The organism is Microbacterium murale, assembly GCF_030815955.1.
In the GTDB taxonomy this organism is placed as follows: domain Bacteria; phylum Actinomycetota; class Actinomycetes; order Actinomycetales; family Microbacteriaceae; genus Microbacterium; species Microbacterium murale_A.
The window spans coordinates 1-224,466 of record NZ_JAUSXK010000001.1 but is presented as its reverse complement, the minus strand read 5'-3'; the positions used below and the strand labels follow the sequence as shown (position 1 = coordinate 224,466).

Here is a 224,466-nt window from a genome sequence, read left to right as displayed (position 1 = left end):
CCGCGTCCGAGTTGCGTGACGAGCCGTTCGAGCCCGAGGTCGTGAGCAGCGATGTCGTCTACAAGGGCTGGGTGTGGGACGTGCGCTCCGACCACGTCGCATACGGCGACGGCGAGATCATCCGGGAGTACGTCGATCACACCGGCGCGGTCGCGGTGCTCGCTCTCGATGATGACGGCCGGGTTCTTCTGATTCAGCAGTACCGGCATCCGATCCGCCACCGTGACTGGGAACTACCGGCCGGGCTGCTCGACGTCGAAGGAGAAGACCCTCTCGCCGCAGCGCAGCGCGAGTTGGCGGAGGAGGCCGACCTCACCGCCCGCGACTGGCAGCTGCTCGTGTCGACCTGGACGACTCCGGGTGGCAACAGCGAGTTGATCCGCATCTACCTCGCCACAGGCATCGAAGAGGCTTCCTCCGCTTACGCTCGCGAGGATGAGGAAGCCGATATCCGAGTGGAATGGATTCCGCTCTCGGATGCTGTCGACGCCGTGCTCGAGGGACGACTGCACAACGGCATCCTCTCTCTCGGCGTGCTCGCGGCCGAGCGGAGACTGCGGGACTGATCGTGCGCCTGGATCGCGCAGTCGATGCGTACCTCAGGCACGTCACGATCGAGCGCGGTCTCTCAGAGCACACGGTCGGGGCGTATCGCCGAGATCTGGACGTGTACCTGGAGTGGTTGACCGAGGCGGGAATCGACGACACCACCGCAGTGACCGGCGCGATCATCAGCCGGTTCATCGCCGACCGCTCGGCGATCCTTCCGCCGCCGGCGGCGACGAGTCTCGCACGACTGCAGTCCTCCGTGCGCGGCCTGCACCGCTTCCTGGTGCGTGAGGGGATCGAGCTGGAGGATCCGACCGGCAGGCTGCGTCCGCCCAAGATGCCGCAGCGTCTGCCCAAGGCGCTCACGATCGATCAGGTCGAGCGGCTACTTGCGGCGCCTTCGGCAGAGGAGCCCATCGGCATCCGTGATCGCGCGCTGCTCGAGCTTCTCTACGCCACGGGTGCGCGCGTGTCCGAGGCGGTGGGGCTCGATGTCGACGATCTCGCTCATGGCGACGTGCTCCGCCTGCGCGGCAAGGGGTCCAAGGAGCGCATCGTGCCGATCGGCTCCTTCGCACGGAATGCTGTGGATGCCTACCTCACACGAGTGAGGCCCGCCCTCGCAGCGAAAGGCAAGGCATCTGCGCGACTGTTCCTCGGCGCTCGCGGAGCGCCGCTTTCGCGGCAGAGCGCCTGGCTCGTGATCCGCGCGGCGGCCGATGCTTCGCACATCACCTCCGAGGTGTCGCCGCACACCCTTCGCCACTCGTTCGCCACGCATCTGCTGCAGGGCGGTGCCGATGTGCGTGTCGTGCAGGAGCTGCTCGGGCATGCATCCGTCGCGACCACGCAGATCTACACGCACGTCTCGGTCGACACCCTCCGCGACATCTACGCCACCTCGCACCCTCGAGCGCGCTGAACTGCGCCCGATTCCGCGGGATCGCCGGGTCGGCACGCCGCGCATCCACGCGTGAATCGCTAGAATCGAGCAAGCATGAGGGAAGCAGGAGAATCGGTGGCTCAGAAAGTGGCGAAGTCCAAGGGCAAGACGTCGAACATCGGCGACACCCCGATGGGACCCACTGGGCGTCCATATCACGGCTTCCCCACGCCCGCTCCGCTCGACTCGCACGGGCCCGCGCGCATCATCGCGCTGTGCAACCAGAAGGGCGGCGTCGGTAAAACGACCACGTCGATCAACCTCGCTGCGGCCCTCGCCGAGTACGGCCGCAAGGTTCTCGCGGTCGACTTCGACCCCCAGGGTGCGCTCTCGGCCGGTCTCGGCATCCAGACTCATGATGTCCCCACGATCTACGACCTGCTGCTCGACACGAAGCGCGACGCACGGAAGGTCATCGTGCCCAGCGGTGTGGAGGGACTGGATGTCCTCCCCGCGAACATCGATCTCTCTGCGGCCGAGGTCCATCTGGTCAACGAGGTCGCACGTGAGACGATCCTTGCGCGCGTGCTGCGACAGGTCGCGGGGGAGTACGACGTCATCCTGATCGATTGCCAGCCGTCGCTCGGACTGCTCACCGTGAACGCACTCACTGCGAGTCACGGAGTCCTCATTCCGCTGGAGTGCGAGTTCTTCGCCCTTCGTGGCGTCGCGCTGCTCATCGAGACGATCGAAAAGGTGCGTGATCGGCTGAACCCCGGGATCACCCTCGACGGGCTCCTCGCCACCATGTATGACTCGCGTACGCTGCACTCACGCGAAGTGCTGGAGCGCGTCGTCGAGACGTTCGGCGACGACGTGCTGGAAACCGTGATCGGTCGCACAGTGAAGTTCCCCGACGCATCGGTGTCAGGGGTGCCCATCACCGAGTTCGCGCCGGAGCATGCCGCCGCACAGGCGTACCTGCGACTGGCGCGGGAGCTGGTCGCCCGTGGCGCCGTCGCGTGACGCGGAGTCCACTGAGCCCGTAGAAGCGGTCGCTGAGCCGGTCGAAGGGTTCCGCGTCTCGCTGACGAACTTCGACGGACCGTTCGATCTCCTCCTGAACCTCATCTCGAAGCACGAGATGGACATCACTGAGGTGTCGCTGAGCGCGGTCACGAACGAGTTCATCGCGTATCTGAAAGAGATCGACGGCGACGAGCAGGAGCTTGATCAGGCTTCCGAGTTCCTGGTCGTCGCCGCGACGCTGCTCGACATGAAGGTCGCGGGACTGCTGCCACAAGGAGAGCTCGTCGACGCCGAGGCTGTTGCACTCTTCGAAGCGCGTGACCTGCTGTTCGCACGGCTCCTTCAGTATCGCGCGTTCAAAGAGGTCTCCATCTGGTTCGCCCGTTGCCTGCAACGCGAGGACCGCCGCCACGTTCGTGCGGTGCGTCTCGACGAGAAGCACCGTGCCCGGACGCCGGAGCTTGTGTGGACCCTCAGCGTCTCGGACTTCGCGGCCATCGCGCTGCTCGCGTTCGCGCCCAAGGAGATCCCCAACGTCGGGCTCGATCACCTGCATGCGCCTCTGGTCAGCATCAGGGAACAGGCGGCGATCGTGGTGACGCTGCTGCGCAGCGCCGAATCGCTGACCTTCCGTGAGCTGATCGCGGGGAGCACAGAACCGGGCGTCGTCGTCGCACGCTTCATCTCGGTGCTCGAGCTGTATCGGCACGCGGCGCTGTCCTTCGAACAACTGGAACCTCTCGGCGAGCTGACGCTGCGCTGGGCAGCCGACACCTGGTCGGACGAGACACTTGCGAGCCTGGGGGCCGACTATGACCGATGAGATGCCCGTCGACGCGGCGTCGCCGACCGCTACCGATACGCCGCTGACGGAGAAGCTCGAGGCGATCCTGCTCATCATCGACGAGCCGCTCGGCCTCGTCGCGCTCGCCGCGGCCGTCAGCGCCCCGGTGCCGGCTGTCCGCCAGGCGATCGAGACGCTCGTCGACGACTACGACGGCAACGGTCACGGTCCGCGGCGCGGGTTCGAGCTGCGCGAGGTCGGGGGCGGCTGGCGACTGTACGTTCGAGATGACCACGACGCGCTGGTCGCGGAGTTCGTCGGCGGGCAGGCTCCGGCGCGGCTTTCGCAGGCGGCTCTCGAGACCCTGGCGGTGATCGCGTACAAGCAACCGGTCACGCGCAGCCAGGTCGCGTCGATCCGTGCGGTGAACGTTGACTCCGTGGTGCGCACTCTGCTCGCGCGCGGGCTCATCACCGAACTGTTCGCCGACTCCGAGACCGGCGCCATCAACTACGGCACCACCGACGCGCTGCTGCAGAACCTCGGCATCAACTCGCTCGATGAGCTGCCACCGATCTCCCCGCTGCTCGACGATGGTGCAGACGGATTCGACGAAGGAAGCATCAGATGACCGACAACCCGACCGACTCGACGCCGGCGCCGGAAGGCGTGCGGCTGCAGAAGGTGCTCGCCGCGGCGGGCGTCGCATCCCGACGCGTGGTCGAGCAGTACATCGTGGAGGGGCGCATCCGCGTCAACGGTGAGGTCGTGGAAGAGCTCGGCCGCCGGATCGATCCCGAGACCGACCTGGTCGACGTCGACGGCACCGCGATCCAGCTCGACGTCTCCAAGCGCTACGTCATGCTGAACAAGCCCACAGGCGTGGTCAGCACCATGAAGGACGAGAACGGTCGCCCTGACCTTCGCCGATTCACCGAGGACTGGGAAGAGCGGCTGTACAACGTCGGTCGCCTGGATGCGGAGACCAGCGGCCTGCTCATCCTCACCAACGACGGCGAACTCGCTCACGTGCTCGCGCACCCGTCCTTCGGTGTCACCAAGGTCTACATCGCGAAGGTCGAGGGCGCCGTCACTGCGCAGACGATCGCGAAGCTGACCAAGGGGTTCGATCTGGATGACGGCCCGATCAAGGCCGACAAGGCCCGCCTGCTCGACGTGTCGAAAGTCGGCGCGGAGTCGAGTCTCGTCGAGCTCACCCTGCACTCCGGACGCAACCGGATCGTGCGCCGGATGATGGCAGCCGTCGGACATCCGGTCGTCGAACTCGTGCGTCGGCAGTTCGGTCCGCTCCACCTGGGAACGCTCCCGGCGGGGAAGACGCGAGAACTGAGTAAAATCGAACGTGGTGCGCTGTTGACTCTCGCGCGCCATGATTCCCCTGCGGACGCCACGCCGGGAGACGCCCAGGAGACCGAGTGAGCGACACGGCCAGAACCAATGGCAGCGGCATCGCGCCGCGGCTCTCGGGGACGGTCCGCATCGTCGGGGCAGGTCTGCTCGGCGCGAGCATCGGGCATGCCCTGCGCGCCAAGGGCGTCGATGTGGTTCTCGCTGACACTTCGCCCGCGCAGCTGCGCCTCGCGATCGATTACGGTGCCGGCCGCGCCGCCCGCGAGGACGACGCTCCGGCCCTCATCGTCGTTTCCGTTCCACCGGACGTCACCGCACAGGTCATCGAGGCCGAGCTCGGACGCTTTCCGGATGCCGTCGTCACCGACGTCGCCAGCGTGAAGCTCGAGCCGTTCCGCGCCCTGAAGCAGCGCGGTGTCGACATCACCCGCTACATCGGCTCGCACCCGCTCGCCGGCCGCGAGCGCGGGGGAGCGATCTCGGCGCGTGCCGATCTGTTCATCGGTCGCCCGTGGGTCGTATGCCGTGACGAGGACACTCGCCCGGCTGACCTCGCGCTGGTGGAGGCACTCGCCCTCGATGTCGGTGCGATGCCGTTGGAGATGACGCCGGAGGAGCACGACAGCTCGGTGGCTCTCACCTCGCACGTGCCGCAGGTCGTCGCCAGCCTGCTGGCCGGACGATTCGCGACCGCGGATGAGGGCGCCATGCGCCTCGCAGGGCAAGGCGTGCGCGACACTACCCGTATCGCGGCATCCGCTCCTGAACTCTGGGTGCAGATCCTCGGTGCCAACGCGCAGCCGGTCGTCGAGATCCTGGATGCGCTCGCCGATGACCTGCGCGAGGTGTCCGATGCGCTGCGCGCACCGGCCGCCCCTGGCGCGCGACGTGTGCTGGCCGAGACCATCCGCCAGGGCAATGACGGCGTGGAGCGTCTCCCGGGCAAGCACGGGCAGAACCGCAAGTACGAGCAGCTCGTCGTCATGGTCGATGACACCGCAGGCCAGCTCGGCCGCCTGTTCGGTGAGCTCGGCGAGCTCGGCGTGAACGTGGAAGACCTGCGCCTGGAGCATTCGCCGGGTGCACAGTTCGGCCTCGCGGAGATCAGCGTGGCTCCGGCCGCGCTGCACGGCGCGATCGAAGGGCTGCAGGAGCGCGGATGGCGGATTGCGGGAGCGACCAATGAGTGAATTCATCGCGATCGACGGCCCGGCGGGTTCCGGCAAGTCCAGTGTGTCGAAGGCTGTGGCGCGCTCGCGCGGATACGGCTACCTCGACACCGGCGCCGCGTACCGCGCGCTGGCCTGGCACGTGCTCGATCGTGGTGCCGCGACAGATGATTCCGATGCGGTGCTCGCAGCGGCATCCGAATTCGATCTCCGTCTCGGCCTCGACCCTGACGACCGCACCGTCGCCGTCGGCGAGCGCGACATCACCGCCGCGATTCGCGACCCGCGCGTCTCTGACGCTGTCAGCGGCGTCGCTCGCGTGCCTGCGGTGCGCGAGCAGGTCAACATCTTCTTCCGCTCGCTGGTGGCGGGGGCCCCTTACCCGGCCGTCGTCGTGGAAGGGCGCGACATCACCACGGTGGTCGCCCCTGACGCACCAGTGCGCATACTCCTCACCGCCGCCCCTGAGGTACGGGCAGCCAGACGGGCCGGCGAACTCGTCGGCGAGAACGCCGCTGTCGTCGCCGAAGCGCTGCACAAGCGCGACGCCTCGGACAGCGCAGTCGTCGACTTCCTCAACGCCGCAGACGGCGTGGAGGTCGTCGATTCGACGCACCTCGATTTCCCACAGACCATCGACGCCGTACTCGCGGTGATCGAACGAAAGCAAGGAGCGGAACATGGCCGCTGAAGAAGAATACGAGGGCGGTCCCGACCGCCTCGCCGAGAAGATGGATGAGCTCGACGAGCAGCTCGCCGAACAGCGCGCTGAGGCTCTGCGCGCTGGTCTCGCCGACTACGATCTGGATGAGGATGATGCGGCGCTCCTCGCCGGCATCACCCAGGGCGAGGGTGGGATCGAGTTCCTGCCGGCGCTTCCCGTCGTCGCGATCGTCGGACGACCGAACGTGGGCAAATCCGCGCTCGTGAACCGCATCCTTGGCCGCCGCGAAGCCGTCGTCGAGGACACCCCCGGTGTCACCCGCGACCGCGTGACGTACAAGGCCGAGTGGAACGACCGGCGCTTCTCGCTGGTCGACACCGGTGGCTGGGAGCCGGATGCCAAGGGCATCGACCGCTCCGTCGCAGCCCAGGCAGAGGTCGCGATCGACCTCTCCGACCTCGTGCTGTTCGTCGTCGACGCGATGGTGGGGGCCACCTCCACCGACGAGCACGTCGTGAAGCTGCTGCGCAAGAGCGGCAAGACGGTGTTCCTCGTCGCCAACAAGATCGATGACGCGCGGCAGGAGCCCGAGGTCGCTGCCCTCTGGAGCCTCGGCCTCGGTGAGCCCTACCCGACCTCGGCGGTGCACGGTCGCGGCGTGGCAGACCTGCTGGATGCCGTGCTTGAGAAGCTGCCGTCCATCTCCTCCGTCGCGAAGTACGAGATCGGCGGCCCTCGCCGGGTCGCGATCCTCGGACGCCCGAACGTCGGCAAGTCGTCGCTGCTGAACAAGGCCGCCGGCGAAGAGCGCGTAGTCGTCAACGAACTGGCCGGCACCACCCGTGACCCGGTCGATGAGGTCGTCGAACTCGGTGGCAAGCTCTGGCGCCTGGTCGACACCGCCGGCATCCGTCGCCGCGTGCACCTGTCGCAGGGTGCGGACTTCTACGCCTCGCTGCGCACGTCTGCGGCTCTCGAGCGTGCCGAGGTCGCCGTCGTCGTGCTCGACGTCTCGGAGACGATCAGCGAGCAGGACGTGCGCATCATCGACCTCGTGCTCGAGTCGGGTCGTGCGCTGGTGCTGGCGTTCAACAAGTGGGATCGCCTGAACGACATCGATCTGGAGAACGCGGATCGTCGTCGCTACCTCGAGCGGGAGATCGAGCAGGATCTCGCTCACGTCGCCTGGGCGCCGAGGGTGAACATCTCCGCGAAGACCGGCCGCCACTTCGACAAGCTGGTGCCTGCGCTCGAGACGGCGCTGGAGAACTGGGATCGCCGCATCCCGACAGGCAAGTTCAACGCCTTCATCTCCGAACTCGTCGCCGAGCACCCGCACCCCCTTCGTGGTGGCAAGCAGCCGCGCATCCTGTTCGGTACGCAGGCCTCGACGCGTCCGCCGACGTTCGTGCTGTTCACGACGGGCTTCCTGGACCCGGGTTACCGCCGCTTCATCCAGCGCCGCCTGCGCGAGCTGTACGAATTCGATGGCACTCCGATCGTGATCAACATGCGCGTGCGGGAGAAGCGCCAGCGCTAGTGACCTGACGGTTGCCGTTCGGCGGCCGGAGTGGTGCAATAGAAGGTGGATGCTGCGACAAGGCGGCATCCACCTTCTGTGCCCAAAAGGCCCGCCGAAAGAGGATGCGATGACGCACACCCTGCCCCTGCCCGATTTCACCCACGAACGCGTGGAGGTGATCACCGGCCGACGCAGTGGCCTCTTCATCGCCGTGGCTCTGCATTCGTCCGTGCTCGGCTCGGCGCTCGGCGGCGCACGACTGTGGACATATCCGCACTGGAGCGATGCGCTCGGCGATGCGCTGCGGCTGTCCGCTGCGATGACGTTGAAGAACGCGACCGCCGGGCTCGACGCCGGTGGCGGCAAGGCCGTCATCGGGATGGAGCCGGGGACGGTGCTCGACGCCGAGCGACGACGTGCCGCGTTCCTCGATCTCGGTGATGCCGTGGAGTCGTTCGACGGTCTGTATCGCACGGCGGAGGACGTCGGTTCGACGATGGACGACATGGCTGTCGTCGGGGAACGGACGACGCACGTCGTCGGATTGCCGGATGCCTCAGGAGGATCGGGCGAGCCGGCCGGGCCCACGAGCCTCGGCGTCTACGAATCACTGCGCGCCGTGCTGGAGCGCACAACGGGCTCGGGAGACGTCGCAGGGCGGCGGATCACGATCTCCGGACTCGGCCAGGTCGGCGGGCGTCTCGCCGTGCGCCTGTCTGCCGAGGGAGCGCTGCTGACGGTCACCGACGTCAACTCGGAGCGTCGTCACCTCGCCGGAGAGCTCGGGGCGGCGTGGGCGGAGCCGGGAACGGAGCATCTCGTCGCATCAGACGTCTTCGTGCCGGCCGGGATCGGTGGACTGCTCACGGATGAGGTCATCGATGCACTCGACACCTCGGCGGTATGCGGTCCGGCCAACAACCCGCTCGCATCGCACAGCGGCGCCGACCGCCTGGCCGCGCGCGGCATCCTGTACGCCCCCGACTTCGTCGTCAACGCCGGTGGCGTCATCTACCTCGATCACGAGGCGAAGAAGCTCGGTTCTCGTGCCGAGATCATGGATCGCGTGACGCACATCGGCGACACCGTCCGAAGGATCCTCGCCGACTCCGAAGAGCGCGGGATCACTCCGCTGGCCGCTGCGGAAGAGCTCGCGGCAGCACGTCTGCGGGCGGGAGCGGAGACGCCGGTACTGCATTGAGCGACCCTCGCAAGGGTGTCCCCGGTCTATGGCACCCTTGCGAGGGAACTCAGGAGGCCCCATGTCCCACACAACGGACGAAGTGCACGCATTCGACGCCCACGCGACCGATGCGGACCTCGACGATCTGCGCGCGCGATTGGCGGCGGCGCGGTTGCCGGAGACCGAGACCGTCTTCCGGCCAGCGCCGGATCCTCAGCGTTGGGATCAGGGCGTTCCGCTCGCCGATCTCGTCGATCTGGTGAACTACTGGCGCACCGAGTATGACTGGAGCTCGTTCGAAACGCGCCTCAATCGGATCGGACAGTTCCGCACGACCGTCGACGATCTCAGCATCCATTTCCTGCACCGCAGATCCAAGCGCGCGGATGCCACGCCGCTGATCATGACGCACGGCTGGCCGGGCAGCGTGGCTGAGTTCGTCGACGTGATCGATGAGCTGGCAGATCCGAGAGATGCGGATACGCCGGCGTTTCACGTCGTGGCCCCGTCGCTCCCGGGGTTCGGCTACAGCGACAAGCCGACCACCACGGGGTGGGGAGTTGAAAAGATCGCAGACGCATGGGTGGAACTGATGGGACGGCTCGGCTACAGCAGGTTCCTCGCCCACGGCGGAGACTGGGGCGGTAACGTCACCACAGTCCTCGGCGGGATGTTCCCGGAGCATGTCGTCGGCATCCACACGACTTTCGCGCTGGCGCCGCCAGGGATGACGACGGACTCTTTGACGACGATCGAACGCGAATGGGTCGAGGAGACGCGCGATTTCTGGCTGCACCATCGGGCGTACGCGAAGCAGCAGGCGACGAGGCCGCAGACCATCGGTTACTCGCTCGTCGACTCACCGGTGGGGCTCCTCGCCTGGCTTCTCGACAAATTCGCCGAGTGGTCGGACACCGAAGGCAGCCCGTTCGAGACGATCTCCAGAGACAGGATTCTGGATGACGTCACGCTTTACTGGCTGACGCGCACCGGTGCGTCGGCGGCACGCATCTACTACGAGAGCCCGCATTCGTTGGACCCCGACCTCCGAGTCGACGTCCCCTCGGCGATCACCATGTATCCCGGTGACATCGAGTCGCGCACCCCTCGGGCCTGGACGCAGGAGCGGTATCGGCAGATCGTCCGATGGAACGTGCCGGAAGCCGGGGGACACTTCCCGTCACTGGAAGTGCCCGACTATTTCGTCAAGGATCTCCAGGAAGGTCTTGCCGCGGTACTGGCCGCTGCTCGATGAGTGGGCGAGCACCGTACGCACTCCGCATGCTCATGACGCTGCGCGTGCTCGATCCAGCCCACTGGTGATCATCTTCACGTACCGGACCAGAACCTCCTGGTCGGGTGCGTTGCCGGGGTTCACCTCCGTCAAGACGATCCCCGCGAAGCGATCACTGGCGGCGAAGATACGCAGGCTGTCGATGACTTCCTCGACCGTGAGTCCCCACGGCTCTCGGTCAGGGTTAGGCATGTTCGCGAGGGGCATGTGCATATGAGCGAGTACGTCGACGTCGAAGTGAACGAGGAAACGCGGGCCTGCCTGTTCGATCGCGGTGAGGGCGGCGCGTGCCGCGACGGCGACGCCCTGATGGATCCTGGTGGCGGGTACTCGCTGCAGTTGAAGCTGCGTTGCGACGATGTTCTCGAGATCCTGTGGATCTTCCGGTATGACGTCGCCGTACACGACGACTTCATCCGACCGGAGGAGAGGAGCATCGCCCCAGATGGATGTCAGCTGCGCGTCGCTTCCGGCGACGGAGAGCATGTGGGCGAGTCCCATTGCATCGAGATTGCCGTATTCCGTGCGGCCCGGCGTGTAAAGGTCGGGGCCGCCGTCGAAATAGAGCAGCGCGCACGGTTGCCCCGCGTCATGGAAGCCAGCTACGACACCCATGGTCACTGTGCAATCGCCGCCGATGACCAGGGGGATCTCGCCGGCGTGGAGGACATCGACGACAGCCGCTGCCGTGTCGATGGCCACTCTGACCACCTCCGCGATGTTCTGACGGTCAGGACGGTCCGGATCGGGGCGGCGTCGAAACCCGGATATGTCACCGTGATCGACGACGAGGTCAGCACTGGCTCCCAAGAGCGACTGGAGGCCTGCTTCACGTACTGCAGCCGGTGCAAGGTCCATTCCCGGCGTGTGCCCGCCAGCGCTTGACGGTACGCCGATCGCGCCCCATCGCCGCCCGGAAGACATGGTCTAGACGCTGAACTCGTCGCGGATGCGGTCGCGCAGCTGGTGGCTGCAGGCCGTGACGGCCTCGTTCCAGGTGGTGTTCGCATCGTCCTGGGCGCGGTCGGACACCGCCTTCCAGATGCGGATCGGTACGCCGAACTGCGTGGCGACCCACGCGTACGCGTAGGACTCCATATCCACGAGCTGACCACCGAGCGCGCGGATGCCGATGACCGCATCCGCATCGTCGATGAAACTGTCGCCCGTGGCGATCGTCATCGTGCCCTGGCCGAGGATCATTCGCGGCGGCATCGAGACGTGCTGTCCGGCCACGCCTTCCTCATCACGAACATCGTGCTGGAAGGCGACGTCGATTTCATACACGCCGGCGGCGAGGTCGGGGTCAAGCGCGCCGGCTGTGCCGACCACGACAATCTCGTCGTAGGTGCTGGCATCGAGCGCGCGCGTCAGGCCGTAGGTCGCCTTGAGTTTGCCGGGTCCCGTCACGAGACGGTCGAAGCCTTCCAGAGGCTCGGAGAAGGCGACGAGTTCGGATTCGAGGGCAGCGACGAGAAGCTTCACCGCTTCATCATCCCAGACGCGCGTTACGTCTCGGGTCTTCCGGGCAGCCGGATCGGAGGATGCTGTGACAGGGTGGAGGGGTGACGATCGTTCCTCCAACCCCCGGTGAGCCACGGCGCCCTGACGGGCCGCGCGATCCCGGCGACGCCTGGGTCGTCGCCGATACGGGTGAGAAGTACTGGGGTCGTTTCGGTGCAGCCGGTCTGCTCGCCGTCGATGCAGAGCGCGGCATTCTGCTTCAGCATCGGGTGAGCTGGAGCCATTTCGGCGGCACGTGGGGTCTGCCTGGCGGGGCGCTGCACGAGGGCGAGTCGGCGATCGATGGCGCGTTGCGCGAGGCGACGGAGGAAGCCGGCATCCCGTCCGGTGCTGTGGAAGTTCGCTTCACCAGCGTGCTCGACCTGAAGATCTGGTCATACACCACTGTCGTCGCCGACGTGGTCGAACAGTTCACGCCCGTGATCAGCGACCCGGAGAGCGTGGCTCTCGAGTGGGTGCCGGTGGATGAGGTCACCGACCGTCCGCTGCATCCGGGGTTCGCTGCATCGTGGCCGAGCCTGCGCGCCGAACTCGGATGACCGTGCACCGCTGAGTATCAGTAGTCTTCGCGCCCGCGCAGCTTGTCGATGTCGCGACGCTCGCGTTTTGTCGGGCGACCTGCACCGCGATCTCGCATGCCCATGATCGCCTGGGGCTCGCGTGCAGGAGTGCGATCGTCGTAGGCGAGGGCGGCGACCGGCGCTCCGACGCGTTTCACGAGCGTCTTTCGCACGAAGAGGATGCGATCGAAGCCGCTGATGCGCACGCGCAGCTCGTCGCCGGGCTTCACGGTCTGGGCGGCCTTCGCCTTCTCGCCGTTCACGCGTACATGCCCGGCGCGGCATGCGGTCGTGGCAGCCGAACGGGTCTTGTAGACGCGGATCGCCCACAGCCAGCTGTCCACCCGCACGGGCTTATCCTGCGATGGGGCATTCGTCATGCGCTCCTCCTTGCCCGCACACTCATGAGGGCACCTGCGACGATGAGCCCCTGGCCGAGCGTATATGTGAGCATCACGAGGGGGCTCGTCCACTGCGGCATGGAGTCCGGCGTGAAGAGCCGGAAGGCCAGGACGGTGTCGCTGATCAGGAAGAAGACGCCGCCCCACACGACCAGCGGATGACAGCGCGTCGAGAACGCTGCAGTGCCGCCTAGGACCAGGCCGTATGCTGCGACGGCGAAGAACAGTTCGCCGGTGTGCGGGCCGAGCACGACGAGCATCAGGATCCACCACACCGCGAACACGAGTGCCCACCACGGCATCCGTCGCACCGCGATCACGCGCACGAAGAGCACGATGTAGGCGATGTGCGCGAGTCCGAAGAACATCAGCATCAGCGGGAGTTCTGGTCCACCGGGGAAGAACGCGCCGGCACCGTCGCCGAGCCATGACAGGGCGATGGCGGCGAGCAGCAGTGCGATCGCGCTCGTGGGGCGCAGGCGCACCGACAACAGCACCGGGACCGCGAGCAACGGCATCAGCCACAGCTTGGTGGGGGAGGCGATGTCGCTCTGCAGCGCGAGGGCGACGACGTGCACGATCGAGATCACGACGTACGGAACGAACGCCCACGGGAGGGGGGTTCTCGTCTGGGCGCCGCGTTGCATCCCTCCATCGTAGGTTCGCCGGCACCCGATGCCGTGCCAGTGGTCAGGCCGCGAGGGTCAAGCTCACCAGCGGTCGACCTGGCTTGGCGCTGGCGACCTCGGCGAAGCCCGCGTTGAGGAAAGTCGAGAGAGCACCATGGAACAGATCGTTGACGCGTGGATCGGTGACGGACGTGTCGATCGGATAGCCCTCGATCATTCGAGCCCCGGATGCGCGGGCGAACTCGATGCCCGCTTCGAGGAGCGCGGCGTTCAGCCCTTGGCCGCGGTATTCCTTGCGTACGACGAAGCAGGTCACGGCCCAGACGGTGTCGTCGCCGAGCGGTTCGAGTGTGGTGGTGATGATGTTCCTCGTTCGTGCGAGGCGGTGCTGCGCCGGACGCGGCCCGATGCGCATCCACCCTGCGGCCTCGCCGTCGATGTAGGCGACGAGTCCCGGTGGCCTCTCGGAAGCGACCTCGCTCTGGAACAGCGCTGTGCGCTCGTCGAGGTCAGTTGCGTCCCACTCCTTGTTCGTGAGCACGGGCCACACGCACTGGCAGCTGCGGCCATCGCCGCCCCCGCTGAGAGCATGTTGAATGTCGTCCCATACGTCGGGGCTCGCGAGCGTGGTCGTGATCTTTGACATGTCGGGCAGGCTACGCCGTGTCACAGACACGGGCAAGAGTGGCGGTTCGCGATGGCGCCTGGGTGCGGCTAAGATAGTGGAGTTGCCTGCGCGAGAGCGGAGAACAACGGGCTGTGGCGCAGCTTGGTAGCGCACTTGACTGGGGGTCAAGGGGTCGCAGGTTCAAATCCTGTCAGCCCGACCAGATAAGGCCCGGAAACTCGCAAGAGTCTCCGGGCCTTCTGAATGTCCGGGAAACGCCAACCCCTCCAAAACCCCTCCCGTTGGCACGGCGTGTCGAGCACGCCCTGGAGGCAGCGGGGTCATACCGCGGATATGACGCAATGCACCGCACCCCGGGAAGGTCATCGCACGGCTAGCGGAACCGCGGCCTGCCCGGTCCATGGTGGTCGTTCGCGCGCGTACTATCCGCGATACTCAGAGCCAACTCCTCCGCCCAGGACCAGCGGTGGCAGCTCCTCGGGTAGCGGTAGCCGGTCTGGCGGAGGGAGCTCAGTTTCGTACACAGCGGCCGAACGCCGAACTCTCGCCCCGATTCGGAGGGAAGCAGAGCGCCAAGCGCAGGCTCATCCTGAGCGTCGTGACCTGTTTCTCTGCCATGCTTGGCCGGATCGCATGGGTGCAGCAAAGGAGCTGCACGACGCATTAGAGGCCAACGGCGTAACGGTTTGGCTTATTGAGAAGGATGTGCCACTCGGTACGTCTCTGCTCGGACAGATCGACAAGGGTCTGCGGATGTCCAGGATCGGGATCGTCCTCGTCACTCCGGCGCTGTACAAGAGCATCATTGCTGAGGGCATTGCGCAAAAAGAACTTGCTGCTCTCCTGGCGACTGACCGAGTCATCCCGGTGGCTCACGGCACGACCTTCGATGAACTGCGGGATGTTAGCCCGTTGCTCGGAGCGCGGTCCGGTCTGGAGACAGGCGAGTCGCCGATGGGTGAGGTGGCTGCGAAGATCGCTGAGGCAGTGCTCTTGAAAGAGCCGGCCCAGCCACGGATCGACCACTCTGCGACTAGTACGCTCGCGTGTATGGCCGAGCTAGGGATGCATCTCTATTTGGGTTCGCGAGGCTAAGGACACGCGCAATCTTGATGATCTGGAATGGGACGAAGCCATGCGCATCCGGTTCAGGAAACATCACTTTGAGGCGGCGCCGCTCGGGACGGTTGGCTACGAGTACGCGACCGATAAGGCAGAGCCGCTGATCGGCGGAACGCCTTATTGCGATGAGAGGGATTCAGTATGGGCGAGTCGGAGAACATGACTTCATATCCGCTGTTCCTTGACGAGCCAACGGATATGGACCGCCTATCGTTCGACGCAGTCGCGTCAACCGTGGTAGATGCCGTGCTCGACCCTTGCCTCGACCAGATCGCTTTGGGTCTTTCCGGCAGTTGGGGCAGCGGCAAGACCTCCGTGCTACGGCTCATCGGCCGTCAGCTTCAGCCTGCGGAGGGGGAGACGCCGACCCGCTTGGTGATCGAAACTGACCCGTGGCGCTACGACCCGCAACTGGGTATCAAAGAGTCGCTCCTCGGCGAGATTCTCACCGCGATCATGGACGCTGGTTGGAGCGTCGACTTCGAGGAAGGGGACTACCTCTGGACGGGCTTACACCCGGCCAGCGGAGCAGTAATCCACTTCGTCGAGGGTGATCTCTACTGCCTGATGGAAGGCAAGGTCGCACTATGAAGGGAGGAACACCGTTCGATCAGAGTGCTCCAGTGACTGCCGCAAAGATCCACGAGACGACGATGGTAACGGCCGAGCCGCCGAAGAAGCCAAGACCCGCGAGCCAGAGCGCAAACCGCCGGTCAGCTTTTCGCTCGCGCGCGCGGCTAGCGTTCTCTCTCTCAGCAAACTCCTCAAGGGCCTTCTTGACGGCGCGCTCGACCGTGACTGAGCGCATCGCGTTGAGGTGCTCGGCCTTCGGGACGGATACGTCAAAGGTCGAAGAAGGGTCTGACTCGCGCTGTTCGAGTGCGTCGTCGACAGGAACGTCTCGGACTTCCTTCAGGCCATCCTCTAGTGTCTTCTCAGCCTCGCTGAGGAGCCGCGATATTTCCTCAGACTGCCGAGATTGCTCGAGCTCCTCAGCATCCGACGCGCTCTTAGCTCGACGTGCCTGCATAGCGGACACAAGCGATCCAAGGCCGGTCGCAACGAACGCGGTGATGAGCGGTACAAAGAAGTCATCCACGGACACCATCATGGCGGAAGCTGCACCGTGAACGTCATTGGCTATCTCCGTGTCTCAACGGATCGGCAGGACTACGACGTTGATGCTCAACGAGAGGTGATCGAGCGTGAGGCCGAGCGCCGAGGGTGGACGTCCACTACATCGTTGACCATGGCAAGAGCGCTCGGTCCCTCCGACGCGACGGCGTCCAACGAGCTCTAGCTCTCCTTGCCTCGGGGGAGTACTTCGGGGGAGTACGCACCCTGGTGATCGCGAAGCTCGATCGGTTGTCTCGATCCGTCGTCGACTTCGGCAACATCCTGCGGACCGCCACGAGACAGGGTTGGAGCCTGATCGCGCTCGACCTCGGTATCGACATGACCACGGCGACCAGGCAACTGGTCGCAGGGATTCTTATGCAGGTTGCCGAATGGGAGGCGAAGATCATCGGCGAAGGCACCAAGGCCGCTCTCGCTGTCGTTAAGAGAGAGCGGGGTATCGTTCCCGGCCCAGTCTCCGCAGTCCCTGCCGAGGTCGCGGATCAGATCGCCGCGATGCGCGCCAAGGGTCTGACGCTCCAATCGATCGCTGACGACCTTAACTCAGCCGGTATCGCGCCACCGAAGGGTGGGCGGTGGTATCCGACGAGCGTTCGGCGGGCGGCTTAATCGGAGCGTAGTAGATTCCCAGCCTGGCTCTTTCTCAATCTCGTGTTCGGTCCAGAAGTCGTCCGAGAAACTTACGCTCGTGAGCGGTTCGGTCGAGACAAGTGCATCGGGGTCATTTAGGGAGAGATCGAGATTCGGATCGAGGTAAGTCACGTCGTGGCCCATTCCCATGCCCACACCCCACAAGAAGAACTGGACCCCAAACTGGGAGTAGTGAATCAGGAGTGCGTCGACGTAGGGAGGCTCGAAGACTCGTCGCTTATCAGGCATGCCGGGCAGGTCGAGCGGAGGAAACGTTTTTGCGTCCCTCTCGGTGAAGAAATCTCGAGGTCCGTAGGCGAAGTCATGGACTAAGTCCTCTTGCATCAGTCCTTGCAGTGCGTCAGCGAAGCGTTGAAAGTCCGACTGGTCTGGATCTAGACCGACCGCGCTAAGGAACTCTCTCATTGGGATCGCCACCTCCTTCGACTCGAAGTCATAGAGGTGTTGGTGGTCTTCGCTGGCGCTGAGGACCTGGCGGAGGTTTAAGTAGAGGACGTAGTGAATACGGAGCTGCAGCGCCGACAGCCGGGAAACCAAACTGGACCAGGGCAGCGCGTCGTCAGTGCCACCGTCCGGTTCTCGAGAACTCGCGAGCACTCCACTCAGGTAGTCCGTCACTATCTCATCATTTGCGTACTGTGCCGCCTCGAAGACAGCGTTGGCGACTCTCGGCTGCGCCCAACCCGGATCCTCTTTCCCCGCAGCCAACTTCTCGGTCTTCTTGAGCAGACGAGTCATGTTCTTCTGTCGAAGACGGTCAGCCCAGTCCTCCCCGATCACGTCAGCGGACGGACCAAGAAGACGCGACAGGAGAGAGAAAGCCTCCTTGGTCGCCGAGTCAGCGGCCTTCATGCCGACTTCGCCAGCCTTTGCAATCGCTCCCGTAATGATCGGATCCACTGCGTCCCCCTCGCTCATGGCAGGAGCTTAGCGCCAGGCACATACATCGACGGAAACAGGCGTGGAGGGGTACGACTCAACGTGATCACTCAGAGTCAGGGGCGTTCATTCCTTTCTCCTCGGGGCTTACAGCGGCCGAAGAGGTGTCGGCGATTCCCTCGGGCGGCGCCTCTGCAGTGACCTCAACGTCGGAGGTTGGATCTGAGGCGGCCTCCGCGGCCAGCTCAGACTCTTCGATCTCGGTGGATAGGTATCCGCGAACCAGCTCGCCGTACTCCCGGATGCGCGGATCAGCCCTCAGTGGAGCGGTCAAAGGCCAAGTAGCAAGGGCAGCGCCAGACAGTTTCTTACGCTCCACCAGGGTTGGCAGCTGAGCGAAGGCGGAATCGACGTCGTCCAGGATGCAGGCCTTCGCGAAAACGTACAACTCGTCTACTCCAGAAACATCCCACTGCTCTACTTCGTCGCGGATCGAATCGACACCGGACATTCCTTTCCGAGCCAGCCAAATGTTCACGGTAGTCATTAGGACCTCTTCGTTCGTCAGTGGCAGTTCCCGGCATCGTTCGTACAGCGGGAGTGCGAAGGCCCAGCGTTCATCGTTCAGAGCACCGAACGCGATCATCTCGAGTTGGTCATAGATCTCGGCATGGTTCTTCGTGAACTTCCTCCAGACAGCAGCCTGAAGGAGAGTCCCTACCACTTGGAGTGCGTCGATCGCTGACGACACGTACTCCCGGTCTGGCCTCAGGTCGGCCTTCGGTTCAGAGGCCTTCGTCGCTTTCACGTAGCGCTCGGACGCGCGCCCCTCGCTGTGCACAAGACAGTGTCGACGTTCGAAAACTTCCAGAACCTCCTGCCATGGTGTGCCCTGCTCGGCCATATCGATGTTCATCCGGTCGTCGAAGAACTTGCGCCAGTCAGAGAGGCTTCCGTAGCTAAGTTTGCTGACCCTAGCCTCAATCGCGGCTTCGATCGCCTGATCGATCGAGCCGAGGGTCTGTAGGTCCTTGAGCGAGAACTCCTTGGGAGCCTCTTTGGGTTGATCGGCTCGTCGTCCATTTCCAGAATCCGCAGCGTGCAGTGCAACAGGTGCAGCGCGGTAATAGTTCTCCGCCAGCAGGCCCAAATGCGCCTCCAAGCTAGCGACCGCGCTAATCAATAGCGCGCCGTGAAATATAGGCTCCCTGAGGGGCCGGAAGAACTTCGTCATGGTGGTCGTGGTGAAGGCTGGCCCCCATGCGTCATCGGCGGTGACTTCCCAAAGCTTGTCCAGTAGAGTACGTGCGCTGAAATCCTCCGGCGGAATCGACCGCAGTTCAGTGATTAGTCGCTGCTTCTCGTCGCGAGTCAGCTCAACACCCGGCGGTAGGTTTTCCCAGATTGAACCGAGTTTGTCAAGATTAGCGGCCGCCCCCGACAGCTCGGTATGAGTCTCCCGCAGCGCGTCGAAGGAGTCGGTGAAATCTGTGCCAGCGAACCTGAAGCGCTGGTCGAGGGTGGGCGGTGACTTTTCTACTGGATCTTTCGATGGAGCGCTCGCGGCGTCCGCAGGCGAATCAACGGCGGTCTCATCGGGCTTCATAGTGGAAAAGTAGCGCAGTTCGGCGGCGGTGTCAGGCAGACGCTCACGCTAGTTGAGACTGATTGGCCGCTAGGGCCTATGAGTTGACGGCTTTAGTAAGAGACTTCACTTCGTGAGCTACCGAATCGATGTACTTGCCGATGCGCACGAGCGGGTCCGCGATCACGATTGAACGACGCCAAGCCTCTACTTCGAGAGCAAATGAATCATGGAATCCGCGTCCTTCGCCGTCCTCGTAATCTACGGAAACTGTCCACGACGGTCCGGGCTCGTCAGCTTTTCCGAAAAGCTCGGTGCCATCAAGGTAGTACTTCAGCGGCCGCGTGTTCGTCAACGAGCGCAAGATCGTCGCGCCATTCGCCATCCGGTTCAGATCCTCCAGCGACTTGCGCCACCCATCAGTGTTTGGCTCGCTGACGGACTCGAAGGGACGGTCGGTGCTCATGCGGATGTTGTGGGCCGCGGTTTTTCCATCGTTCTTGATAACGACGAAGACAGACGTGCCTAATGTTTCTCCTGAACGGCTGACAGATGGGAGGAACTCAAGATCCACGACAACATACGGTCTAGTCAACGCGACGTTCGATTCGGTCATCGCGTTGTTCGACGCCGTCAGTAGCTTGTTCGAAGAGACCAGTTCGCCTAGCTGCCGCCCTGCGAGAACCAGAGCGATCATTGCAGCAATCGCGGCAAGTACAGTACCGATGCCTTGCACGGCGGCCCAGAATATCGTTTCGGTCATGGATAATCTCTATACCCAGCCGAGGACATCTATCAAACGGCGGCGGAAGCCTTCTGCCACTTCCATACGATCCGGATTCGTGATGCAGTAGCGACTTTCAGGGTCTCCCCTTGGTCTCGAGGTACTGTTCCTCGGTCTCCGAGTTGAGCTTGCGACAAGCGCATGGTTATCGGAAAGAGAACGAGACCGAGTCGCGACGTCTACCCGGACTTCTTCGCTCAGGCGGGTCCAGGCTCGCTTGAAGCGTGGTTTGAACTTTGCCGAAAATCCCTGGCTAGACCAAGAATCTCACGAATCTGGACCGCCGTAACGGGGACGTTGAATTATTGGAACATTCGGTCGAGAGCTTTCAGTGGGACCAAGCGGCGCTGGACGGTGCCGTGGACCAAACGGTGACCAGAAGCGTTCTAGGACCGAGGGCACAGGATCTGCCTCCCGTGTCATGTTGGTGCGATCCGCCTGGTCCTTAGTAGAGCCTCCCTGCAAAGAAGCTCGCCCGAGCGAGAGCAACTACGGCAGAGTGGGAACTGTGACCGCTGATGACACGCATGCCGAACTCCGAGCCGTGTGGGACCGGTTGGAGCGTCGACTGCGAGTTCGCCGCGACAACGCCAACATGGACTTCGGAGGCGACACCTTCCATGTCGAGTTCGGAGACAAAGCCAATCGCGCAGCGAGCCTAGGACGATACCTCGACTCCGCAGTCCAGTTGTCAGATAGGCATCACTACGGTCCAGCGTTCACGATCCTCCGAACCGGTCTCGAACACGCAGTCTTCGATTGGTTAGTCTTCCTCTGCGACACGTATGTGGAGCGCATGCGTTCGGTTTCAGATGAGACCTGGGAAGAGTGGCAACGGGAACGAGAGGCAGGCGCCGATTGGACCGCCAACATCCACACCTGGAACCGCACCAAGAAGGGTGACGTAACCATCCGAAGGCGGGGACTACTGTCGGCGCCCGACGAGCACGGCAACCAGGAAAAACTGAGCATCTACTACTTCCTGATCGATGAGTACGACGGTCTTCTAGGAAAGCCCGCCGACCAAGAGGATGACGGCTTCCTCACTAAAGACGAACTACGACGTCGTGCTAGTGAGAACGAAGCTCGCTGGTTTGTGTACCTCCGGTGGTCCGCGCTCTTGGAGAACCTCGAAGAGAACGGACTCGTCGACGCTGCCGACTCCGGGCGGCTCAGCGTCCACTACAGGTTTCTCTCCAGCTACGCGCACCCTGTTACGAACAGCGACCTACGGCTGTATGGCCGCTACCTCGACGGAGCGACTCCTCACTACGACCACTACGCGAGCGAATTGGTACTGCTCTATGCCATTGCGATCGCTGCACTGGAACTCCGCACCTACAGCCAAGGAGTCAAAGAACGTCTCGACGCCGAAACTGCCGACGACGAGGGAACTACCAAGGACCTCCAGGCGGCAGATCAAGTTGCAGGGCACTTCTGGTTTCTAGGCGAGAACCCCCACCCGAGGGACCACCATGACGAGACGAACAGACGATCGATCCGTCAACTCCGAGCACGTGGCGACGGGCCGGTAGTAGTCCCGAAGATGTCAGAAGTGGCCTTCCCCCGCGATCCACTCTCCAGGCTTGTCAGACAGCACGCCAGTTCTTATGGTCGAGTCGCAGGAACCGAATACATAAGCCCTTGGCCGCGCACCGACGCATCCGGGAGAGGATGAGGATCACGCTCTCGGGCGGACGCTTTGTCAGATCCCTCGACCATGACGTGCCTGTTCGGGCTGTCCGGCGGTCGAGAGGAGGGCGTTGGCTTGTTCGGCCGCCGACGCGAGATGCCGGTCGTCGGATGGAGGTCGCTCCTCGCTGAGGTGGACAACGATCCTGTCGTTGTGCCCATCATCGAATCGCTCGACATATACGGAGGTATGGGGCGGTTCTACTACCTCGATGAGCTGGGCGACGCCCCGCAACTGGTCAGCCCCAACGACTCATGGCAGAGCATCGAACAAGCAGTGCTCACTGACCCGGCGGTCGCAACGCTCTACCAGCAGGCGATGAACGACGTTGGCGACAACGATGCCTGGGAAACATTCATCCGTGCCCTGCACGAGCGATCGCGGTGTGCGAACGAAACCGTGCGCTGGGGGGAGATCGGCGGAACATTCGGCTTTGAGGTACACCCCGGCCGAGAAGACCGAGCAGTGAATGACTCCTTCATGGTGAGACCTTCATCGGGACCTTCGGCCTCGCTGGCTCGTGTCCGGTCCCAACAAGACTGAAGTCGACTTATCGGCATTCGCGTGCTGCCTGACGCCGCGAACCAGGTCTGAGCGAGGGCCGCCACATCGCGAACAAGATGTACCAGAAGTCCGCCGACAGGAGACGATGTCAAGATCGAGCGAGTGCGTTCGTGCTCTGCGGCGTGGGCGCTGAGCGTGGTCGAGGAGAAGTGGTCGCTTCTTGCGGTCCTGTCGCCCGGACGCCGCGTCCTCCCTCGGCGGCCGACCGGCGGACAGGGTCAGCCGAGAAGTGTCACGCCGAACCCCGAGACAACAGTTCGCAGTTCGGTGAGATAGCGCTGCGCCTGGTCGGTGAGCGGGATCGCGGAGTGGCCGATCCAGCCGATCTCGATGTGCTCGTCGACGTCGAGCGGGATGGCGACGATTTCGGGGTCGAGGTCGTCGCTGATGATGCCTGTCGAGATGGTGTATCCGTCGAGCCCGATCATGAGGTTGAAGATCGTCGCACGGTCGGAGACCCGGATCTCCTGCGTGCTCGAGAGGGTGGAGAGGATCTCCTCGGCGAAGTAGAAGGAGTTGTTCGCGCCCTGGTCGAACGTGAGCCGCGGCACGTCGGCGAGATCGGCGAGGGTGACGCGATCTCGAGAGGCGAGCGGGTTCTTGCGGGAGATGAAGATGTGCGGCTCGGCGACGAAGAGCGGATGGAAAGCGAGCCCGGAGTCCCGCAGCAGCTTGTCGATGACGTTCCGGTTGAAGTCATTCCGGTAGAGGATCCCCAGCTCGCTGCGGAGGGTGCGGACGTCTTCGATGATGTCCCACGTGCGCGTCTCCCGCAGCGAGAACTCGTACTCGGCCGCTGAGCTCGCCTTCACCATCCTTACCAGCGCGTCGACAGCGAACGAGTAGTGCTGCGTCGACACCCCGAGCAGACGCCGTGACGGCGGTCGATCGAGATAGTGCTGTTCGAGGAGCGCCACCTGCTCGACGACCTGCCTGGCGTATCCCAGGAACTCCACGCCATCGCTGGTGAGCGTCACACCGCGGGCCGAGCGCAGGAGCAGGCCGCGCCCCACTCTGCTCTCGAGGTCTTTCATCGCCGCGGACATCGTGGGCTGTGCGACGTAGAGCAGATCGGCGGCAGCGCTGATCGACCCCTCTGCGGCGACCTCGATGTAGTACGTGAGTTGTTGCAGCGTGATGCCGCTCGATCGCCTTGCCATAGCTTCACACTATGCCAAGGTATAGTCGCAGCGCATTTCTCGATAGGGGTGCTGAGCCGCCACCATGGAGGGACCCCACCTTCGCGAGGCCGAGCCCGGCCGATCAGCTCACCGATTGGCACCTCATGGCGCACGATTTCACTTTCCGCATCACGACGACCCGCTTTGACGAGGATTACTCCCCGTCGGACAACTCCCGGATCACCACGAATTTCGCCAACCTGGCGCGGGGTGAGCATCGTCAGCAGAACCTCCGCAATGCCTTGACGATGATCGACCGCCGGTTCAACGATCTGGCGCACTGGGACAACCCGACGAGGGATCGGTACACGCTCGAGCTCGAGATCGTCTCCGTCGCGGTGCAGTTCGCCGCAGAAGGCGAGGACCAGGAGTTCCCGCTGCTCGAGGTTCTGGACATCCGAATCCTCGACCGTCTCACCGGAAAGCGCAGCCAGGGGATCGTGGGGAACAACTTCTCGTCCTACGTCCGCGATTTCGACTTCAGCGTGCGGCTGCCGGCGGCGAGCGAAGCCGCAGGCGGGTTCGCCGTTCCCGCCGACTTCGGTGATCTGCACGGCAAGCTCTTCCAGCACTTCCTCGACTCGGAGGCCTACCGGGAACGCTTCACGGTGTCGCCGGTGATCTGCATCAGCGTCTCGACGAGCAAGACGTACCGTCGCACCGAGAATCACCACCCGATCCTCGGTGTCGAGTACGAGCAGAAGGATTCCTCGCTGACCGACGAGTACTTCGGCAAGATGGGACTCTCGGTCCGCTATTTCATGCCGCACGGCAGTGTCGCGCCGCTGGCGTTCTACTTCCGCGGGGATCTGCTCGACGACTACACGAACCTTCAACTCATCGGCACGATCGGCACGATGGAGACTTTCCAGAAGATCTACCGACCGGAGATCTACAACGCGAACTCGGCCGCGGCGAGCGTCTATCAGCCGAGCCTCGAGCAGCAGGACTACTCGGTGACGAAGATCGCTTACGATCGCGACGAGCGCAGTCGGCTCGCGACCGAGCAGGGGAAGTTCGCGCACGAACACCTCGTGAAGCCGCACGGAGAATTCCTCGAGCAGTGGGCAGCCACCTACCCCGTTCCTGTCGGATGATGAGCGGAGTACCACCGATCATGCACACGCTTCTGCCCACGTCGATCGTCGGCAGCCTGCCGAAGCCGTCCTGGCTCGCCCAGCCTGAGACCCTGTGGTCTCCGTGGAAACTGGAGGGTGACGCCCTGGTAGAGGGCCGGCAGGACGCGCTGCGCATCGCAGTCCAGGAGCAGCGTCACGCGGGAATCGACATCGTCAGTGACGGAGAGCAGTCGCGCCAGCACTTCGTGACGACGTTCATCGAGCATCTCTCCGGTGTCGATTTCGACCAGCGGGAGACGGTGCGGATCCGCGACAGGTACGACGCGAGCGTGCCGACGATCGTCGGTGCCGTGGGCCGTGAGAAGCCCGTGTTCGTCGAGGATGCGAAGTTCCTCCGCCAGCAGACCGATCAGCCGATCAAGTGGGCCCTGCCCGGTCCGATGACGATGATCGACACTCTCTACGATCGCCACTACAAGAGCCGCGAGAAGCTCGCATGGGAGTTCGCGACGATCCTGAATCAGGAGGCGAGAGAGCTCGAGGCGGCGGGGGTCGACATCATTCAGTTCGACGAGCCGGCGTTCAACGTGTTCTTCGACGATGTGCAGGACTGGGGCGTGGAGGTGCTGGAGCGGGCGGCCGAGGGCCTGCGCGCAGAGACGGTGGTGCACATCTGCTACGGGTACGGGATCAAGGCGAACACCGACTGGAAGGCTACTCTCGGGGCGGAGTGGCGCCAGTACGAGAAGTCGTTCCCGCTTCTGCAGCGCTCGAGCATCGACATCATCTCGCTGGAGAGCCACCACTCCCACGTTCCCCTGGAACTCATCGAGCTCATCCGGGGCAAGAAGGTCATGCTCGGAGCCATCGATGTGGCCAGCCAGACGATCGAAACCCCGCAGGAGGTCGCCGACACCCTGCGGGATGCGCTTCGTTTCGTCGACGCGGACAAGCTCATCGCGAGCACGAACTGCGGCCTGGCGCCGCTGCCGCGTGACGTCGCGCGCGGCAAGCTGCACGCACTCAGCGCTGGTGCCGACATTCTTCGCGAAGAACTCACGGCCGAGAAGTAGCATCCGCGGGAGAGGTGCCTGGCGGCGATGACGGCTATGAACTCCGCCAAAACTCCGCCAGGGCCGGCTCGAAGCACGCCTCCTTGGAACGGAAATACCGCGGCGGGGCGCGCGTGGCGTCCCCGCCGCGATGGAAGTCGCCGAGCGCCGATATGGACTGTTTCAGGCGATGACGCTCAGGGGGCTCTCCAGCAGGTCGGTGAGGGATGCAAGGAATTGCGCGGCGAGGGCACCGTCGATGATTCGGTGGTCGGCGGAGAGGGTATACCGCATCCGGTGACGGACTTCGACGGACCCGTCGATGACGACGGGCTCTGGCTTCGCGGTGCCCACGGCGAGGATCGCCCCTTCGGGCGGGCTGATGATCGCGGTGAACTGTTCGACGCCGTACATGCCGAGATTGCTGATCGTGAAGGTTCCGCCTGCCATGTCTGAATTGCCGAGCTTGCCTTCCTTCGCGAGTCCGGTCAGCCGCCTGGAGTCCGATGCGATCTGCGATGCCGACTTCTGATCGGCGTCGATGACCACCGGAACGACCAGCCCCGTGCCGGCGGAGACGGCGATGCCGATGCTCACGCGCTCATGCAGGAGCGTTGCTCCGCGCCCCTCCGGTGTGTAAGAGGCGTTGACTCCCGGATGCTCGCGGAGTGCTACCGCGCAGGCGCGGACCAGGAGGTCGTTGATGCTGATCTTGGGTCGGCCCGACGATGCGGCGTGCGCATTGATATCGGCGCGCAGAGCCAGAAGCGACTCGACATCGGCCACTGCGGTGACGAAGAAGTGCGGTGTAGTGCTGCTGCTCTCGCCGAGACGACGGCTGATCACCTGTCGGGTCCTGTCGAACGGTACGGCGGTCGACTGCCGTGCGTCATCGGTCGATACGGCGCGGTTCGCAACTGCAGAGGACTCGACGGTGATGTCCGCCTCGTCGAGGGTCGGGTCCTCACGGTTCAGTGCATCGTCGATGTCGGCGCGGACGATTCGACCGCCGGGGCCCGAGCCGGTCACAAGGGTGAGGTCGATCGCGTGCTCGCGGGCGAGCCTGCGCACGAGAGGCGTGGCGAACAGTCGCTCGGAAGGCGGGCGGGGAGGCGCAGCGAACTCATCGTCGGCGCGCGTCGGCGTTGCCGAATCTCCGGTCTCGGAAATGCCGTCGTCGATGCGGGCGATGACCGTGCCGATGGTTGCCTGTTCGCCTTCGGGGACGACGATGTCGAGAAGCACGCCGGCGTCATACGCCTCGTACTCCATGGTGGCTTTGTCGGTCTCGATCTCGACGAGGAGGTCACCGACGGCGACCGCATCGCCGGGCTTCTTGTGCCAGACGGCGATGGCGCCCTCTTCCATGGTGTCGGAGAGCCGGGGCATGTGGATGTCGATCATGGTTGTCCTTAGGCGCGGCGGGAGACGGCGGCGAGGGTCTGACGGATTGCGGTGGCCGCGTCTTCGGGGGACGGAAGCGCAGCGGTCTCAAGTGGTTTGGAATACGGAAGCGGCACTTCGGCCATGGCGACGCGGCGCACAGGGGCGTCGAGCCAGTCGAACGCACCGTCGGAGATCGTCGCGGCGACCTCGGCACCGATCCCGTAGGTGAGCCAGTCGTCCTCCAGGACCACCGCGCAGTGGGTCTTCTTCACCGACGCGATGATCGTTTCGCGGTCGAGGGGACGCAGGCTTCGAAGATCGACGACCTCGACGTCGATACCGTCTGTCTCGGCGAGCTGCTCGGCGACGTCGAGCGCGACGGCGGCCATGCGTGAGTAGGCGACGACGGTGATGTCAGAGCCCCGGCGGGTGACGGCGGCGCGGCCGATCTCGGCCGGGGTGTCGTCATCGGGTACCTCGCCCTTCGTGTTGTAGAGGGCGAGATTCTCGAGGAACAGCACCGGGTCGTCGTCGCGGATCGCGGCCAGCAGCAGCGCCTTGGCATCCGCAGGGCTGGAGGGGGCGACGACCTTCATGCCGGGCACGAACGCGTAATAGAGCTCGATGTTCTGAGAGTGAGTGGCGCCGAGCTGCTGCCCGCCGCCGCCGGGCGTGCGAATGACGAGGGGCACGCGCGCCTGGCCGCCGAACATGCCGTAGATCTTCGCGGCGTGGTTGACGATCTGATCGAGCGCGAGCAGCGAGAAGTTGATGGTCATGATCTCGACGACCGGACGCAGCCCCAGCATGGCGGCGCCGATAGCCGCTCCGGTGAAGCCCTCCTCTGCGATGGGGGCGTCCCGCACGCGTTTCTCGCCGAACTCGGCGAGCATGCCGGCGGTGATCTTGTACGAGCCCTCGAAGACGCCGATCTCCTCGCCGATGAGCAGCACGTCCTTGTCGCGCAGCATCTCGGCGCGGAGGGTGTCGTGCAGGGCCTGCCGGTAGGTCATGATGCTCATACGGGTGCTCCGATCAGGGGGAAGGGCGCCGGTCCAAAGAGGGGTTGCCCGGGCAATCGCCGGGAATCGTTCGGCACGGCGGTGGCGTAGGTGTAGTCGAAGAGGGTTTCAACTGAAGGGTGCGGGCTGGCCTCGGCGAACGCGACGGCTTCGCCGACGGCGCGCATCGCCTCGGCATCGATATCGGCGATCGCCTCGTCGGTCAGCAGGTCCCGTTCGGCCAGCTGGACAGCGAAGGCAGCGACGGGGTCGCCGGCCTTGAGGGACTCCGCCTCGTCCTTCGCGCGATATTTCGCCGGGTCGACCACCGAATGACCTTTCAAGCGCCCGCTCACAGTTTCCAGCAGGAACGGCTTGCCCTCACGTGCACTCGCGAGCGCGCTGAGCGTCGCGTCCCGCACGGCCACCGGGTCGTTGCCATCGACTCTGGCTGAGGCCATCCGATACGAAGCCGCCCGTTTGTACAGTTCGGGTTCGCCGGAGGACTGCTCCACCGTGGTGCCCATGCCCAGACCGTTGTTGACGACGACGTAGACGATGGGGAGTTGCCAGAGGGCTGCGATGTTCAGCGATTCGTGGAATGCCCCGATATTGGTCGCGCCGTCGCCCATCACGCACACCACAGCCTCCTTTCCGCTGCGGTAGTCGATCGCGAGTGCGGCACCGGTCGCGAGCGGCACTTGTCCTCCGACGATCCCGTACCCGCCGAGCAGCCGCGCCTCAAGATCGAACAGGTGCATCGACCCGCCCCAGCCTTTCGACACGCCGTCGCTGCGCCCGTACAGCTCGGCCATGATCCGTCCCGGTGCGATGCCTCGCCCGATCGCGTATCCGTGCTCCCGGTAGTTCGTGAACAGGTAGTCGCTCGGTTCCATCGCAGACATGAGCCCGACGACAGTGGCTTCCTCTCCGAGGTTGAGATGGCAGTATCCGCCGATCTCAGCCTGCGTGTAGGCCCGTGCTGCCCGCTCCTCGAACCGGCGAATCAACACCATCTGCCGGTAGAACGCCAGCAGCATCTCGTCGGGTGGCGCGGCATGCGGCGTCGTTCCCGCTGCTGCTTTCGGGGCGGCGGTGGGCCTGGATCTGCGTACGGCCATCGGGACTCCTCACACGGCGCCCTTCTGGGGCGCAGTTTGCTCGATCACGCGGTGTTCCACCGGCGATTAATGAAACGAATGCGTTTCATTATAGGATGATTGTTGATGGCGTCGACCTCCGATGCTCCTAGGACGGAAGGTCACCTATGAGCGGCACCTCGACGAACCCGGCCCGCAAGAGGGGGCGCCCGACCGCTGACGAGCGGGAGCAGCGCAGGGACCAGATCCTAGACGCGGCAGTGGAGCTCTTCGTCTCGAGCGGCTACGGCCAGGTCACTCTCGACGAGGTCGCCGCCGCAGCCCGAGTCGCCAAGAGAACGATCTACTCCTACTTCGGCGACAAGGCCGAGGTCTTCACGGCGGCCATCGAGCGATTCCGTGGTCGTGCACTCGACGACCTCGAATCGGACGAGAGATTGCTGGAAGACCTCGCGACACGACTCGTCTACGAGTTGCATTCCGACGACGCGGTCGGGCTGCACCGGCTCATGATCGGCGAGTCTGCACAGTTCCCCGAGCTCGCCGACCGCTTCTATACCAGCGGGCCCGGCGGCTATATCGAACTCCTGGCAGGGCGCCTGTGGGAGGGGGTGCCCCAAGGTGACCGGGGTCACCTTGCCGAAGCGCTGTTCGGGCTACTGCTCGGTGAAGCCCACCGCCGCCGCCTCCTCGGGTTGTCCCCAGCGCCCACGCGCGAGGCTGCGCGAGATCACGCCCGCGCCGCGCTTGCCGTGTTGCGGATCGTCGGCGGTGCGGAGCGGTGACGGGTTCACCTGGGATGCGCTGCGGGAATGAAGTTGCCCAATCTCCGCGGCTCGCTTGCTCAGCCGCCGACCGCCGCCAGGGCGCGGGCTTGCGCGACGACCGCCGCCCGCCGCGACGACGCGGTGCTGCCCGGTGCGACGAGAGTGGCGACGTGAGGGAGGCAGCGATCGGCGAGAGCGAGTGAGATCAGGCTCAGCACCAACTCGGCGACGTGTGTGCGATCGTGCTGCGGAAGTGCTTCGGCGAGCGAGGCCACCATGGCGGCGCAGCCGGCGGCGCGGCGCTCGGCGGACACCGGCTCGGAGAGCTCGAGGCTCTCCCACGCCAGGAGGCGCGCGAGGTGCGGATGTGCGGCTGCGCTGTCATGCAGAGCGCCGGCGACATGGCCCATCGCGTCCGCGCCGCTTCCCGTCACGGAGATGCCGTCAAGGAGGTGCTCCACCTCAGCGGCCAGGACGGCGGCGAAGAGACCGGCCTTGTCGCCGAAGTACTGGTAGATGCGCTCCTTGTTGACTCCGGCCTCGCGGGAGATCGCGTCGACGCGGGCGCCAGCCAGGCCCACGTCTGCGAACTGTGCGGTCGCCGCCTCCAGCAGCTTGCGGCGCGTGGCCTCGGTATTCCATGACATGTGCCCAGCCTAGTGAATCCAACCATTCAGTTGCAATTGTCGATGACGGTTCGTATGGTCGATATCCAACCAAACGTTTGGAGATTTTATGCGTCCGCTTCCTCGCCCTCTGCAAGCCGTGATTACCTGGGCTGCGATTCTCCCGCTGGTGCTCATCGCTTCGGCGATCGTCGCGCCCTTCACCTCGGGATGGCCCGATCCGCTTCGCACAGCCGTCGTCATCACCGTTGTCGTCCCCATCGCCGTGTTCTGGGCCGTTCCTACGTTGGCGAAGGCGGCGCAGCGCATGCGCGGCGTCCCGCCCGAGGTGGTGGCCGCTGCGTGCTCAGCGCGCACCCTGCCGGCGTCCGATACTGTCGGCGACATCACGCGCGACTCGAGCTCGGACCCGAGGAGATGAGGGCGCTCGTGTTCGGCGCGCGCGGAGCCGTTGGCTCTGCCGCGTCGGCCGCGCTGCGACAAAACGGGCACGAGGTCGTCGGCGCCGGCCGGCGTGCGCCGGAGGATGGCGTCGCGATCGACGCGTCGACATCGGCAGGACGTGCCCGGCTGAGGGTCGAGGCGGCCCGCGCCGATGTCGTCCTCGATGCGAGCGGCCTCGAATCCGCAGCCGTGCAGGCGGCAGTGGGTGTGACGCCGCTCGTGGATGTTTCCGCGACTGCGCTTCACCTCGAGCGGCTCGCCACCGGTGTGCCGGAAGGAGGTGCGGTCCTGCTGGGGGCGGGCATCGCGCCGGGGCTCAGTACCGTGCTCATCCGCGCTCTCGACCCGCAGCCCGGGGAGGAGATCGACGTCGCGATCATGCTTGGTGCAGGCGAAGCCCACGGTCCCGCAGCCGTGGAATGGACCATGCGCCTTGCTGGTGATGACGTATACGCAGCGCCCGAGGCGTATCCGGTCGCCAACCTGCGCTCACGACGGAAGTTCCCGCTCCTCGATGGCACGCTGCGTGAGCACCTGAGGGCGGACTTTCCCGACGATCTGCTCGTCGGGCGCCCGCTCGGAGTCGGAGTCCGCAGCTGGCTCGCACTCGACAGCCGACTTGCGACTGCGGCACTGCGTCTCGTCGGCGCTGTTCCGTCGCTGGCCCCGCTGCTGCGCCACGCGCCGCATCTCGGCGGTGAGGCCTGGAGCGTCACCGCGGTCAAGAGGGGATCGACCCGACCACTCACAGCCACAGGGGAGGGGCAATCCGGCGCCACCGGGCGGCTCGCGGCCATCGCGGCCGAGCGGCTCGTGGAGTTGCAACTGCGCGGCGCCGTGACGACGGCAGATGCGGTGCGTTTCGATGAACTCGAGCGAGCCGGTGATATCAGGGTCACGGGGATGTCGGCGATAGGGGCTGAGGTCGACGGATCGAAGGGCGCGTTTCACAATTCGAAACGGTACCGGCGTCATCGCTTTCCGCAGCCCATCGGTCAGCGCCGAAGTTTGTCCTGATCTGCCGGAAGAGAAATCAGAGCCCGGAACGCTCCGGCGAGAGAAGGGTGGCCTCGAGTCCGGCGATCGTGGTGTCCACGACGACACCGTAGTAGTCCCACCGCATTCGTGCTGCGGTCTCGCCGCCTTCGGCGAAGGGGCCGATGAAACGCTGTCCCATCGCGCGGACTTCTACTGAAGCAGTGGGCATCTCGTGGAACTCCGCCATCATCGTTGCGTGGTCACGAGGGCCGTCCCCTTCATGTTGGAGGCGGTCGTCGCTGATCGAGATCGTGAGCATGGCGTTGTTGAGCAATACGGCATAGGCGGTCTCGGTTCGCTCGCCGAACCGTGCGCGACGCAGGACGGACAGCCCGGACTGGAGAATGGGCAGCGCGGCGGGATGCGTGGGCCCGTGCATGAGCATCCACTTCGCTGTGCCGGGATACTCCGCAGCACGCGTGCCCGCGGAGTGCAAGAGGATGCGGAACCACTCCTGCCATGGTAATCCGGGATCGGGCAGCTGAATCCGCTCGAGCATCCGCTCGACGACCCGTCGGCACAGCAGATCCTTGCCGCCGACGTGATGGTAGATCACAGACGGTGCGACACCGAGCCGACGGGCGAGGTCTCGGATCGACCAGCTCATCAGATGCGACTCGCGCGTGAGGTCCACTGCTGAATCGATGACGAGGTCAGGGGTCAGCCCGACGTGAAACGGTGCGGGATCGGTCATGTGGACGATCTCTCCTTAAAGCGAACTGGACCGGAAGGTTCAGACCATTGAAGTTAGGGTCGCCTTACTTGTACGCTGAGGCCGAATAGAACACTGTTCATACTACTGTGTGATAATGGTTCTCAATAAGCAGCAGGGGGATACGCGTATGAGCGACCAGAGCCAGGCATCGACCGTTCGGGCGGCAGGGGAGTCTTTCTTCGCGCCGGTGCGCGGGAGTCTCGCCGGCATCGTCGCGTTGAGCGTGCTCGGGGCGCTCAGCGGAGTGATTCCGTTCATCGCGATCGTCGAACTCGCCCGCACGTTGCTGCCGGCGTTGTCGGGCGACAGCATCGACGCCGCACGAGTGTGGATCATCGTCGCCGTTGCCGTGGTGGCGTTGTTCGTGAGCTTCGGGTCGGCGTTCCTGTCAGGACTGGTGAGCCACTTTGCTGATGCCGAGCTGCAGCTGACGCTACGACAGCGGATCGTGCGTCATCTGCAGCAGTTGCCGTTGGGGTGGTTCGACCGGCGTGCCTCGGGGACCGTGCGCAAGCTCGTGGAGAACGACGTCGTCGCGCTGCACCAGCTGGTCGCGCATGCGATCCACGACGTCGTCGCTGCGGTCTCGGTCCCCGTCGTCAGCCTCACCTATCTGTTCGTCGTGCAGTGGCAACTTGCCGTGGCGGCGCTGGTGCCATTGGTGGTCACCGCGATCTTGTACCCGGTCCTGATGCGTGGCGGGGCGGAGAAATACCGGCAATACGACGAGTCCACCGCGGCGCTTTCCGGGGCGACCGTCGAGTTCGTCCACGGGATCGCCGTGGTCAAGCGATTCGGGCAGATCGGGCGCAGCCATCGACGATACCGGGACGAGACAAGAAGGTATGTGCACTTCGTCGGTGAGTGGACGCGCGAGACGGCCGTGATGTTCACAGTCATCGAAATCATCACGTCGCCGGTGGTGGTGCTGGTCTGGCTGCTCGCCGTCGGCGTCTGGCTGGTGAACGCTGGCGCGGCGGCTCCGATCGACGTGCTGCCCGGTCTGCTGCTGGGTCTCGGGCTGACGGGCCCGCTGATGAAGCTCGGATCTTCAGCGCAGTTCCTGCGCAATGCGACCAAAGCACAGCAGTCGCTGTCTGAGTTCTTCGCGCTCGAGCCCGTTCCACGCGATGACGCTCCACGCAGTCCAAAAGGGCGCGACGCCGCGTTCGATGCCGTCTCCTTCAGTTACGACGGCAAGCGCCGGGTGTTGCACGAGATCACCGCGGCGTGTGCGCCTGGCACGGTGACCGCATTGGTCGGTGCGTCCGGCTCCGGAAAGTCGAGCCTTGCCAAGCTTGTGCCGCGCTTCTACGACGCACAGGAAGGCACAGTCGCAATCGGGGAAGTCGATGTGCGGCAGATCGCCGCGACCGAGCTGTATCGCCAGGTGGGGTTCGTGTTCCAGGATGTGCAGTTGCTGCGGGCGAGTCTGCGTGACAACATCCGCCTCACGCGCCCAGCTGCCTCCGACGAGGAAGTGGAGGACGCGGCTCGGGCGGCGCAGATTCACGAGCGGATCCTGCGGTTCGATCGCGGCTACGACGCGGTTGTCGGAGAGGACGCGAATCTCTCCGGCGGTGAGGCGCAGCGCGTCACGATCGCTCGGGCTCTGCTCGCTGACACGCCGGTGCTTGTCTTGGACGAGGCGACCGCGTTCGCCGACCCTGACTCGGAGGCGTCGATCCAGCGCGCGCTGTCGATCCTTGCCGCAGAGCGCACGGTGCTGGTGATCGCGCACCGACTGCACACGATCGTCGGTGCGGATCAGATCCTGGTGCTCGATGAGGGTCGAATCGTCGAGCGCGGCACGCACGCCGAGCTTGTCGCGGCCGAAGGCAGGTTCGCTCGAATGTGGGCCGACTATCAAGCCAATCATGCCCGCTCTCTTCCGGAAGGAGTCCTGCCATGATCCGCCGGCTTCTGCACTACTCATCACCCACCGCACGCCGTCTGCTCATCACCGAGTTGGTGTTCATCGTTGCTGCTGCGATTCTTCAAGGCCTTGCGTTCCTCTTGCTCGTGCCTCTGCTGCGGGCGCTGTTTCTCGGCGATGTGGATGCCGCGGGGTCTTGGCTGATCGTCGTCGCCATCGGCGGAGTCGGGTATGTGCTGGCCGCATGGTTCGCGAGCCAGTTCGGAATGAAGACGAGCACTGCGTTGCTCGATTCCCTGCTCACTCGGCTCGGCGAACGGCTGGTGGAGCTTCCGGTGGCATGGTTCGGTGCGGACCGGTCCGGTCTTATCGCCGGCATCGCAACCCAGGGCGCGATGTTCGTCTCCAATATGCCGTACGCGATCCTGCGGCAGATCCTCACCGGATTCATCACCCCGGGCACAGTACTGATCGGGATGTACTTCTTCGACTGGCGTCTCGCACTGACGATGACAGTGATGGTGCCTGTCCTCATCATCGGCTACCGGTGGTTGCGCGGAACGTTCGGCCGGGGAGACGCCATTCACGCTGAAGCCGTGGACGACGCATCGAACCGGGTCATCGAATTCGCCCGCGCCCAGCCCACCTTGCGCACCGCAGGAGACGATTCGATTGCAGACCGACTGGTGGAGGACGCCCTGCAGAACCAACACCGTGCCTACCGGGGAATGCTCGTCACAGGCGGGGCGGGCATCGCGACCTTCGCGGGCATCGTCCAGTTCTCCCTGACCTTGTTGCTCGTCGTCGGGGCGTATCTCGCGGTCGGGGGCACCGTCGACATCGCGACACTCATCGCGTTGCTCGTGCTCGGTGTGCGCTTCAACGAGCCCATCGTCGCCGCTGGCGATCTCGGCGGTGGCGTCGCCGTCGCTCGCACCACCCTCGACCAGCTCGACCGACTCGCCGCGGTCATCGCGTTGCCGGAACCGGCAGTGCCCGCCGTGCCAGCCGATTGGGAGATCGATTTCGTCGACGTGACCTTCGGCTACGGTGACGCGCCGGTGCTGCGAAACATCTCCTTCACGGCTCCCGCTGGGGGCATGACGGCGATTGTCGGGCCGTCCGGTTCAGGGAAGACGACGATCACGAAGCTCATTGCCCGCTTCTACGACCCTGAAGCGGGAACAGTGTCGATCGGTGGCGTCCCGCTCCCGCGGCTCGGCACTGACATCGTCGAATCGGCGGTCGCCCCCGTGTTCCAGGACGTCTATCTCTTCGACGACACCATCCTCAACAACGTCTGGATCGGAAACCCCGACCTCAGCCGCGAGGAAGCAATAGCCGCAGCTACGCGTGCCAAGGTCGACGAGATCGCCGAACGTCTTCCCGGCGGATGGGATGCCAAAGTCGGCGAGGGCGGCTCCAACTTGTCCGGCGGCGAGCGTCAGCGGGTGTCCATCGCGCGAGCGCTGCTGAAGGATGCGCCGATCGTCCTACTGGACGAGGCGACCGCGGCGCTGGACATCGGCAACGAGATCGCGATCGGTGAGGCAGTCGACGCCATCCGATCCGACCGGACGATGATCGTCGTCGCCCACCGGTTGCAGACGATCATGACCGCCGACCGCATCATCATGCTCGACGGCGAGGGCGGCATTCGCGAGACCGGCACCCACGCGCAGTTGCTCGCCGCCGGCGGCGCGTACGCCCGCTACTGGACCGAGCGCGTCGACGCCACCGGTTGGCAGCTCGCCTCACACGACTGAAACACCCACCCTTGAAAGGACCTGATTCGATGACCGACCACACCCTGGCGTCCTCAACAGTGACGCCCGCCCCAGTGAAGACTCGATCTCCGTTCGCTGTGCGATTCTCCGCCCGAGACCTGCTCAACGTCGCGATCTTCGCCGTCATCTACTTCGTGATCGTGTTCGCGGTCGCGATGCTCGGCGTCATCAGCCCCGTGGTGATGCTGCTCACCCTGCCGCTGTCCGCCATCGCAGCCGGCATTCCCTACATTCTCTTCCTCACCCGCGTCCGGCACGCAGGTATGGCCGCTCTGTTCGGTCTTGTCGTGGCGCTCCTCTACCTCATGATGGGGCAGCCCTGGCAGAGCACCCTCGTCACGATCGGCGTATCCGTCCTTGCCGAGCTGATCCTGTGGGCCGGGAACTACCGGTCGAAGTGGGCGACGATCTGGGCGTACACGGTGTTCTCCGCGTGGTTCGTCGGGCCCTGGATCCCGTTCTTCCTTGACCGCGACGCATACTTGCACTCCGGGAGCATGGAGGGCATGGGCCAGGAGTACATCGCAGCTTTCGATCAGCTCGTATCGGCGCCGATGGTACTCGGGATGGTCGCGGCGACCGTCGTTTGCGGCTTCCTCGGCGCACTGCTGGGCACCAGATTGCTGCGCAAGCACTTCCAGAGAGCCGGCCTTGCCTGAGACCGAGCCTCCCGCGGCCGTCATGCGGCGCCAAGGGGGTCTGGATCCGCGGTCGAAGATTCTTCTGGTGCTGGTCTGCAGCATCGCCGTGATGAGTCCTGGCGGGCTGCGCTTCGTCCCGTTCGTGCTGCTCGTGGCAGTCATACTCGCTCTGTCGGAGCGAGCATGGACGCGCGCGCTCGGGCTGATGGCGACCGCGACGGTGATGGGAGTTCTCGGCTGGATGCTGCCACTGTGGTGGCCAAACGCCTTCACAGCGATCGTGGCACTCGCGTGCACCTACCTGATCCGTTTCGCCGCCGCGATCGGCGTCGGTATGCACCTGATCGGCACGACCTCTCCGACTCAGCTCGCCGCCGCATTCCGGGCCTGGCGGATCCCACGTCCGATCTCGGTGACCCTCGCTGTCATGCTGCGGTTCTTCCCCGTGGTCAGTTCCGAGGCCGCGTCAGTGCTGGATGCGATGCGGCTGCGCGGGCTCGCAGGCGCGAGCGGGCTGCTGCGCCACCCGGTCCTCACCCTGGAGCGGTTCACCGTGCCTATGATCGCCGCGAGTCTGCGCGCCAGCGAAGATCTCTCGGCCTCCGCCATTCTCCGCGGGCTCGGCTCGCACCGCATCCCCACGGCCATGCACCCGCCGCGCCTGGGAAATGCCGACCTCATCCTCGTCCTCGTTGTCGCCGTGCTCGTCACGGCGGCCCTGATCCTTCCGGCGCCGCTGACATGATCCGCATAGACCACACCTACTGGACTTATCCACACGCCGAGCAGCCGAGCCTGCGCGACCTCGACCTGCATGTCGTCCCCGGCGAGTTCGTGATTCTGTGCGGTGCGTCAGGGTCCGGCAAATCCACTGCCCTGAGGCTCATGAACGGTCTCATCCCGCATTTCCACGACGACGGCATCCTCGCCGGCATCGTCACCGTCGACGGGCTGATCACCGCTGACGCGGAACTCGATGCGATTGGCCTCCTCACCGGGACGGTGCTGCAGCATCCCCGGCGTCAGTTCTTCACCGACAGCGTCCCGGAAGAGGTCGCCTTCGCAATGGAGAACTTCGGCGTCGAACCCGAGGAGATCCGGACCAGGGTCACCAAGGCGGTCGTGGACCTCTCCGCAGGCGTGCCGGTCGGACAGCGGTTGCGGGATCTGTCCGGCGGGCAGCAGCAGCAGGTCGCGATCGTCGCCGCGACCGCGCACTGGCCCCGCATCCTCCTGCTCGACGAGCCCAGCTCGAACCTCTCAGCCGACGCCGTGCGCCGGCTGACGGTCACCCTTGCAGACCTCAAAGCCAGGGGAGTGACGATCGTGGTCGCCGAGCACCGCATCCGCTACCTGGAGGACCTCGTCGACCGCGTGATCGTCATGCGTGACGGTGCGATCGACGTCGAATGGACCGCCGCTCAGTTCCGCGCAGTGCCGGACGAGGAGCTTGCGCGTGAGGGGCTGCGGGGAGTCGTGGCCGCGGTCGATCTGCCCGTCGTCCCGGCCTCCGGACCAAGCATCGCCGGTGGCGTCGACGCGTCCGATGTTCCCGAAGCCGAGCTCGAACTCGAGGCGATCCGCTGTCACCTCGGCGGGCGCGCGGTGCTCGATATCGACCGCATCGCGTTCTCCGCCGGTACGGTCACCGCGATTCGCGGCGTCAACGGCGCAGGAAAGACCACCCTCGCCCGGGTAGTGACTGGCCTGCAGCGCAGCACCGGCGTCGTACGCCTCGACGGAAAGGTACTGGGCGCCAGAGCGCGGCAGCGGGCGAGCGCGATCGTCATGCAAGACGTGCAGCGTCAGCTGTTCACCGACAGCGTTCAGGCCGAGATCCACCTCGCCGCCGCCCACAGCCGGGCACCTCAGACGGAGGAGATCCTCGACGCCCTCGACCTCACTGCTTTCGCCGAACGGCATCCGCTGTCACTGTCCGGCGGTCAGCAGCAGCGCCTCGTCGTCGCGGCCGTCCGCGTCGCCGGCCGCCGGATCGTCGTCTTCGACGAGCCGAGCTCCGGCGTCGATCGCCGCCACCTGCAGTCCATTTCCGACCAGATCCGCCGCGTCGCCGACGACGGCGCCATCGTCCTGCTCATCAGCCACGACGACGACCTCCTCGCTCTCACCGCCGACTGCCAACTCACCCTCGCCCCTGCCATACCCGACTCTGTTTCCGACGTCACCGCCACGACCGCACAGGACATGTCTTCCAAGGAGATCCGATGACCCCGCCGACCACCGACACGGCAACGCGGCCGACAACATCGCGCTCGCAGATTCCGCTGCTGCTGGGAGCCGTATTCCTCATCTACCTCGGCCAGATGACCCTCAACCCGATCATCGCGCCCCTGTCGCGCGAGGTAGGGCTTGCCGAATGGCAGATCGGGGTCACCATCAGCGCGGCCGCGATCATGATCGTGCTCACCAGCCAGTTCTGGGGACGCCGCTCCCAATCCTGGGGACGCAAGCCCGTACTCGTGGCCGCCTTCTGCCTCGCCGTGGTCACCATGGCACTGTTCGCGGTGCTGGCCTGGCTCGGCATGACCGGCGCGATCACCGGAACACTCCTGTTCGTGCTGTTCGTGATACTGCGCGGGATCGGTTTCGGCACGGCGATCGCAGCAGTGCCGCCCACGGCGCAGGCCTACATCGCCGACGTCACGACCGATGAGAGCGCTCGAGTGAAGGGCATGGCCGCGGTCGGTGCAGTGCAAGGCATAGCGATGATCGGTGGCTCCATCGTCGGCGGACTCCTCTCGGCGTTCGGACTCATCAGCCCGCTCATCGCCGTACCCATCCTCCTCACCGTCGGCCTCGCTCTCATCGTCTTCCGCCTCCGCCGCGAACCCCGCCACGAACTCATCCAGGCGCCTGTACGCATCAGTCCACTCGACCCGCGCGTGTGGCCGTTCCTGCTCGCCGGATTCGGAATGTTCACCGCACTCGGATTCATCCAAGTCATCACAGGGTTCATCGTCCAAGACCGCCTCGGACTCGATGCAGCAACCACAGGCCTGGTCACCGGCGGCGCACTCCTCGCCGCGGGCGTCGGTATGGTCCTCGCGCAGACCGTCGTCGTTCCTCGCAGCGGCTGGAAGCCTGCGACCCTGCTACGCGTCGGCGGCGTGATCGCGCTCATGGGCTTCCTGGTGTTGATCGTCGACGCAGGTTCGGTGCTGCTGTTCGCCGCCGTCCTGCTGGTCGGACTCGGCTTGGGCATCGCCATGCCCGGCTACACCGCCGGCCCCACCCTCCTGATCGGCAGAGAAGAACAGGGCGGTCTCGCCGGAGTAATCGGTGCGACGACTGGACTCACCTTTGTCATCGCCCCCACTGCCGGTACGGCGCTCTACGGCCTCTGGGCGCCGTTGCCCGTCATCACCGCAGCCGCGATCATGCTCATTGTCACGGTGTTCGTCCTCACCCATCCTCGATTCCGACGTGCGAATACTGCGAGTCGGCTGCGATGATCCCCGACGCCAGCGGTGCAGGACGCGACCCGCTCAGTCGTCGATGTCGGTGCCGACGACGGCGAAGTCCGCGCTGAAGTCGATGTCGATCGAGCGGTTGTCTGACGTGAGGACGGACGCGTCGTACGGGCTTACCTCGTCGCCGTCGACGTCGAGGTCGGTGATCATCCCGTCGGTTTCGGCGAGCGCGGCGGTGACCAGTTCGCGGATCGTCTCGTCGTCCAGGCTCAGACTGGCGGCCGTGTCGTCGCCGTCGGCCGGGTCGGTCGAGATGACGGATGCGGCGAGCTCTTCGTCGACGCGGACATCGGTCTCGTCACCTGCGGCGTTCGTCAACTGCACCTCCCAGGTGCCGTCTCGTTTCGCGTCGATCGAAGTGACGTCGCCCTCAGCTGCGCCGCGCGCGGCATCCGCGATGCCGATCAACTCATCGGCCGATGCCGTTCCGATGCCGGTGCCCGAACCGCTGCCGTTCGAAGACGCACCGTCGTCAGTGCTGTCGTCGTGGCCGCCGTCGTCGCGGGACGCGTCATCGTCGTGCGCATCATCGTGGCCAGCGTCGTCGGATATCGATGAACCGTCGTCATCGCCGAACTCGTCTCCGATCGCCGCGCCGACCGCGATGCCGCCGCCGGCGAGCAGCACGGCCGCCGCGATGCCACCGCCGATGAGGAGCGCCCGCTTGCGTCCGGGCTTCCCCTCGGAGTGAACGGGAGCAGGAGTAGCTGCTGGGGCCGCCGGATGCGGCGCCTCGCCCGACGTCGGCGCCACGGGAACCGTCTGAGCATCGGGCGCGGACTCCGGGATGTGAGGCGTGTGGTCGGGGGTCTGGTCGGGAGTGGGTGTCTTGTCGTCCATGTCACGATCGTCTCGCGAGGGCGCTGAAGCCTCCCTGAAGCATCCTGAAGGCTTCTTCAGGAACCGCGGATCCGCCTGGTCAGGCGCCGAGTGGCAGTGCGAGCACGAAGCGTGCGCCGCCCCAGCGCGAGTCGTCCACGACGAGAGTGCCGTGAGCTGACGCTGCGATGCCCCGTGCAATCGCGAGGCCGAGTCCGCTGCCCCCGGCGTCGCGGCTGCGCGCCTCGTCGAGCCGGACGAAGCGTTCGAAGATCCGCTCCCGCTCCTCAGCCGGCACGCCGGCGCCGTCGTCCTCGACCGTGACGAACACGTACCGATCCGATGGCGTCACGCTGATCGCGACTCGGCCACGGCTGTGGCGGGCGGCATTGTCGGAGAGATTGCGCACCAGCTGACCCAGCAGGCGCGGGTCGCCGTGCACCTGCGCGGCGTGGATGCCGGAGCCGTCGACCTCGAGCCCCGCCGCGCGCAACCGCCGCACCTCGCCGAGTGCGATGTCGTCGAGGTCCATCGCCTCGTCGTGCGTACTCGCGCCCTCGTCGAGCCGGGCGAGCAGCAGCAGCGACTCTACGATGCCCTGCAGACGCAACCCCTCCTCCGAGACGACCTCCGCGAGCTCGCCGATGCTCGTCACGTCGGGATGGGCCTGAGCGAGCTCCGCATGCTGGCGGATGGTCGCGAGCGGAGAGCGCAGCTCGTGCGACGCGTCCGACACGAATCGCCGCTGTGCGGTCGCGGCGGCATCGAGCCGATCGAGCATGCCGTTCATGGTGGTCGCGAGCGCGGCGATCTCATCCGCCGTGTCCGGCACCGGCACGCGCTGGTGGAGGCGCTCGGCGGTGATGCCGTCGACGTGCTCGCGGATGCGCTCGACCGGGCGGAGCGCGCGGCCGACGACGAGCCAGGTGGTCACCGCGACGAGGAGCAGGAGCAGCGGAACAGCGACGGCCAGCAGGGTCGAGACCGTCGCCAGGGTGTCCGCGTCGTCCTCCATCGAGACGGCGAGCACGAGACTCTGGTCGCCGTCGAGGTCTTCCGAGACCACAAGCATCTGCTCCTCGTCGACGATGAGCGTCTGCGCGTCGTCGGAGACGGGGAGCGCGTTCGATCCCAGCGCTTCGCGGGCATCCTCGCTGGCGACGCGGACGGACCCGTCCGGTTCGATGAGCTGCACGATCTCGTCATCGATCGCGTCGATCACGTCTCCGCCGGCGCCGTCGAGACGTCCGGCGAGTTCTTCGAGGCGCTGCTCCGCCGCGCGCTCCGTGCTGCCATGGATGCTGGCGCTGAGAACGCCGTAGAACGAGAAGGCGCCGACGATCAACGCGACCGCGACGACGACCGTCGCCCCGAGCGTCGTCCTGCCGCGCACCGAACGCCAACCGCGAACCGGGCGCCGGCCGCGGCTAGCCACCGTCTGCCGCCAGCCGGTAGCCCGCACCGCGGATGGTCTCGATCGCCTCGCGGCCGAACGGCTTGTCGAGCTTGCGGCGAAGGTGCCCGACGTACACCTCGACGATGTTCGGGTCACCGTCGAAGTCGTCGTCCCAGACGCCGTCGATGAGGGCGCGCTTCGACAGCACCTGGCCGCGATGGCGCATCAGGTACTCCAGTACGGAGAACTCCCGCGCGGTCAGCGTGACGACGCTCTCGCCGCGCCAGACGCGGTGCGCGGCGGGGTCGAGCCGCAGATCGCCCGCTTCCAGAATCGCCGGGCGCGCGACGGCGCCGCGGCGGACGAGCGCGCGCAGGCGTGCCACCAGGATCGCGAACGAGAACGGCTTCGTGACGTAGTCGTCGGCCCCGGTCTCCAGCGCCTCGACCTGATCCCACTCGCCGTCCTTCGCGGTGAGCATCAGCACAGGTGTCCAGTTCTCCTCGGCGCGCAGCGCCTCGCACACCTTCCACCCGCTCATGCCCGGCATCATCAGGTCGAGCACGATCGCGTCGTAGCGCGTCTCCCGCGCCCGCCAGAGTCCGTCGACGCCGTTGTGTGCGACATCGACGGCGAACCCCTCGGCCTCGAGACCGCGGCGCACACCGTCGGCCAGGCGCACCTCGTCGTCCACCACCAGGATCCGCATTCCTCCAGTGTGGCCGCTCAACGCTGAATCCGGGCTGAAGCGGGTTGCGAAGTCGACCAGGGCGCGTATTACTCGCTTCTGTCACCTGGAGATCGTTCTGCCACGAAGTGGCGCCCGCTTCTTTGTAAGATCGGCACATGTCAGAGTCGACTGGTCGCCGTGTGCGGATCTACACTCACAACATCTATGCGCGACGGGCCGGCTGGGAAGATCGTCGGGAAGTTCTCGCACGCGGTGTCGTCAGCCTGCGACCCGACATCGTTCTGTTTCAGGAGGAGGTCTGGTCTTCCGACTACGATCAGACCCGCGATCTGGTGCCGTCGGACTGGAACGTCGTGCATTCGGCAGCCAGATCAGCCCAGGAGTCCAGTGGGATCTCGATTGCGAGCCGGTGGCCGATGACATTGATCGAGGAGGTCGATCTCACTGAGGGCGGTCCACCGATCGATGAGTTCGCGTGGGCTGCGTTGATCGTTCGCGTGACATCGCCCATCGGAGACCTTGTGATCGTGAATCACTTCCCCGACGCCGCCGTGGATCGCGAGAGCGAGCGGGAACGGCAGGCCGTCGTCGTCGCGCGCAGGGTCGCGGCCACGTGCGATCCCGACATTCCGGTGGTGCTGGGCGGTGATCTCGACGCCGAACCGCACGCGAGCAGCCTGCGGTTCCTCACCGGGCTTCAGTCGCTCGCCGGGGAGAGCACGTCGTATCAGCGGGCATGGGATGCGGTCCATCCGTTCGAGCCGTGTGTGACGATCGATCCGGTCCGCAATCCGTTGACGGCGGGAATGCGCAACTGGCCGTACCGGCAGATCGATCACCTCCTCGTGCGAAGTGGACTTGACGGGCTTGCGGCCTTGCAGATCGAGACATGCTCCCTGGTCCACGATGAGCCGGTGGACGGGGTTTGGGCGAGCGACCACTTCGGCCTCTTCATCGAGTTGACGTCAATCTGACGGCCTCGTCCCGGGAATCACATGGCGCTTTCTCCGCGGGTCGACGGCGATCGACACCTGAACAGCACCGGCGCATACTGAAATATGCGAACGCAGGCGGATCTGAGCTCTTCGAGGCCCGGGTTGTGTCGTCAGCGCGCCTTCGCGATCCGCTTCACCATCGCCGGAGGTCGCGCGTCGAACGTGCCGACCGGCTCTTCGCGAAGACCGAACCGCCGAAAGATCGGGGTGAGGAAGGCGGGGGCCCACCAGTTGGCCCGTCCAGCGAGTCGCATGAATGACGGGACGAGGATGCCGCGGATGACGGTCGCGTCGACGATGATCGCGACCGCGACGCCGATGCCGACCATCTGGAGGTACATCACGGAGCTGGTGGCGTAGACACCGAACGACACGGCCAGAGTGAGTGCGGCCGCGGTGATGAGGGGTGCGCTGCGTTGGAGTCCGACAAGCACGGCGCGTTGGTTGTCGCCGGTGCGTTCGTACTCTTCGCGGATGCGGGAGATCATGAAGACTTCATAGTCCATGGAGAGTCCGTAGACGACGCAGAACATGAGGATCGGGAATGCCGGGTCAAGGCTTCCCACGGGAGTGAACCCGATCACATCGGCGAGGAAACCGTTCTGGAACACCGTAGTGAGGACACCGAACATCACGCCGATGCTGAGGAGGTTCAGCACCGTCGCCTTGAGCGGTAGGAGGAGGCTGCCGGTCAGCAGGAACAACAGCACGAACGTGACGGCGAGGATGAGCCCGGCGATGAGGGGCAGCCGCTCGAGCAGAGCCTCACGGAAGTCGGCGAGCTGAGCAGGGTAGCCACCGACGAGGAAGGTCTCGAAGGGGCTGTCGAGCGCGCGGATATCGGCGACGAGACGGTCGCCACCGGTGCCGTACAAAGCGTCCCGGGTCGGGATCACATCGAGTCGTGCGGTGTCGCGGGATGTCAGTCGATCATCTCCCGCAGCGATTCGGGCGCCCTCGGAGTACACGCCGACAGAGGAGTTCACCTGCGCGATGCCGTCGACACTGGATAGCTCGGCAGCGTATGCCCCCAGATCGGCATCAGTCGGCGATGCGCCGCCGGTCTCGATCACCTGGATGGCGTCGTTGGCTTCGGTGGTGAAGTCGTCGCGGAGCTGATCGTATGTGTCGCGCACGGAGGCGCCCTGAGCGAGCACGCGAACGTCGGGCACCCCGATCTGCAGACCGATGGCTGGTGACGCCAAGGCGAGTAGTGCGACCAGTGCGCCGCCGCCCCACAGGATCGGACGGCGCATGACCCGCGCACCTACCCGGTACCAGCCTCCCTGTTCCGGAGGCTTCGATTCCGGAACCGTGACGCCGCGCCGGGCCGCGCGCTCGCCGATGACGGCGAGTGCGGCGGGCAGGATCACGAGCGCGCCGACGGCGGCGGTGATGACTGTGAGTACACCGGCATAGGCGAAGGAGCGCAGAAACGGGAAGGGCAGTGCGAGCAGCACGGCGACCGATGCTGCGACCGTCAGTCCGCTGAACACGACAGTGCGCCCCGCCGTGTTCAGAGTCTCCCGAAGGGCGAGACGGACGCTTGAGCCGCGGCCGAGCGCTTCCCGGAAGCGAGAGATGACGAACAAGCTGTAGTCGACGCCGAGTCCGATCCCCATGACGAGCACGATGTTGGAGGCGAAGCTGGCGATCTCGACAACGGAAGTCAGAGCACGCAGTCCTGCGAGAGTGGCAACGACCGAGAAGAGGCCGATTCCGAGGGTCAGCAGCGCAGAGCTCACGCGGCGGTAGATGAAGATCAGCAGCACGAGCATGAGCGGGATGATGATGACTTCGGCTCGGAGGAAGTCTTGCGTTGCCTGCGCACTGATCTGCGTGGATGCAGCCTCCGCACCCGCGACCCGAACGGTGATCGCACCGTCGTCTCGCGTGTAAGCGGGTATGTATTCGGCGATTGCTGCGCGGGCTTCGGTCGCATCGCCGGTGACGTGCGCCAGGACCATGGCCGACGCGCCGTCCTCGCTGCGGAGAGTCGTATCGCCGCCGAGCGACCAGTACGACCACACCTCGTTCACCGCTTCCTCCTCGGCGAGTTCGTCGGCGACCGCGGTCGCGGAGGCAGTGACGACGGGATCGTCCACGTCGCCGCCAGCGGCGGTGACGAGGAGGATCAGATTCGAGTTGCCGGTGGCGAACTCGTCGCGCAGAACCTCCTGCGCCGCCACCGACTCGGTGCCGGCGGCCTCCCAGCGGTTGAGCACGAAGGACGAAAGTGCGCCGGCGGCGACGGCCGCAAGGCCGGCGAGCACGATCAGTGCGACGATCAGCACCGGCCACCGCCGTCGGTAGCTCAGGTCACCGAGGCGCTCGAGGGCAGTGGCTGGGGGCGGGAGGCTGGTCATGGACTTCTCCATTGGGCTTGTCGGGCGTGGACGAGTCGGAAGGCGGGCATCCGCGAAGCCTGCTAAGTTATACGAGTAGATACTCGCATTTAGGAATATACGAGCTAATGCTCGCATTGTCTAGTCGTTGGAAAAGAGGGGGAATGGCGGGCAAGGATGAAAGCGCAGGGGATGCGCGGGCTCAGCCCCGTAGGCAGGCTCGAGGCCAACAGCGCATTGAGCTGATCCTGCACGCGGCCGCAGCGGTATTCGCCAGAGATGGCTACGATTCGGCTACGACCAACGCGATCGCTGCGGAGGCCGGCATCTCACCTGGCTCGCTCTACCAGTACTTCAAGAACAAGGGCGACATCGCCCACGCGCTTGCCGAGCACTACGCACTGAAGCTGACGGCGCTGCGCGGCGAAGTGTTCGCGACCGACAGAGTCGTCGACACCAGTCTCCCCGAGCTCGTCGATACTGTGCTGGGGCCGCTGATGGCCTTCAATCTCGCCCACCCGGGCTTCAAGGCGATCTTCTCCAGGACGGATATGCCGGCCGGCCTCCGAGAAGCCGTCGCCCCGATCCAGGCCAGCATCCATCAGAGCGTCGCTCACCTCCTCGGTCTGGTCCTGTCCGACCATCAACCGGCCGACGTCGCACGCATTGCGACCGTGGTGATTCAACTTGTTCGCGGCATGGTGCCGCTGATCACGGATGCCACGGGAGCAGAACGAGACGCCCTGATGGCCGAGCTTCGCAGCGTTCTCCTCAGTTACGTGCGCCAGCAGCTCTCCTGAGCGGGACGAGCGCGCGTTCTGGCTCCGGGGTCATGACTCGGCACGAAAAAGTCGGTCGAGGTGCTGATCGATGGCCGCGAGCGCCTCTTGCGGTTCGACAACGTTGAGTTCGAGAAGGGTTGCGAAACCGGTCAGCGCAAGAATGAGATCTGTTTCAATCTTCGGGTCACGGTCCGGGGGGATCTGCCCATGCTCCATCGCCTGGCGGATGAGACTCTCGATCATCGCGCGTCCATCGCGTAGTCCGATGCCGATCTGCCGCTGCAGCGTCGGGTCGTGCATCGCTTCAAGGACGTAGGCCGCGTTCATGCGGCTGGTGGCCCGAGCGTCGGGTTGGAGGGGGAGCAGTTCGGTCAGAACCACCCGCAGCACTTCGCGAGGATGCGGAGGTTGGTCGAGCGAATCGAGATGTTGCTCGACTCGGTCGGAGGTCTGCTCCGCCGCATGCTCCATCGCGAAGGTCAACATCTCCGCGCGCGAGACGAAGTAGTGCTGCAGTTGTCCCAGCGAGACCCCCGCTTCGCGGGCAACCTCGCGCATGGTCGCTCGTGCCCAGCCCTGCTGGTCGACGATCCTCCACAGTGCTCGGGCGATCGATTCACGTCGCTCTCGGTGGTCAACCTGCTTCGGCATCTCGGCTCCTAAAGTTTTCAATACACGTGACATAATACAGGTGACTGAAGACGCGAGGGGAGCGAGCGCTGATGGCAGAACAGGATTCGGTACCGCCCCTCCGGTTCTGCAACCCTGCTGCCTTCGCGTTCGATACAGAGGTGGCGATTGCGCTGATCGCCGACATGCAGATACGCAGGGCGATCGAACGAGGCGAATTCGATGACCTGCCCGGGAGTGGCAAGCCTCTCGAGCTTCCCGATCACCATGATCCTGATTGGTGGCTCAAGAACCTCATGAAACGAGAGGGGATGGCGGTGCTGCCGCCATCCATCCAGCTGCGCAAGGAGGACGCCGTGCTGGACGAGCAGCTCGACCAGCTATCGAACGAGGCGGCTGTGCGGACCGAGATCGAGCAGTTCAACGAGCGGGTGATCCGTGCCCGCTACCAGCTCCCGGCCGGTCCGCCTCTGATCACCATGCCCCGTGACGTCGAAACCACGGTTGCCGCCTGGGCTGATCGCCGGGCGGCACGAGCTGAGGCCGCCCGCAAGAAGGTACGTGAAGAGACCGGAGTGGACGAGCGCAGCCGACGTCGCCTCTTCGGTAGACGTAGTCGTCCATCGCCGCATCTGGGACCCGAGGTATAGCTGGTCCCTGACGAAGACGTTGCGCAAGATGTGGCACTGGCGCATGGGGAATCTGCGAGTTTGTTAGGGTTGCCTTAGCTAAGCGCACATCTGCCTGCTTCTCTCCCCGACGTCCGAAAGGCTGTTCCATGCCCTCCCATCACTCCCGTCGCGCGCTCGTTCTGATTGCGGCGTCGACCTCAGCTCTGCTGATGCTCGCCGGGTGCTCGTCCGATTCGTCCGTTGCGAAGGAAACCCCAGGGGAGAGCGCCGCGACCCACGAGGTCGAGCATGCGCGCGGCGTCGCCGAGGTTCCCTCCGATCCGCAGCGCGTCATCACGCTTGAGCCCCTCGAGCTGGATACTGCTGTCGCGCTGGGAGTGACTCCGGTGGGTGCAGCGGTTGCGAGCAACGTCTCCGGCATCCCGTCGTATCTGGATGCTGAGGGCATCGAGCCGGTGGGAACCGTCCCCGAGCCCGACCTCGAGGCGATTGCAGCGTTGAAGCCCGACCTGATTCTCGGAACTGAGGCGCGTCACTCGGGGCTGTACGAGCAGCTCGCGGCCATTGCGCCGACTGTGTTCATCGCGACTCACGCCGACCCCTGGCGTGAGAATGCTCTCCTCATCGGCGAAGCGCTCAGCCGTGAGGATGACGTGGAAGATCTTCTGATGACAGTGGACGACCGCTGCGGGGAGCTGGCGGGGGAGTTCGACGTCGACGGCGAGACCGTCCAGCTGATCCGCCCCCGCGACGAGACGACGCTGAGCCTCTATGGCCCCGTCTCCTTCGCGGGCAGCCTGCTCGAGTGTGTCGGATTCACGATTCCCGAGCGGGACTGGGCTGATGGTCTGCAGGCCGACATCTCCCCGGAGAACATCCTGGACGCTCAGGCCGACCACGTATTCGTCACGACCACCGATGTCGCCGACGAATCGACCGTGCCTGCCGCGATCACGCAGAACGCAGATGCCTTCGCGTCTGTCACGCTCGTCGACACCGGTTACTGGGTCTCCGGTGTCGGTCCGAAGGGTGCGCAGGCGGTGCTCGACGACATCGAGCAGTTCCTCGAAGAGACTCGTTGACTGCTGTCACGGTGGCGGCGCCAGGCGGAGCCGCACCTCCGTCGCGCACGGGGCGAGGCCGCGCGTCGTGGGGAGTGCTCCTCCTGCTTCTCGCCCTGACGCTCGCGCTGGTGCTCTCATTGGCGGTCGGCGCCAACACTCTCTCGCCGCAGACGGTTCTGGAGACGCTGCGTGGAGAAGGCACGGCCGAGACCGACTACATCGTCTTCGATCTGCGGATCCCGCGTACCGTCGCGGGTCTCGCCGCAGGTGCCGCTCTGGGAGTCGCCGGCGCGCTCATCCAGGCCTTCACGCGCAACCCTCTTGCCGACCCCGGAATCCTGGGGGTGAACGCGGGTGCGGCACTCGCGATCGCGATCGGGGTGGCGTTCCTGGGCCTGCGCGACGTCTCCGCCTTCGTGTGGCTCGCCTTCCTCGGTGCTTTCGTCGTCACTGTCGCGGTCTACTTCATCGGCTCCTCAGGGCGTGGTGCAGCGGACCCGATTCGGCTCACTCTCGCCGGTGTGGCATTGGGGGCGGTGTTCGCCGGCATCACCACGGGTTTGACGCTGAGCAACCCGGAGGCCTTCGAGTCGATGCGCAGCTGGAATGCCGGCTCACTGCTGGGTCGTGGGCTCGATGTCATCCTTCCCGTGCTTCCGTTCATCGGCATAGGTCTTGCCGTCGCGTTCGTTCTCACGCCGGGGCTGAACGCACTCGCTCTCGGCGATGATGTCGCCCGTGCCCAGGGCGCGAACGTCGCGGGCATCCGAGTCGGAGTGATCGTGGCGGTCACCCTCCTCGCCGGGGCGGCGACGGCGCTGGCCGGCCCCATCTCCTTCGTGGGTCTCATGGTGCCGCATATCGTGCGGTGGCTGTTCGGCGTCGATCAGCGCGTGATCGTTCCGCTCTCGGCCGTGCTCGCTCCGGTCATGGTGGTTCTTGCGGATGTTCTCGGCAGGGTGATCATCGCCCCGGCGGAGATCCCGGTCGGAATCGTCACCGCGTTCGTCGGTGCCCCGGTCCTGATCCTGCTCGCGCGACGCCGGAAGGCGAGTGCACTGTGAGTCCGCTCGCTCCAGCGCTCGATGTCGGGCATAGGCGTCTCATGCTGCGTCTCGGGCCGATCACGCTACCGCTGCGCATGCGCAGCGTCGCCACCGGAATCGCCGCACTCGCAGTGATTCTCATCCTGGGTGTGCTGTCCCTGGGGCTTGGGACCTATGCCGTGTCGCCGGGGATGGTTGTACAGACCCTCCTCGGAGGCGGTGATGCCATGGAGCGCACGGTGGTCATCGACTGGCGATTGCCTCGTACCCTCGCCCGCGATCGGTCTCGGCGCGCTGCTGGCCATCGCCGGAGCACTGTTCCAGACGGTGACCCGCAACCCGCTCGCCAGCCCCGACATCCTGGGCCTGTCGAACGGAGCGTTCACCGGAATGCTCCTCGCGCTCGTCTTCGTCTCGGCCAGTTGGCCCGTCCGGACGATCGGCGCCCTGGCGGGAGGGATCCTCACCGCAGCAGCCATCTGGCTGTTGGCCTATCGCGGAGGTGTCCAGGGATTCCGCCTCATCGTGATCGGGATCGGCGTCTCGGCGATCCTGGCGTCTTTGAACACCTGGATGCTGTTGCAGATCGAGCTGGAGACCGCGATGTTCGCCTCCGCGTGGGGTACCGGAACCCTCAACGGTGTGAAGGCCGCGCCCCTGGCCGGCGCACTGCTGTGCTCTCTCCCTTTCGCCGCAGCCGCCTTCCTGCTCGTTCCGCGGTTGAGGCAACTCGATCTCGGTGATGATATGGCGGCGGCGACCGGCGTCCGGCCGAACATCGTCCGCACGCTTTCACTGCTCATCGGCGTCGCCCTCGTGGCAGCCGCCACGAGCATCGCGGGACCGGTCGCCTTCGTCTCCCTCGCCGCACCGCAGATTGCGCGGCTTGTGGCGCGCACGCCTCATCTGTCGCTCACTCTGTCCGCCCTGCTCGGCGCACTGCTCCTGCTCGGTTCCGATCTCGTCGCCCAGCATGTGCTGCCGGTGACTCTGCCTGTCGGCGTCGTCACCGTCTCCGTCGGCGGCGCCTATCTCGTCCTCATGATCATCCTGGAGATCCGCCGTCGTGCCTGATACCCCTGCCCCCGCTATCGCCACCGAGTCTGCACGCCTGGCCGCAGACCGGATCAGCCTCTCGTACGATCGCTCAGAGGTCATCAGTGATCTCTCCGTGACGATTCCGCCGGGCTCATTCACCGTGATCATCGGCCCCAACGCATGCGGAAAGTCCACGTTGCTGCGCGGCCTGTCACGTCTCCTCACGCCCACTCGCGGCCAGGTCATCCTCGATGGGCAGACGATCGCGTCCTTCCCGGCGAAGGAGGTCGCCCGGCGCCTCGGGCTGCTGCCGCAGGGTGCGATCGCCCCGGACGGCATCACCGTCGCTGACCTCGTCGCTCGCGGCCGGTATCCGCATCAGAACCTGATCCGCCAGTGGTCGGATGCCGACGAACAGGCGATCCGAGAGGCTCTGACGGCCACTGGCACCGCCGAGCTGGCACCGCGGCCGGTGGATGCGCTCTCGGGCGGCCAACGCCAGCGGGTCTGGGTGGCCATGGTTCTCGCGCAACAGACGGACCTGCTCCTGCTCGACGAACCGACCACATACCTGGATGTCGCCCACCAGGTCGATCTCATGGAATTGTTCGCCGATCTGAATGCGCAGGGCCGCACCATCGTCGCCGTGCTGCACGACCTCAACCACGCGGCCCGCTACGCCAGCCATGTCATCGCCATGCGAGACGGACGCATCCTCGCCGAAGGAACCCCGGAAGAAGTCATCACCAGCGTGCGAGTACAGGAGGTGTTCGGACTCGCGAACGTCGTCATTCCGGATCCTGTCACCGGCGGACCGTTGGTGGTTCCCCTGCGCGGAACGCCGAATCGAGGGGAGCGGTGATGACATCCGAACGCCCGTGGGCCTACAGCGCCTTTCGTGTCGAGGTACGGGGGAGCCGTCGTCTGAGTCCGCGATTCCTGCGCCTCACCCTGGCAGGGGAATCACTGCGTCACTTCGCGCCCTGGGGTCTGGATCAGCGCATCAAGATCGTGCTGCCCCTCTCGGGCGGCGGCATCGCCGAGTTCGGGTTGCTCGACGAGCCCACTCCCCATCCTTCGGAGTGGTATTCGCGTTGGCGCGCACTGGCAGAAGCGGAGCGCAATGTGCTGCGCACATACACGCCGTCGGCGATCCGTTCCGAGCAGGGCGAGATCGACGTGGACTTCTTCCTTCATGAGCCCGCAGGCCCGGCTTCGGCCTGGGCCGCATCCGCACGCCCCGGTGATCAGCTGGTCGTCACAGGCCCCGACGCCCGGATGGGTCGGACCGGATACGGCATCCACTGGAACCCAGGAGAGGCCCGACGGTTCCTCCTCGTGGCCGATGAGACCGCGTATCCGGCAGTGAGGAACATCCTCCGATCTCTGGCACCCGAGGCCCATGCCGACGTGCTCCTCGAAGTCACCGATCACGCAGACGACGTGCTTTCGCAGGACGCACCGCGGAATGCGAATGTGAGGGTCTCGATCCGCGGCAAGCAACCCGAGACCGGCGTTGAGACAGCGGTACGAGACTGGGGCGAAACCCGAGGAACGATGGCACGCGACGACGGCGAGTTCTACGCGTGGCTCGCCGGTGAAGCCGGCTCGATCACTCGAGTTCGCCGCTATCTCACCCGAGACCTGGGCATCTCCAAGGAACGAGTCGCATTCCTCGGATACTGGCGCGTGGGCGGACCCCTGGTCGGCTGAGCCAGGTTCGCCCAGGACGCGCCGCTATGATGCGCCCATGAAGCGGACGCTCGTCATCATCGGTGGCATCGTGGCGTCTGCTGTCCTGGTCATCGGGGTTCTCGTGTTCCAGCCGTGGCTGCTGTTCACGGATGTGCGGGTCGATGAGGTTCTCCCAACGGCCCAGAGCTCCCGGCCGGATGTATCTCCAGCCCCCGGCTCATCCGCGACTCCGACGCCCGACCCGGTGCCGGTGGTACTCCGGTCGGGCGCCTTCGTCAGCCAGGAACACACGACGACGGGCACCGCCACGATCATCGAGAACCCGGACGGTACGCGTGTGCTCGCGATCGAGAACCTCGACACCAGCAATGGCCCGGACGTGCACGTCTGGCTCAGCGCTGCGGATGCGGTCGAGGGGTTCGACGGCTGGTTCCTGGCAGGTGATGCCGCCTACTTCGACCTCGGCGTCATAAAGGGCAATCAGGGCAACCAGATATACGACATCCCCGCAGAAGTCGACCTCGGCGCCTACCGCAGCGTCTCGCTGTGGTGCGTGCAGTTCAGCGTCGGCTTCGGGGCCGCGCAGCTGGGATAGCTTGCACCGCGCACGTCCATCATGGGGCGGGATGCTGGGGGAGACCCCTGCCCCGTCGATGTGTCCAGAGCACAGTCACACCCGTAGACGCTGTGCTGGTGCGACGCTGACGGGCCCGGAGGGCTCGAATAGGGTCGGTGCATGGACGTCTCCGATCTTCCCGCGGTCGATCTCTCGTACCTCAGATCGACTCTCGGAGAACCGGGTGCCCCGACGAGGCAGAAGATCACCGATTTCCTCGACGAGAACTGCTTGGCCTTCCTGGCGCATTCCCCGTTCTGCTGCCTGTCGACCTCGGACGCGTCCGGCAACTGCGACTGTTCACCGCGCGGTGACTACCCGGGCTTCGTTCGCGCGCTCGACGAGCGCACGGTGGTCATCCCCGATCGGCTCGGGAACAAGATCGCCGATTCCATGACCAACATCCTTGAGAACGGCCATGTCGGGCTGCTCTGCTTCGTGCCCGGCATGACCGAGACGCTGCGCATCAACGGCACGGCGACCATCACGAACGACTCCTCGCTGCTGGCGATGCTGGAGCAGGACCATGCCGTCCCGGATCTGGCGATCGTCATCCGCACCGAACAGGTCTATCTGCACTGCGGTCGCGCACTGCTGCGGGGTGGACTGTGGGATCCCGAGATGCAGGATCTCGCGGACGGGGTGCCGAGCTCCGGTCAGATCTGGGCGAGCATGTCAGGGTTCGCCCCCGCTGTCGGCGACGAGATCAATGATGCGATGGCCGGCGCCTACCGGGCCCTGTACTGAATGCGCTCCCGAGCAGGCATGACGGCGCTCGTCGTGCGCGAACTCGTCACCGAGACCCCATCGATCGTCAGCATCCGTCTCGAATCCCCGGACGGATCGAGCCTTCCGCTGTGGCAGCCGGGCTCGCACATCGACGTACAGCTGCTCACTCGGCATGAACGCCAGTACTCGCTGTGCGGCGATCCCGCGGATCTCACCGCCTACCGGATCGCCGTCCGCCGTGAGCCGCGCTCGCGCGGCGGCTCGCACTACATCCACGGGTACCTACGGGTGGGCAGTCTGGTCTGGGTGCGTCCACCGCGCAATCTGTTCGCTCTCGCGGAAGCGCCGTCATACCTCCTTCTCGCCGCGGGAATCGGCATCACGCCGATCCTCTCGATGGCACGTCACCTCGCGGCGCAGAACGCGGAATGGCAGATGACGTATGCGACTCGCCACCGCGACGACATCGCATTCGCAGACGAGCTCGGCGCACTCGGCGAGCGGGTCACGACGCACGTCAGCGGTGAATCCGGACGGCTGGATCTGCCCGCCCTTCTCTCCCGAGCTTCGCCTGGCACCGCCGTCTACGCCTGCGGTCCTCAGGCATTCATCGACGAACTCACTGAACTGGCCGGACTGCTGCCCGAGGGGAGCAGCATCCACGTAGAACGCTTCGAACCCCGACAGCGTGAGCACCGGCCGAACGCACCCTTCACCGTGGTCTGCACGCAATCGGACGTCACCGTGGAGGTGCCCGCTGGGCGCTCGATGCTCGAAAGCCTGCAGGGTGCGGGCATCCCCGTCGAGGGCTCATGCCTTCGCGGCATCTGCGGTTCGTGCGCGATGAACGTGCTCGAGGGCGAGCCGGAGCACCGAGACTCGCTCAACAGCGACGAGCGGTCGATGACGATCTACCCATGCGTCTCCCGGTCTCTCTCGCCGACGCTCGCCGTCGACGTCTGAGTGCCTGAGTAAGGTCATCACCATGGCGGTGATCGACGACGTCCGGGCGCTGGGTGCCGATCTGGAGCGCTCGTACCAAGTGCATGTGCGCGGGAGATTGAAGTTCCGCGTCGGCCAGATCGTGTATGTGGCGTTCTCGCTCGACGAGAGCGTCATGGGCTTTGCCTTCCCGAAGGAGGAGCGGGCTGCCCTCGTCGGCGGCGATCCGCGCAAGTTCCAGATGCCGTCGGAGACGGACCTGCGCTTCAACTGGGTGCATGCCGATCTCGCGTCGCTGGAGCCGAGCGAGGCGCGCGAGTTCGTCGTCGACGCGTGGCGCATGGTCGTTCCCCAGAAGGTCGCCCGTGCCTACGATCTCGAACACCCCGACGGCCCGGGTTGACAGGTGGCGCGACGCCACGGTGCGGTCAGGTAGTCCCACAGGTCGGGTCGTTACCCTCGGAGAATGCGCCGCATCGTCATCGTTCCGCTTCTGCTCGCCGCCGGTCTTCTCGCGGGGTGCTCGCAAGTGGCGCAGGTCGCGGGTGACGCCCTGGGCGTCGACGTCGAGGCGACCTGTACGACGATCGACGACGCTTACGCCCAGTATCAGACCCTGCTCGACCAGGGCGGCGCATCGGCAGAGCAGGTCGACGCAGCCCGCGACCAGCTCGTCACGACGCTCGACGGACTCGCGGCTGATGTCGATGGACAGCTCGGCGACCTCATCAGCTCAGGTGCGCAGCAGATCGGCGGAATGACCGATCTGCAGGCGCCGGAGACGATCGAGGCGATCGATCAGCTCAAGGACTCGGCTTCCGCGTTCTGCGGCTGACGTCACGCCGGGGCGTGGGAGTGGGTCAGGCGAGCTCCTGAGCAAGCATCCGGGCCGCCAGCCCTCGTGCCACCTCGAACGGCTGTGCGAAGGTCTCCATGCCGACAGTGACGATCGCGCCCTCATAGAGAAGCATCATGCCCTGCGCCGTCGACTCGGCGTCTGAGACGCCGGCCTCGCGGCACAGCTCGACGAACAGCTCGAGCAGCCACGCCTTCTGACGGGAGACCTCAGGGAAGACAGGGTGCCCGTCGTGACCGTCGCCGATCTCGGCGCGGGCGTTGATCGCGCTGCAACCCTTCGGACTGTTCTCGTCCGACCAGCTGATCGCCGCGTCGAACACGGCGAGGATGCGTGCCGCCCCGGGCTCGGGCGCCCGCGCGAGATGGTCGGCGACATGCGCACGCCAGCGCGCATCCCGGTGCTGCAGGTACGAGACGACCAGCGCCTCTTTCGAGCCGAACCTGTCGTAGAGCGTCTTCTTCGTGACGCCGGCGGCTTCGGCGATCGTGTCGACGCCGATCGCGTGGATGCCCTGCTCGTAGAAGAGCCGTGAGGCAGCGTCGAGCACACGGGCGGCACCTGGGGTGAGTGGGGCGAGTTCGGGAATGAAGACGGCCATGGCATTGAGTATACCAACCTGTATAGTCAATTGGGTGAGTAAACAGATCGGTATAGTTCGTGCAAGCGTGACCGTCATGGCCGGTGCGGCCTTCGTCCTGAGCTGGAGCTCCGGCTTTCTCGTTCCGGCGATCGCCTCAGTCGATGTCTCGCCGCTGACTCTGCTCGTGTGGCGGTTCGTTCCCCTCGCCGCTGTCCTGCTCGCGGTCGTCGCATTCACTGGTGCAGGCAGAGGCGTGACGCGAGCGGACGTACGGCACCAGGCGCTCATCGGCCTCTTCGCGCAGTTCGGATACTGCACGGCCGTGTATGCGGCGATCGCGGAAGGCGTCGCCACCGGTACGACGGCGCTGATCGATGCCGTGCAACCGCTCGTCGTCGCGATGCTCGTCGGTCCGCTGCTGGGATTGCGAGTCCGCGGGGCGCAATGGGCCGGGCTCATGATCGGCGCGGCCGGGGTCCTGCTGGTCGTGCGTTCCCAGCTCGACGATTCCACCGCGCACCCGGCCGCCTATCTCTGGCCTGCCCTCGCGATGGTCTGTCTGATCATCGGCACCTTCCTCCAGCGCCGCTCCGAACCTCGGACGGGAACGCTCGTCACACTGACCATCCACGTGACAGTGACCGCCCTGGCGCTGGTGCCGGTCGCCGCGATCTTCGGTGCGCTCGTGCCACCGGCATCCGCCTCGTTCTGGCTCGCGTCCGGATTCGCCGCTGTCTTCCCGGCGCTCACGGCATACGGACTGTACTGGTGGCTGCTGCGCCGGGTGGGAATCACCGCGCTGAACGCCCTCCTCTTCCTCGTCGCTCCGACGACCGCGGCAGCGGGAGCGCTTCTCCTCGGCGAGCCACTCACGATCGTCACGCTCATCGGATTCGCGCTGTGCGGTGCAGGAGTGGCCGCGGTGCTGACGAGCGAGGCGCGCGCGTCGAGGTCCACGGTCGTTGCCGCAGCACGCGCACAATAGGAGGACGATGACGACCTACCTCTCCATCTCCGTGGTCATACCGGTGCGCAACGACGCGCGCCTGCTGGAGTTGTGCCTCCAGGCCCTCGGGGAGCAGACCCGCCGAGCGGACGAGATCATCGTGGTCGACAACGGCAGCACTGATGACACGGCGGCAGTGGCAGAGCGGTACGGAGCCCGAGTCGTTGCCGAACCCGTTCCAGGAATACCGCAGGCGGCATCGGCCGGCTATGACGCGGCATCGGGAGACATCATCGGCCGTCTGGACGCCGATTCCCGCCCGGGTCGGGACTGGATCGAGAGGATCGTTCAGAGGTTCCAGAGCCGCCCCGAGCTCGACTTCCTCACCGGCGACCCGCGATTCTACGGATCCACCCCCTTGGTGCGATGGATGGGGGAGCACCTCTACATCGGCGGCATGTATGCGGTACTCACGCCGTTCCTCGGGCATGCGCCGCTGTTCGGCTCGAACATGGCGATGCGCACCGACGCCTGGCGGATGCTGAGCGGCGAAGTGCATCGGAATGAGCAGAACATCCACGACGACTTCGACCTGTCGTTCCACATACGCCCCGGCATGACCGTGCTGCGCGACCGTGACCTCGTCGTCGACGTGTCGGCACGACCGTTCAAGGACTGGGCGTCACTCCGGAGGCGGCTCAGCTTCGTGCTGCCTACCGTCAGGCTGCACATGCCTCAGCAAGCCCCGCATCGGCGGCGGCAGGCCCGTCGCCGCGCACGCATCGGGATGCCAGCGGCCCAGTGAATCAGCCCCCGGATCGGGCGTACAGGTCGAGCAGGTCCGCGCTGAGCTGATGCGGCGTGGTCTCGCTCGGGCTGTGTCCCGTCGCATAGCTGCGGAATTCCGCTCCGATGTCACGAGCGAACATCTCGTGCGCGGACAGCGGCCACAGGTCGCGTGATCCGGCGGCGACGAGTTTCGGCAGAGGCAGGTCCCGCACACGACTCCGCAGATCCGGTGATCTCATCATCAGCCCGACGATCTCCTCGACACTGCGCCGACTGGTGAGAGCGAAACGCGATCGCACGAAGTGGAGCCGCCTGGGCGGGACGCGATTCTTGTTCGTCACGATGCCCCAGATCATGAGAGCGGCACCACGGCGCGCGCTCGTGAACGGTGCGAGGCGCCCCAGCAAGCGCATGCTCTCGAAGACATTGCCGGAGCTCGGCGGCGTCGTCAGGAGCGCGAGGGAGAGGAGGAGATCCGGGCGGTGCACGGCCACGAGCTGAGCGATCGTGCCGGCGAACGAGTAGCCCAGAAGGTGCGCGGGTCCGCCGGATTCGAGGACGGCGATGAGGTCCTCGACGAAGAGCTGATGCGTGTACGCCGAGTCCGCGCCCGCTGCGTGCGACTGGTATTGACCCGCCAGGTCGAACGACTGCACGAAGTAGCCGGCCTGGGCGAGGATCGGCAGCATCAGCGCGAAGTCCTCTTTGGAGCCTGTCGCACCCGGCACCAGCACGACGCGCGGCTGCCCAGGATCACCCAGTGACAGCATCGCCAGTTCGCCGCTGGGGGCGGAGAACCAGGATCTCCTCGACCCGGCCGGCGGTATCGTCCAGTCGATGTCGCCCAGGGCAGCATCCAGGGATGCCGGGGGAACCGACATCGGCTCGCTCATCGAATCTGTCGACACGCTCACAAGGTACTCTTCAAGACGCTCGCGAAGAAAGATCTGCTCAGCGCAGCCCCTGCAGTTCGCCGATCATCGCGAAGATCCTGTCATCCAGCTCGACCTGAGTCATCACGATGCAGATCGTGCCGTCAGGGTCCACGAAGAAGTCGGTGCCGAGACCACCGGACCAGCCGAACCGACCCCGGTGCGGACCGTCCGTCACGACCGAAACGCCGTGGCCCCAGCCCATGTTCTCCCAGAAGCCGGGGAAGAAACTGTCCGGACGTTTCGCCGCCGCATCCACCTGGTCGCTGCGCATGCCGTCTCGCAGGTCCGCGTCGATCAAGCGACCATCGACCAGCGCTCGAAGGAACGCATGATAGTCAGCGAGCGTCGAGACCAACTCGGCGTGACTCACGTCGAACGGTGCCGGCGCCACGTAGAAGCCGGCACCAGCCGGCTCCGATTGTTCGAGCCCTGCCGCTCCGTGTCTGAATGCGGCGGGCAGGCGGTGCGCCTGATCAAGCGGAACGGTGAACCCGGTGTCCGACATGCCCGCCGGCGTGAACACCGTCGCATCCAGCACTTCCTGTGTGCTCAGATCCGACACTCGGCCGAGCAGGATACCCAGGATTCCGAACGAATGGTGGTAGCGCCATCCGTCGCCCGGCTCGAAGGCCAGCGGCAGCGAAGCGAGTCCGTCGAGCCAATCCTGCGCACCGCGATCAACGGGCTCGGCGCCCGCCTCCATCCCGGCATCGATCATCGCTCTCCGAAGGGGAGAGTCAGCGGTCATCATGCCGTATCCGGATTGATTGGTGAGCAGATGGCGTACGGTGATCGGGCGGCGCGCAGGGCGAGAGTCCTCGATGGGTGCGTCAGGATGCACGAGCACACGAGGCTCGGCCAGCTCAGGCAACCATGTCGCGATCGGATCGTCCAGAGCGATCACGCCGTCCTGCACCAGACGCAGCGCCGCGACGGCGCTGACCGCCTTCGTCATCGATTGGATGCGGAAGATCGCGTCGGTCTGCAACGGCTGTCCTCCGGGCGCGGCGAGTCCCACGGCGACCGGCTCGTAGCGCTCTCCGAGCGTACCGACAGCCCCTGGCATCGTGCCGGCCTCGACATGACGGGCAAGGAGATCGCGCAGGGCATCGGACACGGGGTTCTCCTTCATCGCAATACGTCGTGGGCCAAGGATAGCTCCGCCGCAGCACTTCGCCCGAGCGTGCGTCCAGTATCCGCAAGGGTGATGCACCTACGATCGGAGAGACAGATCGGAGGGCGCATGACGACGCTCTACTTTGCCCGTCATGGCGAAACGGAGTGGCATGCCGAGCATCGCTACGCAGGTTCGTCCGATGTGGCGCTCGTCCCGGACGCGATGCTGCAGGCTGCCGGACTCGCCGCTTGGGCGGGCACGGCCGAGCTCTCTGCGATCGTCGCGTCGCCTCTGAGTCGTGCGCGCCTGACGGCCGAACCGGCCGCCGAGGCTGCAGGTCTGCCGCTTCGCATCGACCAGCGCCTCGTGGAGATCGATTTCGGGCGCGGTGAGGGGATGTCCCCGGCGGAACTCGCGGCGGCGTTCCCTGAGGACTGGGCCGGATTCGGACGGCAGCCGGCGCAGCATCCGCTACCCGACGGAGAGTCGGGTCGCGCCGGCATCGCGCGTGCCATGCCGGTGCTCGACGAACTCGCGGCCGAGTTCCCCGACGGGAGCGTGCTCGTGGTCGGACATGCCACCCTGATGCGCCTCATGCTCTGCGAGCTCGTCGGACTCGACCCTGACTGGTATCGCGACATCTTTCCTGCGCTCGACAACTCCGCGCTTCTCGAGCTCGAATTCCCGTACGTGGGCGAGTCGAGCTGGCCTGGACGCGCACGCATCCTCGGCATAAATGTGCCCCCGATCTCGCACGTGCCCAGAGCAGAGCTCCAGCCCGTTGACCAGGCGGCAACGTCGGAGTAGACAGAACGGACAGGCAGGGCGGCGTCACCGTCGTGAGGAGTGGCACAATGACCGATTCGACAAGCATGCCGAGCACCGTCATCCGCGGCATCGAGCGCGCGAAGACGCTGGACGGCACGGCGAGCACGATCAGCGGCTGGGTTGATGCGGTGACGCACCCCACCTGGTTCAAGAATGCTCTGTCGGGATCCTGGCTCGGACATCAGCTGCACCCGGTGCTGACTGATCTTCCGATCGGCGCATGGGGCGCGGCCGTCGCGCTCGACCTCACCGGTGGGCGGGAGAGCGAAGCGGCTGCGCGCCGGCTCGTCGGTCTCGGCATTCTCGCTTCCGCGCCGACGGCGTTGTCAGGTGCTTCGGACTGGTCGAGCACCCGAGGCGCTGACAAGCGTGTCGGTCTCGTGCATGCGCTGTCGAACGCGGTCGCCACGACGATGCAGGCGGGGTCGTGGCTCGCGCGTCGCAGCGGACACCGTCGCACGGGCATGGCCCTCAGCGCCGTCGGTCTCAGCATCACACTCGCCTCGGCGTACCTCGGTGGACATCTTTCCTTCGTGCGCGGCATCGGCGTCAACCGGACGGCGTTCCAGAGGCAGACGCGATCCTGGACGGACGTCGCCGCCGACAGCGAGATCCTGGACGGCACACTCGTCCGGGTCAGCGTGCACGACGTGCCGGTGCTGCTGACGCGGCAAGACGGTCAGCTTCGCGCGATCTCGGCCGTCTGCACCCACGCGGGCGGCCCGCTGGACGAAGGAACCCTCGATTCGGACGGCTGCATCACCTGCCCGTGGCACGGCAGTCGATTCCACCTCGAAGACGGTGCAGTCGATCGGGGACCGGCCAGCGTGCCGCAGCCGGTGTGGGAGGTCAGCGTGGAGGACGAACGAATCCTGTTGCGTTCGGCGGATGCGGCCTGATTCACTCGATGCGGCAGCTCAAAGCGGCAGGTCGCCCCGAGCCCGCGCCACGACGATTCCTCGCTGCGACGTCGGGAAGCGATCGAGCATCTCTCGCAGCTGCGTCGCATCGACATCTGCTCCGAACGCCTCGGCGCCCGGCTCCAGCATGATCCCTGCGGCAAGAGGGCCGGCGAACACCGGATCGAAACCGAGATCGTTCACGAGAGATGCGACGATCGCGACATCCGCCGTGTCGTCGCCGGCGATCGCGATCGCCTTTCGTCCCGCGCTTCCGGCTGGACGCGCCTCATCTTCGAGGTCCTGATACCCCATATGGCTCAATGCCTTCACCAGGCGTGCGCCGGTGAGATGCCCCTGCACGAGCTCGCTGGTCGAGGTTCGTGCGTCACTCAGATCGTCGCGGATGCCGTCGGAGCCCCACCAGTAGTTCATCGCGTCGATCACGAGAGTGCCGCGCAGCGCCTCGGCGTTCAGCATCCGGTACTTTCCGAGCGGTAACGCGAGTATGACGGCATCCGCGTCGGCTACGACGGTCGCGGCATTCGCTGCTTTCGCGCCGATGGCCTTCATCGCGGGAGAGATGAGCGCGGGATCTCCCGACGCCGCCACCAGAACGCGATAGCCGGCGGATGCGGCGAGTCGAGCGATCACGGTGCCCAGCCTGCCGGCGCCGAGGATGCCGAGGGTCCGGATGCTGTGCACTTCGCTCTCCACGTCGCCAATCGTACGGCGGTGATCCCGTCTCCTTCGGGAGCAGCGTTATTCGTCGAGCGCGTGACGCATCTCGTGCACGGAACGCTCCGCTCTCGACACCTGCTCTGAGATCATGGCCACGCTCTGATCCGCCGCGTCGATGTCGCTTCGCGCCCGGTCGTGTTCGTGACGGGTCCGCTCGAGTTCCGCTTCGAGTTCCCCGATCCGCGCGGAGAACTCTTCAGCTCGGCGGTTCGCCTCGCTCCGATCGCTTTCTGCCTTCGCGAGATCCCGTTCCGCGCCGGCGAGTTCCTCTTCCGCGTCATGGACGGCGCGTTCGGCCTGTCGCCGCTGTCGCCGCTCGCTCAGCTCGTCAGCGGGAGGGGGAGCGGCGCCGGTGAGCCCGCCCGCGACGAGCGCATCCATCTCGAGCGGCAGTGCGCTGGACGCGCGGAGTTCGCGAATCAGTCTGCCGGAAGCGACGGCTGCGGCAGCGTCGGGGTCGAAGAACGCCGCGTTGATCGTCTGCTGGACGGCGTCGAGAGTCGCCGGTGTGATGCGTTCTCCACGGCTTGCGGCGAGGTCTGCTGCCTCTTTGGCGAGCCGGATCGTGAGCGCTCGTCGCTGGCGCCCGAGTTGGGCGAGCGCCTGTGCGTCGAGATCGGCCTGTGCTTCGCGCAGCTCGGCGGCCAGCTGCAATGCCTCCCCGAGTTCGTCGGAGCGTTCCCGTGCGAAGACATTCACGACCCACGCGGCCACGGACGGCTTCCGCAGGGCGCGCACGCGCTGGGCGACATCGCGGTCGGACGCCGCCTTCGCGTGTGCGTTGCGGACCGCGACGAAGTCGTCCGGCGGTCCGGCGTAGAGTGCCGCGGCGATCTCCGCGAGCGTCGATTCTGCGGTCATGCTGCCACCCTGCCATGCCGCGTACGCGTCAGTCGACAGCCAGTCTGTTGCGCCGCACCTGCCGCACGCGCACCACGATCCAGACGGCGACAGCCACCACCACGACGGCGATGACGACCTTCTGGAACACGCCGGCGTAGTCCTCGACGATGTGCCAGTTCGCTCCGAGATAGAAGCCGGCAAGTACGAAGATCGTGTTCCAGATCGCGCTACCGGCGGCCGTGAGCAGCGTGAACCGCAGCAACGGCATCCGTTCGATACCAGCGGGAATCGAGATGAGGCTGCGGAAGATCGGAATCATGCGGCCGAAGAAGACGGCCTTCGAACCGTGCCGCTCGAACCATGCCTCCGTGCGCTCGACATCTGCTGTCTTGATCAGTGGCATCCGCTCGACGATCGCGTACATCCGGCGTCGACCCAGCCACGCGCCGATGCCGTAGAGCGCAAGCGCTCCGACGATCGAGCCCACAGTGGTCCAGATCAGCACTTCGACGAGGCCGAGCGTGCCCTGCGCCGCGGCGAACCCGGCGAGGGGCAGGATGACCTCGCTGGGAAGCGGTGGGAACAGATTCTCGGCGGCGATGGCGACACCGGCACCGAGTCCACCGAGAGTCTCCATGAGCGAGACCGCCCATGCGGCGATGGCGTTGAGGTTCTCGGCTCCGGTATCCATGCCTTCCAGGCTAGGAGGCGGTGCCTGAGGATCTCCGCTGAGTCACGGGATGTTCACCGTCTGGAAGGAAAGGCGTGAGGCGGGGGAGCCAGCACCGCACGGCACGGGCGTACTCGAGATACGCGGATCCGAACCGTCTGCCGAGGTCTGCCTCCTCGAGCGGTCGCACGATCCAGTTCCATACCAATGAACCGCACAGTGCGTACACGACGACGAGCCAGGAACCGATGATGAGCCCGACCGCCACTCCCTGCGCGATGCCGGCCAACGCCATCGGATTGCGCACGAATCGATACGGCCCGGCGATCACCAGTCGGCGCGCGGTCGCGGAGGGGAGAGGCGTGCCCTCGCCCCGCGTCGACATCGCCGCCGCCGACCAGATGCCGAGCATGCTCGCGGCGAGGAGCAGAGCCGCACCCGCCCACCGCGTCGGATCCGGAAGCGGTAGATGCAGATTCCACCGGTGCTCGACGAATGCGATGATCACGGGGAACACTGCGAGGAACAGCCCCCAGAACGCGATCACCTGACCGGTGGTGCGCGCCACGTGCGCAGAGGTGGACGTCACGGGTGCCAGGCGGATGGCGAACGGGCCGAACAGGATCCACTCCGTGGGCAGTCGGCCGAGCCATACCAGCAGGCCTGCCGCCACGCTGCCGACCGCCGCAGCGATCATCAGCAGCGCACCCCAGCCCGCGAGACCGGTGAACGTCGCGTAGAGCGCCATGCCGCCGCTCACCAGAACGGTCCACGATGCGACGACCCAGACCAGCCGGCGCACCCCGCACGCGACCAAGGCGGAGCCGATCACGAACAACGGGATGTCGAACCACGCGACGACCGTCGGACTCAGCTCTCCGAGAGTGAGCGTGCGGATGCTGTCGCTCAAGAACACGCCGATCCACCAGCCGATGCCCGCCAGCGACTGCATGGCGAAATAAAGTCGTCCCGCGCGTGCATCGAGACGGAGTGCCGGCATGGGGCGAGTCTATTTCGCCTCGACCGCGTGCTCCGACTCGTTCAGGGCGAGCAGCACGGCGAAGCCTGCCCAGAGGATGGCGAGCGGCATGGCGGTGTCTTTGCCGTTCCAGCTGCTGGACTGCCACATCGCGAACCACTCGGACCCGATGACGATGAAGCCGATGAACCAGATCGTGAAGCCCATCGCATAGGCGGCATAGCCCCAGGTGCGCGCCTTGTCGTAGCTCGCGAGGTCGGCGTCGCGACGCAGGAACAGCTTCACGCCGCCGATCAGCCCCAGTGCGGCGAAGACCCCCTCGGCGACGATGATGCCGATGTAGCCGACGGTCCACACCCATGGCACAGTGATCGCGCGCCACATGAGTGCGTTGCCCTCGAAGGTGGTGTCCATGGACAGCACGTGCTTCACGAACTGATAGTTCGAGTCGTAGTCCATCAAATTGCCCAGGAAGACGAAGAGGCCGAAGAGTCCGGCGCAGAACAGCGTGAAGGCCTGCAGCAGGCGAAGCGGGTGTCTCATTGTCCTACCTCTCGCGTGAACACCAGATCGAGGTGCGGTTGCATGTCCGTGTCGAACGGGATCGCCTGGACGAACTCCCAGCCGCTGGCTGCTTTGTCCTGGATCACATCGCGGTAGTCGCCCTTCAGCGCAGTGCCTCCGCGACGACGGGCGATGGGGATGCTCACGAATGAGTACTCGCGCATGGCAGCACCTCCTTGTGTGCCTCACTTTGGCATCGCATGGTGAAGGCGTCAATGTTCCACTTGTCTGCGGGCCGTAAGTTCATAGGCTGGAGCCATGGACAGGACGATCACGATCGCGGTGCCGGCACCGATCCCGTACGGACATCGCGTTGAGGTGACCGAGAGGGCCGATGACACGGGCTCGCGCTCGGTCGTCGTCGTGACCGACCTGGAGACCCGCATCCGCTATCGGCAGGAGTCCTCGTCCGTGTCGGACGCCGTGGGCTGGACCGGCCGCGTCATCGAATGCGTGATCGCCCCGACGAGAGGTGGGATCAAGACAATGCTCGTGGTCGATCCGACCGGCCCCGGCTCGGCAGAGGCCGATGTCGCGCTGCGCGGAGCGGATGCTGCGGCCGAAGCTGCAAGCGTCGAGGCGCTCCGCTGGGGTGGGGCCGACACCGTCCCTGAGCCGGAGCCACCGCGCTTCTGGTGAGATCGCGCGCGGGCGGGGTCAGGTGCGCTCGCGCAGCATCCGCTCCCCGGAATCGATGTACGCCTCGAAGAGGTCGGTGACATCGCGCAGGCGGGCGACAGCGTGTTCGCCCTCGACGACGTCCTCTCCGGCACGCAGAGTGCGGACGAATGCGCGGGCACGCTCGTGACTCGCTGCGAGAAGCTGCTCGAACCCGCCCGCAGCCTCGATGAGCAGTCGTCTGCTGCCCGGTTGCGGAATGGTCCGCGCCAGCCCCCACGAGACGAGTTCGCGGACGGAAGCGCTCACCGCACCCGTACTCAGTGACAACACTGCGCGGAGCTGATCCGACGACGCCGGTTCTGCACTGATGAGCAGATAGCCGTATACACGACCGGTGGCGCGGGAGAGGTTCCAGGAGGTGAGCAGGTCGCCGACCGTGTTGACGAATCGTTGACGCTCGTCATCCATGCTCTGTGCTCCTGCTCTGGGAGATCAGCGCGTTCAGGATCGCGCTGCTTACCCTGCCCGGGGCATCCAGTGGTGAGATGTGCCCTGCGGTGGGTATGACGTGTTCTGCGATGTTCTCTGCAGCCGCCCATCGCGGCATCGCCGCCGTGATGTTCCCGGTGCGATCCTCTGCGCCGCGGATGAGCGTGAGTGGCACGGGCGTCAGCGCGTCAGGATCGGGATCGACCAGCGAGAGCGTGGCGCGCCAGACGTCGAGGAACACCCGCTTCGGCATCAGTGCGAAGCATTCGCGTGCGTAGGCGACGCCGGCGGGAGTCGTCGCCGACGCCTTCGCCATGAGCTCTGGGAGTCTTGCCGCGGGGACCAGCGCGAGAAGCGGTGCGGCCAGGCGGAGCCCGAAGCGCTCCATTATCGTCAACGGCCCGGCGTTCCAGGTGGAATCGACGATGATGAGGCCGGCGGCGAGTCCGGGATGACGCTTCACGACGGTCTGCGACAGATTGCCGCCGAGGGAGTGGCCGATCAGCGTAGGGCGCTCCAGCTCCAGGTGGCCGACGAGCGAAACGAGGTCGTCGAGCGCGTCCGCTGCGCGAAAGCGGATGCCGTCATCGAGAACGGATGCGCCATGTCCGCGAAGATCCCAGCAGATGACGCGGAACCCTGCCTCCTGTGCGGCGCGCGCCTGAGCATCGAACATCGAATGGTCCACCCCCGCGCCGTGCGTGAAGACGACGCCATGACCGGTTCCGCCGCTGTCGAAGAACCGCAGATCGCAGCCGGGGCGGGGTAGCCGTCGATCTAAATTCACCATTCTCTGAAAATAGCAGTTGATGGCGAGGTGGTGACACGCTCATCGGAAGTCGCGGGATCGATGCTCGATGCCGGTGCGCAGATCCTGGAATCCGTCTGCGAGCACATTGATGACGCCCTCGGGGGAACGCTCCAGCATGCCGCGGACGATCAGCGCCGGCGAGTCTCTTGCGACTCGTCGATAGCGGTTCCAGACCCCGGTCGAACAGACCACGTTGACGAGTCCGTGCTCGTCCTCGAGGTTCAGGAACGTGACCCCGGCCGCTGTCGCAGGGCGCTGCCGGTGAGTGACGAGACCGGCGACCTCGATGCGCCGTCCGACCTCATGCTCGCGCAGCTGCGCGGCGGTGAGCACGCCCCGCTCGCCCAGTGCGGAGCGGAAGTGCGCCATCGGATGGTCATCCGTGGAGACGCCGGTGGCGGAGAGATCTGCGGCCAGCTGCTCATAGCTCGTCTGGTCGGTGAACAGCGGAGGCTGCACCGACACGGTCGTGCCGGGCAGGAAGCGGGCGCGGTCGGATGCGGCGGCGCCTGCGAGCCAGATCGCCTCGCGGCGCTTCAGCCCGAGACATTCGAAGGCGCCCGCCGTGGCCAGAGACTCCAGCTGAGCGGCTGTGGCATCCGTGCGCCGCACCAGATCGTGCAGGTCACGGTAGGGGCCGTTCGCCTCCCGCTCTGCCACGATGCGTTCCGCCATCGACTTTCCTATCCCGCGTACCTCGCTGAGGCCGAGGCGCACGGCGAAGGCGCCGTCACGACGGTGCTCTGCCGACTCATCCGGTGCATTCCTGTCGAAACGGGGCGCAGCCGGCTGCTCGTACGTGCGGCAGGAGTCCCGCCCGGTCTGAGCGGGGGAATCCGTCAGGTCTTCCAGAGACAGGGGCTCCAGGGAGTCGGTCGCCGCCGATGCGTGGAGGTCTGGCCTGCGCACCTCCACACCGTGCCGCCTGGCATCAGCGGTGAGCGTCGACGCGGAGTAGAAGCCCATCGGCTGGGAGCGCAGGAGACCGGCGAGGAAGGCGGCGGGGTAGTGCAGTTTCAGCCAGGAGCTGGCGTAGACGAGCAGCGCGAACGACAGGGAGTGCGACTCGGCGAAGCCGAAGTTCGAGAACGCCTGGATCTGCTCGTAGATGCGATCGGCCTGCTCATGAGAAAGGCCGTGCCGCGCCATGCCGGCGTACAGCTTGTCGCGGATGCTGTCGATCCGCTCCAGACCGCGCTTGGAGCCCATGGCACGACGGAGGGTGTCAGCCTCGTCGGCCGTGCAGTCGCCGATCGTCGTGGCCATCTGGATGAGCTGCTCCTGGAAGATGGGAATGCCGAGCGTGCGCTCCAACGCCGGCTTGAGGACCGGGTGCGGGTAGGGGATCTCCATCGGTGGCGTCGGAGCCTCGCCGCGGGCTGCCCGGCGACGATTCTCCTCGTCGATGCGGTCCTTCTCCATCTTGCGGCGTACGAAGGGGTGCACCGCACCGCCCTGGATCGGACCGGGGCGGATGAGGGCGATCTGGATGGCGAGATCGTAGAAGCAGCGGGGCTGCAGCCGGGGGAGCAGGCCGATCTGCGCACGCGATTCCACCTGGAACACCCCGATCGAGTCGGCGCGGCAGAGCATGTCGTAGACCGCCGGCTCCTCCTTGGGGATGGTCTCCAGCGTCCAGCTCTCCCCGGTGGTTGCGGCGATGATCTCGAAGCAGTTCTGCAGGGCGGCGAGCATCCCCAGCCCCAGCAGGTCGAACTTCACCAGTCCCATCCAGGCGGCGTCGTCCTTGTCCCACTGGATGACGGTGCGATTCTCCATCCGGGCGTGCTCGACCGGCACGACCTCTCCGACCGGGCGCGCGGTGAGCACCATTCCGCCGGAGTGGATGCCGAGGTGCCGTGGCGCTTTCAGCACATCGCTGGCGTACTCCAGCACAGTCTCGGGGATGTCATGGCCGTCCACGGGCATGAGGTCGGCACCCCAGCCGTCGACCTGACGTGACCAGGCATCCTGCTGTCCGGGGGAGTATCCCAGTGCTCTCGCCATGTCGCGCACGGCGTTCTTCGGACGGTACTGGATGACGTTCGCCACCTGCGCCGCGCGTTCACGCCCGTACTGCTCGTAGACCCACTGGATGATCTCCTCGCGTCGCCCGGAGTCGAAGTCCACATCTATGTCGGGCTCTTCGGTGCGGGTGCTGGCGAGGAACCGCTCGAACGGCAGCCCGTAGAGGATCGGGTCGACCGCGGTGATGCCGAGCAGATAGCAGACGGCGCTCGCCGCAGCAGATCCTCGCCCCTGGCAGAGGATGCCGCGACGCTTCGCCTCGGCGACGATCCCGTGCACGATCAGGAAGTAGCCGGGGAAATCCTTCTCCTCGATCACGTTCAGTTCGCGGTCGATCCTGGCTCGCCCGTCGTCGTCGAGGCGGGGATACCTGGCGGGGACGGCATCCCACACCAGCCGGCGCAGCCAGCTCATCGGGGTGTGCCCCTCCGGCACCTTCTGCCTCGGCAGATCCGGTCGTGCGCGTCGCAGCGGGAAGGCGGACTCCTCGGCGATGAGGAGGCCGTGCGAGATCGCACCGGGGTAACGCTGGAATCGCGCGGTCATCTCAGCGCCGCTGCGCAGATGCGCTGCACCGTGGGAGGGCAGCCACCCGTCCAGATCATCCATGCTGCGCACCGCGCGCACCGCGGCCATGGCCTCTGCGAGTCCGGCGCGCTCGGGAGTCGCATAGTGCACGTTGTTCGTCGCCACCACGGGGAGGCGGTGTTCGGTGGCGAGATCGGTGAGGGCGTCGTTACGGCGAGTGTCCTGCGGATCGCCGTGGTCGAAGAGTTCGACGGCGACGTTGTCCCTGCCGAACAGGTCGACGAGGCGGCGCAGCGGCGTCGCGGCATCGCCTGCCGCGAGCCCCTGGCGCACGCCGCCCTTGCGGCATCCGGTGAGGATCGTCCAGTTCCCGTCCGCGCTCGATGCCAGATCATCGAGGTCGTAGACCGGGCGCCCCTTCTCACCACCGCGCAGTTGCGCCCTGGTGATCGCTCCGGCGAGGCGATGGTACCCCTCGAGCCCGCGGGCCAGCACGAGCAGATGCTCTCCCACAGGGTCGGGGACGCCGCCCTGTGGAGCGGGGAGTCCGAGCGACAGCTCGGCGCCGAAGACGGTCTGCAGTCCGCTCTTCATCAGATCAGCGACCTCTGCGAACCTGGCGGCGCCGTAGAAGCCGTCGTGGTCGGTGATGGCGAGAGCCGTGAGTCCGAGCCGTGCCGCCTCGGCGAGCAGATCTTCGGAGGATGAGGCACCATCGAGAAAGGAGTACGACGTGTGGGCGTGCAGCTCGGCGTAGGGGACGGCGTCTTCGGGTGGGATGACCGTCGGCGGAGGCGTCGGAACCCTTCGACGGCTGATCGGCCCCGGATCCGGCCGTGGTCGAAGCTCTGCCGGCTCGGATGGCGCGCGCCCGCTGAGGGTCTGCTCGAGCTCTTTCCAGGTCAGTGGAGGATTGTGGAAGCCCATCAGCGGTACCGCCCTTCGACCCACCAGGAGTCGTCCTCCCAGAGCACCAGCCAGGCACGCTGCGACTCGTCGACGATCTGAAGGCGTTGTGCGAGGCGGGCCTGCTCCTTGTCCCAGGTGCGCTCGCGCAGCGGCCAGGGGCCCGCCCAGCTGGAAACCGCCGTCTCCTCGATCCAAGCGGGGGCGGCGGAGAGCGCGCCACGCTCGTCCACCCGCGGCGGCGTGCCATCTGCCGCGGTCAGCCGTGCGGGCAGCGGTGGATTGAATATCTCGGAAGGATACGGCGGAGGCAGGCTGCCAGGCCAGGGCAGTGCGGCATCGCGCTCCGAGGGAACCCGGTCGCCCCAGGGTTGAAGCAGCTGTCGGTCGGCGAGCCGGCGCCCGCCCACGACCACAGGGGTGACCACGCCGCGATGACCGAGCATCGCCTGCACCCGGGAGACGGCATGGTGCAGTCGCTGCTGCGGTCCCTGTCCGAAGAGGCCGGGCTGGTGATGGGCGCTGTCATCGACCCTGGTCGGCACGATCCGCACTTCGGCGATGCCTGCCGATGCGCGATCGGACTTCGCAGATGCGGGAAGGGACTCCAACTGCCAGCGCACCCGATCGACCAGGTCGCTCGCCTCGAAAGAGGTCGGGTGCATCCACACCCGCGTCGAGATCGCTCCGTCATCATCGGTCAGGTCGATCCGTACCTCGGTGCACACCTGTGAGAGCTCGGCGAGAGCCGCGGTGACGGCATCCGCTGTCTGCCGCACCGCGAACGCCACCTGATCGGCCTGTTCGAGGGGCGTCTCGAACACGACCTCGCGTGCGAGCTCCGGTTCTGGATGCTGCGGCACCAGCGGTCGGGAATCGGCGCCGGAGGCCAGCGCGTGCAACCTCGCCCCGCGCTCACCCAGCCGGTCGCGGATGTCGGTCTCGGCGAGGGCGGCGAACTCCGCAAGGGTGCGGATGCCCAGCCTTTCGAGCAGGGCGGTCACCTCTTCGTCGCCCAGCGCCTGCACGGGAAGAGGGGCGAGGAACTCCTGTGACCCGCCAGGGGTGACGATGAGTGCCGGTGCTGCCAGACGCGCGGCCTGCTCTGCAGTGAAGAGTCCATCGGCGATGGCCGCACGAGTGCCGGGATGGTCATGCTCGGCGAGAGCGTCGATGAGGCGCAGCGCTGCCTGCTCCTCTCCGCCGTAGTAGCGGGCCGCTCCTCGGGCGCGCAGCGCGGCAAGACCGGGGCGCAGCGGCTGGACGCCGGGTACGAGTTCTTCCAGCAGACGCAGCACGGGCAGGAAGGCGCGCTCGTCACGGCGAGGATCTGCGGGGATGAGGCGCAGCGAGGGGGAGCGGGTCTGCGCCAGCCGCCGGCGCTGGCCGCGCCGCACTCCCTGCGCTCGGGCGGATGCCGAGCACGCGATCACCATGTTCGCCTGCACGACGGCGACGGGTTCATCTGCGGGCGGTGCTCCGAGCGCTGCCCGCACCGGCCAGTCCGGCAGCCACAGCACGAGATGACGAGGGGGCATGCTCATCCGGCCGCCGCCCAACTGCCGGATCCGGCACTGATCGTGTGAGGTACTGGCACGGGTAGAGGCGCCACCGGGCGCAGGGGCGCCGGTGCGGCATCCACGCGTCCGAGGGAGGTAGGCATCCGCACCCGCACCCGACTGGGAGCCTCATGCCGCCGCCCCGATGCGCGCAGAGTCACGGTGCGATCGGCGAGGAGCCCCCAGCCTTCGCCAAGGCCGTGCCACTCGGTCTCCTCCACGCGGATCGTCGCCTCGCTCTGCGGCCAGGGCGCTGTGACCAGCAGTGTGCAGCCGCGATCGCGCAGGCGCGCGTTCAGCCGGGCGATGTCTGCATCGGCGACCCTGCTGCGCGGATGCACCGCGATGAGCGGGATCACCTCCGAGAGCGCAGTGGCGACCGTGAGCCAGCGCGGACCGGGATCAGGCACGAGGACGAGACGGTCCAGCTCGACGCCGAAGCCTGCCATCGCCTCGACGCCGATCGTGGGCATGCCGATGATCGCGCACCACGACCCCTTCTGCGAAGGGGCGGCGAGCAGAGCGCCCAGAAGGCTCGGTGATGGCGAGAGGGAGTATGAGGAACCGACCCGCAGACCGGGATCGGGCAGTAGCCCCTCCAGGGCTGGGTCGAGGGGGAGGAAGGGTACATCGCTGCGCCGCCGCTGCATGCGGGCGATCTCGCCGCGCAGGCGGTGCACCTCCTGTGCGCGGGAGGCGTTGCCCTCGCGGGGGAGAGCGGAGGGGGCGGAGAGTGCTGTGCCCATACATCCATCCTCGAATTTATCTACGAATAAAGCAAGTGGAACCCTCATCGTAATTCGCACATCCGACAACTGGTTCCGCGCTACCGTTGATGCATGCAGATCGAGTTCGAGAGCCCGGTCACGCGCTGGGACAAACGTGTGGAGTCGTGGTACTTCGCGACCATGCCCGAGGAGCTCTCGCTGGAGCTGCGCGAACTGCCGGCACCGAAACGGGGCTTCGGTTCGTTGCGAGTGCAGGCCAGGATCGGCGCCTCCATCTGGCGGACATCGATCTTCTTCAGCGACAACGCGTTCGTGCTGCCGCTGAAGAGGTCGATCCGCGACGCGCAGGGGATCGAAGAGGGAGACATGCTCACCATCGATCTCGACATCCTTGATCTCTGAAACTCCCGGGGTTATCCACAGGGCCAGTACACGGCACCCGCCGTTCTCATAACCTTCGGGCATGCTTTCCGCCGTGACGCCGTACGACGTGATCGTCGTGCTCGTGCACATCGGGCTGGCCGGCATCGGCGTCTGGCTGCTCGCGATCGACGCGCGCACGCACCGGCTGCCGAACCGGATCGTGCTGCCGACGCTCGCGGCGCTGCTGGCGCTGGTGGGGGTCGACGCGCTCGTGACGGGCCGCAGTGGCCCGCTGATCGGTGCCGTGATCGGGATGCTGGTGCTCGGCGGCCTCTACGCCGTGCTGCGCGCCGCCAGCAGAGGCGGCATCGGAGGGGGAGATGTGAAGCTCGCCGCACTGATCGGCCTGGTGCTGGGATGGCACGGCTGGCAGGCGCTCGCCGTCGGTGCGGCATCCGCCTTCGTCCTCGGGGCGCTTTACGCGCTCGCTCTCATGGCGTTCCGTCGGGCGAACCGGTCCACTCGGATCGCGTTCGGCCCATGGATGATCATCGGCGCTGTGCTCGGTGTCGCCGTGGCATGAGCACCGCTCGGCGTACTCAGGACTATGGTGAGCACATGGCAATCGCACGACTTCATGACGGCCCGCTCGACGGGCAGATCCTTCCGCTCGAAGACATCGAGCAGGACAGACTGATCGCACCGTACGGTGCGACCCAGGTCATCTATCGACGAGGCAGCGCTGCAGCCAACACCGGCGCGAGCGACGGGCCGACTGAGGTGGGGTTCTGGTTCGTCGAGTCCAGTGACGACATCACGCCCAGTGACGATTAAGAGCCCAGTGACGATTAAGAGCAGTGACGATTAATCAGTGATGACTGAGCCTTCACGCACGGTCGAGGTCGAGCGCAAGTACGACGTCGACGATGCGACGCCGTTGCCGGTCTGGGATGCGATTCCCGGAGTGGACGGTGTGACCTCCGGCGAGCATCGCGCTCTCGATGCGCAGTACCTCGACACGGCGGACGCCGCGCTGTCGCGCTCCGGCGTGGCGCTGCGCCGCCGCACGGGCGGGCCGGACGAGGGCTGGCACATCAAGGGTCCGCGCGAGGGTGACGGACGACTCGAACTGGGCTGGCCGTTGGGAGATTCCGATGCCGTTCCGGATGCCGTGACCACAGCGATCTCGCGATGGACGACCGAGACGCTCACCCCGCTCGCGCGCATCCGCAACGATCGTACGGCGTATCTGCTGACCGGACGGGACGGCGTAGTCGCCGAGTTCGTCGACGATCGAGTGCGCGCCACGGATCTCCGCTCCGGAACAGAGCGCGAATGGCGGGAATGGGAGATGGAGCTGGGGCCCGCAGCGCCCGCGGACGCCGCAGGACGTGATGCCTTCTTCACCGCGGTCGAAGCCGCGATCGTCGCAGCCGGTGGCCGGAACGCGGCATCCGGGTCCAAGCTCGCCCGCGCCCTGGGTTTCTGACGCAAGCCCCTTTCCCTGAAGGTGTGCACATGCTTGAGTGACACACATGACGCCTTCTCCTGTGCTGCGCTCCATCCAGACGATCGTTCCCGAGACAGTGCTGGCGCAGGAAGAGGTGCGCGACGTCTTCGCCGCGCAACCCGAGATCAGTCGCCTCGCCAAACGCATCGTCTCGGCGTCGTTCAACGGTTCGGGGATCGACACCCGGCATACGGTCCTGGAGGAGCTGTCCTTCACGGCTGACGTCATCGATCCGCAGTTCTTCGACCGTGACACGGGTCTGCTGCTCGAGCCGGGCACGAAGGCGCGCAACGAGGTCTACATCCGCGAAGCCGGGCGGTTGTTCGTCGAAGCGGCCAGGCGCGCGCTCGATGCCGACCCCGACATCACCGCTGCCGATATCACGCACGTCATCACCGTGTCATGCACGGGTTTCTACGCGCCCGGTCCCGATTACGAGATCGTCCGCGCCCTCGGGCTGCGGGACGGCGTGCGCCGCCAGCACTTCGGGTTCATGGGCTGCTACGCCTCGATGCCCGCGCTGCGTGCGGCGAGCGAGTTCTGCGCGGGCGATCCGGATGCCGTGGTGCTGGTCGTCAGCGTCGAACTCTGCACGCTGCACCTGCGCTCCACCGACGACCCGGACATGATCGTCGCGACCTCGCTGTTCGCTGACGGTGCGGCGGCGGGCATCGTCACCTCTCGTGTCTTCGATTCCGCCGTCCCCGGCCTCGCCCTTGACCGCTTCCACACCGGCATGATCCCCGAGGGCAAGAAGGACATGGCGTGGACGATCGGCGATCACGGATTCGAGATGGTCCTGTCGACGGCTGTTCCGCAGCTCATCGGCGATCACATCCACGATGCGCTCAGGCCGTTGTACGCACCGGAGGAGACACTGGCAGAGGCGTTCGAGAACGACTCGATCGGCGAGCGCATCGCACACTGGGCGATCCATCCCGGTGGACGCAGCATCGTGGATCGGGTGCAGGAGAAACTGCTCCTCTCAGATGCTCAGATGGTGCCGGCGAGGGAAGTGCTGCGGGAGTACGGCAACATGTCCAGCGCGACGGTGCTGTTCGTCCTGCGCCGGATCCTGGACGAGGGGGCGCAGAACGGGGAACGGGTGGCGGCGATGGCATTCGGTCCAGGGCTCACAGCCGAAAGCGCGCTGATGACCGTCGTCGCGCCGGGGAGCCATGAGAGCTGATCTCTCGGCTCGTGCGGTGGATGCGCGTGAGCTGATGGACGACCCGGATGCGGATCTTCGGATGCTCGAGCGCACCTACGAGCGGTTCCCCCTGATCAACGCGGTCGTCTCCCGATGGCGCGCCGTGTACCGACGGGACATCCGTCCACGGGCGCGAACGCGGGTGATCCGTGTCCTCGACGTCGGTGCCGGCGGCGGGGATGTGTCGCGGGCGCTCGCGGACTGGTCGCGCAGGGACGGATTGGCGATCGAGGTCACCGCGCTGGACGCCGACGCGAGAGCAGTGCGGTGGGCGCGCAGTCGCGGCGGCGGGGTGAAGTATCGATGCGCGTACACGAGCGAACTCGTGGATGCCGGTGAGACGTTCGACATCGTCATCTCCAATCATCTGCTGCATCATCTCAGCGGAGACGAACTGTCGTCACTGCTCCAGGATTCGGCCGCGCTCATCTCGGACGGTGGTGTCGTCCTCCATCGGGACATCGCACGCAGCCGGCTCGCCTACCGGGGCTTCGCCGCAGGGACGCTGCCGTTCGCGAGGAATCTGCTCGCCGGCTCCTTCATCCGACCCGATGGGCTCACCAGCATCCGCCGGGCATATACGCCGGCCGAACTCTCCGCAGTCATCCCCAGCGGCTGGTCGGTGCGGACCGCCCTTCCCGCGCGGCTCGAGCTGCGGTACGAGGTATCAGATGCCGGATCATGACGTCGCGATCGTGGGTGGTGGCCCCGTCGGCCTTGTGCTGGCGTGCCTGCTGGCTCAGGTCGGGGTCGATATCGCACTGTTCGAGCAGCGCGAGACTGGAGATGACCGGTCGCGGGCGATCGGGATACATCCCCCCGGACGCGCGGCTCTCGACGCGGTGGGCGTCGGAGAAGACGCCAGACGTCAGGCGCTGGAACTGCACGGCGGTGACGTGCTCTGCGACGGTCGAGTGCTCGCCTCGGTCTCCTTCACGACTCGCCAGGAGGTGCTGATCCTCCCGCAGCACCGCACGCATGCGCTGCTCGTCGAACGCCTTGCCCACTTGCAGCCGGATGCTGTGCGCCTCGGCCACGCGGTACGTGACGTGCGCGACGAGGGAGATGTCGTGCGCCTGGTGATCGAGGCCGGCGGGGTGGGCCACGAGACCACGGCATCCATCGTCGTCGGGGCGGATGGGGTGCGGAGCGGGATCCGTCGTCGCCTGGGCATCCCTTGGCGCGAACGACGCGGAAGCGGCTCCTACACGATGGCGGATGTCGCTGACGAAGGGGCGAGCACGAGAGTGCGTCTGTACTGCGAGTCCGGCGGAATCGTGGAGTCATTCCCGCTTCCGGAGGGGCGGAGACGATGGGTGGTGTCGGATCCGCTGAACCGGCTGCGCGACGGGGCCGCGTTCGCGCAGGAGATCGAGGAGCGTACCGGCGTCCGTCTTGATCGCGCGACGGAGATCGCGCCCACTCCGTTTCGCGCGCAGCAGCATCGTGCGGCGCGAGCAGCCGTCGGCCGAGCGGTGCTCCTCGGAGACGCACTGCACGAGACCAGTCCGATCGGAGGACAGGGCATGAACCTCGGCTGGAACGGTGCGCGACAGCTCGCTGTCGCGATCGAGCGGTCATTGCGCAGCGCTGCGCCCGACTTCAGCGCGTACGAGCGAGGTGCACTGCGCTCTGCCGCGCGTGCTCAGCGCCGCTCGTCGTTCTATATGACGATGGGGCACCCGCTGCACGGCTTCGGTCTGAGCGCCCGCAACACCCTGATCAGAGCTCTCGGGTCGGCACCGCTGCGCCGAAGCACCGCTGATCTGATCACCATGCGCGGTCTATGAGCGGGATCGCGATGGCGGAGGTTCCCTCATAAAGAAGGAAAACCCGGCCGAGTCGGACGGGTTTTCCTTCTTTGAAAATGTGTCTGCGTATCAGAAGTTGATCATGTGACCTGCGAGGCCATGGAAGCCCTCCTGCAGCGCTTCCGACAGCGTCGGGTGCGTGTGCACGTTGCGGGCCAGTTCCAGTGCGGTGAGGTCCCACTTCTGCGCGAGCGTCAGCTCGGGCAGAAGCTCGGAGACGTCGGGGCCGATCATGTGGGCGCCGATGAGCTCGAGGTGCTCGGCATCCGCGATCAGCTTGACGAAGCCCACGGGCTCGCCGAGACCGTGCGCCTTGCCGTTCGCCATGAACGGGAAGGTCGAGACCTTGATCTCGCGGCCTTCGTCCTTGGCCTGCTGCTCAGTGAGGCCGAACGAGGCGACCTGCGGTGAGCAGAACGTCGCGCGGGGCATCATGCGGTAATCGCCCAGCGTCTGCGTCTCGGCTCCGCCGATGGTCTCGGCCGCCACGACGCCCTGAGCCTCGGCGACGTGTGCGAGCTGCAGCTTCGCAGTGACATCGCCGATCGCGTAGATGCCGTCGACGTTCGTCTTCATGTGGTCATCGATGTCGATCGCACCGCGCTCGGTGAGCTTCACACCGGTCTTGTCGAGCCCGAAGCCCTCGACGTTCGCCGCGAAGCCGACGGACATGAGAACCTTGCCGGCCTCGATCGATGCCTGCTGGCCGTCCTTGCCGGTGTACGTCACCGTAACGGACGAGCCGTTGTCGACGACCGTCTCGACCTTGGTGGAGGTCAGGATGTCGACGCCGTAGTTCTTGTACTGCTTGGTGATCTCCTTCGACACGTCGGCATCCTCGTTGGGAAGCGCGCGGTCGAGGAACTCGATGATGGTGACCTTGACGCCGTAGTTCGTCAGGACGTAGGCGAACTCCATGCCGATGGCACCGGCGCCGACGATGACGATCGATTCCGGGAGTTCGCGGCTGAGGATCTGCTCTTCGTAGGTGACAACGTTCTCGCTGAGTTCGACGCCCGGCAGCAGACGGACCCTGGAGCCGGTCGCGATGATGACGTTGTCGAACGTGACCTCTTCGGTGGTGCCGTCCGTCTTGGCGACCGAGATGGCCTTGGGACCGGTGAAGGTGCCGCGGCCGTCGTACTCGGTCACCTTGTTCTTCTTCATCAGGAAGTGGATGCCCTTGACCCGGCCGTTGGCGACCTCGCGCGAGCGATCGAACGCCTTGCCGTAATCGATCGTGAACTCACCGGAGATGCCGAAGAAATCAGCCTTGTGGTTCAGAGTGTGGGCGAGCTCTGCGTTCTTCAGGAGAGCCTTGGAAGGGATGCAGCCGACGTTGAGGCAGACACCGCCCCAGTACTTCTCTTCGATGACCGCGGTCTTCAGACCGAGCTGTGCGCTGCGGACCGCGGCGACGTACCCGCCGGGGCCCGCGCCGAGGATGACGACGTCGAAATGTGGCATGTCTAAAGCCTATCGCTCTGCAGGGTCGTCGGAATCGGCGTGAGAGGCCGATCCGCGCCGGCTGCGCACGACCATGAACACGATGAACGCCGCGATGATCAGCACCACGGCTGCGCCGATGAGCCAGGGGATCGAGATCGAGAACCCGGAAGCCATATCCGGGTCCTCCGCAACGTTCGGCGCCGTGGGCTCCGTCGTCGCGGCCTCCGTCGGCGCGGTCGTCTCCTCTGCGGCCGGAGGCGCTTCACCTGCGGTGCCGGTGCTCACGCTGAATCCGAACTCGCCCGAGGTCGGATGACCATCGCTGGAGACGACCTTCCAGATCACGTGATAGTCGCCGGCAGGGGCCTCGGACACGAGTGGCTGAACGACCATCGCGCCATCCAGAGTCGGCTCGCCGTCGGCGACATCGTTGCCTTCGGCATCGGTCACGACGACTTCGGTGGAGCCGTCGCCGCCGATCAGCGCCGCGCTGAAAGTGAGCGTGAGCTCGGTGGGAAGCGTCTCGACGGTCGAGTCTGCGGCCGGATCAGAGTCGACGAGCGAGTCGTGGGCGGCTGCAGGCTGGGGCCAGGCGAACAACATCAGGAAGGCCAAGAGCAGTGTCGCGGCCAGCGCGATCGGGGCGGGGGAACGTCGAACTGTGAGAGTGCGCACAGTCTCAGCATAGGAAACGTCGATGTGCGGGGGCTGACTCATACAGACCCTCCCGGCGGCGGCGCGTGATCAGTTAGTGTGGTGTGAGAGGAGGGCCACCGTGACAGACAACGACAGCCGATCGGCAGGCGACGCCGCGATTCATCGCGACGGCGAGCAGAGGCACGACGCCACACAGACATTCGGACACGACTCCGATCTCTCCTTCGTGCCCTTCGGGGCAGAGCTCACCGACGTCGAGCAGGCGGCGATCGCCGCGCTTCCTGCAGGATCCGCATTACTGCTGGTCCGCTCGGGCGCATTGGCCGGCGCCCGCTATCTGCTGGACACCGATGTCACGACGATCGGACGCCATCCAGAAGCCGACATCTTCTTCGACGATGTCACCGTCTCGCGTCGTCACGCCGAGATCACCCGCTCCGGTACCGCCTTCGAGATCACCGACCAGCGCTCACTCAACGGAACGTATGTCAACGGTGAGCGGGTCGATCGCAGCACGCTGGCGAACGGCTTCGAACTGCGAGTCGGCAAGTTCCGGCTGAACTTCTTCGCCTCGACCGCAGATCTCTCGGCGGCGAACGACTGATGGTGGCGCTTCACGCCCGCGATCGCTCTGCGTCCGCGGGTCTTCTGAGTATCGGTCAGGTACTCGCCCGCCTCACTCCTGAATTCCCCGATCTCACCTCCAGCAAGCTGCGCTTCCTCGAAGTGCAGGGGATCGTCAGCCCATCGCGCACCGATTCGGGCTATCGCAAGTTCTCGCAGGCCGACATCGACCGTCTGCGCCTCGGGCTCACATTGCAGCGCGATCACTATCTGCCGCTGAGCGTGATCCGCGAGCAGCTGGACGAAGCCGAGGTGAACGGCGAGGCAGCGACGGCTTTTCCGCCGCCGTCCATTGCGCCGGCTCCTCGGCGTTATCGGCGTGACGAGCTCCTCTCTGCGGCCGGCGCCGGCCCTCAGATCCTGAACGACGCCATCAGCACCGGCATCATCGCTGCTGCTGAGAGCTATCCGGAGACGACGGTCACGCTGTTGCGCGGCCTCGTCGCGCTCGATCGTCACGGCATCGAACCGCGGCACCTTCGCACCCTGCGCCAGAGCGCGGAACGCGAGGTCTCACTGATCGAATCGGCGATGTCGGCACTCCTTCGTCGAACGGATGCCACGTCGAGGGGAAAAGCGCGCGAGATGGCGCCGGAACTTGCCACGAAGATCGACGAGGTGCGCTCGCTCTTCGTCAAAGAAGCGCTCACCAGAGTGCTTTCGTAACGAACTGGTTGCGACACACCTTCGCCGCTGCACGGATGTCATTGCCCGTGCCGGGGCACTGCTCTAGCGTGGAGTTAAATGCTTCAGGGAGGATTTCATATGAATGCGGATGAGCGAGCAGGCGACCCGCACTTCGTGACGGAACTCCTCTTCACGGACGGTCTGCCTGCGATGGACGACGAGGTCGGCTACCGCGGTGCGGTGGCCGCTCGCGCCGCGGGGATCACATACCGACAGCTCGATTACTGGGCCCGCACCGAGCTGGTCGAACCTACTGTCCGCGGTGCCAGTGGATCCGGCTCGCAGCGTCTCTACGGGTTCCGTGACATCCTCGTGCTCAAGCTCGTCAAGCGACTGCTCGACACCGGGATCTCGTTGCAGCAGATCCGCACCGCTGTCGATCAGCTTCGTGCCTCCGGCATCCGCGATCTGGCGGGAACCACACTCATGAGTGACGGAGCATCCGTCTACCTGTGCACGTCGAACGATGAGGTCATCGACCTCGTCAGCCGTGGCCAGGGCGTCTTCGGCATCGCCGTCGGCAAGGTCCTGCGCGAAGTCGAGTCGACGCTCGTCGAATTCGACCCCACCTCGCCCGACCCGGTCGATGAACTCGGTGCACGTCGCGCCAGGCGTACCGCCTGACGGTGCACGTCGCGTCAGGCGTAGCGCCTGACGGCCCACATCGCGCCAGGCGTACCGCGCCTGACCTCGGCCACTAAAAAACGCGCTCAGCGATGCTGGGCGCGTTCTTCGTATGAGCCGGATCAGGCTTGGGCGCCGCTCTCGGGGACGGGGACGCGACCAGTGCGGACGATCCGGTCCAGCAGCAGGTCGAAGTCGGCGGCGAGCTCCTGAGCGGAGTCTCCTGGCCAGATGTGCAGCGGCTTGGCCGCGCCCTGTGCCTGCTGCAGCGACGTGCGTTCAGGCAGCTGAGGGGAGAGCACCAGCGGGCCGAACATGTCGCGCAGCTCCTTGATGCGGAACTGGTGCTCGATCGACTGCGGGCGCACGCGGTTCACGACGATGCCGAGCGGCTGAAGACGGGGGGAGAGGCCGCGGCGGATCTCCTCGATCGCGCGCAATGCGCGGTCGGCGGCAGCCACGGAGAACAATCCGGGCTCGGTGACGACGATGACGCGATCGCTCGCGGCCCAGGCCGTGCGGGTGAGGGCGTTCAACGAGGGTGCGCAGTCGACCAGAACGAGGTCGTAGTCGCTCTCGACTGCAGCCAGTGCCTCTTCGAGCTTCCAGACGTCGCGCACGCTGGGGTGCGGGCCGTCGAAGTTGATGGCCGAAGGGCTGCCGATGAGCACGTCGATCGTGCCGGGGTGCACCTTCGCCCAGCCGCTGGATGTGATCGCCTGACGGACGACCTTCTCCTTCGGGTTCGCCAGGACGTCGGCGATATTGAGCCGGCCGGCCACCTGGATGTCCATCCCTGTGGACACATCGGATTGCGGATCGAGGTCGACGACGAGGGTCCGGACGCCTCGGGCGAAGGCCGCTGAGGCCAGTCCGAGAGTCACGGTCGTCTTGCCGACGCCTCCCTTGAGAGAGCTGACGCTGAGTACGTGCACGGACACCACGTTACCTTCCCCTAGGCTTGGAGAACACTCAGCCCCGCCCCGTGAGCGTCGAAAACGGCGTACAACGAGTCATCAGAGGTGTGCATGTTCCAGAAGATCCTTGTGGCCAACCGCGGTGAGATCGCGATCCGTGCGTTCAGAGCCGCTTTCGAAGTCGGAGCGCGCACAGTCGCGGTGTTCCCCTACGAGGACCGGGGTTCTCAGCATCGGCTCAAGGCCGATGAGGCATACGAGATCGGCGAGCGCGGCCACCCGGTGCGCGCCTACCTCGACGTCGACGAGATCATCCGCGTGGCACTCGAATCCGGGGCCGACGCGATCTACCCCGGTTACGGCTTCCTCTCCGAGAATCCTGAGCTTGCAGAGAAGGCAGCGGCGAACGGAATCGTCTTCGTCGGCCCGCCGTCGAAGGTACTCGAGATGGCCGGCAACAAGGTCGAGGCGAAGCATCACGCGATCGAGGCCGGCGTTCCCGTGCTGCGATCCACAGAAGCCTCGTCCGACGTCGATGCGCTCGTCGCCCAGGCCGATGACATCGGCTTCCCGCTGTTCGCGAAGGCCGTCGCCGGCGGCGGAGGCCGCGGCATGCGCCGTGTCGAGACCAAGGGCGAACTCGCTCCTGCTCTTGCCGAGGCCATGCGCGAAGCCGAGAGCGCCTTCGGCGACGCCCGGATGTTCCTCGAGCAGGCGGTCGTTCGGCCTCGTCACATCGAGGTCCAGATCCTCGCCGACAAGACCGGTGAGACCGTGCACCTGTTCGAGCGGGACTGCTCTGTTCAGCGTCGGCATCAGAAGGTCGTGGAGATCGCGCCGGCTCCGAACCTCGATGACAGCATCCGCGAGGCCCTGCACGGATATGCGATCGCGTTCGCCCGTTCGATCGGCTATGAGAACGCAGGCACCGTGGAGTTCCTGCTCGAGACGGCGGGGGAGCGCACCGGTGAAGTCGTCTTCATCGAAATGAACCCGCGCATCCAGGTGGAGCACACCGTGACCGAGGAAGTCACCGACGTCGACCTCGTGCAGTCGCAGATGCGCATCGCCGCCGGAGAGACACTCGCCGAACTCGGACTGCAGCAGGGCGACATCCGTCTGCGCGGCGCGGCACTGCAGTGCCGAATCACGACCGAGGATCCGACGCAGGGGTTCCGTCCGGACACGGGCAAGATCACCACATACCGCTCGCCCGGCGGCGCCGGCATCCGCCTCGATGGTGGCACGGTGCACCAGGGCGCGCAGATCAGCCCTCATTTCGACTCGATGCTCTCCAAGCTCACCTGTCGAGGGCGTGACTTCGAGGCTGCCGTCGGCCGCGCGCGCCGTGCGCTGGCGGAGTTCCGCATTCGCGGCGTCTCCACGAACATCCCGTTCCTTCAGGCGCTGCTCGAGGACGAGGCGTTCATCGCCGGCGACGTCAGCACGTCGTTCATCGATGAGCGTCCGGATCTGCTGCGCGGTCGGGTCTCGAAGGACCGCGGCACGCGACTGCTGAACTGGCTGGTCGATGTCACCGTCAACAAGCCGAACGGTGCACACCCCGGTGTCGCCGACCCGGTGTCCAAGCTGCCGAGCATCGACTTGAGTGCCGAGCCGATCCCGGGTTCGCGTCAGCGTCTGCTCGAGCTGGGGCCCGATGGGTTCGCCATGAGCCTGCGCGAGCAGAGCGCATTGGCCATCACGGACACCACGTTCCGCGATGCGCACCAGTCCCTGCTGGCCACACGAGTGCGCACGCGTGACCTCGTGGCCGCTGCCCCGTATCTCGCGCAGCTCACCCCAGGGCTGCTGTCGGTCGAGGCATGGGGAGGAGCGACCTACGACGTCGCGCTGCGATTCCTCGGTGAAGACCCGTGGGAACGACTCGACAAGCTGCGCGCGGCCCTGCCGAACATCAATATCCAGATGCTGCTGCGCGGGCGCAACACGGTCGGATACACGCCGTACCCGACCGCGGTCACCGAGGCCTTCGTGGCCGAGGCCGCGGCAAGCGGTGTCGACATCTTCCGCATCTTCGACGCCCTCAACGACGTCTCTCAGATGCGTCCGGCGATCGATGCCGTACGTGCCACCGGCACTTCGATCGCCGAGGTCGCGCTGTGCTACACGGGGGATCTGCTGAACCCGGCCGAGGACCTGTACACGCTGGACTACTACCTCGGTCTCGCCGAGCAGATCGTGGATGCCGGGGCGCATGTGCTCGCCATCAAGGACATGGCAGGACTGCTGCGGCCCGCGGCGGCTGCGAAGCTCGTCACGGCGCTGCGCGAGCGTTTCGACCTACCGGTGCACCTGCACACGCACGACACCCCCGGTGGCCAGCTCGCCACCCTGCTCGCGGCCAGCAACGCAGGCGTCGACGCGGTGGATGCGGCTTCCGCACCGCTGTCCGGTACGACGAGCCAGCCTTCGTTGTCGTCGCTCGTGGCGGCGCTGGCGCACACCGATCGCGACAGCGGAATCGACCTGGACGCGGTCTCGGATCTCGAGCCCTACTGGGAGGCGGTGCGCAACCAGTACGCGCCGTTCGAGTCCGGCCTGCCCGGTCCCACCGGTCGCGTGTACCACCACGAGATCCCGGGCGGGCAGCTGTCGAACCTGCGCCAGCAGGCCAAGGCCCTGGGACTCGCGGATGACTTCGAACTCATCGAGGACATGTACGCCGCCGCCGACCGCATCCTCGGCCGTGTCCCCAAGGTGACGCCGTCATCGAAGGTCGTCGGCGATCTCGCCCTGCACCTCGCTGCGGTGCGTGCGGATCCTGCCGACTTCGAGGCGAACCCCGAGAAGTACGATGTGCCGGACTCCGTCGTCGGATTCATGGCGGGCGAGCTGGGCGACCTCCCAGGAGGATGGCCCGAACCGTTCCGCACCAAGGTGCTCGCCGGGCGCGAAGTGCGCACCGGTCTCACCGAGCTCTCCGCTGACGACGAAAGGGCGCTTGCCGGTTCCAGCCTGGAACGTCGACAGCGGCTGAACGAACTGCTGTTCCCCGCGCCGACGCGCGAATTCGCACAGCAGCGCGAGGTGTTCGGAGACCTCTCGGTCCTCGACACGAGCGACTACCTTTACGGTCTCGTGCAGGGACAGGAGCATCTCGTGGAGATCGACCGCGGCGTGCAGCTGTACGTCGGGCTCGAAGCCATCGGCGAAGCGGATGATCGCGGCATGCGCACCGTCATGACGACGCTGAACGGGCAGCTGCGCCCGGTGTTCGTGCGGGATCGATCGATCTCGGTCGATGCGCACGAAGTCGAGAAGGCCGATACCTCCAAGCCCGGTCAGGTGGCAGCGCCGTTCTCGGGTGTGGTCTCGCTGAAGGTCGAGGTCGGCGACGCAGTGCGTGCCGGCGAGCCCGTCGCATCCATCGAGGCCATGAAGATGGAAGCGGCCATCACCGCTCCCGTGGACGGCATCGTCGAACGGCTTGCGATCGGTGTCACTCAGCAGGTGGATGCTGGAGACCTTTTGGTCGTCATACGTCCTGCCCAGTAACCTTGGGCGGGCGACACGCTCGCACAAGCTTGGAGTGACACAGTGACACCGAAGAATGAATCAGACTCCGCGGAGGACGACAGCCGCGGCATCCTCGACGAGGCAGCCTCGTTGGACACCACGGGTATCGGCATCCTCGGACAGACGGCGCAGGTGAGCGTTGCGCTTCCCCAGGACGAGGACGATGACCTCGTGGACGACGCAGTGGTGGACGGTGAGATCCTCTCGGAGCTCATCGTCGACCCGCCGCTCGACGTCGCAGCGGTAGCGGCGACTGACGTGAATGTCGGTCGGATCCATGACGACAGGATCGGCATCGTCATCGAGCTGCCGGCGGAGGAATCCGCCGGCAAGTTGTCCGCAGACCAGCTGGACGCGCCAGGCGAAATGATCGTGGAGGGCATCGTCGAGCCCGAGCCCGCATCGGATTCGGAGCCCGCGGGCGAGCCCGAGGTGGCGACCGGTGATTCGACGAGTGCGACCTCGGATGAAGGTACTTCCGCCGTGACTGCTGACGTGATCGTGGACCCTGTCATCATCGCCGCGGCGAATCCTGCAGGGCCCGAATCGAAGGTCAAGCCGAAGCCCAAGAAGAAGCCGCGCGCTCAAACCGCGACCTCCGGTACGTCCGGTGCTGCGCCCGAGCCGAAGCCTGAACCGGCGCGTGTACAGACGCCAGAGCCCGAACCGGCTCCCGAATCAGCGGTCGAGCCAGAGCAGGCGTCCGACGCCGAGCCGCCATCCCGTGAGCCCGCACGGCGTGGGGAGAGCGCCACGACGGCGTGGATCGCCGCCGCATTGAAGCAGGATGCCACAGCATCGCCGACGCCGGTGCCCACGGCATCCGTTCCGGCAGAGAAAGCGAAGAACGAGACTGTGAAGAATTCCGAAGAGGCTCCGAAGTCGGTCGATAAGCCGGCGGCGACGGCGATCACGCAGCGACCGGCCGTCTCCCGACCCGAGGTCGCCCTGACCTCGAAGCGGCTCGGCGACCAGCTGGGGCAGTCGACGCGCGAGTCCGCCGATCTCTTGACGGCTGACCGGCTGCTCGATCCCCACCAGGTCACGAAGCCGGAGCCGGAGGGTGCGTGGAGTCATTTCCTGTACGCGGCCTCAGGGCGGCGCATCAACATCGGCGACGGCAAGCGCGCTCGTGCTCGCAAGGCACTCACCGCACGGATCTCCGCACCGCTCGCGGGCGGCGCGCGTTTCGTGCCGGTGCTGTCGCGCAAGGGCGGCGTCGGAAAGACGACCATCACGGCGCTGCTCGGCATGGCGCTGGCGGATGCCCGTGATGACCGCGTGATCGCGGTGGATGCCAACCCCGACCGAGGTACGCTGGCCGACCGCATCGTTCGCACGCACAACAAGTCTGTGCGCGACCTCGTGCGCATCCATGACGAGGTGAAGGGGTATCACGACGTCTCGTCGATCGTCGTGCGGGATGCCACGCGGCTCGACGTGCTCGCCTCTGACGCGGATCCTCGTATCGCCGAAGCATTCAGCGACGACGATTACCGGGACGTCGCGGATGTCGCGGCGCACTACTACTCTCTCGTTCTGACCGACACCGGCACCGGCATCGTGCACTCCGTCATGGGAGCCACCCTCGACCTCGCCGACCAGCTCATCATCGTCTCCGGGCTCAGTGTCGATGAGGCACGCCTCGCGTCCGAGACCCTGACCTGGCTGGAGACGAACGGCTATGCAGAGCTGGCACGGCGCTCGATCGTGGTCCTCAACCAATCGACGCCGGGCAGCCCGCTCGTCCGGCTGAACGAGCTGGAGGCTCACTTCGCCACACGTGCGAAGAGCGTGGTTCGCATGCCGTACGACTCGCAGATCGCCGGCGGTGGAGCGATCGTGTTCGCCAACCTGCAGCCTGAGACGCGACAGGCGGCTCGCGAGCTGGCCGCATCCCTCGTCGAGGGTCTTCGCGCGAGCGCCGCCTGATGACTGCTCGCGAGATCAGGGTCTTCGGTGACCCCGTACTGCGAACCGTGTGCGCACCGATCGGTGAGATCGACGACGGAGTACGAGCGCTCGTCGCCGACCTCATCGACAGTGTCGAGCTGCCCGGCCGCGCCGGTGTCGCCGCGCCGCAGATCGGCGTGGCAGCGCGAGCCTTCAGCTACAACATCGATGGCGACGTCGGCTATGTGCTCAACCCGGTGCTGACCGAGGTGCGCGGTGAGCCGGTGCCAACGGGAGAAGGATGCCTCTCGGTGCCGGGCCTCTGGCATGACGCTCTCCGCCACCCCTGGGCGCGCGTCGAGGGCATCGACCTCGACGGCAATCCGCTGGTGCTCGAGGGAGAGGGCTTGCTCGCTCAGGCTCTCCAGCACGAGACGGACCACCTCGACGGCACGCTCTATCTCACCCGGCTCTCGCCGGAGGATCGCAAGATCGCCATGCGCGAGGTGCGCGAGAGCGACTGGTTCTGAATGAGAAATGGCCCCGCCGAGGCGGGGCCATTTCTCGTGTGACTGCTCAGCCGCCGATCGCGACGTTGGTCGTGTTGACCGGCTCGTCATAGATCGCCGCGACCTCGTCGGCGAAGTCCGCCATGATCACGTTGCGCTTGATCGACATCTTCGGCGTGAGGTGTCCGCTGTCCTCGGTCCACTCGGTCTCGAGGATCGTGAACTTCCGGATCGATTCAGCACGCGACACATTGCTGTTCGCGATGTCCACGGCCTTCTGCACTTCTGCGCGGACGGCTTCGTTCTTCGAAGCCTCAGCCAGAGTCATTCCGGTCGAGAGGCCGTTGTTGCCGAGCCATGTCGGCAACATCTCGGAGTCCAGGGTGATCAGCGCAGAGATGAACGGCTTCTGGTCGCCGACGACCACGACCTGACCGACGATCGGGTTGGCGCGGATCGGATCCTCGAGTGCAGCCGGTGCGACGTTCTTGCCGCCCGCCGTGACGATGATCTCCTTCTTGCGGCCGGTGACGGTGAGGAATCCCTCCGAGTCGAAGCTGCCGATGTCACCGGTACGGAACCAGCCGTCGTGGAACGCCTCGGCGGTGGCTTCCGGATTGTTCCAATACTCCTTGAAGACGTTGATGCCCTTGACTTCGATCTCGCCGTCATCGGCGAGCCGCACCCCGACGCCGGGGAGCGCGGGGCCGACGGTTCCGATCTTCGACTTGTCGGCGAGGTTCACCGTTGCAGGCGCTGTCGTCTCGGTGAGTCCGTAGCCTTCCAGGATCACGACGCCGAGGCTGTGGAAGAAGTGTCCGAGGCGCGGCCCGAGAGGAGCAGAGCCGGAGACGGCATAGACGATGTTTCCACCCATGGCCGCGCGGAGTTTGCTGTAGACCAGCTTGTCGAACAGCGCGAACTTGATCCTGAGCCCGAGCGGAATCTTCTTGCCCTCTTCGAGCAGGCGGGAGTGCTCGACCGCGGCAGCGGCGGCGGCCCGGAAGATCTTGCCTTTGCCGCCGGCCTCGGCCTTCTGCTCCGCCGAGTTGTAGACCTTCTCGAAAACGCGAGGCACCGCGAGGAGGAAGGTCGGTTTGAACGAGCCCAAGGCAGGCAGCAGCTGCTTCGTGTCGGGCTGATGTCCCGTGCGCACGCCGGCGTGGATGTTGAGGTGCGAGATGAACCGCGCGAAGATGTGCGCCGTGGTGATGAACAGCAGCGTTGAGGCTCCCGGCGTCTCCACGACGGCATTGAGCGACTTTGCGGAGTTGCGGCAGAGTTCGACGAAGTTGCTGTGCGTCAGCACACAGCCCTTGGGGCGACCGGTCGAACCGGAGGTGTAGATGAGGGTGGCGATGTCGGATCCGACAGCGATGTTGCGACGACGCTCGATCTCGGCATCCTCGATCGCGACCCCGGCAGCGGTGAGTGAGTCTATGGCTCCGACGTGCAGCTGCCAGACCTCGCGGATCAGCGGAAGGTCGCCTCGGACCTCGTCGAACTTGGCGAAGTGACTGGCCGATTCGACGATGAGCGCAGTCGCTCCGGAGTCTTCGAGGATCCATTGGATCTGCGAGGGGGAGCTGGTCTCGTAGATCGGCACCATGACGGCCCCGGCATAGAACAGCGCGAAGTCGACCAACGTCCACTCATACGTGGTTCGCGCGAGGAATCCGACCTTCTCACCTGGCTGGATCCCCACAGCCACGAAGCCTTTGGCCAGGGCGATCACGGCGGTCTGGAAGTCGGCGGCACTGATGTCACTCCACCCGTCACCGTTGGGCACCGAGAACAGTGCCCGGTCGGGAGTGGCTTCGACGCGCTTGGCAAGCAGGTCGGTGATGTTCGCATCGGGATCAGCAGGGACGATCGCGGGAACTTCGAATTGAACCACGGCAACTCCTTCGGTACCGGTCGGGCACGGGTTTTCCATGAGTCTAGGGCACAACAGCTCCCGAAACTGGGCAATTCTGGAATTGGGTCACGCGAATGCTGAGACTCAGTCGCGCACTTTGCGGCCGCCTTTCACGGGTGTCATGACAGACGGTGGCGAGCCCGGGGATAGACTTCGTGACGATGTTCTACTGGCTGATGAAGTACGTCGTGATCGGCCCCGCGGTCAAGGCGATCTTCCGACCTTGGATCGTGGGCCGCAGCAACGTGCCCAAGAACGGTGCCGCGATCCTCGCGAGCAACCATCTGTCCGTGTCCGACTCGGTCTTCCTGCCGGTGCTGGTCGATCGGCGGATGTCGTTCCTCGCGAAGAGCGACTACTTCACCGGTAAGGGCATCAAGGGCTGGGCGACGCGCTTCTTCATGAAAGCGAGCGGTCAGATCGCGATCGACCGCTCCGGCGGCAAAGCATCCGAGGCGTCGTTGAACACCGGACTCCAGGTGCTCGGGCGCGGCGATGTCCTCGGCATCTACCCCGAGGGCACGCGCAGCCCGGATGGCAAGCTGTACCGCGGTCGTACCGGCATCGCGCGGATGGCGCTCGAAGCGAAGGTTCCGGTGATCCCTGTGGTGATGGTCGACACCGACATCGCGATGCCGATCGGTCGGACCGTGCCGCGCATCGTGCGCGTGGGGATCGTGATCGGCGAACCCCTGGACTTCTCCCGTTACGAAGGCATGGAGAATGATCGCTACATCCTGCGCTCGGTGACAGACGAGATCATGGTGGCACTGCAACGTCTGGGTGAGCAGCAGTATGACGACGTGTACGCCTCGTCGGTCAAGGACCGGATGCCTCGGCGATCCTGACGGCGGGGGAGGCCGTGCCCGGCCGGTAAGCTGGGCAGATGCCTCAGCAGCACGACGCCGCCCTGGATGCTTGGCGCACACTTCCCATCAAGCAGCAGCCTTCCTGGCCCGATCCGGACCGCGTCGCGGACGTGTCTAAGCAGATCGCAGCACTCCCGCCGCTGGTGTTCGCCGGCGAGGTCGACAACCTCCGCGATCGTCTCGCGCGCGCAGCATCCGGTAACGCGTTCCTGCTGCAGGGCGGTGATTGCGCCGAGACGTTCGCCGGCGCGACCGCCGAGCAGATCCGCAACCGCATCAAGACCGTGCTGCAGATGGCCGTCGTGCTCACGTACGGTGCTTCCATGCCGATCGTGAAGATGGGCCGGATGGCAGGGCAGTTCGCCAAGCCGCGCTCCAGCGACTCGGAGACCCGAGGCGACGTCACACTGCCCGCCTACCGCGGCGACATCGTCAATGGTTACGACTTCACCGAGGGATCTCGCCGGGCCGACCCCGGCCGTCTGCTGCAGGGATATCACACGGCGGCATCCACGCTGAATCTGATCCGCGCGTTCACTCAGGGCGGCTTCGCCGACCTCCGCGAGGTGCACTCCTGGAACAAGGGCTTCGCATCGAACCCCGCCAACCAGCGTTACGAGCGCATGGCGTCGGAGATCGACCGCGCCATCAAGTTCATGGAGGCCGCCGGAGCAGACTTCGACGAGCTCAAGCGCGTCGAGTTCTTCACCGGCCACGAGGGCCTGTTGATGGACTACGAGAGTCCGATGACGCGTTATCGACTCGCGAACGGACACTCCGTACAACACTTCGGCGCATTTCCTCTGGATCGGGGAGCGCACGCGTGATCTCGATGGTGCGCATGTCGACTACTTCTCGAAGATCCGCAATCCCATCGGTGTGAAGCTCGGCCCCACCACAACGCCGGAGACGGCGCTCGCGCTGATCGACAAGCTCGACCCCAACCGTGAGCCCGGGCGTCTGACTTTCATCACCCGCATGGGCGCAGGCAAGATCCGCGACGCACTGCCACCGCTGCTGGAAGCGGTTCGCGAATCCGGCGCGCAGCCGCTCTGGGTGACCGATCCGATGCACGGCAACGGCATCACCACGCCCACCGGGTACAAGACCCGGCGCTTCGATGACGTGGTCGACGAGGTGCGCGGATTCTTCGAGGCGCACCGCGCCGTCGGCACCTTCCCCGGTGGCATCCACGTGGAGCTCACCGGCGACGACGTCACCGAGTGCCTCGGCGGCTCGGAGCACATCGACGAGGCCGCTCTGGCGACGCGCTACGAAAGCCTCTGCGACCCGCGGCTGAACCACATGCAGAGCCTCGAACTCGCCTTCCTCGTCGCCGAGGAACTCGAGAAGCGCTGATTCATCGCACGTCGAATCGGCTCCTCCGAGAGGAGGGGCCGATTTCGGGGTTTCGGGCGCCGGTCAGAGAGCGCTGCGGATCAGCAGAGTGACCTCGCTGCCCGCGCGGCGCATGGTCTCGGCGGCCGGATCGGTGCCGGTGACCTCGGTCAGACCGTTCGGGAACGGTGACCACAGCGGGTTCCATGTGGGCTCGAAGCCTGCGTCGCGCAGCGTCTGCGCCGCCTGATCACGATTCTGACCGGTGACGTCGGGGACCGGGAACAGCTGTGGTCCCTTGGAGACCACGAGGGTCATCGTGTCGCCGGGGCGCCAGTTCGCGCCGCCTTCGCGTTCGATGACGCTGATGACGCGCCCCTGCTCGACGGAGTCGTGGAACTCTTCCGTCGTCGTGGTCGAGATGTCCTTCTCGCCCAATGCTGCTGACGCCTCGTCCACCGTCATCCCCACGACGTCGGGCAACCCGCCCAGTGAGACGATGAGATTCACGGTGTCGGCCTCGAAGGCGGAGCATCCCTCGCCGCATTCGTAAGGGTCACCGCCGGCGCGCGGGGTGATGCTCGCGTTGATCACCACGCCGTCATCTGCCCTCGAGTACAGCAGCAGGTCGTCGTCGGAGACGGCGATGTTGAGATCGGCGAGATAGGCACGCGCCTCATCCGCCGTCATTCCATTGAGCGCATCGAGAGCGTGCTCCGCTGGCCCGGCGGAGATGAAGACGGTGACCTCGGTGCCCTTGTCGAGTCGCTCTCCCTCGGAAGGATCGCTGCGGATCGCGACATCTGCGGCGACCTCGGTCGAGTTCTCCTCGCCGCGCACGGGGACGAACCCGTCTTCCGTCAGGACGGTGGCGGCTTCTTCATAACTGAGACCCGACACTGACGGTACGCCCACGAGCGAGCCGGGACCTGAGCCGAACCACCAGCCGACGCCACCGGCGACGACCGCGAGCAGAAGCACGAGTGACAGCAGGAACGCACCGCGGGCGCGTCGCTTGGACGCACGTCGTCGCAACAGAGTCGCGTTGTCGATGGGCTGCGCCGCCGCCACCTGCGTGGTCGTGTCCTCGATCACCATCGTCGATGGCATGACCTTGGTCAGGTCGCCGGAGTCGCTCTGCGAACGGATCGGCGTGGTCGTCGGAGCGACGGCGGCGGGGGAGACTCCGAGGGAACGCTCTATCTCGCGCAGACGATCGAGCATCTCCTGCGCGTCGTTCGGCCGCTCATCCGGTGACTTCTCGGTCGACCACAGCACCAGTTCGTCGAGCTGCTCCGGCACGCCGGGGTTGCGTGCGCTCGGTCGAGGCACAGACTCGGTCGCATGCTGGAAGGCGATCTGCATGGGCTGCTCGCCCTTGTACGGCTGCTCGCCGACGAGCATCTCGTAGAGCATGATGCCGAGTGCGTAGATGTCGCTGCGCGCATCGGCGGTGCCTCGGGTGACGAGTTCGGGAGCGAGGTAGGCGATGGTTCCGAGCAACTGCTGACCGGTGGCGGTGTTCGCTGTCGTCGCGCGGGCGAGCCCGAAGTCGCCGATCTTGATGCGGCCGTCCTCGGCGAGCAGCACGTTCTCCGGCTTCACGTCGCGGTGCACGATTCCGGCTTTGTGGGCCGCCGCGAGCCCGGCGAGGATCGCATCCATGATCGTGATCGTCTGCGGGATCGTCAGGCGCTTCTGCTCGCGCATCAGCTCGCGCAGGGTGATACCAGGGAGATACTCCATGACCAGATAAGCGAGTTCGCCGTCCTGGCCCTGATCGAAGACGTTCACGACGTGCGGATCGGCGAGGCGGGCAGCGGCTCGCGCCTCCTGGATGAACCGGCTCTGGAAGACCGAGTCGTCGCTGAGGTGGCCGTGCATCACCTTCAGGGCGATCCTGCGTTCGAGGCGAAGGTCGGTGGCGACGTAGACCGTGGCCATGCCGCCGCGCGCGATCCTGGCGCGAACGCGGTAGCGGCCGTCGACAAGCCGCCCGATGAGGGGATCAGCCTGCTGATTGGTCGTCACGTACAGAGTCTATGAAGAAGTGGCTGACAGACCGCGGAGCGGCTCACCCCTTTCGGCGACCGATTAGGCTGAGAATCAGCCATACAGCGCGATCCACTGGTAGGCCTGAGCCTCCCACTGGGCGTAGCGATCCGGATACGCAGAGATCTGCACGGACTGCGCAGCATCCTTGAACGCCATGCCGTCCCAGCCCGAGATGTCGAGAAGGCCCCGCGTCGTCGTCCCGTTCGGGTCGGATGGGCCGCCGTAGAAGACGCGGATGCTTCGGTCGCGATCCATGATCTGCGCCGCCGTGCCCCAGCCCGTGCTCGGTCGCTGTTGGAAGAGCCCCAATGAGTCGCGGTCTCCCCAGTCGAGGTTGCGCAGCCATGATTCGACCATGGATGTCGCCAGAGCGATCGCGATGCCGCGGTCGGAGACTCCGAGCTCGCGTCCGATCCGGATGATCATTGCGGCATTCTCCGCCTGCGCTGCGTCGAGAACCGCCGTCCGGGCGGGGGCAGGCGTGGATGCTGCCGGAGCAGGTGCCGCGGGCGCCACCGGTGCGGCTGCTGCGACGACGATGGCCTGACCGGGGTAGATGATCGACGAAGCGCTCAGTGCGTTGGCCGCGTAGATCGTGTCGACGGAGGTGCCGTATTTCTGCGCGATGGCGAAGATCGTGTCACCCGCGACGACCGTGTGCGCGGTCCCGCTCGATGGGGCCGGTGCGACGGCCGGAGTCGGTGCAGGAGCCGCGGGCGCGGCTGTCGCCCCGCCCGAGATCGCGATGGCTTGTCCCGGATAGATGACAGAGGCGCGGCTCAAGCCGTTGGCGGCGAGGAGAGCGTCGACGGAGGTGCCGTACTTCTGGGCGATGGCGAAGAGCGTGTCGCCCGCGACTACCGTGTGCGTGCTCGTGACAGCGGCCGGGGCTGCGGGGGCGGGAGTTGCCGGTGCCGGTGCCGGTGCGGCGGGTGCCGGTGCGACGACGGCGAGGGTCTGGCCCGGGTAGATCACCGAGCGCCAACCGAGTCCATTCCAGGTGAGCACGTCAACGGTGCGCAACCCGAAATGCTGCGCGATCGAGAAGACGGTGTCGCCTTCCTGCACCGTGTAGGTGGTGGGAGTCGTCGCGGCGGGAAGCACGCGAGGCAGTGCGGTGAGCCGGCTCTCGGAGCCGAGCTCCACCGGTGGCGCGGCGTGGGCGGGCGCGGTGCTGATCGCACTCGCGAGCACGCCCAGAACTGCAGCTGGAACGCCGAGCTGGACGTATCTGACACGGCTGTTCATGGTGTTCGGTCTCAAGGTTTCCCCCCTTTGCTGACCCTGAAACGCTGACACGTCTGTATACAGATGTCAATCAAAGTGGCTGATGTGACTGAAGTGAAAGGAGTCTTGATGTGCGGTGCGCGGCCGAAGGTGAGATAGTCGAAACGTGTCTGAGACTGCCCCCGAACCCACAGCCATCGAATGGCTGACGATGCCCGAGCTCGTCGAGAGCCTTGACGAGTCGCTGGGGCGTGTGCGTCGGCTGATCTCAGAGCAGTACCTGGTCGGATCAACGCGGAACGGCGTGTTCGGCGTTCCCGCGCAGTTCATCGTCGAGGGTCATCCGCTGCCGTCGCTGCGCGGTACGATCATCGTCCTCACGGACGCCGGCTTCACCGATGACGAGGTGATCGACTGGTTGTTCAGTGAAGAGGAAGAACTCGGTCGCACACCGATCGCTGCTCTGCTCGACGGTCACAAGAGCGCTGTCCGTCGCGTCGCCCGCACTCTCGCCTGACGCAGCTCACGCGGTACGCACGGTCGCGGCGCGCGCGAGGTCTCGCAACTCGCCGACTGCGGCATTGTCCAGTGGCGCGCCCGAGAGCGCGCGATCGGCCTGTTGCGCGTAGGAGTCGATGAGCTCCTCCACCCGTGCCAGGGCGCCTGACCCGGTGATCGTCGCCTGAAGGGCCGACACCTGATCCGCGCTGAGCATCGGGTCCCCGAGCAGTTCGTCGAGCAGTCGACGCGCCGACGCATCGAGATGTTCGCGGGTGAACGCGATCAGCACAGTGCGCTTGCCCTCGCGCAGATCGTCGCCGGTCGGCTTGCCGGTGAGCGATTGATCGCCGAAGACACCGAGCACATCGTCTCGCAGCTGGAACGCCATGCCGACCGGATGTCCGAATCGGCGCAGCGCCGCCTGCTGCGATTCGTCCGCCCCCGCCAGCAGCGCGCCGAGCAGCAGTGGCTGCTCGATGCTGTACCGCGCGGACTTCAGCGACACGACGCGCAACGCGCGATCGGCGTGTTCAGCGATGGGATTGACCTGCCAGGCCGACTCTTCGGCGATGTCGAGGAACTGGCCCGTGGTGACATCACGACGCATGCGCGCGTATTCCCGTCGCACCTGGGAGGCGTGCGCCGCGTCCGCCAGCCCCTGTTCGAGCAGGTCGTCGCTCCAGGCCACGAGCAGATCGCCGAGCAGGATCGCGCCCGCTCGCCCGAACGACTCGGCATCACCGGCCCACGCGAGAGTCCGGTGCTGCTGCTCGAGGGAACGGTGCGCCGCTGGACCGCCGCGCCTCGTGTCCGAATTGTCGATGAGATCGTCGTGCACGAGCGCCGCGGACTGGAAGATCTCCAGTGCCGCGCAGAGGTCCCACAGCGCATCAGTCTCGACGGCATCACGTGCCGAGAAGTGCGCTACTGCGCGCCATCCGGTGTGACAGAACCGTGCTCGCAGACGTTTGCCGCCCCGCAGTGTGGCCGCGGCGGATCTGATGAACATCTCGGCATCCGGACCGTACGCCCGCGACTCCGATCCGAGCGCGGTCAGGAAGCGATCCAGGCGAGCGGAGACGGCATCCTGGACAGGGGTGGGGGAGGGCACGATAATCAGCTTAGGTTCTCAGCTGATAACTAGCCTCGGCGGTTTTGCGAGCGTAGAATGAAAGACACTGAAGCAAGGGGGGCGTCATGCCACTGTCTGAACAGGAGCAGCGTCTGCTCGACGAGATGGAACGTCATCTCCTGCATAACGACGCAGACATTGTTACCGCGCCCTCCGGCGATCGAACGCTCAGCTACCGCAACCTCGTGTACGGCGCCGTCCTGCTGCTCGTCGGCATCGGTGCGCTCGTCGCGGGTGTCGCGCTCGGTGGCCAGCTCGGTCCTGTCGCCAGCATCATCGTCGGCGTGATCGGATTCGCCGCGATGGTCGCGGGTGTCATCCTTGCGGCGACTCCGGTGCGCCGCGTCGGCGGTCCGCCCCGTGCCCGAACCGGCTCAGCGTCGAAGCCGCCGCAGAACTCGGCCTCGTTCATGGACCGTATGAATGACCGTTGGGATCGTCGCCAAGACGGTCGCTGACCTCTCCACTTCCCGAAGCCCGGATGCATTGAGCATCCGGGCTTTTCTGCGTCTATTGGCGTTTGCGTTCGCCTACGCCTCGCCGAGGCTCCGCCGGATCTGCAGCATTCCCTCCACCCTCCTCCACTGATCGCATACCCGATTCGGCCCCGGAAACACGGGGGATATTGGTGCTGAGTCGGTGCGAGATGCCATGCTGTCTTCGTTTCCTCATATGAAAGTGGAGCAAAGTGGAGTAAAGTGGGGGATACCTCGAAGTTGGCCGGACACAGAGGGGGTGATGGCCGATGTTGTTGGGAACGCATTCACCGAAGCTCGACGACAAAGGCCGCGTCATCCTGCCAGCGAAGTTCCGCGAGGACCTCGGCGGCGGCATCGTCGTCACCCGTGGTCAGGAACGATGCCTGTACGTGTTCAGCACGGTCGAGTTCGAGGCGATGCACGAGCGGATCCGTCAGGCACCGCTCAGCAACAAGCAGGCTCGAGACTTCCTGCGCATGTTCCTCTCGGGAGCGAGCGCGGAGATGCCGGACAGCCAGAACCGCATAACCATCCCCAGCCACCTCCGCCAGTACGCGGGGCTCGAGAAAGAGCTCATCGTCACGGGCGTCGGCGCACACGCCGAGATCTGGGATGCCGCGGCATGGAACGACTACCTCGCCGCAGGCGAGGACAACTACTCAGAACTGGAACAGGAGGTGATTCCGGGACTCTTCTGACCTCGACTGTGATGCCCCGCCGCTCCCGCCCCGACACACTTCCCCGGTGCCGGGTCGAGAAGCGGAGGGGGATCAGAGTCGAAGGTCACCGGAAAAGATCATGAACCTTCGCGACATCCACACCCCGGTCCTCCTCGAGCGCTGCATCGAACTGCTGGCACCCGCCTTGCAGCACGACGGTGCGGTGCTCGTCGATGCGACGCTCGGCATGGGCGGACATTCCGAGGCGCTTCTCGAGCGATTCGACAGCATCCGCCTGATCGGGCTCGACCGGGACACCGATGCTCTGCGCATCGCCGGACAACGACTCGAGCGTTTCGCCGACCGGATCACGCTCGTGCACACCGTGTACGACGAGATCGGCATCCACGCGCACGGCGCTTCCGGCATCCTGATGGATCTCGGGGTCTCATCTCTGCAGCTCGACGAGGCAGACCGCGGCTTCGCGTATTCGAAGGATGCTCCGCTGGACATGCGGATGGATCAGACGAAGGGCACCACCGCAGCCGAGGTCCTCGCGACGTACAGCGAGGGAAACCTGCGTCGCATCTTCGAACGCTACGGCGAGGAGAAGCTCGCGGCACGCTACGCCCGTTTCATCGTTCAGGCGCGTGACGCGAAGCCATTGGAGCGATCGCAGGACCTCGTCGATCTGCTCCAGGCCGCGACTCCGGCCGCCTTGCAGCGTGCCGGCCATCCCGCCAAGCGGGTGTTCCAGGCGCTGCGCATCGAGGTGAATTCCGAACTCAGCGTGCTCGCCGATGCGATCCCCGCGGCAATGGATGCGCTCGCCGTCGGCGGCCGGATCGTCGTCATGAGCTACCAGTCGCTGGAAGACCGACTCGTGAAGCAGGCCTTCGCCGCAGCCTCGGCCTCCACAACCCCTGCTGGGCTTCCGGTGGAGCTGCCGGAGCACGCACCGCGCTTCCGCACGATCACGAAGGGCGCCGAGCTGGCCGGCGACGAGGAGAAGGCACGCAATCCGCGCGCCATTCCCGTGCGCCTGCGCGCCGCCGAGCGAATTCGGGAGTCAGCATGAGCCGCGCGACAGCAACAGCCCTGCGACCCGAGCCGATCGCCCCCACGCCTCGCGCGCCGCGGCGGCTGAGGCCCGTCAGCGCGCCAGCGCGGCGCACGAAGCCGAAGCTCGCCTATGCGCTCATCGCACTCGGGGGAGCAGCGGCCATCGGCATCGCCCAGATCGGGCTGTCGCTGGCGATCACGCACGATTCCTTCGTGCTCGCAGATCTCACCTCTCAGCAGCGCGAACTCAACCTGCAGGCAAGTGCGTTGGAGGATGAGCTCGCCGGAACCAGCTCGCCCCAGCTGCTCGCGATCAAGGCATCGGAACTGGGAATGGTGGTGGCCGGCTCCGCCTCATACCTGCGACTCAGCGATTCCACTGTGCTCGGCGCGAACACCGGTGCAGACGGGCTGTCAACGATCGATCCGAACGGCACGGGCGCGGTGCACAACGCTCTGCTGAATCAGAGGGCGCTCGCGACGGCCGCTCAGGACGACGCCGAAGCATCCTCGGACGGTACTGCCGACACCGTCGATCCGAATCTTCCCCCGCCCATCACCGACGGACTCCCGAGCCCCACGACCCGCTGAAAACGACGGAGGAAGCGACATGACGACAAGAGCCACTCGCGGACCACGGCGCCGCACCGTCGTCGCACTCGCGGTCATTCTCGCGGTGCTGTCGGCGTTCGTGATCCGTCTCGTGGACATCCAGGTCGTCAGTGCGGATGATCACGTTGCGGATTCCCTGCAGGTCGGGCAGCTCGGCGACACCGTGACGCTATACGGCAGCCGGGGCTCGATAGTGGACTCCAACGACACTCTGCTCGCATCCAGCATCACCGTCTACGACGCGCAACTGGATCCGAAGGTCATGAAGATGCTCGAGGACAACGACGAGAACCCACCGAAGGTGGCGTGGTCAGACGCAGCCGACCAGATCGCCGCGATCACCGGGCAGGATGCGGAGGAGATCCGTACCGGAGTCGCAGAGACGCTCGCAGCAGACCCGAACTCGCAGTACTACCCGCTGAAGAAGGGCCTCAGCACCGAGAAGTACCTCGAGCTGCGCGATCTCGGGCTCGTCTACCTGCACATGAAGCCGCGCGAGACGCGTGTCTACCCGAACGGCGCGGTGGCAGGCAACCTGATCGGCTACGTCGACAATGCGGGGACCGGCCAGTCCGGCGTGGAGAAGCTCGAGGCGCAGTGCCTCTCGCCCACCAACGGCGAACGCACGTACTTGCGCGGCAAGGACGGCAACGTCATCCCCGGCAGCGACCGCACGGTGGAGGCGCAGGACGGTGGATCGGTGCAGCTGACGATCGACAGCGATCTGCAGTGGTATCTGACGCAGATGATCGCGGAGGAGTCGCAGAAGATGGGCGCCCAGTCCGGCACGGTCACCGTCGTGGAAGTGAAGACGGGAAAGATCCGTGCGGCGGCGGAATGGCCCTCCCTCGACCCCAACGACCTCGACGCCTCGTCCCCCGAGGACTGGGGCACCCGGCTGTTCACACACACGTTCGAGCCAGGGTCGCCGTTCAAGGCGATCACGGCCGCCGCAGTACTGGACTCCGGCGCAGCCGACCTGAGCACGTCAGTGTCCGCGGCGGGCAGGGAGACGTTCCCCAACGGCGCCGTCATCAACGACTCCTTCGTGCACGGTGCCGAGAACTACACGCTCGCCGGCGGGCTCATCGACTCGTCGAACGTCACGCTGTCGAAGTTCGGCGAAATGGTCGACCCGCAGGTGCGTTTCGACTATCTGCAGAAGTTCGGCGTCGGCGAGAAGACGATCGGCTTCCCCGGTGAAGAGCCCGGTCTGTTGCACCCGGCCTCTGAGTGGGATGCCCAATCGCTGTACACCACGACGTTCGGGCAGCACTTCACCGTCACAGCGCCTCAGCTCGCCGGTGCCTATCAGGCGATCGCGAACGGCGGGGAGAAGATCGATCTGTCACTCATCGAGTCCTGCACGAACCATGACGGCGAGGTCGTGAAGCCCGATGCGCCCGAGCACGAGCAGATCATCTCGGAATCGACAGCAGACACCGTGAGCAGGATGCTGGAGAACGTCGCGGTGCAGGGCGGTCTGGCCGAGCTGATCCACGTTCCCGGTTACCGCATCGGGATCAAGACCGGTACCGGTGAGGTGCCGGATGGGAACGGCGGGTACAAGCAGGGCGTGTACTTCACGAGCATGGTGGGCTTCGCTCCGGCGGACGATCCGCAGTACGTGGTGGTGGTCACCCTCGATCAGCCGACTAAGGTTGTATCGTCCACCGCCACGGCATCCGCCTTCCAGCAGGCGATGACACAGGTGCTGAAGACCTACCGTGTCTCGCCCTCGACCGTCCCGATGGACGAGCTGCTTCCCAAGTTCAACTAGCCGGCACTGAGCCGCGCATGGAGATTTCATGATCGCCCTGACGCTTGCCGAGATCGCCGCAATCACCGGTGGCGACCTGCGTCTCGTAGACCCCGACACCGCGGAGACCACCGTGTCCGGCGTCGTCGACACCGACTCGAGGAAGATGACCTCCGGTGGTGTGTTCATCGCCAAGCCCGGCGCGGAGACCGACGGGCATCACTTCGTCGCCGCGGCGGTCGACGGCGGAGCGTCATTGGCGATCGTCGAGCACATCGTCGATGCCCCGGTGTCTCAGGTGGTCGTGGCGGACGCCGTCGCAGCCCTCGCCGACCTCGCTCGCGCTGTCGTCGCGCGCGTGCGCGCGGAAGGTCAACTGAAGATCGTCGGAATCACGGGGTCGAACGGCAAGACGACCACCAAGAACCTGCTCGCCCGCATCCTCGAGGACGAAGGCGAGACGATCGCCCCGATCAACTCGTACAACAACGAGGTGGGCGCCCCTGTGACCATGCTGCGCATCACGGAGAGCACTCGGTATCTGGTGAGCGAGTTCGGTGCCGCCGGTCCAGGCAGCATCGCCCACCTCGCCGGCCTGGTCGAGCCCGACGTCGCCGTCGTCCTCATGGTCGGCATGGCGCATGCCGGGGGATTCGGAGGCATCGAGGAGACCGCCAAGGCCAAAGCAGAGCTCATCGCCGCTTCGCGCTCCGGCGGGGCCGCTGTGCTCAACATCGACGACTCCCGCGTCGCCGCCATGCGCGATGCAGCCACGGCGCACCGCATGAACATCGTCGGTTTCGGGCAGGACGGCGCGGCAGATGTCCGTGCGACCGACGTCCAGGTGGCGGCGGACGGGACCCGCGCAGTGATCACCACGGCCGAGGCGAGCCTGCCACTGCACCTGAAGGTGCTCGGTGCCCACCACATCACGAACGCCCTCGCTGCGATCGCCGCCGCCGGTGTTCTCGGCGTTCCCCTCGCCGATGCGATCGCCCGGATCGAGACCGTCCAGGTCGCGGAGCGCTGGCGCATGCAGCCGCTCGGCAACGATCGCGTGCGCATCATCAACGACGCCTACAACGCCAGCCCGGACTCCATGGCGGCCGCCCTGCGGACTCTCGCACAGATCACCGGTCCTGACGAGCGCACCGTCGCCGTGCTGGGGGCGATGAGCGAACTCGGAGAGAGCGCAGGGGAAGAGCACGACAGGATCGGACTGCTCGCCGTGCGTCTGAACATCCGGCGCATCGTCGTCGTCGGCCCTGAAGCGCGCCGTCTCTACCTCTCGGTCGTAGGGGAGGGGTCGTGGGACAGCGAAGCCGTGCACCTCCCTGACCAGGACACGGCTTACGAGTACCTGCGCACCGAGCTTCGCGACGGAGATCGCGTGCTCGTGAAATCATCCAATTCCGTGGGCCTTCGGCATCTCGGCGATCGTCTGGGAGAATTGTTCTCGTGAGATCACTCCTCATGGCGGCTGCGATTTCGCTCGCCTTCACTCTGTTCCTGACTCCGGTCTTCCTGCGGCTGTTCCGCCGCTGGGGCTGGGGGCAGGTCATCCGTACCCCCGAGGACATCGCGAATCCGAGCCACGGAGCCAAACGCGGCACGCCGACCATGGGCGGTCTCATCTTCATCGTCGGTACGATCGTCGGCTACTTCGTCGGTGTCTACGCCGGCGGCAGCGAGCCCGCGCTGTCGGCGATCCTCGTGCTCTGGCTCATGGTCGGCTTCGGCGCCGTCGGCTTCATCGACGACTACATGAAGGTCAAGTCCCAGCGCAGCCTCGGTCTGTCCGGCTGGCGCAAGGTGATCGGGCAGCTCGTCGTGATGATCCCTTTCGGCGTGGTCGCGCTGAACTTCCCCAATCAGTATGGTCAGAGGCCCGCCAGCGGCTACGTCTCGCTGTTCCGCGACATCTCGTGGCTGGACCTGTTCGCCTTCGGCGTCGTCATCGGCTGGATCGCCTACCTGATCTGGATCGCCGTGATCGGCATCGCCACCTCGAACAGCGTGAACCTCACAGACGGCCTCGACGGCCTCGCATCCGGTGCCGGCGTGTTCGTCGTCGGCGCGTACAGCCTGATCGCCTTCTGGCAGTTCAAGCAGTCCTGCGCGAGCGCAGGCGTGGACACCGGCGCTCTCGACGCCTGCTACGAGGTGCGTGATCCCTTCAGCCTTGCGATCGTCTCGGCATCGTTCGCAGCCGGGCTGATCGGATTCCTCTGGTGGAACGCCCCGAAGGCCAAAGTCTTCATGGGCGATGTCGGGTCGATGGCGATCGGCGGCGTCATCACGGCGATGGCTATCCTCACCCGTACCGAGCTGCTGCTGTTCGTGATCGCAGGTGTGTTCGTGCTGTCCTCCGGATCGGTCATCGTTCAGCGCCTGTACTTCAAGATCACCCGCGGTAAGCGATTGTTCCTGATGAGCCCGTTCCACCATCACCTCGAGATGCGCGGCTGGTCCGAGATGACGATCGTCGTGCGCCTGTGGATCATCGCCGGTCTCCTCGCAGTTTCGGCGGTGGGTCTGTTCTACGTCGAGTGGCTCACGGGAGTGGACGGATGAGTGCAGCTCGTCTGGACACCTTGACCAGTTGGCACGCCGACTGGAAGGGTCTGCGGGTCGCCGTCCTCGGGCTGTCAGTCACCGGCTTCTCGGCGGCTGACACACTCGCCGAGCTCGGCGCCGACGTGCTGGTGCTGTCGGAGTCGGCGGCCGAGGAGTACGAGCGGCTCGTGCCGGTGATCGGCGCCCGTCTCGAACTCGGTGCGCTCGACCACGTGCCGCAGTCACTGCGGGACTTCGACCCCGAGGTCGTGGTCGCGTCTCCCGGCTTCTCACCGTCGCATCCGATCATCCGTTGGACGCAGGACGCCGATGTCGGCCTGTGGGGTGATGTCGAGCTCGCGTGGCGTGTCCGCGACAAGGTCGTGCGCGCGGACGGCACACCGGCGGAATGGGTGCTGATCACCGGCACGAACGGCAAGACCACGACGACTCAGCTCACCGCGACCATGCTCGCAGAAGGCGGCCTGCGCGCTGCACCGTGCGGGAACATCGGCATCCCGGTGCTGGATGCCGTGCGTGATCCGGCCGGCTTCGACGTGCTCGTGGTGGAGCTGTCCAGCCATCAGCTCTGGTACATCGGCCAGAGCAGCAGCGCTGGCGAGCTGGTGCCGTATGCGTCAGTGTGCCTGAACCTCGCCGACGACCATCTCGTCTGGCACGGCAGCGCCGCCGCCTATCGAGACGCGAAGGCGTTCGTGTACCGGAACACCCGCGTCGCCTGCGTGTACAACAAAGCCGATGAGGCGACGCGCCTCATGGTCGAGGACGCCGAGGTCATCGAGGGGGCGCGCGCGATCGGATTCGATCTCGGAGTGCCTGGGCCGAGTGATCTCGGAGTCGTCGACGGCATCCTGGCCGACCGGGCATTCCACCCCGACCGGGCGCACAGCGCGCTCGAGCTCACGACGATCGCGGACCTCGCAGAGGCGGGTCTCTCGGCGCCTCACATCGTCGAGAACATCCTCGCGGCCAGCGCACTCGCGCGGTCGCTCGGCACCGCCCCTGAAGCCATCAGACGCGCCCTGCAGTCGTTCCGCCTCGACGAGCATCGCATCCAGGTCATCGCCCGTCACGCCGGGATCACCTGGGTCGACGACTCGAAGGCGACGAATCCCCATGCAGCGGCCTCGTCGCTGCGCGCATACCCAGGCGCCGTCTGGGTCGTCGGGGGCGATCTGAAGGGCGTCGACCTGTCTGAGCTCGTCGCGGACGCAGGAAGAACGGCCAGCGCGGCGCTGGTGATCGGCGTCAAGCGCGGCGAGGTGGTCGCGGCATTCGAGCGACACGCGCCCGGGGTGCCGGTGATCGAGGTCGTCACTGGCGAGACTGAAGATGTCATGACCCGCGTGGTGGAACTCGCCGCAGGGATCGCCGATGACGGGGGAACAGTTCTGCTGGCTCCCGCAGCGGCATCCTTCGACCAGTTCACCAGCTACGGGGATCGTGGCCACCGTTTCGCCGACGCGGTGCGCAAGTGGATCGACCGGGGGAGCGCCGATGACACAGGTAGCCCGCCCACCCGCTGAGGCAGGGCAGCGTCGGGGCCTCGCCGCACGCGTCTCGCTGGGGCGCATCTTCACACCGCCGTCGAGCGAGTTCGTCCTCATCGCCTCCACCGCGCTGCTGTTGACGGTGTTCGGGATCATCATGGTGATCTCCGCCACCAGCGCGACGGAGTCCGGCGTGATGGACACCGCCATCAAGCAGGCCATGTTCGCCGCCGTCGGCATCCCGTTGATGTTCCTGGTCAGTCGTCTGCCCATCGCCTTCCTGAAGAAGATGGCGTGGCCTGCCCTCATCCTCGCCACGATGCTGCAGCTGCTCGTCTTCGTCCCCGGCATCGGCGTCGAGAACGACGGCAACCGGAACTGGATCAACGTCGCCGGATTCTCGCTGCAGCCATCGGAGTTCCTCAAGCTCGCGATCGCCCTGTGGGTCGCGTACGTGCTTCTGCGCAAGCGCGTACTGCTCGGCATCTGGCACCACGTCTTCATCCCTGTGATCCCGGTCTCCCTGCTGGCGATCGGGACCGTCATGGCCGGGCACGACCTCGGCACGGTCATGGTGCTCGTGCTCATCCTTCTCGGCTGTCTTTTCTTCGCCGGCGTCAAACTGCGCCTGTTCATCATCCCGGTGCTGCTCGGCGTGGTCGGAGTCATCGCCCTCGCCGTGCTGAGTCCCGACCGCATGAGGCGCATCTCGGCCGTGTGCACCGACATGACCAACTACGAGAACGACTGCTACCAGTCGATCCATGCCGTGTGGGGCATGGCGAACGGTGGGATCTTCGGTCTCGGTCTCGGCAACTCGCAGGAGAAGTACGGCTGGCTTCCCGCTGCCGCCAACGACTTCATCTTCGCCATCGTCGGCGAAGAACTCGGGCTCATAGGATGCCTCGTGGTCCTCGGGCTGTTCACGTTCTTCGCCGTCGGTGCCTTCCACATCATGCGCAAGACGACGGACCCGTTCATCCGCGTTGCGGCCGGCGGTATCACCGTCTGGATCCTCGGTCAGGCGCTCATCAACATCGGTGTCGTCATCGGCGTCTTCCCGGTGTTGGGCGTGCCGCTCCCGTTCATGTCCCAGGGCGGTACGGCGCTGCTCGCTGTGCTGCTGGCCTGCGGCGTGCTGCTCGCTTTCGCTCGCACGATCCCCGCATCCTCGCGGGGTAAAGTCACCAGGTGACCACGTACCTCCTTGCCGGCGGCGGCACCGCCGGCCACGTCAACCCGCTGCTCGCCGTCGCCGATTCGCTGCGTGAGCGCGACCCGGAGTGTACCGTCCTCGTGCTCGGCACGAAGGAGGGATTGGAGGCACGGCTCGTTCCAGAGCGGGGCTACGACCTCCTGATCGTCGACAAGGTGCCCTTCCCTCGGCGACCGAACAAGCAGGCGCTCGCGTTCCCCGGACGATTCCGGAAGGCGATCGCGCAGGTGCGCGCGCACATCCGCGAACACCGCGTGGATGTCGTCGTCGGCTTCGGCGGTTACGCGTCGGCACCGGCCTACCTCGCCGCACGCAGAGAGCACGTGCCGTTCGTCGTGCACGAGGCCAACGCGAAGCCGGGACTGGCCAATGTGCTGGGCGCCCGGCGTGCCGCGGGAATCGGTGTCGCCTTCGAAGGAACCCCGCTCAAGGGCGCCGAAGTGGTCGGGATGCCGTTGCGACGCGAGATCGTCGATCTCGACCGTGCTGCGACCCGCTCGGAGGCCGCAGCGTATTTCGACCTCGACGCCACTCGGCCCGTGCTGCTGGTCTTCGGGGGCTCGCTCGGTGCGCAGCGTCTGAACGAGGCACTTGCAGACTCCTGGGGCGACGTGCTCGCAGCAGGATGGCAGCTGCTGCATGTGACGGGAGAGCGCAGCGAGCTCAAGGATCCCGAGGTGCCCGGGTACGCCGTGCGTCGCTACGTCGACCGGATGGATCTGGCGTTCGCGCTTGCTGATCTGATCGTCTCGCGCGCCGGTTCCGCCACCGTCAGCGAGGTCAGCGCGCTCGGTATCCCCGCGGTGTATGTGCCGTACGCGGTCGGAAACGGAGAGCAGCGACTCAACGCCGCATCAGCGGTCGCCGCGGGAGCCGCGATCCTGTTGGACGACGGCGGCTTCACAGGTGACACCGTCCGTGACGTCATCGTGCCGTTGCTGACCGACACCGCGCGCTCAGACCGGATGGCGGCTGCCGCTCAGCATGTCGGCACACGTACCGGCACGGAGAACGTCATCGCGATGATCGACCGTGCGCTCAGGCCCGCGAATTAGGATGGACAGGACATGATCAGACCTGACCTCTCCCTCCCGATCCCGGACTCCATCACCGCTGCCCACTTCATCGGGATCGGCGGATCCGGTATGAGCGGACTCGCGAAGATGTTCCTCGATGCAGGCATTCGCGTGTCCGGATCCGATCGGGCCGACAGCGACGCGCTGCGGTCGCTCGCCGCCGCCGGCGCCACCGTGCACGTCGGTCACGATGCGGCGCACCTCGGCGACGCCGACACCGTCGTCCACACCGGTGCGATCTGGCCGGAGAACCCCGAGTTCGTCACCGCCAAAGAACGCGGCCTGCATGTCATCCACCGCTCGCAGGCGCTGCACTGGCTCATCGGCGCGCGACGCCTGGTCTCCGTCGCCGGCGCGCACGGCAAGACGACATCGACCGGAATGATCGTCACGGCGTTGCAGTCACTCGGCGCCGACCCGAACTTCGTCAACGGCGGCGTGATCGAGCAGCTGGGCACATCCAGCGCGACTGGCGCGGATGACCTCTTCGTCGTCGAGGCCGATGAGTCCGACGGCACGTTCCTGCTGTACGACACGGCGATCGCCCTGATCACGAATGTCGACCCGGACCACCTCGACCACTACGGATCGGATGACGCCTTCCACGACGCGTTCATCCGCTTCGCGGACGCGGCGAGCGAAGCCGTGGTGATCTCCAGCGACGATCCAGGCGCTCTCCGGGTGAGGGCAGGACTGTCGCATCCGAACGTGATCGGTTTCGGCGTCGCCGCTGACGCCGACGTGCGTCTGACTGATGTCTCCACCGCCGGCCCCGTGGCCGCCACCCTCACATATCAGGGACGGAGCGAGCGTCTGCAGCTGGTCGTACCGGGCGAGCACAACGCGATCAACGCGGCGGGCGCTGTGGCGGTGCTCCTGACGCTCGGCCATGATCTCGCTGACGCAGTGCGCGCCGTCGAAGACTTCGCGGGGACGGTGCGCCGGTTCGAACTCCATGGAGTCGAGCGCGGTGTGAGCGTGTTCGACGACTACGCCCATCACCCCACTGAGGTGAAGGCCGCGCTGGAAGCGGCGCGCAGTGTCGTCGGCGACGGGCGGCTCATCGCGATCCAGCAGCCTCACACCTACTCGCGCACGCAGCACATGTACCGCGAGTTCGCTGAGGTTCTCGAGACTTACGCCGATCACACCGTCATGCTCGACGTCTACGGTGCACGTGAAGATCCGGTCCCCGGGGTCACAGGTGCGCTCGTCAGTGACGCGTTCAGCGACCAGGAGCACGTGCACTACGTCGTCGACTGGCAGGAGGCCGCCGACTACACCGCGACCGTCGCGCGCGAGGGCGACTACGTCATCACGCTCGGATGCGGAAACGTCTACCTGATCATCCCGCAGGTGCTCGAATCGCTGCGGCGGACGACCGGGGTCTGATCGATGCGTCGCCCGGCCCCGCTTCCCACTCCGCCGGAGCAGCAGACGAAGCCTGCATCTGGTCGCTCTTCTCATCGCGTGCGCGACGAGGGCGCGGATCCGGCTGTCGCTGCATCGTCGGCGGCCGAACCGGTCGTTGCGATCGGGAGCGTCGAGGACGAGCGAGCGGATGCCGCGGGTGCTGAACCCGAATCATCGGACGGTCTCACCGCCGGCGACGTCTGGCGGGCTGCCCGCGCCCGTCGCAAGGCCCTCCGCGCGGAGATCCGTCGTTTCACGCAGCGCTCGCGCCGCAGTCGTCTGATCTGGCTCTGCGCGATCGGGGCGGTCGTCCTGTTGATCGGCGGAAGCGTCGCGGCGGCGTACAGTCCGCTGTTCGCCGTCGAGAAGATCACGGTCGCCGGGGCATCGACGCTGGATGCGGCATCCGTGGAGGCGGCGCTGGACGACCAACTCGGAACGCCGCTTGCACTCATCAGCGAGAGCGAGGTCAAGGCGGCGCTCATCGCGTTCCCACTGATCGAGACCTATGCGCTCGAAGCCAAGCCGCCGCACGATCTGGTGGTTCGTATCGTGGAGCGCACCCCGATCGGAGTGATCGAATCCGGCGCCGGCTTCACCCTCGTCGACGCCGCAGGAGTCGCCCTGTCGACGACGCCGGATCGTCCGGAAGGGCAGCCGGTGATAACCGTCGACGGCGGCATCGAATCCGATGCGTTCGAGTCGGTCGGACTGGTCGTGCGGTCGCTGCCCGCCGATGTGCGGAGCATGGTCACGGATGTCTCCGCGTCGACGCTGGATGACGTCACACTGAAGCTCTCGAGCGGACTCACGGTGGTCTGGGGGAGCGCAGATCGTTCCGTCTACAAGGCCAGGGTGTTGGCGACCGCGATGCTGGCGAATCCCGCCGCGCACGAGATCGACGTGTCCTCTCCCGACGTCGTCGTCGCGGGCTGAGTCGCGGTCATAGCCCCGCTCCGTCGCTTCGCACGCGTTCTCGTACGCCAAAGCGGCGACACGCCCGTGTCGTTGCGCCCGCCGGGCCTTGCGGCGCATACCTTCGATCAAGAGAACGCAATACCGGGAAATACTTTACACCTCTAGTTGAGGTTTAAGGTTCACATTCGTTTCCAGGCTCAACACATCGGAGGCCGGCCATGAGCCAGAACCAGAACTACCTCGCCGTGATCAAGGTCGTCGGCGTCGGCGGTGGCGGCGTCAACGCCGTCAATCGCATGATCGATCTCGGCCTTCGTGGGGTCGAGTTCATCGCTGTCAACACTGACGCGCAGGCGCTGCTCATGAGCGACGCCGACGTCAAGCTCGATGTGGGCCGAGAGCTGACCCGCGGTCTCGGCGCAGGCGCCGACCCCGAGGTCGGTCGTCGTGCTGCCGAGGATCACGCCGAAGAGATCGAGCAGGCGCTCACCGGCGCCGACATGGTCTTCGTCACCGCGGGTGAGGGCGGCGGAACCGGCACCGGCGGCGCCCCGGTCGTCGCACGGATCGCGAAGTCGATCGGCGCGCTCACCATCGGCGTCGTCACCAAGCCGTTCTCGTTCGAGGGTCGCCGCCGTCAGAGCCAGGCTGAGGCCGGCGTCTCCAAGCTGAAGGAAGAGGTCGACACCCTCATCGTGGTGCCCAACGATCGGCTGCTGGAGATCAGCGACCGCGGCATCTCGATGATCGAGGCGTTCGCCACGGCCGACCAGGTCCTCCTCGCCGGTGTGCAGGGCATCACCGACCTGATCACCACCCCCGGTCTCATCAACCTCGACTTCGCCGACGTCAAGTCGGTCATGCAGGGTGCCGGGTCCGCATTGATGGGCATCGGCTCCGCGCGCGGCGCCGATCGCGCGATCAAGGCCGCCGAACTCGCCGTCGAATCGCCCCTGCTGGAGGCATCCATCGAGGGTGCGCACGGTGTGCTGCTCTCGATCCAGGGTGGTTCGAACCTCGGTATCTTCGAGATTCACGACGCTGCCGACCTCGTCAAGGAAGCAGCGCACCCCGAGGCGAACATCATCTTCGGTACGGTCATCGACGACACGCTCGGCGACGAGGTACGCGTCACGGTGATCGCTGCCGGCTTCGACGGCGGGGGACCGTCGCTTCGACTCGACCCGATGGTCGTCTCGCGACCGACGGCAGAGACTCTGCCCGAGGTCTCCCTGTCCGATGACTCGGAGGCGCCTGCCGTCGAGCAGAAGCAGAACGAGGCCCCGGTGCCGGCACCGCGTGTCGCGGCGACGAGCCTGGAGCCTGCATTCGCTGATGACGACATCGACATTCCTGAGTTCCTGAAGTAGGAGCGCCTTGACCGACCTTGCTGCGCGGCTGTCCGCGATCGATTCGCAGATCGCGGATGCCGCGCGTACCGCAGGACGCGACGTCACGGAGATCACCCGCATCGTGGTGACGAAGTTCCATCCGGCATCCCTCGTACGAGAACTGCACGCCCTCGGTGTCCGTGATGTCGGCGAGAATCGGCAACAGGAACTCGAGGCGAAGAGAGCCGAGCTGAACGGGGCTGACGCGCTCGATGGGCTGCGCTGGCATTTCATCGGGCAGGCGCAGACCAACAAGGCTGCGTCCATCCGACGCAACGCGGATGCCGTGCATTCGGTCGACCGTGCCAAGCTCGCAGATGCGCTGCACAGAGCGGCGGGTGAGGCGGATCACGATGTGCTCGATGTACTCGTGCAGGTCAACCTCACGGACGATGCCGGTCGCGGTGGCGTCGTACCTGTGGATGCGCCGCGTCTCGCCGAACACATCCTGACGCTGCCGTCCCTGCGACTGCGGGGGGTCATGGGCGTCGCGCCGCTCGATGAGGATCCGGCATCCGCCTTCGCACGACTGAACGACGTCGCTGATGCCATCCGGTCGGTCGATGCGGAGGCCACATGGATCTCCGCCGGCATGACCGGCGATTTCGCCGAGGCGATCGCCGCAGGTGCGACACACCTGCGGATCGGCTCGGCAATCACAGGACCCCGGCCCGACCGGGGTTAACCTCGAAACAGATCAGCCCACGTCGAACACGGAGGACACGATGGGAAACCCGCTCAAGAAGACCATGGTGTACCTGGGACTCGCCGATGAGGAAGAGGCCTACGAAGAGCAGCTGGCTCCAGCCCCTGCTCGGGCCCACCGCGAGCGTGATCGCGAGCGCGACCACGAAGAGGCCCCACCGGCACCGGTGACGCCGCTGCGCCGCCCTGTGGCCGTGCGTCAGCCCGCCGCGGGCACGGTCAACGAGATCCTCACCGTGCACCCCAAGCAGTACCGGGACGCGCAGCTGATCGCAGAGAGCTTCCGCGAGGGTGTTCCGGTGATCATCAACCTGTCGCAGATGAGCGATGCTGACGCGCGTCGGCTGATCGACTTCGCCAGCGGTCTCTCCCTCGGCCTGTACGGCCGCATCGAGCGCGTCACCAGCAAGGTGTTCCTGCTCTCGCCGGAGAACATCGCGGTGTCGGGTCATGGTGGTATCGCGAGCGCAGATCCGGAGTCTGCGGGCTTCGATCAGTCGTAAGTCGTGACCGCACTGGTCTCGGTGATCGCATCGATCATTCATCTGGTCCTGCTGATCTACATCTTCGTGCTCTTCGCACGACTGATTCTCGACTACATCCCGCTGTTCAATCGTGAATGGCGGCCGAAGGGTGCCGGCCTCATCGCGGCAGAACTCGTCTACACGGTGACCGACCCTCCGATCCGGCTGTTCCGGCGCTTCATCCCTCCACTGCGCATCGGCACGCTCTCGCTGGATTTCGGGTTCACCTTCACCATGCTCGCTGTACTGATCCTGATGTCGATCGTGCGCGCGTTCATCTCCGTCTGACCCACGGGCGCCCACGCGCACGTCTCACATCGCATCACTTGCGAGCGGGGACTATGCTTGCTCGGAGGTGCGCGCCCCGGGTACGCGCCGGATCAATACCGAGCCACACTTCAGTCACTGGCAACAGAACTCATCGAAAGAGGAGCCGAGAACAATGGCACTGACCCCGGATGACGTCGTCACCAAGCAGTTCCAGCACGTCCGTTTCAAGGACGGCTTCGACCCGGACGAGGTCGATGACTTCCTCGACGAGATCGTCGTCGAGTGGCGCAAGGCCCTCGAGGAGAACGCTGAGCTGAAGACGAAGCTCGCCGCCTACGAGTCCGGAGAGACCTCCGGCCGCTTCGGCAGCCGAAGAGACTCCCGCAGTCGTCGACGAGGTTCCTGCTGCCGTTGTCGCAGCCACTCCCGCGCCCGTCTCCAAGGCCCCTGTCTCCGAGGCCCCCGCGGCCGGTCCGACCACGGCCACGGCCGGCATCATCGAGCTCGCCCAGCGCCTGCACGACGAGCACGTCGCCGAAGGTGAGGCGAAGAAGAGCCAGCTGATCACCGAGGCTCAGACCGAGGTCGACCGCATCCGGTCCGAGGCCCTGGCAAAGGAGCGCGAGGAGTCCGCCCGCCTCGAGCGCGAGCGCAACACCCTCGAAGCGCGTATCACCGAGCTCCGCAACTTCGAACGCGACTACCGCACTCAGCTGCGTGGCTACATCGAGGGTCAGCTCCGCGATCTCGACGAGAAGTCGGCATCGACGGATTCGACTCCGGTCTCGGCAATCGGGCTCTAGGTCGTCCCTTTGCCAGGACGTCGTCCACTTAGTCGGTCGGCGGCCGGCATCATCGTTGCGATTCTCGCTGCGCTGGTGCTGGCCGCCGATCAGTTTGTGAAGCACCTCACCATCGAGCATCTGCCTCTGCATGAGGTCGTGCCGGTTCTCGGTGATTTCCTTCAGCTGTACTACATCCGCAACTCTGGTGCGGCGTTCTCGCTCGGCAGCGAAGTGACGTGGATCTTCACGATCGCGCTCACCGTCGTCGCCGGCATCATCATCTGGAAGGCCTTCGGCCTGCGTTCACGGCTGTGGGCGGTTGTGCTGGGGCTGCTGCTGGGCGGCGTGCTCGGCAACCTCACCGATCGGCTGCTGCGCGAGCCGGGGTTCGCCGTCGGACATGTCGTGGACATGATCTCGATGCCGTGGATGATGCCCGCGATCTTCAACGTGGCCGACATCTTCATCGTGGGCGGAATGATCGCCGTCGCACTCCTCGTCGTGCTCGGCTTGCGTTTCGATGGCACGCGCGAGAAGGACGATGTCGCACCGGATGCTGACACGGATGCCGACTCCACCGCTGATGCGGAGGCCGTCGCCGACGTCGATAAGTCTGAGGTTCCGGTCGACACTGAGCCCGAACAGGCCACCTGACGATGGAGTCCCGGTCGCTGCCGGTTCCTGACGGGCTCGAGGGCGCGCGCGTCGATGCCGCCCTCGCGAAGATGCTCGGTTTCTCGCGCACCTTCGCCGCAGAGGTCGCCGAGGCCGGAGGCGTGAGCCTTGACGGCACCACGTTGGGCAAATCCGATCGGCTCCATGCCGGCGGATGGCTGAGTGTGGAGTGGCAGCCCAAGGAGGAGCCGAAGATCATCCCTGTCGTGGTGCCCGACCTCGGGATCATCCATGATGATGACGACATCGTCGTGGTGGACAAACCATCCGGTGTCGCCGCTCATCCGTCGCAGGGCTGGGACGGACCGACCGTGCTCGGCGCTCTCGCAGGCGCGGGTTTCCGGATCGCCACCAGCGGTGCGGCCGAACGTGCCGGCATTGTTCATCGGCTGGACGTCGGCACGAGCGGTCTGATGGTGGTCGCGAAGACCGAGTCCGCCTATACGGCCCTGAAGCACGCCTTCAAGGAGCGGACCGTCGAGAAGGTCTACCACGCCGTGGTGCAGGGGCATCCCGACCCGCTCGCCGGGACGATCGACGCACCGATCGGGCGGCACCCGAATCACTCGTGGAAGTTCGCCGTCACTCCGACGGGTAAGGACTCTGTCACGCACTACGAGACGCTCGAGGCGTTTCCCGGGGCCTCGCTTCTCGAAATCCATCTGGAGACCGGACGCACGCACCAGATCCGCGTGCACATGGCAGCTCACCGGCATCCGTGCGTCGGCGATCCGCTCTACGGGGCCGACCCGACGATCTCAGCCCGGCTGGGGCTCACCAGGCAGTGGCTGCATGCGCACCGACTCGGATTCACACACCCGGCGACGGGGGAGTGGGTGCAGTTCGAATCGCCGTATCCCGCCGATTTCGTGCATGCGTTGGAGATTCTGCGCGGAGACTGAGGCGTGGGATCGTCATGCGATGTCGGCGGCATCCGCCACACTGTCGGCATGAGCATCGAAGTTCGGCCGGCGACGGTCTTCGACGACGTCGCGACGCTGGTAGGCCCGAAGAAGCCGACGTCGAACGTGTGCTTCTGCCTGAGCTATCGGATCGGGAGCAAGGAGAATGTCGCTCTGCGCGGTGAAGAGCGTGCAAAACGGGTGCGCGAACTGTGCGACCACGACCCGCCGCCGGGTGTGATCGCCTACCTCGATGACGAGCCCGTTGGCTGGGCGGCGGTACATCCAAGGCGCGACACGAGCTTCGCGCGCAACCGGCTGATTCCGCACGTGGATGAACTCGATATCTGGTCGCTGTGGTGCTTCAGAGTCAGGCCGGGATACCGGAAGCAGGGGATCATGCACGCGCTGATCTCCGGAGCGGTCGCCCATGCTGCCGAATCGGGTGCCCCCGCCATCGAGGGCTATCCGGTCGACAACCGGGGCGAGCGAGTGAACCAGACCATGATGTACGTCGGAACGAAGGCGCTTTTCGAATCGGCCGGGTTCAGCCACGCGGCAGACACCGCGTCAGTGCTGGACGGGTTCCCGCGCGTGCTCATGCGACTCGGTCTTCGTTGATGTCGAAGGTCGCAGAAGATTAAGTGAACCGTTTCGGCGCTGCCGAGCAATACTCATTGTGAGCACAGACAACGAGATCATCGCGCGGTCACTCCACGAACCCGGAGCGTTCTCCGAGATCTTCGAGCGGCACGTCGGCCCCGTCGGCGGGTACATCCGTCGTCGGGTCGGCGTGGACGCCGTCGACGATGTGCTGAGCGAGACCTTCCTCGTCGCGTTTCGTCGCCGGAAGGCGTTCGATCCGAGGCGGGAATCCGCGCGTCCATGGCTGCTGGGCATCGCGACGCGGCTGGTGAAGAGCCACCGCGCGGTGGAGGCGCGGCAGTGGCGGGCGTTCGAAGCATCGGCCTCTGCCGAGTCGGACTCAGAAATGCCGCACGCGGTAGCGGATTCGCGGCTGGATGCCGACTCCGCGCTGCGTGAGCTGGCGCCGCGAATCGCCGCACTTTCCACGAAGGACCGCGACACGTTGCTGCTGTACGCCTGGGCTGATCTGACGTACGAGCAGATCGCGGATGCCCTGAACGTGCCGGTGGGCACCGTGCGCTCTCGTCTGAATCGCGTTCGCCGCAAGCTCGCACCACCGGGATCGCGTGGTGCGACCCGGTTGACACCCATAGTCCACGCGATGGCAAAGGAGGAGAGCGATGTCTCTTATGGAACGAGTGCGTGAGATCGGGGCGGATGAGGCCGACACCACTGACGAGAGCGTGCGGCTGGCGCGGAGCGCGCTTTCGCGTGAGATCTCCCGAAGCGGGCAGCCGGAGAGGGTGCGCCGCACGCGGCGCCGCTGGGCGGGGATCGGCATCGGCGGATTGGTGGCTGGCGCCACGGCGACGGCGATCGTCATCGGCTCCGTGCTGGCACCCGTCGATGCGCCTACCGCATCGGCAGCGGACGCGCTGAATGCAGCGGCGGATGCGACGCTCACAGCAGCCGTGCTGGACCCGGCACCAGGGCAGTACATCAGGATCCAGGAGGTCTCGACGCAGGAGCTCGGCTGGACATCGGATCCGAGCCTTCCCGAGCGAGGGTACCTCGACGGTCGCGGCTCGGCGACGGAAGCGACTGTGCGCCAGGCGCGGTCACTGTACGTGCCGGCTGACCGGTCACAGGACTGGGTGGAGGACTACGACGAGTCCACCGAGGTGCTGGAGGTGTCCGGACCTGATGCCGCCGCTGCACGTGCGGTGCTCGAATCAGAAGGGGCCGGTCCACGAATGGGCGTGCAGGTGTATCCCGGCGGCATGTACACCCAAACGGGTGTCGGTGCCGAAGGCGTCGACCCGGAGGATGTGCTCACGTTTTCGCGTAACGCGCTCGCGTGCTACTACGACGAGATGCCGCGTGATCCTGAGGAGCTGGTCGCGTGGCTCGACGACTCGTCCTACGAGTATCTTTCGGACTGTCCGCCGCCGCAGCTCGGGGAGCCTATCGACTTCAACCTCGCGCCGGCTGACCTGCGCGCCGCTATGTTCCAGGCGCTCGCGCTCGTCCCCGGGGCTCACATCGAACGCGTTGAGGGTGACATCACCACGGTCGCGTTCCCAGAGGGCGGCGAGAGCGACTGGATGCAGACTGTCGATGTCGACACCTCGCAGGGACTGATCGTCGGTCGCGGGAATCTTGAGGACGACAGCTGGTCGAGTCGCATACACATCACCGTGATCGACCAGATTCCTGCTTCCGTGAACGTGCCGCAGCCGTAGCATCCGATATGGGTCCCGGGGACGCTCAGCGCGATCTCGGAACCCATATCAAAATGCCGACGTCCCTGCCCCGACGTAGACTCGAAGACGTGGCATCCGACTCCTTCGTACACCTGCACGTGCACAGCGAATACTCGATGTTGGACGGTGCCGCGAAGATCAACTCGATGACGCAGGCGGCCGCCGATTACGGCATGCCGGCCATCGCCGTCACCGACCACGGCAACACTTTCGCGGCTTTCGAGTTCTACAACGCGGCCAACAATGCGGGCGTGAAACCGATCATCGGCCTCGAGGCCTACGTCACCCCTGGCACACATCGCAGTGACAAGACACGTGTGGCCTGGGGCTCGCCCGATCAGAAGCGCGACGACGTGTCCGGTTCTGGTGCGTACACCCACATGACCATGTGGAGCCAGAGCACAGAGGGCATGCACAACCTCTTCCGGCTGAGCTCTCTCTCCAGCCTCGAAGGCCAGTACTTCAAGCCCCGTATGGACCGCGAGCTACTGCAGACGTATGGCAAGGGGCTCATCGCGACGACCGGGTGCCCGTCCGGCGAGATCCAGACCCGACTGCGCCTCGGGCAGTATGACGAGGCCCGTGCCGCCGCTGCCGAATTCCAGGACATCTTCGGCAAGGAGAACTACTTCGCCGAGATCATGGATCACGGCCTCTCGATCGAGCGCCGGATCATGACCGACCTGCTGCGGCTGGCGAAGGATCTCGGCATCCCGCTGGTGGGCACGAATGACTCGCACTACACGCATCAGCACGAGGCCGATGCGCATGCGGCGCTGCTGTGCGTGCAGTCCGGCTCGACAATGGACGACCCGAACCGTTTCAAGTTCGACGGCGACGGGTACTACATCAAGACGGCGCAGGAGATGCGACAGCTCTTCCGCGACAACCCTGAGGCGTGCGACAACACTCTGCTGATCGCCGAGCGCTGCCAGGTCGACTTCAACACCTCAGCGAACTACATGCCGCGCTTCCCCGTGCCCGACGGCGAGACGGAGGACAGCTGGCTCATCAAAGAGGTCGAGGCGGGGCTGCACTACCGGTACCCGTCCGGAATCCCGGACAAGGTGCGCAAGCGCGCCGAGTATGAGACCGGAATCATCCTCCAGATGGGGTTCCCTGGATACTTCCTCGTCGTCGCCGACTTCATCAACTGGGCGAAGGACAACGGCATCCGCGTCGGTCCCGGCCGTGGTTCCGGCGCCGGATCGATGGTCGCCTACGCGATGAAGATTACCGACCTCGACCCGATCGAACACGGTCTCATCTTCGAGCGCTTCCTCAACCCTGACCGCGTCTCGATGCCCGACTTCGACGTCGACTTCGATGATCGTCGCCGCGGCGAGGTCATCGACTACGTCACCGAGAAGTACGGCTCGGAGCGCGTCGCGCAGATCGTCACCTACGGCACGATCAAGTCCAAGCAGGCCCTGAAGGACGCCGGGCGAGTGCTCGGCTTCCCCTTCAGCATGGGTGAGCGCCTGACCAAGGCCATGCCGCCACCCGTGATGGGCAAGGACATGCCGCTGGACGGCATGTTCGACTCGAAGCATCCGCGATTCAAGGAAGCCAGCGAGTTCCGCACGCTGATCGAGACCGACCCTGAGGCGAAGACCGTCTTCGATCGCGCCGTCGGCCTCGAGGGGCTGAAGCGTCAGTGGGGCGTGCACGCCGCGGGCGTGATCATGTCGAGTGAGCCGCTGCTCGACATCATCCCCATCATGCGTCGCGAGCAGGACGGCCAGATAGTCACGCAGTTCGACTACCCGTCTTGTGAGAGCCTCGGCTTGATCAAGATGGACTTCCTGGGGCTGCGCAACCTCACCATCATCTCGGACGCTCTCGACAACATCCGCACCAACAAGGGCGAGGAGCTCGATCTCGAGCATCTCGAGCTCGACGACCAGGGCGCCTACGATCTGCTCACCCGCGGTGACTCGCTCGGCGTGTTCCAGCTCGATGGCGGACCGATGCGTTCGCTGATGCGGCTGATGAAGCCAGACAACTTCGGTGACATCTCGGCACTCATCGCGCTGTACCGACCGGGCCCCATGGGCGCGAACTCGCACACGAATTATGCGCTGCGCAAGAACGGACTGCAGCCCATCACCCCGATCCACCCGGAGTTCACCGAGTCGCTCGCCGAGATCCTCGACGAGTCATACGGCCTCATCATCTACCAGGAGCAGGTGATGGCGATCGCGCAGAAGGTCGCCGGGTTCTCTCTCGGTCAGGCAGACATCCTCCGCCGGGCGATGGGCAAGAAGAAGAAGTCCGAACTGGACAAGCAGTTCGAGGGCTTCCAGGCCGGAATGCACGCCAACGGGTACTCGGACGGCGCGGTCAACGCGATCTGGGAGATCCTGCTGCCGTTCTCCGACTACGCCTTCAACAAGGCGCACTCCGCCGCGTACGGCGTGGTCTCGTACTGGACCGCCTATCTGAAAGCGCACTATCCCGCCGAGTACATGGCTGCGCTGCTCACCAGCGTCGGCGACTCCAAAGACAAGATGGCGATCTACCTCAATGAGTGTCGTCGCATGGGCATCCAGGTGCTGCCACCCGACGTGCGGGAGTCGATCAACTTCTTCGCGGCAGTCGGCGACGACATCCGCTTCGGCCTCGGCGCCGTGCGCAACGTCGGCAGCAACGTCGTTGACGGCATCGTCAAGGCGCGCGAGAAGGGGAACTTCGAGTCCTTCCATGACTTCCTCAAGAAGGTGCCGCTGCACGTATCGAACAAGCGCACCGTCGAGTCGCTGATCAAAGCCGGCGCGTTCGACTCGATGGGTGATACCCGTCGAGCGCTGATGGAGATCCATGAGGATGCCACAGAGGCCGCCGTCGACCAGAAGCGCAACGAGGCTCAGGGCGCCATCGGATTCGACTTCGACAGCCTGTACGACGCGGTCGAGGAATCCGTGCCCGCCAAGGTGCCGTCTCGCCCCGAATGGGTAAAGAAGGACAAACTCGCCTTCGAGCGCGAGATGCTCGGCCTCTACGTCTCCGATCACCCGCTGGCCGGGCTCGAGGTGCCGCTGGCGAAGCACGCGTCCATCTCGATCCACAATCTGCTCGCCTCCGAAGACCTGCAGGACGGCGACCAGGTCACCGTCGCCGGGCTCGTGACCAGCGTGCAGCATCGCGTGGCGAAGGCGAGCGGAAACCCGTACGGCATGATCACCGTCGAGGACTTCAACGGCGAGGTCACCGTGATGTTCATGGGCAAGACCTACACCGAGTTCCAGCACACGCTGCAGCAGGATGCGATCCTTGCCGTGCGCGGTCGGGTGTCTCGTCGGGATGACGGCCTGAACCTGCATGCGCAGTCGGCGTTCTCGCCCGATGTCGGCTCATTCGATGCGGCAGGGCCGCTCGCGCTGGTGCTCGCCGAGCAGCGCGCGACGGAGCGGGTGATGAACGACCTTGCCGAGGTGCTTCGCCGCCATAACGGCGAGACCGAGGTAGTGCTGCGAGTGCATCGTGGCAACAGTGCGAAGGTGTTCGAAGTGCCGATGCCTGTGAAGGTGTCCGCCGATCTGTTCGGTGACTTGAAGTCGCTGCTCGGGCCGACCTGCCTGGGGTGACCGGGTAGTTCTCCCCATGCATCCGGAAGCGCTGTCCGGGCGCAGCGGGTAGTATCGGGACGCGTTGGGCGCACACGATCAGACCGAGTGCGCCACGTTGAAAGGACCACGTTTCATGAGCACGGAATCCCCCCTCGCCAACGAACCGGAACCGTCCAGCGACCAGGCGGCGCTCAGCGACCAGTCCCCGCTCGACGACCAGGAACCGTTCGCAGAAGACGACGGCGTGCTCTACGACGAAGAGGTCACCCCACAACCCGGCATCGTCGGTTTCACGCTGCGAGAGCTGCTCATCGTGGGGGTGTGGTTCGTCGCGTTCGTCACTTCCTTCTTCCCCGTCCACGCATATGACGGCGCTGCTTCGCTGTGGGCCCAGGGCATTCAGTGGGTCCTGGCCCTGGGGCTGCCCACCGCGGCAGTATTCCTCATCGTGCTCCGCCGGTTCTCCCCGGAGGGCATCCGCAGAGTCGGCTCGCTCGGGATCGACCAGTTCGCGTCTGTAGCGTTCTCGGTGAGCGCCCTCTACTGGGCTACGGGCAACTGGGACCTCATGCTCGTCACGGCGTCCACAGGCGAGTTCGCCTTGACATGGCTCACGATCGTTCAGTTCATCGCGGCGCTCGCGCTCGTCGTTCTCACCGTGTTCGCACCACTGATTCCTCGGCTGCGTGACGACTTCCACGGGCGTCTCGTCACACTCGCGCACCGCAACGCCAACCCGGTGCGACCGGTGATCGCACGCCCGCGCGTGGAGAAGCCTGCGCCGCCGGCGCACGCATCCCCGGCGATCGACACTGAGCTCTCGGGTGAGAACACGACCGACGAGATCGCGCGCCTCGGTCTGGACGACCGCGTATCGTCGTCCTCGCACGCGTCGAGTGGCGACCTCAGCGCCCAGCGCGGCTTCGGAGCAGATATCGGTCTCGGAACCACGGTCGGCGCCGATGAGAGCGACTACGTTCCCGCGTACGCGCGGACGTCGCGCGCGCAGTTCGATGCTGACGACGAGCAGGATGTCGTGGCCGCTGACGCCGTGGATGAGATCGAAGTGGCAGACTCCGCAGCCGACGGCCGCACCGAGGTGATCGAAGACCTCGACGCGACGGCGCCTCGCAACGTGGCGGTCTCGTCGGAGACCGCCGCGGAACCATCCGCCGATGCCGCGCCTGCCGTGGCATCTCAGCCGTTCTGGGCGCTCGCGCCCACTGAGCGCGATGTGTTCGACGAGCGTGGTGAGCCGCTGTTCCGCATCGGTCCGAGTGCGTGGGCCCTTGTGGTCGAAGACCGTGGCGGCGCCTACGTGGTCCGACACGACGACGGTCGGATCGGCTACCTGCACGACATCGCAGACATCACGAAGGGCTGACGTGCGCACGATCGATCTTCGAGGGCAGAAGCTCTCGCCGGCAGGCATGCTCGCCGCGGTTCCCCGTGCCACGCAGGCCAGAGCCGAGGCGCTCGAGACCGCAACGCGGATCGTTGACGACGTCCGCACCGGGGGAGAGGATGCGTTGCGCGCTCAGGCAGAGAAGTTCGACAGAGTCACCGGGCACGATCTCCGTGTGCCCGGGTCTCACATCGATGATGCTGTCGCGGCCCTCGCACCCGAAGTCAGGTCTGCTCTCGACGAAGCGATCGTACGAGTGCGGCGGGCTTCGACCGCACAGGTGCCGGACGCTCGCGTGACAGACATCGGCCCCGGTGCACGCATCACGCAGCGTTGGCAGCCGGTTCAACGCGTGGGCGTCTACATCCCCGGTGGCAAGGCTGTCTACCCCTCCAGCGTGATCATGAACGTCGTGCCGGCGCAGATCGCCGGTGTCGAGCAGATCGCGCTCGCCTCTCCGCCGCAGCATGACCAGGGTGGTCGGATCCACCCTGTGATCCTCGCAGCGGCAGGACTCCTCGGCATCACCGAGGTGTATGCCATGGGCGGAGCCGGCGCCATCGGCGCATTCGCCTGGGGCGTTCCCGGACTCGACCTCGATCCTGTCGATGTCGTGTCCGGTCCTGGCAACAACTACGTCGCGTCGGCCAAACGCGCGGTCGCGGGAGTCGTGGGCACGGATTCCGAAGCCGGGGCGACCGAGATTCTCATCGTCGCGGATGCTGCTGCCGACGCGCGTCTGATCGCTGCAGACCTCGTCAGCCAGGCGGAGCACGATGAGCAGGCCTCTGCCGTACTCGTCACCGATGATGCTGCCCTCGCCGAGCGCGTCGCCGTCGAGATCGAACAGGCCGCGGCCGCCACGAGGCACAGCGAGCGCGTCGCCGTCTCGCTCGCCGGACCGCAGTCGGCGATCGTCCTGGTCGATGACCGCGACATGGCGACCGCGTTCAGCAACGCGTACGCCCCTGAGCACCTCGAACTGCACCTCACCGACGCCGAAGCCGCGGCAGCCGCATTCACCAGCGCCGGCGCCGTCTTCGTCGGCGACCAGACGCCGGTGAGCCTCGGCGACTATATGGCCGGGAGCAACCACGTCCTGCCCACCGGGGGCCAGGCGCGCTACGCGCCAGGACTCGGCGCGTACACGTTCTTGCGCCCGCAGCAGGTGATCTCCTACGACCACGATGCTCTCGCCGCTGTGCGTGAGGGCGTCGTCGCGCTCGCGAACGCCGAAGCGCTGCCGGCGCACGGCGAGGCCGTCGAGGCACGCTTCCAGGGAGCAGCCGAGGGAACGACTACGCTGTAACACCATGCACTGCCCCTTCTGCCGTCATCCGGACTCCCGCGTGATCGACTCCCGAACGAGCGACGACGGACTCTCCATCCGTCGACGTCGTCAGTGCCCCGAATGCGGGGGGCGTTTCACCACCACCGAGACAGCCAGCCTCAACGTCATCAAGCGCTCAGGCGTCATGGAGCCGTTCAGCCGGGAGAAGGTCATCTCCGGTGTCCGAAAGGCGTGCCAGGGCAGGCCGGTGACCGAGGCCGACCTCGCGATCCTCGCCCAGCGGGTGGAAGAGGCGGTGCGTCAGACCGGTGTCTCGCAGCTCGACACGAATGAGATCGGGCTCGCAATCCTCGGCCCCCTGCGCGATCTGGACGAGGTGGCGTACCTGCGCTTCGCGAGCGTGTATCAGGCATTCGATTCTCTGGAAGACTTCGAGAGCGTGATCGGTGAGCTGCGGGCCGAGCATGCTGCGTCCAAGACGGAGTCCGCCGACCGGTAATCTGGCAGGGATGTATCCGCTGCTCTTCCGCGTCGTCCTGTCGCGCTTCGATCCCGAATTCGCCCACCATGCCGCCATGGCGGTGATACGGGTGCTCGGCGTGCCGCCGTTCTCGTGGGTCACGCGTGCGATCACGGCGCCCCCTGCGGAGCAGCGGGTGGAAGCGCTCGGCCTCACGTTCGACTCGCCGTTCGGCGTCGCCGCAGGGTTCGACAAGAACGCTGTCGGAGTACGCGGGCTCGCAGCCCTCGGCTTCGGCCACGTCGAGGTCGGCACGATCACGGCGATCGGGCAGGACGGCAACCCCAAACCCCGACTCTTCCGTCTGATGCCGGATCGAGCGGTGATCAACCGGATGGGCTTCAACAACGGCGGAGCGGATGCTGCGGCACGTCGCCTCGAGAAGCTCCGGCGGCGCCGTCCGAAGACGGTCATCGGCGTGAACATCGGCAAGAGCCGCGTCGTCGAAGTGGAGCACGCGACCGCCGACTACGTCGCCAGCACCACGAAACTCGCGCCGCTCGCCGACTATCTGGCGGTCAATGTGTCCTCGCCGAACACGCCGGGCCTGCGCGGCCTGCAGGCGGTCGAGACGCTCTCGCCGCTGCTTCGCGCGGTGAAGGCCGCTGCGGGATCGACGCCGTTGCTGGTCAAGATCGCGCCGGACCTCCCGGACGAGGAGATCGTCGCGATCGCGAAGCTCGCTGTGGCGGAAGGTCTCGACGGAATCATCGCCCACAACACGACGATCAGCCGCGAAGGCCTCATGACGGATGCTGCGGTCGTCGAAGCCGCCGGCGCCGGCGGGCTCTCCGGAGCACCGCTGCGCGCGCGTGCGATGGAGGTGCTGCACGTCGTGCGCGCGGCGGTTCCGAGCGGATTCTGCGTGATCTCGGTCGGAGGAGTGGAGACCGCATCGGACGTGCGCGAACGACTGGATGCCGGTGCCACGCTGGTGCAGGGTTACACGGCGTTCCTCTACCGAGGCCCGCTCTGGGCGCGTCAGATCAACCGTGGTCTACGTCGCGGTCGCTGAGCTCGTCGCGCTGAGCGCAGGGCTCAGGCGGGGTATGCGCCGCGCTTGACCTGGGGTTTGGGCAGGCGCATGAAGCGCATCTGGAGTGCGCGCATGGCGGCGTACCAGCCGAGGCCCTTCTCCATGCGTTCCTTGCCGAACTTCGCGGCGACCTTGCGCTTCACGCGGATCCCGAGCAGCACCATGTCGATCACGGCGATGACGATGAACGCCCAGAGGCCGATGAACGCAAAGAACGAGAACGTCGGGTCTGGCACGAGCGACACGAGGATGACGACCACCATGAGGGCCATGACCCACTCGGAGAGATGCCAGCCTGCGTCGACGTAGTCGCGAACCCAACGGCGCTGCGGTCCCTTGTCTCGCGGCGGGAGGTACTTGTCCTCACCGGCTGCCATACCGGCCTGCGCACGTTCACGCTGCTCGCGCAGCTGCTGCTTCGCCGCGGCCCGCGCTTCCTTGGTGTCTGCGACCAGCGGTCGTCGACGCGCGGCTTCCTGCTCGGCGCGGCTCGGCGTCGGGCGTCCCTTGCCGGCGACCGGCGTCGCGGCCGAGTCGTCGTTCGTCGGTGGGGTGGAAGTGGCCACGAGGCTCCTCGGATAGAAATCGGTGTTCAGCCTTAAGATTACTCGCATGACTTCACACACGCCGAACGTCGACCCCGCGATCGAATCAGCAGTCACCGAGGCGGTGGCCATCGGAATTCCCTCTGCGCTGTCCGACCTGGGCGATCTCGTACGAATTCCCGGGATCGCCTGGCCGTCGTTCGATCAGACCCAGCTCGAGCGCAGCGCTGAGCGCGTCGCCGCACTCGCGACCGGCACCGGTGTGTTCGACGACGTCAAAGTGCTGCGCGCTGCGATTCCCGGCACCGACGAGTACGGCCAGCCCGCTGTGCTGGCGACGCGGGCGGCTCGGGGTGGCAAGCCGACGATCCTGCTGTACGCGCACCACGACGTGCAGCCTCCGGGAGCGGACGAGCTCTGGGAGACGCCGCCGTTCGAGCCGACGGTCCGCGACGGACGACTTTACGGGCGCGGTGCGGCCGACGACAAGGCCGGAATCATGGCGCACATCGCATCGTTGCGCGCGGTCGCTGAAGTCCTCGGCGACGACCTCGAGCTTGGTGTCTCGATGTTCATCGAGGGGGAGGAGGAGTACGGCTCCGCATCCTTCGCGCAGTTCCTCAGCGACAACGCCGAAGCATTGCGTGCAGACGCGATCGTCGTCGCCGATTCCGGAAACTGGGACTCCACCACGCCAGGACTCACCGTGTCGTTGCGTGGAAACGCGCGTTTCGTGCTGAAGGTGCGAACGCTCGATCACGCCTCGCACTCCGGAATGTTCGGGGGAGCGGTGCCGGACGCGATGATGGCGACGGTGCGCCTGCTCGCCACACTCTGGGATGAGGACGGTGCTGTGGCCGTCGAAGGGCTCTCCGAGACCGACACGCCGACGCCCGAGTACACCGAAGAGACGCTGCGTGATGAGGCCGGGCTCCTGCCCGGCACGTCGCCGATCGGGCGGGACAGCATCCTGAGCCGGATCTGGAACAAGCCCGCAGTCACAGTGATCGGCATCGATGCGACCAGCGTGGCGTCGGCATCCAACACTCTGCTCCCGGAGGTGACCGTCGTCCTCAGTGCACGCGTCGCGCCCGGTCAGTCCGGTGCAGACGCGTACGCGGCGCTCGAGGCGCACCTGCGCGCTCATGCGCCCTTCGGTGCGGAGCTCACGTTCTCTGATATCGATCTCGGTGATGGATTCCTCGTCGACACCAGTGGCTGGGCGGTCGGTCTCGCGCGCCAGGCCATGGCAGACGGCTACGGAGCCGACCCTGTCGATCTCGGTGTCGGGGGCTCCATTCCCTTCATCGCCGATCTCGTCCGCGAGTTCCCAGCAGCGCAGATTCTCGTCACCGGCGTGGAAGACCCGCATGCGCGTGCGCACAGCCCCAACGAGTCGCTGCACCTCGAGACATTCCGGCACGCGATCGCGACCGAAGCGTTGCTGCTGACGCGTATGAACGAGATCACCCGCTGATCAGCATTCATCTCGGGATCAGCGCCCATTCGGGCGGCCGAAGGTAGAATCAGAACAAACCGCCGCCTGCACGCGCGGCCTGTCACAAGGAGCGACATGAGCGACACCACGCTGACCACAGAGACCTCGACCGCACACGGCGTCACCCTCACGGACGCGGCGGCGACCAAGGTGAAGAACCTTCTCGAGCAGGAGGGCCGTGACGACCTGCGACTGCGCGTCGCCGTGCAGCCCGGCGGATGCTCGGGACTGATCTACCAGCTCTACTTCGATGAGCGCTACCTCGATGGCGACGAGACCGTCGATTTCGACGGCGTCGAGGTCATCGTCGACAACATGAGCGTCCCGTATCTGGACGGTGCCGCGATCGATTTCAAGGACACGATCTCCGAGCAGGGCTTCACCATCGACAACCCGAATGCCGCGGGAAGTTGCGCGTGCGGCGACAGCTTCCACTGAGTGTCAGCCGTGCCCGACCTGCGTGGTTGGCATGAATCGGGTGTGAGGTTGCCCTAGACTTGGGTACGCCTTGTCCGTCATCTTGAAAGGTGCATCGTGCCCTCGAAACGCCGCCTTCGTTGGGTCGCCATTCCTCTGGGAATCGCGGCAACTGTGGCTCTGGCGGGATGTTCTCCCACCGAACTCCACGGATTCCTCCCGGGCTTCGTAGAAGACGGCACTGCCGCAACGAACCAGACGGATCGTGTCGCCGGTCTCTGGGTCAACTCCTGGATCGTTCTTCTCGCGGTCGGCATCGTCACGTGGGCGCTGATGGGGTGGGCAGCTGTTGCCTACCGCCGTCGCAAGGGCCAGACCGGCCTCCCCGTGCAGATGCGCTACAACATGCCGATCGAGATCTTCTACACGGTGATCCCGCTGATCCTCGTGATGGGCATGTTCTTCTTCACAGCCAAGGATCAGGCCGCGATCGAGACGCAGTGGGGCGACGACGCCGACGTCGAGATCACCGCGATCGGCAAGCAGTGGGCGTTCGACTTCATGTACGCCGGCGAAGACGACGACCTCTCCGACGCCGTATGGACCATGGGCGTACAGGCGCAGGCAGACGCGAACGGCGACATCGACACGGAGAAGCTGCCGACACTGGTGCTTCCGGTCGACCAGAAGGTGCACATCAGCCTTCAGTCCCGTGACGTCATCCACTCGTTCTGGATCATCGACTTCCTCTACAAGAAGGACATGTACATCGGGAAGGACAACTCCTGGTCCTTCATCCCGACCCGCGTGGGCGAGTACGCCGGCAAGTGCGCAGAGCTCTGCGGTGAGTACCACTCGATGATGCTCTTCAACGTGAAGGTCGTGGAGCAGGACGAGTACGACGCATATGTCGAGTCCCTCCGCGAAGAGGGGAACACGGGCGACATCACAGACGCGTACGACCGTCTCGGCAACCTCCCCGGCACCACAGGCAAGACGTCCGAGACGGACTCCGAGGAAGAGGGAGAGTAAACCTCATGTCGACCAACTCCGCAGCAGGCGACGTCCACGGATCCCGCCCCACAGCCATTCCGGCGCGTCAGGCGGCTCTCATGAGCTCTTCTCGCGTCGAGCAGAAGGGCAACATCGTCGTCAAGTGGATCACGTCCACTGACCACAAGACGATCGGGTACATGTACCTGATCGCGTCGGTGCTCTTCTTCCTCCTCGGCGGCGTGATGGCGCTCGTCATCCGCGCTGAGCTGTTCGCTCCCGGGATGCAGATCGTCCCGACCAAGGAGCAGTACAACCAGCTGTTCACGATGCACGGCACGATCATGCTGCTCATGTTCGCGACACCGTTGTTCGCCGGTTTCGCGAACGCCATCCTGCCGCTGCAGCTGGGCGCGCCCGATGTGGCGTTCCCCCGACTGAACGCCTTCGCCTTCTGGCTCTTCTCCTTCGGCTCGATCATGGCGGTCGCCGGCTTCCTCACCCCGCAGGGCGCGGCATCGTTCGGTTGGTTCGCCTATCAGCCGCTGGCAAGTGCGACGTTCACGCCAGGTGCCGGTGGAAACCTCTGGATGGTGGGGCTCGGCATGTCCGGCTTCGGTACCATCCTCGGTGCGGTCAACTTCATCACCACGATCATCACGATGCGTGCCCCTGGAATGACGATGTGGCGTATGCCCATCTTCAGCTGGAACACGCTCGTCACCAGCCTTCTGGTGCTCATGGCATTCCCCGTGCTCGCCGCGGCGATCTTCGCTGCTGCGGCGGACCGCATCCTGGGCGCCCACATCTACGACCCGGCCAACGGCGGTGTGCTCCTCTGGCAGCACCTCTTCTGGTTCTTCGGTCACCCCGAGGTGTACATCATCGCGCTGCCGTTCTTCGGCATCGTGTCGGAGATCTTCCCGGTGTTCAGCCGCAAGCCGATCTTCGGTTACAAGACGCTGATCTATGCGACTATCGCGATCGCCGCGCTGTCCGTGGCCGTGTGGGCACACCACATGTACGTCACCGGTTCTGTGCTGCTGCCGTTCTTCGCTCTGATGACCATGCTCATCGCGGTGCCGACGGGTGTGAAGATCTTCAACTGGATCGGCACGCTCTGGCGAGGCTCCGTGACGTTCGAGACACCCATGGTGTTCGCGCTCGGCTTCCTCGTGTCGTTCGTGTTCGGTGGTCTGACGGGTGTCATCCTCGCGGCTCCGCCGCTGGACTTCCACCTCAGCGATTCGTACTTCGTCGTCGCCCACTTCCACTACGTCGTCTTCGGCACCGTCGTGTTCGCGATGTTCGCCGGCTTCTATTTCTGGTGGCCGAAGTGGACTGGTCGGATGCTGAACGAGCGTCTCGGTTACGTGCACTTCTGGATGCTGTTCGTCGGTTTCCACATGACGTTCCTGATCCAGCACTGGCTCGGTGTGGACGGCATGGTGCGACGTTACGCCGACTACTCGGCAGCGGATGGTTGGACCTGGGGCAACCAGGTATCGACGATCGGTGCGATCATCCTCGGTGCGTCGATGCTGCCGTTCTTCCTGAACGTGTGGATCACGGCGCGCAAGGCGCCGAAGGTCACGGTGAACGACCCGTGGGGCTACGGCGCGTCGCTCGAATGGGCGACCAGCTGCCCGCCGCCCCGTCACAACTTCACGTCGATCCCGCGTATCCGCAGTGAGCGCCCCGCGTTCGATCTGAATCACCCCGAGGCTGCGGAGCACCCTGTCGCCGCACCTGAGCCCGCACTTGCAGGCGCGAGCGGAGAGGCCAAGTAAGCCATGCGATCCAATGTCGTCCTCTGGTGGGTTCTCACCGTCTTCTTCCTCATCGTCGCCGCCGTGTACACGGGGTGGAACATCCTGGCTCATCCCGGTCTCCGGCTTGAGAACCAGATCGAGTGGGTCGGCTCCGTCGCGCTGCTCTTCACTGCATTCATGGGTGCGATGGTCGCCGTCTACCTCCAGCGCACGCACAAGGCACAGGGTGGCGAGCTGCCCGAAGACATCCTGACGGCTGACATCGATGACGGAGATCCTGAGCTCGGTGAGTTCAGCCCGTGGTCCTGGTGGCCGATCGTGCTTGCGGCCTCCGCTGCAGTGTTCCTGATCGGCATGGCTGTCGGACACTTCCTGCTGCCGATCGGCGTTGCGATCTTCGCCGTCGCGATCGTCGGCTGGGTGTACGAGTACTACCGCGGGAACTTCGCCCGCTGAATCTCTTCGTCTGACGTTTGAAGGCCCCTGGATCTCGATCCGGGGGCCTTCAAACGTTCATGGATCAGACTCTGGAACGAATGCGGGGCACGCCCGTGAGCGGATCGACCGGACGACGATGGTCGCCTTCGGCATCTGCGACGGGGTAGCCCTCGCGGACCCAGTACTCGAATCCGCCGATCATCTCGCGTACCTGATAGCCGAGCTTCGCGAACTCCAGTGCGCCCTTCGCGCCGGCGTTGCACCCTGGGCTCCAGCAGTAGACGACGACTTCTGTCCCCACGGGGATCTCCGCCTTGGCGCGGGTCGCGATCTCGCTGTAGTGCATGTGGACGGCGTTCGGAACCCGTCCCTGCGCCCACGCCTCATCGGAGCGGACATCGACGACCACGACGGCGTCTCCGGCCTTCTGGCGGGCGTACAGGTCGCTGGCATCCGTCTCGTAGGCGAGCTTGGCAGCGAAATAGTCAGCGCGTTCGATCATGGCTCCAGCCTAGAGATCCGGGTCCGGATGCGTCGTGTTCCCACGGTCGCGCAGCATCCGATTCCCGCCATCATCATGGGTGAACGCGAAAGAGTGGCGCAGTCATCTGGATACGAGGACCCCACCGCTCGAGTCGGAGTCGCGTCTCGACGTCGACCAGGCGCAGATGGAACTCACTCGTCGGGATGCTCGGTTCGAATCCGCATGTCGCATAGAACGGCGCGTTCCACGGCACGTCACGATACGTGCGCAGGGTGAGCTCTCGGTGCCCTCGGCTGAGCGCTTCGGACTTCGCTGCGGTGACCAGCATCCGTCCATATCCCAGGCGTCCGTACTCGGGGATGACGGAGAGCTGTTCCAGGTGGGCGAAGCCTTCGCTCTCGAGCACCTGCACGAATCCGACCGTCCCTGCGTCTTCCCGTCGCAACAGCAACGTGAACCCGGGGTACTCGGCGCGTTCCGTGGCCGGTGTCGTCGGAGGCCAGTCGGTGGCGGAGAAGAGCGATACGAACAGGTTGTCGGCGGCGGTCTCGATCTCCTCGAGCCCGCCGAAGTCCTCCGCGTCGGCGAAACGGACCTCTGCGTGAGTCAGCATGCTTCGAGCGTAACGAAGAAAGGGCCCCGTCCGGCTCCGAGGAGCGATGGACGGGGCCCAGGGGAGTGGCGGTGTTACTCGCCGTCCTCCGACTTCTTCGGCTTCTTCACCGGATCGGTGGCGATCACCGAGCTGGGCGTGTTGGCGGTCTCATCGATGTGCGTCTCGGCAGGAGGGGCAAGAGGCGCGTCAGGGACACCGGCGCGCTCGTGAGCGCCCTGGATCTCCTCGGCCTCGGCCTCATCCATGTGAGCCGTGACGTGGTGCTGGTGTGCATCCGCGGCCGCGACCTCGGCCTGCGTGAGCGGGGCGAGACGGTCCTCGAAGAACCAGCGCGAGATGGACGAGCGCAGGTTCTCGGTCCACGGGATGCGGCCCTTGTCGTTCGGGCGCACAACGAGAGGCTCGTAGCCGTCGACGTCGATGAGCTTCCAGCGGTCGTACGTGTCGACGGGCTGGTGCACTTCGATGAACTCGCCGCCGGGAAGGCGGACGATGCGGCCGGACTCGAAGCCGTGCAGCACGATCTCACGGTCCTTCTTCTGCAGCGCGATGCAGATGCGCTTGGTGACGAAGTATCCGAGGATCGGCCCGAGGAACAGGAGCGCCTGCAACGTGTGGATCACGCCTTCCATCGTCAGCATGAAGTGCGTGGCGATGAGGTCGGAGGATGCCGCCGCCCACAGGACCGCGTAGAAGATGACGCCGGCAACACCGATCGCCGTGCGCGTCGCGGCGTTGCGCGGGCGCTGCGCGAGGTGGTGCTCACGCTTGTCACCGGTGATCCACGCCTCGAGGAAGGGGTAGATCGCGACGGCGACGATGAACAGGCCGAGGACCAGGACAGGAACGATGATGCCGAACGACCAGGTGTGGCCGAGGAGCACGAGGTCCCAGTTGGATGGCGCGAGGCGCAAGGCGCCATCGGCGAATCCGATGTACCAGTCCGGCTGCGTACCGGCCGACACCGGTGAGGGGTCGTATGGTCCGTAAGCCCAGATCGGGTTGATCTGGAAGAACGTCGCTATCAGCACGATCGAGCCGAAGACGATGAACAGGTAGCCGCCCATCTTCGACATGTACACCGGCATCATCGGGTAGCCGACGACGTTGTCGTTCGTGCGGCCGGGACCGGCGAACTGGGTGTGCTTGTTGATCACCATGAGCATCAGGTGCACGACGATCAACGCGATCACCAGCATCGGAAGCAGCAGGATGTGCAGCGAGTAGAGGCGGCCGACGATGTCGGTGCCCGGGAACTCTCCACCGAAGATCAGGAACGAGGTCCACGTTCCGATCAGCGGGAGGCCCTTGACCATGCCGTCGATGATGCGCAGGCCGTTTCCGGAGAGCAGGTCATCGGGAAGCGAGTAGCCGGTGAAGCCTTCGGCCAGCGCCAGGATGAACAGCACGAATCCGATGACCCAGTTCAGCTCGCGCGGCTTGCGGAACGCGCCGGTGAAGAACACGCGCAGCATGTGGATGCCGATGCCGGCAACGAACACGAGAGCGGCCCAGTGGTGGATCTGGCGAACCAGCAGGCCACCGCGCAGATCGAACGAGATGTGCAGCGTCGACTCAAGAGCTGCCGACATCTCGATGCCACGCATCGGGGCGTAAGCACCCGTGTAGTGGGTCTCCACCATTGACGCCTGGAAGAAGAACGTCAGGAATGATCCCGAGATGAAGACGACGACGAAGCTCCACAGCGCGATCTCGCCGAGCATGAACGACCAGTGGTCGGGGAAGATCTTGCGTCCCAGCTCCTTGACGAAACCGGAGAGGCTGGTGCGCTCATCGATGTAGTTCGCGGCTCCGCCGACGAATCGACCGCCGAGAGGCGCTTTGTTGTCCTTGTCCTCTTTGGACAGCGTTGCGGTGCTCAATGGCGCTCCCAGAAGCTCGGGCCGACAGGCTCAGTGAAGTCGCTGCGTGCGACGAGGTAGCCCTCATCGTCGACGGTGATCGGCAGCTGCGGCAGTGGACGTGCGGCCGGGCCGAAGATGACCTTGGCGTGATCGGTGACGTCGAACTGCGACTGGTGGCATGGGCACAGCAGGTGGTGGGTCTGCTGCTCGTACAGTGCGACGGGGCAGCCGACGTGCGTGCACACCTTGGAATACGCGACGATGCCGTCGTACGACCAGTCCTTGCGGTCCTCGGCCTCGGTGAGCTGCTCGGGACGCAGGCGCATCATCAGGACGATCGCCTTGGCCTTCTCCTCGAGGTAGCCGTCGTGGTGGCTCAGCTCGGCGAGGTCCTCAGGGATCACATGGAAGGCGGAGCCGAGAGTGACGTCCGCAGCGCGGATCGGGGTGCCGTCCGGGTCGCGTACGAGCCGCTGCCCTTCAGCCCACATGGTGTGCTTCAGCAGCACCACCGGGTCGCCGGCTGTGGGGTCGTCGGGAGTGCTGTGCGGTGCGAGACCGCGGAAGAGCGCGACGCCGGGGATGATCGAGGCGACGACGGCAGCGAACAGCGAGTTGCGGATCATCGTGCGGCGGCCGAATCCGGACTCCTCGTTCGCGTCGGCGAACGCCTGGACCGCGGCTTCACGAGTCGAATCCTTGCCACGGGTCGGGTGGCGGTGCTCGACGAACTCCTTGTCGGACATCAGCGCCTTGGACCAGTGGATGGCCCCGATGCCGAGTGAGAGCAGCGCCAGAGCGATGCCAAGACCGATGAAGAGGTTGTTGTAACGGATCGAGACCAGCGAGCCGTCCTCGATCGGGAACAGCATGTACGCCGCGACTGCCCAGATGCTGCCGGCGAGCGACAGATAGAACAGCGTGTAGACCGTGCGGACCGCGCGCTTCTCAGCCTTGGGGTCCTTGTCGGTCATCCGCTCACGGTGTGGCGGCAGCCCCGGGTTCTGCACGGGATCGCTGACTGCGACACCCAGCCCCGGAGAGGGCTGGTAGGCCCGGTCAAGGGCCTTCGAGTCGTCGTCGTGTGCCATGGTGCTCCTCGTACGTTCCTCTTCGATGAATAAGCGTCAGTTGGACTTCGCCGTGATCCACACGGTGATGGCGACGAGGCCACCGATGCCGAAGATCCAGACGAACAGGCCCTCTGAGACGGGGCCAAGGTTGCCGAGCGTGAATCCGCCGACCGAAACCGACTCCTGCTGGTAGAGCAGCGCGGAGATGATGTCGCGCTTGTCTTCGTCCGACAGGTTCATGTCGCCGAACACCGGCATGTTCTGCGGGCCTGTGACCATTGCCGCGTAGATGTGCAGCGCGCTGGTCGAGGTCAGCGCCGGGGCGTACTTGCCCTCAGTGAGGGCACCACCGGCGGCGGACACGTTGTGGCACATCGCGCAGTTGACGCGGAACAATTCGGCGCCGTGCGCCACGTCGCCTTCGCCGTCGAGGATCTCGTCGGCGGGGAACGTGGGCCCAGGTGCTTCGGACTGCACATACGCAGCCATCGCGTCGATCTGCGGCTGTGTGAACTGCGGCGGCTTCTGCGGGGCCTGCGGCCCCTGCATCTGCAGGGGCATGCGCCCGGTAGCCAGCTGGAACTCGACGGACAACTCGCCGACGCCGTAGAGGCTCGGACCGGCGTCAGTGCCCTGCAGGTCGAGACCGTGGCAGGTGGCGCAGTTGGACTGGAACAGCTTCTGGCCGTCCTCGATGCTGAGCTCAGTGCTCGCACTCGTCTGGGCGTCGGTGGCGGCGATCGCCGCTGATGCTCCGGCGTAGATACCGCCCGTGATGAGCAGGCCCGCACCGATCAGTGCCGCGGCCGCCAGGGGGCTACGTCGTCCATTTGAGCGACGCTTCTTCTCTCGTGCCATTTCGCAGGTCAGCTCCGCTCTTATTTCAGGAAGTAGATGACGAAGAACAGCACGATCCAGACGACGTCGACGAAGTGCCAGTAGTAGGACACAACGATCGAGGAGGTCGCCTCCTTGTGCGTGAAGTTCTTCACTGCGAACGCGCGGCCCATGATGAGCAGGAACGCGATGAGTCCGCCGGTGACGTGGAGGGCGTGGAAGCCCGTCGTCAGGTAGAAGGCCGAGGCGTACGAGTCTGCCTGGATCGGCATGCCCTCGGCGACCAGCTGAGCGTACTCCCAGACCTGACCCGATACGAAGATCGCGCCGAGGGCGAAGGTGAGCCAGAACCACTCGATCATTCCCCAGCCGAAGAGGCGGCGACGGCCGGCTCCATTCAACTGGCCCTTCGCGAGGCGGTAGGGCTGCAGGTCTTCAGCCGCGAACACGCCCATCTGGCAGGTCACGGAGGAGAGTACGAGAATCGCCGTGTTGACGGCGGCGAAAGGAACGTTGAGCAAGTCCGTGCGTTCTGCCCACAACTCGGGGGAGGTGCTGCGGAGGGTGAAGTAGATCGCGAACAGTCCCGCGAAGAACATCACCTCGCTGCCGAGCCACACGATGGTGCCGACAGCTACCGAATTCGGGCGCTTGATCGTTCTTGCCGCCGGGGCATAGGTCGCTGAGGTGGTCACCCCTCCATTATGGCCGATCTGCGAGCGTGATTCTTGCATCGGCGGCACCCGATTCGCTGATCTCCGACTTAGGGAACCCTAAGAAGAGGCTGCGAATCCTCGGTGAATACACGGGAAATCAAGGATGCACGCATGCGGACCTTTGCGCAAGGAATTTATCCACGCCGATAGGATCTCAGACATGCCTGATTCCCTGACATGGCCCGACGTGCTCACCACCCTCTTGGACGGGCGCGATCTCAGCGTGTGGGAATCGACGTGGGCCATGCGTCAGGTGATGCAGGGGAACGTCTCCGACGCCAAGCTCGCCGGTTTTCTGATCGCACTGCGCGCCAAGGGCGAGACCATCGACGAGATCGTCGGCTTCAGGGACGCCATCCTCGAAGCGGCCGTTCCGCTCCCCGTCTCCGCCAACGTTCTCGACATCGTCGGTACCGGCGGCGATCGCATCGGAACCGTTAACGTGTCGACCACTGCGGCGGTCATCATCGGTGCAACGGGCATTCCTGTCGTCAAGCACGGCAATCGGGCTGCCAGCTCGGCATCCGGTTCGTCCGACGTGCTGGGTGCGCTCGGACTGCAGCTCTCTCTGACTCCTGAACAGGTCGCCGCGGTGCTCGATCGCACCGGGATCACTTTCGCCTGGGCGGCAGCGTTCCATCCCGGCTTCAAGCACGCGGGCACGGCGCGAGGCGAGCTCGGTGTCCCGACCGTGTTCAATATGCTCGGCCCGCTCTGCAACCCCGCTCGCGCCGAGGCGAATGCCGTCGGTGTCGCGCAGCTGGAGCGAGTGCCCCTGATCACCGGAGTCTTCCGCACCCGCGGTGCGACGGCCCTGGTGTTCCGTGGCGACGACGGCCTCGACGAGCTGACGACGACCGGTCACAGTCGCATCTGGGAGGTCACACGTGGTGACATCCACGAGCACGACCTCGACCCTCGCGACCTCGGTATACCCACCGCGGATCTTGCCGACCTCATCGGCGGATCGCCAGAGCACAACGCCGGGGTGCTGCGTGACACGCTCGCCGGCACGAGGGGAGCGGTGCGCGACATCGTCCTGCTGAACGCCGCAGCGGGAATCGTCGCTTTCGAGCTCTCTCAGGATGCGACGCAGGTGCAGCGCCCCATCCTCGATCGTCTTCGTGACGGCTACGAACGCGCCGAGGCGGCGATCGACGACGGCAGTGCCGCAGCCAAGCTGGAGGCATGGGTGGGCGCGACGCGCGAGCTGGCTTCGGCCTGAACGATCATGGATCCCGTCGCCGCGCTGCTCGAGATCGCGACCCTGCTCGAACGGGAGCGGGCATCGCGGTACCGGGCGAAGGCATTCCGCCAGGCTGCGGAGACGGTGCAGGGCCTGCCGGATGAAGTGCGCAATGACCCGACCCGCCTCCGTGCCGCAAAGGGCATCGGCGAGTCGACTTTCACGGTGATCAGTCAGGCCCAGTCCGGGATGACGCCCGACTACCTCGTCGAACTGCGCGGCGAGGTCGAGCCGGAGCGTGCATCCGTGCTCCGTGGAAAGCTGCGTGGTGACCTGCATGCCCACACGGACTGGTCAGACGGCACGACCTCGATCGCGACGATGGCGCAGGCGGCGCGCACGCTCGGACATGAGTATCTTGCGATCACCGATCATTCGCCCAGGCTCAAGGTCGCTCGTGGCCTCTCCGCGGATCGACTTCGCGAACAGGTTCCGCTGGTCCGCGCCGAATCGACCGACACGTTCACCCTGTTCGCCGGGATCGAGGTCGACATCCTCGACGACGGCGCGCTTGATCAGGATGCTGAGCTGTTGAGCGCGCTCGACATCGTCGTGGCGTCCGTGCATTCCAAACTGCGAATGGAACCGGGACCGATGACTGCGCGCATGATCGCTGCGGTGAGGGATCCGCACGTGAATGTACTCGGACACTGCACAGGAAGGCTGGTGCAGGGCGAACGAGGGACGCGCCCGCCTTCGCAGTTCGACGCGCGTGCGGTGTTCGACGCGTGCGCCGAGAACGGCGTCGCGGTGGAGATCAACGCCCGCCCGGAGCGGCAGGATCCGCCGGATGAGCTGATCACGATCGCGCTGGATGCCGGTTGCTTGTTCTCGCTCGACTCGGATGCGCACGCGCCAGGGCAATTGTCGCTGCTCGACTACGGTGCGGAACGCGCTGAGAAGGCCGGAGTGCCGGCAGAGCGGATCGTGACCACGTGGGGCGTGGAGCGACTGAGGGCCTGGGCCGAGTAAGCCTTGCCCCCGGTTTTCGCTGACCGGAGCAGACGAACGGTGTGCGGACGGTCAGCGCCCGAGAGCAGCGATCGCCCGATCCATCGATGAGCCGAGGTTCCATCTCTCCGCGAGGCCAGTGGCGACGTCTGCCTCGGACGGATCGAGCGCGCGTACCGGGTCGGTCGGTGGTGTGATCGCCAGCGTGCGTGCGACTTCGACGACCGTCGGCGCGACGTCCAGGTAGGCGGATGCCGTGAGGACCTTGGCGCTCAGCCCAGCGCTCATGCCCTCACCCGCCGCGGCCGCGGCGCGGATGCCGTCGAGATCGCCGTGGGCTTGCAAGAGAGTGGCTGCGGTCTTCTCGCCGACGCCCGCCACACCGGGGAGGCCGTCGGAGGCATCGCCGCGCATCGTGGCGAAGTCGGCGTACTGCGAGGGGAGGACGCCATATTTGGCGACGATACTCGTCTCGGTGAGGGTCTCGAGGTTGCTCATTCCGCGGGCGGTGTAGACGATGCGGATGCCCCGGTCATCGTCGATGAGCTGGAACAGGTCGCGGTCGCCTGTCACGATGTCGACCGGCATGGTGGCGAGGGTTGCGAGGGTGCCGATGACGTCGTCGGCCTCGTGCTCTGCGACGCCGATGATCGGGATGCCGAGTGCCGTCAGCGTTTCGCGGATCAGTGGAATCTGGACTTCCAGCGGATCGGGCACCTCTTCGACGTCAGGACCGGCCGGGACGACCTCGACCACGCGATGCGCCTTGTAGCTGGGGATGAGGTCGACGCGCCACTGCGGTCGCCAGTCATCGTCCCAGCAGGCCACGATGTGCGTCGGTTCGTACATCGTGACCAGCTTGGCGATGATGTCGAGCAGCCCGCGCACGGCGTTGACGGGCGAACCGTCTGGAGCTTTGACCTTGTCGGGCACTCCGTAGAACGCTCGAAAGTATAGGGAAGCGGTGTCCAGCAGCATCAGCCTGTCGCTCATTGAATCAGCATGGCACAGGGCTCCGACGGCGCCGCGCTATGCCGAGGCCGCAGTCAGCAGCCGGGGGAGTCGGGCGCCTGCTTGCAGGTGTGTGCGACCAGGGCCGTGTGCGCTTCGAAGATGCGGATCTGCTGGGGCGAGCCGGCGGACGTGACCTCACCGGAGATCGGGAACCAGCCGATCCCGAAGTCGACCTCTGCCGTGTACCGCACATCGACCTGCGCGGAGTACGTGCCGCGCTCCGCGTAGGTGTGGCTCGTGGCAGTCGGGGTGAACTGTGCTTGCCCGAGGTCGGACCAAGACCGGCCTCCCGACGTGGTCGTCGCGGTCGTGCCGTCGCCGAAACTGAAGTCGTAACCGGCGGGAGTGAAACGAACCGCGACGGGGAATCCGAAGAGCGAGTCGTTCACGGTGTGGACGGATGCTGTCGCCACGAAGTTCGTCGGCAGCCCAACCACTCCGACGTTGTCGGGCTCACCAGCGATGGCAGAGCCTGCCGGGGCGAATCGGGCGACGTCCGCGATCGTGATGGCGGGGATCGCGGGAGCGGCGGCTTCGTCCGCTGGTTCTTCTTCGACTTTCTCGGATTCCCGGAAGCAGTGGATATAGGAGTCCCAGTTATCCAGGCATGTCTGGAAGTTGAACTCCGGCGGTGGCGTCCAATCCGTCGGCGGGGTCCAGTCGGTGTCGGTATCGGAATCCCAGTCGCCGATCGGTGAGGTGCCGGGGTCGCCGGGGCGACCTGGAGTCGTCTGCGTGGCGTCGATAACAACCCCGTTCGGGTCGATCCCCGCGATTACGTCAAGCCCTCCTACACCCCCGTCGTCGTCGGTCACAGAACCGAACACGGCGGCGGTGACAGCCAACGCCACTACGAAGAGGCGCACGAACTGCTCTCTTCGCGATCGGCGTGGTCAATGAGTAAGTCGCCACCAGCATTCACAAATGTCACTCGTAGAGCATTGATGTCGGGACGATCACTGGGGACTACTGATCTTCCTTTCTCGTCAGAGATTCCGGAATTGCTGACGTCGACGCAGACGAGCGCGGTTATCTCCTTATATGGCTCCGTGGCTTCCTTTCCTTGGAACAGGGCAACGCGTGCCTCGCCCCAAAGTGTGTAGTTCTCGGCCTGTAGCTGAGAGAAAGTCTTGCGGTCAGCTGCTTCAAAGTCGCCGCTCGTCAGTGCGTAAAGCGCTTCGAAAGTACTAGCGTCGCTTACGTCGACTTCATTCAACGCATCGTTGTAAGCCCGATAAACCTCCTCTGCCGCGGCGAAGGCTTCCTCCTCCGACGCGAACGCGGCGGTCGGTGTCGGTGTCGGCTCTGGAGTCGGGGTGCAGGCGCTCAGCGCCGCCGCGGTCAGTGCGAGTAGCGTCAGCATCCTGATCCGGGTCGACTTCGATCGGGGGAGAGTCACCCGATCACGGTAACGCGAAGCTCCGGCATCCGTCGGAGTTATCCACAGCAGCGTTCTCGATGATTCTCTGATAATCTGAAGTGTCACTCGTGGCGTGCACTCGCATGCCCGGTGGTTGAAAATCCAAATCCATTCGCTTAAGGCGATCACTCATGCGTGCATGAGCGCCCGTAGCCCGAGTACCCACCCAACAAGGACAACCCACTACATGACTACCGCAACGACCGCCCCGGCCACCAAGCAGGTCGCCATCAACGACATCGGATCTGCTGAGGACTTCCTGGCCGCGGTCGAGAAGACTCTGAAGTTCTTCAACGACGGCGACATCATCGAAGGAACGATCGTCAAGATCGACCGCGATGAGGTTCTGCTCGACGTCGGATACAAGACCGAGGGTGTCATCCCCTCCCGTGAACTCTCCATCAAGCACGACGTCGACCCCAACGAGGTCGTCAAGGTCGGCGACGAGGTCGAGGCTCTTGTTCTCCAGAAGGAGGACAAGGAAGGCCGTCTGATCCTGTCCAAGAAGCGTGCGCAGTACGAGCGCGCTTGGGGCGACGTCGAGAAGATCAAGGAAGACGACGGAGTCGTCACCGGTACCGTCATCGAGGTCGTCAAGGGCGGACTCATCGTCGACATCGGCCTCCGTGGCTTCCTGCCGGCATCGCTCATCGAGCTGCGTCGCGTCCGCGACCTGACCCCGTACCTGGGCCAGGAGATCGAGGCGAAGATCCTCGAGCTGGACAAGAACCGCAACAACGTTGTCCTCTCGCGCCGTGCTCTGCTCGAGCAGACGCAGTCCGAGTCGCGCACGACGTTCCTCAACAACCTCCACAAGGGCCAGGTCCGCAAGGGCACGGTCTCGTCGATCGTCAACTTCGGTGCGTTCGTCGACCTGGGTGGCGTTGACGGTCTCGTGCACGTCTCCGAGCTGTCCTGGAAGCACATCGAGCACGCATCCGAGGTCGTCGAGGTCGGCCAGGAGGTCACCGTCGAGATCCTCGAGGTGGACCTCGACCGCGAGCGCGTCTCCCTGTCGCTGAAGGCGACGCAGGAGGACCCGTGGCAGGTCTTCGCCCGCACCCACGCGATCGGCCAGATCGCACCGGGCAAGGTCACCAAGCTCGTTCCGTTCGGTGCGTTCGTCCGCGTCGCAGACGGCATCGAGGGCCTCGTGCACATCTCCGAGCTCTCCAGCAAGCACGTCGAGCTGGCTGAGCAGGTCGTGTCCGTCGGCGAAGAGGTCTTCGTCAAGGTCATCGACATCGACCTCGAGCGTCGCCGCATCTCGCTGTCGCTCAAGCAGGCCAACGAGTCGGTCGACCCCAACGGCACCGAGTTCGACCCGGCTCTGTACGGCATGCTCGCCGAGTACGACGAGAACGGCGAGTACAAGTACCCGGAGGGCTTCGACCCCGAGACCGGTGCGTGGAAGGAAGGCTTCGACTCCGCACGCGAGGCATGGGAGCAGGAGTACGCTGCAGCCCAGACCCGCTGGGAGGCTCACAAGGTCGCGGTTGCCAAGGCAGCCGAGGCCGAGGCCGCTGCAGGCGATGACTTCGCTGCAGCACAGACCTTCACGAGCGACTCCGGCGCCGGAACGCTTGCTGACGACGAGGCTCTCGCGGCTCTGCGCGAGAAGCTCTCGGGCGGCAACGCGTAAGCACGCCATTCACAGAACGGGTCGTCACCTCCGGGTGACGGCCCGTTCTGCGTATGCGCCGTGCGCTGCTGCGTGACGGAACATTACGCTCGCTTTCGTAACATGGGTGCGCCTCCTGGACGATAGCGGTATGACTTCCGCACTCCTTGCTCCGCGCACCGGCAACGCGCCGGTCGTCGTGGGTGCGGCGAATGCCGTCCGCCTCGAGAACATCGAGCGCGGCTTCCCCATGCCGGAGGGGCGACGCGAAGTCCTGCGCGGAGTCGACGTCGAGTTGGCGGCCGGCGAGATCGTCGCAGTCGTCGGTCCGTCCGGCTGCGGCAAGTCGACGCTCCTGCGCCTCGTCGGAGGGCTGGACGCTCCGACGGGCGGACGCATCAGTCTCGATGGCACCGGTGTCACCGACACCGACGAACGCACTGCCATCGCGTTCCAGGAGCCACGGCTGCTGCCATGGCGCACGCTCGCCCAGAACGTCGAGCTCGGACTGCCACGCGGTACGCGCCGTCGCGACAAGCGCGAGCGCGTGCGGGAACTGCTGCACCTGGTCGGCCTGGACCACGCGGCAGACCAGCATCCGCGTGAAGTGTCCGGAGGAATGGCGCAGCGCGCCTCACTCGCCCGCGCCCTCGCACGCAACCCTGGAGTGCTCCTGCTCGATGAGCCGTTCGGGGCGCTCGATGCCCTCACGCGCCTGCGGATGCAGGACCTTCTGCTCGAGATCCACGCGGCAGAACCGACGACCGTCCTCCTCGTCACCCATGACGTCGAGGAAGCCCTCTATCTCGCCGACCGCGTGCTGCTGCTGCGCTCGCTCGTCGACGAAGCCGACACGGATGCGACGTCCGTCGCGCGCACCATCACCGTGCCGGGCATCCGCCCGCGTGACCGCGCCGATCGCGGCCTCGCGGACCTTCGCGCCGACCTTCTCGAAGGGCTCGGCGTGAACACCCACCACCGCATTTCCACCGAGGAGACCCGATGAGCACCATCACCCGCCGAATCGTCCCTGCGATCGCCATCGCGGGAACGATGATGCTCGTCGCCACTGGCTGCGTCGCCGGAGAGAACGCGGACGCGTCCGCCCCTGACGATTCCGCCGCGTCGGGAGACTGGTCCTCCGACACACTCACCGTCGACTTCGCGACCTACAACCCGCTCAGCCTCGTCGTCAAGGACCAGGGCATCCTCGAAGACATCCTCGGCGATGACGTCGAGGTCGAGTGGGTGCAGTCCGCCGGGTCGAACAAGGCCAACGAGCTGCTGCGGTCCGGCTCGGTCGACGTGGGATCGACGGCAGGATCGGCGGCGTTGCTCGCACGCGCCAACGGCTCGCCGATTCAGGTCATCGACATCTACTCGCAGCCGGAGTGGTCGGCGATCGTCGTCGGGCCCGACAGCGGCATCACATCGCTCGAAGACCTCGCCGGCACCTCGATCGCCGCGACCAAGGGCACCGACCCGTACTTCTTCCTGTTGCAGGCGCTCGAAGAGGGCGGCCTCTCGCTCGACGACGTGGAGGTGCAGAACCTGCAGCATGCCGACGGCCGCGCCGCTCTCGACGGCGGCTCCGTCGATGCCTGGGCGGGCCTTGACCCGATCATGGCCGCCGCTGAGGTTGAGTCGGGCGATCAGCTCATCTACCGCAACGTCGACTTCAACACCTACGGCTTCCTCAACGCCACCGAGGACTTCATCAACAACCACGCCGACCTCGCACAGGCCGTCGTCGACGCCTACGAGCAGGCACGCGTCTGGGCGCTCGAGAACCCCGAGGAGACCGCGGCGCTGCTCGCAGAGGTCGCCGGAATCGACATCGAGGTCGCGACGACAGTGATCGAAGAGCGTTCCAACCTCGACGTGAACGGCATCCCCGGCGATGCGCAGATCGAGGTCCTCGAGAAGATCGCACCCGTGCTCGTCGACTCCGGCGATGTGCAGGGCGGTCAGGAGTCGGTTGACAAGGCGCTCGAGACGATCGTGAACGCCACCTTCGCCGAGAAGGCGGCCAAGGGCGAATGACGGACTTCGCCGACGCAGCGGCACTCGAGGGCGCCAAGCGTGCGCTCGAGCTGCCCGGTGCCTCAGCGGGTCGGCGGTCGGATGCCGGCACCCGAGGCATCTGGGACCGCACCGTCGTGCGTGTCGCCGCCGGGCTGATCCTGCCCGTCGTCATCCTCGTCGCGTGGCAGGTCGTCACCGCGAGCGGCATGGTGCCGCCGTACCGCCTCCCCACGCCTGCATCCGTCTTCACCGCGGGCGTCGAGTTGGCCGAGTCCGGCCAACTCTGGACGCACATCGCGATCTCGGTGCAGCGTGTTCTGCTGGGATTCGCGATCGGATCCGTGATCGGCCTCGCCATCGCGGGGGTCGTCGGCCTCTCCCGGCTCGGAGATGTGCTGCTCAGCCCGACGCTCGCAGCCGTCCGTGCCGTGCCTTCGCTGGCGTGGGTGCCGCTGCTCATCCTGTGGCTGCAGATCGGCGAGGAGTCGAAGGTCACGCTGATCGCGATCGGTGCGTTCTTCCCCGTGTACACGACTGTCGCCTCGGCGCTGCGTCATGTCGACCCGCAGCTGGTCGAGGCAGGACGTTCATTCAGCCTGCGCGGCTGGTCGCTGTTCCGCACCGTCCAACTTCCTGCTGTGGTTCCTTCCGTGGTCTCGGGGCTGCGCCTCGCCCTCGCGCAGGCATGGCTGTTCCTCGTCGCGGCCGAGCTCATCGCTTCCTCGATGGGACTCGGCTTCCTGCTCACGGACTCGCAGAGCACAGGACGAGTCGATCGCATCCTGCTCTCGATCGTGCTGCTCGCACTGCTGGGGACGATCACGAACGGGATTCTCGCGCTGGTCGAGAAGCACCTGCTCAAGAAGTGGGCCTGAGAGTGACAGAAGCACGACTTCTGGAGACCCGCGAATACGCACCTCCGGCCGGATTCACCGCGCAGGCGAACGTCACGGCCGACGTCTACGTCGAAGCGGATGCCGACCCGATCGCGTTCTGGGAGCGGGCGGCCCAGCGGCTCGACTGGTTCGAGCCGTGGCACACCGCTCATGAGTGGGAGCCGCCGACCGAGGGTGCGATCCCCGCGGCCCGCTGGTTCGTCGGCGGAAAGCTCAACGTCGCGTACAACTGCGTCGACCGTCACGTCGTGGCCGGACGCGGCGACAAGGTCGCCCTGCACTTCGAAGGAGAGCCCGGCGACCGCACCACCGTGACCTACGCCGATCTGCAGCGTCGAGTCGCGCAGGCGGCCAACGCGCTGCTCTCCCTCGGCGTCGGGCCGGGCGACCGCGTCGTGATCTACCTTCCGGTGCTCGTCGAGACGATCGTGATCACGCTCGCGTGCGCGCGGATCGGTGCCGTGCACTCGCTCGTCTTCGGTGGGTTCTCAGCCGAGGCCGTGCGCTTCCGCCTCGCAGACACCGGCGCGAAGCTCCTCGTCACCAGCGACGGCCAGTACCGCAGGGGAGCGGCGACCGAAGTCAAGTCGACGGCCGATATCGCCGCCGCCGACCTGCCCGACCTCGAGCATGTCCTCGTGCTCCGCCGCACCGGCCAGGAAGTGCCCTGGATCGAGGGACGCGACGTCTGGTGGCATGACGTCGTCGACACCGCCTCCGACGCGCACGACGCGCAGCCGTTCGATGCCGAGCATCCGCTCTTCATCATCTACACCTCCGGCACCACCGGGAAGCCGAAGGGGCTTGTTCACACCTCCGGCGGCTACCTGACGCATACGAGCTGGGCGCACTGGGCGCATTTCGACGTTAAGCCCGATGACGTGCACTGGTGCACGGCGGACCTCGCCTGGGTCACCGCGCACACCTACGAGATCTACGGGCCCCTCTCCAACGGGCTCACGCAGGTCATCTACGAGGGCACGCCGGACACTCCGAACAAAGAGCGGCACCTCGAGATCATCGAACGCTACGGCGTCACCGTCTACTACACGGCACCCACGCTGATCCGCACGTTCATGACGTGGTTCGGCGCGCATCTTCCCGCGGGGCACGACCTCTCCAGCCTGCGCCTGCTCGGCACGGTCGGTGAGGCGATCAACCCGGAGGCGTGGATCTGGTTCCGCCGCAACCACGGCCGCGATGAACTGCCGATCGTCGACACCTGGTGGCAGTCAGAGACGGGGGCCGCGATGATCGCGCCGCTTCCGGGCGTGACGACGCTGAAGCCGGGATCGGCGACGGTGCCTCTGCCCGGTATCGACGCCACAGTCGTCGACGAGAACGGTGACGAGGTCGCACCAGGGCGATCCGGAACACTGGTCGTGCGTCGAACCTTGGCCAGGCATGGCGCGCACCGTCTGGGGCGATCCGCAGCGCTACCGCGACTCCTATTGGTCGACCTACGCCGGTCACGGCGAATTCGGTGGATACTACGTCGCCGGTGACGGCGCGACGAAGGACGCCGACGGTCACATCTGGATCCTCGGCCGACTCGACGACGTCGTGAACATCTCCGGCCACCGGCTCTCCACGATCGAGATCGAATCCGCTCTCGTGGCTCACGAGAGCGTGGGGGAGGCCGGGACGGCAGGTGTCTCCGACCCGATCACAGGCCAGGCCGTGGTGGCGTTCGTGACGCCGTCGGGTTCGGCAGCGGTGACGGCATCCGCTCTTCGCGATCAGGTCGCGCATGCGATCGGACCGGTCGCCAAGCCGAAGCACATCGTCGTCGTCCCCGACCTGCCCAAGACGCGCTCTGGCAAGATCATGCGTCGCCTCCTCGCGCAGCTGTGGGAGGCTGAACAGGATCGACGCGCCGGCCGGGAGCCCAAGGCGCTCGGAGACACGACATCACTGCAGAACCCGTGGGCCGTCGACGACATCGCCGACGTGCTGTCCACGGCCGAATTGAGGACATCATGACGGAAGAACACCGCTTCGGGTTCCGTACCCGAGCACTCCACGCCGGCGGCACGCCCGACGCATCCACCGGTGCCCGCGCCGTGCCGATCTATCAGACGACGTCGTTCGTGTTCGACGACGCCGCGGATGCGGGCAACCTCTTCGCGTTGCAGAAGTACGGCAACATCTACTCGCGCATCGGCAACCCCACGGTGGCTGCGCTCGAAGAGCGGTTGGCGTCGCTCGAAGGCGGCATCGGGGCCGTGGCCACGGCATCCGGTATGAGCGCTGAGTTCATCACGTTCGCCGCTCTCGTCGGCGCCGGCGACCACGTCGTCGCCTCGGCGCAGTTGTACGGCGGCACGGTCACCCAGCTGGATGTCACGCTGCGGCGGTTCGGCGTCGAGACGACCTTCGTGCCGTCGAGCGACCCCGCCGAGTTCGCCGCCGCGATCCGACCCGAGACCAAAGTCGTCTACGTCGAGATGATCGGGAACCCATCGGGCGAGATCGCCGACATCGAGGGGCTCGCAGCAGTCGCGCATGCGGCAGGCGTGCCGCTCGTCGTCGATGCGACGCTGGCGACGCCGTACCTCGCGCGGCCGCTCGAGCACGGTGCCGACATCGTGATCCACTCCGTCACGAAGTTCCTGGGTGGCCACGGTACGACCCTCGGCGGCATCGTGATCGAGAAGGGCACGTTCGACTGGGGGAACGGCAAGTTCCCCCAGATGACCGAGCCGGTGGAGTCGTACGGTGGCATCAAGTGGTGGGACAACTTCGGTGAGTACGGCTTCCTGACCAAGCTCCGCTCGGAGCAGCTTCGTGACATCGGTCCTGCGCTCAGCCCGCAGTCGGCTTTCAATCTGCTGCAGGGCGTCGAGACGCTTCCGCAGCGCATCGACGCGCACCTCGCGAACGCGCGGGTCGTCGCGGAGTGGCTGGATGCCGACTCGCGGGTGTCGTACGTCACGTGGGCCGGGCTCGAAGAGCACCCGCACCATGAGCGAGCGGCGAAGTACCTTCCGCTCGGGCCAGGTTCCGTGTTCGCCTTCGGCGTCGCGGCTGAGGACGGACGTGCCGCCGGAGAGGCGGTCATCGAGAACCTGCAACTCGCCTCCCACCTCGCGAACATCGGCGATGCGCGCACGCTCGTCATCCACCCCGCTTCCACCACGCATCGTCAACTGACGGAGTCGCAGCTCGTCGCGGCCGGCGTGCGCCCGGATCTGATCCGCATCTCGGTCGGTCTCGAAGACGCGGACGACATCATCTGGGATCTCGATCAGGCTCTCACCGCGGCGACAGGAGCGACCCGATGAGCACTTCGATTCCCGAGGACTCCTGCGCTCTTCCTGCCCCGACGGAGGCTGTCGCCTGTGCACTGCTCGGCATCGCAGACGTCGCTTCCGAACGCACGTGGGTCGGTCCGAACCAGCAGGAGCGCTTCGCGCTGCTGCGCCGATCGAAGTCGGTCGCGATCGTCGGGGCATCCAACAACCCCTCGCGCGCGTCGTACTTCGTGACGACCTATCTGCTCTCCAGTTCGCCCTATGAGGTGTACCTCGTGAACCCGCGCGAGACGGAGATCCTCGGCCAGCCGGTGTACGCTTCGCTGGCAGATCTGCCGGTCGTCCCCGACATCGTCGACGTCTTCCGCAAGCATGACGATCTTCCCGGTGTCGCACAGGAGGCCATCGACGTCGGCGCGAAGGCACTGTGGCTCCAGCTCGGATCGTGGAACGAGGAAGCGGCCGCTCTCGCGGAAACCGCTGGGCTCTCAGTCGTGATGGACCGTTGCATCAAGATCGAGCACGCACGATTCCACGGCGGTCTGCATCTGGCGGGCTTCGACACCGGCGTGATCAGTTCGAAGCGGCAGCTGCTCGCGCGCTGAACTCATTCGGCCACGACCATAGACTGGCTCCATGCCTCTCATCGCGCTGACCGGGGGAATCGCCTCCGGTAAGTCCACGATCGCCCGTCGGCTCGAAGCGCATGGCGCGGTGGTCGTGGATGCGGATCAGATCGTGCGCGATGTGCAGGCACCGGGCACGCCGGTGCTCGGTGCGATCGCAGCGGCTTTCGGTGACGAACTGATCGATTCGTCGGGGGCGCTGGATCGCGCAGCACTCGGCGCGCGAGTTTTCTCGGACCCCGATGCGCTCGCGCGGCTGAACGGCATCGTTCACCCCGCTGTGCGACGTGAGTCGCAGCGCCGATTCGAAGCCGCGTTCGCCGAAGACCCGCACGCGGTGGTCGTGTACGACGTGCCGCTGCTCGTCGAGGCCCGCGTCGACGACCCATGGGATCTGATCGTCGTCGCGCATGCTCCCGCCGCCGTGCGACTGCACCGGCTGACCGAGCTGCGCGGGATGGAACCGCAGGAGGCGCAGAATCGTATCGACGCCCAGGTGTCGGACGAGAAGCGGCTCGCGATCGCGGATGTCGTGATCGATACCGCCGGACAGATTGAACAGACCGAACAGCAGGTGGATGCCCTGTGGCAGCGGCTCGCAGGGGAGTGAATCCGGAGGACTTCGCAGGGCATGTGCCCCGGACACGGTCGTATCGACGGCTGATCGCCGGGTTGTTCTTCGCCGGCGTCGCCACGTTCGCGCAGCTGTACTCACTGCAGGCGGTTCTCCCGCAGGTCTCCGCCGATCTCGAGGTGCCGGCATCCACGGCGGCCTTGACGGTCTCGGCCGCGACGCTTGGGATCGCTGCGGCCGTCATCCCCTGGTCGCTCGTCGCCGATCGCATCGGGCGGATCCCCGCGATGGCTGTCGGCATCATCGTGGCCACATCGTTCGGGCTCGCGGCGCCGCTGAGCACGGAGATCACGGTGCTTCTGGCGCTGCGTCTCGGCGAGGGGCTCGCGCTCGGTGCGGTACCCGCGGTGGCGCTCGCATATCTCAGCGAGGAGGTGCATGCGCGGTATGTCGCGGCCGCCGCGGGCAGCTACACGGCGGGCACCACCGTCGGTGGGCTGTCCGGGCGCCTGGTCGCGGGGCCGCTGGCTGAGGCGTTCGATTGGCGCGTCTGCGTCTGGAGCGTCACGGTGTTGTGCACGGCCGCAGCAGTGCTCTTCCTCTGGCTTGTCCCGCGCGCACGACGCTTCGTGCCGGGACGCATGAGATCGGATGCCGGCCCCGGCATGCTCGCACGACTCGCCCGTGCGCTGCGTTCGCCACGACTGCTGGCGCTGTATGCACAGGGTTTCCTGCTCATGGGAGCGTTCGTCGCGGTGTACAACTACCTCGGCTTCCACCTCATCGCGCCGCCGTTCCTGTTACCGGTCTGGCTGGTCACGCTGCTGTTCCTCGCCTACCTGGCGGGCACAGTGTCGTCGCCGTCAGCAGGAGCGCTGGCGGCGAGACTCGGACGTCGCCCGGTGCTGCTCTGGGCGATCGGTCTCTTCGTCGTAGGGGCGGCGTTGATGTACGTCCCCATACCGATCGTCATTCTCATCGGTCTCGTCGTGTTCACCGCAGGATTCTTCGGCGCGCACGCAATCGCGTCGAGCTGGGCCCCCGTCCTCGCCGATCCGGAGAGCCGTGCGCAGGCGCCGTCGCTGTACTACTTCGCGTACTACGCAGGGTCGAGCCTGTTCGGCTGGGCGCTCGGCGTCGTGTTCGGGCATTCCGGCTGGGGATGGTTCCTCGCCACGGTCATCGGTATGGGCGTGGTCGCCGCGGTCATCGCGGCGGTGCTGTTGAGATCGGACGTACCGACGGATGCCTAGACTCGAGCCCGTGCATCACACGTTCCTCAACGCCTATGACTCTCAACTGCGCACCTCATCAGAGATGTTGCGTGTGTCGAGCATCGGACGCCACGGGTCGTTGTGGTTCGCCGTGTTCCCTGGCGGGCACGGTTTCGTCACCTACGAATCCCTCGAAGGCGCCGACGCGGATGAGATCTCCGAACTCGTCGACGCAGCCCTGGCGCACTTCGGCGCCCGCTCCGACGTCACTGACGTCGAATGGAAGACGCGGGCGCACGACGTCGCGCCCGGCCTGCACGAGATCCTCGTCTCCCGTGGCTTCGTGCCGGAGGAACCGGAGTCGATCATGATCGGCGAGGCCGCCCTGCTCGCTCAGGAGGTGCGGGTCCCTGCCGGCGTGGAGATCCGGCAGGTGCGCGACGAGGCGGAGATCTTGGCGATGGAGGAGATGCTGGGCGGCGTCTTCGCCGACCAGGGCTGGCGGACACGTGCGGAGGCCACCCTGGCGGAGTGGTCGGCCGGCTCCGACACAGGACTGTGGATCGCGCTGGTGGATGATGACATCGTGAGCGCCGGACGCCTTGAGCCGGTCGCTGACACCGACTTCGCCGGCCTCTGGGGCGGTGCGACCCTGCCGCATTGGCGGGGCCGCGGCATCTACCGCGCGCTGACAGCCCGGCGTGCGCGTTCCGCCCTGCTGCAGGGCAAGAGATTTCTGAACGCGGACTGCACCGAGTTCTCCCGCCCGATCCTCGAGCGATCAGGACTGATCAAGGTGTCGACGACCACGCCGTACCTACGCCCTCAGCCGTCGACCTGACCGGTTGAGAGCTGTCTGCGACGCCGCCGTCGGAAGAACATCACGACCGCGACGATCAGGCCGATCAGGAGAATGCCGGCGAGCACAGGCACGATGATCGCGAGTGCGGCGAGCAGGAAGGACGCACCGTCCTCGGCTGTGCTCAGCACCGGAGCGGCCAACCCGCCGGTTACTGTGTTCGCCGTGATTCGAGCTGTGGCTTTGACGACGTGCACGATCAGCGCGATCACGATGCCCGTGGCGATCGGGACCCAGGTGTTCTCGGAGAAGAACGACGAAGGGTCATCGACGGCGACCGTCTGGGAGCTGGCGCCCGCACCGAAGACGATGCCGCCGGATGCCGGGCGCAGCACGCTCTGGACGACGTCGTTGATCGAATCCAGTGCGGGGATCTTGTCGGCGACGACCTCGAGCAGCAGTAGGATTCCGAGAATCCACAGGGCGATGTCGCTGGAGATCCACGCCCAACCGGAGGGAAGATCCACTGCCGGAAGGAAGCGGTCGGCGAGGCCCAGCAGGAAGAGCGGCATCCATGCGTTGAGCCCGGCCGATGCTGCGAGGCTGGAGCCGATCAGGAACTCGATCACGGCCCCACTATAGGGCGGGATGTGATCTTCGCAGGCTCGTGGGCATGCCGGACGGCCCCGATGTCGGAGGCTCCGCCTACGCTGGAATCATGCAACCCACGCGCAGCGTCCGTCCGTTCGAGGTGATCAGCGAATACGAGCCGGCGGGCGACCAGCCGCAGGCCATCGCCGAGCTCGCGGCGCGCATCAATGCCGGCGAGACAGATGTCGTCCTTCTCGGTGCGACCGGTACGGGAAAGTCGGCGACGACGGCATGGCTGGTCGAACAGGTGCAACGCCCGACATTGGTGCTCGCCCACAACAAGACCCTCGCGGCGCAGTTGGCGAACGAGTTCAGAGAGCTCATGCCGAACAATGCGGTGGAGTACTTCGTCTCGTACTACGACTACTACCAGCCAGAGGCCTATGTGCCGCAGACCGACACCTTCATCGAGAAGGACTCCTCGGTCAACGCAGAGGTCGAGCGTCTGCGCCACTCCACGACGAACTCGCTGCTGTCACGGCGTGATGTGATCGTCGTCTCCACCGTGTCGTGCATCTACGGCCTCGGCGCGCCGGAAGAGTATCTGCGCGCGATGGTCGCGCTGCAGGTGGGGGAGCGCTACGACCGAGATGCGCTGATCCGTCAGTTCATCGCCATGCAGTACAACCGCAATGACGTCGACTTCTCGCGTGGCAACTTCCGGGTGCGGGGCGACACCATCGAGATCATCCCGGTCTATGAAGAGCACGCGATCCGCATCGAGCTGTTCGGCGATGAGATCGAAGCACTCTACACACTGCATCCGCTCACCGGCGAGGTCATCGAGAAGCTCGACGCAGTGCCGATCTTCCCGGCATCGCACTACGTCGCCGGCACGGATGTCGTCCAGCGGGCCATCGGCACGATAGAAGATGAACTCGCCGAGCGCTTGAAAGAGTTCGAGCGCCAGGGCAAGCTGCTCGAGGCGCAGCGGCTGCGCATGCGCACCACGTTCGATCTCGAGATGCTGCAGCAGCTCGGATTCTGCTCGGGCATCGAGAACTACTCCCGTCATATGGACGGCCGTGCGCCCGGCGAGCCTCCGCACACGCTGCTCGACTTCTTCCCCGATGACTTCTTGATGGTGATCGATGAGTCCCACGCAACCGTGCCTCAGATCGGCGCCATGTATGAGGGCGATGCCTCGCGCAAACGCACGCTGGTCGATCACGGTTTCCGCCTGCCCAGCGCCATGGACAACCGCCCCCTCCGGTGGGATGAGTTCAAGAACCGCATCGGTCAGACCGTTTATCTCTCGGCGACGCCTGGCAAGTACGAGATGGGCATCGCGGACGGCGTGGTCGAGCAGATCATCCGTCCGACCGGACTCGTCGACCCCGAGATCATCGTCAAGCCCTCCAAGGGGCAGATCGACGACCTGCTGGAGGAGATCCGTCTGCGTTCGGGACGGGATGAGCGCGTGCTCGTCACGACCCTGACGAAGAAGATGGCAGAAGAGCTCACCGACTTCCTCGGCGAGCACGGTGTGCGCGTGCGGTACCTGCACTCCGACGTCGACACTCTCCGCCGGGTCGAACTGCTGAGTGAATTGCGGGCCGGCGTCTACGACGTGCTCGTCGGCATCAACCTTCTCCGAGAGGGGCTCGACCTCCCTGAGGTGTCGCTGGTCGCGATCCTGGATGCTGACAAAGAAGGGTTCCTGCGTTCGGGTACCTCGCTCATCCAGACGATCGGTCGCGCGGCCCGAAACGTGTCGGGCCAGGTGCACATGTACGCCGACAGGGTGACCGATTCGATGGCGAAGGCGATCGAAGAGACCGATCGTCGTCGCGAGAAGCAGGTCGCGTACAACAAAGAACGCGGAATCGACCCGCAGCCGCTGCGCAAGAGGATCGCCGACATCACCGATGTGCTGGCACGCGAGGCGTCAGACACCGAAGACCTGCTGCGAAGCAAGAACAGGACGAAGTCCGGTCGCGGCAAGAGCCCGACGCCCCAGTTGCGTCGAGAGGGCATCGCCGCCGAAGGTGCCGAGCAACTGGAAGACATGATCAAGGATCTGTCCGATCAGATGCTCGCCGCGGCGTCAGAGCTGAAGTTCGAGCTCGCCGGTCGACTTCGCGACGAGGTGCAGGATCTCAAGAAAGAGCTGCGTGCCATGGAGCGCGCCGGGCACGCGTAGGCGGCGATCTCGATCATGGATGCTGCCGCCACTGAACTCGCCGACCGGATTCGAGCGCTGCTGATGGCAGAGCCCGGGCTCGAGGAGAAGCGCATGTTCGGCACGCGCGCGTTCCTGCTGCACGGTCGTATCCTCGTCGGCACGCGCAAAGAAGGGGTGCTCCTCGTACGAGTCGCTGAAGAGAAGGGCGCCGCGCTGCTGACCGAGCCCGGTGTGTCTGTTGCCGTGATGGGTGCGAAGACGATGGGACCGAGTTGGTTGGACGTGGCACCGACCGTGATCGAGGACGATGATGCGCTGATGTCATGGATCGACACAGCACGGGAGAGCGCAGGCGATTAACGCTCGGCGGACGCACGTGCTCAGAGGCGACGTCGAGCGACGTCGGTCACGGGCAGTGCATGAGCGGTTTCGGCCCTGATCGATCGATCTCGTGTTCGGTCATGGGGCGACCGCACAGGGGACAGGCGCGCTCGGCCCGCTGAGAGGCTGTCGGCGGAGGAGTGGCTTCGTAGGGGCCCACTGCCGCCGGCCCCGCCAGTCGGATGAGGTTCTTGTTGAACCAGCGATACAGTCCGCCGGCTTCGCGGATGCGTGTGCGGAGCGGCACTCGATCAGAACTGTTCGACATGTTCATTAGTGTACTAATGATTAGCCCAATCTGTATAATCGGACCGTGACTGATGCGGACGACCTCCTCAAGCTCGAGAACCAGCTGTGCTTCGCTCTGGTGACAGCTGCGCGAAATGTCGTGGCGATCTATCGTCCGATCCTCGAGCCGCTCGGGCTGACTCATCCGCAGTACCTCGTGATGCTCGCGCTCTGGGAGCGTTCGCCTCGCAGCCTCAATGATCTCGCCATGGACCTCGCGCTGGATCCGGCGACAGCGTCCCCGCTGGTCAAGCGTCTCGAGAAGGACGGACTGATCATGCGCGAACGCAGTAGCGAAGACGAACGTCGCCTCGACATCAGCCTGACATCGGTCGGCCAGGACCTTCGGCGGCGCGCTCTCGACGTCCCTCGTCAGGTGATGGCTGCCGTGCAGATGGACATTCAGCAGGTGACCGCGCTGCGAGACGGGTTGTCGCCGTTCGCGGGTAGCGCTCCGCGTTCCTGAGTGCACGTACGGAGCCAATGTCAGTGGCCCCTCGTAGACTTGTTCGGTGCCCATTGTCCCCGTTGCAACCCCCAGCAAACTCAGTGTTCGCGGTGCCCGCGTACACAACCTCAAGAATGTCGACATCGACATCCCTCGCGACTCGATGGTCGTGTTCACCGGCCTGTCCGGGTCGGGGAAGTCGAGCCTCGCGTTCGACACGATCTTCGCCGAAGGTCAGCGTCGCTATGTCGAGTCACTGAGCGCCTACGCGAGGCAGTTCCTCGGCCAGGTGGATCGCCCTGATGTCGACTTCATCGAGGGCCTGAGCCCTGCGGTCTCGATCGATCAGAAGTCGACGAACCGCAACCCGCGCTCAACGGTGGGCACGATCACCGAGATCTACGACTACATGCGTCTGTTGTGGGCGCGCATCGGCATTCCGCACTGTCCTGAGTGCGGTGAGAAGATCCAGCGGCAGACGGTCCAGCAGATCGCCGATCAGCTCATGGAGCTGCCTGAGCGCACTCGCTACCAGATCGTCGCTCCGATCGTCTCGCAGAAGAAGGGCGAGTTCGTCGACCTGTTCCGTGAACTCGGCGCAAAGGGATATTCGCGCGCGATCGTCGACGGCGACCTCATCCAGCTGGCGGAGCCGCCGACACTCAAGAAGAGCTACAAGCACGACATCGCGGTCGTGGTCGACAGGCTCGTGGCATCCGATGACATCCTCGGGCGCGTCACCGATTCGGTCGAAACCGCGCTCGGGCTCGCCGGCGGTGTGGTTCAGGTGAACTTCGTCGACGAAGAAGGCGACGACGCGTGGCAGTCGTACTCCGAGAAGCTCGCGTGCCCCAACGGGCACGCGATCACGCTCACCGAGATCGAGCCTCGCACGTTCTCGTTCAACGCACCGTTCGGCGCCTGCCCGACCTGTTCCGGTCTCGGCACGCGCATGTCGGTCGACGTCGATCTGATGCTCGATGACGAGGAGCTCTCGATTCGTGAGGGCGCCATCATCCCGTGGACGACGCAGGGCAAGGGCCTCTTCCAGTACTACGAGCGGCTGCTCGAGGGGCTCGCACGCGACCTCAAGTTCGACCTCGACACGCCCTGGAAGGATCTGCGCGTCGACGTGCAGGATGCCATTCTGCGCGGAGACAACTACAAGGTCACGGTCAAGTGGAAGAACCGCTACGGCCGTGAGATGCGCTACGCCTCCGGTTTCGAGGGCGTCGTGCCGTACATCGAGCGGCAGTACGCCCAGGCCGAGAGCGACAACCAGCGCGCGCGCTGGGCCGAGTACCTCCGCGAAGTGCCGTGCCCTGCATGCGACGGCAACCGCCTCAAGCCCGAGGTGCTCGCAGTCAAGGTGCACGGGCATTCGATCGCCGAGGTCTCGCACCTCAGCCTCGCCGATGCCCGTGGATTCATGGAGACGCTGACGCTCACCGACCGTGAGGCGAAGATCGCGGCTCAGGTACTGCGCGAGATCCGACTGCGCCTCGACTTCCTGCTGCAGGTGGGCCTGGCCTATCTGAATCTCAGTCGCGCGGCGGGTTCGCTCTCCGGTGGTGAGGCACAGCGCATCCGACTCGCGACCCAGATCGGTTCGGGGCTCACCGGCGTGCTCTACGTGCTCGACGAGCCGTCGATCGGTCTGCACCAGCGCGACAATCGGCGCCTCATCGAGACGCTGCAGACGCTGCGCGACCTCGGCAACACGCTGATCGTCGTCGAGCACGATGAGGAGACGATCGAGGCCGCCGACTGGGTGGTCGACATCGGCCCGGGTGCCGGTGTCAACGGTGGTTCCGTCGTGCACTCCGGTCCGTACTCGGCTCTGCTCGCCGAGACCGAATCGATGACCGCCGACTATCTGGCCGGCCGCCGCGAGATCCCGATGCCCAAGAAGCGCCGCAAGATCGACAAGAAGCGGATGCTGAGCGTCGTCGGTGCTCGCGCGAACAATCTGAAGAACGTCACCGCAGAGTTCCCGCTGGGCGTTCTCACCGCCGTCACCGGCGTGAGCGGTTCCGGCAAGTCGTCGCTGGTCAACGACATCCTCTACCGGGTGCTCGCCTCCAAGCTCAACGGTGCACGTACGCTCGCTGGCAAGCACACGCGCGTCACCGGTCTCGACAACCTCGACAAGGTCGTGCACGTCGACCAGGCGCCGATCGGCCGCACACCGCGGTCGAACCCTGCGACCTACACCGGCGTGTTCGACCGCATCCGCACGCTGTTCAGCGAGACACCTGAGGCGAAGGTGCGCGGCTACCAGCCGGGCCGATTCAGCTTCAACGTCAAGGGCGGTCGCTGCGACGCATGCTCCGGTGACGGCACGATCAAGATCGAGATGAACTTCCTGCCCGACGTGTACGTCGACTGCGAGGTATGTCATGGCAAGCGCTACAACCGCGACACGCTCGCCGTGCACTACAAGGGCAAGAACATCGCCGAGGTGCTCGAGATGCCGATCGTGGAGGCTGCCGATTTCTTCGAGCCGATCCAGGCGATCCACCGATACATGAAGACGCTGGTCGACGTCGGCCTCGGCTACGTGCGACTGGGTCAGTCGGCCACGACGCTCTCCGGCGGTGAGGCGCAGCGCGTCAAGCTCGCCACCGAGCTCCAGCGCCGCAGCAACGGTCGCAGCATCTACGTGCTCGATGAGCCGACCACCGGTCTGCACTTCGAAGACGTCCGCAAGCTCCTCGAGGTGCTGAACGGGCTGGTCGACAAGGGCAACACCGTGATCGTGATCGAGCACAACCTCGACGTCATCAAGTCGGCGGACTGGGTCATCGACCTCGGTCCGGAGGGCGGCTCGGGTGGTGGTGAGATCCTCGCCACCGGTACGCCGGAGCAGATCGCGCGCGTCGAGGAGAGCCACACCGGCATGTTCCTCGGCGAGATCCTCGGTGCGGGACGCGGGGCGCGGAAGGCCAGCTGATGGCCGACGTCCTTCCGTACAAGCCCTCGCAGGGAGAGATCCCGACCGATCCCGGTGTCTATCGCTTCCGGGACGCGGAGGGTCGCGTGCTGTACGTCGGCAAGGCCAAGAATCTGCGCCAGCGGCTGTCGAACTATTTCGCGCCGCTGCGCACCCTGCACGAGCGCACCAGGCGGATGGTCACGACTGCGTCCTCCGTGGAGTGGACGGTCGTGCCGACCGACGTCGACTCCTTGCAGCTGGAGTACATGTGGATCAAGGAATACGATCCGCCGTTCAACGTGCGCTACAAGGACGACAAGTCGTACCCGTTCATGGCGGTCACGCTGGGCGATGAGGCGCCGCGCGTGCTCGTCACTCGCAATCGCAAGATTCCTCGAGCGCGGTACTTCGGGCCGTATCCGAAGGTCTGGGCGGTGCACGAGACCATCGACCTGATGATCAAGGCTTTTCCGATCCGCACCTGCAGTGATGCGAGCTACAAACGCGCGATGGCGACGGGGCGGCCGTGCTTCCCCGGTCAGATCGGCAAGTGCGGCGGTCCGTGCTCGATGAAGGTGACGATCGAAGAGCATCGGGCGATGGTCGACGATTTCGTCGCGTTCATGGCCGGTGGCGACGAGCGTTTCACCAAGGAGCTCACGAAGCGGATGCTGTCGGCATCCGCCGCGATGGACTACGAGGCTGCCGCGAAGTATCGGGACCAGCTCGCATCGATCCAGGCTGTGCTGGGCAAGAGCTCGTTGGTGCTGCCATCCGATGAGGATGCCGATCTGTTCGGCATCGCCGAAGACGAGCTCGCGGCGACGGTGCAGCACTTCGTGATCCGCGGAGGCCGCGTGCGCGGAGTGCGCGCCACCACGATCGAGAAGGAGATCGACATCTCCGGAGCCGAGCTCGTCGAACAGGTGCTGCAGCGCACATACGGCGAGGGCGTGGATGTGCCCCGGCGCATCCTGGTGCCGTCGCTGCCGGACGACGCTGCAGAACTCGAACTGTGGCTGCGAGAGCGGCGTGGACGCAAGGTCGAGATCGCCGTCGCCCAGCGCGGCCAGCGCGCGGAGCTGATGCGGAATGCGACCCTCAATGCGACGCAGGCGCTCATCAGGCACAAGACACGTCGCACCAGCGACTACGTGGCGCGCACTCAGGCGCTCACGGATCTTCAGGAGGCGCTCGACCTCGACGCCGCACCATTGCGCATCGAGTGCTTCGACATCTCGCACCTCGGCGGAACGAACGTGGTCGCGTCCATGGTCGTGTTCGAAGACGGACTGCCTCGAAAAGACCAGTACCGCTCCTTCAATATCGCCGACACCACTGACGACACCGATTCGATGTATCAGGTGCTCATGCGTCGCCTGGCTTACCTCGATCGCCCTGACGAGGTGGATGCGGAGATCGTCGATGCGTCGACGGCCTCGGTGATCGAGACGTCCGGCCCCGAGATCCTGTCTGATCCGCTCGCCGTCGACGGCGAAGTGGTCACCGTCCGCAAGAAGCCGCGGTTCTCCTATCCTCCGCAGCTGCTGCTCGTCGACGGCGGCAAGCCTCAGGTCGAAGCGGCGGCTCGCGCGCTGCGCGATGCGGGCCACACCGAGATCGGACTCTGCGGCATCGCCAAGCGTCTTGAGGAGGTCTGGCTGCCGGGGGAGGACTTCCCCGTCATCCTGCCGCGCACGAGCGAGGCGCTCTACCTGCTGCAGCGCCTCCGCGACGAGGCGCACCGATTCGCCATCATCCATCAGCGCAAGCGCCGCAGGCGCGACATCACGACCGTGCTGGAAGAGGTTCCGGGCCTGGGTGCGTCCCGAATCAAGGTGCTGCTGAAGCATTTCGGATCGGTGACGGCCCTCAGGGGTGCGAGTTCCGAAGAGATTCAGCAGGTGCAGGGCATCGGACCCACTCTCGCGCAGAGCATCCATACTCACCTCGCGACTCGGTAGGCTGGTCTCCACAGGGAGAGGATGTGTCGATGGCCGTCGAGGAGAAGAACGAGTTCCTCATCGTCACCGGCATGTCCGGTGCTGGACGTTCCACCGTGGCGAACGCGCTGGAGGACCTCGGCTGGTATGTCGTCGACAATCTCCCGCCCCAGATGCTGCGCCCGCTGCTCGACCTGACCGACCTCGGCGGGGGAGCCCTGCCCAAGGTCGCGGCGGTCGTCGACGTCCGCGGCCGCAATCTGTTCAACGACTTCCCTGAGGTGGCACGCGCGCTGCGCTCACGCGGCAGCGTGCGCGTCGTCTTCCTCGATGCGTCCGACGACGTTCTGGTTCGCCGGTTCGAGTCGGTCAGGCGTCCCCACCCGCTTCAGGAAGACGGAACGCTGCTCGACGGCATCCGACTGGAGAGATCACGTCTGACGCTGGTGCGCGAAGCGGCAGACATCGTCATCGATACGTCATCGCTGAACATCCATCAGTTGGCGACCCAGGTGTTCGAGGCCTTCTCCGACGAGGGAGCGGCGCGGCACAGGTTGACGATCCTGAGCTTCGGCTTCAAATACGGTCTGCCCACCGATGTCGACCTCGTCGCAGACATGCGCTTCCTGCCGAACCCGTTCTGGAACGACGAGTTGCGCGGCCTCACCGGTCAGGATGCGCAGGTTCGTGACTATGTGCTCTCTCGCGAGGGAGCGTCGGAGTTCCTGGACGCATATGCCGCGGCACTCGTGCCCGTGCTCGAGGGATATCAACGGGAGAACAAGGGGCATTCCACCGTCGCGATCGGCTGCACCGGCGGCAAGCACCGTTCCGTGGCCACCGCAGAGGAACTGGCGAAACGGCTGTCCTCGATTCCCGGTGTCGCGATCAATGTGCGCCACCGAGACCTCGGCCGCGAATAGAACGGCGCGGCGCCCGGTAAACTGTTCCTTTGCGTCGCGATCCGACGCATGTCGCTTTACAAGGAGTCCCGTGGCATTAACCACCGACGTCAAAGCTGAACTCGTCAGCATCCGCAACGCACCCCCGACGGTTCGCGTCGCTGAGGTCACCGCAATCCTCCGGTTCGCCGGCGGACTCCACTCGATCGCCGGTCGAGTGGCCGTCGAGGCCGAGGTCGACGCCGATCTGCTGGCTCGTCGCGTCGCACGCGATCTCGCGGAGATCTATGGGGTTCGGCCGGAGATCGCGCAGGTGCAGTCCGCCAGCTCGCACGATGGGGCACGCTATGCCGTGCGTGTGATCGCAGCGGGAGAGACCCTCGCGCGCCAGACCGGTCTGCTCGATCAGCGACGCCGTCCGGTGCGCGGACTCCCGAACAGGCTGACCACCGGATCCCGCGAGGAGATCGCAGGGCTCTGGCGTGGTGCCTTCCTGGCCGCCGGTTCGCTCTCGGAGCCCGGGCGCTCCGCAATGCTCGAGGTCTCCTGCCCGACGTCCGAGGCCGCAATGGCTCTCGTCGGTGCAGCGCACCGGCTCGGTGTCGCAGCGAAGGCGCGCGAAGTGCGTGGCCTGCCGCGTGTCGTCGTACGCGAGGGCGAAGCGATCCGATCGATCCTCAGCCAGATGGGTGCCCAGAAGACGGCAGCCGCATGGGAGGAGATGCGTCAGCGCCGCGAGGTGCGCGCCGGGGTCAACCGCCTCGTGAACTTCGACGACGCCAATCTGCGTCGTTCCGCACAGGCGGCCGTCGCCGCGTGCGCCCGTGTCGAGCGCGCGCTCGAGATCCTCGCAGATGAGGTGCCTGATCACCTTCGTGTCGCCGGCGAACTGCGTCTCGCCCACCGCGACGCGAGCCTCGATGAGCTCGGTCACCATGCCGACCCGCCTCTCACGAAGGATGCTGTCGCTGGGCGCATTCGCCGACTCCTGGCGATGGCGGACAAGCGTGCGCAGCAGGAGGGCATCCCCAGCACGGAGGACGCCGTGCCCGCAGGCCTCGACGTCTGATCAGGCACCGCGCGCTCGTCGACTTTTCTCGTCATCGACGGAAGGATCGGCACCGCTCCGCCGTTGACGTCAGTAGGATGAAAAAGTCTGCTCCGCACCGCAAACGGGTGGTGTGGAGGACCGACAAGCGCCGCGGCGCGGCGCGGATTGGATGAAAGCGACATGGCGATCTACACGCTCCCCGACCTTCCCTACGACTTCGCAGCTCTCGAGCCGCACATCAGCGGAAAGATCATGGAACTGCACCATGACAAGCATCACCAGGCGTATGTGACCGGCGCGAACGCGGCACTGGACGGTCTCGCCGAAGCACGCGAAAGCGGCAACCTCGCCAACGTCAACAAGCTCGAGAAGGACCTCGCGTTCAACCTTGGCGGACACGTCAACCACTCGATCTTCTGGACCAACCTGTCGCCGAACGGTGGCGGACAGCCCGAGGGCGAGCTCAAGGCCGCCATCGATGAGTACTTCGGCTCGTTCGAGAAGTTCCAGGCGCACTTCACTGCGACGGCCATGGGCATCCAGGGCTCCGGCTGGGCCGTGCTCAGCTGGGATTCGATCGGCCAGCGCCTGATCATCCAGCAGCTCTTCGATCAGCAGTCCAACGCCGCGCAGGGCACCATTCCGCTGTTCCAGCTCGACATGTGGGAGCACGCCTTCTACCTCGACTACCTCAACGTCAAGGCCGACTACGTCAAGGCTGCATGGAACATCGCCAACTGGGAGAACGTGGCCCAGCGCCTCGACGTCGCCCGCAAGCAGACGAACGGCCTGCTGGTACTGTCGTAATCAAGACGGGCGTCCCGACGGACGAGAGCCCGTCGGGACGCCGTCGTCCACGAATTCTCTATTGATAACGCGCGAGAGCGCACGAGAAACAGGAGACCTGAGTGTCTGTAAAGATCGGCATCAACGGCTTCGGCCGTATCGGACGCAACTACTTCCGCGCAGCTCTTGCGCAGGGAGCAGACCTTGAGATCGTCGCGGTCAACGACCTCACCGACAACAAGTCGCTTGCGCACCTGCTGAAGTACGACTCTGTGGGCGGCGTCCTGGATGCCGACATCAGCTTCGACGACGACAGCATCACGGTCAACGGCAAGCAGATCAAGGCGTTCGCCGAGCGCGACCCCGCCAACCTCCCGTGGGGCGAGCTGGGCGTCGACATCGTCATCGAGTCGACCGGCTTCTTCACCAAGGCCGAGCTCGCCAAGAAGCACATCGACGCCGGCGCGAAGAAGGTCCTCATCTCGGCTCCGGCCACCGGTGCTGACGGCACGTTCGTCATGGGCGTGAACGAGGAGACTTACGACGCGGCCAACCACCACATCATCTCCAACGCTTCCTGCACGACGAACGCGCTCGCCCCGCTCGCCAAGGTGTTCAACGACGCCTTCGGCATCGAGCGCGGCTTCATGATGACCGCGCACGCCTACACCGCCGACCAGAACCTTCAGGACGGCCCGCACAGCGACCTGCACCGCGCTCGCGCTGCGGCGATCAACATCGTCCCCGCCTCCACCGGTGCGGCGAAGGCCATCGGCCTGGTCCTCCCGGAGCTGGAGGGCAAGCTCAGCGGCTCGTCCTACCGCGTTCCGGTTCCCACCGGCTCCATCGTCGACCTGACGCTCGTCACCGAGCGCACCGACCTCACGGTCGATGAGATCAACGAGGCCTACCGCAAGGCGGCAGCCGAGGGAAGCCTCGCCGGCTACCTGCAGTTCAACGCGGACCCGATCGTCTCCAGTGACATCCAGCACAACGCGCACTCGTCGATCTTCGACTCGACGCTCACCAACGTCAGCGGCAATCTGGTCAAGGTCTCCAGCTGGTACGACAACGAGTGGGGCTACTCGAACCGCCTCGTCGACCTCACCGAGTACGTCGCAGAACGCATCTGAGTTCCTCATGACTCTGCGCACCCTGGAATCGCTGGGTTCGCTCGAAGGCAAGCGCGTCATCGTCCGTTGTGACCTGAACGTCCCCCTGAAGGACGGCGTCATAACGGACGATGGGCGTGTGCGCGCTTCGCTGCCGACTCTCAACGCCCTGATCAACGCCGGCGCACGTGTGATCGTGTGCTCGCACCTGGGTCGCCCCGATGGTGCGCCCGATCCGCAGTACAGCCTCGCGCCCGTCGCGCAGCGACTGTCCGAGCTGCTCGGCAAGCCGGTCGCGTTCGCGCGTGACACGGTCGGCGAGTCGGCGAAGGAAGCCGTGGCATCCCTCGAGGACGGCGGCGTCGTCGTGCTCGAGAACCTGCGATTCAACGCGGGGGAGACCTCGAAGGACGATGCGACGCGTCAGGGTTTCGCGGCAGAACTCGCACAGCTGGGAGACGCTCTCGTCTCCGACGGCTTCGGGGTCGTGCACCGGAAGCAGGCGAGCGTCTACGACCTCGCCGAGATCCTGCCGTCGGCGGCCGGGCTGCTGATCGCGACGGAGCTCGATGTGCTGGACCGCCTCACCGAGAACCCGGAGCGGCCGTACACGGTCGTTCTCGGCGGATCCAAGGTCAGTGACAAGCTCGGGGTGATCTCGCACCTTCTGCCGCGCGTGGACCGCATCCTCGTCGGTGGCGGGATGCTGTTCACCTTCCTCAAGGCGCAGGGACACGCTGTCGGCTCCAGCCTCCTCGAAGAGGATCAGCTCGACACGGTGCGCGGCTACCTCGCAGAGGCTACGGAGCGCGGCGTCGAGATCGTGCTGCCGACCGACGTGGTCGTCGCGGCATCGTTCTCGGCGGATGCTGCGCACGAGATCACGGCGGCGGATGCCATCGAGCAGACGTCGTTCGGAGCGTCCGGCATCGGGCTGGACATCGGTCCCGAGACCGCCAGCGCGTTCGCTGAGGCGATCCGCAGTTCGAAGACGGTGTTCTGGAACGGCCCGATGGGTGTGTTCGAGTTCCCAGCGTTCGCCGCAGGAACCAAGGCCGTCGCTCAGGCGCTCACAGAGGTCGATGGCCTCGGAGTCGTCGGCGGCGGTGACTCGGCGGCCGCCGTGCGTCAGCTCGGCTTCGCTGATGACCAGTTCGGTCACATCTCGACGGGCGGAGGCGCAAGCCTCGAGTTCCTGGAGGGCAAGAAACTACCCGGCCTGGAGGTGCTCGGATGGGCATGAAGACTCGTACCCCGCTGCTCGCGGGCAACTGGAAGATGAACCTCGACCACCTGCAGGCGGTCGCGTTCGTGCAGAAGCTGCATTGGGCGCTCAAGGACGCCAAGCACGAGGACGGCTCTGTCGAGGTGGCGGTCTTCCCGCCGTTCACCGATATCCGCAGCGTGCAGACGCTGATCGACGCGGACAAGATCCCCTTCGCGCTCGGCGCGCAGGATGTCTCGGCGCACGATTCCGGTGCGTACACCGGCGAGATCTCGGGCGCCTTCCTGGCGAAGCTCGATGCCAAGTACGTCATCATCGGCCACTCCGAGCGTCGTGAGTACCACGCCGAGTCCGATGACGTCGTGGCAGCCAAGGTGCAGGCCGCCCTCAAGCACGGACTCGTACCGGTGATCTGCGTCGGTGAGACGGCGGAAGACCTGGAGAAGTTCGGCGCGAGCGCGGTGCCCGCCGGCCAGTTGGAGGCGGCTTTGAAGGGTGTTCCGGCATCCGCAGAGATCGTCGTTGCCTACGAGCCGGTCTGGGCTATCGGCTCGGGGCAGGCTGCGACTCCGCAGCAGGCACAGGATGTCTGCGCGGCCCTTCGCGGTGTTCTGGCGAAGGCTCTCGACGACGACGCCGCTGCGCGCACCCGCATCCTCTACGGTGGATCGGTGAAAGCGGCGAACATCGCCAGCTTCATGCGTGAGCCCGATGTGGACGGCGCGCTGGTCGGCGGGGCGAGCCTCGTCGTCGACGACTTCGCCGCGATCATCAGGTTCGAAAAGCACGTCGGAGTGTGAGCGGTGACGGGGTTGCGGCCCCGTCACCTGCGTATACTTGACCCTTACGGGCACACAGCCCCTTCGAAAGGCTCTTCTTCGTGGCAATTCTTGAGTTCGTCCTTCAGGTTCTGCTGGGCATCACCAGCGTCCTGCTGACACTCCTCATCCTTCTCCACAAGGGCCGCGGTGGCGGTCTGTCCGACATGTTCGGCGGTGGGATGACCTCTACGGTCGGTTCTTCCGGTCTCGCGGAGCGGAATCTCAACCGATTCACCATCGTCCTCGCGCTCGTGTGGTTCATCTCCATCGTCGCGCTGGGACTCATCACGAAGCTTGAGGTGATCTGACCATGGCCAGTGGAGGAAACGCGATCCGCGGAACCCGTGTGGGCTCGGGCCCGATGGGCGAGCAGGACCACGGATACCATGCCGATCGAACCGCGGTGTCGTACTGGGACGGACTCGGCAACGAGACGGTCCGCTACTTCGCTGCCGGGCTCCCCGAAGACGAGATCCCGGACACGATCGATCACCCTCAGTCCGGGCTTCCTGCCGGACGCGACAAGGCGAACCCGCCGGCGCTCGCGAAGAACGAGCCGTATAAGACGCACCTCGCCTATGTGAAGGAGCGTCGCACCGACGACGAGGCCGAGCAGCTTCTCGACGACGCGCTGACGCAGTTGCGCGAGCGCCGCGGACAGGTCTGATCCAACTCTTTTCAGCTGAGACCGTCGTGATCCCTTGGGGTCGCGGCGGTCTTTCTGCTCGTGGCTAAACCGCGGGGCAGGTCGTTCCGAGTCCGAGCAGGACGACGTTCAGCTGGAACGTCTTAGGTGCCGACACCCAGGCGCTTCCGGCGTAGCCGTTGTAGATCCGGATCGTGTACGTGCCGCCGAGCAGGTCGCCGAGGTTGACGAGGCCGAGGAGCTTCGCAGTGCTGAACGTGGCTTGATACTGGTAGGCATTGTTCGCGTTTCCGGTCTGCGTGATCACACTGCCTGTGGTCCCCTGCACGTCTGTTCCGGTGACGCCGTTCTTCACGATCTGGATCTGCTGACCGCCCTGCTGCGGTGAGGACCACGTCAGCCTGACGGACTGCAGACCGACGATGATGACGCTCGTAGGTACGCAGGTCGGGTCGGAGGGCGCGACCAGTGTCGCCGCGCTCATGGTGCCTCCCGACGCGTACTCGACTTCAGACCACGCGGCCTCGGTCGGTTCGATCCCTCCGCCCCCGGCGCAGAGTGCGACGACGGCGAGCATGGCAGCCCCGATCACGCCGGCGCGAAAACGACGCATCATGAGGAGACCTCATCGCCGGCATGTTGCGTGGCGCGGCGTCGTCGAGCCACCAGTGTGATGCCGAGGCCGACGAGGAGCGCAGCGGGCGCGGCAAGGACAGTCCACGGCTGACCACCTGTTGCGGCGAGGTCGTCTTCGCCGTTGATCGTGTTTTCGATCACGATCTGCCCGGCTGAGGCGCGCACCGTCATCGATGCGGTTGCAGAGGCGACGTCCGCATCCAGCACTGCTGTCAATCCGATGCGTAGATGCGCTGTTGCTGGCGTCGTCTCCTCGAGGATCACATCCCAGTCGCCGTCGAGGACGACCAGCGCTGCCTCGCGCAGCCTCCGCTCCACGCCAGCGCATTGCCCTCCCGACCAGGCCACGGTGCACTCGCTCACCTCTGCGCTGAGCGAGAGCACATCTGAGCCGCTCGCGGAGATATCGATCGTCAGCTCACCGTCGTCAGGAGCAGCGCCGGCGTCCACATCGATATGCCAGTAGAGGGGGGCCACAGCGTCCAATGAATAGGTGGACGCGGTGTCGAGATCGGAATGCAGGGTGAGCAGGTCCGCGGCAGCCTGCGCGGGTGGGGGAGCCCACGCCATCGCGCTGACGCCAAGCACGACACCGACCGCGGTCAACCCCGCGGCGCGGCGTTCGCGGCGGGTCTGAGGGTTCTCGATAGCAGGCTTGACCGGTGCAGGTCGAGGCTCTCTCGGCCAGAAGGCCCAGGTGACCAGTACTGCCGCGCCGATCGTGATGCCACCGAGGACGAACGGGTTGCCGAACCAGACGATCACGTTCGCGAGATGCGGAACCGAGCCTCGAACGATGCGCACGTCCGAAACCGTGTACGGAGCAGGGTCATCCATGTCGTTCGCGTCTCCGCGCATCGTGATCGTGCGCGTCTCCGTCGTGGGACCCTCTTCGATGCTGGTGACGCGATGTGTGATCGGCAGAGCATCAGGTCGTTCTACGGTGACGATGTCACCTACGGCGACCTCTGCGACCGGCACCCCTTGAACCAGTGCCACGGACCCCGCCGTGATCGTCGGTGACATGGATCCGGTCTTGAACATGATGAGTGAGTATCCACCGGTGAAGGCGAGGAAGACGAGCACGATGCACGCGATGCCGCCGAGCGCCAGCACCGTGAGGGCGATCTCACGGACGATCCGCCCGACGCGGACTGCTCCCCGTGCGATGGTGATCATGTTTCCTCGTCAGCCGGTGGTGCCGGTGAAGGTCCAGGTCGGGGTCACGATTCCGCCCTGGGCGGTAGTTGCCGCGTCAGCGCGGACGGTGATGATGATGCAGTAGTTGACCACGTTGGTGCCGTTGGCCTGCAGCGTCTGAGCCGGCAGTGTGGTCGGCACATTGCCGATCCCCGTATAGGTGATGCCGCCCGTCGTCCCGGTGTCACAAGTCGGCGTCGTGTTCGCCGCCGCCGTCGTCGGGACGATCCGCACGTCCAGCGAATCGCGGAGCGTGTCGCCGTTCGCCCCGTTCGTCGGTGCGACGACCCCCGTCAGCTGTACCGTTCCAGGCACCGATCCGGCCGTCGTGATCTGGATCCACGCGGATCGACTCTGGCCCGGATACAGGTTCGTCGCGTTGAGCGGCAGCGTCACGGCGTTGGCGGCAGCGTCGTGCGCGGCGAATGTCGGGGCCGATGCTGTACGTGACACGATCGAGAACGTTCCTGCGGTGATCTGCGACGACGCGAACTCGTTGTCCGTCCATGCTGCGACGGTCGCGGACGCGCCCACCCCGAGTACGAGCGCGCCGACGAGCAGCGCCCGCGCACGAGCGAACGTGCGCCGACGCCGTGATTGCCGAGAGGTGCGTCGGGAACGACGGCTCTCGGCTACTGCGATGCCGCTGTCCACTGCCAGGTCACGGTGCCCTCCGCGCCCTGCACGAGGTCAGTGCCCGCGGTCACCTCAAGGCAGTAGTTGATCGGGACGGCCGTGGATGCGGTACCGGCGGCGATAGTGGTCGGGAGGGTGGCGCTACCCGCGGCAAACGTCGTCGCATCGCATGTCGTACCCGTGATCAAGCGGGTCTCGGCGGTCAGGTTCGCGGCGTTCGCTCCGGCGGTGGCCGGTGCGACGTTGGTGAGATCGCCGTCGGTCGTTCCGACAAGACGGATGGAGTAGAGGGCGTAGACGCTGTCCTCTGGAGCAAGGTTGTCCGCGTCGACCGTGAAGTCGAGAGTCGCCCCCGGATCGGTGTCGTGGCTCGCCCAACCACTGGTGCCGTCGGTCGATCCCTGAAGATCGAACGATCCGGCAGTGAAGGTGCCAGTCGCGAACTCCGAATCGTTCCATGCGGCCAGCGTCACTGCGGCACCGACGCCGAGAACGAGCCCGCCAGCCAGCACCGCATATATCTTGTTTCTGCGCGAAGCTTCCATAGTAATTCCCCTCTCGTCAGGCGCCGGGTCAAGGTGCCTGTCTGGCAAACCATAGCCCCAGGGGTCACGCTCGGCCAGGTTCGGCAATTAACGAGACGCGAACGAGATCCATATATGCGAATGCATAGAGAAGGCGGATGTGCCGAGATCGGTCAGCGACACCCTGCGGCCGCGTCGATCAGCGACTGCGGGGGAGGGCCGTAGGCAGACGTGCCGTTCGCGACGTCGGTGTAGCCCATGCTGATGGCCCACGCTGTCGCCCATGCCTCGATGTTCGCCTGCGTCGAGTCGTCGTACATGCCGTCGCACTTGACGCTGATCGTGTGGCCGACCTCGTGCGCGACGAGCGCCTCGCTCCGGGCGCTCGGCCAATACGCCGCGACCGAGTTCGACAGCTCGATGGTCGCGTATCCCGGATCGTCGTACCACCAGGTGGCGTAGCCGCCCATGCTGTCGGCGTATCCATAGCCGTTGACGAGTTCGGACCAGTCGAACTCGATCAGCACACCGGGGGCGAGTGCGCGCGCGAAAGCCTCGATCTCCAGGCGTGCGTTGTAGAGCGGCCCGGCCTTCTCAGCGAGCTCAGCCTGTTCCGAGATCAGCATCTGCGACGCGGCGGACTCGAGTTCGGCATAAGCCGTGGCCGTTGTCGAGTCAAGGACGGCCTCGCTCTGCTGCAACTGCTCCGCAGCCGATCGCAAGGCGATGATGTCGAGGTTGCGTGCTGAGACATGCGCGGCCTCGAACCCGGGGGCTGCGTCGGCCGCGGATCTGATCGCCGCTGTTCCTGCTTCGTCGACCGTGCGTGCCGCATCTGCAGCTGCCTCGCCGGCGGCGTCGAAATCCGCGACGAGATCGTCTGCTGCGACTCGGTCGGAGTTCAGCTGCGTAGTCTCGCCGAACAGCTCCCAGGCCCAGGTGGGCTTCTCGACGGCCGACGGGAGCGGCTGCTCCCGGGCAGTGGCGCCGTCCGACGCTGTTGTCGCTGCCTCGTCGATCGCGATGACGAGAGCGTCTTTCGATGCGGCGTCCATGAGGGTTCCACTGTCGGCGTCAGCGATGCCGGAGGCAGCGGCGAGCGTGTCGTCCAGTGCAGTCAGCTCATCAGCGAGGAGCAGTCCGCTGTCTGCTGCGTCATCGACGGTCGCCTCGAAATCGTCGAGAGCATCGTCGTACCCCAGATTGGCGCCTACCTGAACCGCCGCACATACGCCGACGGCCACCACGACGCCGATGCCGGTCCAGATCAGGCCGGCGAGCCTTCTGCGCGATCGCGGAGCCGGTACCTGAGGCGCAATGACCGATCCACCGAAGGTCGTGCCGAGATCATGGCCGCCTGGCGCAAGAGGATTGGACGGACCTGTCACGAATCCTCCCGTGGGAAAGTGGAGGGGCTGACGAGAATCGAACTCGCATCATCTGTTTGGAAGACAGAGGCTTTACCACTAAGCTACAGCCCCGGAAACCGGCCCTTTGAGGGGCGCGGACACCGACCTGACAATCATAGCGGACGATGAGCGACCCGCTGTCCGTTAGACTCGTCAAGGCCGTTCCCGTGCGCGGGGTCACGGGGCGTAGCTCAGCTTGGTAGAGCGCCCGCTTTGGGAGCGGGAAGTCGCAGGTTCAAATCCTGTCGCCCCGACCACGGCCCTCCATACCTCACGACCGCATCGTTACGCGGAAATCACAAGGAGAACACACAAGCATGGCGAACAGCACCGTTGAGAAGCTGACCCCGACCCGGGCCAAGCTCACCATCACGGTCACCCCGGACGAACTCAAGCCCAGTGTCGCGCACGCGTACGAGCACATCGCCCAGGACGTCCAGATCCCCGGCTTCCGCAAGGGCAAGGTCCCGGCTCCGATCATCGACCAGCGCATCGGTCGCGGCGCCGTCATCGAGCATGCCGTCAATGAAGGCCTCGACAAGTTCTTCCGCGAGGCTGCCAACGAGCAGAAGCTGCGTGTCGTCGGCCGTCCGTCCGCTGACATCACCCAGTGGCCCAACGAGAAGGACTTCTCCGGCGATCTGATCGTCGAGGTCGAGGTCGATGTCCGTCCCGAGATCGAGGTTCCCTCGTTCGACGACATCACGCTGACGGTCGACGCGGTCGAAACCGACGAGGCTGCGCTCGACGCCGAGCTCGACACCCTGCGTGCACGCTTCGGCACACTCATCCCGGTCGACCGGCCGGCCGCGAAGGGCGACTTCGTCGAGCTCGACCTGGTCGCCACGATCGACGGCGCCGAGATCGACCGCGCCGAGGGCGTCTCGTACGAGGTCGGCTCGGGCGAGCTGCTCGAAGGCATCGATGACGCGATCGAGTCCCTCACCGCCGGTGAGGACACCACGTTCAATTCCAAGCTCGTCGGTGGCGATCACGCCGGTTCCGAGGCTGAGGTCTCCGTCTCGGTCAAGGCCGTCAAGGAGCGCGAGCTTCCCGAGGCCGATGACGACTTCGCTCAGATCGCGAGCGAGTTCGACACGATCGCAGAGCTCCGCGCGAGCCTGGCAGAGCGAGTGAGCGAGCAGGCCGTCTTCGGTCAGGGCTCGGCTGCTCGCGACCAGTTGATCGAGACGCTGCTCGAGAAGATCGAGATCCCCGTGCCGCCGAAGCTCATCGAGGACGAGGTGCACAACCACCTCGAGTCGGAGAACCGTCTCGAGGACGACGAGCACCGCGCCGAGGTCACCGAGGCGAGCGAGAAGCAGTTCCGCACGCAGGTGCTGCTCGACACGATCGCCGAGCAGGCCGACGTGCAGGTGTCGCAGGAGGAGCTCAGCCAGTACATCGTCCAGTCCGCCGCGCAGTACGGCATGGCGCCTCAGGAGTTCGTCGAGGCTCTGCAGTCCTCGAACCAGCTCCCGGCTCTCGCCGGCGAGGTCGCGCGCAACAAGGCTCTCGCCGTCGCGCTCGGCAAGGTGAAGGTCGTCGACTCCAACGGCAAGTCCGTTGATCTGTCCGGCTTCGTCGCCGTCGATGACGAGGACGAGACCGAGGCTGTCGCTGACGAGAAGCCCGCCAAGAAGGCTCCGGCGAAGAAGGCCGCGGCGAAGAAGGCTGACGACGCAGACGCCGCTGAGAAGCCGGCCGCGAAGAAGGCACCGGCGAAGAAGGCTCCCGCCAAGGCGGCCGACGACGCCGAGAAGCCCGCCGCCAAGAAGCCGGCCGCGAAGAAGGCACCGGCGAAGAAGGCTGCCGACAAGTCTGAGTGATCGCACCACGATCTTGACGAAAGGGCGGATGCTTCGGCATCCGCCCTTTCGCGTATGGAGGGAAGATATGACCACCTGGGAAGACCGGATCAACCGCGTCTGGGAGGACGCGGCGAATGAGCTCGTCGATGACGACGTGATCGCACGCATCGATGCGATCGCGGCCGAGCGCGGTGCGGATGACGCAAGAGCCGAGTTCGAGCGCGCCGGCGCACGGGACTCGGCCGGGCGCCCACTCGAGGCGATCGTGCTCTACCGCAGAGCCCTCGCGCTCGGCCTCGACGCGGAGCATGAGCCGCAGGCGATCATCCAGCTCGCGAGTTCACTGCGGAACGTGGGAGAGACCGCCGAGGCGCTGGAACTCCTCAAGAAGGCGCGGGAGGAATCTGCAGAATCCCCTTATGGCGATGCCATTGCCGCGATCTACGCTCTGACGCTCGCAAGCTCCGGTGCTCCGCACAGGGCGCTTTCGGTGGCGCTGCTCGCGCTCGTACCTCACCTTCCTCGCTACCACCGCTCCATGACTGCTTACGCACAGGAGATCGGCGAGCGCGACACCTGATATGCCGACGGCGAACACGGCCTGGGTGCTGCGTTGTCGCCGGTAGATTCGAATCACCGAACACGGAAACAGGAGCTGAAATGGCTGAACCCCTAGTCGCGACTAGCGTCTTCGACAGACTGCTGAAGGATCGCATCATCTGGCTTGGATCCGAGGTGCGTGACGAGAACGCCAACGAGATCTGCGCGAAGATCCTTCTTCTCGCTGCAGAGGACTCGGACAAGGACATCTTCCTCTACATCAACTCACCCGGTGGCTCGATCACCGCGGGCATGGCCATCTACGACACGATGCAGTTCGTCCCGAACGACATCGTGACCGTCGGCATCGGCATGGCGGCGTCCATGGGTCAGCTGCTGCTGACCGCCGGAACGAAGGGCAAGCGCTACATCACGCCGAACGCGCGCGTGCTGCTGCACCAGCCGCACGGCGGATTCGGCGGAACGTCCAGCGACATCCAGACGCAGGCGCAGCTGATCCTCTCGATGAAGAAGCGCCTCGCTGAGATCACGGCAGGCCAGACCGGCAAGTCAGTCGAGCAGATCAACGCCGACGGTGACCGCGACCGCTGGTTCACCGCTGACGAGGCACTCGAGTACGGCTTCGTCGACCACATCCGCGAATCGGCTGCCGACGTCATCGGCGGCGGCGGAACCGACCAGGACGCCAAGTAACGGATTCGAAAGGCCGCATATGTACACTCCCACTTTCCAATCCGCAGGCAACCTGCCTTCCAGCCGCTACGTACTCCCGCAGTTCGAGGAGCGCACGGCCTACGGTTTCAAGCGTCAGGACCCGTACAACAAGCTCTTCGAAGACCGCGTGATCTTCCTGGGCGTGCAGGTCGACGACGCATCGGCCGATGACGTGATGGCTCAGCTGCTGGTTCTGGAGAGCCAGGACGCCGAGCGCGACATCACGATGTACATCAACTCGCCCGGTGGGTCCTTCACCGCGATGACGGCGATCTACGACACGATGCAGTACGTCGCGCCGCACATTCAGACCGTGGTACTCGGACAGGCAGCCTCGGCTGCGTCAGTACTGCTGGCTGCTGGTGCACCCGGCAAGCGTCTTGCACTGCCCAACGCACGCATTCTGATCCACCAGCCCGCCATGGGCGAGGCTGGGCAGGGGCAGGCATCCGACATCGAGATCCAGGCCGCGGAGATCCTCCGCATGCGCACCTGGCTCGAGGAGACCATGGCGAAGCACACCGGAAAGCCGGTCGAGCAGGTCAACCGCGACATCGACCGCGACAACATCCTGTCTGCTGCCGAGGCCCTCGAGTACGGCATCGTCGATCAGGTGCTGACGACGCGCAAGCGCATCTCCTCATAACCCGGTACTTCAAAGGGCTGCCGTCTTCGGACTGCAGCCCTTTGTCGTGCGTTCTGCGTGCAGTTCGCTCGGAGAAGTGCACGTGCCTCGGAGAGATTCCACGAGTTCGTCCGAGAATGCTGCACTTCTCCGAGCGCGGCGCGCTCGCGTGGTCTGCAAATGCGCAGCACAGTGCGCGCGTGATGCGCATCTGAGCACGCGAGTGCGCGCGTGTGTGCTCACGCGTAGGCTGGTGAGGGAAGGGAGGATGCCGTGGACGAAGATCTGCTCACCGTGCGAGTCGCCGAGCTCTACTACGACGAGGCGAAGACGCAGGACGAGATCGGCGCACTCCTGAAGGTCTCCCGCTGGAAGGTCGGCCGTCTGCTCACCCAGGCTCGCGAGAAAGGCATCGTGCGGATCGAGATCGTGCATCCCCGTGCCCGCAAGCTCGGTCTCGAACGCGAGATCGTCGAGCGGTTCGACCTCGCCGGCGCCATCATCATCCCGATGCCGGATGACGAGAGCACCACGCTGGATCGTGTCGCGCAGGCGGCGGCAGATCACCTGACCGCCCTTCGTCCCGTTCCCCGCACACTGGGCGTGAGCTGGGGCCGCACGCTCACGGCCGTCGCCGAAGCATTGCCGGATGGCTGGGCGAACGGTGTGACCGTCGTGCAGCTCAACGGCGGCGTGAGCCTGAACCGACGCTCCGGAGGCGCGGCGACTCTCGCCATGACCATCGCACAGCGCGCAGGCGGACAGGCGACTCTGCTCCCCAGCCCCGCGATTTTGGAGCGCGTCGAGACGAAGCAGGCGATCGAAGCGGATCGCACGGTCTCCGGCATCCTCGAGCAGGCCGCCGATGCGCAGACCCATCTCTTCTCTGCTGGCCCCGCCGATGCGTCGTCCGCCCACGTCGAGAACGGCTATCTGACGCCGGCGGACGTTGAAGAGCTCGCTCGTCGCGGCGCCGTCGGCGACGTGCTGGGCCGCTACATCGACGCCGACGGGAACATCGTGGACTCGCAGCTCGATGCACGCACGGTCGGCGTCAGTCTCGATCGCCTGCGCTCAGCGAAGCAGGCGATATTCGTGACCGCTGGGGCCATGAAGCATGACATCGCGCGTACAGTCGTGACCAGCGGCCTGTGCAGCGTTCTGGTGACCGATGAGAACACAGCCCGAGCATTGTTGGAGGAACGATGACGACCAAAGAAATCACCCGCCGCTCTGCGGTGGAGGTGCTGGGCGGAGAGCCCGATGATGCCACTCTGCGTCGCTTCCTGCACGGACTCCCCGGCGTGGATGCGACCGGTCTCGAGCAGCGCGCTGCCGGACTCGGCACCCGTTCGATCAAGACGACGTCCAAGGCGTGGGCGATCGACAAGATCATCTCGCTGATCGACCTCACCACCCTCGAGGGTGCGGACACCCCAGGGAAGGTGCGTTCGCTGGTTGCCAAGGCGAAGACTCCGGATGCCGGCGATCCGACGACGCCGCTCGTCGCAGCCGTCTGCGTCTACGGCGACATGGTCGGTTACGCCGTCGAGGCCCTTGGCGCACTGCACGGCGACCCGGATGACGGCAAGATCTCCGTTGCCGCCGTCGCGACGGCTTTCCCCAGCGGCCGCTCCTCGCTCGCGATCAAGCTCGCCGACACCGCGGAGGCCGTCGCTGCCGGCGCGGACGAGATCGACATGGTCATCGACCGCGGTGCCTTCCTGTCAGGACGGTACAGCCTCGTCTTCGACCAGATCTCAGCGGTGAAGGAAGCCTGCCGTCGTGAGGACGGCAGCTACGCCTCGCTCAAGGTGATCCTCGAGACCGGAGAACTCAACACCTACGACAACATCAAGCGCGCGTCCTGGCTGGGCATCCTCGCCGGCGGCGATTTCATCAAGACGTCGACCGGCAAGGTGCAGCCTGCGGCCACGCTGCCCACGACGCTGCTGATGCTCGAGACCGTGCGCGACTGGTACCGCGCGACGGGCGAGAAGATCGGCGTGAAGCCTGCCGGCGGCATCCGCACGTCCAAGGACGCCATCAAGTACGTCGTCACGGTGGCGGAGACAGCGGGGGAGGAATGGCTGCAGCCGCACCTGTTCCGCTTCGGCGCCTCGAGCCTGCTGAACGACGTGCTGCTGCAGCGTCAGAAGATGACCACCGGCCACTACTCCGGCCCCGACTACGTCACGATCGACTGAGGACCAGATATGTCATTCCTGGAATATGCCCCGGCGCCCGAATCGAAGGCGATCCTGAACCTGCGCGACAGCTACGGCCTGTTCATCGACGGCGAGTTCGTCGACGGCTCGGGCAAGAGCTTCACGACCATCTCCCCGGCCGACGAATCGCACATCGCCGAGATCGCCGGAGCCTCGGACGAGGACATCGATCGTGCTGTCGCCGCTGCGCGCCGCGCCTACGACAAGGTGTGGTCGAAGATGAGCGGCCGCGACCGCGGCAAGTACCTCTTCCGCATCGCCCGCCTCGTGCAGGAGCGCGCCCGCGAGCTCGCGGTGGCGGAGAGCCTCGACAACGGCAAGCCGATCAAGGAGAGCCGCGACGTCGACGTTCCACTCGTCGCGTCCTGGTTCTTCTACTACGCGGGCTGGGCCGACAAACTCGATCACGCCGGCCTCGGCGCGAACCCGCGCGCGCTCGGCGTCGCAGGTCAGATCATCCCGTGGAACTTCCCGCTGCTGATGCTCGCGTGGAAGATCGCGCCGGCTCTCGCTGCGGGTAACACCGTTGTCCTCAAGCCCGCAGAGACGACGCCGCTGACTGCGCTCATCTTCGCTGAGATCCTGCAGCAGGCCGATCTCCCTGCCGGTGTGGTGAACATCGTGACCGGGGCCGGCTCCACCGGAGCGACGCTGGTGCGTCACCCCGATGTCGACAAGGTCGCCTTCACCGGCTCGACCGGCGTCGGGCGCGACATCGCCCGCGCCGTTGCGGGCACGGGCAAGAAGGTCACGCTGGAACTCGGCGGCAAGGCGGCGAACATCGTGTTCGACGACGCGCCGATCGATCAGGCCGTCGAGGGCATCGTCAACGGCATCTTCTTCAATCAGGGCCACGTGTGCTGCGCCGGCAGCCGTCTGCTCGTGCAGGAGTCGATCCATGACGAGGTCATCGATCGGCTGAAGTCGCGCCTGTCGACGCTGCGTCTCGGCGATCCGCTCGACAAGAACACCGACATCGGCGCGATCAACTCTGCCGCCCAGCTCTCGCGCATCCGCGAGCTCAGTGACATCGGCGAGGCCGAGGGTGCCGAGCGCTGGACGGCGGACTGCGTCATCCCCGAGAAGGGCTTCTGGTTCGCTCCGACGATCTTTACTGGCGTAGAGGCATCCCACCGGATCGCCCGCGATGAGGTGTTCGGCCCGGTGCTGTCTGTGCTGACCTTCCGCACCCCCGCTGAGGCGATCGCGAAAGCGAACAACACTCCGTACGGTCTGTCTGCGGGTATCTGGACCGACAAGGGCTCGCGCATCCTCGCCGTTGCCGACCAGCTGCGCGCCGGTGTCGTCTGGGCGAACACCTTCAATCGGTTCGACCCCGCCAGCCCGTTCGGTGGGTACAAGGAATCCGGGTACGGCCGCGAGGGCGGCCGACATGGTCTCACTGCATACCTGAAGGGAGCTTCGGCATGAGCAAGCGACTGGCTGTTCCGAAGACGTACAAGCTCGCCATCGGCGGAAAGTTCCCGCGCAGCGAGTCGGGGCGCACCTACGAGGTGCTCTCAGCCAAGGGCGCGTTCCTCGCGAACGCGGCCAAGGGCTCTCGCAAGGATGCTCGAGATGCCGTGGTCGCCGCACGTTCGGCCGTGAAGGGCTGGTCCGGGGCGACGGCGTACAACCGCGGCCAGGTGCTCTATCGTGTCGCCGAGGTGCTCGAGGGTCGTCGTGCGCAGTTCGTCGACGAGATCATCGCGCAGGAGGGCGTCTCGGCCGCAGCCGCCGGAGCGCAGGTCGATGAGGCCGTCGACCTGTGGGTCTGGTACGCGGGCTGGTGCGACAAGTACGCACAGGTCGCGGGCAATGCAAACCCCGTCTCGGGTCCGTACTTCAACATCTCGGTTCCCGAGCCGACCGGAGTCGTCGCCATCATCGCTCCGCAGGAGTCGGCATTGCTCGGGCTCGTTTCGGTGGTCGCTCCCGCTCTGGTCGCCGGCAATTCCGTCGTCGTGATCGCAAGTGAGCAGCATCCGCTTTCCGCCATCAGTTTCGCCGAGGTGCTCGCGACGAGCGACGTGCCCGGGGGAGTCGTGAACGTGCTCACCGGATCACCTGCGGAGATCGCACCCTGGCTCGCCTCGCACGCCGATGTCAACGCACTCGACCTCGCCGGGGCCGACGCACTCGAATGGGTCGACCTGCAGATCGCGGCCGCAGACACTCTCAAGCGTGTGCTCACGCCCGGCGACGTGACAGCTTCGCCGGAGCGGATCGCGGCCTTCACCGAGACGAAGACGGTGTGGCACCCCAAGAGCATGATCTGAACCATGACGATCTGAGCGGGGCCGCGCCAATGCGGCCCACTGTCTGAGGGAGAGGTTAGGCTCGAAGGAGTTTCTCAGTCTCCCCAAGGAGGACGCGCATGGCCCGAATCGGTGAAAGCGCTGACCTGTTCAAATGCTCATTCTGCGGAAAGAGCCAGAAGCAGGTGCAGCAGCTGATCGCTGGCCCCGGTGTGTACATCTGCGACGAATGCGTCGAGCTGTGCAACGAGATCATCGAAGAGCGCATGGCGGAGTCGTCCGCCGAGGGCGTTGCAGATTTCGATCTGCCCAAGCCTCGTGAGATCTTCTCGTTCCTCGAGGAGTACGTGGTCGGTCAGGAACCGGCGAAGCGCTCTCTGGCCGTCGCCGTGTACAACCACTACAAGCGCGTCCGTGCCCACGGCACGCTGCAGCTCGCCGAGCAGAAGGCCGACGAAGTCGAGATCGCCAAGAGCAACATCCTGCTCATCGGTCCGACCGGCTGCGGCAAGACGTATCTGGCTCAGACGCTGGCGAAGCGGCTCAATGTTCCGTTCGCGGTGGCAGACGCCACGGCGCTCACGGAGGCGGGTTATGTCGGCGAGGATGTCGAGAACATCCTCCTCAAGCTCATCCAGGCCGCCGACTACGACGTGAAGCGGGCCGAACAGGGCATCATCTACATCGACGAGATCGACAAGATCGCGCGCAAGGCGGAGAATCCCTCGATCACGAGGGATGTGTCCGGCGAGGGCGTGCAGCAGGCGCTGCTGAAGATCATCGAAGGAACAGTCGCTTCGGTGCCGCCGCAGGGCGGACGCAAGCATCCGCACCAGGAGTTCCTGCAGATCGACACGACGAACGTGCTGTTCATCGTCGCCGGCGCTTTCGCAGGCCTGGAAGACATCGTCTCTTCGCGCGTGGGCAAGCATGGCGTCGGCTTCGGTGCCCCCCTGCACGACAAGACGAAGGACCTCGATCTGTTCAGCGAGGTGCTTCCGGAAGACCTGCACAAGTTCGGGCTCATTCCGGAGTTCATCGGGCGGCTGCCCATCATCGCGTCGGTGTCACCGTTGGATCAAGAAGCACTGATCGAGATCCTCACCGGACCGCGCAACGCGCTCGTCAAGCAGTACCAGCGCATGTTCGAGATCGACGGTGTCGAGCTCGAGTTCGACGACGACGCGCTGCGTTCGATCGCCGACCTCGCGGTGGAGCGCAAGACGGGTGCGCGAGGGCTCCGCGCGATACTCGAAGACGTACTCGGCCCGATCATGTTCGAGATCCCGTCGGCCGAAGACGTGAAGAAGGTCGTCGTCACCCGCGCCGCGGTTGATGAGGGCGCGCCGCCGACCATCGTGATGGAGCGCAAGCGCAAGAGCGCGTGAGCGCGGTGGGTCGCGACCGCCCCGCACCATGGCAGACGATCTCCAGCGAAACGATCCTTGCGGATCGTTGGATTCGGCTGCGCGCAGACGAATGCGTGGATGCCGCAGGTCGGACGATCTCGCCGTATTACGTGCTCGAGCCGAGTGAGTGGATCTCCGTTCTGGCCGTCGACCTTGATGGGGCGGTGATCGTGGTCGAGGAGTACCGGCACGGGGCAGGAATCGTCGCCCTGGGGACGATCGGCGGTGCGGTGGAGCCGGGCGAGGAGCCGCGTGACGCTGCAGCCAGAGAACTTCTCGAGGAAACCGGATATGAGGCTCAGGAGATCGTCGACCTCGGTGCGACCTGGGCGAACTTCGGCAACCACACGAACCACGTCCACCACTTCCTCGCCCGCGGATGCGCGCGAGTGGCGGCACAGGATCTCGACGACAGCGAACTCATCACCGTTCGCATCCTTCCGCTCGCCGGGCTGGGGGAGCACCTGCAGCAGAGCTACCACCAGTTGACCTGGTACAAGGCGCTGGCGCACTTGTAACGCTCTCCCTCGTGAGATCGAGAAGTCCGCGGTGCGCTCTAGGGTGGCGCCATGCGAAGCTTCCAGATCTCCGTTCCTGAGGGCGTCATCGTGGAGCGGGCAACCACTCCGCGATCAGAAGCGTATCGACCTCGTCCGACCAGAGCATCGATCGGGTGATGGCGAAGCCGTGCCGCGCGACCGTCTCTGCAAGCCTCTCCCGTGTTTCGAATGGTCGATGATCTGCGGGGTATAGGTGATTTCTCTGCAGCGGACCCCTTCGCCCCTCTGCGACGAACGTCGCCGAGACGACGCGTCCGAGAGGCCGGAGCAGTCGATGCCACTCGGCCAGCGCAGCGGCGGTGTTCGGAATCGCGTGCAATGCGGTGACGCAGGTGATGAGGTCGGTGGAGGCATCGGCAAGAGGGACGAGGGCAGCATCCGCTTCAACGAATGTCGCTTCGGGTAGGTGCCTCCGCGCGACTTCGAGCATCGCGGGGGCCACGTCGACGCCAGTCAGTGCGATCGCGGGGGAGAGTCGCGCCAGAGCGCGCAACATGAGGCCAGTGCCCGTGGCGACGTCGAGGACATCGTCGACGTCGGTCAGATCGACGAAGTCGGCAACTGCTGCGGCGACCTCACGATGCATCCTGCTTTCGTCGTATGTGGCAGCTCGCGCATCGAATGCCCTTCGGATGTCCTCCAGTTGCTGAGCATCCGAAGCGCCCGGCTGCCCGGCATCCATCAACCACCCAGCCCGCGGCGCTTGAGCAGCGGGGCGATCTCGGCGTCGCGGCCGCGGAAGTCGCGGTACGCCGCGAGCGGGTCCTTCGATCCGCCGACGCCCAGCAGGCGTGCACGGAATCGGTCGCCGTTCTCACGGGTCAGGCCGCCGTTGTCGCGGAACCACTCGACGGTGTCGGCATCGAGCACCTCGCTCCAGATGTACGAGTAGTACCCGGCGCTGTAGCCGCCAGAGAACACATGCGCGAAATAGGTGGAGGCGTAACGCGTCGGCACGGCAGGGTTGTCGAGTCCGATCTCTGCGAGCGCCTCGGCTTCGAACGCGGCGACCTCGTCGATCTGCGTTTCGACGTCCACGCGGTGCCAGGCCTGATCCAGCCACGCGGCGGCCAGGTACTCGCTGGTGTCGTGGCCCTGGTTGAACGCTTCGGTCGCACGCAGGCGCTCTACGACGCCTGAATCCAGCGCCTCACCGGTCTCGTAGTGGCGTGCGTAGTTGTCGAGCACTTCCGCCCACAGGATCCACATCTCGTTCACCTGGCTGGGGAACTCCACGAAGTCGCGGAACACGTTGGTACCGGCGAAGTGCGGATAGTTCACGGTCGCGAACAGGCCGTGAAGCGCGTGGCCGAACTCGTGGAACAGCGTGGTCACCTCGTCCAGCGTCAGAAGCGTCGGCTGCCCGTCGCCCGGCTTCGCGACATTCAGGTTGTTCACGACGACCGGAGCAGTGCCGCGGAGTGCGGATTGGCTGACGATCGGGTTCATCCACGCTCCGCCGCGCTTCGTGTCGCGCGTGTACAGGTCGAGCACGTAAAGGCCGAGCGCGCTGCCGCTGGCGTTGTGCACTTCGAAGACACGGGCATCGGGGTGGTAGGCGACCAGATCCGCACGCTCGGTGAACGTCACACCGTACAGCTGGGTGGCGGCGTAGAAGACGCCGTCCTGAAGCACCCGCTCTGCCCCGAACCAGGGTCGCAGCGCCGCCGTGTCGATGTCGTACTTCGCAGTGCGCACCTTCTCGGTGTAGAACGCCCAGTCGTGCGCCTCCAGCGCGAACGGTTCGTCCTCGGTCTCGTCGACGATCGCCTGAAGTGCTTCCTGCTCGGCGCGGGCGTTGGATGCCGCGGCAGGGGCGAGTCGATGCAGCAGGTCGAATACAGCCTCCGGCGTGCCGGCGGTCTCGTCCGCCGTCACGTAGGCGGCATGCGACGGGTACCCGAGGAGCGCGGCGCGTTCGGCTCGAAGAGCCGCGATCTCGGTCAGCACCGCTCGGTTGTCGTTCGCATTGCCGCGCGCACCACGAGAGCGGGATGCCTCCATGACGCGACGACGGCTGTCGCGGTTCGTCAGCGAGGCGAGATACGGATGTCCGGTGAACAGCGGCAGCGAGATCAGGAAGGCGCCGTCGTGGCCACGCTCCGTCGCCGCACGCGCGGCCGCTGAAAGCTCGCCGTCGGCAAGTCCGTCCAACTCGTCGGCGCTGTCGAACAGCACAGCGAGATCGTTGGTGTCGGCGAGGAGATTCTTCTCGAACGTCGTCGTCAGAGTCGACAGCTGCTGGTTCAGCGCGGTGAGCCGCGACTTCGCGTCGTCATCGAGCCCGGCGCCGGCGTGTGCCATCTCGCGGAAGTGCCGCTGAACCAGGTACCGGCTCTCGCCGTCGAGTTCCAGCTCGTCGAGCTGCTCGTGCAGGACCTTCACCCGCCAGTACAGCTGCGCATCGAGGCGGACGGCGTCATCGTGCGCGGCCATCAGGGGAGCGAGCTCTTCATCGATCGCCTGGATCTCTTCGGTGGCGTCCGCAGAGCTCACGGTGTAGAACGCGTGTGCGACGCGTTCCAGCATGGCTCCGGCATGCTCCAGCGGCACCATCGTGTTCTCGAACGTCGGCATCGACCTCACCATCGTGATGCGCCGGATCTCGGCGAGGTGCTCGGCGAACGCCGCGTGAAACGCCGGCAGGTAGTGCTCTGGCCGGATTGCGGCGTAGTCGGGGAGTGCGTACGGGAGAGCGGATGGCGTGAGGAGCGGGTTCACTGCATCGGTCATGAGAAGAGCCTATTCGGGTCAGGCGGCGCGCGGTCGATCGACATGCAAAGAAAAGCTTGCAAAGAAGTCTTTGCATAGGTATCTTTGCATTATGACCGACAACGAGAAGGCCCCCATCGCATCCGAACGTCGCGTACTCGACGCGGGTGCGCTCCGTGCGCTGTCGCACCCGTTGCGCGTCCGGATATTCGACATTCTCGCGCAGGAAGGGCCGCAGACCGCGAGCACCCTGGCCGAGATACTGGGGGAGTCCTCCGGCGCGACGAGCTATCACCTGCGGGCGCTCGCGCGGCACGACCTCATCCGTGAGGTCGCCGGAGAGCATGGGGGCCGCGAACGCTGGTGGGAGCGTCCGGCGGGCGGCATCGTGTACGACTCACGAGCGGTGCAGGGCTCTCCCTCAGGGGAAGCCGCACTCCAGGTCGCTGTCGCGGAAGCGATGCGTCGCCGTCACGACGAACTCATGGAGTTCTTCAGCGCACGCATCGACAAAGAACCGGCCGAGTGGGCCGATGCGAGCTCGTCGATGACCAGCGGCATCAGCATGACCGCTGAACAGACGATCGACCTCATCAAGAGGATCGAGGCCGTCATCGATGAGGCTGCGGTCAGGTATCGCGGCCAGAAAGGCGAAGGTGTACGCCGCGTGAGCGTGCGCGCCGACGTCTTCCCCTTGAAGAACCTGTCGAACAAGAAGGAGACCGCATCATGAGTGCAGTAGTCGCCACTCGCGCGATCGCCGTGCCGCGGGGCGCGTCGACGATCGAACGCACATCCATCCGCCTCGCTGCGGCGATGACCCGTTGGGCGACGAGACGAGCAGAACGTCGTCAAGATCGCCGTGCCGCGATGCTGGTGTCGATCAAAGACGAACAGACGCGCAAGCCTGACCCGCGCGCCACCGATCACGCCCTCGCGCAGATGGGCATGCGGCTGCGCTGAATGCTCAGTCCTGGAACGGGCGTGCGATCACTTCGCCGGATGCCGTGACCAGCACTTCCCATCCGGCATCCAGTTCAGCGATCGGCCGGCCCTCCAGCCATGTGAGCGTCCACATGCCGGTGACGCCACGCGTCTCCACTTCGGCGATGGCGGCTCGAAGAGCGGCGGGTACGGATGCCGGAGCATCCGAGCCTGCCGCCCAACGCGTTCCGAGCTGCATCAGCTCTCCTCCACAGGAGCGAGCTCGATCTCGGTGACGGCGAGTTCATCGCCCACCACGAACTCCAGCTCGGCGATGCGACCGACGGCTCGCAGATCATCCGCGGCGGCGCGCAGTGCCTCGAGCGTCTCGGTCGGCGCGACGATCACGGCACGCGACACCGGCGTCTTCTGCGAGGCCTTGGCCTCGGTCTTGGCCCGGCGAATGCCGATCAGCGCCGCGCTGGCAGCGCTCAGCACGGCCGGGGCGCCCTCGGCGCCCTGCGGCTCGGGCCAAGCGGCGGTGTGGATCGAACCCTCCTCGAACCAGCTCCACGACTCCTCGGTGGCGAACGACACGACCGGTGCGAGCAGGCGCAGCAGGGTCGACAGCGCGATGCGAAGCGCGAGCGCGGCGGACGGCTGGCCGACATCGGTCTGGTCGTAAGCGCGCTCCTTGACGAGTTCGAGGTAGTCATCGCAGAACGCCCAGAAGAACGACTCGGTGATCTCGAGTGCGCGCGCGTGATCGAAGGCCTCGAACGCCTTGGTCGTCTCGCGGACGACCTCGTCGAGGGCCGCGAGCATCGATGCGTCCAGCGCGTGCGTCACCTGCGCGCCCTCGGGCACCGGGAACGACAGCACGAACTTCGCCGCGTTGAGCACCTTGATCGCCAGGCGGCGGCCGATCTTCATCTGGGTCGGGTTCTGCGGGTCGAATGCGGCATCCACCCCGAGGCGGCTGGAGGCCGCCCAGTAGCGCACAGCATCCGAACCGTGCTTCTCGAGGATGTCGGCAGGCGTCACGACATTGCCCTTGGACTTCGACATCTTCTTGCGGTCGGGATCCACGATGAATCCGGAGATGGAGGCGTGCTTCCACGGCGAACGGCCGTCTTCGAGCGTCGAGCGCAGCATGGTCGAGAACAGCCAGGTGCGGATGATGTCCTGCGCCTGGGGCCGCACGTCGAACGGGGCGACGAGGTTCCACAGCTCCTCGTCGCGCTGCCAGCCGCCCGCGAGTTGCGGAGTCAGTGACGAGGTCGCCCAGGTGTCGAGGATGTCGGTCTCGGCCTCGAAGCCGCCCGCGACACCGCGCTGATCCTCGGTGTAGCCGGCGGGGACGTCGCTGGTCGGGTCGATCGGCAGCTGTTCGGGCGATGCCATCAGAACGCGGTCGTAGTCGCGTTCACCGCTCTCATCCAGGCCGTACCACACGGGCAGCGGGACGCCGAAGAAGCGCTGACGCGACACGAGCCAGTCACCGGTCAGACCGCCGACCCAGTTCTCGTAGCGCACGCGCATGAAGTCGGGGTGCCACTGCAGTTCCTTGCCGTGCGCGATCAACTGGTCTCGCAGATCCTGATCGCGTGCGCCGTTGCGGATGTACCACTGGCGCGTCGAGACGATCTCGAGCGGGCGGTCGCCCTTCTCGAAGAACTTCACAGCATGGTTGAAGGGCTTGGAGACCTCGAGCAGCTCGCCGGATTCCTCCAGAAGCTCGACGACGCGCTTCTTGGCGCTGAAGACGGTCTTGCCGGCGAGCTCCGCGTAAGCGGCGGTGCCGGCATCCGAGCTGATCGCCTCGGGGGCTTCGGCGATGACGCGACCGTCCAGGCCCAGGATCGTGCGGATCGGCAGGTCGAGTTCGCGCCACCAGATCATGTCTGTGACGTCACCGAACGTGCAGACCATGGCGATTCCCGAGCCCTTGTCCTGCTGCGCGAGGTGGTGCGCGAGAACGGGGACCTCGACATCGAACAGCGGCGTGCGCACGGTCTGGCCGAAGTAGGGCTGGTAGCGCTCGTCGTCCGGGTGTGCGACGAGGGCGACACACGCCGCAAGAAGCTCGGGACGCGTCGTCTCGATGTGGATGTCGCCGGTGCCATCGGTCTTGTGGAACGCGATGCGGTGGTACGCGGCCTGCTGGTCGCGATCTTCGAGCTCCGCCTGAGCGATGGCGGAGCGGAAGTCGACATCCCACAGTGTGGGCGCGAGCGCCTGGTACGCCTCGCCGCGCTCGTGGTTGCGGATGAAGCCGAGCTGGCTCTGACGGATCGTCTCGTCGGAGATCGTGCGGTACGTCTGCGTCCAATCGACGCTGAGACCCATCTGTCGGAAGACGTCTTCGAACTGCTTCTCGTCCTCGACGGTGAGGCGCTCGCACAGCTCGATGAAGTTGCGTCGGCTGATGGGCTGCTGGTCGGCGGCCTTCAGGCTCTTCGCGTTGCCCTCGAACGGCGGCGTGAAGTCGGCGTCGTAGGGGAGTGTCGGGTCGACGCGCACTCCGTAGAAGTTCTGCACGCGACGTTCGGTAGGCAGTCCGTTGTCATCCCACCCGATCGGGTAGAAGACGCTCTTGCCGCGCATGCGCTCGTAGCGCGCCTTCACGTCGGTGTGCGTGTACGAGAACACATGACCGATGTGGAGAGATCCGGATGCCGTCGGTGGAGGCGTGTCGATCGAGTAGACGCCCTCACGGCCGCGTTCCGCAGCGCGCAGGCGATCGAACAGATAGGTGCCCTGCTCTGCCCAGACGCCGTCCCACTTCGCTTCGAGACCTTCGAGTACGGGCTTGTCGGGGATCTGGTTCTGGGTGGGTGCCGACATAGTGGTCTCCTTGCGCGATGTATGCGGCACTGTGTGAGCGTGCCTGAGTGTGGGTTGCGACAGCCAGTCTACCGAAGGCCGTCCCGGCTGCAGGTCGGCGTAGATCGACCCTGTCCAAAAACCCCGGGTAGAATCGACTGACCCCTTCCACTCTTTCTGAGGACTCGCATGCCCGGTCTGCTCGTGCGTCGCATTCTGCCCATCACCGCGCTTGCCGCCGCCGCTGCTCTGGCGCTCAGCGCCTGCGCCGGCCCCGGCGGCTCCGAAACCGACGGAGGTGGGGAAGTCGTCTGGGCCATTCAGGGGGCGAACCTTTCCGCAGGGCACATGGATCCGCAGACGAGCCAGCTCGACGTGTCGAGCATGGTGCAGCGCGCCGTGCTCGACTCGCTCGTCTTCCAGGAGTCCGACGGCTCGTTCTCTCCGTGGCTCGCCACGGATTGGACGGTGTCCGACGACAGCACCACGTACACGTTCGATCTGCGCGACGACGTCACGTTCCATGACGGGGAGCCGTTCGATGCGGATGCCGTCAAGGCGAACTTCGACCGCATCGCGGACCCCGAGACGGCCTCCGCCCAGGCGGCGAGCATGCTCGGAGGCGACTTCTACGCCGGCACCGAGGTCATCGACGAACACACGGTCGAGGTGAGCTTCACCCAGCCGTACGCGCCGTTCCTGCAGGCCGCGAGCACCCCGCTGCTCGGGTTCTACTCACCGGCAGTGCTGGAGAACTCGACCGATCAGCTCAAGGCCGGGGGCCCTGACGTCACTGTGGGCACCGGTCCGTTCGAGCTCACCGAGTACACGCCGGACCAGGAGATCGTCTACACCCGCAACCCCGACTACGCGTGGGGGCCGGACGGTGCCGGGGCTGCGCAGTTCGAGACACTGCGAGTCGAGATCCTGCCGGAGGCGTCGGTACGTGCCGGTGTGGTGGAGAGCGGCGAGGCCGATCTTGCCAGCAACCTGCCGCCGAACCTCGCGGTCGAGCTGCCGGAGACGCTGACCGTCGACTCCAACGAGTACCCCGGCCTGCCGTACTCGCTGTATCTGAACGAGAAGTACGGCCTCTTCGCCGATGAGAAGGTCCGACAGGCATTCGCCCGCGGCATCGACATCGACGCGGCCGTCGAGGAGATCTTCTTCGGACAGTTCCCCCGGGCGTGGAGCATTCTCGGAGCGACGACGCCTGGATACGACGCATCGCTCGAGGGTAGCTGGCCGTTCGATCAGGACGAGGCGAACAGCCTGCTGGATGCGGCCGGGTGGACCGAACGCGGCAGCGACGGCATCCGCATGAAGGACGGCCAGCGGCTCTCAGTGCGGTGGATCGCGTACACGCCTGTTTCCGACGACAATGCCGCTCTGGCGAACGCCATCCAGTCCGATCTCGCCGACATCGGCTTCGAAGTCGTGCGAGAGGTGCTGGAACCGGGCGCCTACAACGAGCAGTACGGTCCGAAGACCTTCGACCTCACCGATTGGGGGTTCTCGGGCGTCGACGGTGACCTGTTGCGCAGCCACCTGCACACCGACGGGTTCCAGAACGCGTCGCAGGTCACGGATCCTGAGATCGACGGCTTGCTCGAAGAAGGCGTCGCCACCAGCGATGTCGACGCGCGGGCTGCGATCTATCAGCAGCTGCAGCAGTGGAATGCGCAATACACTGCGATCGTGCCGCTCTACAGCCCGTCGCTCATCACCGCCGTGAACGACACCGTCTCGGGTCTCGAGTACGACCTGTACGGCCGTCCGCTGTTCTACGAGGTCACGGTCGGCTGAGCGGGTCGTGAAGCCTCTGCTCATCCGAATCGCGGGACTCGCAGCATCCGTCGTCATAGTCCTATGGGGCGCGGCGACGCTCGCGTTCCTCGCATTCAGGGTGATTCCCGGTGACCCCGTCTCGGTGATGCTCGGGCCGCAGGCCCAGGTGAGCGAAGCGGTCAAGGATGGCATCCGCGCCGAGCTGGGGCTGGATCGTCCACCGCTGGAGCAGTACTTCTCGTATCTGGGGCAACTGCTGCAGGGCAACCTGGGTGAGTCGTACCAGCTGCGGATGCCGGTCGCCGAGGTGATCGGCCGTCGGCTCGGAGCCACCGTGCAACTGACGGCGCTCGCCCTCGTGATCGCAGTGGTGCTCGCGCTCGCCGTGGCGCTGTTCGCCCGCGGCAAGGTGTCGCGCGGCATCATCGCCGGCGTCGAGCTGGTCGTGCTCTCCTCGCCGGTGTTCTGGATCGGGATCCTCCTGCTCAGCATCTTCGCGTTCGGCCTGGGCTGGTTCCCGGTGTCCGGCACGCGCAACCCCGCGACGATCGTGCTCCCGGCCGTCACGCTCGCGCTCCCCGTCGCAGCTCTGCTCGGTCAGGTGCTGCGCGATGGCATAGAGGCGGCGGAGCGGCAGCCGTGGGCCACGACCGTACGGGCACGTGGCGCAGGCCAGGTGCGGCTCACCGCCCACCACACTCTGCGTCACGGTGCGGCAGGTATTCTCACCCTCGCCGCGTACATGGTCGGGTCGCTGCTCGGCGGCGCCGTGCTCGTGGAGACGGTGTTCGCCAGACCGGGGCTCGGGCGGGTGACTCTGTCGGCGATCACCGACCGCGACCTTCCGGTGATCACCGGGATCATCCTGTTCAGCGCCCTGGTGTTCGTGGTCGTGAACCTCATCGTCGAACTGCTGTACCCGGTGCTCGATCCGCGGCTGCGCCCCGTCGACGCCCGGGAGGTGCGTTCGTGAGTCTGTCGCCTCGTCCGGATGTCGCGCGTCGCGTGCGCACGTCGCCGCAGGCAGCTTCGCGGCATGTGCTGATGTGGGCGGCACTGGTCGTGCTTGCCGTGGTCGCGGTCATGGCGCTGTTCCCTCAGCTCGTCGCGACGCATGATCCGCTACGCACCGATGTTCGCGCCGCGTTGGAGGCACCGGGGCCCGCTCACCTGTTCGGCACGGATCAGAGCGGCAGGGATGTCTTCTCCCGTGTCGTGTACGGAGCTGGGCGCTCGGTGGGCATCGGACTGCTGGCCACGGGGCTCGCACTCGTACTGGGGCTCGTGATCGGGGCGCTCTCGGGCATCGCCCCGCGAGTGGTGGATGCTACGGCGATGCGCGTCACGGATGTGCTGCTCGCGTTCCCGGAGTTCCTCGTCGCACTCGTGGTGGTGGCGATCCTCGGGCCAGGGCCGACCAATGTCGCGATCGCGGTCACGATCGCCGCCGTGCCCGTATACGTGCGACTGGCGCGGGTGCAGACACGGTCTCTCGCGCTCACCGAGCACGTGGAGGCCGCCCGCATCCTCGGTGTGCCGCCGATACGCGCCTTCGCCCGCCATGTCATTCCGGGCGTGCTCGGTTCGCTCAGCGTGCTCGCGACGATCGGGATCGGGTCCAGCATCCTCGCTGCCGCAGGTCTCAGCTTCCTCGGGCTCGGACCGACGGAGCCGGCACCGGAATGGGGGCTCATGCTCTCAGGCGGACGCAACGTGCTCGGCACGGCGTGGTGGATCGCCGTGTTCCCCGGGGTCGCGATCACTTTGACCGTGGTGTCGGCGACCATCGTCGGTCGCACGCTGCGGGCGCGTGCCGAAGGGAGGGTCTCGTGAGTGCGCTCGAGGTGCAGGATCTCTCGGTCACGATTCGGGGCGCGCGGCTCGTCGAGGCAGTGTCTTTCGAGGTCGCCGCTGGAGAGTGCTTGGCCATCGTGGGAGAGTCCGGCGCAGGAAAGTCGCTCACGGCATCCGCGCTGCTCGGTCTCACGCCGGATGCTGCGCGAGTCGAGGCCGATGTCCTGGGCATCGATGGGGTGGATGCGCGCAGCTTTTCCGAGAGCGATTGGCGCGAACTGCGAGGGAACCGGATCGGTCTGGTCTCGCAGGACGCCCTGGTGTCGCTCGACCCGCTGAGACGCATCGGCGTCGAGGTTGCAGAGCCTCTCGCGATCCACACTGAGCTGTCGCGACGTGAACGTCGGGAACGTGCGCTCGAGCTGCTGGAGTCGGTCTCGATGACGGATGCCTCACGTCGCGCCGGCCAGTACCCGCATGAACTGTCCGGGGGGCTGCGACAGCGGGCACTGATCGCGTCCGCGCTCGCGGGTGGGCCAGCTGTGCTTGTCGCCGATGAGCCGACGACCGCGCTGGACGCCACGGTGCAGGCCCGCGTGCTCGCTCTGCTGCGATCGATTGCGGATGCCGGCACGGCCGTCGTCTTCATCAGCCATGACTTCGCGGCCGTGCGTCGGGTCGCCGACCGCGTGCTCGTGATGCGATCGGGCCGGGTCATCGAGCAGGGGGCCGTCGCCGACGTGCTCGACGCGCCGCAGGAGGAGTACACCCGCGAGTTGATCACCGCAACGATGCACGAGCCCCGCGCGGAACGCTTCGGGCTGGGAGATGCGGTGCTCACCGGCATCGAAGTGACCAAGGCGTTCTCGGGCGTTCCAGCGGTCGCCGGCGCGTCCTTCACACTGCTGCAGGGGCAGACGCTGGGGATCGTGGGGGAGTCCGGGTCGGGGAAGACGACGCTCGCCCGCATGATCGTGGGTGTCGAGAAGGCGGACTCGGGTGATCTCCGGTGGAACGGCGAGCACAGGGTGCAGCTCGTGCATCAGAACCCGCTCGGCGCTTTCGATCCCCGCTGGACGATCGGGCGGTCACTGCGCGAGGCGCTGGAGGCGGGCGATGTGCCACGGGCCGCTCGCGCTGCGCGCGTTAGGGCGCTGATGGCCGAAGTGGATCTCGATCCGGCGCTGACCCGACGGCGCCCGGCGCAGCTGTCCGGCGGGCAGCGGCAGCGTGCGGCGATCGCGCGAGCGCTCGCCGCAGACCCGGATGTGCTGGTGCTCGACGAGCCGGTGTCTGCTCTGGACCCGTCCGTGCGTGAGAAGGTTCTGCAGCTGCTCGGGCGTCTGCAGCGCGAACACGAGCTGACCATGATCTTCGTCTCGCACGACCTCGACGTGGTCGCCGCGGTTTCTGATGACGTGCTCGTGATGCAGGACGGCGTCGTCGTGGAGCAGGGGCCTGTTGCCGGGGTGTTCGCCTCACCGCAGCATCCATTCACCCAGGAACTGCTCGCCGCAGGACGCTGAGGGCGCGCCCTCAGATCTCAGTCCTTGACCTGGATGCCGACGCCCGCTGCCAGTGTCGGCGCGAGCTGCTGCACCTGGAACGTCGTGAGCGTCGTGCCGCGAAGGCCGTTCGCATCCGTGAAGGCGATGGCGTCGAGTCCGCGCAGATCGACATCGGTTGCGCGAAGTCCGCGTGGGTCGATCTCGTCGCTGCGGCAGTCCTCGAAACGCACACGGGTGAGCTCTGCCTGCGGCATGTCGAGGGTGCGGATCGCACATCCGCTGAACAGGAGGTCGGTGCCCTTTGCACCGCCCAGGTTCAGGTAGTCGACGCGCAGATCGCGCAATTCGAGTTCATCGATGCGGGTGCTGCTGAGATCGAGCGTCCCGATGCGGCCTCCGGAGATGCGGAGCCTGCGGATGCCGGCGTTTCGCAGACTGAGGGATGCCACCCGGATGTCGGGGACGTCGACGTCGAGGATCGTCGCGCCGATCAGGTCGATTCCGTCGGCGTCGGCGTTCATCACGCACTGCTCGAGCGATGCGTATGCGAGGTCGACCGTGCCCGAGAGATCGAGCCTTGCAGCGAGCAGGTCGGCGTTGCGTGCGGCGGCGGCATCGCGGAGGCGAGGCGGGATGTCGGGAATGGAGACGCGTGGAGCAGCGGGGGATTCGGAGGAGCGGGCCACCCCTTGAGCGTAAGCGGTGGGTCGGACAACGTTGCAGTCGCAGCCTAACTTGGCTATATTGCTAGCATGCAAGCAAAAGAGTCGCCCATCGACAAGAAGGCGCAGTTCAACGTGTACCTGCCGCCGGAGTTGATCCGTGCGGTGAAGCACCGCGCGATCGACGACGGCGCGAGTCTGTCGGCGCTCGTCGAAACGGCCCTGCGTGAGTACCTGGAGGAGAACTGATGACGGTGACCGTGCAGCAGATCGTCTACACCGAGCAGCCGGAACGCTGGTGGGCGCTCGCGGAGACGCTCGGCTTTAGCGCGGCGTACGCGCCGACCCCGGACTGGGGTGAGTTCCACGCCGACGGTGTGCTGGCTGTGCATGGCGCGACGGCGGAGCACAGAGCCGGAGCTGTTGACATCCACCTCGTCGTCGATGATCTGGATGCCGCGGCATCCGCTCTTTCCTCGTTCGAGGTCACGCGCGCTGACATGGAGGGCGTCGGCGAGGTGCTGACGGTTCATACGACCTCCGGGGTCGCGATCACGGTGTCGGAGGGAATGGTGGCGGCCGCACGGGGGGACATCGCGGTGCAGCCCATCTGGTTCCAAGACGACCTGGTGGAGCCTCGCTCGATCCTCGCGGCGCTCGGCCTGCGTGGTGGAATCGCTGCAGATGGTGGCGGATGGGTGGAGCTGCTCAGCGACGGCGGCTCGATCGGTCTGCACAAGGGCGGGCCGAGGGTCGGGCTCTCGTTCGAGGCGCGTGGCGATCTCGATGCTCTCGCTTCGAGGCTTCGGGATGCCGGGTTCGAGGCATCCGTCGTCGACGAGGCATTCACGCGCACGGTCCGTATCGCTGATCCGGACGGTGGCGAGGAGGTCTGGATCAACGGCGTCCAGGACGACTTGCACGGATACCACCGCGAGGGGTGAGGCCGCCGTGCGTTCGTTCGCAGATGAGCGCTTCACTCGCAGCGGATCCTGGATTTCCTGCGAGGGAAGCGCATAACTGCGCGGGACGGCACACGCTCACTACTCCTACACAGCCGCGTGAGTCCTGCTTTTGCTCACAGTTGGCGTGATCTCGGCTCCGCCGGGTGGGGTACGGATGCCAGGATCTGCGGCTATGCGGATCAACCAAGTGGTCATCGAAGTGCGACGACGCGGTGGCATCTGTCGCGTCTCCTCGGTGCTCGATCGCGGTTTCAGCCGGCGTGACGTCGACGGTGCCGTGAGCGCAGGACTGCTGTCCAGGCCGATTCGAGGGTGGCTAGCGGTTCCTGGGGCGGATGCTGATCTTCTCCGTGCGGCTCGTGCGGGGGTGGTCCTCAGCTGTCTCACCCAGGCGCAGCGACTGGGGCTCTGGGTTCACGACCGACGAACGGGCATTCACGCCGCGGCGACTCCTGGAAGCTCCGGACAGAAGCCGAAGGATATGACTGTGCACTGGTTCACACCGCTCATTCCGCGGCACCCTGAAGCGCTCGTCGATCCGATCGAGAATGTTCTCGCGGCTGTCGCAGCCTGCGAGCCGTTCGAACAGGCCCTGGCGACCTGGGATTCTGCGCTCAACAAGAACCTCGTGACGCTGGAGGCGCTCCGCCGATTCTCGTGGAAACCTGCAGCGCGGCGCATCCTGGAGCAGGCCACGCCCTTCGCGGATGCTGGTCTTGAGACGTATCTGCGGCCGAGGCTTCGCTGGCTGCGACTGCCGCTGCGCATCCAGACATGGATTCACGGCCATCGGGTCGATGTGCTGATCGGTGCCCGCCTGATCATCCAGATCGACGGCGGCACTCACGTCGGCGCGCAACGGCTGGAAGACAACCGGCACGACGCAGAGCTTCGGCTCATGGGATATCACGTCATCCGAGTGGGCTACCAGCAGGTCATCAACGAGTGGGAAGTCGTACAGAACGTCATCATGCGCGCCGTGGCGCAGGGGCTGCACCTCGCAGCCTGATCTCTGGTTCGCAGTTGTGCGCTTCGACCGCAGAGATTCGATGATTTCCTGCGCGTGAGGCGCACAACTGCGGTTGAGCGCGCGACGCGCGCGGCCGCGTACAATGGACGCACACGCTTTGATCCGGCCATCACCGGGGAGCTCTCGGAAGAACAGTCGCAAGACCCAGTAGAACCGAGCGGGGCAGGCCCGTCATCGCCGCAGTGAGAGTGGCAGTGCCGTGAGGCGCAGCACGCGAGGTGGTACCGCGGTCCGCGAGGATCGTCCTCGCACGGAGCATCCGCCACGAGCACTGCGAGACACGATGACATACCCACGCACTTCATCCTTCGGCCCTGCCGCCGACGTCGCCCCCAGCCCTCGGTTCCCTCAGATCGAGCGCGAGGTGCTCGACTTCTGGGAGCAGGACGACACGTTCCGGGCATCCATCGCGCAGCGTGAGGGCGCAGACGAGTGGGTCTTCTACGACGGCCCGCCGTTCGCCAACGGACTGCCGCACTACGGCCACCTGCTGACCGGGTACGCCAAGGATCTCTTCCCGCGCTTCCAGACCATGATCGGCAAGAAGGTCGACCGGGTCTTCGGCTGGGACACGCACGGTCTACCCGCAGAGCTCGAAGCGATGAAGCAGCTCGGGATCACCGAGAAGAGCGAGATCGAGGCCATGGGCATCGATGTCTTCAACGCGAAGGCGCGGGAGTCGGTGCTGGCATACACCGACCAATGGCAGGACTATGTCACCCGCCAAGCTCGCTGGGTCGACTTCGAGCGCGGCTACAAGACGCTCGACACGAACTACATGGAGAGCGTGCTCTGGGCGTTCAACACCCTCTATGACAAGGGCCTCGCCTACGAGGGCTACCGCGTACTGCCGTACTGCTGGCGCGACGAGACACCGCTCAGCGCTCACGAGCTGCGCATGGACGACGACGTCTACAAGATGCGTCAGGATCCATCCGTCACCGTCACGTTCCCGCTCACCGGCGTGAAAGCCGAGTCGCTCGGCCTCACCGGTGTTCGTGCTCTCGCATGGACGACGACCCCCTGGACCCTTCCGACGAACCTCGCGCTCGCCGTGGGGCCGGACATCGAGTACGTCGTCCTCCCCGCAGGACCTGCCGGCGCAGCCGACGTGCACAACGCAGGCGAGCCGGTCGAGGCGGCCGCGCACCGCTACCTGCTGGCCCGCGATCTGCTCGCCGGATATGCCAAGGATCTCGGGTACGAGACGGCGGCGGATGCTCTCGCCGCCGTCGACGCGACCGTCAAGGGTGAACAATTGCAGGACGTCACCTACGACCACCTGTTCGACTACTACGCGGATGCCGAGACCTACGGCACCGAGAACGCCTGGCGCATCCTCGCCGACGACTACGTCACCACCACCGACGGCACTGGAATCGTCCACCAGGCTCCCGCCTACGGTGAGGACGACCAGCGTGTGGCCGGCGCGGCGGGCATCCCGACGATCATCTCCCTCGATGACGGCGGACGATTCCTCCCCAACGTCACCGACGTCGCCGGTGAGCTCTGGATGGATGCCAACCGCCCGCTCATCCGCCTGCTCAAGGACAACGGGCGGCTCGTCCGCGAGGCCAGTTATGAGCACTCCTACCCGCACTGCTGGCGCTGCCGGAACCCCCTGATCTACAAGGCCGTCTCGAGCTGGTTCGTCCGGGTGACCGACATCAAGGACAAGATGCTCGCGAACAACGAGCAGATCACGTGGGTGCCCGAGAACGTGAAGCACGGCCAATTCGGCAAGTGGCTCGAGGGCGCGCGCGACTGGTCGATCAGCCGCAACCGGTACTGGGGATCGCCCATCCCGATCTGGAAGAGCGACAACCCCGAGTACCCGCGCGTCGACTCCTATGGATCGTTGGCGGACATGGAGCGCGACTTCGGCACGCTGCCCCGCAATCCGGAGGGCGACGTCGATCTGCACCGCCCGTACATCGACGAACTGACCCGCCCGAACCCCGACGACCCGACGGGGAAGTCGACCATGCGGCGCATCGAGGACGTCTTCGACGTCTGGTTCGACTCCGGATCCATGCCCTATGCGCAGGTGCACTATCCGTTCGAGAACCAGGAGTGGTTCGACTCGCACTCGCCGGCCGACTTCATCGTCGAGTACATCGGGCAGACCCGCGGTTGGTTCTACCTGATGCACGTGCTGTCGACCGCGCTGTTCGACCGCCCGGCGTTCACCGGTGTCAGCTGCCACGGCATAGTGCTCGGCAATGACGGCTACAAGATGTCGAAATCGCTGCGCAACTACCCCGATGTGTCCGAGGTGCTCGACCGTGACGGCTCCGACGCGATGCGCTGGTTCCTGATGTCGAGTTCGGTGCTCCGCGGCGGCAACCTCGCCGTCACGGAGGAGGGCATCCGCGCCGGCGTGCGGGAGTTCCTGCTGCCGCTGTGGAGCTCGTGGTACTTCTTCTCGACGTACGCGAATGCCGCGGGCGCCGGTGGCGATGCGTCGGATGGCGGTTACGAAGCCGAATGGCGCACTGACTCCACCGACGTGCTCGACCGCTACATCCTGGCGCGCACCGGCGACCTCGTCCGCGAGGTTCGAGCCGATCTCGAAGGACTCGACTCGACCACGGCATCCGCTCGCCTCCGCGATTTCGCCGAGGTGCTGACGAACTGGTACATCCGCCGTTCGCGGGATCGCTTCTGGACCGGCGTCACCGATGACCCGAGGAGCCGTGAGGCCTTCGACACGCTCTACACCGTGCTCGAGACGCTCACCCGTGTCGCCGCCCCGCTCGTGCCGCTGGTCAGCGAGCGGGTGTGGCAGGGCCTCACCGGTGGGCGCAGCGTGCACCTGACCGATTGGCCGGATGCCGACGCGTTCCCGGCCGCAGATGACATCCGTGATGCGATGGATGCTGTGCGCGAGCTGTCCAGCGTCGGCAATGCGCTGCGCAAGAAGGAGAAGCTGCGCGTGCGACTGCCACTCGCGCGCTTCAGCGTCGTCTCGCCGCTGGCGAACACGCTCGGCCAGTTCGAGGACATCCTGCGCGATGAGCTCAACGTGAAGTCCGTCGAGCTCGTGCAGCTCACCGACACCGCAGCGGCCGAGTACGGCATCAGCCACCGGCTGAGCGTGAATGCGCGTGCAGCAGGGCCTCGCCTGGGCAAGCAGGTGCAGCATGTCATCGCCGGTGCCAGAGCAGGACTTTGGGAGGAGAAGGACGGCGGGGTCGTCGTCGACGGGATCGCTCTCGAGCCCTCCGAGTACGAGCTCGCACTCGAAACCACCGGCCGACCGGAAGGCGAGGCGCTCGCCATCGTGCCGACCGGCGGCTTCGTGCTGCTCGATACGCAGACGACACCCGAGCTGGAGTCCGAAGGCATGGCCCGCGACGCGATCCGCGTCGTTCAGGAGGCGCGCAAGAACGCCGGTCTCGACGTCAGCGATCGCATCGTGCTCGCACTGAACGTCTCGCCGGAGAACGCCGACGCGCTGCGCACGCACGCCGACCTCATCGCGGGGGAGACGCTCGCCATCGCCTTCGCCGTGCAGGCGACAGACGACATGGACGAGCTGGTCTCGACCGTCACGAGTCCCGGCGACGGAGTGTTCCGCAGCGGCGCGACCGCGCTCGGATCGGACAAATCCGCGATCATCGTGACGATCGACTCCAACATCGAAGGGGCATCCGTATGAGCGACCGCAAACGCGCAGACGCCGTGTACGAGGCGCTGCTGAGCCGGGCAGGGGAGCGCTGGGTGCAACCGCGCAAGGATCGCACTGCGCGGATCCTCGAGCTCCTCGACGACCCGCAGCGCACCTACCGCGTCGTGCACATCACCGGCACCAACGGCAAGACATCGACCGCCCGCATGATCGAGAGTCTGCTGCGTGCGCACGGACTGCGCACCGGTCTGTTCACGAGCCCGCACCTGGAGCGCTTCACCGAGCGGATCATGATCGACGGTGAGCCCATCGACGATGGTGCGGTAGCCGACGCCTGGGATGAGATCGAGCCCTTCGCCGGGATCGTGGATGCTGAGCTGGAGAAGGCAGGCGATGCTCCGCTGACCTTCTTCGAGCTGCTCACCGTACTGGCATTCGTCGCAGCATCCGATGCGCCGGTCGATGTGCTCGTCCTCGAAGTGGGCATGGGCGGATCCTGGGATTCCACGAACACGGCCGACGGCGACGTCGCAGTGTTCGCACCGATCGCCATCGACCACGCCGACAGGCTGGGCGACACGATCGAGAAGATCGCGGAGGTCAAAGCCGGCATCATCAAGGAGGGCGCAGCAGTGGTGTCCGCCCAGCAGCCCGCCGAGGCCGCCGAGGTACTGCGCAGGGTCGCTGCCGAGAAGAACGCCACCATTGCATTCGAGGGCGATGAATTCGGCCTGACGGAGCAGAAACTCGCGGTCGGCGGGCAGCTGCTGACGATCCGCGGACTCGCCGGCTCCTACGTCGAGGAGTACCTCCCCCTGTACGGCGCGCATCAGGGTCACAACGCTGCACTCGCCGTCGCGGCCGTGGAATCGCTGATCGGCGGTGGCACGCAGCGCATCGCCGGCGACATCATCACCGATGGCCTGCAGGGTGCGACCTCTCCCGGGCGGCTCCAGCTGCTCGGGATCGCACCGACGGTGGTCGTGGATGCCGCGCACAACCCGCACGGCGCCAAGGCGCTCGCGCAATCCCTGGGTGACAGCTTCGACTTCGATGAGTGGGGACTCGTGCTCGGCATCCTCGCAGACAAGGACGCGGTCGGAATCATCGCTGAACTCGCACCCGCGGCGTCCCACGTGTTCGCGACAGCTCCGGAATCCGAACGTGCCAGCGATGCAGATGTCATCGCTGATCTCGTCGAGGCCGCAGGACACCGTGCCACCGTGCATCCCTCACTCGCCGATGCCGCAGACGCGGCCCGCGAGTGGGCTGCGTCGTCGGACCGTCGGGCCGTCGTCATCGCCGGATCCATCGTTCTGGCCGGAGAGGCGATCGCACTGGCCGAGGAAGACGATTGGAAGTCGGGGTGGCGCGCGTGAGCGAGGCCTCACCCGTTCCGCGCCCTGCTCGCGCGCCGCGCACGCTGGTGCAGAAGCTCGCACCGATCGTCCTCGGGTTCGAAGCGATCGTCGTGCTGCTCGTCGGCCTCACGATCTTCGGGCTCAATTCGCTGCCCTGGGGGGTGCCGCAGTGGTGGGCGATCGTCGGAGGCGTCGTCGTGGCGCTCGCGATGGTGGCGGTCGCCGGCATGATCACGAGGCCATGGGCGATCACTGCGGGATGGGTGCTGCAGGTGATCGTCGCACTGTCGGCGTTCTTCGTACCGGCCGTCCTGCTCGTCGTCCTGGTTTTCGGTGGCATGTGGGCGTATGCGACGATCATGGGGGCCCGTCTGGACGCACGACGTCCTGCTGACCCGAGCCGACTCACTGAAGAAACCGATACTCACACAGAGAGTGATTGACATGGCCACTGAAGAAACCCTCGTCCTCGTCAAGCCCGACGGTGTCGCCCGCGGCCTCACCGGCACGATCCTCGCCCGCATCGAGGCGAAGGGCTACGCGCTCGTCGACATCCGCCTCGTAGAGCCTGATCGTGATGTGCTCGCCGAGCACTACGCAGAACACGAGGGCAAGCCGTTCTACGAGCCGCTGCTCGAGTTCATGCTCTCCGGGCCCTCCGTGGCGATCCGTCTCACCGGCAACCGCGTGATCGAGGGCTTCCGCTCGCTCGCCGGCACCACCGACCCGACCACCGCTGCTCCCGGCACGATTCGCGGCGACTTCGGCCGTGATTGGGGCCTCGCCGTGCAGCAGAACCTCGTGCACGGCTCCGACAGCCCTGAGTCGGCCGCCCGTGAACTCGGAATCTGGTTCAGCTGAGCGAACTTCGAGAAAGCCCGTCCACCCTTGTGAGGTGGACGGGCTTTCTGCATGTCGGGACGAGATCGGGGATCAGAACAGGATCTTCGCCATCTCACCGAGGAAGTCGAGCCCCTGCAGCTGTGCCAGCAGAATGATGAGTGCGTAGGCGAGGATCGTCGCGAGCGGCACCCACGGCATCAGGCGCCCGGCGCGTGCGCGCACCTTCTCGGAACGGCTGAAGGTGCCGTTGCGGAACAGATGCACCATCGTCGCGAAGAGCGTGGGGATCGTGACGGCCCATGTCACCATGCACCAGGGGCAGAGCACGAAGAGATCGTAGAGGCTCTGCGCGATCAGCCAGCAGACGAGACCGAACGCAAAGGTGATTCCGGCGCCGAAGACGGCCCAGAACCATCGTGGGAAGCGTGCGCCGGCGAGAACAGCCACGCCGACGACGAGGGGCGCCATCCATCCGGTGAGGCCGATCAGCGGGTTCGGGAAGCCGAAGACGGCTCCCTGCCACGACTGCAGGTTCGTGCTGCACTGGATGAACGGGCTGAGATCGCAGGCCAGCGCGTCTTGCGGGTTCTCCAGCAGCGCGAACTTCTCCACGGTGAGCTGGAAGGCCGCCCACCAGCCGATCACACTGGCGACTATCAACCAGATCCCGAAGCCGACGGGGCGGGTGCGCTGCTCGCTCATGTGGGGATTATCCCAGTGGATCCTATGGATACCAGCCCAGTCGAGCAGCGCGAACCCGTGTGCACGCCGCCGCGCAGAAGGAGGCGGATGCCGCGAACTGGCCCACAAGGTGCGATAATGGCATTTGATGCATCGAGCGGCGCCGCCGTGAAACGCATCGACGCAGACTTCGGGGTCCAATGCCCCTCGCGATCAGAGCCATGAGCCGGTCGCATACCGAGTGAGTTCGCGGCACCCGCGGGTGCCGCATGAGATTTCGCGGAGCACCTGTTGCACCGCGCAGGGAGTTAGCCAGAGATGGCCGATGAGAACAATGACAACAACACCCCTACCCTCGATGCGAACGCGGAGGCTTCGGTAGCACCGCAGGAGTCGCTTCCCGCGCCGGATACGGTCGATGAGGCCGACTCCGTCGAGACGGATGCCGTCGAGACGGATGCTGACGGGATCGAGCAGGTCGCTGAGCCGGACGCTCCGGTGAGCGAGCCCGACGAGCCGGTCGCTGGGCCTGACGCGCAGATGGCTGAGCCCGAAACGGCGCCTGACGCCGCGGTCGGCGAGCCGGATGCTCCGGCCGCTGAGCCGGAAGCTCCCGTCGCTGAGCCTGACGGGCAGATCACTGCGCCGACTGAACCGGCCGAGGCGCCGGCCGCATCGACGAAGTCTGAACCCGTCACCGCGGTCACACTCGGCCTCATCCCCGAGGTGTTCGTCTCGCAGGTCTCCACGCAGCTGCGCTTCTACGCCCCCGAGATCGTCGCGCTTCCGGCACTGCCCGGCCGCGACCGTGATCGTGACTCGCGCAGCGACACCCGCGATGGCCGCGATTCTCGGGACGCTCGGGATTTCCGCGACAACGATGAGGATGACGCCCCTTCGGCACGCCGTGGGCGTCGTCGCCGTGGTAGCAGCGGAGAAGGCGACGACCAGCGCGATGAGCCGCGCCAGCGTCAGCGGGCCGTCGAGTACATCACCGAGCCGAAGGCCATCAAGGGCTCGACCCGCCTCGAGGCGAAGAAGCAGCGTCGCCGCGACGGTCGGGATGCCGGACGCCGACGCCCGGTCGTGACTGAAGCCGAATTCCTCGCACGCCGTGAATCCGTCGACCGCAAGATGGTCGTGCGCTCCAAGAACGGGCGCACGCAGATCGGCGTTCTCGAAGACGGTGTGCTCGTCGAGCACTACGTCGCCCGCAACCAGGATGCGTCGCTGATCGGCAACGTCTACCTCGGTCGCGTTCAGAACGTGCTGCCGAGCATGGAGGCGGCCTTCGTCGACATCGGACGAGGACGCAACGCCGTGCTCTACTCCGGCGAGGTCGACTGGGACGGCATCGACACCGGAAACCAGCCCCGTCGCATCGAGCTGGCGCTGAAGCCAGGCGACCGGGTCCTCGTGCAGGTCACGAAGGATCCTGTCGGCCACAAGGGCGCTCGCCTCACCAGCCAGATCTCGCTCCCCGGCCGGTACCTCGTGTACGTGCCCAACGGATCGATGAACGGCATCTCCCGCAAGCTTCCCGACAACGAGCGCGCTCGCCTCAAGCGCATCCTCAAGGAGGTGCTGCCGGAATCCTCCGGTGTCATCGTCCGTACTGCGGCCGAAGGTGCGACCGAAGATCAGCTGACGCGCGACGTGCAGCGCCTCACCACGCAGTGGGAGCACATCCGCAAGCAGGTCGAGAACCAGTCGGCTCCGGCACTTCTGCACGCAGAGCCCGATCTTCTGGTCAAGATCGTCCGCGACGTCTTCAACGAGGACTTCACGAAGATGCTCATCCAGGGTGAGGATGCTCAGCAGACCATCCGCGCATACCTGGAAAGCGTCGCACCCGACCTGCTCGAGCGTGTCGAGCCGTACGAGGACGAGACCGACCCGTTCGATGCGTTCCGCATCACGGAGCAGATCGAGAAGGCGCTGGATCGCAAGGTGTGGCTGCCCTCCGGCGGCTCGCTCGTCATCGACCGCACCGAGGCGATGACCGTCGTCGACGTCAACACGGGCAAGTTCGTCGGCACGGGGGGAAACCTCGAGGAGACCGTCACCAAGAACAACCTCGAGGCCGCGGAGGAGATCGTCCGCCAGCTGCGCCTGCGCGACATCGGCGGCATCATCGTCGTCGACTTCATCGACATGGTTCTCGAGTCCAATCGCGACCTTGTGCTGCGTCGCCTCATCGAGTGCCTCAGCCGCGATCGTACGAAGCACCAGGTCGCAGAGGTCACCTCTCTCGGTCTGGTCCAGATGACGCGCAAGAAACTCGGCCTCGGCCTGCTGGAGACCTTCAGCGAAGCCTGCGAGGTCTGCGCGGGGCGTGGCGTCGTCGTGCACCACGATCCTGTGGTCAAGCACCGCACGAGTTCCGGCAACGGAGGCCCGTCGAACAATCGACGCCAGCGCAACGGCAACTCCCAGCAGGGCCAGAACACGCAGTCGGCCGGCGTCGCGACCCACAGCATCCCAGAGGGTGCCAAGTCGGCCCTCGCGCAGATCGCCGCTTCGACGCGTGCGCCGAGCGCGGATCCTGTCGCGGACGCCGTGATCGAAGCTGCTCCCGTCGTCGAGGGCGAACAGCCCGCAGCGACCGAGCGACCGAAGAAGCCCCGCAAGAAGCGTTCGTCGGAGCGCGGCAAGGCTGCGCCGAAGACTCAGGCCGAGCAGCTGCTGGACTCGGTGCTGGATGCCCTTCCGGAGCCGAAGGCGCCCGGACAGGGACGCAACAGGCGCCGGGTGACGACGGCGGCCCTCACCGGCACGCCCGTGGCTGTGAACTCGTCAGCGTCGTCGGTCGCGGGCGGGGACACGGAGTCCTGAGGCGATCAGTCTCCTCGTGAGCTCTTTGCCGCCGACGTGCACAGCGCCGGCAGCGATGAGACGGGGGAGCGCATCTGCGGGTACGTCGTAGTGATCGAGGTCGAAGGCTCGGGGCGGAACGCTGTTTCGCAGCGCGAACGCGTGCAATTCGTCCAAGCTGTCTTCGCTGATCAGGTGGGCCCAGAGTCTTCCGTGCGCAGGCCAGATGGGGTCATCGATCAGAACGGTCACTCCGCGATCCTACGGCGACGAACACGCCCGTCGGCTCGCTTTGCGACTGGGGCCACTATCCGGTAAAGTTGTCCTTTGGTGCGTGAGCTGAGCCGTCCCCACGGGTCGGCGCGGTACAGCCTTGTGCTCGCACCCGTCGGACTTGCGACGAACGCAGGCACAGTCTTCCCGTGAGATTTACGGAGCCGTGAGCTCCCCAACGAAACAGGTATGAAGTGGTTTACGCAGTAGTGCGCGCCGGTGGGCGGCAGGAGAAGGTCGAGGTCGGCACGATCGTTCAGCTCGACCGTGTCAAGGCTGCCCAGGGCGAGAAGATCGAACTGGCCGCAGTGCTTCTCGTCGACGGCGCCACGGTGACCACCGACGCCGACACGCTGGCCAAGGTCAAGGTCACGGCTGAGGTCATCGGCAACCTCCGGGGCCCGAAGATCGTCATCCAGAAGTTCAAGAACAAGACCGGCTACAAGAAGCGCCAGGGCCACCGTCAGGACCTGACGCGCGTCAAGATCACCGGCATCAAGTAAGCACAGAATAGGCTCAGGACATGGCACATAAAAAGGGCGCAAGCTCCACCCGTAACGGTCGTGACTCCAACGCCCAGCGACTTGGCGTGAAGCGCTTCGGCGGTCAGCAGGTCAGCGCAGGCGAGATCATCGTCCGTCAGCGCGGCACGCACTTCCACCCCGGCGTCAACGTCGGCCGTGGCGGTGACGACACGCTGTTCGCTCTTGAGGCTGGCGCGGTCGCATTCGGCGCGAAGGGCGGCCGCAAGGTCGTCAACATCGTCGCCGCTGCTGCCGAGTAATCGCAGCACAGCACACATCCGGTACGGGGCGGGCTTCGGCTCGCCCCGTACGCGTATCTGAGGGCCCTTCATCGGGCTCGAATGATCCGACCGGCTCAGCAACCAGAGGAATCCAGACATGGTCACGTTCGTCGATACGGTGACGCTGCATCTGCGCGCCGGCAAGGGCGGCAACGGCTGTGTCTCCGTCCACCGTGAGAAGTTCAAGCCGCTCGGTGGTCCTGACGGCGGCAACGGCGGCAACGGCGGCGACATCGTGCTCGTGGCCGATCCTCAGACCGGCACGCTGCTGTCCTATCACCACTCGCCGCATCGCAAATCGGCCAACGGCGGGTTCGGCATGGGCGATCACCGCTCCGGTTTCGACGGAGAGTCACTTGAGCTTCCCGTTCCTGTCGGCACTGTCGTGAAGACCACCGATGGTGAGGTGCTCGTCGATCTGGTCGTTCCCGGCGATCGCTTCGTCGTCGCTCAGGGCGGCCGTGGCGGCCTCGGCAACGCCGCTCTCGCCACCACGAAACGCAAGGCGCCAGGGTTCGCACTGCTCGGCACTCCTGGCTTCGAGGGGGAGATCACCCTCGAACTCAAGACCGTCGCCGACGTCGCCCTGGTCGGCTACCCGTCGGCCGGAAAGTCGAGCCTGATCGCCGCTGTGTCGGCAGCTCGACCGAAGATCGCCGACTACCCGTTCACGACGCTGCACCCGAATCTGGGTGTGGTCCAGGCCGGCGAGTCCCGTTACACAGTCGCCGACGTGCCAGGTCTCATCGAAGGCGCCAGCGAAGGCCGTGGCCTCGGACTCGAGTTCTTGCGTCACGTGGAGCGCTGCTCCGCACTGCTGCACGTCCTCGACTGCGCCACTCTCGAACCCGGACGCGACCCGATCTCCGATCTCGACGTGATCCTTGCGGAGCTTGCCGCGTACGAGGTGCCGGAGGGGCAGACACCGCTGCTGGAGCGCCCGCAGCTCGTCGCTCTGAACAAGATCGATGTTCCCGAGGCACGTGATCTTGCCGACCTCGTGCGCCCGGAACTCGAGGCGCGCGGGTTTCGTGTGTTCGACATCTCGACTGTGTCGCATGAGGGGCTGCGTCCGCTCACGTTCGCGCTCGGCGAGATCGTCGAGAAGCACCGCGCCGAAGTGGCCGATGTCGCACCGACGGAGCGGGTCGTCATCCGCCCCCGAGGCTCGGAGAAGCCGTTCACGATCCGCGTCGAGGGTGGCTCGTACGGCACCTACTACCGCATCCTCGGCGAGAAGCCGGTGCGCTGGGTGCAGCAGACCGACTTCCAGAACGAAGAGGCGGTCGGCTACCTCGCTGATCGTCTTGAGCGTCTCGGCGTCGAGACCGAGCTGTTCCGTCTCGGCGCGGCACCTGGTGCCACCGTCGTCATCGGCGAGGGCGAGGGTCTGGTGTTCGACTGGGAGCCCGCGATGGCCTCGGCTGCAGAGCTGATGACTGCCCCCCGCGGCACCGACCCGCGTCTTGCGCCGAATTCACGCCGCACGACGAGTGAGCGTCGCGAGAAGTACTACGAGCGGATGGACGAGAAGGCTGCGATCCGCGCGGAGCAGGACCTGAAGCGTCGCGTCACGGTCGAGGAGGACTACGACGGAGAGGGCGCATGACCGCACGCACGCGCGCAGAGCTGGCGACCGCGGAGCGCATCGTGGTGAAGGTCGGTTCTTCGTCGATCAGTGGTGAGTCCTCGTGGCGCATCCCCATGATCGTCCACGCTCTGGCGTCGGCGCATGCGCGCGGATGCGAGGTCGTGCTGGTCTCTTCGGGAGCCATCGCCACCGGGATCCCCTTCCTGGATCTGGATGCCAGACCCACTGACCTAGCCACGCAGCAGGCCGCGGCCGCAGTGGGGCAGAACATCCTGGTGTACCGCTATCAGGAGGCGCTGCGGCCGTTCAAGGTCGTCGCCGGTCAAGTGCTGCTCACCACCGGTGATCTCGAGAACTCGATGTCGCGCAGCAACGCCCGTCGGGCGATGGAACGTCTGCTCGGGCTGCGGATCCTGCCGATCGTGAACGAGAACGACACCGTCGCCACGCAGGAGATCCGCTTCGGCGACAACGACCGGCTCGCGGCGCTCGTGGCGCAGCTCATCCAGGCAGACGCCCTCGTGCTGCTCAGCGACATCGAATCGCTCTACACGAAGCCTCCGACCGACCCGGACGCGGAGCCGATCGAGCTGATCGCGGCTGATGCCGACCTGGCTGGACTCGAGTTCGGATCGACGGTCGTGAACAGCGTCGGAACCGGAGGAGCAGCGACGAAGGTCTCTGCGGCGAGACTTGCGGCAGCATCCGGAATCGGAGTTCTCGTCACGAGTGCCGACCTGGTCGTCGATGCTCTGAACGGCCGGGAGATCGGTACGTGGTTCGAACCGGCCGGCACCGCCTGATCGGAGGCGTCATCGAGCGCTCGGCCGCTGAGCAGCCTCGGTAGAATGACCGGATGATCGACGCTCCCTCCGAGACCTCCACTTCGTCTGAGACGCCTGTTCCGGCTGAGAGCGCCACATCCTCGGCGGCAACTCGAGAGACTCCGCAGGACCGGCTCGCGCGGGCCAAAGAGGCATCCCGCGCCACTGCACGCCTCACCAGCGACGACAAGGCGCGCGCGCTGGAGGCGATTGCGCAGGCCCTCGAGAAGAATGCCGCGGTGGTCATCGAGGCGAACGCACGCGACATCGAACGCGGTCGTTCGAGCGGCATCAGCGAGGGCTTGATCGATAGGTTGCGCCTCGACGACAATCGCGTCGCCGCACTCGCCTCCGCAGTGCGGGACGTTGCCGGACTCGCAGACCCCGTCGGCCAGGTCATCGGCGGGCACCGCATGCCCAACGGCGTCACCCTCGAACAGGTGCGAGTGCCGTTCGGCGTCGTCGGCGTCATCTACGAGGCCAGGCCGAACGTGACCGTCGACATCGCCGCCCTCGCTCTGCGCTCGGGCAATGCCAGCGTGCTGCGCGGTGGCAGCGCTGCGCGCGAATCCAACACAGTGTTGGTCCAGGTCATGCGTGATGCGCTCGAGAGCGCGGGCGTCACGCCTGAGGCCATCCAGACGGTTGACGACTTCGGGCGCGACGGCGCGAAGGCACTCATGCGTGGGCGTGGCTTCGTCGACGTGCTCGTGCCGCGCGGCAGCGCATCGCTGATCGAGACCGTCGTCACGGAGTCGATCGTGCCCGTGATCGAGACCGGTGCAGGCAACGTTCACATCGTCCTCGACGAGACGGCACCGGACGACTGGGCGCGAGAGATCGTCGTGAATGCCAAGGTGCAGCGGCCGAGCGTCTGCAATGCAGTGGAGACCGTTCTGGTGCTGCGGCAGGCGGCACCCCGTCTCGTCCCGATGATCGCCAGCGCGCTGCAGAGCGAGGGCGTCGCGATTCACGGCGATGACATCGTCGCGGGCATGGTCAGCAATGTCATTCCCGCGACTGACGATGACTGGGCGACCGAGTACCTCAGCCTGGACATCGCGATGAAGGTCGTGGACACGCTGGATGATGCGCTCGCGCACATCCGCCAGTACAGCACCGGCCACACCGAATCGATCGTGACGACCGATATGCGCAATGCCGAACGATTCCTCGCAGAAGTGGACTCCGCGGTCGTCATGGCGAACGCATCGACCAGGTTCACTGACGGAGGCGAGTTCGGATTCGGCGCGGAGGTCGGGATCTCCACCCAGAAGCTGCACACGCGCGGTCCGATGGGGCTCGCTGAGCTGACGAGCACGAAGTGGCTGGCGCGTGGGTCAGGTCAGACACGCACCTGAGCGATAGGATGGACGAGCGTCTTCTCGCAACCGGTCACGAAACGGAGTCAGGATGAACCTCGTCGCACAGATTGCGATGGCCGCCGCCGAAACGGAGCACCACGGGAACGTGGCCATGGAGACTCTCATCTTCGGCCTCATCGCTGCGGGACTGTTCGCGCTGCTCGGTCTCGTCACTTTCTCCTATCGCAACGTCGCGAACCGTCACTCTGCCAAGGCTGAGGCTTGGGCCGAGAAGCACGGCAAGGACGGCCACGGGGCAGGGCACGGCCACTAGGGCGTATGGAGACCACGACCACGCGCGCCCCGCGAATCGGAGTGATGGGCGGAACGTTCGACCCGATTCACCACGGGCACCTGGTCGCCGCGAGCGAGGTCGCGCATTCCTTCGATCTTGATGAAGTCGTCTTCGTCCCCACCGGACACCCGTGGCAGAAGACGAACGTCACCCCCAGCGAACATCGTTATCTGATGACGGTCATCGCCACGGCATCCAACCCGCGGTTCACCGTGAGCAGGGTCGACATCAACCGTGACGGTCCCACCTACACGATCGACACTCTGCGCGATCTGAAGGATGAGCGACCCGATGCAGAGCTCTTCTTCATCACGGGAGCGGATGCCGTAGCGCAAATTCTCAGTTGGAGGGACCATGATGAGTTGTGGGAGTTGGCCCACTTCGTCGCGGTTTCCCGTCCAGGACATGTCCTGAGCACAGATGGCCTGCCGAGCGAGAATGTCAGCCAACTGGAGGTTCCGGCCCTGTCGATCTCGTCGACAGCTTGTCGAGAGCGTGTGGGCGATGATCAGCCGGTCTGGTATCTCGTTCCCGACGGAGTCGTTCAGTACATAGCGAAGCATCATCTGTATCGGAGCAAGGCATGAGTACATCGGATCAGCAGGGGAAATCGCCGCTGACCCGCAAGCAGATGCGGGAGATTCGTCTCACCGGCGCCACACCGGTGATCAGCGAAGAAGAGGCGGCGGCTGCCGCAGTCGAAGCGCAGCCCGCGCCGGCGGCTCCGTTGCCGCGCCCTTCTCAACCGGTGGAAGTCGCGCCGTCTCCGAAGCCCGATGCAGACGTCGACCTCGAGGATGCGCCGCTCACCCGCCGCCAGGCGCGAGAGCAGGAGCGCATTCGCACGGCGTCTGTCCCCGTGATCACACCCGAAGAGTCGGAGGCGGCTGCGGCCGACGTAGCCGCTGAAGAAGAACTCGTCTCCGGCGTTCCCTCGTTCGCACCGCACGAAGCCGATGCCGGTGACGACGACGATGACGACGACGATCTCGGTGATGAGGTCGTCGACATCGCGCCTGTGAGCGCGGCCGTCGTCGCTGATTCCACCGGTGAGGTTCCGCTCGGAGCCGACGAGCCCGCCGCGGAAGCCAGCGATGAGCAGACCGCCGATGATTCCGCTGTCGAGCAGAATGCAGAGCCCGCTGTCGACGATGACGAGTCGGCCGTCGAGCACGATGTGGATCCGATCAGTGCGTTGGGTGTCGATGCGTCGAACGAAGAGGGCATCGACGACGAAGAGTCCGACGCGCTTCCTGTTGCCGAGCCGGTCGAGACGGGGGAGAACCACGTCGTCAGCCCGACGTTCGGCAAAGGTCTGCTCGCAGACAAGAGCGAGGTGCCCTCTTTCGCACCGTCGTTCGACGAACTGATCACCGCGGATTCCGGGGGTTCTCAGCATCTTGCTCCGAACACGCTGATCTTCACCCCCTCGCCGGGCGAGGGATCGCTCTCCGGGCCGGTCGCCTCCACGGGTGAGATTCTCGTGACGGGAAGCTATGAGCTTCCGCGGGGGATCGGGTCGCAGGGGCACGCGCACGGAGCGGCAGACGGCAAGGAATCGGATGCTGTTCTCATTGATGGGGAGCTGCCCCCGGCATCCTCTCCCACGCCGATCGCGGCAAGCTCCGCGATCAGCACGATCAAACCTGCCGGCGAGGTCATCCGACCTCCGGCGCCTGAAAAGGGCAACAAGCTCATGCTGATCTTGGCGATCACGGCGGGTGGGCTCGCGCTCGCCCTCGCAGTGGCGCTCATCGTCGCATTCACCACGAATATATTCTCTTGATGCAATCACCTGAAAATGCCGAAGAGATGCTGCAGCTCGCAGCATCCGCCGCCGTGTCCAAGGGCGGGGAGGATCTCGTCGCGCTGAACGTGTCGGAGCCGCTGCCGCTTGTCGACATCTTCCTGATCGTCACCGGTAACAGCGAGCGCAACGTCGCCGCCATCGCCGATGAGATCGAAGACAAGCTCATCGAATCGGGGCATAAGCGTGTGCGCCGCGAAGGGCGCCAGGAAGCACGCTGGGTGCTGCTGGACTTCGGAGACCTCATCGTGCACGTGTTCCACTCGGAAGAGCGGGTCTATTACGGTCTCGAACGGCTCTGGAAGGACTGCCCGGTCGTACCGATCGACGTCGCCGAGACCGCCACGACCGACAGTTTCTGAAACGACGGTGCCCCGAGATGACAGTGCATCTGATAACCGGTGCCGGATCGGGTATCGGTGCAGCGGTCGCACGTCGACTGCTGGATCGGGGCGACGAGCTCGTGCTCTTCGCCAGGGATGCCGGGCGTGCGCGCGAGATCGCAGCCGAGTTCCCCGGCGCGTCGACCCTTGTCGGCGATCTCGCGCAGCCGGGGCGCTTGTCGTGGGCCCTTTCGAAGCAGAACCTGCCGGAGCGCATCGATTCGCTGGTGCACGTCGCCGGCGTCGTGGATCTGGGCAGCGTCGCTGACCTCTCGCCGACGCTGTGGGAACGGCAGTTGGCCGTCAACCTCATCGCGCCGGCGGAATTGACTCGACTGCTCCTTCCCGTATTGCGGGTGTCGCACGGCCAGGTGATGTTCGTGAATTCCGGTGCCGGTCTGCGCGCGCACGCGAACTGGTCCGCATACGCCGCGTCGAAACACGGACTCAAGGCCCTCGCTGACGCGCTTCGCGCCGAGGAAGCGGAGAACGGTGTGCGGGTGACGTCGATCTTCCCTGGGCGCACATCCACACCGATGCAGGCGCGCGTGCATCAGCAGGAGGGACGCGACTACGATCCTGAACTCTTCATCGATCCCGACTCCGTGGCGACGACCATCCTGACCGCTCTTGATCTGCCGAGGGATGCGCAGATCGTCGATCTGTCGGTTCAGCCCGGCCAGTAGGGTGCTGCCTGGCGAGCGGCAGCGTGCTCACCCGCGCAGCTCGTACCGCAGTTCCGGACGGCCGACTCCGCCATATGTCGGAGAGCACACGGCAAGTCCGGATTCGACGAGGCGCTCGAGATAACGTCGTGCGCTGACTCGCGACATCCCGAGCTGTTCGGCGACTTCGCTGGCGGACAACGGTTCCCGATCATCCTGCATGGTCTGCACGACACGCTGCAGCGTGACGCGCGAGACTCCCTTGCGCTGCCCGGCCATGGCTATCGCATCGCGTCGCATGAGCGCATCGACGCTCGCCTGATCGAGTTGTCCGGTCGACGTGAACTCGGCGTCACGTGCCAGCACGCGCCATACATCGTCCAGTCGCTCATGAAGCGTCCGCATGGGAAAGGGTTTGACGACGTAGTGGTGCACGCCGTGGGCGCGGGCACGGCGCACGGTCTCCAGATCTCGCGCGGCGGTGACGGCGACGACCTCGACGTGCGCGCCGGCAGCACGTGCGCGCCGAAGCACAGTGATCCCCGACATATCGGGCAGATACACGTCCAGCAGCATGACATCCGGGTCGAGCTCCTCCAAGGCGCGCAGTGCATCCGCTCCCGTCGGTGCGACGCCGACGACCTCGTAGTGCGGATGCCGCTCGACGAAGCCTCGAGTGACGTGAGCCACGGCGAAGTCGTCCTCGACGATCAAGGTGCGCAAGCGGGTCACGCGTCAGCGTCCGCGAGTGCGGCCGCGGGGATCCGCACAGTGAAGCGTGCACCGCCGCTGGCGGCGGGCGAGAGCTCGACGGAACCGCCGAGTCGATCCACGACGCGGGCGACGAGGGTCAGGCCGTAGCCCCGCTGCCGGTCATCGGTCTTGGTCGAGTAGCCGAGGCGGAAGACGTCGCCGCGACGCTCCATCGGCACACCGGGGCCGTCGTCTTCGACGCGGATGCAGATGCCGCTGTCGCCCGCCTGCTCGATCGAGATGACCACGTGACCGCCGTGACCAGCGGCATCCAGCGCGTTGTCGAGCAGATTCGCGACCACCGTGCCCAGATCGCCGTCACCCGACCGTGCAGGAAAGAGGCTGTCATCCGAAATCGTGAGATTCACGCCCAGCTCACGTGCGCGGGCGCGCTTGGCCAGCAGGATCGCGGCCAACTCGATGTCCTGCACGCCGTCGGGTGCGTCCAGCCTGCTGAGCGCCCCGCCGTCACCGGCACGATCGACCACTCGCCGTGCTGCATCGAACTCGCCGAGCTCGATGAGTCCGCCGATCGTGTGCAGCGTGTTGGAGAACTCGTGCTGCTGGGCGCGCAGTCCCTCTGCAAGGCTCTGAGCGCCCGCCAGCTCGCGCAGCGCACGGTCGAGCTCTGTGCGGTCCATCAGGGTGAGCACGGTGCCCACACGCCGTTCCTGCACACGCACGGGTGCAGCTCTCGCGACCAGCACTCGCTCTCCGGAAAGGACGAGTCGCTGCGGCGCAGCATCGTCGTCGACCTCCGTCTCGGTGATGAGGTCGGCAAGGCCGTCCAGCAGCTCCGATGCCGGGCGTCCCACGGCGTCTGCGGGGCCGCTCATCCCCAGCAGCCGTGCTGCGGCATCGTTGCAGAGCGACACCACGCCCTGCTCGTCCAACGCGAGCATGCCTTCGCGGATGCCGTGCAGAGTGGCCTCTCTCGTCTCCAGCAGGCCACGGATGTCATCCGGCTCGAGTCCGTAGATGCGACGGCGGACCATCCTGGCGACCCCGGTGGCCGCGATCACGCCGATCACGGTGGCGACGCCGAGGGCGAGCAGGAATCCAGCGATATCGCCCATGAAGTCCTCCCGCAGGGCGGACTCGAGGATGCCGACGGACACCTGACCGATCACATCGCCGTCTGCGTCGAAGACCGGCACCTTCACCCGCCACGATTCACCGAGTGTGCCGGTCTGGGTTCCGACGTAGGTCTCGCCGGAGAGCGCGACGCTGGGATCGGTGGAGACCGGCTCTCCGATGCGATCGGGATTCGGATGCGAGAAGCGGATGCCCTGATCGTCCGTGACCACCACGTACGCCACATTGGACGAGTCGCGGATGAGTTCGGCGATCGGCTGGATCACCGAGGAGGGGTCAGGAGAGCCGTACGCCTCGACGATCGTGGGCAGCTGCGCGACGGACTGCGCCACCGCCACCATGCGCTCCTGCGACGCCTCGCGGATCTGCCGCTCCTGCATCAACATGGCGGCGAGTCCGGCCGTCAGGACGATTGCGAGCACGATGACGACCTGCAGCAGCACGAGCTGCGTGCGGAGCGTCATCGCCTTCACCACCGTCCCATGCTAGGCGAGGAGAAGGATCCGGCGGAGGTTACGAAATGACCAGAACTCTTCGTTCTGAACACAAACCGAGTCGGCGCCTTCCCCGGTTCTAGGCTCGCGTCACCTGCTCCCGGCATCGGCGTCGGGCAGAAGGACTCGAGGAGGAGTTCATGACACAGCACACTCGCACCCGACTCGCGCTCGGCGCGGTGTTCGGCGTCGTCGCACTGAGCCTTGCTGCATGCAGCGCAACGCCGGCCACCGGCGGCGGAGACAGCGGCGATGGGGGTGGCACGAGCATCGACAGCGTCGCGGTCATCGCGCCGGCCGACCCCGGCGGCGGGTGGGACCAGACCGCGCGCGCATTCGGGCAGGCACTCAGCGATGAAGCTCTGGTCTCATCCGCGCCGGTGTCGAACATCGGCGGGGCGGGCGGCACCGTCGGTCTCGCCTCACTCGCCACTGAAGGAAACCCGAACACCCTCATGATCACCGGCAGCGTCATGGTCGGTGCCGTCGAGACCAACGCATCCGACGTGCGGATCGAGGACATGACTCCGATCGCGAAGCTGACGGAGGAGCCGCTTGTGATCGTCGTGCCGAAGGACAGCCCCTACGACACGTTGGAGGACTTCATCGATGCCTGGGTCGACAAGGGCGCGGGCATGGCCGTCACCGGCGGATCCGCCGGCGGCATCGACCACATCCTTGCGGCGCTGCTGCTCACGGATGCCGGTGTGGATGCTGCGGACGTGCCTGGCACGCTCAACTACATCGCCAACTCCGGCGGCGGCGAGGCTCTCACCATGCTGCTCGGCGGCCAGGTGCAGGCCGGTATCTCCGGGGTGGGGGAGTTCTCGCAGCAGGTGGAGGCCGGGGATCTGAAGGCGCTGGCGGTATCGTCCGGCGAACCGGCGCTGCTTCTGCCGGACGTGCCCACACTCACTGATGAGGGCGTCGACCTCGTCGTCACCAACTGGAGGGGGCTCATCGCCCCCGGCGACATCTCGGACGATGAGAAGAAGGCGCTGGAGGAACTCGTGACGTCTGTGCACGACAGCGCGGCGTGGGCGGACATCCTGGACACGAACGGCTGGACCGATGCGTTCCTCGTGGGCGATGAGTTCTCCACGTTCCTGGAAGGCGACATCTCCACGACGAAGGAGACACTCAAGACGATCGGTCTCGTCGAATGACGGACCAGATCACGACGGGGGCGTCGGCGGTTGCCGGCGCTCCCCGATCTCGCAGGCTGGGGGAGCTCGTCTTCGTCGGCGTGATCGTCCTGTTCGCGGGTGTCGCGCTGGTGATGACGGGCTTCATCCGTGAGCCGGTCGGATCCTCGAACGTGCTCGGTGCGCGTGTGGTGCCGTATGCGGTGACGGGGTTGATGCTGCTGTCATCCCTCGGCGCATTCGTCGCAGTGCTGCGGGGCGACGTCGGAGCGCCGGACGAGGGCGAGGACGTCGACACCGAGGCGCGCACGTCCTGGAAGACCGTGATATTCCTGGCGCTCGCGTTCGCCTCGCTCATGATCGTGATTCCGCTCGCCGGCTGGCCGGCCGCCGTGGTCGTGCTCTTCACCGGCGCATCGCTGGCGTTGGGTGCATCGAGTTGGTGGAAGGCACTCCTGCTGGGACTGGGGCTGGGCGTGTTCACACAGTTGCTGTTCGGTAATCTGCTCGGTCTCTCCCTGCCGCCGTTCGGCACGATACTCCCGGGCCTGATGGGAATGTCGGGGGCGTTCGGTGGATAGCCTGCAACTGCTCATGGACGGCTTCGCGACAGCGCTGCAGCCGCAGTACCTGTTGTTCGCGTTCGTCGGTGTGCTGCTCGGCACCGCTGTCGGCGTTCTGCCGGGTATCGGCCCGGCGATGACGGTGGCACTGCTGCTGCCGCTGACCTACACGCTGGACGTCACCAGTGCGATCATCATGTTCGCCGGCATCTACTACGGCGGCATGTACGGCGGATCGACGACGTCGATCCTGTTGAACACGCCAGGGGAGTCGGCATCCATCGTCACGGCGCTCGAGGGCAACAAGATGGCCAGGATGGGCCGCGCCACGGCGGCCCTGGCGACTGCGGCGATCGGCTCGTTCATCGCCGGAACGATCGCGACGGCCCTGCTCACGCTGTTCGCGCCGTTCATCGCCGACTTCGCCGTGACGCTCGGCCCCGCGGACTACTTCGCGCTGATGATCGTCGCGTTCCTCACGGTGGGGGCCCTGCTCGGCGCGAGCCCGATCCGCGGCATCGTGTCGTTGTCGATCGGCCTGTTCCTGGGACTCGTCGGCACAGACACCCTGACCGGACAGGCGCGCTTCACCTTCAGCATCCCGAACCTGGGTGACGGCATCGATGTCGTGATCGTCGCCGTCGGTCTGTTCGCGGTGGGTGAGGCGCTCTACGTCGGCTCGAGGCGGCGCAGCGGGGCTCTGCCGATCATCCCGGTATCGGGCAGCTGGCGGACGTGGATGAAGAAGAGCGACTGGAAGCGGTCGTGGAAGCCGTGGTTGCGCGGCACGGCGATCGGCTTCCCGATCGGAGCGATCCCGGCAGGCGGCGCCGATGTCGCGACGTTCCTTTCGTACGCGACCGAGAAGCGGCTCGCGAAGGATCCGTACCGTCAGCAGTTCGGCAAGGGGGCGATCGAGGGTGTGGCGGGCCCCGAGGCGGCGAACAACGCGGCGGCGGCCGGTGTGCTCGTGCCGCTGCTGACACTGGGACTTCCGACGACTGCGACCGCGGCGATCATCATCTCGGCATTCCAGACGTACGGAATCCGACCGGGCCCGCTGCTGTTCGACAGTCAGCCGGCACTGGTGTGGGCGTTGATCGCGAGTCTCTACATCGGCAACGTGGTGCTGATCATCCTCAATCTGCCGCTGGTGGGCATGTGGGCCAAAGTGCTGCAGATTCCGCGGCCGTACCTGTACGCGGGAATCCTGGTGTTCGCGGGGCTCGGCGCATATGCGGCGAACTTCACGATCTTCGACATCGGCGTGCTGCTTCTGCTCGGCGTGATCGGGTTCTTCATGCGCAGGCACGGCTATCCGGTATCGCCGATGGTGGTCGGCGCGATCCTCGGACCGATGGCGGAGGAGCAGTTGCGCAAGGCGATGGCGATCAGTCAGGGCGACCCGCTGTACCTGGTGCACAGCCCGGTGTCGATCGTGATCTACTCCGCGATGGTGCTGATCATCGGGCTGGGCATCTGGCTGAAGCATCGTCAGGCGCGATTCGAAGCGGCGCTGTCCGAGGTCGACACCGCCACGATCAGCACGGTGGACGAGGAGATCGCCCAACAGCTGCGCGATCGGTGAACGACGATGGGCGGCGGCAGGGCTCCCCGCCGCCGCCCATCCAGCACATCGATCACGACGACCGGCCACACGAACGAACCGCTTTGTCTTGTTCAGCATCGTGATCGCGACGCAGACGATGGTGCTGATCGAGTAGGCGACCAGCGGGCCGTCCTGCGCGGGCCTCAGCCCATCAACCCGGTGAGAATTCCGTGCGGCGTGCCAGCATCCCACGTTCGGAACGCGATTGCGGGGGGATCGCAGAGAGCAGCGCTCGAGTGTATGGATGCGACGGGTTGCGATAGATCTCGTCGGTATCGCCGATCTCGACCATGTTCCCGAGGTACATCACGGCCACCCGGTCAGCGATATGGCGAACGAGTGACAGATCGTGAGCGATGAACACGATCGACATGCCGAGTCGCTCTCGCAACTCGCAGAGCAGATCGATGATCTGCGCGCGGATGGAGACATCGAGTGCAGACACGGGCTCGTCGCACACCAGCACATCGGGGTCCAGGGCGAGCGCACGGGCGATCCCTACCCGCTGACGTTGCCCACCGGAGAACTGGTGGGGGAATCGGGATCCCATATCGGGATCGAGCCCGACCAGCTCCAGCAGTTCTGTGACTCGTGCCCGCCGTGTCGCCCCCGTGCCCGTCCGTGTCGCAGCCAGAGGCTCCGCGATGATCTGCTGAACCGTCATTCGAGGGTTCAGGGAGGTGTACGGATCCTGGAACACCATCTGCACGCCTCGTCGAAGGATCTTGCGGTCCCGAAGGCGTCCGCGTGTCACATCGTGTTCGCGATATCGGAGCGTGCCGGAGTCGGGAGAGTCGAGTCCGACCAGCATTCTCGCGAGAGTGGACTTGCCGCTGCCGGACTCGCCGACGATGGCGAGGATCTCGCCACTGTGCAGCTTGAGATCGACGTCATCGACAGCCGTGGTGCGATGGGCACGACGACCGTGTCCGGAGCGGAACGTCCGGTTCAGATCACTGCCTTCCAGAATCGGTAGGGCGGAGTCGTCTGCTGCCGCAGCCGCAACGTCCTTGGGCATGGAGTTCAGGAGCTGACGAGTGTAGGGGTGCTGCGGCGAGGTGAGCACTTCGTCGGCGTCGCCGGACTCGACGATGCGGCCAGAGTGCATGACGGCGACACGGTCGGCCACTTCCATGACGACGCCGAGGTCGTGGGTGATCAGCAGAATGCCCATTCCGAGACGGTCCCGCAACGACAGCAACAACTCGAGGATCTGTGCTTGAACCGTCACATCCAGTGCGGTGGTCGGCTCGTCCGCGATGATGAGGTCAGGATCCAGGGCGATCGCCATGGCCATCAGTATGCGCTGGCGCTGCCCGCCGGAGAACTGGTGCGAATAGTCATGGACTCGTTGCGCAGGCGCCGGGATTCCTACGAGCGTCAGTAGCTCGACGGCGCGTTCGAGCGCGTCTCGTCGACTCATCGTTCGATGCGCGCGGAGCAGATCGACGATCTGATCGCCGATGCTGAGCACGGGGTTCAGCGCGGACAACGCGTCCTGGAGGACCATGCTGACCTTCGCGCCGCGCAGTCTGCGGTGCTGCTCCGCCGTGACCGCCGTCAGGTCCGTCTCGTTCAGCTTCATCACCGATGCGCGCACGTCTCCCTCATCGATCAGCCCCATGATCGCCCGCGCTGTCATCGATTTACCCGACCCGGACTCGCCCAGGAGGGCGACCACTTCTCCGCGCCGAACCGTGATGTCGATGCCGTCGACCACGCGTGCCGAATGCCCCGCAGACGGGAGTGTGACGGTGAGGTCTTGAACATCGAGGACGAGGTCGTCGATTGCGGTTGGGATCTCCATGAAGCCATCATGCCAGCAAACTTGCCCTGAATTGTTTCAAGCAGGAAACATTTGAGCCGAAATTATTCAACAAGGTTGACTTCTGCGCCGAAATCCGTGACATTCAATCATGTCGCCTCTTCGCCAGGCGGACAGGCTCATCCGTAACAACGAACGAAGGAACGCTCGCGTGCTCGAAAAAGCTGACCGGTACGCCGGATACACCGCATACGACTACCTCGAGGCGGGCAAGGACTATCGTCAGTTCCGCTACGCCAAGCAGATCGGACGAGTGCCGGCGTACGAGGGCTTGACGCTGAGCGCTTCAGAGAAGGAGCGCGCGGAGCGACTGCTTCGCGAGGAGACGGTCATCTCCCTTCACGAACATGTGCAGGTGTTCCCGGACGACATGGGCGAGCTTCGTGACCACATCCGTCAGGGCCGCGAACCAACCGGCTATGAGGGTCTCGCGCACTCCGGGCTCACGGCAGTCTTCGACAACGGGATGGACGGCACCTGTTGCATCTCCAGCGATGCCGGCTGGAAGT

General features: G+C 65.8%; 221 protein-coding genes, 3 tRNA genes and 5 pseudogenes (1 of these 229 only partly in view). 160 read left to right on the top strand and 69 right to left on the bottom strand.

What is annotated here, in order from left to right:
- From QFZ46_RS01145 to QFZ46_RS01095, 11 genes are all read left to right on the top strand, one after another.
- On the top strand, positions 1–566 hold the 3' portion of the coding sequence (locus QFZ46_RS01145) for an NUDIX domain-containing protein (RefSeq protein ID WP_307357500.1). The gene continues 19 nt to the left of window position 1, outside the view; the window shows 566 of its 585 coding nt (coding positions 20–585); its start codon lies beyond the left edge, outside the window; the stop codon is at positions 564–566.
- Between the two features lie 2 nt (positions 567–568).
- Positions 569–1,471 carry a site-specific tyrosine recombinase XerD gene (gene xerD / locus QFZ46_RS01140; protein WP_307357499.1) on the top strand — a complete coding sequence of 301 codons (903 nt, stop codon included), beginning with the start codon at positions 569–571 and terminating at the stop codon, positions 1,469–1,471.
- A gap of 153 nt (positions 1,472–1,624) precedes the next feature.
- On the top strand, positions 1,625–2,458 hold the full coding sequence (locus QFZ46_RS01135; protein ID WP_307364450.1) for a ParA family protein: 834 nt from the start codon (positions 1,625–1,627) through the stop codon (positions 2,456–2,458).
- Complete coding sequence (locus tag QFZ46_RS01130; protein ID WP_373457629.1) at positions 2,442–3,284, top strand: segregation and condensation protein A; 843 nt, start codon at positions 2,442–2,444, stop codon at positions 3,282–3,284. The genes QFZ46_RS01135 and QFZ46_RS01130 overlap by 17 nt, the downstream gene beginning before the upstream one ends.
- Positions 3,274–3,876, top strand: coding sequence for an SMC-Scp complex subunit ScpB (scpB, locus tag QFZ46_RS01125; protein ID WP_373457628.1), 603 nt, complete (start codon positions 3,274–3,276; stop codon positions 3,874–3,876). Before QFZ46_RS01130 ends, scpB begins: the two co-directional genes overlap by 11 nt.
- Positions 3,873–4,685, top strand: a complete 813-nt coding sequence (locus QFZ46_RS01120) for a pseudouridine synthase (RefSeq protein ID WP_307357497.1) — start codon at positions 3,873–3,875, stop codon at positions 4,683–4,685. Before scpB ends, QFZ46_RS01120 begins: the two co-directional genes overlap by 4 nt.
- Positions 4,682–5,806, top strand: coding sequence for a prephenate dehydrogenase (locus QFZ46_RS01115; RefSeq protein ID WP_307357495.1), 1,125 nt, complete (start codon positions 4,682–4,684; stop codon positions 5,804–5,806). The genes QFZ46_RS01120 and QFZ46_RS01115 overlap by 4 nt, the downstream gene beginning before the upstream one ends.
- A complete protein-coding gene (gene cmk, locus QFZ46_RS01110; protein WP_307357493.1) occupies positions 5,799–6,476 on the top strand; it encodes a (d)CMP kinase in 678 nt (225 codons plus the stop codon). Before QFZ46_RS01115 ends, cmk begins: the two co-directional genes overlap by 8 nt.
- Positions 6,466–7,989 (top strand): ribosome biogenesis GTPase Der, encoded by a 1,524-nt coding sequence (gene der, locus QFZ46_RS01105; protein WP_307357491.1) that lies wholly within the window; start codon positions 6,466–6,468, stop codon positions 7,987–7,989. The genes cmk and der overlap by 11 nt, the downstream gene beginning before the upstream one ends.
- 109 nt (positions 7,990–8,098) lie before the next feature.
- Complete coding sequence (locus tag QFZ46_RS01100) at positions 8,099–9,172, top strand: Glu/Leu/Phe/Val dehydrogenase family protein (RefSeq protein ID WP_307357489.1); 1,074 nt, start codon at positions 8,099–8,101, stop codon at positions 9,170–9,172.
- Between the two features lie 61 nt (positions 9,173–9,233).
- Complete coding sequence (locus QFZ46_RS01095) at positions 9,234–10,409, top strand: epoxide hydrolase family protein (RefSeq protein WP_307357488.1); 1,176 nt, start codon at positions 9,234–9,236, stop codon at positions 10,407–10,409.
- 30 nt (positions 10,410–10,439) lie between these two features.
- On the opposite strand, the gene QFZ46_RS01090 is transcribed toward QFZ46_RS01095, so the two are convergent.
- On the bottom strand, positions 10,440–11,372 hold the full coding sequence (locus QFZ46_RS01090) for an arginase family protein (protein ID WP_307357486.1): 933 nt from the start codon (positions 11,370–11,372) through the stop codon (positions 10,440–10,442).
- A gap of 3 nt (positions 11,373–11,375) precedes the next feature.
- Positions 11,376–11,933, bottom strand: a complete 558-nt coding sequence (locus QFZ46_RS01085) for a phosphorylase family protein (protein WP_307357485.1) — start codon at positions 11,931–11,933, stop codon at positions 11,376–11,378.
- An 80-nt stretch (positions 11,934–12,013) separates the two neighbouring features.
- Between QFZ46_RS01085 and QFZ46_RS01080 the strand changes: the two are divergent.
- A pseudogene (locus QFZ46_RS01080) lies at positions 12,014–12,505 on the top strand (NUDIX domain-containing protein); the annotation flags it as partial.
- Positions 12,506–12,528: 23 nt separating this feature from the next.
- Here QFZ46_RS01080 and QFZ46_RS01075 read toward each other — a convergent pair.
- From QFZ46_RS01075 to QFZ46_RS01065, 3 genes are read right to left on the bottom strand one after another with little or no spacing between them, the layout of a single operon-like run.
- Complete coding sequence (locus tag QFZ46_RS01075; protein WP_307357484.1) at positions 12,529–12,912, bottom strand: RNA-binding S4 domain-containing protein; 384 nt, start codon at positions 12,910–12,912, stop codon at positions 12,529–12,531.
- Positions 12,909–13,580, bottom strand: coding sequence for a lysoplasmalogenase (locus tag QFZ46_RS01070; protein WP_307357483.1), 672 nt, complete (start codon positions 13,578–13,580; stop codon positions 12,909–12,911). The genes QFZ46_RS01075 and QFZ46_RS01070 overlap by 4 nt, the downstream gene beginning before the upstream one ends.
- Before the next feature lie 43 nt (positions 13,581–13,623).
- Entirely contained in the window at positions 13,624–14,208 is a 585-nt protein-coding gene (locus QFZ46_RS01065; RefSeq protein WP_307357481.1) for a GNAT family N-acetyltransferase, read from the bottom strand.
- A 107-nt stretch (positions 14,209–14,315) separates the two neighbouring features.
- On the opposite strand from QFZ46_RS01065, the gene QFZ46_RS01060 reads away from it, so the two are divergent.
- The 3 genes from QFZ46_RS01060 (at position 14,316) to QFZ46_RS01050 (ending at position 15,903) form a co-directional block, all read left to right on the top strand.
- A tRNA-Pro gene (locus tag QFZ46_RS01060) sits at positions 14,316–14,392 on the top strand.
- A 41-nt stretch (positions 14,393–14,433) separates the two neighbouring features.
- Positions 14,434–15,285, top strand: coding sequence for a toll/interleukin-1 receptor domain-containing protein (locus QFZ46_RS01055; protein WP_307357479.1), 852 nt, complete (start codon positions 14,434–14,436; stop codon positions 15,283–15,285).
- A gap of 168 nt (positions 15,286–15,453) precedes the next feature.
- Positions 15,454–15,903, top strand: a complete 450-nt coding sequence (locus QFZ46_RS01050) for a P-loop NTPase fold protein (RefSeq protein WP_307357476.1) — start codon at positions 15,454–15,456, stop codon at positions 15,901–15,903.
- Positions 15,904–15,922: 19 nt separating this feature from the next.
- Here QFZ46_RS01050 and QFZ46_RS01045 read toward each other — a convergent pair whose 3' ends face one another.
- A complete protein-coding gene (locus tag QFZ46_RS01045; protein ID WP_307357475.1) occupies positions 15,923–16,423 on the bottom strand; it encodes a hypothetical protein in 501 nt (166 codons plus the stop codon).
- A gap of 15 nt (positions 16,424–16,438) precedes the next feature.
- Here QFZ46_RS01045 and QFZ46_RS19990 point away from each other — a divergent pair, with 15 nt between their 5' ends.
- The gene (locus QFZ46_RS19990; protein WP_373457627.1) at positions 16,439–16,612 is read left to right on the top strand and encodes a recombinase family protein; all 174 of its coding nucleotides are present in this window, start codon (positions 16,439–16,441) and stop codon (positions 16,610–16,612) included.
- Positions 16,537–17,058 (top strand): recombinase family protein, encoded by a 522-nt coding sequence (locus tag QFZ46_RS19985; RefSeq protein WP_373457626.1) that lies wholly within the window; start codon positions 16,537–16,539, stop codon positions 17,056–17,058. Before QFZ46_RS19990 ends, QFZ46_RS19985 begins: the two co-directional genes overlap by 76 nt.
- Here the strand turns inward: QFZ46_RS19985 and QFZ46_RS01030 are convergent.
- The 3 genes from QFZ46_RS01030 to QFZ46_RS01020 form a co-directional block, all read right to left on the bottom strand.
- Entirely contained in the window at positions 16,993–18,018 is a 1,026-nt protein-coding gene (locus QFZ46_RS01030) for a hypothetical protein (RefSeq protein ID WP_307357473.1), read from the bottom strand. The genes QFZ46_RS19985 and QFZ46_RS01030 overlap by 66 nt on opposite strands.
- 67 nt (positions 18,019–18,085) lie before the next feature.
- Positions 18,086–19,585 carry a hypothetical protein gene (locus tag QFZ46_RS01025; RefSeq protein WP_307357470.1) on the bottom strand — a complete coding sequence of 500 codons (1,500 nt, stop codon included), beginning with the start codon at positions 19,583–19,585 and terminating at the stop codon, positions 18,086–18,088.
- Between the two features lie 76 nt (positions 19,586–19,661).
- Positions 19,662–20,327, bottom strand: a complete 666-nt coding sequence (locus QFZ46_RS01020; protein WP_307357467.1) for a hypothetical protein — start codon at positions 20,325–20,327, stop codon at positions 19,662–19,664.
- Between the two features lie 529 nt (positions 20,328–20,856).
- On the opposite strand from QFZ46_RS01020, the gene QFZ46_RS01015 reads away from it, so the two are divergent.
- Positions 20,857–22,026, top strand: coding sequence for a hypothetical protein (locus QFZ46_RS01015; protein WP_307357464.1), 1,170 nt, complete (start codon positions 20,857–20,859; stop codon positions 22,024–22,026).
- Positions 22,027–22,194: 168 nt separating this feature from the next.
- The gene (locus QFZ46_RS01010) at positions 22,195–22,584 is read left to right on the top strand and encodes a hypothetical protein (protein ID WP_307357461.1); all 390 of its coding nucleotides are present in this window, start codon (positions 22,195–22,197) and stop codon (positions 22,582–22,584) included.
- A gap of 239 nt (positions 22,585–22,823) precedes the next feature.
- Here QFZ46_RS01010 and QFZ46_RS01005 read toward each other — a convergent pair whose 3' ends face one another.
- Positions 22,824–23,765 carry a LysR family transcriptional regulator gene (locus QFZ46_RS01005; RefSeq protein ID WP_307357458.1) on the bottom strand — a complete coding sequence of 314 codons (942 nt, stop codon included), beginning with the start codon at positions 23,763–23,765 and terminating at the stop codon, positions 22,824–22,826.
- 125 nt (positions 23,766–23,890) lie between these two features.
- On the opposite strand from QFZ46_RS01005, the gene QFZ46_RS01000 reads away from it, so the two are divergent.
- Positions 23,891–24,883 (top strand): DUF1852 domain-containing protein, encoded by a 993-nt coding sequence (locus QFZ46_RS01000; RefSeq protein WP_307357455.1) that lies wholly within the window; start codon positions 23,891–23,893, stop codon positions 24,881–24,883.
- Between the two features lie 20 nt (positions 24,884–24,903).
- Positions 24,904–25,938 carry a methionine synthase gene (locus QFZ46_RS00995; protein WP_307357452.1) on the top strand — a complete coding sequence of 345 codons (1,035 nt, stop codon included), beginning with the start codon at positions 24,904–24,906 and terminating at the stop codon, positions 25,936–25,938.
- 162 nt (positions 25,939–26,100) lie between these two features.
- Here the strand turns inward: QFZ46_RS00995 and QFZ46_RS00990 are convergent, their stop codons facing one another.
- Genes QFZ46_RS00990 through pdhA form a run of 3 tightly spaced genes read right to left on the bottom strand, consistent with a single transcriptional unit; the run spans position 26,101 to position 29,425 of the window.
- The gene (locus tag QFZ46_RS00990; protein WP_307357449.1) at positions 26,101–27,321 is read right to left on the bottom strand and encodes a dihydrolipoamide acetyltransferase family protein; all 1,221 of its coding nucleotides are present in this window, start codon (positions 27,319–27,321) and stop codon (positions 26,101–26,103) included.
- 8 nt (positions 27,322–27,329) lie between these two features.
- A complete protein-coding gene (locus QFZ46_RS00985) occupies positions 27,330–28,325 on the bottom strand; it encodes an alpha-ketoacid dehydrogenase subunit beta (RefSeq protein ID WP_307357447.1) in 996 nt (331 codons plus the stop codon).
- Positions 28,322–29,425, bottom strand: coding sequence for a pyruvate dehydrogenase (acetyl-transferring) E1 component subunit alpha (pdhA, locus tag QFZ46_RS00980; RefSeq protein WP_307357444.1), 1,104 nt, complete (start codon positions 29,423–29,425; stop codon positions 28,322–28,324). Before pdhA ends, QFZ46_RS00985 begins: the two co-directional genes overlap by 4 nt.
- 146 nt (positions 29,426–29,571) lie before the next feature.
- Here pdhA and QFZ46_RS00975 point away from each other — a divergent pair, with 146 nt between their 5' ends.
- Positions 29,572–30,189 (top strand): TetR/AcrR family transcriptional regulator, encoded by a 618-nt coding sequence (locus QFZ46_RS00975; RefSeq protein ID WP_307357441.1) that lies wholly within the window; start codon positions 29,572–29,574, stop codon positions 30,187–30,189.
- A gap of 59 nt (positions 30,190–30,248) precedes the next feature.
- On the opposite strand, the gene QFZ46_RS00970 is transcribed toward QFZ46_RS00975, so the two are convergent.
- Positions 30,249–30,818 (bottom strand): TetR/AcrR family transcriptional regulator, encoded by a 570-nt coding sequence (locus tag QFZ46_RS00970; protein WP_307357438.1) that lies wholly within the window; start codon positions 30,816–30,818, stop codon positions 30,249–30,251.
- A gap of 148 nt (positions 30,819–30,966) precedes the next feature.
- Here QFZ46_RS00970 and QFZ46_RS00965 point away from each other — a divergent pair, with 148 nt between their 5' ends.
- On the top strand, positions 30,967–31,218 hold the full coding sequence (locus QFZ46_RS00965; protein WP_307357435.1) for a hypothetical protein: 252 nt from the start codon (positions 30,967–30,969) through the stop codon (positions 31,216–31,218).
- Positions 31,215–32,258 carry an NAD-dependent epimerase/dehydratase family protein gene (locus QFZ46_RS00960; RefSeq protein ID WP_307357433.1) on the top strand — a complete coding sequence of 348 codons (1,044 nt, stop codon included), beginning with the start codon at positions 31,215–31,217 and terminating at the stop codon, positions 32,256–32,258. The genes QFZ46_RS00965 and QFZ46_RS00960 overlap by 4 nt, the downstream gene beginning before the upstream one ends.
- 16 nt (positions 32,259–32,274) lie before the next feature.
- On the opposite strand, the gene QFZ46_RS00955 is transcribed toward QFZ46_RS00960, so the two are convergent.
- Positions 32,275–32,973 (bottom strand): TetR/AcrR family transcriptional regulator, encoded by a 699-nt coding sequence (locus QFZ46_RS00955; RefSeq protein WP_307357431.1) that lies wholly within the window; start codon positions 32,971–32,973, stop codon positions 32,275–32,277.
- 148 nt (positions 32,974–33,121) lie between these two features.
- Between QFZ46_RS00955 and QFZ46_RS00950 the strand changes: the two genes are divergently transcribed.
- From QFZ46_RS00950 to QFZ46_RS00925, 6 genes are read left to right on the top strand one after another with little or no spacing between them, the layout of a single operon-like run.
- On the top strand, positions 33,122–34,906 hold the full coding sequence (locus QFZ46_RS00950) for an ABC transporter ATP-binding protein (RefSeq protein ID WP_307357429.1): 1,785 nt from the start codon (positions 33,122–33,124) through the stop codon (positions 34,904–34,906).
- Positions 34,903–36,636, top strand: coding sequence for an ABC transporter ATP-binding protein (locus tag QFZ46_RS00945; RefSeq protein WP_307357426.1), 1,734 nt, complete (start codon positions 34,903–34,905; stop codon positions 36,634–36,636). Before QFZ46_RS00950 ends, QFZ46_RS00945 begins: the two co-directional genes overlap by 4 nt.
- Positions 36,637–36,665: 29 nt before the next feature.
- Complete coding sequence (locus QFZ46_RS00940; RefSeq protein ID WP_307357423.1) at positions 36,666–37,316, top strand: MptD family putative ECF transporter S component; 651 nt, start codon at positions 36,666–36,668, stop codon at positions 37,314–37,316.
- Positions 37,309–38,043 carry an energy-coupling factor transporter transmembrane component T gene (locus tag QFZ46_RS00935; RefSeq protein WP_307357420.1) on the top strand — a complete coding sequence of 245 codons (735 nt, stop codon included), beginning with the start codon at positions 37,309–37,311 and terminating at the stop codon, positions 38,041–38,043. The genes QFZ46_RS00940 and QFZ46_RS00935 overlap by 8 nt, the downstream gene beginning before the upstream one ends.
- Positions 38,040–39,527 (top strand): ABC transporter ATP-binding protein, encoded by a 1,488-nt coding sequence (locus QFZ46_RS00930; RefSeq protein ID WP_307357416.1) that lies wholly within the window; start codon positions 38,040–38,042, stop codon positions 39,525–39,527. Before QFZ46_RS00935 ends, QFZ46_RS00930 begins: the two co-directional genes overlap by 4 nt.
- Positions 39,524–40,771 (top strand): MFS transporter, encoded by a 1,248-nt coding sequence (locus tag QFZ46_RS00925; protein ID WP_307357413.1) that lies wholly within the window; start codon positions 39,524–39,526, stop codon positions 40,769–40,771. Before QFZ46_RS00930 ends, QFZ46_RS00925 begins: the two co-directional genes overlap by 4 nt.
- A 33-nt stretch (positions 40,772–40,804) precedes the next feature.
- Here the strand turns inward: QFZ46_RS00925 and QFZ46_RS00920 are convergent, their stop codons facing one another.
- The 3 genes from QFZ46_RS00920 to QFZ46_RS00910 form a co-directional block, all read right to left on the bottom strand.
- A complete protein-coding gene (locus QFZ46_RS00920; protein WP_307357411.1) occupies positions 40,805–41,629 on the bottom strand; it encodes a hypothetical protein in 825 nt (274 codons plus the stop codon).
- Between the two features lie 79 nt (positions 41,630–41,708).
- Positions 41,709–43,001: a sensor histidine kinase gene (locus tag QFZ46_RS00915; protein WP_307357408.1), complete on the bottom strand. Its 1,293-nt coding sequence runs from the start codon at positions 42,999–43,001 to the stop codon at positions 41,709–41,711.
- 34 nt (positions 43,002–43,035) lie between these two features.
- A complete protein-coding gene (locus QFZ46_RS00910; protein WP_307357405.1) occupies positions 43,036–43,713 on the bottom strand; it encodes a response regulator transcription factor in 678 nt (225 codons plus the stop codon).
- Positions 43,714–43,850: 137 nt separating this feature from the next.
- On the opposite strand from QFZ46_RS00910, the gene QFZ46_RS00905 reads away from it, so the two are divergent.
- Positions 43,851–44,669, top strand: coding sequence for an endonuclease/exonuclease/phosphatase family protein (locus QFZ46_RS00905; protein ID WP_307357403.1), 819 nt, complete (start codon positions 43,851–43,853; stop codon positions 44,667–44,669).
- 131 nt (positions 44,670–44,800) lie between these two features.
- Here the strand turns inward: QFZ46_RS00905 and QFZ46_RS00900 are convergent, their stop codons facing one another.
- The gene (locus QFZ46_RS00900; RefSeq protein ID WP_307357399.1) at positions 44,801–47,056 is read right to left on the bottom strand and encodes an MMPL family transporter; all 2,256 of its coding nucleotides are present in this window, start codon (positions 47,054–47,056) and stop codon (positions 44,801–44,803) included.
- 143 nt (positions 47,057–47,199) lie between these two features.
- Between QFZ46_RS00900 and QFZ46_RS00895 the strand changes: the two genes are divergently transcribed.
- On the top strand, positions 47,200–47,835 hold the full coding sequence (locus QFZ46_RS00895) for a TetR/AcrR family transcriptional regulator (RefSeq protein ID WP_307357396.1): 636 nt from the start codon (positions 47,200–47,202) through the stop codon (positions 47,833–47,835).
- 30 nt (positions 47,836–47,865) lie between these two features.
- On the opposite strand, the gene QFZ46_RS00890 is transcribed toward QFZ46_RS00895, so the two are convergent.
- Complete coding sequence (locus tag QFZ46_RS00890; protein WP_307357394.1) at positions 47,866–48,468, bottom strand: TetR/AcrR family transcriptional regulator; 603 nt, start codon at positions 48,466–48,468, stop codon at positions 47,866–47,868.
- A gap of 71 nt (positions 48,469–48,539) precedes the next feature.
- Between QFZ46_RS00890 and QFZ46_RS00885 the strand changes: the two genes are divergently transcribed.
- The 11 genes from QFZ46_RS00885 to QFZ46_RS00835 all read left to right on the top strand — a co-directional run bounded on the left by QFZ46_RS00885 (position 48,540) and on the right by QFZ46_RS00835 (position 57,044).
- Complete coding sequence (locus tag QFZ46_RS00885) at positions 48,540–49,097, top strand: DnaJ family domain-containing protein (RefSeq protein ID WP_307357391.1); 558 nt, start codon at positions 48,540–48,542, stop codon at positions 49,095–49,097.
- Positions 49,098–49,225: 128 nt separating this feature from the next.
- Positions 49,226–50,161: an ABC transporter substrate-binding protein gene (locus QFZ46_RS00880; RefSeq protein WP_307357388.1), complete on the top strand. Its 936-nt coding sequence runs from the start codon at positions 49,226–49,228 to the stop codon at positions 50,159–50,161.
- Positions 50,158–51,207: a FecCD family ABC transporter permease gene (locus QFZ46_RS00875; protein ID WP_307357383.1), complete on the top strand. Its 1,050-nt coding sequence runs from the start codon at positions 50,158–50,160 to the stop codon at positions 51,205–51,207. The genes QFZ46_RS00880 and QFZ46_RS00875 overlap by 4 nt, the downstream gene beginning before the upstream one ends.
- A 204-nt stretch (positions 51,208–51,411) precedes the next feature.
- The gene (locus tag QFZ46_RS00870; RefSeq protein WP_307357380.1) at positions 51,412–52,263 is read left to right on the top strand and encodes a FecCD family ABC transporter permease; all 852 of its coding nucleotides are present in this window, start codon (positions 51,412–51,414) and stop codon (positions 52,261–52,263) included.
- On the top strand, positions 52,256–53,089 hold the full coding sequence (locus QFZ46_RS00865; protein ID WP_307357376.1) for an ABC transporter ATP-binding protein: 834 nt from the start codon (positions 52,256–52,258) through the stop codon (positions 53,087–53,089). The genes QFZ46_RS00870 and QFZ46_RS00865 overlap by 8 nt, the downstream gene beginning before the upstream one ends.
- Complete coding sequence (locus QFZ46_RS00860) at positions 53,089–53,940, top strand: siderophore-interacting protein (RefSeq protein WP_307357373.1); 852 nt, start codon at positions 53,089–53,091, stop codon at positions 53,938–53,940. The genes QFZ46_RS00865 and QFZ46_RS00860 overlap by 1 nt, the downstream gene beginning before the upstream one ends.
- A gap of 37 nt (positions 53,941–53,977) precedes the next feature.
- Complete coding sequence (locus QFZ46_RS00855; RefSeq protein WP_307357369.1) at positions 53,978–54,517, top strand: DM13 domain-containing protein; 540 nt, start codon at positions 53,978–53,980, stop codon at positions 54,515–54,517.
- A 141-nt stretch (positions 54,518–54,658) separates the two neighbouring features.
- Entirely contained in the window at positions 54,659–55,285 is a 627-nt protein-coding gene (locus QFZ46_RS00850; protein WP_307357366.1) for an MSMEG_1061 family FMN-dependent PPOX-type flavoprotein, read from the top strand.
- A gap of 18 nt (positions 55,286–55,303) precedes the next feature.
- Positions 55,304–56,230, top strand: a complete 927-nt coding sequence (locus QFZ46_RS00845) for a PDR/VanB family oxidoreductase (protein ID WP_307357365.1) — start codon at positions 55,304–55,306, stop codon at positions 56,228–56,230.
- Between the two features lie 22 nt (positions 56,231–56,252).
- Positions 56,253–56,612, top strand: coding sequence for an MmcQ/YjbR family DNA-binding protein (locus QFZ46_RS00840; RefSeq protein ID WP_307357363.1), 360 nt, complete (start codon positions 56,253–56,255; stop codon positions 56,610–56,612).
- 63 nt (positions 56,613–56,675) lie between these two features.
- Entirely contained in the window at positions 56,676–57,044 is a 369-nt protein-coding gene (locus QFZ46_RS00835; protein WP_307357361.1) for a hypothetical protein, read from the top strand.
- A gap of 25 nt (positions 57,045–57,069) precedes the next feature.
- On the opposite strand, the gene QFZ46_RS00830 is transcribed toward QFZ46_RS00835, so the two are convergent.
- Entirely contained in the window at positions 57,070–57,666 is a 597-nt protein-coding gene (locus QFZ46_RS00830) for a TetR/AcrR family transcriptional regulator (RefSeq protein WP_307357359.1), read from the bottom strand.
- A gap of 34 nt (positions 57,667–57,700) precedes the next feature.
- Here QFZ46_RS00830 and QFZ46_RS00825 point away from each other — a divergent pair, with 34 nt between their 5' ends.
- Together QFZ46_RS00825 and QFZ46_RS00820 are read left to right on the top strand one after the other, a co-directional pair.
- Complete coding sequence (locus QFZ46_RS00825; RefSeq protein ID WP_307357356.1) at positions 57,701–58,633, top strand: DMT family transporter; 933 nt, start codon at positions 57,701–57,703, stop codon at positions 58,631–58,633.
- Between the two features lie 7 nt (positions 58,634–58,640).
- Entirely contained in the window at positions 58,641–59,399 is a 759-nt protein-coding gene (locus tag QFZ46_RS00820; RefSeq protein ID WP_307357353.1) for a glycosyltransferase, read from the top strand.
- Position 59,400: 1 nt separating this feature from the next.
- On the opposite strand, the gene QFZ46_RS00815 is transcribed toward QFZ46_RS00820, so the two are convergent.
- Positions 59,401–60,291: an alpha/beta fold hydrolase gene (locus QFZ46_RS00815; protein WP_307357351.1), complete on the bottom strand. Its 891-nt coding sequence runs from the start codon at positions 60,289–60,291 to the stop codon at positions 59,401–59,403.
- A gap of 43 nt (positions 60,292–60,334) precedes the next feature.
- Entirely contained in the window at positions 60,335–61,435 is a 1,101-nt protein-coding gene (locus QFZ46_RS00810) for a serine hydrolase domain-containing protein (RefSeq protein ID WP_307357347.1), read from the bottom strand.
- 126 nt (positions 61,436–61,561) lie between these two features.
- On the opposite strand from QFZ46_RS00810, the gene QFZ46_RS00805 reads away from it, so the two are divergent.
- The gene (locus QFZ46_RS00805) at positions 61,562–62,242 is read left to right on the top strand and encodes a histidine phosphatase family protein (RefSeq protein WP_307357343.1); all 681 of its coding nucleotides are present in this window, start codon (positions 61,562–61,564) and stop codon (positions 62,240–62,242) included.
- Positions 62,243–62,289: 47 nt separating this feature from the next.
- On the top strand, positions 62,290–63,162 hold the full coding sequence (locus tag QFZ46_RS00800) for a Rieske 2Fe-2S domain-containing protein (protein ID WP_307357340.1): 873 nt from the start codon (positions 62,290–62,292) through the stop codon (positions 63,160–63,162).
- Positions 63,163–63,180: 18 nt separating this feature from the next.
- Here QFZ46_RS00800 and QFZ46_RS00795 read toward each other — a convergent pair whose 3' ends face one another.
- The 6 genes from QFZ46_RS00795 to QFZ46_RS00770 are packed head-to-tail and all read right to left on the bottom strand — an operon-like array spanning position 63,181 to position 67,123.
- On the bottom strand, positions 63,181–63,879 hold the full coding sequence (locus QFZ46_RS00795; RefSeq protein WP_307357337.1) for an NADPH-dependent F420 reductase: 699 nt from the start codon (positions 63,877–63,879) through the stop codon (positions 63,181–63,183).
- A 45-nt stretch (positions 63,880–63,924) separates the two neighbouring features.
- Positions 63,925–64,764, bottom strand: a complete 840-nt coding sequence (locus tag QFZ46_RS00790) for a transposase (protein ID WP_307357335.1) — start codon at positions 64,762–64,764, stop codon at positions 63,925–63,927.
- 28 nt (positions 64,765–64,792) lie between these two features.
- Positions 64,793–65,437: a DedA family protein gene (locus tag QFZ46_RS00785; protein ID WP_307357331.1), complete on the bottom strand. Its 645-nt coding sequence runs from the start codon at positions 65,435–65,437 to the stop codon at positions 64,793–64,795.
- Between the two features lie 10 nt (positions 65,438–65,447).
- Positions 65,448–66,416, bottom strand: a complete 969-nt coding sequence (locus QFZ46_RS00780; protein WP_307357329.1) for a methyltransferase family protein — start codon at positions 66,414–66,416, stop codon at positions 65,448–65,450.
- A gap of 9 nt (positions 66,417–66,425) precedes the next feature.
- Positions 66,426–66,938 carry a DUF2165 family protein gene (locus tag QFZ46_RS00775; RefSeq protein ID WP_307357326.1) on the bottom strand — a complete coding sequence of 171 codons (513 nt, stop codon included), beginning with the start codon at positions 66,936–66,938 and terminating at the stop codon, positions 66,426–66,428.
- A complete protein-coding gene (locus tag QFZ46_RS00770) occupies positions 66,935–67,123 on the bottom strand; it encodes a DUF4177 domain-containing protein (RefSeq protein ID WP_307357323.1) in 189 nt (62 codons plus the stop codon). The genes QFZ46_RS00775 and QFZ46_RS00770 overlap by 4 nt, the downstream gene beginning before the upstream one ends.
- A 94-nt stretch (positions 67,124–67,217) precedes the next feature.
- Between QFZ46_RS00770 and QFZ46_RS00765 the strand changes: the two genes are divergently transcribed.
- Positions 67,218–67,598, top strand: coding sequence for a hypothetical protein (locus tag QFZ46_RS00765; RefSeq protein ID WP_307357321.1), 381 nt, complete (start codon positions 67,218–67,220; stop codon positions 67,596–67,598).
- Between the two features lie 18 nt (positions 67,599–67,616).
- On the opposite strand, the gene QFZ46_RS00760 is transcribed toward QFZ46_RS00765, so the two are convergent.
- The 5 genes from QFZ46_RS00760 to QFZ46_RS00740 are packed head-to-tail and all read right to left on the bottom strand — an operon-like array spanning position 67,617 to position 74,647.
- On the bottom strand, positions 67,617–68,048 hold the full coding sequence (locus tag QFZ46_RS00760; RefSeq protein WP_307357320.1) for a GbsR/MarR family transcriptional regulator: 432 nt from the start codon (positions 68,046–68,048) through the stop codon (positions 67,617–67,619).
- Positions 68,041–68,859: an alpha/beta fold hydrolase gene (locus QFZ46_RS00755; RefSeq protein WP_307357318.1), complete on the bottom strand. Its 819-nt coding sequence runs from the start codon at positions 68,857–68,859 to the stop codon at positions 68,041–68,043. Before QFZ46_RS00755 ends, QFZ46_RS00760 begins: the two co-directional genes overlap by 8 nt.
- Before the next feature lie 39 nt (positions 68,860–68,898).
- Positions 68,899–72,363, bottom strand: coding sequence for an error-prone DNA polymerase (locus QFZ46_RS00750; protein ID WP_307364440.1), 3,465 nt, complete (start codon positions 72,361–72,363; stop codon positions 68,899–68,901).
- A complete protein-coding gene (locus tag QFZ46_RS00745) occupies positions 72,363–73,886 on the bottom strand; it encodes a DNA polymerase Y family protein (protein WP_307357315.1) in 1,524 nt (507 codons plus the stop codon). Before QFZ46_RS00745 ends, QFZ46_RS00750 begins: the two co-directional genes overlap by 1 nt.
- Complete coding sequence (locus QFZ46_RS00740) at positions 73,883–74,647, bottom strand: hypothetical protein (RefSeq protein WP_307357313.1); 765 nt, start codon at positions 74,645–74,647, stop codon at positions 73,883–73,885. The genes QFZ46_RS00745 and QFZ46_RS00740 overlap by 4 nt, the downstream gene beginning before the upstream one ends.
- Before the next feature lie 93 nt (positions 74,648–74,740).
- Between QFZ46_RS00740 and QFZ46_RS00735 the strand changes: the two genes are divergently transcribed.
- The 7 genes from QFZ46_RS00735 to QFZ46_RS00705 all read left to right on the top strand — a co-directional run bounded on the left by QFZ46_RS00735 (position 74,741) and on the right by QFZ46_RS00705 (position 79,502).
- Positions 74,741–75,031 carry a DUF1905 domain-containing protein gene (locus QFZ46_RS00735; RefSeq protein ID WP_307357312.1) on the top strand — a complete coding sequence of 97 codons (291 nt, stop codon included), beginning with the start codon at positions 74,741–74,743 and terminating at the stop codon, positions 75,029–75,031.
- Between the two features lie 61 nt (positions 75,032–75,092).
- On the top strand, positions 75,093–75,575 hold the full coding sequence (locus QFZ46_RS00730) for a prepilin peptidase (RefSeq protein ID WP_307357310.1): 483 nt from the start codon (positions 75,093–75,095) through the stop codon (positions 75,573–75,575).
- A gap of 35 nt (positions 75,576–75,610) precedes the next feature.
- Entirely contained in the window at positions 75,611–75,826 is a 216-nt protein-coding gene (locus QFZ46_RS00725) for a response regulator (protein ID WP_307357308.1), read from the top strand.
- Between the two features lie 40 nt (positions 75,827–75,866).
- Positions 75,867–76,481, top strand: coding sequence for a CYTH domain-containing protein (locus tag QFZ46_RS00720; RefSeq protein WP_307357306.1), 615 nt, complete (start codon positions 75,867–75,869; stop codon positions 76,479–76,481).
- Between the two features lie 46 nt (positions 76,482–76,527).
- Complete coding sequence (locus QFZ46_RS00715) at positions 76,528–77,691, top strand: type III polyketide synthase (RefSeq protein WP_307357304.1); 1,164 nt, start codon at positions 76,528–76,530, stop codon at positions 77,689–77,691.
- Positions 77,681–78,397 carry a methyltransferase domain-containing protein gene (locus tag QFZ46_RS00710; RefSeq protein ID WP_307357301.1) on the top strand — a complete coding sequence of 239 codons (717 nt, stop codon included), beginning with the start codon at positions 77,681–77,683 and terminating at the stop codon, positions 78,395–78,397. The genes QFZ46_RS00715 and QFZ46_RS00710 overlap by 11 nt, the downstream gene beginning before the upstream one ends.
- Positions 78,384–79,502 carry an FAD-dependent oxidoreductase gene (locus QFZ46_RS00705; protein WP_307357299.1) on the top strand — a complete coding sequence of 373 codons (1,119 nt, stop codon included), beginning with the start codon at positions 78,384–78,386 and terminating at the stop codon, positions 79,500–79,502. The genes QFZ46_RS00710 and QFZ46_RS00705 overlap by 14 nt, the downstream gene beginning before the upstream one ends.
- Before the next feature lie 90 nt (positions 79,503–79,592).
- Here QFZ46_RS00705 and lpdA read toward each other — a convergent pair whose 3' ends face one another.
- Positions 79,593–80,990, bottom strand: coding sequence for a dihydrolipoyl dehydrogenase (gene lpdA / locus QFZ46_RS00700; protein ID WP_307357297.1), 1,398 nt, complete (start codon positions 80,988–80,990; stop codon positions 79,593–79,595).
- Between the two features lie 9 nt (positions 80,991–80,999).
- The gene (locus QFZ46_RS00695) at positions 81,000–81,647 is read right to left on the bottom strand and encodes a copper resistance CopC family protein (protein WP_307357296.1); all 648 of its coding nucleotides are present in this window, start codon (positions 81,645–81,647) and stop codon (positions 81,000–81,002) included.
- 100 nt (positions 81,648–81,747) lie between these two features.
- Here QFZ46_RS00695 and QFZ46_RS00690 point away from each other — a divergent pair, with 100 nt between their 5' ends.
- The 3 genes from QFZ46_RS00690 to QFZ46_RS00680 all read left to right on the top strand — a co-directional run bounded on the left by QFZ46_RS00690 (position 81,748) and on the right by QFZ46_RS00680 (position 83,564).
- Positions 81,748–82,233 (top strand): FHA domain-containing protein, encoded by a 486-nt coding sequence (locus QFZ46_RS00690; RefSeq protein ID WP_307357295.1) that lies wholly within the window; start codon positions 81,748–81,750, stop codon positions 82,231–82,233.
- Positions 82,233–82,919 (top strand): transcriptional regulator FtsR, encoded by a 687-nt coding sequence (gene ftsR, locus QFZ46_RS00685; RefSeq protein WP_307357293.1) that lies wholly within the window; start codon positions 82,233–82,235, stop codon positions 82,917–82,919. The genes QFZ46_RS00690 and ftsR overlap by 1 nt, the downstream gene beginning before the upstream one ends.
- A 99-nt stretch (positions 82,920–83,018) precedes the next feature.
- The gene (locus QFZ46_RS00680; RefSeq protein WP_307357291.1) at positions 83,019–83,564 is read left to right on the top strand and encodes a MerR family transcriptional regulator; all 546 of its coding nucleotides are present in this window, start codon (positions 83,019–83,021) and stop codon (positions 83,562–83,564) included.
- Positions 83,565–83,686: 122 nt separating this feature from the next.
- Here QFZ46_RS00680 and QFZ46_RS00675 read toward each other — a convergent pair whose 3' ends face one another.
- Positions 83,687–84,499, bottom strand: coding sequence for a ParA family protein (locus QFZ46_RS00675; RefSeq protein WP_307364437.1), 813 nt, complete (start codon positions 84,497–84,499; stop codon positions 83,687–83,689).
- 93 nt (positions 84,500–84,592) lie between these two features.
- On the opposite strand from QFZ46_RS00675, the gene QFZ46_RS00670 reads away from it, so the two are divergent.
- From QFZ46_RS00670 to QFZ46_RS00660, 3 genes are read left to right on the top strand one after another with little or no spacing between them, the layout of a single operon-like run.
- Complete coding sequence (locus QFZ46_RS00670) at positions 84,593–88,000, top strand: pyruvate carboxylase (RefSeq protein ID WP_307357290.1); 3,408 nt, start codon at positions 84,593–84,595, stop codon at positions 87,998–88,000.
- Positions 88,001–88,042: 42 nt separating this feature from the next.
- Positions 88,043–89,953: a nucleotide-binding protein gene (locus QFZ46_RS00665; protein WP_307357288.1), complete on the top strand. Its 1,911-nt coding sequence runs from the start codon at positions 88,043–88,045 to the stop codon at positions 89,951–89,953.
- Positions 89,953–90,444, top strand: a complete 492-nt coding sequence (locus QFZ46_RS00660) for a peptide deformylase (RefSeq protein WP_307357286.1) — start codon at positions 89,953–89,955, stop codon at positions 90,442–90,444. Before QFZ46_RS00665 ends, QFZ46_RS00660 begins: the two co-directional genes overlap by 1 nt.
- Positions 90,445–90,490: 46 nt before the next feature.
- Here QFZ46_RS00660 and QFZ46_RS00655 read toward each other — a convergent pair whose 3' ends face one another.
- Positions 90,491–92,320 carry an AMP-dependent synthetase/ligase gene (locus tag QFZ46_RS00655; RefSeq protein WP_307357284.1) on the bottom strand — a complete coding sequence of 610 codons (1,830 nt, stop codon included), beginning with the start codon at positions 92,318–92,320 and terminating at the stop codon, positions 90,491–90,493.
- Positions 92,321–92,502: 182 nt separating this feature from the next.
- On the opposite strand from QFZ46_RS00655, the gene QFZ46_RS00650 reads away from it, so the two are divergent.
- The gene (locus QFZ46_RS00650; RefSeq protein WP_307364435.1) at positions 92,503–93,189 is read left to right on the top strand and encodes a lysophospholipid acyltransferase family protein; all 687 of its coding nucleotides are present in this window, start codon (positions 92,503–92,505) and stop codon (positions 93,187–93,189) included.
- A 38-nt stretch (positions 93,190–93,227) separates the two neighbouring features.
- Positions 93,228–94,569: pseudogene (locus QFZ46_RS00645) on the top strand (class II 3-deoxy-7-phosphoheptulonate synthase).
- Between the two features lie 63 nt (positions 94,570–94,632).
- Here QFZ46_RS00645 and pknB read toward each other — a convergent pair.
- Together pknB and QFZ46_RS00635 are read right to left on the bottom strand one after the other, a co-directional pair.
- Positions 94,633–96,579: a Stk1 family PASTA domain-containing Ser/Thr kinase gene (gene pknB / locus QFZ46_RS00640; protein WP_307357281.1), complete on the bottom strand. Its 1,947-nt coding sequence runs from the start codon at positions 96,577–96,579 to the stop codon at positions 94,633–94,635.
- Positions 96,580–96,654: 75 nt separating this feature from the next.
- Complete coding sequence (locus QFZ46_RS00635; protein ID WP_307357279.1) at positions 96,655–97,851, bottom strand: LysM peptidoglycan-binding domain-containing protein; 1,197 nt, start codon at positions 97,849–97,851, stop codon at positions 96,655–96,657.
- 145 nt (positions 97,852–97,996) lie between these two features.
- Between QFZ46_RS00635 and QFZ46_RS00630 the strand changes: the two genes are divergently transcribed.
- Positions 97,997–98,347, top strand: a complete 351-nt coding sequence (locus tag QFZ46_RS00630) for an Rv2175c family DNA-binding protein (protein ID WP_373457625.1) — start codon at positions 97,997–97,999, stop codon at positions 98,345–98,347.
- Between the two features lie 6 nt (positions 98,348–98,353).
- Here QFZ46_RS00630 and QFZ46_RS00625 read toward each other — a convergent pair whose 3' ends face one another.
- A complete protein-coding gene (locus tag QFZ46_RS00625; RefSeq protein ID WP_373457663.1) occupies positions 98,354–99,445 on the bottom strand; it encodes a polyprenyl synthetase family protein in 1,092 nt (363 codons plus the stop codon).
- An 83-nt stretch (positions 99,446–99,528) separates the two neighbouring features.
- On the opposite strand from QFZ46_RS00625, the gene QFZ46_RS00620 reads away from it, so the two are divergent.
- From QFZ46_RS00620 to QFZ46_RS00490, 27 genes and pseudogenes are all read left to right on the top strand, one after another.
- The gene (locus QFZ46_RS00620; protein WP_307357274.1) at positions 99,529–99,921 is read left to right on the top strand and encodes a DUF3040 domain-containing protein; all 393 of its coding nucleotides are present in this window, start codon (positions 99,529–99,531) and stop codon (positions 99,919–99,921) included.
- Positions 99,922–100,208: 287 nt separating this feature from the next.
- The gene (gene mraZ / locus QFZ46_RS00615) at positions 100,209–100,640 is read left to right on the top strand and encodes a division/cell wall cluster transcriptional repressor MraZ (RefSeq protein ID WP_307357271.1); all 432 of its coding nucleotides are present in this window, start codon (positions 100,209–100,211) and stop codon (positions 100,638–100,640) included.
- A 100-nt stretch (positions 100,641–100,740) separates the two neighbouring features.
- A complete protein-coding gene (rsmH, locus tag QFZ46_RS00610; protein ID WP_307357269.1) occupies positions 100,741–101,679 on the top strand; it encodes a 16S rRNA (cytosine(1402)-N(4))-methyltransferase RsmH in 939 nt (312 codons plus the stop codon).
- The gene (locus QFZ46_RS00605; RefSeq protein ID WP_307357267.1) at positions 101,676–102,254 is read left to right on the top strand and encodes a hypothetical protein; all 579 of its coding nucleotides are present in this window, start codon (positions 101,676–101,678) and stop codon (positions 102,252–102,254) included. The genes rsmH and QFZ46_RS00605 overlap by 4 nt, the downstream gene beginning before the upstream one ends.
- 19 nt (positions 102,255–102,273) lie before the next feature.
- Entirely contained in the window at positions 102,274–104,055 is a 1,782-nt protein-coding gene (locus tag QFZ46_RS00600; protein ID WP_307357265.1) for a peptidoglycan D,D-transpeptidase FtsI family protein, read from the top strand.
- A gap of 28 nt (positions 104,056–104,083) precedes the next feature.
- Positions 104,084–105,496: a UDP-N-acetylmuramoyl-tripeptide--D-alanyl-D-alanine ligase gene (locus tag QFZ46_RS00595; RefSeq protein ID WP_307357262.1), complete on the top strand. Its 1,413-nt coding sequence runs from the start codon at positions 104,084–104,086 to the stop codon at positions 105,494–105,496.
- A complete protein-coding gene (gene mraY, locus QFZ46_RS00590; RefSeq protein WP_307357258.1) occupies positions 105,493–106,608 on the top strand; it encodes a phospho-N-acetylmuramoyl-pentapeptide-transferase in 1,116 nt (371 codons plus the stop codon). Before QFZ46_RS00595 ends, mraY begins: the two co-directional genes overlap by 4 nt.
- The gene (gene murD / locus QFZ46_RS00585; protein WP_307357257.1) at positions 106,605–108,137 is read left to right on the top strand and encodes a UDP-N-acetylmuramoyl-L-alanine--D-glutamate ligase; all 1,533 of its coding nucleotides are present in this window, start codon (positions 106,605–106,607) and stop codon (positions 108,135–108,137) included. The genes mraY and murD overlap by 4 nt, the downstream gene beginning before the upstream one ends.
- Positions 108,109–109,296, top strand: coding sequence for a putative lipid II flippase FtsW (gene ftsW / locus QFZ46_RS00580; protein ID WP_307357254.1), 1,188 nt, complete (start codon positions 108,109–108,111; stop codon positions 109,294–109,296). The genes murD and ftsW overlap by 29 nt, the downstream gene beginning before the upstream one ends.
- Positions 109,293–110,372, top strand: a complete 1,080-nt coding sequence (locus QFZ46_RS00575; RefSeq protein WP_307357251.1) for a UDP-N-acetylglucosamine--N-acetylmuramyl-(pentapeptide) pyrophosphoryl-undecaprenol N-acetylglucosamine transferase — start codon at positions 109,293–109,295, stop codon at positions 110,370–110,372. The genes ftsW and QFZ46_RS00575 overlap by 4 nt, the downstream gene beginning before the upstream one ends.
- 12 nt (positions 110,373–110,384) lie before the next feature.
- Positions 110,385–111,785 carry a UDP-N-acetylmuramate--L-alanine ligase gene (murC, locus tag QFZ46_RS00570; protein WP_307357249.1) on the top strand — a complete coding sequence of 467 codons (1,401 nt, stop codon included), beginning with the start codon at positions 110,385–110,387 and terminating at the stop codon, positions 111,783–111,785.
- Between the two features lie 3 nt (positions 111,786–111,788).
- On the top strand, positions 111,789–112,742 hold the full coding sequence (locus QFZ46_RS00565; RefSeq protein WP_307357248.1) for an FtsQ-type POTRA domain-containing protein: 954 nt from the start codon (positions 111,789–111,791) through the stop codon (positions 112,740–112,742).
- A gap of 200 nt (positions 112,743–112,942) precedes the next feature.
- A complete protein-coding gene (gene ftsZ, locus QFZ46_RS00560) occupies positions 112,943–114,094 on the top strand; it encodes a cell division protein FtsZ (protein ID WP_307357245.1) in 1,152 nt (383 codons plus the stop codon).
- A 7-nt stretch (positions 114,095–114,101) separates the two neighbouring features.
- Entirely contained in the window at positions 114,102–114,800 is a 699-nt protein-coding gene (locus QFZ46_RS00555; protein ID WP_307357243.1) for a YggS family pyridoxal phosphate-dependent enzyme, read from the top strand.
- A 40-nt stretch (positions 114,801–114,840) separates the two neighbouring features.
- Positions 114,841–115,323 carry a cell division protein SepF gene (locus QFZ46_RS00550; RefSeq protein ID WP_307357239.1) on the top strand — a complete coding sequence of 161 codons (483 nt, stop codon included), beginning with the start codon at positions 114,841–114,843 and terminating at the stop codon, positions 115,321–115,323.
- Positions 115,324–115,326: 3 nt separating this feature from the next.
- Positions 115,327–115,632, top strand: coding sequence for a YggT family protein (locus QFZ46_RS00545; protein ID WP_307357238.1), 306 nt, complete (start codon positions 115,327–115,329; stop codon positions 115,630–115,632).
- Between the two features lie 154 nt (positions 115,633–115,786).
- Positions 115,787–116,417 (top strand): annotated as a pseudogene (locus tag QFZ46_RS00540) (DivIVA domain-containing protein).
- Between the two features lie 9 nt (positions 116,418–116,426).
- A complete protein-coding gene (gene lspA, locus QFZ46_RS00535; protein ID WP_307357237.1) occupies positions 116,427–117,053 on the top strand; it encodes a signal peptidase II in 627 nt (208 codons plus the stop codon).
- 2 nt (positions 117,054–117,055) lie between these two features.
- The gene (locus QFZ46_RS00530) at positions 117,056–117,976 is read left to right on the top strand and encodes an RluA family pseudouridine synthase (RefSeq protein WP_307357235.1); all 921 of its coding nucleotides are present in this window, start codon (positions 117,056–117,058) and stop codon (positions 117,974–117,976) included.
- 48 nt (positions 117,977–118,024) lie between these two features.
- Positions 118,025–118,597 carry a GNAT family N-acetyltransferase gene (locus QFZ46_RS00525; RefSeq protein WP_307357232.1) on the top strand — a complete coding sequence of 191 codons (573 nt, stop codon included), beginning with the start codon at positions 118,025–118,027 and terminating at the stop codon, positions 118,595–118,597.
- A 58-nt stretch (positions 118,598–118,655) separates the two neighbouring features.
- On the top strand, positions 118,656–119,270 hold the full coding sequence (locus tag QFZ46_RS00520; RefSeq protein ID WP_307357230.1) for an RNA polymerase sigma factor: 615 nt from the start codon (positions 118,656–118,658) through the stop codon (positions 119,268–119,270).
- Positions 119,245–120,306: a hypothetical protein gene (locus tag QFZ46_RS00515; protein WP_307357228.1), complete on the top strand. Its 1,062-nt coding sequence runs from the start codon at positions 119,245–119,247 to the stop codon at positions 120,304–120,306. The genes QFZ46_RS00520 and QFZ46_RS00515 overlap by 26 nt, the downstream gene beginning before the upstream one ends.
- 137 nt (positions 120,307–120,443) lie before the next feature.
- Positions 120,444–123,914 (top strand): DNA polymerase III subunit alpha, encoded by a 3,471-nt coding sequence (dnaE, locus tag QFZ46_RS00510; protein ID WP_373457662.1) that lies wholly within the window; start codon positions 120,444–120,446, stop codon positions 123,912–123,914.
- Positions 123,915–124,029: 115 nt separating this feature from the next.
- Positions 124,030–125,280, top strand: a complete 1,251-nt coding sequence (locus QFZ46_RS00505; RefSeq protein ID WP_307357221.1) for a hypothetical protein — start codon at positions 124,030–124,032, stop codon at positions 125,278–125,280.
- A gap of 1 nt (position 125,281) precedes the next feature.
- On the top strand, positions 125,282–126,610 hold the full coding sequence (hisD, locus tag QFZ46_RS00500) for a histidinol dehydrogenase (protein WP_307357218.1): 1,329 nt from the start codon (positions 125,282–125,284) through the stop codon (positions 126,608–126,610).
- Positions 126,611–126,614: 4 nt separating this feature from the next.
- A complete protein-coding gene (gene nrdR / locus QFZ46_RS00495) occupies positions 126,615–127,091 on the top strand; it encodes a transcriptional regulator NrdR (RefSeq protein WP_307357216.1) in 477 nt (158 codons plus the stop codon).
- A 10-nt stretch (positions 127,092–127,101) separates the two neighbouring features.
- Positions 127,102–128,127 (top strand): quinone-dependent dihydroorotate dehydrogenase, encoded by a 1,026-nt coding sequence (locus QFZ46_RS00490; RefSeq protein ID WP_307357213.1) that lies wholly within the window; start codon positions 127,102–127,104, stop codon positions 128,125–128,127.
- Between the two features lie 23 nt (positions 128,128–128,150).
- On the opposite strand, the gene QFZ46_RS00485 is transcribed toward QFZ46_RS00490, so the two are convergent.
- Positions 128,151–128,762, bottom strand: coding sequence for a DUF3043 domain-containing protein (locus tag QFZ46_RS00485; protein ID WP_373457624.1), 612 nt, complete (start codon positions 128,760–128,762; stop codon positions 128,151–128,153).
- Here QFZ46_RS00485 and QFZ46_RS00480 point away from each other — a divergent pair.
- The 5 genes from QFZ46_RS00480 to QFZ46_RS00460 all read left to right on the top strand — a co-directional run bounded on the left by QFZ46_RS00480 (position 128,761) and on the right by QFZ46_RS00460 (position 133,829).
- Positions 128,761–130,170 carry a dipeptidase gene (locus QFZ46_RS00480; RefSeq protein ID WP_307357209.1) on the top strand — a complete coding sequence of 470 codons (1,410 nt, stop codon included), beginning with the start codon at positions 128,761–128,763 and terminating at the stop codon, positions 130,168–130,170. The two genes, QFZ46_RS00485 and QFZ46_RS00480, sit on opposite strands and share 2 nt — an antisense overlap.
- Positions 130,171–130,266: 96 nt before the next feature.
- The gene (gene erpA, locus QFZ46_RS00475) at positions 130,267–130,629 is read left to right on the top strand and encodes an iron-sulfur cluster insertion protein ErpA (protein ID WP_188437432.1); all 363 of its coding nucleotides are present in this window, start codon (positions 130,267–130,269) and stop codon (positions 130,627–130,629) included.
- A 96-nt stretch (positions 130,630–130,725) separates the two neighbouring features.
- Positions 130,726–131,640, top strand: coding sequence for an aa3-type cytochrome oxidase subunit II (gene ctaC / locus QFZ46_RS00470; protein WP_307357206.1), 915 nt, complete (start codon positions 130,726–130,728; stop codon positions 131,638–131,640).
- 5 nt (positions 131,641–131,645) lie between these two features.
- Positions 131,646–133,391, top strand: a complete 1,746-nt coding sequence (ctaD, locus tag QFZ46_RS00465; RefSeq protein WP_373457623.1) for an aa3-type cytochrome oxidase subunit I — start codon at positions 131,646–131,648, stop codon at positions 133,389–133,391.
- A 3-nt stretch (positions 133,392–133,394) separates the two neighbouring features.
- The gene (locus QFZ46_RS00460) at positions 133,395–133,829 is read left to right on the top strand and encodes a cytochrome c oxidase subunit 4 (protein WP_307357203.1); all 435 of its coding nucleotides are present in this window, start codon (positions 133,395–133,397) and stop codon (positions 133,827–133,829) included.
- Between the two features lie 64 nt (positions 133,830–133,893).
- Here the strand turns inward: QFZ46_RS00460 and QFZ46_RS00455 are convergent, their stop codons facing one another.
- The 6 genes from QFZ46_RS00455 to ctaE all read right to left on the bottom strand — a co-directional run bounded on the left by QFZ46_RS00455 (position 133,894) and on the right by ctaE (position 139,420).
- The gene (locus QFZ46_RS00455; protein ID WP_307357200.1) at positions 133,894–134,313 is read right to left on the bottom strand and encodes a rhodanese-like domain-containing protein; all 420 of its coding nucleotides are present in this window, start codon (positions 134,311–134,313) and stop codon (positions 133,894–133,896) included.
- Between the two features lie 73 nt (positions 134,314–134,386).
- Positions 134,387–134,908, bottom strand: a complete 522-nt coding sequence (locus QFZ46_RS00450) for a GNAT family N-acetyltransferase (protein ID WP_307357199.1) — start codon at positions 134,906–134,908, stop codon at positions 134,387–134,389.
- Between the two features lie 74 nt (positions 134,909–134,982).
- Positions 134,983–136,794: a cytochrome bc1 complex cytochrome b subunit gene (gene qcrB / locus QFZ46_RS00445; RefSeq protein WP_307357197.1), complete on the bottom strand. Its 1,812-nt coding sequence runs from the start codon at positions 136,792–136,794 to the stop codon at positions 134,983–134,985.
- Positions 136,791–137,867 carry a cytochrome bc1 complex Rieske iron-sulfur subunit gene (qcrA, locus tag QFZ46_RS00440; protein ID WP_307357195.1) on the bottom strand — a complete coding sequence of 359 codons (1,077 nt, stop codon included), beginning with the start codon at positions 137,865–137,867 and terminating at the stop codon, positions 136,791–136,793. The genes qcrB and qcrA overlap by 4 nt, the downstream gene beginning before the upstream one ends.
- 36 nt (positions 137,868–137,903) lie before the next feature.
- Positions 137,904–138,707: a cytochrome bc1 complex diheme cytochrome c subunit gene (gene qcrC / locus QFZ46_RS00435; protein WP_307357193.1), complete on the bottom strand. Its 804-nt coding sequence runs from the start codon at positions 138,705–138,707 to the stop codon at positions 137,904–137,906.
- A 20-nt stretch (positions 138,708–138,727) separates the two neighbouring features.
- Positions 138,728–139,420 carry an aa3-type cytochrome oxidase subunit III gene (gene ctaE / locus QFZ46_RS00430; protein WP_307357191.1) on the bottom strand — a complete coding sequence of 231 codons (693 nt, stop codon included), beginning with the start codon at positions 139,418–139,420 and terminating at the stop codon, positions 138,728–138,730.
- A 142-nt stretch (positions 139,421–139,562) separates the two neighbouring features.
- On the opposite strand from ctaE, the gene trpD reads away from it, so the two are divergent.
- Both trpD and QFZ46_RS00420 read left to right on the top strand, forming a co-directional pair.
- Positions 139,563–140,627, top strand: a complete 1,065-nt coding sequence (trpD, locus tag QFZ46_RS00425) for an anthranilate phosphoribosyltransferase (RefSeq protein ID WP_307357188.1) — start codon at positions 139,563–139,565, stop codon at positions 140,625–140,627.
- Between the two features lie 6 nt (positions 140,628–140,633).
- A complete protein-coding gene (locus QFZ46_RS00420; RefSeq protein WP_307357186.1) occupies positions 140,634–141,620 on the top strand; it encodes a PHP domain-containing protein in 987 nt (328 codons plus the stop codon).
- 51 nt (positions 141,621–141,671) lie between these two features.
- Here QFZ46_RS00420 and QFZ46_RS00415 read toward each other — a convergent pair whose 3' ends face one another.
- From QFZ46_RS00415 to QFZ46_RS00405, 3 genes are read right to left on the bottom strand one after another with little or no spacing between them, the layout of a single operon-like run.
- Entirely contained in the window at positions 141,672–142,592 is a 921-nt protein-coding gene (locus QFZ46_RS00415) for a 5'-3' exonuclease (RefSeq protein WP_307357184.1), read from the bottom strand.
- 53 nt (positions 142,593–142,645) lie between these two features.
- The gene (locus QFZ46_RS00410) at positions 142,646–143,479 is read right to left on the bottom strand and encodes a hypothetical protein (protein ID WP_307357181.1); all 834 of its coding nucleotides are present in this window, start codon (positions 143,477–143,479) and stop codon (positions 142,646–142,648) included.
- Positions 143,464–144,012, bottom strand: a complete 549-nt coding sequence (locus QFZ46_RS00405; protein ID WP_307357179.1) for a hypothetical protein — start codon at positions 144,010–144,012, stop codon at positions 143,464–143,466. Before QFZ46_RS00405 ends, QFZ46_RS00410 begins: the two co-directional genes overlap by 16 nt.
- 208 nt (positions 144,013–144,220) lie before the next feature.
- On the opposite strand from QFZ46_RS00405, the gene rpsA reads away from it, so the two are divergent.
- From rpsA to QFZ46_RS00355, 10 genes and pseudogenes are all read left to right on the top strand, one after another.
- Complete coding sequence (gene rpsA, locus QFZ46_RS00400) at positions 144,221–145,675, top strand: 30S ribosomal protein S1 (RefSeq protein ID WP_307357176.1); 1,455 nt, start codon at positions 144,221–144,223, stop codon at positions 145,673–145,675.
- 130 nt (positions 145,676–145,805) lie between these two features.
- On the top strand, positions 145,806–146,660 hold the full coding sequence (locus tag QFZ46_RS00395; RefSeq protein ID WP_307357174.1) for an ABC transporter ATP-binding protein: 855 nt from the start codon (positions 145,806–145,808) through the stop codon (positions 146,658–146,660).
- Entirely contained in the window at positions 146,657–147,697 is a 1,041-nt protein-coding gene (locus tag QFZ46_RS00390) for an aliphatic sulfonate ABC transporter substrate-binding protein (protein ID WP_307357172.1), read from the top strand. Before QFZ46_RS00395 ends, QFZ46_RS00390 begins: the two co-directional genes overlap by 4 nt.
- On the top strand, positions 147,694–148,554 hold the full coding sequence (locus QFZ46_RS00385) for an ABC transporter permease (protein WP_307357169.1): 861 nt from the start codon (positions 147,694–147,696) through the stop codon (positions 148,552–148,554). Before QFZ46_RS00390 ends, QFZ46_RS00385 begins: the two co-directional genes overlap by 4 nt.
- A pseudogene (gene acs / locus QFZ46_RS00380) lies at positions 148,545–150,558 on the top strand (acetate--CoA ligase). The gene QFZ46_RS00385 and the pseudogene acs overlap by 10 nt, the downstream one beginning before the upstream one ends.
- Complete coding sequence (locus QFZ46_RS00375) at positions 150,555–151,859, top strand: O-acetylhomoserine aminocarboxypropyltransferase/cysteine synthase family protein (RefSeq protein ID WP_307357167.1); 1,305 nt, start codon at positions 150,555–150,557, stop codon at positions 151,857–151,859. The pseudogene acs and the gene QFZ46_RS00375 overlap by 4 nt, the downstream one beginning before the upstream one ends.
- Positions 151,856–152,434 (top strand): CoA-binding protein, encoded by a 579-nt coding sequence (locus tag QFZ46_RS00370; RefSeq protein WP_307357165.1) that lies wholly within the window; start codon positions 151,856–151,858, stop codon positions 152,432–152,434. Before QFZ46_RS00375 ends, QFZ46_RS00370 begins: the two co-directional genes overlap by 4 nt.
- Before the next feature lie 31 nt (positions 152,435–152,465).
- On the top strand, positions 152,466–153,065 hold the full coding sequence (gene coaE, locus QFZ46_RS00365) for a dephospho-CoA kinase (protein WP_307357163.1): 600 nt from the start codon (positions 152,466–152,468) through the stop codon (positions 153,063–153,065).
- Positions 153,041–154,282, top strand: a complete 1,242-nt coding sequence (locus tag QFZ46_RS00360) for an MFS transporter (RefSeq protein ID WP_307357157.1) — start codon at positions 153,041–153,043, stop codon at positions 154,280–154,282. Before coaE ends, QFZ46_RS00360 begins: the two co-directional genes overlap by 25 nt.
- A 10-nt stretch (positions 154,283–154,292) precedes the next feature.
- A complete protein-coding gene (locus QFZ46_RS00355; RefSeq protein ID WP_307357155.1) occupies positions 154,293–155,084 on the top strand; it encodes a GNAT family N-acetyltransferase in 792 nt (263 codons plus the stop codon).
- Here the strand turns inward: QFZ46_RS00355 and QFZ46_RS00350 are convergent.
- Entirely contained in the window at positions 155,069–155,671 is a 603-nt protein-coding gene (locus tag QFZ46_RS00350; protein ID WP_307357153.1) for a DUF4126 domain-containing protein, read from the bottom strand. The genes QFZ46_RS00355 and QFZ46_RS00350 overlap by 16 nt on opposite strands.
- Positions 155,672–155,760: 89 nt before the next feature.
- Here QFZ46_RS00350 and uvrB point away from each other — a divergent pair, with 89 nt between their 5' ends.
- Both uvrB and QFZ46_RS00340 read left to right on the top strand, forming a co-directional pair.
- On the top strand, positions 155,761–157,836 hold the full coding sequence (uvrB, locus tag QFZ46_RS00345) for an excinuclease ABC subunit UvrB (protein ID WP_307357152.1): 2,076 nt from the start codon (positions 155,761–155,763) through the stop codon (positions 157,834–157,836).
- Positions 157,837–157,851: 15 nt separating this feature from the next.
- Positions 157,852–158,178, top strand: coding sequence for a TfoX/Sxy family protein (locus QFZ46_RS00340; RefSeq protein WP_307357149.1), 327 nt, complete (start codon positions 157,852–157,854; stop codon positions 158,176–158,178).
- A 46-nt stretch (positions 158,179–158,224) separates the two neighbouring features.
- Here QFZ46_RS00340 and QFZ46_RS00335 read toward each other — a convergent pair whose 3' ends face one another.
- Positions 158,225–158,473 (bottom strand): hypothetical protein, encoded by a 249-nt coding sequence (locus QFZ46_RS00335; RefSeq protein ID WP_373457622.1) that lies wholly within the window; start codon positions 158,471–158,473, stop codon positions 158,225–158,227.
- Between the two features lie 39 nt (positions 158,474–158,512).
- Between QFZ46_RS00335 and QFZ46_RS00330 the strand changes: the two genes are divergently transcribed.
- From QFZ46_RS00330 to QFZ46_RS00280, 11 genes are all read left to right on the top strand, one after another.
- Positions 158,513–158,953, top strand: a complete 441-nt coding sequence (locus QFZ46_RS00330; protein ID WP_307357142.1) for a MarR family winged helix-turn-helix transcriptional regulator — start codon at positions 158,513–158,515, stop codon at positions 158,951–158,953.
- A gap of 46 nt (positions 158,954–158,999) precedes the next feature.
- A complete protein-coding gene (uvrA, locus tag QFZ46_RS00325; protein ID WP_307357139.1) occupies positions 159,000–161,888 on the top strand; it encodes an excinuclease ABC subunit UvrA in 2,889 nt (962 codons plus the stop codon).
- On the top strand, positions 161,888–163,834 hold the full coding sequence (uvrC, locus tag QFZ46_RS00320; RefSeq protein WP_307357135.1) for an excinuclease ABC subunit UvrC: 1,947 nt from the start codon (positions 161,888–161,890) through the stop codon (positions 163,832–163,834). Before uvrA ends, uvrC begins: the two co-directional genes overlap by 1 nt.
- A gap of 29 nt (positions 163,835–163,863) precedes the next feature.
- A complete protein-coding gene (gene rapZ / locus QFZ46_RS00315) occupies positions 163,864–164,736 on the top strand; it encodes an RNase adapter RapZ (protein WP_307364427.1) in 873 nt (290 codons plus the stop codon).
- A gap of 70 nt (positions 164,737–164,806) precedes the next feature.
- The gene (whiA, locus tag QFZ46_RS00310; protein ID WP_307357132.1) at positions 164,807–165,784 is read left to right on the top strand and encodes a DNA-binding protein WhiA; all 978 of its coding nucleotides are present in this window, start codon (positions 164,807–164,809) and stop codon (positions 165,782–165,784) included.
- Between the two features lie 162 nt (positions 165,785–165,946).
- A complete protein-coding gene (locus tag QFZ46_RS00305) occupies positions 165,947–166,573 on the top strand; it encodes a superoxide dismutase (RefSeq protein WP_307357130.1) in 627 nt (208 codons plus the stop codon).
- 101 nt (positions 166,574–166,674) lie between these two features.
- A complete protein-coding gene (gene gap / locus QFZ46_RS00300) occupies positions 166,675–167,685 on the top strand; it encodes a type I glyceraldehyde-3-phosphate dehydrogenase (protein ID WP_307357129.1) in 1,011 nt (336 codons plus the stop codon).
- A gap of 7 nt (positions 167,686–167,692) precedes the next feature.
- Positions 167,693–168,907 (top strand): phosphoglycerate kinase, encoded by a 1,215-nt coding sequence (locus QFZ46_RS00295; protein WP_307357128.1) that lies wholly within the window; start codon positions 167,693–167,695, stop codon positions 168,905–168,907.
- Complete coding sequence (gene tpiA, locus QFZ46_RS00290; protein ID WP_307357126.1) at positions 168,898–169,689, top strand: triose-phosphate isomerase; 792 nt, start codon at positions 168,898–168,900, stop codon at positions 169,687–169,689. Before QFZ46_RS00295 ends, tpiA begins: the two co-directional genes overlap by 10 nt.
- Before the next feature lie 80 nt (positions 169,690–169,769).
- Complete coding sequence (secG, locus tag QFZ46_RS00285) at positions 169,770–170,018, top strand: preprotein translocase subunit SecG (protein WP_307357124.1); 249 nt, start codon at positions 169,770–169,772, stop codon at positions 170,016–170,018.
- A gap of 2 nt (positions 170,019–170,020) precedes the next feature.
- Complete coding sequence (locus QFZ46_RS00280) at positions 170,021–170,377, top strand: RNA polymerase-binding protein RbpA (RefSeq protein ID WP_307357121.1); 357 nt, start codon at positions 170,021–170,023, stop codon at positions 170,375–170,377.
- Positions 170,378–170,441: 64 nt separating this feature from the next.
- On the opposite strand, the gene QFZ46_RS00275 is transcribed toward QFZ46_RS00280, so the two are convergent.
- The 6 genes from QFZ46_RS00275 to QFZ46_RS00250 all read right to left on the bottom strand — a co-directional run bounded on the left by QFZ46_RS00275 (position 170,442) and on the right by QFZ46_RS00250 (position 174,833).
- Positions 170,442–170,972: a hypothetical protein gene (locus QFZ46_RS00275; RefSeq protein WP_307357119.1), complete on the bottom strand. Its 531-nt coding sequence runs from the start codon at positions 170,970–170,972 to the stop codon at positions 170,442–170,444.
- On the bottom strand, positions 170,969–172,171 hold the full coding sequence (locus tag QFZ46_RS00270) for a signal peptidase I (RefSeq protein ID WP_307357117.1): 1,203 nt from the start codon (positions 172,169–172,171) through the stop codon (positions 170,969–170,971). Before QFZ46_RS00270 ends, QFZ46_RS00275 begins: the two co-directional genes overlap by 4 nt.
- 9 nt (positions 172,172–172,180) lie before the next feature.
- Positions 172,181–172,846, bottom strand: a complete 666-nt coding sequence (locus QFZ46_RS00265; RefSeq protein WP_307357114.1) for a SipW-dependent-type signal peptide-containing protein — start codon at positions 172,844–172,846, stop codon at positions 172,181–172,183.
- Entirely contained in the window at positions 172,825–173,340 is a 516-nt protein-coding gene (locus QFZ46_RS00260) for a SipW-dependent-type signal peptide-containing protein (protein WP_307357110.1), read from the bottom strand. Before QFZ46_RS00260 ends, QFZ46_RS00265 begins: the two co-directional genes overlap by 22 nt.
- Positions 173,341–173,525: 185 nt before the next feature.
- Complete coding sequence (locus tag QFZ46_RS00255; protein ID WP_307357107.1) at positions 173,526–174,740, bottom strand: hypothetical protein; 1,215 nt, start codon at positions 174,738–174,740, stop codon at positions 173,526–173,528.
- A 19-nt stretch (positions 174,741–174,759) separates the two neighbouring features.
- Positions 174,760–174,833: transfer RNA gene (locus QFZ46_RS00250), tRNA-Gly, on the bottom strand.
- Between the two features lie 108 nt (positions 174,834–174,941).
- On the opposite strand from QFZ46_RS00250, the gene QFZ46_RS00245 reads away from it, so the two are divergent.
- The 11 genes from QFZ46_RS00245 to QFZ46_RS00195 all read left to right on the top strand — a co-directional run bounded on the left by QFZ46_RS00245 (position 174,942) and on the right by QFZ46_RS00195 (position 184,885).
- A tRNA-Pro gene (locus QFZ46_RS00245) sits at positions 174,942–175,018 on the top strand.
- A gap of 60 nt (positions 175,019–175,078) precedes the next feature.
- A complete protein-coding gene (gene tig, locus QFZ46_RS00240; RefSeq protein WP_307357105.1) occupies positions 175,079–176,590 on the top strand; it encodes a trigger factor in 1,512 nt (503 codons plus the stop codon).
- Positions 176,591–176,657: 67 nt separating this feature from the next.
- The gene (locus QFZ46_RS00235; protein ID WP_307357102.1) at positions 176,658–177,152 is read left to right on the top strand and encodes a tetratricopeptide repeat protein; all 495 of its coding nucleotides are present in this window, start codon (positions 176,658–176,660) and stop codon (positions 177,150–177,152) included.
- Between the two features lie 80 nt (positions 177,153–177,232).
- A complete protein-coding gene (locus QFZ46_RS00230; protein ID WP_307357099.1) occupies positions 177,233–177,826 on the top strand; it encodes an ATP-dependent Clp protease proteolytic subunit in 594 nt (197 codons plus the stop codon).
- A 19-nt stretch (positions 177,827–177,845) separates the two neighbouring features.
- Positions 177,846–178,493, top strand: coding sequence for an ATP-dependent Clp protease proteolytic subunit (locus QFZ46_RS00225; RefSeq protein ID WP_033107541.1), 648 nt, complete (start codon positions 177,846–177,848; stop codon positions 178,491–178,493).
- Between the two features lie 252 nt (positions 178,494–178,745).
- Positions 178,746–179,681: a sugar-binding transcriptional regulator gene (locus QFZ46_RS00220; RefSeq protein WP_307357095.1), complete on the top strand. Its 936-nt coding sequence runs from the start codon at positions 178,746–178,748 to the stop codon at positions 179,679–179,681.
- Complete coding sequence (deoC, locus tag QFZ46_RS00215) at positions 179,678–180,679, top strand: deoxyribose-phosphate aldolase (protein ID WP_307357093.1); 1,002 nt, start codon at positions 179,678–179,680, stop codon at positions 180,677–180,679. The genes QFZ46_RS00220 and deoC overlap by 4 nt, the downstream gene beginning before the upstream one ends.
- Before the next feature lie 9 nt (positions 180,680–180,688).
- Positions 180,689–182,131: an aldehyde dehydrogenase family protein gene (locus QFZ46_RS00210; protein WP_307357090.1), complete on the top strand. Its 1,443-nt coding sequence runs from the start codon at positions 180,689–180,691 to the stop codon at positions 182,129–182,131.
- Positions 182,128–182,979: an aldehyde dehydrogenase family protein gene (locus tag QFZ46_RS00205; protein WP_307357088.1), complete on the top strand. Its 852-nt coding sequence runs from the start codon at positions 182,128–182,130 to the stop codon at positions 182,977–182,979. The genes QFZ46_RS00210 and QFZ46_RS00205 overlap by 4 nt, the downstream gene beginning before the upstream one ends.
- 98 nt (positions 182,980–183,077) lie before the next feature.
- Positions 183,078–184,346, top strand: coding sequence for an ATP-dependent Clp protease ATP-binding subunit ClpX (gene clpX, locus QFZ46_RS00200; protein WP_307357085.1), 1,269 nt, complete (start codon positions 183,078–183,080; stop codon positions 184,344–184,346).
- Positions 184,343–184,885: an NUDIX hydrolase gene (locus tag QFZ46_RS00195; RefSeq protein ID WP_307357083.1), complete on the top strand. Its 543-nt coding sequence runs from the start codon at positions 184,343–184,345 to the stop codon at positions 184,883–184,885. The genes clpX and QFZ46_RS00195 overlap by 4 nt, the downstream gene beginning before the upstream one ends.
- A gap of 85 nt (positions 184,886–184,970) precedes the next feature.
- On the opposite strand, the gene QFZ46_RS00190 is transcribed toward QFZ46_RS00195, so the two are convergent.
- Positions 184,971–185,609, bottom strand: a complete 639-nt coding sequence (locus QFZ46_RS00190) for a class I SAM-dependent methyltransferase (RefSeq protein WP_307357080.1) — start codon at positions 185,607–185,609, stop codon at positions 184,971–184,973.
- Positions 185,609–187,660, bottom strand: a complete 2,052-nt coding sequence (locus QFZ46_RS00185) for a M3 family metallopeptidase (RefSeq protein ID WP_307357077.1) — start codon at positions 187,658–187,660, stop codon at positions 185,609–185,611. The genes QFZ46_RS00190 and QFZ46_RS00185 overlap by 1 nt, the downstream gene beginning before the upstream one ends.
- 91 nt (positions 187,661–187,751) lie before the next feature.
- On the opposite strand from QFZ46_RS00185, the gene QFZ46_RS00180 reads away from it, so the two are divergent.
- Together QFZ46_RS00180 and QFZ46_RS00175 are read left to right on the top strand one after the other, a co-directional pair.
- Positions 187,752–188,372, top strand: coding sequence for an ArsR/SmtB family transcription factor (locus tag QFZ46_RS00180; protein WP_307357074.1), 621 nt, complete (start codon positions 187,752–187,754; stop codon positions 188,370–188,372).
- A complete protein-coding gene (locus QFZ46_RS00175; protein WP_307357071.1) occupies positions 188,369–188,602 on the top strand; it encodes a hypothetical protein in 234 nt (77 codons plus the stop codon). The genes QFZ46_RS00180 and QFZ46_RS00175 overlap by 4 nt, the downstream gene beginning before the upstream one ends.
- A 4-nt stretch (positions 188,603–188,606) precedes the next feature.
- Here QFZ46_RS00175 and QFZ46_RS00170 read toward each other — a convergent pair whose 3' ends face one another.
- Positions 188,607–188,822 carry a hypothetical protein gene (locus QFZ46_RS00170; protein ID WP_307357069.1) on the bottom strand — a complete coding sequence of 72 codons (216 nt, stop codon included), beginning with the start codon at positions 188,820–188,822 and terminating at the stop codon, positions 188,607–188,609.
- Positions 188,822–191,410 carry a valine--tRNA ligase gene (gene valS / locus QFZ46_RS00165; protein WP_307357066.1) on the bottom strand — a complete coding sequence of 863 codons (2,589 nt, stop codon included), beginning with the start codon at positions 191,408–191,410 and terminating at the stop codon, positions 188,822–188,824. The genes QFZ46_RS00170 and valS overlap by 1 nt, the downstream gene beginning before the upstream one ends.
- Positions 191,411–191,578: 168 nt before the next feature.
- Here valS and QFZ46_RS00160 point away from each other — a divergent pair, with 168 nt between their 5' ends.
- The 4 genes from QFZ46_RS00160 to QFZ46_RS00145 are packed head-to-tail and all read left to right on the top strand — an operon-like array spanning position 191,579 to position 196,497.
- Positions 191,579–193,195, top strand: coding sequence for an ABC transporter substrate-binding protein (locus QFZ46_RS00160; RefSeq protein WP_307357063.1), 1,617 nt, complete (start codon positions 191,579–191,581; stop codon positions 193,193–193,195).
- Positions 193,196–193,202: 7 nt separating this feature from the next.
- Positions 193,203–194,150 (top strand): ABC transporter permease, encoded by a 948-nt coding sequence (locus QFZ46_RS00155; RefSeq protein ID WP_307357061.1) that lies wholly within the window; start codon positions 193,203–193,205, stop codon positions 194,148–194,150.
- Positions 194,147–195,010, top strand: a complete 864-nt coding sequence (locus QFZ46_RS00150) for an ABC transporter permease (protein ID WP_307357058.1) — start codon at positions 194,147–194,149, stop codon at positions 195,008–195,010. The genes QFZ46_RS00155 and QFZ46_RS00150 overlap by 4 nt, the downstream gene beginning before the upstream one ends.
- Positions 195,007–196,497, top strand: coding sequence for a dipeptide ABC transporter ATP-binding protein (locus QFZ46_RS00145; RefSeq protein ID WP_307357055.1), 1,491 nt, complete (start codon positions 195,007–195,009; stop codon positions 196,495–196,497). The genes QFZ46_RS00150 and QFZ46_RS00145 overlap by 4 nt, the downstream gene beginning before the upstream one ends.
- 17 nt (positions 196,498–196,514) lie before the next feature.
- On the opposite strand, the gene QFZ46_RS00140 is transcribed toward QFZ46_RS00145, so the two are convergent.
- Positions 196,515–197,165 carry a pentapeptide repeat-containing protein gene (locus tag QFZ46_RS00140; protein ID WP_307357052.1) on the bottom strand — a complete coding sequence of 217 codons (651 nt, stop codon included), beginning with the start codon at positions 197,163–197,165 and terminating at the stop codon, positions 196,515–196,517.
- Between the two features lie 66 nt (positions 197,166–197,231).
- Here QFZ46_RS00140 and QFZ46_RS00135 point away from each other — a divergent pair, with 66 nt between their 5' ends.
- From QFZ46_RS00135 to ndk, 7 genes are all read left to right on the top strand, one after another.
- The gene (locus tag QFZ46_RS00135) at positions 197,232–197,390 is read left to right on the top strand and encodes a ribbon-helix-helix domain-containing protein (protein ID WP_307357049.1); all 159 of its coding nucleotides are present in this window, start codon (positions 197,232–197,234) and stop codon (positions 197,388–197,390) included.
- A complete protein-coding gene (locus QFZ46_RS00130) occupies positions 197,390–198,085 on the top strand; it encodes a VOC family protein (protein ID WP_307357046.1) in 696 nt (231 codons plus the stop codon). Before QFZ46_RS00135 ends, QFZ46_RS00130 begins: the two co-directional genes overlap by 1 nt.
- 193 nt (positions 198,086–198,278) lie before the next feature.
- Positions 198,279–199,115, top strand: a complete 837-nt coding sequence (locus tag QFZ46_RS00125) for an endonuclease domain-containing protein (RefSeq protein WP_307357043.1) — start codon at positions 198,279–198,281, stop codon at positions 199,113–199,115.
- Between the two features lie 304 nt (positions 199,116–199,419).
- Positions 199,420–202,797, top strand: coding sequence for an isoleucine--tRNA ligase (gene ileS, locus QFZ46_RS00120; RefSeq protein ID WP_307357040.1), 3,378 nt, complete (start codon positions 199,420–199,422; stop codon positions 202,795–202,797).
- Entirely contained in the window at positions 202,794–204,146 is a 1,353-nt protein-coding gene (locus QFZ46_RS00115) for a bifunctional folylpolyglutamate synthase/dihydrofolate synthase (protein ID WP_307357037.1), read from the top strand. Before ileS ends, QFZ46_RS00115 begins: the two co-directional genes overlap by 4 nt.
- Complete coding sequence (locus QFZ46_RS00110) at positions 204,143–204,571, top strand: DUF4233 domain-containing protein (protein ID WP_307357033.1); 429 nt, start codon at positions 204,143–204,145, stop codon at positions 204,569–204,571. Before QFZ46_RS00115 ends, QFZ46_RS00110 begins: the two co-directional genes overlap by 4 nt.
- 1 nt (position 204,572) lies before the next feature.
- Positions 204,573–204,989 (top strand): nucleoside-diphosphate kinase, encoded by a 417-nt coding sequence (gene ndk / locus QFZ46_RS00105; RefSeq protein WP_307357031.1) that lies wholly within the window; start codon positions 204,573–204,575, stop codon positions 204,987–204,989.
- A 72-nt stretch (positions 204,990–205,061) separates the two neighbouring features.
- Here ndk and QFZ46_RS00100 read toward each other — a convergent pair whose 3' ends face one another.
- A complete protein-coding gene (locus QFZ46_RS00100; RefSeq protein WP_307357028.1) occupies positions 205,062–205,673 on the bottom strand; it encodes a vitamin K epoxide reductase family protein in 612 nt (203 codons plus the stop codon).
- A 297-nt stretch (positions 205,674–205,970) separates the two neighbouring features.
- On the opposite strand from QFZ46_RS00100, the gene QFZ46_RS00095 reads away from it, so the two are divergent.
- Positions 205,971–208,487 carry an Rne/Rng family ribonuclease gene (locus tag QFZ46_RS00095; protein WP_307357025.1) on the top strand — a complete coding sequence of 839 codons (2,517 nt, stop codon included), beginning with the start codon at positions 205,971–205,973 and terminating at the stop codon, positions 208,485–208,487.
- Here the strand turns inward: QFZ46_RS00095 and QFZ46_RS00090 are convergent.
- Positions 208,449–208,718, bottom strand: coding sequence for a DUF4031 domain-containing protein (locus tag QFZ46_RS00090; RefSeq protein WP_307357023.1), 270 nt, complete (start codon positions 208,716–208,718; stop codon positions 208,449–208,451). The genes QFZ46_RS00095 and QFZ46_RS00090 overlap by 39 nt on opposite strands.
- 215 nt (positions 208,719–208,933) lie before the next feature.
- On the opposite strand from QFZ46_RS00090, the gene rplU reads away from it, so the two are divergent.
- The 10 genes from rplU (at position 208,934) to QFZ46_RS00040 (ending at position 216,494) form a co-directional block, all read left to right on the top strand.
- Complete coding sequence (rplU, locus tag QFZ46_RS00085) at positions 208,934–209,242, top strand: 50S ribosomal protein L21 (RefSeq protein ID WP_307357020.1); 309 nt, start codon at positions 208,934–208,936, stop codon at positions 209,240–209,242.
- 20 nt (positions 209,243–209,262) lie between these two features.
- Complete coding sequence (rpmA, locus tag QFZ46_RS00080) at positions 209,263–209,523, top strand: 50S ribosomal protein L27 (protein ID WP_033107563.1); 261 nt, start codon at positions 209,263–209,265, stop codon at positions 209,521–209,523.
- Positions 209,524–209,641: 118 nt separating this feature from the next.
- Positions 209,642–211,153 (top strand): GTPase ObgE, encoded by a 1,512-nt coding sequence (obgE, locus tag QFZ46_RS00075; protein ID WP_307357017.1) that lies wholly within the window; start codon positions 209,642–209,644, stop codon positions 211,151–211,153.
- The gene (gene proB, locus QFZ46_RS00070) at positions 211,150–211,938 is read left to right on the top strand and encodes a glutamate 5-kinase (RefSeq protein WP_307357014.1); all 789 of its coding nucleotides are present in this window, start codon (positions 211,150–211,152) and stop codon (positions 211,936–211,938) included. Before obgE ends, proB begins: the two co-directional genes overlap by 4 nt.
- Positions 211,939–211,991: 53 nt before the next feature.
- Positions 211,992–213,320: a glutamate-5-semialdehyde dehydrogenase gene (locus QFZ46_RS00065; protein WP_307357011.1), complete on the top strand. Its 1,329-nt coding sequence runs from the start codon at positions 211,992–211,994 to the stop codon at positions 213,318–213,320.
- 52 nt (positions 213,321–213,372) lie between these two features.
- Complete coding sequence (locus QFZ46_RS00060) at positions 213,373–213,597, top strand: hypothetical protein (RefSeq protein WP_307357008.1); 225 nt, start codon at positions 213,373–213,375, stop codon at positions 213,595–213,597.
- A 5-nt stretch (positions 213,598–213,602) separates the two neighbouring features.
- Positions 213,603–214,205 (top strand): nicotinate-nucleotide adenylyltransferase, encoded by a 603-nt coding sequence (gene nadD / locus QFZ46_RS00055; protein ID WP_307357003.1) that lies wholly within the window; start codon positions 213,603–213,605, stop codon positions 214,203–214,205.
- Positions 214,202–215,404, top strand: a complete 1,203-nt coding sequence (locus QFZ46_RS00050) for a hypothetical protein (protein WP_307357000.1) — start codon at positions 214,202–214,204, stop codon at positions 215,402–215,404. The genes nadD and QFZ46_RS00050 overlap by 4 nt, the downstream gene beginning before the upstream one ends.
- On the top strand, positions 215,404–215,787 hold the full coding sequence (gene rsfS / locus QFZ46_RS00045) for a ribosome silencing factor (RefSeq protein ID WP_307356996.1): 384 nt from the start codon (positions 215,404–215,406) through the stop codon (positions 215,785–215,787). The genes QFZ46_RS00050 and rsfS overlap by 1 nt, the downstream gene beginning before the upstream one ends.
- Positions 215,788–215,804: 17 nt before the next feature.
- Positions 215,805–216,494: an SDR family oxidoreductase gene (locus QFZ46_RS00040; protein ID WP_307356993.1), complete on the top strand. Its 690-nt coding sequence runs from the start codon at positions 215,805–215,807 to the stop codon at positions 216,492–216,494.
- 27 nt (positions 216,495–216,521) lie between these two features.
- Here QFZ46_RS00040 and QFZ46_RS00035 read toward each other — a convergent pair whose 3' ends face one another.
- Positions 216,522–217,205: a response regulator gene (locus QFZ46_RS00035; RefSeq protein WP_307356990.1), complete on the bottom strand. Its 684-nt coding sequence runs from the start codon at positions 217,203–217,205 to the stop codon at positions 216,522–216,524.
- Positions 217,202–218,797, bottom strand: a complete 1,596-nt coding sequence (locus QFZ46_RS00030; protein WP_307356987.1) for an ATP-binding protein — start codon at positions 218,795–218,797, stop codon at positions 217,202–217,204. The genes QFZ46_RS00035 and QFZ46_RS00030 overlap by 4 nt, the downstream gene beginning before the upstream one ends.
- A gap of 158 nt (positions 218,798–218,955) precedes the next feature.
- Between QFZ46_RS00030 and QFZ46_RS00025 the strand changes: the two genes are divergently transcribed.
- From QFZ46_RS00025 to QFZ46_RS00015, 3 genes are read left to right on the top strand one after another with little or no spacing between them, the layout of a single operon-like run.
- Positions 218,956–219,981 (top strand): Bug family tripartite tricarboxylate transporter substrate binding protein, encoded by a 1,026-nt coding sequence (locus QFZ46_RS00025; RefSeq protein ID WP_307356984.1) that lies wholly within the window; start codon positions 218,956–218,958, stop codon positions 219,979–219,981.
- Entirely contained in the window at positions 219,978–220,541 is a 564-nt protein-coding gene (locus QFZ46_RS00020; protein WP_307356981.1) for a tripartite tricarboxylate transporter TctB family protein, read from the top strand. The genes QFZ46_RS00025 and QFZ46_RS00020 overlap by 4 nt, the downstream gene beginning before the upstream one ends.
- Positions 220,534–222,111 carry a tripartite tricarboxylate transporter permease gene (locus tag QFZ46_RS00015; RefSeq protein WP_307356978.1) on the top strand — a complete coding sequence of 526 codons (1,578 nt, stop codon included), beginning with the start codon at positions 220,534–220,536 and terminating at the stop codon, positions 222,109–222,111. Before QFZ46_RS00020 ends, QFZ46_RS00015 begins: the two co-directional genes overlap by 8 nt.
- A 172-nt stretch (positions 222,112–222,283) precedes the next feature.
- Here the strand turns inward: QFZ46_RS00015 and QFZ46_RS00010 are convergent, their stop codons facing one another.
- A complete protein-coding gene (locus tag QFZ46_RS00010; RefSeq protein ID WP_307356975.1) occupies positions 222,284–223,939 on the bottom strand; it encodes a dipeptide ABC transporter ATP-binding protein in 1,656 nt (551 codons plus the stop codon).
- A 169-nt stretch (positions 223,940–224,108) separates the two neighbouring features.
- On the opposite strand from QFZ46_RS00010, the pseudogene QFZ46_RS00005 reads away from it, so the two are divergent.
- Positions 224,109–224,466, top strand: a pseudogene (locus tag QFZ46_RS00005) (dipeptidase); the annotation flags it as partial.

What these genes read in the sequence shown, in the direction of transcription:
- QFZ46_RS00295 (WP_307357128.1), top strand. Translation starts at nt 167,693, where the DNA reads ATGACTCTGCGCACCCTGGAATCGCTGGGTTCGCTCGAAGGCAAGCGC.
- QFZ46_RS00480 (WP_307357209.1), top strand. Translation starts at nt 128,761, where the DNA reads ATGACTTCACACACGCCGAACGTCGACCCCGCGATCGAATCAGCAGTC.
- QFZ46_RS00765 (WP_307357321.1), top strand. Translation starts at nt 67,218, where the DNA reads ATGGACAGGACGATCACGATCGCGGTGCCGGCACCGATCCCGTACGGA.
- QFZ46_RS00135 (WP_307357049.1), top strand. Translation starts at nt 197,232, where the DNA reads ATGCAAGCAAAAGAGTCGCCCATCGACAAGAAGGCGCAGTTCAACGTG.
- QFZ46_RS00860 (WP_307357373.1), top strand. Translation starts at nt 53,089, where the DNA reads ATGACATCCGAACGCCCGTGGGCCTACAGCGCCTTTCGTGTCGAGGTA.
- uvrC (WP_307357135.1), top strand. Translation starts at nt 161,888, where the DNA reads ATGGCCGACGTCCTTCCGTACAAGCCCTCGCAGGGAGAGATCCCGACC.
- QFZ46_RS00880 (WP_307357388.1), top strand. Translation starts at nt 49,226, where the DNA reads ATGCCCTCCCATCACTCCCGTCGCGCGCTCGTTCTGATTGCGGCGTCG.
- QFZ46_RS00930 (WP_307357416.1), top strand. Translation starts at nt 38,040, where the DNA reads ATGATCCGCATAGACCACACCTACTGGACTTATCCACACGCCGAGCAG.
- QFZ46_RS00790 (WP_307357335.1), bottom strand. Translation starts at nt 64,764, where the DNA reads ATGACCGCAGAATCGACGCTCGCGGAGATCGCCGCGGCACTCTACGCC.
- ndk (WP_307357031.1), top strand. Translation starts at nt 204,573, where the DNA reads ATGGCCACTGAAGAAACCCTCGTCCTCGTCAAGCCCGACGGTGTCGCC.
- QFZ46_RS00275 (WP_307357119.1), bottom strand. Translation starts at nt 170,972, where the DNA reads ATGATGCGTCGTTTTCGCGCCGGCGTGATCGGGGCTGCCATGCTCGCC.
- QFZ46_RS00925 (WP_307357413.1), top strand. Translation starts at nt 39,524, where the DNA reads ATGACCCCGCCGACCACCGACACGGCAACGCGGCCGACAACATCGCGC.
- QFZ46_RS00160 (WP_307357063.1), top strand. Translation starts at nt 191,579, where the DNA reads ATGCCCGGTCTGCTCGTGCGTCGCATTCTGCCCATCACCGCGCTTGCC.
- QFZ46_RS00785 (WP_307357331.1), bottom strand. Translation starts at nt 65,437, where the DNA reads ATGGATACCGGAGCCGAGAACCTCAACGCCATCGCCGCATGGGCGGTC.
- QFZ46_RS00845 (WP_307357365.1), top strand. Translation starts at nt 55,304, where the DNA reads ATGACGGCGCTCGTCGTGCGCGAACTCGTCACCGAGACCCCATCGATC.
- mraZ (WP_307357271.1), top strand. Translation starts at nt 100,209, where the DNA reads ATGTTGTTGGGAACGCATTCACCGAAGCTCGACGACAAAGGCCGCGTC.
- pdhA (WP_307357444.1), bottom strand. Translation starts at nt 29,425, where the DNA reads ATGGCCGTACGCAGATCCAGGCCCACCGCCGCCCCGAAAGCAGCAGCG.
- valS (WP_307357066.1), bottom strand. Translation starts at nt 191,410, where the DNA reads ATGTCGGCACCCACCCAGAACCAGATCCCCGACAAGCCCGTACTCGAA.
- QFZ46_RS01050 (WP_307357476.1), top strand. Translation starts at nt 15,454, where the DNA reads ATGGGCGAGTCGGAGAACATGACTTCATATCCGCTGTTCCTTGACGAG.
- QFZ46_RS00170 (WP_307357069.1), bottom strand. Translation starts at nt 188,822, where the DNA reads ATGCAGCTCGGAACGCGTTGGGCGGCAGGCTCGGATGCTCCGGCATCC.
- QFZ46_RS00185 (WP_307357077.1), bottom strand. Translation starts at nt 187,660, where the DNA reads ATGACCGATGCAGTGAACCCGCTCCTCACGCCATCCGCTCTCCCGTAC.
- QFZ46_RS00340 (WP_307357149.1), top strand. Translation starts at nt 157,852, where the DNA reads ATGGATGCTGCCGCCACTGAACTCGCCGACCGGATTCGAGCGCTGCTG.
- QFZ46_RS00820 (WP_307357353.1), top strand. Translation starts at nt 58,641, where the DNA reads ATGACGACCTACCTCTCCATCTCCGTGGTCATACCGGTGCGCAACGAC.
- QFZ46_RS01025 (WP_307357470.1), bottom strand. Translation starts at nt 19,585, where the DNA reads ATGAAGCCCGATGAGACCGCCGTTGATTCGCCTGCGGACGCCGCGAGC.
- QFZ46_RS00600 (WP_307357265.1), top strand. Translation starts at nt 102,274, where the DNA reads ATGACGACAAGAGCCACTCGCGGACCACGGCGCCGCACCGTCGTCGCA.
- QFZ46_RS00485 (WP_373457624.1), bottom strand. Translation starts at nt 128,762, where the DNA reads ATGCGAGTAATCTTAAGGCTGAACACCGATTTCTATCCGAGGAGCCTC.
- der (WP_307357491.1), top strand. Translation starts at nt 6,466, where the DNA reads ATGGCCGCTGAAGAAGAATACGAGGGCGGTCCCGACCGCCTCGCCGAG.
- QFZ46_RS00780 (WP_307357329.1), bottom strand. Translation starts at nt 66,416, where the DNA reads ATGCCGGCACTCCGTCTCGATGCACGCGCGGGACGACTTTATTTCGCC.
- QFZ46_RS01030 (WP_307357473.1), bottom strand. Translation starts at nt 18,018, where the DNA reads ATGAGCGAGGGGGACGCAGTGGATCCGATCATTACGGGAGCGATTGCA.
- qcrC (WP_307357193.1), bottom strand. Translation starts at nt 138,707, where the DNA reads ATGGCACGAGAGAAGAAGCGTCGCTCAAATGGACGACGTAGCCCCCTG.
- QFZ46_RS00180 (WP_307357074.1), top strand. Translation starts at nt 187,752, where the DNA reads ATGACCGACAACGAGAAGGCCCCCATCGCATCCGAACGTCGCGTACTC.
- QFZ46_RS00515 (WP_307357228.1), top strand. Translation starts at nt 119,245, where the DNA reads ATGTCTCTTATGGAACGAGTGCGTGAGATCGGGGCGGATGAGGCCGAC.
- QFZ46_RS00420 (WP_307357186.1), top strand. Translation starts at nt 140,634, where the DNA reads ATGGATCCCGTCGCCGCGCTGCTCGAGATCGCGACCCTGCTCGAACGG.
- QFZ46_RS00740 (WP_307357313.1), bottom strand. Translation starts at nt 74,647, where the DNA reads ATGGGCACAGCACTCTCCGCCCCCTCCGCTCTCCCCCGCGAGGGCAAC.
- QFZ46_RS00905 (WP_307357403.1), top strand. Translation starts at nt 43,851, where the DNA reads ATGTCAGAGTCGACTGGTCGCCGTGTGCGGATCTACACTCACAACATC.
- QFZ46_RS00565 (WP_307357248.1), top strand. Translation starts at nt 111,789, where the DNA reads ATGCGTCGCCCGGCCCCGCTTCCCACTCCGCCGGAGCAGCAGACGAAG.
- QFZ46_RS00450 (WP_307357199.1), bottom strand. Translation starts at nt 134,908, where the DNA reads ATGCTGACTCACGCAGAGGTCCGTTTCGCCGACGCGGAGGACTTCGGC.
- QFZ46_RS00115 (WP_307357037.1), top strand. Translation starts at nt 202,794, where the DNA reads ATGAGCGACCGCAAACGCGCAGACGCCGTGTACGAGGCGCTGCTGAGC.
- QFZ46_RS01075 (WP_307357484.1), bottom strand. Translation starts at nt 12,912, where the DNA reads ATGACGAATGCCCCATCGCAGGATAAGCCCGTGCGGGTGGACAGCTGG.
- QFZ46_RS01000 (WP_307357455.1), top strand. Translation starts at nt 23,891, where the DNA reads ATGGCGCACGATTTCACTTTCCGCATCACGACGACCCGCTTTGACGAG.
- QFZ46_RS00710 (WP_307357301.1), top strand. Translation starts at nt 77,681, where the DNA reads ATGAGAGCTGATCTCTCGGCTCGTGCGGTGGATGCGCGTGAGCTGATG.
- QFZ46_RS00800 (WP_307357340.1), top strand. Translation starts at nt 62,290, where the DNA reads ATGACCGATTCGACAAGCATGCCGAGCACCGTCATCCGCGGCATCGAG.
- QFZ46_RS01070 (WP_307357483.1), bottom strand. Translation starts at nt 13,580, where the DNA reads ATGCAACGCGGCGCCCAGACGAGAACCCCCCTCCCGTGGGCGTTCGTT.
- QFZ46_RS00895 (WP_307357396.1), top strand. Translation starts at nt 47,200, where the DNA reads ATGGCGGGCAAGGATGAAAGCGCAGGGGATGCGCGGGCTCAGCCCCGT.
- QFZ46_RS00390 (WP_307357172.1), top strand. Translation starts at nt 146,657, where the DNA reads ATGAGCACCATCACCCGCCGAATCGTCCCTGCGATCGCCATCGCGGGA.
- QFZ46_RS01020 (WP_307357467.1), bottom strand. Translation starts at nt 20,327, where the DNA reads ATGACCGAAACGATATTCTGGGCCGCCGTGCAAGGCATCGGTACTGTA.
- dnaE (WP_373457662.1), top strand. Translation starts at nt 120,444, where the DNA reads ATGTTGGACGGTGCCGCGAAGATCAACTCGATGACGCAGGCGGCCGCC.
- ctaE (WP_307357191.1), bottom strand. Translation starts at nt 139,420, where the DNA reads ATGCAAGAATCACGCTCGCAGATCGGCCATAATGGAGGGGTGACCACC.
- QFZ46_RS00990 (WP_307357449.1), bottom strand. Translation starts at nt 27,321, where the DNA reads ATGATCGACATCCACATGCCCCGGCTCTCCGACACCATGGAAGAGGGC.
- QFZ46_RS01065 (WP_307357481.1), bottom strand. Translation starts at nt 14,208, where the DNA reads ATGTCAAAGATCACGACCACGCTCGCGAGCCCCGACGTATGGGACGAC.
- QFZ46_RS00670 (WP_307357290.1), top strand. Translation starts at nt 84,593, where the DNA reads ATGTTCCAGAAGATCCTTGTGGCCAACCGCGGTGAGATCGCGATCCGT.
- QFZ46_RS00605 (WP_307357267.1), top strand. Translation starts at nt 101,676, where the DNA reads ATGAGCCGCGCGACAGCAACAGCCCTGCGACCCGAGCCGATCGCCCCC.
- rpmA (WP_033107563.1), top strand. Translation starts at nt 209,263, where the DNA reads ATGGCACATAAAAAGGGCGCAAGCTCCACCCGTAACGGTCGTGACTCC.
- QFZ46_RS01090 (WP_307357486.1), bottom strand. Translation starts at nt 11,372, where the DNA reads ATGTCTTCCGGGCGGCGATGGGGCGCGATCGGCGTACCGTCAAGCGCT.
- QFZ46_RS00975 (WP_307357441.1), top strand. Translation starts at nt 29,572, where the DNA reads ATGAGCGGCACCTCGACGAACCCGGCCCGCAAGAGGGGGCGCCCGACC.
- QFZ46_RS00460 (WP_307357203.1), top strand. Translation starts at nt 133,395, where the DNA reads ATGCGATCCAATGTCGTCCTCTGGTGGGTTCTCACCGTCTTCTTCCTC.
- QFZ46_RS00970 (WP_307357438.1), bottom strand. Translation starts at nt 30,818, where the DNA reads ATGTCATGGAATACCGAGGCCACGCGCCGCAAGCTGCTGGAGGCGGCG.
- QFZ46_RS00010 (WP_307356975.1), bottom strand. Translation starts at nt 223,939, where the DNA reads ATGGAGATCCCAACCGCAATCGACGACCTCGTCCTCGATGTTCAAGAC.
- QFZ46_RS00525 (WP_307357232.1), top strand. Translation starts at nt 118,025, where the DNA reads ATGAGCATCGAAGTTCGGCCGGCGACGGTCTTCGACGACGTCGCGACG.
- scpB (WP_373457628.1), top strand. Translation starts at nt 3,274, where the DNA reads ATGACCGATGAGATGCCCGTCGACGCGGCGTCGCCGACCGCTACCGAT.
- QFZ46_RS00235 (WP_307357102.1), top strand. Translation starts at nt 176,658, where the DNA reads ATGACCACCTGGGAAGACCGGATCAACCGCGTCTGGGAGGACGCGGCG.
- QFZ46_RS00955 (WP_307357431.1), bottom strand. Translation starts at nt 32,973, where the DNA reads ATGACCGATCCCGCACCGTTTCACGTCGGGCTGACCCCTGACCTCGTC.
- clpX (WP_307357085.1), top strand. Translation starts at nt 183,078, where the DNA reads ATGGCCCGAATCGGTGAAAGCGCTGACCTGTTCAAATGCTCATTCTGC.
- QFZ46_RS00870 (WP_307357380.1), top strand. Translation starts at nt 51,412, where the DNA reads ATGCCATGGAGCGCACGGTGGTCATCGACTGGCGATTGCCTCGTACCC.
- tig (WP_307357105.1), top strand. Translation starts at nt 175,079, where the DNA reads ATGGCGAACAGCACCGTTGAGAAGCTGACCCCGACCCGGGCCAAGCTC.
- rsfS (WP_307356996.1), top strand. Translation starts at nt 215,404, where the DNA reads ATGCAATCACCTGAAAATGCCGAAGAGATGCTGCAGCTCGCAGCATCC.
- QFZ46_RS00885 (WP_307357391.1), top strand. Translation starts at nt 48,540, where the DNA reads ATGGCAGAACAGGATTCGGTACCGCCCCTCCGGTTCTGCAACCCTGCT.
- QFZ46_RS00620 (WP_307357274.1), top strand. Translation starts at nt 99,529, where the DNA reads ATGCCACTGTCTGAACAGGAGCAGCGTCTGCTCGACGAGATGGAACGT.
- QFZ46_RS00715 (WP_307357304.1), top strand. Translation starts at nt 76,528, where the DNA reads ATGACGCCTTCTCCTGTGCTGCGCTCCATCCAGACGATCGTTCCCGAG.
- QFZ46_RS00960 (WP_307357433.1), top strand. Translation starts at nt 31,215, where the DNA reads ATGAGGGCGCTCGTGTTCGGCGCGCGCGGAGCCGTTGGCTCTGCCGCG.
- proB (WP_307357014.1), top strand. Translation starts at nt 211,150, where the DNA reads ATGACCGCACGCACGCGCGCAGAGCTGGCGACCGCGGAGCGCATCGTG.
- QFZ46_RS00060 (WP_307357008.1), top strand. Translation starts at nt 213,373, where the DNA reads ATGAACCTCGTCGCACAGATTGCGATGGCCGCCGCCGAAACGGAGCAC.
- QFZ46_RS01135 (WP_307364450.1), top strand. Translation starts at nt 1,625, where the DNA reads ATGGGACCCACTGGGCGTCCATATCACGGCTTCCCCACGCCCGCTCCG.
- QFZ46_RS00910 (WP_307357405.1), bottom strand. Translation starts at nt 43,713, where the DNA reads ATGCGGATCCTGGTGGTGGACGACGAGGTGCGCCTGGCCGACGGTGTG.
- ftsR (WP_307357293.1), top strand. Translation starts at nt 82,233, where the DNA reads ATGGTGGCGCTTCACGCCCGCGATCGCTCTGCGTCCGCGGGTCTTCTG.
- QFZ46_RS00210 (WP_307357090.1), top strand. Translation starts at nt 180,689, where the DNA reads ATGTCATTCCTGGAATATGCCCCGGCGCCCGAATCGAAGGCGATCCTG.
- QFZ46_RS00490 (WP_307357213.1), top strand. Translation starts at nt 127,102, where the DNA reads ATGTATCCGCTGCTCTTCCGCGTCGTCCTGTCGCGCTTCGATCCCGAA.
- QFZ46_RS00130 (WP_307357046.1), top strand. Translation starts at nt 197,390, where the DNA reads ATGACGGTGACCGTGCAGCAGATCGTCTACACCGAGCAGCCGGAACGC.
- QFZ46_RS00890 (WP_307357394.1), bottom strand. Translation starts at nt 48,468, where the DNA reads ATGCCGAAGCAGGTTGACCACCGAGAGCGACGTGAATCGATCGCCCGA.
- QFZ46_RS00550 (WP_307357239.1), top strand. Translation starts at nt 114,841, where the DNA reads ATGGGAAACCCGCTCAAGAAGACCATGGTGTACCTGGGACTCGCCGAT.
- murC (WP_307357249.1), top strand. Translation starts at nt 110,385, where the DNA reads ATGATCAGACCTGACCTCTCCCTCCCGATCCCGGACTCCATCACCGCT.
- QFZ46_RS00850 (WP_307357366.1), top strand. Translation starts at nt 54,659, where the DNA reads ATGGACGTCTCCGATCTTCCCGCGGTCGATCTCTCGTACCTCAGATCG.
- QFZ46_RS00190 (WP_307357080.1), bottom strand. Translation starts at nt 185,609, where the DNA reads ATGGATGCCGGGCAGCCGGGCGCTTCGGATGCTCAGCAACTGGAGGAC.
- QFZ46_RS00635 (WP_307357279.1), bottom strand. Translation starts at nt 97,851, where the DNA reads ATGAACAGCCGTGTCAGATACGTCCAGCTCGGCGTTCCAGCTGCAGTT.
- ftsZ (WP_307357245.1), top strand. Translation starts at nt 112,943, where the DNA reads ATGAGCCAGAACCAGAACTACCTCGCCGTGATCAAGGTCGTCGGCGTC.
- QFZ46_RS00900 (WP_307357399.1), bottom strand. Translation starts at nt 47,056, where the DNA reads ATGACCAGCCTCCCGCCCCCAGCCACTGCCCTCGAGCGCCTCGGTGAC.
- QFZ46_RS00225 (WP_033107541.1), top strand. Translation starts at nt 177,846, where the DNA reads ATGTACACTCCCACTTTCCAATCCGCAGGCAACCTGCCTTCCAGCCGC.
- QFZ46_RS00395 (WP_307357174.1), top strand. Translation starts at nt 145,806, where the DNA reads ATGACTTCCGCACTCCTTGCTCCGCGCACCGGCAACGCGCCGGTCGTC.
- QFZ46_RS00650 (WP_307364435.1), top strand. Translation starts at nt 92,503, where the DNA reads ATGTTCTACTGGCTGATGAAGTACGTCGTGATCGGCCCCGCGGTCAAG.
- QFZ46_RS00595 (WP_307357262.1), top strand. Translation starts at nt 104,084, where the DNA reads ATGATCGCCCTGACGCTTGCCGAGATCGCCGCAATCACCGGTGGCGAC.
- QFZ46_RS00175 (WP_307357071.1), top strand. Translation starts at nt 188,369, where the DNA reads ATGAGTGCAGTAGTCGCCACTCGCGCGATCGCCGTGCCGCGGGGCGCG.
- QFZ46_RS00385 (WP_307357169.1), top strand. Translation starts at nt 147,694, where the DNA reads ATGACGGACTTCGCCGACGCAGCGGCACTCGAGGGCGCCAAGCGTGCG.
- QFZ46_RS00830 (WP_307357359.1), bottom strand. Translation starts at nt 57,666, where the DNA reads ATGGCCGTCTTCATTCCCGAACTCGCCCCACTCACCCCAGGTGCCGCC.
- QFZ46_RS00775 (WP_307357326.1), bottom strand. Translation starts at nt 66,938, where the DNA reads ATGAGACACCCGCTTCGCCTGCTGCAGGCCTTCACGCTGTTCTGCGCC.
- QFZ46_RS01045 (WP_307357475.1), bottom strand. Translation starts at nt 16,423, where the DNA reads ATGATGGTGTCCGTGGATGACTTCTTTGTACCGCTCATCACCGCGTTC.
- QFZ46_RS01005 (WP_307357458.1), bottom strand. Translation starts at nt 23,765, where the DNA reads ATGGCAAGGCGATCGAGCGGCATCACGCTGCAACAACTCACGTACTAC.
- QFZ46_RS00770 (WP_307357323.1), bottom strand. Translation starts at nt 67,123, where the DNA reads ATGCGCGAGTACTCATTCGTGAGCATCCCCATCGCCCGTCGTCGCGGA.
- QFZ46_RS00040 (WP_307356993.1), top strand. Translation starts at nt 215,805, where the DNA reads ATGACAGTGCATCTGATAACCGGTGCCGGATCGGGTATCGGTGCAGCG.
- rsmH (WP_307357269.1), top strand. Translation starts at nt 100,741, where the DNA reads ATGAACCTTCGCGACATCCACACCCCGGTCCTCCTCGAGCGCTGCATC.
- QFZ46_RS00995 (WP_307357452.1), top strand. Translation starts at nt 24,904, where the DNA reads ATGCACACGCTTCTGCCCACGTCGATCGTCGGCAGCCTGCCGAAGCCG.
- QFZ46_RS00415 (WP_307357184.1), bottom strand. Translation starts at nt 142,592, where the DNA reads ATGAGCGACAGGCTGATGCTGCTGGACACCGCTTCCCTATACTTTCGA.
- QFZ46_RS00305 (WP_307357130.1), top strand. Translation starts at nt 165,947, where the DNA reads ATGGCGATCTACACGCTCCCCGACCTTCCCTACGACTTCGCAGCTCTC.
- QFZ46_RS00020 (WP_307356981.1), top strand. Translation starts at nt 219,978, where the DNA reads ATGACGGACCAGATCACGACGGGGGCGTCGGCGGTTGCCGGCGCTCCC.
- deoC (WP_307357093.1), top strand. Translation starts at nt 179,678, where the DNA reads ATGACGACCAAAGAAATCACCCGCCGCTCTGCGGTGGAGGTGCTGGGC.
- QFZ46_RS00840 (WP_307357363.1), top strand. Translation starts at nt 56,253, where the DNA reads ATGGCGGTGATCGACGACGTCCGGGCGCTGGGTGCCGATCTGGAGCGC.
- QFZ46_RS01100 (WP_307357489.1), top strand. Translation starts at nt 8,099, where the DNA reads ATGACGCACACCCTGCCCCTGCCCGATTTCACCCACGAACGCGTGGAG.
- trpD (WP_307357188.1), top strand. Translation starts at nt 139,563, where the DNA reads ATGCCTGATTCCCTGACATGGCCCGACGTGCTCACCACCCTCTTGGAC.
- QFZ46_RS01120 (WP_307357497.1), top strand. Translation starts at nt 3,873, where the DNA reads ATGACCGACAACCCGACCGACTCGACGCCGGCGCCGGAAGGCGTGCGG.
- obgE (WP_307357017.1), top strand. Translation starts at nt 209,642, where the DNA reads ATGGTCACGTTCGTCGATACGGTGACGCTGCATCTGCGCGCCGGCAAG.
- cmk (WP_307357493.1), top strand. Translation starts at nt 5,799, where the DNA reads ATGAGTGAATTCATCGCGATCGACGGCCCGGCGGGTTCCGGCAAGTCC.
- QFZ46_RS00805 (WP_307357343.1), top strand. Translation starts at nt 61,562, where the DNA reads ATGACGACGCTCTACTTTGCCCGTCATGGCGAAACGGAGTGGCATGCC.
- qcrA (WP_307357195.1), bottom strand. Translation starts at nt 137,867, where the DNA reads ATGGCACACGACGACGACTCGAAGGCCCTTGACCGGGCCTACCAGCCC.
- QFZ46_RS00730 (WP_307357310.1), top strand. Translation starts at nt 75,093, where the DNA reads ATGCTTTCCGCCGTGACGCCGTACGACGTGATCGTCGTGCTCGTGCAC.
- QFZ46_RS00745 (WP_307357315.1), bottom strand. Translation starts at nt 73,886, where the DNA reads ATGAGCATGCCCCCTCGTCATCTCGTGCTGTGGCTGCCGGACTGGCCG.
- QFZ46_RS00920 (WP_307357411.1), bottom strand. Translation starts at nt 41,629, where the DNA reads ATGGACGACAAGACACCCACTCCCGACCAGACCCCCGACCACACGCCT.
- QFZ46_RS00530 (WP_307357235.1), top strand. Translation starts at nt 117,056, where the DNA reads ATGGAGTCCCGGTCGCTGCCGGTTCCTGACGGGCTCGAGGGCGCGCGC.
- ftsW (WP_307357254.1), top strand. Translation starts at nt 108,109, where the DNA reads ATGACACAGGTAGCCCGCCCACCCGCTGAGGCAGGGCAGCGTCGGGGC.
- QFZ46_RS00950 (WP_307357429.1), top strand. Translation starts at nt 33,122, where the DNA reads ATGAGCGACCAGAGCCAGGCATCGACCGTTCGGGCGGCAGGGGAGTCT.
- QFZ46_RS00705 (WP_307357299.1), top strand. Translation starts at nt 78,384, where the DNA reads ATGCCGGATCATGACGTCGCGATCGTGGGTGGTGGCCCCGTCGGCCTT.
- QFZ46_RS00095 (WP_307357025.1), top strand. Translation starts at nt 205,971, where the DNA reads ATGGCCGATGAGAACAATGACAACAACACCCCTACCCTCGATGCGAAC.
- QFZ46_RS00065 (WP_307357011.1), top strand. Translation starts at nt 211,992, where the DNA reads ATGATCGACGCTCCCTCCGAGACCTCCACTTCGTCTGAGACGCCTGTT.
- QFZ46_RS00370 (WP_307357165.1), top strand. Translation starts at nt 151,856, where the DNA reads ATGAGCACTTCGATTCCCGAGGACTCCTGCGCTCTTCCTGCCCCGACG.
- nadD (WP_307357003.1), top strand. Translation starts at nt 213,603, where the DNA reads ATGGAGACCACGACCACGCGCGCCCCGCGAATCGGAGTGATGGGCGGA.
- QFZ46_RS00025 (WP_307356984.1), top strand. Translation starts at nt 218,956, where the DNA reads ATGACACAGCACACTCGCACCCGACTCGCGCTCGGCGCGGTGTTCGGC.
- ctaD (WP_373457623.1), top strand. Translation starts at nt 131,646, where the DNA reads ATGTCGACCAACTCCGCAGCAGGCGACGTCCACGGATCCCGCCCCACA.
- QFZ46_RS00680 (WP_307357291.1), top strand. Translation starts at nt 83,019, where the DNA reads ATGAATGCGGATGAGCGAGCAGGCGACCCGCACTTCGTGACGGAACTC.
- lpdA (WP_307357297.1), bottom strand. Translation starts at nt 80,990, where the DNA reads ATGCCACATTTCGACGTCGTCATCCTCGGCGCGGGCCCCGGCGGGTAC.
- QFZ46_RS00505 (WP_307357221.1), top strand. Translation starts at nt 124,030, where the DNA reads ATGAGCACGGAATCCCCCCTCGCCAACGAACCGGAACCGTCCAGCGAC.
- murD (WP_307357257.1), top strand. Translation starts at nt 106,605, where the DNA reads ATGAGTGCAGCTCGTCTGGACACCTTGACCAGTTGGCACGCCGACTGG.
- QFZ46_RS00660 (WP_307357286.1), top strand. Translation starts at nt 89,953, where the DNA reads ATGACTGCTCGCGAGATCAGGGTCTTCGGTGACCCCGTACTGCGAACC.
- QFZ46_RS00125 (WP_307357043.1), top strand. Translation starts at nt 198,279, where the DNA reads ATGCGGATCAACCAAGTGGTCATCGAAGTGCGACGACGCGGTGGCATC.
- ileS (WP_307357040.1), top strand. Translation starts at nt 199,420, where the DNA reads ATGACATACCCACGCACTTCATCCTTCGGCCCTGCCGCCGACGTCGCC.
- QFZ46_RS00230 (WP_307357099.1), top strand. Translation starts at nt 177,233, where the DNA reads ATGGCTGAACCCCTAGTCGCGACTAGCGTCTTCGACAGACTGCTGAAG.
- QFZ46_RS00375 (WP_307357167.1), top strand. Translation starts at nt 150,555, where the DNA reads ATGACGGAAGAACACCGCTTCGGGTTCCGTACCCGAGCACTCCACGCC.
- QFZ46_RS00760 (WP_307357320.1), bottom strand. Translation starts at nt 68,048, where the DNA reads ATGGATGACGAGCGTCAACGATTCGTCAACACGGTCGGCGACCTGCTC.
- erpA (WP_188437432.1), top strand. Translation starts at nt 130,267, where the DNA reads ATGAGCGACACCACGCTGACCACAGAGACCTCGACCGCACACGGCGTC.
- QFZ46_RS00100 (WP_307357028.1), bottom strand. Translation starts at nt 205,673, where the DNA reads ATGAGCGAGCAGCGCACCCGCCCCGTCGGCTTCGGGATCTGGTTGATA.
- QFZ46_RS00205 (WP_307357088.1), top strand. Translation starts at nt 182,128, where the DNA reads ATGAGCAAGCGACTGGCTGTTCCGAAGACGTACAAGCTCGCCATCGGC.
- QFZ46_RS00455 (WP_307357200.1), bottom strand. Translation starts at nt 134,313, where the DNA reads ATGATCGAACGCGCTGACTATTTCGCTGCCAAGCTCGCCTACGAGACG.
- QFZ46_RS00945 (WP_307357426.1), top strand. Translation starts at nt 34,903, where the DNA reads ATGATCCGCCGGCTTCTGCACTACTCATCACCCACCGCACGCCGTCTG.
- QFZ46_RS00940 (WP_307357423.1), top strand. Translation starts at nt 36,666, where the DNA reads ATGACCGACCACACCCTGGCGTCCTCAACAGTGACGCCCGCCCCAGTG.
- QFZ46_RS00720 (WP_307357306.1), top strand. Translation starts at nt 75,867, where the DNA reads ATGACTGAGCCTTCACGCACGGTCGAGGTCGAGCGCAAGTACGACGTC.
- QFZ46_RS01055 (WP_307357479.1), top strand. Translation starts at nt 14,434, where the DNA reads ATGTCCGGGAAACGCCAACCCCTCCAAAACCCCTCCCGTTGGCACGGC.
- QFZ46_RS00855 (WP_307357369.1), top strand. Translation starts at nt 53,978, where the DNA reads ATGAAGCGGACGCTCGTCATCATCGGTGGCATCGTGGCGTCTGCTGTC.
- QFZ46_RS00270 (WP_307357117.1), bottom strand. Translation starts at nt 172,171, where the DNA reads ATGATCACCATCGCACGGGGAGCAGTCCGCGTCGGGCGGATCGTCCGT.
- QFZ46_RS00335 (WP_373457622.1), bottom strand. Translation starts at nt 158,473, where the DNA reads ATGAACATGTCGAACAGTTCTGATCGAGTGCCGCTCCGCACACGCATC.
- tpiA (WP_307357126.1), top strand. Translation starts at nt 168,898, where the DNA reads ATGGGCATGAAGACTCGTACCCCGCTGCTCGCGGGCAACTGGAAGATG.
- rpsA (WP_307357176.1), top strand. Translation starts at nt 144,221, where the DNA reads ATGACTACCGCAACGACCGCCCCGGCCACCAAGCAGGTCGCCATCAAC.
- coaE (WP_307357163.1), top strand. Translation starts at nt 152,466, where the DNA reads ATGCCTCTCATCGCGCTGACCGGGGGAATCGCCTCCGGTAAGTCCACG.
- QFZ46_RS01095 (WP_307357488.1), top strand. Translation starts at nt 9,234, where the DNA reads ATGTCCCACACAACGGACGAAGTGCACGCATTCGACGCCCACGCGACC.
- rapZ (WP_307364427.1), top strand. Translation starts at nt 163,864, where the DNA reads ATGGCCGTCGAGGAGAAGAACGAGTTCCTCATCGTCACCGGCATGTCC.
- QFZ46_RS00725 (WP_307357308.1), top strand. Translation starts at nt 75,611, where the DNA reads ATGGCAATCGCACGACTTCATGACGGCCCGCTCGACGGGCAGATCCTT.
- QFZ46_RS00735 (WP_307357312.1), top strand. Translation starts at nt 74,741, where the DNA reads ATGCAGATCGAGTTCGAGAGCCCGGTCACGCGCTGGGACAAACGTGTG.
- uvrB (WP_307357152.1), top strand. Translation starts at nt 155,761, where the DNA reads ATGCAACCCACGCGCAGCGTCCGTCCGTTCGAGGTGATCAGCGAATAC.
- QFZ46_RS00280 (WP_307357121.1), top strand. Translation starts at nt 170,021, where the DNA reads ATGGCCAGTGGAGGAAACGCGATCCGCGGAACCCGTGTGGGCTCGGGC.
- QFZ46_RS00750 (WP_307364440.1), bottom strand. Translation starts at nt 72,363, where the DNA reads ATGGGCTTCCACAATCCTCCACTGACCTGGAAAGAGCTCGAGCAGACC.
- nrdR (WP_307357216.1), top strand. Translation starts at nt 126,615, where the DNA reads ATGCACTGCCCCTTCTGCCGTCATCCGGACTCCCGCGTGATCGACTCC.
- QFZ46_RS00050 (WP_307357000.1), top strand. Translation starts at nt 214,202, where the DNA reads ATGAGTACATCGGATCAGCAGGGGAAATCGCCGCTGACCCGCAAGCAG.
- QFZ46_RS00835 (WP_307357361.1), top strand. Translation starts at nt 56,676, where the DNA reads ATGCGCCGCATCGTCATCGTTCCGCTTCTGCTCGCCGCCGGTCTTCTC.
- QFZ46_RS00985 (WP_307357447.1), bottom strand. Translation starts at nt 28,325, where the DNA reads ATGAGCATCATGACCTACCGGCAGGCCCTGCACGACACCCTCCGCGCC.
- QFZ46_RS00755 (WP_307357318.1), bottom strand. Translation starts at nt 68,859, where the DNA reads ATGGTGAATTTAGATCGACGGCTACCCCGCCCCGGCTGCGATCTGCGG.